The organism is Ralstonia sp. Ralssp135 (genome assembly GCF_047304345.1).
Lineage (GTDB): Bacteria > Pseudomonadota > Gammaproteobacteria > Burkholderiales > Burkholderiaceae > Ralstonia > Ralstonia chuxiongensis.
In genome coordinates this window covers 1-223,969 of sequence record NZ_JBGLYZ010000002.1, presented here as the reverse complement: position 1 = coordinate 223,969, position 223,969 = coordinate 1, and the positions used below count along the sequence as shown (strand labels likewise).

Annotated in this window: 218 protein-coding genes, 7 tRNA genes and 1 other RNA gene (1 of these 226 cut by a window edge); 172 read left to right on the top strand and 54 right to left on the bottom strand. The window is 62.7% G+C overall.

From position 1 onward, the window contains the following. From ACCD03_RS03145 to ACCD03_RS03135, 3 genes are all read right to left on the bottom strand, one after another. Positions 1-64 carry the 5' portion of a hypothetical protein gene (locus tag ACCD03_RS03145; RefSeq protein WP_413410799.1) on the bottom strand. 164 nt of this gene lie to the left of the window's left edge, so the window shows 64 of its 228 coding nt (coding positions 1-64); its start codon is at positions 62-64; its stop codon lies off the left edge, out of view. Further along, positions 61-357: a hypothetical protein gene (locus ACCD03_RS03140; protein WP_413410798.1), complete on the bottom strand. Its 297-nt coding sequence runs from the start codon at positions 355-357 to the stop codon at positions 61-63. Before ACCD03_RS03140 ends, ACCD03_RS03145 begins: the two co-directional genes overlap by 4 nt. Positions 358-434: 77 nt before the next feature. Beyond that, positions 435-1,274, bottom strand: a complete 840-nt coding sequence (locus ACCD03_RS03135; RefSeq protein WP_413410797.1) for a helix-turn-helix transcriptional regulator — start codon at positions 1,272-1,274, stop codon at positions 435-437. A gap of 85 nt (positions 1,275-1,359) precedes the next feature. Here ACCD03_RS03135 and ACCD03_RS03130 point away from each other — a divergent pair, with 85 nt between their 5' ends. The 44 genes from ACCD03_RS03130 to ACCD03_RS02915 all read left to right on the top strand — a co-directional run bounded on the left by ACCD03_RS03130 (position 1,360) and on the right by ACCD03_RS02915 (position 33,123). Then, a complete protein-coding gene (locus ACCD03_RS03130) occupies positions 1,360-1,659 on the top strand; it encodes a transcriptional regulator (RefSeq protein ID WP_413410796.1) in 300 nt (99 codons plus the stop codon). A gap of 115 nt (positions 1,660-1,774) precedes the next feature. Further along, a complete protein-coding gene (locus ACCD03_RS03125; RefSeq protein ID WP_413410795.1) occupies positions 1,775-2,170 on the top strand; it encodes an XRE family transcriptional regulator in 396 nt (131 codons plus the stop codon). After that, on the top strand, positions 2,167-2,355 hold the full coding sequence (locus ACCD03_RS03120; RefSeq protein ID WP_413410794.1) for a hypothetical protein: 189 nt from the start codon (positions 2,167-2,169) through the stop codon (positions 2,353-2,355). Before ACCD03_RS03125 ends, ACCD03_RS03120 begins: the two co-directional genes overlap by 4 nt. 15 nt (positions 2,356-2,370) lie before the next feature. Beyond that, complete coding sequence (locus tag ACCD03_RS03115; protein WP_413410793.1) at positions 2,371-2,547, top strand: Rmf/CrpP family protein; 177 nt, start codon at positions 2,371-2,373, stop codon at positions 2,545-2,547. A 14-nt stretch (positions 2,548-2,561) separates the two neighbouring features. Continuing rightward, complete coding sequence (locus tag ACCD03_RS03110; RefSeq protein WP_413410792.1) at positions 2,562-2,852, top strand: hypothetical protein; 291 nt, start codon at positions 2,562-2,564, stop codon at positions 2,850-2,852. Positions 2,853-2,910: 58 nt separating this feature from the next. After that, positions 2,911-3,756: a ParB/RepB/Spo0J family partition protein gene (locus tag ACCD03_RS03105; RefSeq protein WP_413410791.1), complete on the top strand. Its 846-nt coding sequence runs from the start codon at positions 2,911-2,913 to the stop codon at positions 3,754-3,756. Continuing rightward, positions 3,753-4,121, top strand: coding sequence for a nuclease domain-containing protein (locus ACCD03_RS03100; protein WP_413410789.1), 369 nt, complete (start codon positions 3,753-3,755; stop codon positions 4,119-4,121). Before ACCD03_RS03105 ends, ACCD03_RS03100 begins: the two co-directional genes overlap by 4 nt. Beyond that, positions 4,118-5,110: a helix-turn-helix domain-containing protein gene (locus ACCD03_RS03095; RefSeq protein WP_413410788.1), complete on the top strand. Its 993-nt coding sequence runs from the start codon at positions 4,118-4,120 to the stop codon at positions 5,108-5,110. Before ACCD03_RS03100 ends, ACCD03_RS03095 begins: the two co-directional genes overlap by 4 nt. After that, positions 5,107-5,466, top strand: a complete 360-nt coding sequence (locus ACCD03_RS03090) for a hypothetical protein (protein WP_413410787.1) — start codon at positions 5,107-5,109, stop codon at positions 5,464-5,466. The genes ACCD03_RS03095 and ACCD03_RS03090 overlap by 4 nt, the downstream gene beginning before the upstream one ends. Next, positions 5,466-5,963, top strand: coding sequence for a DUF1064 domain-containing protein (locus ACCD03_RS03085; RefSeq protein ID WP_413410786.1), 498 nt, complete (start codon positions 5,466-5,468; stop codon positions 5,961-5,963). The genes ACCD03_RS03090 and ACCD03_RS03085 overlap by 1 nt, the downstream gene beginning before the upstream one ends. Further along, positions 5,963-6,292, top strand: coding sequence for a hypothetical protein (locus tag ACCD03_RS03080; RefSeq protein WP_413410785.1), 330 nt, complete (start codon positions 5,963-5,965; stop codon positions 6,290-6,292). The genes ACCD03_RS03085 and ACCD03_RS03080 overlap by 1 nt, the downstream gene beginning before the upstream one ends. Beyond that, on the top strand, positions 6,289-6,495 hold the full coding sequence (locus ACCD03_RS03075; protein ID WP_413410784.1) for a hypothetical protein: 207 nt from the start codon (positions 6,289-6,291) through the stop codon (positions 6,493-6,495). Before ACCD03_RS03080 ends, ACCD03_RS03075 begins: the two co-directional genes overlap by 4 nt. Further along, positions 6,492-6,962, top strand: a complete 471-nt coding sequence (locus ACCD03_RS03070; protein ID WP_413410783.1) for a hypothetical protein — start codon at positions 6,492-6,494, stop codon at positions 6,960-6,962. Before ACCD03_RS03075 ends, ACCD03_RS03070 begins: the two co-directional genes overlap by 4 nt. Further along, entirely contained in the window at positions 6,949-8,619 is a 1,671-nt protein-coding gene (locus ACCD03_RS03065; RefSeq protein WP_413410782.1) for a hypothetical protein, read from the top strand. Before ACCD03_RS03070 ends, ACCD03_RS03065 begins: the two co-directional genes overlap by 14 nt. Positions 8,620-8,621: 2 nt before the next feature. Next, positions 8,622-9,005, top strand: a complete 384-nt coding sequence (locus ACCD03_RS03060) for a hypothetical protein (protein ID WP_413410781.1) — start codon at positions 8,622-8,624, stop codon at positions 9,003-9,005. After that, positions 9,002-9,298 (top strand): hypothetical protein, encoded by a 297-nt coding sequence (locus ACCD03_RS03055; RefSeq protein WP_413410780.1) that lies wholly within the window; start codon positions 9,002-9,004, stop codon positions 9,296-9,298. Before ACCD03_RS03060 ends, ACCD03_RS03055 begins: the two co-directional genes overlap by 4 nt. 450 nt (positions 9,299-9,748) lie before the next feature. After that, positions 9,749-10,162 carry a phage protein NinX family protein gene (locus tag ACCD03_RS03050; protein WP_413410779.1) on the top strand — a complete coding sequence of 138 codons (414 nt, stop codon included), beginning with the start codon at positions 9,749-9,751 and terminating at the stop codon, positions 10,160-10,162. A gap of 8 nt (positions 10,163-10,170) precedes the next feature. After that, positions 10,171-10,419 carry a hypothetical protein gene (locus tag ACCD03_RS03045; protein ID WP_413410778.1) on the top strand — a complete coding sequence of 83 codons (249 nt, stop codon included), beginning with the start codon at positions 10,171-10,173 and terminating at the stop codon, positions 10,417-10,419. Between the two features lie 478 nt (positions 10,420-10,897). After that, positions 10,898-10,971 (top strand) — tRNA-Gly (locus tag ACCD03_RS03040). 88 nt (positions 10,972-11,059) lie between these two features. Then, positions 11,060-11,341, top strand: coding sequence for a hypothetical protein (locus tag ACCD03_RS03035; RefSeq protein WP_413410777.1), 282 nt, complete (start codon positions 11,060-11,062; stop codon positions 11,339-11,341). A gap of 1 nt (position 11,342) precedes the next feature. Continuing rightward, positions 11,343-11,966, top strand: coding sequence for a hypothetical protein (locus tag ACCD03_RS03030; protein ID WP_413410776.1), 624 nt, complete (start codon positions 11,343-11,345; stop codon positions 11,964-11,966). A gap of 115 nt (positions 11,967-12,081) precedes the next feature. Further along, positions 12,082-12,696 (top strand): hypothetical protein, encoded by a 615-nt coding sequence (locus ACCD03_RS03025; protein WP_413410775.1) that lies wholly within the window; start codon positions 12,082-12,084, stop codon positions 12,694-12,696. Further along, positions 12,632-14,788: a phage terminase large subunit family protein gene (locus ACCD03_RS03020; protein WP_413410774.1), complete on the top strand. Its 2,157-nt coding sequence runs from the start codon at positions 12,632-12,634 to the stop codon at positions 14,786-14,788. Before ACCD03_RS03025 ends, ACCD03_RS03020 begins: the two co-directional genes overlap by 65 nt. Before the next feature lie 6 nt (positions 14,789-14,794). After that, positions 14,795-15,043 (top strand): gpW family head-tail joining protein, encoded by a 249-nt coding sequence (gpW, locus tag ACCD03_RS03015; RefSeq protein WP_413410773.1) that lies wholly within the window; start codon positions 14,795-14,797, stop codon positions 15,041-15,043. Then, positions 15,043-16,710: a phage portal protein gene (locus tag ACCD03_RS03010; RefSeq protein WP_413410772.1), complete on the top strand. Its 1,668-nt coding sequence runs from the start codon at positions 15,043-15,045 to the stop codon at positions 16,708-16,710. The genes gpW and ACCD03_RS03010 overlap by 1 nt, the downstream gene beginning before the upstream one ends. Continuing rightward, a complete protein-coding gene (locus ACCD03_RS03005; RefSeq protein WP_413410771.1) occupies positions 16,707-17,579 on the top strand; it encodes a S49 family peptidase in 873 nt (290 codons plus the stop codon). The genes ACCD03_RS03010 and ACCD03_RS03005 overlap by 4 nt, the downstream gene beginning before the upstream one ends. 27 nt (positions 17,580-17,606) lie before the next feature. Then, positions 17,607-18,215 carry a hypothetical protein gene (locus ACCD03_RS03000; protein WP_413410770.1) on the top strand — a complete coding sequence of 203 codons (609 nt, stop codon included), beginning with the start codon at positions 17,607-17,609 and terminating at the stop codon, positions 18,213-18,215. 27 nt (positions 18,216-18,242) lie between these two features. Beyond that, positions 18,243-19,175, top strand: coding sequence for a head decoration protein (locus ACCD03_RS02995; protein ID WP_413410769.1), 933 nt, complete (start codon positions 18,243-18,245; stop codon positions 19,173-19,175). 106 nt (positions 19,176-19,281) lie between these two features. Then, positions 19,282-20,346 (top strand): major capsid protein, encoded by a 1,065-nt coding sequence (locus ACCD03_RS02990; RefSeq protein WP_413410768.1) that lies wholly within the window; start codon positions 19,282-19,284, stop codon positions 20,344-20,346. Then, positions 20,346-20,678 carry a hypothetical protein gene (locus tag ACCD03_RS02985; protein ID WP_413410767.1) on the top strand — a complete coding sequence of 111 codons (333 nt, stop codon included), beginning with the start codon at positions 20,346-20,348 and terminating at the stop codon, positions 20,676-20,678. Before ACCD03_RS02990 ends, ACCD03_RS02985 begins: the two co-directional genes overlap by 1 nt. Next, entirely contained in the window at positions 20,675-21,319 is a 645-nt protein-coding gene (locus ACCD03_RS02980; RefSeq protein ID WP_413410766.1) for an ABC transporter permease, read from the top strand. The genes ACCD03_RS02985 and ACCD03_RS02980 overlap by 4 nt, the downstream gene beginning before the upstream one ends. 11 nt (positions 21,320-21,330) lie before the next feature. Next, positions 21,331-21,513 (top strand): DUF2635 domain-containing protein, encoded by a 183-nt coding sequence (locus ACCD03_RS02975; protein WP_004626052.1) that lies wholly within the window; start codon positions 21,331-21,333, stop codon positions 21,511-21,513. Then, a complete protein-coding gene (locus ACCD03_RS02970) occupies positions 21,510-22,991 on the top strand; it encodes a phage tail sheath subtilisin-like domain-containing protein (RefSeq protein WP_413410765.1) in 1,482 nt (493 codons plus the stop codon). Before ACCD03_RS02975 ends, ACCD03_RS02970 begins: the two co-directional genes overlap by 4 nt. 44 nt (positions 22,992-23,035) lie before the next feature. Next, the gene (locus ACCD03_RS02965; protein ID WP_413410764.1) at positions 23,036-23,404 is read left to right on the top strand and encodes a phage tail tube protein; all 369 of its coding nucleotides are present in this window, start codon (positions 23,036-23,038) and stop codon (positions 23,402-23,404) included. Between the two features lies 1 nt (position 23,405). Further along, entirely contained in the window at positions 23,406-23,693 is a 288-nt protein-coding gene (locus ACCD03_RS02960) for a phage tail assembly protein (RefSeq protein ID WP_413410763.1), read from the top strand. 119 nt (positions 23,694-23,812) lie between these two features. Further along, entirely contained in the window at positions 23,813-25,615 is a 1,803-nt protein-coding gene (locus ACCD03_RS02955) for a phage tail tip lysozyme (protein ID WP_413410761.1), read from the top strand. Next, positions 25,612-27,069, top strand: coding sequence for a DNA circularization protein (locus ACCD03_RS02950; RefSeq protein WP_413410760.1), 1,458 nt, complete (start codon positions 25,612-25,614; stop codon positions 27,067-27,069). The genes ACCD03_RS02955 and ACCD03_RS02950 overlap by 4 nt, the downstream gene beginning before the upstream one ends. Positions 27,070-27,072: 3 nt before the next feature. Continuing rightward, on the top strand, positions 27,073-28,164 hold the full coding sequence (locus ACCD03_RS02945) for a phage baseplate assembly protein (protein ID WP_413410759.1): 1,092 nt from the start codon (positions 27,073-27,075) through the stop codon (positions 28,162-28,164). After that, positions 28,161-28,784: a phage baseplate assembly protein V gene (locus tag ACCD03_RS02940; RefSeq protein WP_413410757.1), complete on the top strand. Its 624-nt coding sequence runs from the start codon at positions 28,161-28,163 to the stop codon at positions 28,782-28,784. The genes ACCD03_RS02945 and ACCD03_RS02940 overlap by 4 nt, the downstream gene beginning before the upstream one ends. Then, positions 28,781-29,227 carry a phage GP46 family protein gene (locus tag ACCD03_RS02935; RefSeq protein ID WP_413410756.1) on the top strand — a complete coding sequence of 149 codons (447 nt, stop codon included), beginning with the start codon at positions 28,781-28,783 and terminating at the stop codon, positions 29,225-29,227. Before ACCD03_RS02940 ends, ACCD03_RS02935 begins: the two co-directional genes overlap by 4 nt. After that, positions 29,227-30,348, top strand: coding sequence for a baseplate J/gp47 family protein (locus ACCD03_RS02930; protein WP_413410755.1), 1,122 nt, complete (start codon positions 29,227-29,229; stop codon positions 30,346-30,348). The genes ACCD03_RS02935 and ACCD03_RS02930 overlap by 1 nt, the downstream gene beginning before the upstream one ends. Before the next feature lie 8 nt (positions 30,349-30,356). After that, on the top strand, positions 30,357-30,953 hold the full coding sequence (locus ACCD03_RS02925) for a YmfQ family protein (RefSeq protein WP_413410754.1): 597 nt from the start codon (positions 30,357-30,359) through the stop codon (positions 30,951-30,953). Positions 30,954-30,961: 8 nt separating this feature from the next. Next, entirely contained in the window at positions 30,962-32,602 is a 1,641-nt protein-coding gene (locus tag ACCD03_RS02920) for a hypothetical protein (RefSeq protein ID WP_413410752.1), read from the top strand. After that, a complete protein-coding gene (locus ACCD03_RS02915; RefSeq protein ID WP_413410751.1) occupies positions 32,602-33,123 on the top strand; it encodes a DUF4376 domain-containing protein in 522 nt (173 codons plus the stop codon). Before ACCD03_RS02920 ends, ACCD03_RS02915 begins: the two co-directional genes overlap by 1 nt. Before the next feature lie 53 nt (positions 33,124-33,176). Here ACCD03_RS02915 and ACCD03_RS02910 read toward each other — a convergent pair whose 3' ends face one another. The 3 genes from ACCD03_RS02910 to ACCD03_RS02900 are packed head-to-tail and all read right to left on the bottom strand — an operon-like array spanning position 33,177 to position 35,294. After that, positions 33,177-34,310 (bottom strand): acyltransferase family protein, encoded by a 1,134-nt coding sequence (locus ACCD03_RS02910; protein ID WP_413410750.1) that lies wholly within the window; start codon positions 34,308-34,310, stop codon positions 33,177-33,179. A 37-nt stretch (positions 34,311-34,347) separates the two neighbouring features. Then, the gene (locus ACCD03_RS02905; protein WP_413410749.1) at positions 34,348-35,004 is read right to left on the bottom strand and encodes a hypothetical protein; all 657 of its coding nucleotides are present in this window, start codon (positions 35,002-35,004) and stop codon (positions 34,348-34,350) included. Between the two features lie 5 nt (positions 35,005-35,009). Further along, positions 35,010-35,294 carry an XRE family transcriptional regulator gene (locus tag ACCD03_RS02900; RefSeq protein ID WP_413410748.1) on the bottom strand — a complete coding sequence of 95 codons (285 nt, stop codon included), beginning with the start codon at positions 35,292-35,294 and terminating at the stop codon, positions 35,010-35,012. 302 nt (positions 35,295-35,596) lie between these two features. On the opposite strand from ACCD03_RS02900, the gene ACCD03_RS02895 reads away from it, so the two are divergent. The 7 genes from ACCD03_RS02895 (at position 35,597) to ACCD03_RS02865 (ending at position 38,687) form a co-directional block, all read left to right on the top strand. After that, positions 35,597-35,893: a hypothetical protein gene (locus ACCD03_RS02895; protein ID WP_413410746.1), complete on the top strand. Its 297-nt coding sequence runs from the start codon at positions 35,597-35,599 to the stop codon at positions 35,891-35,893. Next, complete coding sequence (locus ACCD03_RS02890; protein ID WP_413410745.1) at positions 35,886-36,431, top strand: glycoside hydrolase family 19 protein; 546 nt, start codon at positions 35,886-35,888, stop codon at positions 36,429-36,431. Before ACCD03_RS02895 ends, ACCD03_RS02890 begins: the two co-directional genes overlap by 8 nt. Beyond that, entirely contained in the window at positions 36,432-36,773 is a 342-nt protein-coding gene (locus ACCD03_RS02885) for a DUF6527 family protein (protein ID WP_413410744.1), read from the top strand. It abuts the gene before it with no gap. Between the two features lie 62 nt (positions 36,774-36,835). Next, positions 36,836-37,393, top strand: a complete 558-nt coding sequence (locus ACCD03_RS02880; RefSeq protein WP_413410743.1) for a hypothetical protein — start codon at positions 36,836-36,838, stop codon at positions 37,391-37,393. Continuing rightward, positions 37,390-37,626 (top strand): hypothetical protein, encoded by a 237-nt coding sequence (locus tag ACCD03_RS02875; protein ID WP_413410742.1) that lies wholly within the window; start codon positions 37,390-37,392, stop codon positions 37,624-37,626. The genes ACCD03_RS02880 and ACCD03_RS02875 overlap by 4 nt, the downstream gene beginning before the upstream one ends. A gap of 42 nt (positions 37,627-37,668) precedes the next feature. Next, on the top strand, positions 37,669-38,112 hold the full coding sequence (locus tag ACCD03_RS02870; protein WP_413410741.1) for a hypothetical protein: 444 nt from the start codon (positions 37,669-37,671) through the stop codon (positions 38,110-38,112). Further along, positions 38,109-38,687, top strand: coding sequence for a lipase family protein (locus ACCD03_RS02865; protein WP_413410740.1), 579 nt, complete (start codon positions 38,109-38,111; stop codon positions 38,685-38,687). Before ACCD03_RS02870 ends, ACCD03_RS02865 begins: the two co-directional genes overlap by 4 nt. Positions 38,688-39,037: 350 nt before the next feature. On the opposite strand, the gene ACCD03_RS02860 is transcribed toward ACCD03_RS02865, so the two are convergent. The 4 genes from ACCD03_RS02860 to ACCD03_RS02845 all read right to left on the bottom strand — a co-directional run bounded on the left by ACCD03_RS02860 (position 39,038) and on the right by ACCD03_RS02845 (position 42,517). Further along, a tRNA-Asn gene (locus tag ACCD03_RS02860) sits at positions 39,038-39,113 on the bottom strand. Between the two features lie 109 nt (positions 39,114-39,222). Further along, positions 39,223-39,552, bottom strand: coding sequence for a ferredoxin FdxA (gene fdxA, locus ACCD03_RS02855; protein ID WP_004626101.1), 330 nt, complete (start codon positions 39,550-39,552; stop codon positions 39,223-39,225). Between the two features lie 178 nt (positions 39,553-39,730). Continuing rightward, positions 39,731-41,425, bottom strand: coding sequence for a single-stranded-DNA-specific exonuclease RecJ (gene recJ, locus ACCD03_RS02850; protein WP_413410739.1), 1,695 nt, complete (start codon positions 41,423-41,425; stop codon positions 39,731-39,733). Positions 41,426-41,437: 12 nt separating this feature from the next. Continuing rightward, positions 41,438-42,517 carry a hypothetical protein gene (locus ACCD03_RS02845; protein ID WP_325654971.1) on the bottom strand — a complete coding sequence of 360 codons (1,080 nt, stop codon included), beginning with the start codon at positions 42,515-42,517 and terminating at the stop codon, positions 41,438-41,440. A 71-nt stretch (positions 42,518-42,588) separates the two neighbouring features. Between ACCD03_RS02845 and ACCD03_RS02840 the strand changes: the two genes are divergently transcribed. From ACCD03_RS02840 to ftsB, 14 genes are all read left to right on the top strand, one after another. Continuing rightward, positions 42,589-43,839: a lipoprotein-releasing ABC transporter permease subunit gene (locus tag ACCD03_RS02840; protein ID WP_253536806.1), complete on the top strand. Its 1,251-nt coding sequence runs from the start codon at positions 42,589-42,591 to the stop codon at positions 43,837-43,839. Further along, positions 43,832-44,560, top strand: a complete 729-nt coding sequence (lolD, locus tag ACCD03_RS02835) for a lipoprotein-releasing ABC transporter ATP-binding protein LolD (protein ID WP_024976056.1) — start codon at positions 43,832-43,834, stop codon at positions 44,558-44,560. Before ACCD03_RS02840 ends, lolD begins: the two co-directional genes overlap by 8 nt. An 84-nt stretch (positions 44,561-44,644) precedes the next feature. Beyond that, positions 44,645-45,457, top strand: coding sequence for a TatD family hydrolase (locus tag ACCD03_RS02830; RefSeq protein WP_413410738.1), 813 nt, complete (start codon positions 44,645-44,647; stop codon positions 45,455-45,457). A gap of 9 nt (positions 45,458-45,466) precedes the next feature. Beyond that, positions 45,467-47,989: a DNA internalization-related competence protein ComEC/Rec2 gene (locus ACCD03_RS02825; RefSeq protein ID WP_413410737.1), complete on the top strand. Its 2,523-nt coding sequence runs from the start codon at positions 45,467-45,469 to the stop codon at positions 47,987-47,989. A 103-nt stretch (positions 47,990-48,092) separates the two neighbouring features. Continuing rightward, positions 48,093-49,577 (top strand): circularly permuted type 2 ATP-grasp protein, encoded by a 1,485-nt coding sequence (locus ACCD03_RS02820; RefSeq protein WP_045204342.1) that lies wholly within the window; start codon positions 48,093-48,095, stop codon positions 49,575-49,577. 65 nt (positions 49,578-49,642) lie between these two features. Beyond that, a complete protein-coding gene (locus ACCD03_RS02815) occupies positions 49,643-50,593 on the top strand; it encodes an alpha-E domain-containing protein (protein ID WP_024976052.1) in 951 nt (316 codons plus the stop codon). A gap of 57 nt (positions 50,594-50,650) precedes the next feature. Further along, the gene (locus ACCD03_RS02810; RefSeq protein ID WP_413410736.1) at positions 50,651-51,496 is read left to right on the top strand and encodes a transglutaminase family protein; all 846 of its coding nucleotides are present in this window, start codon (positions 50,651-50,653) and stop codon (positions 51,494-51,496) included. 83 nt (positions 51,497-51,579) lie between these two features. Further along, positions 51,580-52,482, top strand: a complete 903-nt coding sequence (locus ACCD03_RS02805) for a peptidase (RefSeq protein ID WP_253536814.1) — start codon at positions 51,580-51,582, stop codon at positions 52,480-52,482. Between the two features lie 18 nt (positions 52,483-52,500). Beyond that, complete coding sequence (locus ACCD03_RS02800; protein WP_045204339.1) at positions 52,501-53,322, top strand: alpha/beta fold hydrolase; 822 nt, start codon at positions 52,501-52,503, stop codon at positions 53,320-53,322. A gap of 91 nt (positions 53,323-53,413) precedes the next feature. Further along, positions 53,414-55,078, top strand: a complete 1,665-nt coding sequence (locus tag ACCD03_RS02795; protein WP_253536816.1) for a CTP synthase — start codon at positions 53,414-53,416, stop codon at positions 55,076-55,078. A gap of 21 nt (positions 55,079-55,099) precedes the next feature. Further along, complete coding sequence (gene kdsA / locus ACCD03_RS02790) at positions 55,100-55,954, top strand: 3-deoxy-8-phosphooctulonate synthase (protein WP_413410735.1); 855 nt, start codon at positions 55,100-55,102, stop codon at positions 55,952-55,954. 74 nt (positions 55,955-56,028) lie between these two features. Continuing rightward, positions 56,029-56,319 (top strand): DUF1330 domain-containing protein, encoded by a 291-nt coding sequence (locus ACCD03_RS02785; RefSeq protein WP_045204336.1) that lies wholly within the window; start codon positions 56,029-56,031, stop codon positions 56,317-56,319. A 48-nt stretch (positions 56,320-56,367) separates the two neighbouring features. Further along, the gene (gene eno, locus ACCD03_RS02780; RefSeq protein ID WP_045204335.1) at positions 56,368-57,651 is read left to right on the top strand and encodes a phosphopyruvate hydratase; all 1,284 of its coding nucleotides are present in this window, start codon (positions 56,368-56,370) and stop codon (positions 57,649-57,651) included. A 91-nt stretch (positions 57,652-57,742) separates the two neighbouring features. Next, positions 57,743-58,075: a cell division protein FtsB gene (ftsB, locus tag ACCD03_RS02775; protein WP_413410734.1), complete on the top strand. Its 333-nt coding sequence runs from the start codon at positions 57,743-57,745 to the stop codon at positions 58,073-58,075. 57 nt (positions 58,076-58,132) lie between these two features. Here ftsB and ACCD03_RS02770 read toward each other — a convergent pair whose 3' ends face one another. The 3 genes from ACCD03_RS02770 to ACCD03_RS02760 form a co-directional block, all read right to left on the bottom strand. Beyond that, positions 58,133-58,546 (bottom strand): hypothetical protein, encoded by a 414-nt coding sequence (locus tag ACCD03_RS02770; protein WP_413410733.1) that lies wholly within the window; start codon positions 58,544-58,546, stop codon positions 58,133-58,135. Positions 58,547-58,651: 105 nt separating this feature from the next. Beyond that, positions 58,652-59,665 (bottom strand): Hsp33 family molecular chaperone HslO, encoded by a 1,014-nt coding sequence (locus tag ACCD03_RS02765; RefSeq protein WP_413410732.1) that lies wholly within the window; start codon positions 59,663-59,665, stop codon positions 58,652-58,654. Continuing rightward, positions 59,662-60,189, bottom strand: coding sequence for a gamma carbonic anhydrase family protein (locus ACCD03_RS02760; protein ID WP_413410731.1), 528 nt, complete (start codon positions 60,187-60,189; stop codon positions 59,662-59,664). Before ACCD03_RS02760 ends, ACCD03_RS02765 begins: the two co-directional genes overlap by 4 nt. Before the next feature lie 115 nt (positions 60,190-60,304). Between ACCD03_RS02760 and ACCD03_RS02755 the strand changes: the two genes are divergently transcribed. After that, positions 60,305-61,147 carry a ferritin-like domain-containing protein gene (locus ACCD03_RS02755; protein ID WP_413410730.1) on the top strand — a complete coding sequence of 281 codons (843 nt, stop codon included), beginning with the start codon at positions 60,305-60,307 and terminating at the stop codon, positions 61,145-61,147. Positions 61,148-61,226: 79 nt separating this feature from the next. After that, positions 61,227-62,144 (top strand): alpha/beta hydrolase, encoded by a 918-nt coding sequence (locus tag ACCD03_RS02750; protein WP_316672034.1) that lies wholly within the window; start codon positions 61,227-61,229, stop codon positions 62,142-62,144. Positions 62,145-62,275: 131 nt separating this feature from the next. On the opposite strand, the gene ACCD03_RS02745 is transcribed toward ACCD03_RS02750, so the two are convergent. Next, the gene (locus ACCD03_RS02745; protein WP_413410729.1) at positions 62,276-62,821 is read right to left on the bottom strand and encodes a DUF4166 domain-containing protein; all 546 of its coding nucleotides are present in this window, start codon (positions 62,819-62,821) and stop codon (positions 62,276-62,278) included. A gap of 9 nt (positions 62,822-62,830) precedes the next feature. Beyond that, complete coding sequence (locus ACCD03_RS02740; protein ID WP_413410728.1) at positions 62,831-63,910, bottom strand: NAD(P)/FAD-dependent oxidoreductase; 1,080 nt, start codon at positions 63,908-63,910, stop codon at positions 62,831-62,833. 151 nt (positions 63,911-64,061) lie between these two features. Here ACCD03_RS02740 and ACCD03_RS02735 point away from each other — a divergent pair, with 151 nt between their 5' ends. The 8 genes from ACCD03_RS02735 to ACCD03_RS02700 all read left to right on the top strand — a co-directional run bounded on the left by ACCD03_RS02735 (position 64,062) and on the right by ACCD03_RS02700 (position 71,183). After that, positions 64,062-64,922: a 3',5'-nucleoside bisphosphate phosphatase gene (locus ACCD03_RS02735; protein WP_413410727.1), complete on the top strand. Its 861-nt coding sequence runs from the start codon at positions 64,062-64,064 to the stop codon at positions 64,920-64,922. Between the two features lie 13 nt (positions 64,923-64,935). Then, complete coding sequence (locus ACCD03_RS02730) at positions 64,936-65,559, top strand: L-threonylcarbamoyladenylate synthase (RefSeq protein ID WP_413410726.1); 624 nt, start codon at positions 64,936-64,938, stop codon at positions 65,557-65,559. Between the two features lie 67 nt (positions 65,560-65,626). After that, positions 65,627-66,292: a site-2 protease family protein gene (locus tag ACCD03_RS02725; protein ID WP_253536835.1), complete on the top strand. Its 666-nt coding sequence runs from the start codon at positions 65,627-65,629 to the stop codon at positions 66,290-66,292. 21 nt (positions 66,293-66,313) lie between these two features. After that, positions 66,314-67,516 carry a tryptophan--tRNA ligase gene (locus ACCD03_RS02720; RefSeq protein ID WP_045204325.1) on the top strand — a complete coding sequence of 401 codons (1,203 nt, stop codon included), beginning with the start codon at positions 66,314-66,316 and terminating at the stop codon, positions 67,514-67,516. A gap of 10 nt (positions 67,517-67,526) precedes the next feature. After that, positions 67,527-68,093, top strand: coding sequence for a class I SAM-dependent methyltransferase (locus tag ACCD03_RS02715; RefSeq protein WP_413410725.1), 567 nt, complete (start codon positions 67,527-67,529; stop codon positions 68,091-68,093). 118 nt (positions 68,094-68,211) lie between these two features. Further along, positions 68,212-69,096, top strand: a complete 885-nt coding sequence (gene dapA, locus ACCD03_RS02710) for a 4-hydroxy-tetrahydrodipicolinate synthase (protein ID WP_024976031.1) — start codon at positions 68,212-68,214, stop codon at positions 69,094-69,096. Positions 69,097-69,166: 70 nt separating this feature from the next. Next, positions 69,167-70,363, top strand: a complete 1,197-nt coding sequence (gene bamC / locus ACCD03_RS02705; RefSeq protein ID WP_253536840.1) for an outer membrane protein assembly factor BamC — start codon at positions 69,167-69,169, stop codon at positions 70,361-70,363. Positions 70,364-70,397: 34 nt separating this feature from the next. After that, positions 70,398-71,183: an MBL fold metallo-hydrolase gene (locus ACCD03_RS02700; protein ID WP_413410724.1), complete on the top strand. Its 786-nt coding sequence runs from the start codon at positions 70,398-70,400 to the stop codon at positions 71,181-71,183. Between the two features lie 158 nt (positions 71,184-71,341). On the opposite strand, the gene ACCD03_RS02695 is transcribed toward ACCD03_RS02700, so the two are convergent. Beyond that, positions 71,342-71,587, bottom strand: a complete 246-nt coding sequence (locus ACCD03_RS02695) for a hypothetical protein (RefSeq protein WP_413410723.1) — start codon at positions 71,585-71,587, stop codon at positions 71,342-71,344. Positions 71,588-71,825: 238 nt separating this feature from the next. After that, positions 71,826-73,055 (bottom strand): JmjC domain-containing protein, encoded by a 1,230-nt coding sequence (locus ACCD03_RS02690; RefSeq protein ID WP_413410722.1) that lies wholly within the window; start codon positions 73,053-73,055, stop codon positions 71,826-71,828. Positions 73,056-73,066: 11 nt separating this feature from the next. Here ACCD03_RS02690 and ACCD03_RS02685 point away from each other — a divergent pair, with 11 nt between their 5' ends. Continuing rightward, a complete protein-coding gene (locus ACCD03_RS02685; protein ID WP_004626161.1) occupies positions 73,067-73,591 on the top strand; it encodes an FKBP-type peptidyl-prolyl cis-trans isomerase in 525 nt (174 codons plus the stop codon). 48 nt (positions 73,592-73,639) lie between these two features. On the opposite strand, the gene ACCD03_RS02680 is transcribed toward ACCD03_RS02685, so the two are convergent. From ACCD03_RS02680 to ACCD03_RS02670, 3 genes are all read right to left on the bottom strand, one after another. Beyond that, a complete protein-coding gene (locus ACCD03_RS02680) occupies positions 73,640-74,716 on the bottom strand; it encodes a hypothetical protein (protein ID WP_325654932.1) in 1,077 nt (358 codons plus the stop codon). 4 nt (positions 74,717-74,720) lie between these two features. Beyond that, on the bottom strand, positions 74,721-77,369 hold the full coding sequence (gene mutS, locus ACCD03_RS02675) for a DNA mismatch repair protein MutS (protein WP_045204307.1): 2,649 nt from the start codon (positions 77,367-77,369) through the stop codon (positions 74,721-74,723). A 106-nt stretch (positions 77,370-77,475) separates the two neighbouring features. After that, complete coding sequence (locus ACCD03_RS02670; RefSeq protein ID WP_413410721.1) at positions 77,476-78,372, bottom strand: LysR substrate-binding domain-containing protein; 897 nt, start codon at positions 78,370-78,372, stop codon at positions 77,476-77,478. Between the two features lie 239 nt (positions 78,373-78,611). Between ACCD03_RS02670 and ACCD03_RS02665 the strand changes: the two genes are divergently transcribed. After that, a complete protein-coding gene (locus ACCD03_RS02665; protein WP_413410720.1) occupies positions 78,612-80,468 on the top strand; it encodes a methyl-accepting chemotaxis protein in 1,857 nt (618 codons plus the stop codon). A 74-nt stretch (positions 80,469-80,542) separates the two neighbouring features. Then, positions 80,543-82,360: a methyl-accepting chemotaxis protein gene (locus ACCD03_RS02660; RefSeq protein WP_413410719.1), complete on the top strand. Its 1,818-nt coding sequence runs from the start codon at positions 80,543-80,545 to the stop codon at positions 82,358-82,360. 12 nt (positions 82,361-82,372) lie between these two features. Here ACCD03_RS02660 and ACCD03_RS02655 read toward each other — a convergent pair whose 3' ends face one another. Together ACCD03_RS02655 and ACCD03_RS02650 are read right to left on the bottom strand one after the other, a co-directional pair. Continuing rightward, positions 82,373-83,077, bottom strand: coding sequence for an MOSC domain-containing protein (locus tag ACCD03_RS02655; protein ID WP_413410718.1), 705 nt, complete (start codon positions 83,075-83,077; stop codon positions 82,373-82,375). Next, positions 83,074-83,778, bottom strand: a complete 705-nt coding sequence (locus ACCD03_RS02650; protein ID WP_413410717.1) for a glutamine amidotransferase — start codon at positions 83,776-83,778, stop codon at positions 83,074-83,076. The genes ACCD03_RS02655 and ACCD03_RS02650 overlap by 4 nt, the downstream gene beginning before the upstream one ends. Before the next feature lie 338 nt (positions 83,779-84,116). On the opposite strand from ACCD03_RS02650, the gene ACCD03_RS02645 reads away from it, so the two are divergent. Both ACCD03_RS02645 and ACCD03_RS02640 read left to right on the top strand, forming a co-directional pair. Then, entirely contained in the window at positions 84,117-84,512 is a 396-nt protein-coding gene (locus ACCD03_RS02645; protein ID WP_253536987.1) for a hypothetical protein, read from the top strand. Next, a complete protein-coding gene (locus ACCD03_RS02640) occupies positions 84,509-84,967 on the top strand; it encodes a DUF2846 domain-containing protein (protein WP_413410716.1) in 459 nt (152 codons plus the stop codon). The genes ACCD03_RS02645 and ACCD03_RS02640 overlap by 4 nt, the downstream gene beginning before the upstream one ends. Positions 84,968-85,038: 71 nt before the next feature. Here ACCD03_RS02640 and ACCD03_RS02635 read toward each other — a convergent pair whose 3' ends face one another. Continuing rightward, complete coding sequence (locus tag ACCD03_RS02635; protein WP_012435285.1) at positions 85,039-85,851, bottom strand: inositol monophosphatase family protein; 813 nt, start codon at positions 85,849-85,851, stop codon at positions 85,039-85,041. Positions 85,852-85,984: 133 nt separating this feature from the next. Here ACCD03_RS02635 and ACCD03_RS02630 point away from each other — a divergent pair, with 133 nt between their 5' ends. Together ACCD03_RS02630 and cysE are read left to right on the top strand one after the other, a co-directional pair. Beyond that, the gene (locus tag ACCD03_RS02630; RefSeq protein ID WP_413410715.1) at positions 85,985-86,869 is read left to right on the top strand and encodes an RNA methyltransferase; all 885 of its coding nucleotides are present in this window, start codon (positions 85,985-85,987) and stop codon (positions 86,867-86,869) included. A 147-nt stretch (positions 86,870-87,016) separates the two neighbouring features. Further along, positions 87,017-87,763 carry a serine O-acetyltransferase gene (gene cysE / locus ACCD03_RS02625; RefSeq protein ID WP_253536996.1) on the top strand — a complete coding sequence of 249 codons (747 nt, stop codon included), beginning with the start codon at positions 87,017-87,019 and terminating at the stop codon, positions 87,761-87,763. Between the two features lie 22 nt (positions 87,764-87,785). Here cysE and ACCD03_RS02620 read toward each other — a convergent pair whose 3' ends face one another. From ACCD03_RS02620 to ACCD03_RS02605, 4 genes are read right to left on the bottom strand one after another with little or no spacing between them, the layout of a single operon-like run. Next, positions 87,786-88,604, bottom strand: coding sequence for a UDP-2,3-diacylglucosamine diphosphatase (locus ACCD03_RS02620; RefSeq protein WP_413410714.1), 819 nt, complete (start codon positions 88,602-88,604; stop codon positions 87,786-87,788). After that, entirely contained in the window at positions 88,601-89,107 is a 507-nt protein-coding gene (locus ACCD03_RS02615) for a peptidylprolyl isomerase (protein ID WP_024976009.1), read from the bottom strand. The genes ACCD03_RS02620 and ACCD03_RS02615 overlap by 4 nt, the downstream gene beginning before the upstream one ends. Positions 89,108-89,137: 30 nt before the next feature. Then, positions 89,138-89,719, bottom strand: a complete 582-nt coding sequence (locus ACCD03_RS02610; protein ID WP_024976008.1) for a peptidylprolyl isomerase — start codon at positions 89,717-89,719, stop codon at positions 89,138-89,140. 54 nt (positions 89,720-89,773) lie between these two features. Further along, positions 89,774-90,424, bottom strand: coding sequence for a hypothetical protein (locus ACCD03_RS02605; protein ID WP_413410713.1), 651 nt, complete (start codon positions 90,422-90,424; stop codon positions 89,774-89,776). Positions 90,425-90,677: 253 nt separating this feature from the next. Between ACCD03_RS02605 and cysS the strand changes: the two genes are divergently transcribed. The 6 genes from cysS (at position 90,678) to ACCD03_RS02575 (ending at position 96,970) form a co-directional block, all read left to right on the top strand. Continuing rightward, positions 90,678-92,069, top strand: a complete 1,392-nt coding sequence (cysS, locus tag ACCD03_RS02600) for a cysteine--tRNA ligase (protein WP_325654909.1) — start codon at positions 90,678-90,680, stop codon at positions 92,067-92,069. Next, entirely contained in the window at positions 92,054-92,938 is an 885-nt protein-coding gene (locus ACCD03_RS02595; protein ID WP_325654907.1) for a DNA-3-methyladenine glycosylase, read from the top strand. The genes cysS and ACCD03_RS02595 overlap by 16 nt, the downstream gene beginning before the upstream one ends. 86 nt (positions 92,939-93,024) lie before the next feature. Further along, entirely contained in the window at positions 93,025-93,993 is a 969-nt protein-coding gene (locus ACCD03_RS02590; RefSeq protein WP_045204292.1) for an acetyl-CoA carboxylase carboxyltransferase subunit alpha, read from the top strand. Beyond that, positions 93,962-95,380, top strand: a complete 1,419-nt coding sequence (gene tilS / locus ACCD03_RS02585; RefSeq protein ID WP_045204291.1) for a tRNA lysidine(34) synthetase TilS — start codon at positions 93,962-93,964, stop codon at positions 95,378-95,380. Before ACCD03_RS02590 ends, tilS begins: the two co-directional genes overlap by 32 nt. 96 nt (positions 95,381-95,476) lie before the next feature. Continuing rightward, a complete protein-coding gene (locus tag ACCD03_RS02580) occupies positions 95,477-96,727 on the top strand; it encodes an aspartate kinase (protein WP_045204290.1) in 1,251 nt (416 codons plus the stop codon). Between the two features lie 149 nt (positions 96,728-96,876). Beyond that, positions 96,877-96,970, top strand: a tRNA-Ser gene (locus ACCD03_RS02575). A gap of 184 nt (positions 96,971-97,154) precedes the next feature. On the opposite strand, the gene fabI is transcribed toward ACCD03_RS02575, so the two are convergent. Then, positions 97,155-97,949 (bottom strand): enoyl-ACP reductase FabI, encoded by a 795-nt coding sequence (gene fabI / locus ACCD03_RS02570; RefSeq protein ID WP_024976001.1) that lies wholly within the window; start codon positions 97,947-97,949, stop codon positions 97,155-97,157. Positions 97,950-98,258: 309 nt separating this feature from the next. Here fabI and ACCD03_RS02565 point away from each other — a divergent pair, with 309 nt between their 5' ends. From ACCD03_RS02565 to ACCD03_RS02545, 5 genes are all read left to right on the top strand, one after another. Next, positions 98,259-100,145: an extracellular solute-binding protein gene (locus ACCD03_RS02565; RefSeq protein WP_413410712.1), complete on the top strand. Its 1,887-nt coding sequence runs from the start codon at positions 98,259-98,261 to the stop codon at positions 100,143-100,145. Positions 100,146-100,161: 16 nt separating this feature from the next. After that, complete coding sequence (locus ACCD03_RS02560) at positions 100,162-101,214, top strand: microcin C ABC transporter permease YejB (protein WP_045204288.1); 1,053 nt, start codon at positions 100,162-100,164, stop codon at positions 101,212-101,214. A gap of 14 nt (positions 101,215-101,228) precedes the next feature. Further along, complete coding sequence (locus ACCD03_RS02555; protein WP_413410711.1) at positions 101,229-102,353, top strand: ABC transporter permease; 1,125 nt, start codon at positions 101,229-101,231, stop codon at positions 102,351-102,353. Beyond that, positions 102,350-104,005 carry an ABC transporter ATP-binding protein gene (locus ACCD03_RS02550; protein WP_413410710.1) on the top strand — a complete coding sequence of 552 codons (1,656 nt, stop codon included), beginning with the start codon at positions 102,350-102,352 and terminating at the stop codon, positions 104,003-104,005. The genes ACCD03_RS02555 and ACCD03_RS02550 overlap by 4 nt, the downstream gene beginning before the upstream one ends. A 241-nt stretch (positions 104,006-104,246) precedes the next feature. After that, a complete protein-coding gene (locus ACCD03_RS02545; RefSeq protein ID WP_024975996.1) occupies positions 104,247-104,894 on the top strand; it encodes a C40 family peptidase in 648 nt (215 codons plus the stop codon). A gap of 75 nt (positions 104,895-104,969) precedes the next feature. Here ACCD03_RS02545 and ACCD03_RS02540 read toward each other — a convergent pair whose 3' ends face one another. Beyond that, entirely contained in the window at positions 104,970-105,926 is a 957-nt protein-coding gene (locus ACCD03_RS02540; RefSeq protein WP_045204285.1) for a patatin-like phospholipase family protein, read from the bottom strand. Positions 105,927-106,131: 205 nt separating this feature from the next. On the opposite strand from ACCD03_RS02540, the gene gltX reads away from it, so the two are divergent. The 4 genes from gltX (at position 106,132) to ACCD03_RS02520 (ending at position 108,067) form a co-directional block, all read left to right on the top strand. Beyond that, complete coding sequence (gene gltX, locus ACCD03_RS02535) at positions 106,132-107,529, top strand: glutamate--tRNA ligase (protein WP_045204284.1); 1,398 nt, start codon at positions 106,132-106,134, stop codon at positions 107,527-107,529. A 126-nt stretch (positions 107,530-107,655) separates the two neighbouring features. Next, positions 107,656-107,731, top strand: a tRNA-Ala gene (locus ACCD03_RS02530). Positions 107,732-107,850: 119 nt separating this feature from the next. Next, a tRNA-Glu gene (locus ACCD03_RS02525) sits at positions 107,851-107,926 on the top strand. A 64-nt stretch (positions 107,927-107,990) separates the two neighbouring features. Further along, positions 107,991-108,067 (top strand) — tRNA-Asp (locus ACCD03_RS02520). 103 nt (positions 108,068-108,170) lie between these two features. Here ACCD03_RS02520 and ACCD03_RS02515 read toward each other — a convergent pair. The 9 genes from ACCD03_RS02515 to trxA all read right to left on the bottom strand — a co-directional run bounded on the left by ACCD03_RS02515 (position 108,171) and on the right by trxA (position 118,692). Further along, entirely contained in the window at positions 108,171-109,517 is a 1,347-nt protein-coding gene (locus ACCD03_RS02515; RefSeq protein ID WP_253537023.1) for an MATE family efflux transporter, read from the bottom strand. 18 nt (positions 109,518-109,535) lie between these two features. After that, a complete protein-coding gene (locus ACCD03_RS02510; protein WP_024975992.1) occupies positions 109,536-111,326 on the bottom strand; it encodes an ArnT family glycosyltransferase in 1,791 nt (596 codons plus the stop codon). A 172-nt stretch (positions 111,327-111,498) separates the two neighbouring features. Beyond that, complete coding sequence (locus tag ACCD03_RS02505; protein ID WP_004626237.1) at positions 111,499-111,759, bottom strand: type B 50S ribosomal protein L31; 261 nt, start codon at positions 111,757-111,759, stop codon at positions 111,499-111,501. Positions 111,760-111,962: 203 nt separating this feature from the next. Then, positions 111,963-112,520 (bottom strand): hypothetical protein, encoded by a 558-nt coding sequence (locus tag ACCD03_RS02500; protein WP_045204281.1) that lies wholly within the window; start codon positions 112,518-112,520, stop codon positions 111,963-111,965. Next, positions 112,517-113,383, bottom strand: a complete 867-nt coding sequence (locus ACCD03_RS02495; protein WP_045204280.1) for a zinc-dependent peptidase — start codon at positions 113,381-113,383, stop codon at positions 112,517-112,519. Before ACCD03_RS02495 ends, ACCD03_RS02500 begins: the two co-directional genes overlap by 4 nt. A 62-nt stretch (positions 113,384-113,445) precedes the next feature. Next, entirely contained in the window at positions 113,446-114,114 is a 669-nt protein-coding gene (locus ACCD03_RS02490; protein WP_009238433.1) for a LuxR C-terminal-related transcriptional regulator, read from the bottom strand. Positions 114,115-115,271: 1,157 nt separating this feature from the next. Next, positions 115,272-116,645 carry a sigma-54 dependent transcriptional regulator gene (locus ACCD03_RS02485; protein WP_045204279.1) on the bottom strand — a complete coding sequence of 458 codons (1,374 nt, stop codon included), beginning with the start codon at positions 116,643-116,645 and terminating at the stop codon, positions 115,272-115,274. Between the two features lie 267 nt (positions 116,646-116,912). Next, positions 116,913-118,175 carry a transcription termination factor Rho gene (rho, locus tag ACCD03_RS02480; protein WP_004626250.1) on the bottom strand — a complete coding sequence of 421 codons (1,263 nt, stop codon included), beginning with the start codon at positions 118,173-118,175 and terminating at the stop codon, positions 116,913-116,915. A 190-nt stretch (positions 118,176-118,365) separates the two neighbouring features. Continuing rightward, on the bottom strand, positions 118,366-118,692 hold the full coding sequence (trxA, locus tag ACCD03_RS02475; RefSeq protein ID WP_004626253.1) for a thioredoxin TrxA: 327 nt from the start codon (positions 118,690-118,692) through the stop codon (positions 118,366-118,368). A gap of 217 nt (positions 118,693-118,909) precedes the next feature. Between trxA and ACCD03_RS02470 the strand changes: the two genes are divergently transcribed. Then, positions 118,910-121,753, top strand: coding sequence for a PD-(D/E)XK nuclease family protein (locus tag ACCD03_RS02470; RefSeq protein WP_045204278.1), 2,844 nt, complete (start codon positions 118,910-118,912; stop codon positions 121,751-121,753). After that, entirely contained in the window at positions 121,750-125,271 is a 3,522-nt protein-coding gene (locus ACCD03_RS02465; RefSeq protein ID WP_413410708.1) for a UvrD-helicase domain-containing protein, read from the top strand. Before ACCD03_RS02470 ends, ACCD03_RS02465 begins: the two co-directional genes overlap by 4 nt. A 53-nt stretch (positions 125,272-125,324) precedes the next feature. Here ACCD03_RS02465 and ffs read toward each other — a convergent pair. After that, positions 125,325-125,423, bottom strand: an RNA gene (ffs, locus tag ACCD03_RS02460) — signal recognition particle sRNA small type. 126 nt (positions 125,424-125,549) lie between these two features. Between ffs and ACCD03_RS02455 the strand changes: the two genes are divergently transcribed. The 4 genes from ACCD03_RS02455 (at position 125,550) to recR (ending at position 129,118) form a co-directional block, all read left to right on the top strand. Next, positions 125,550-127,742 carry a DNA polymerase III subunit gamma/tau gene (locus ACCD03_RS02455; RefSeq protein WP_045204276.1) on the top strand — a complete coding sequence of 731 codons (2,193 nt, stop codon included), beginning with the start codon at positions 125,550-125,552 and terminating at the stop codon, positions 127,740-127,742. 85 nt (positions 127,743-127,827) lie between these two features. Continuing rightward, positions 127,828-128,175, top strand: a complete 348-nt coding sequence (locus tag ACCD03_RS02450) for a YbaB/EbfC family nucleoid-associated protein (RefSeq protein ID WP_024975986.1) — start codon at positions 127,828-127,830, stop codon at positions 128,173-128,175. 23 nt (positions 128,176-128,198) lie between these two features. After that, on the top strand, positions 128,199-128,498 hold the full coding sequence (locus ACCD03_RS02445) for an antibiotic biosynthesis monooxygenase family protein (protein WP_045204275.1): 300 nt from the start codon (positions 128,199-128,201) through the stop codon (positions 128,496-128,498). Further along, positions 128,498-129,118: a recombination mediator RecR gene (gene recR, locus ACCD03_RS02440; RefSeq protein ID WP_413410707.1), complete on the top strand. Its 621-nt coding sequence runs from the start codon at positions 128,498-128,500 to the stop codon at positions 129,116-129,118. The genes ACCD03_RS02445 and recR overlap by 1 nt, the downstream gene beginning before the upstream one ends. A gap of 17 nt (positions 129,119-129,135) precedes the next feature. Here the strand turns inward: recR and ACCD03_RS02435 are convergent, their stop codons facing one another. Then, positions 129,136-130,425: a carbohydrate porin gene (locus ACCD03_RS02435; RefSeq protein WP_413410706.1), complete on the bottom strand. Its 1,290-nt coding sequence runs from the start codon at positions 130,423-130,425 to the stop codon at positions 129,136-129,138. Positions 130,426-130,658: 233 nt separating this feature from the next. Between ACCD03_RS02435 and ACCD03_RS02430 the strand changes: the two genes are divergently transcribed. The 7 genes from ACCD03_RS02430 to ACCD03_RS02400 all read left to right on the top strand — a co-directional run bounded on the left by ACCD03_RS02430 (position 130,659) and on the right by ACCD03_RS02400 (position 137,560). After that, positions 130,659-131,573, top strand: coding sequence for a LysR substrate-binding domain-containing protein (locus tag ACCD03_RS02430; protein ID WP_045204273.1), 915 nt, complete (start codon positions 130,659-130,661; stop codon positions 131,571-131,573). A 22-nt stretch (positions 131,574-131,595) separates the two neighbouring features. Then, complete coding sequence (locus ACCD03_RS02425; protein WP_045204667.1) at positions 131,596-132,804, top strand: CaiB/BaiF CoA transferase family protein; 1,209 nt, start codon at positions 131,596-131,598, stop codon at positions 132,802-132,804. Between the two features lie 89 nt (positions 132,805-132,893). Then, on the top strand, positions 132,894-133,943 hold the full coding sequence (locus tag ACCD03_RS02420) for an ABC transporter substrate-binding protein (protein WP_082076055.1): 1,050 nt from the start codon (positions 132,894-132,896) through the stop codon (positions 133,941-133,943). Positions 133,944-134,007: 64 nt separating this feature from the next. Continuing rightward, complete coding sequence (locus tag ACCD03_RS02415) at positions 134,008-134,820, top strand: ABC transporter ATP-binding protein (protein ID WP_045204271.1); 813 nt, start codon at positions 134,008-134,010, stop codon at positions 134,818-134,820. 23 nt (positions 134,821-134,843) lie between these two features. Continuing rightward, positions 134,844-135,635, top strand: coding sequence for an ABC transporter permease (locus ACCD03_RS02410; protein WP_045204270.1), 792 nt, complete (start codon positions 134,844-134,846; stop codon positions 135,633-135,635). A gap of 91 nt (positions 135,636-135,726) precedes the next feature. Next, the gene (locus ACCD03_RS02405; protein WP_413410705.1) at positions 135,727-136,356 is read left to right on the top strand and encodes a TetR/AcrR family transcriptional regulator; all 630 of its coding nucleotides are present in this window, start codon (positions 135,727-135,729) and stop codon (positions 136,354-136,356) included. Between the two features lie 97 nt (positions 136,357-136,453). Further along, entirely contained in the window at positions 136,454-137,560 is a 1,107-nt protein-coding gene (locus ACCD03_RS02400; RefSeq protein WP_325652245.1) for an alkene reductase, read from the top strand. Between the two features lie 76 nt (positions 137,561-137,636). Here the strand turns inward: ACCD03_RS02400 and ACCD03_RS02395 are convergent, their stop codons facing one another. Then, complete coding sequence (locus ACCD03_RS02395) at positions 137,637-138,611, bottom strand: NADPH:quinone oxidoreductase family protein (protein ID WP_009238416.1); 975 nt, start codon at positions 138,609-138,611, stop codon at positions 137,637-137,639. Between the two features lie 210 nt (positions 138,612-138,821). On the opposite strand from ACCD03_RS02395, the gene surE reads away from it, so the two are divergent. Genes surE through rpoS form a run of 4 tightly spaced genes read left to right on the top strand, consistent with a single transcriptional unit; the run spans position 138,822 to position 142,511 of the window. Beyond that, the gene (surE, locus tag ACCD03_RS02390; protein WP_045204267.1) at positions 138,822-139,577 is read left to right on the top strand and encodes a 5'/3'-nucleotidase SurE; all 756 of its coding nucleotides are present in this window, start codon (positions 138,822-138,824) and stop codon (positions 139,575-139,577) included. 15 nt (positions 139,578-139,592) lie between these two features. Then, positions 139,593-140,537: a protein-L-isoaspartate(D-aspartate) O-methyltransferase gene (locus ACCD03_RS02385; protein ID WP_045204266.1), complete on the top strand. Its 945-nt coding sequence runs from the start codon at positions 139,593-139,595 to the stop codon at positions 140,535-140,537. 1 nt (position 140,538) lies between these two features. After that, positions 140,539-141,366: a peptidoglycan DD-metalloendopeptidase family protein gene (locus tag ACCD03_RS02380; RefSeq protein ID WP_045204265.1), complete on the top strand. Its 828-nt coding sequence runs from the start codon at positions 140,539-140,541 to the stop codon at positions 141,364-141,366. Between the two features lie 8 nt (positions 141,367-141,374). Further along, positions 141,375-142,511, top strand: a complete 1,137-nt coding sequence (rpoS, locus tag ACCD03_RS02375) for an RNA polymerase sigma factor RpoS (protein WP_045204264.1) — start codon at positions 141,375-141,377, stop codon at positions 142,509-142,511. Positions 142,512-142,541: 30 nt separating this feature from the next. Here rpoS and ACCD03_RS02370 read toward each other — a convergent pair whose 3' ends face one another. Then, positions 142,542-143,405 (bottom strand): endonuclease/exonuclease/phosphatase family protein, encoded by an 864-nt coding sequence (locus tag ACCD03_RS02370; RefSeq protein WP_413410704.1) that lies wholly within the window; start codon positions 143,403-143,405, stop codon positions 142,542-142,544. Positions 143,406-143,565: 160 nt separating this feature from the next. On the opposite strand from ACCD03_RS02370, the gene rlmD reads away from it, so the two are divergent. Continuing rightward, positions 143,566-144,918, top strand: a complete 1,353-nt coding sequence (gene rlmD / locus ACCD03_RS02365) for a 23S rRNA (uracil(1939)-C(5))-methyltransferase RlmD (protein ID WP_413410887.1) — start codon at positions 143,566-143,568, stop codon at positions 144,916-144,918. Positions 144,919-145,020: 102 nt separating this feature from the next. Here the strand turns inward: rlmD and ACCD03_RS02360 are convergent, their stop codons facing one another. Next, on the bottom strand, positions 145,021-145,722 hold the full coding sequence (locus ACCD03_RS02360) for a Bax inhibitor-1/YccA family protein (protein ID WP_024975969.1): 702 nt from the start codon (positions 145,720-145,722) through the stop codon (positions 145,021-145,023). A gap of 368 nt (positions 145,723-146,090) precedes the next feature. Here ACCD03_RS02360 and ndk point away from each other — a divergent pair, with 368 nt between their 5' ends. The 17 genes from ndk to ACCD03_RS02275 all read left to right on the top strand — a co-directional run bounded on the left by ndk (position 146,091) and on the right by ACCD03_RS02275 (position 163,652). Then, positions 146,091-146,516, top strand: a complete 426-nt coding sequence (gene ndk / locus ACCD03_RS02355; RefSeq protein ID WP_045204261.1) for a nucleoside-diphosphate kinase — start codon at positions 146,091-146,093, stop codon at positions 146,514-146,516. Positions 146,517-146,559: 43 nt separating this feature from the next. Then, entirely contained in the window at positions 146,560-147,711 is a 1,152-nt protein-coding gene (gene rlmN, locus ACCD03_RS02350) for a 23S rRNA (adenine(2503)-C(2))-methyltransferase RlmN (RefSeq protein ID WP_092971462.1), read from the top strand. Continuing rightward, entirely contained in the window at positions 147,708-148,505 is a 798-nt protein-coding gene (gene pilW / locus ACCD03_RS02345; protein ID WP_045204259.1) for a type IV pilus biogenesis/stability protein PilW, read from the top strand. The genes rlmN and pilW overlap by 4 nt, the downstream gene beginning before the upstream one ends. Then, positions 148,498-149,580 (top strand): RodZ domain-containing protein, encoded by a 1,083-nt coding sequence (locus tag ACCD03_RS02340; RefSeq protein ID WP_413410703.1) that lies wholly within the window; start codon positions 148,498-148,500, stop codon positions 149,578-149,580. Before pilW ends, ACCD03_RS02340 begins: the two co-directional genes overlap by 8 nt. Positions 149,581-149,630: 50 nt before the next feature. Continuing rightward, entirely contained in the window at positions 149,631-150,917 is a 1,287-nt protein-coding gene (gene ispG, locus ACCD03_RS02335) for a flavodoxin-dependent (E)-4-hydroxy-3-methylbut-2-enyl-diphosphate synthase (protein WP_413410702.1), read from the top strand. A gap of 96 nt (positions 150,918-151,013) precedes the next feature. Beyond that, on the top strand, positions 151,014-152,336 hold the full coding sequence (gene hisS, locus ACCD03_RS02330; RefSeq protein WP_413410701.1) for a histidine--tRNA ligase: 1,323 nt from the start codon (positions 151,014-151,016) through the stop codon (positions 152,334-152,336). A gap of 64 nt (positions 152,337-152,400) precedes the next feature. Beyond that, entirely contained in the window at positions 152,401-153,036 is a 636-nt protein-coding gene (locus ACCD03_RS02325; protein ID WP_045204255.1) for a YfgM family protein, read from the top strand. A 48-nt stretch (positions 153,037-153,084) separates the two neighbouring features. Then, complete coding sequence (bamB, locus tag ACCD03_RS02320) at positions 153,085-154,263, top strand: outer membrane protein assembly factor BamB (RefSeq protein ID WP_045204254.1); 1,179 nt, start codon at positions 153,085-153,087, stop codon at positions 154,261-154,263. Positions 154,264-154,458: 195 nt separating this feature from the next. Next, on the top strand, positions 154,459-155,802 hold the full coding sequence (der, locus tag ACCD03_RS02315) for a ribosome biogenesis GTPase Der (protein ID WP_045204253.1): 1,344 nt from the start codon (positions 154,459-154,461) through the stop codon (positions 155,800-155,802). A gap of 300 nt (positions 155,803-156,102) precedes the next feature. Next, a complete protein-coding gene (gene hfq / locus ACCD03_RS02310) occupies positions 156,103-156,342 on the top strand; it encodes an RNA chaperone Hfq (RefSeq protein WP_004626316.1) in 240 nt (79 codons plus the stop codon). A gap of 73 nt (positions 156,343-156,415) precedes the next feature. Next, positions 156,416-157,669, top strand: a complete 1,254-nt coding sequence (gene hflX / locus ACCD03_RS02305; protein WP_045204252.1) for a GTPase HflX — start codon at positions 156,416-156,418, stop codon at positions 157,667-157,669. Positions 157,670-157,724: 55 nt separating this feature from the next. Beyond that, entirely contained in the window at positions 157,725-159,101 is a 1,377-nt protein-coding gene (gene hflK, locus ACCD03_RS02300) for an FtsH protease activity modulator HflK (protein ID WP_045204251.1), read from the top strand. Between the two features lie 12 nt (positions 159,102-159,113). Continuing rightward, entirely contained in the window at positions 159,114-160,028 is a 915-nt protein-coding gene (hflC, locus tag ACCD03_RS02295; RefSeq protein WP_045204250.1) for a protease modulator HflC, read from the top strand. A gap of 76 nt (positions 160,029-160,104) precedes the next feature. Then, entirely contained in the window at positions 160,105-160,305 is a 201-nt protein-coding gene (locus ACCD03_RS02290; protein ID WP_045204249.1) for a DUF2065 domain-containing protein, read from the top strand. 58 nt (positions 160,306-160,363) lie between these two features. Continuing rightward, positions 160,364-161,527, top strand: a complete 1,164-nt coding sequence (locus ACCD03_RS02285; RefSeq protein ID WP_045204248.1) for an ATP phosphoribosyltransferase regulatory subunit — start codon at positions 160,364-160,366, stop codon at positions 161,525-161,527. Between the two features lie 95 nt (positions 161,528-161,622). Beyond that, the gene (locus ACCD03_RS02280; RefSeq protein ID WP_045204247.1) at positions 161,623-162,963 is read left to right on the top strand and encodes an adenylosuccinate synthase; all 1,341 of its coding nucleotides are present in this window, start codon (positions 161,623-161,625) and stop codon (positions 162,961-162,963) included. A 116-nt stretch (positions 162,964-163,079) separates the two neighbouring features. Next, positions 163,080-163,652, top strand: a complete 573-nt coding sequence (locus tag ACCD03_RS02275) for a phosphoribosyltransferase (RefSeq protein ID WP_045204246.1) — start codon at positions 163,080-163,082, stop codon at positions 163,650-163,652. 373 nt (positions 163,653-164,025) lie between these two features. Here ACCD03_RS02275 and ACCD03_RS02270 read toward each other — a convergent pair. After that, positions 164,026-164,110: transfer RNA gene (locus ACCD03_RS02270), tRNA-Leu, on the bottom strand. 70 nt (positions 164,111-164,180) lie between these two features. On the opposite strand from ACCD03_RS02270, the gene rnr reads away from it, so the two are divergent. From rnr to ACCD03_RS02255, 3 genes are read left to right on the top strand one after another with little or no spacing between them, the layout of a single operon-like run. Next, positions 164,181-166,775 (top strand): ribonuclease R, encoded by a 2,595-nt coding sequence (gene rnr, locus ACCD03_RS02265; protein WP_045204245.1) that lies wholly within the window; start codon positions 164,181-164,183, stop codon positions 166,773-166,775. 39 nt (positions 166,776-166,814) lie between these two features. Then, the gene (gene rlmB / locus ACCD03_RS02260) at positions 166,815-167,567 is read left to right on the top strand and encodes a 23S rRNA (guanosine(2251)-2'-O)-methyltransferase RlmB (RefSeq protein ID WP_045204244.1); all 753 of its coding nucleotides are present in this window, start codon (positions 166,815-166,817) and stop codon (positions 167,565-167,567) included. Continuing rightward, entirely contained in the window at positions 167,567-168,316 is a 750-nt protein-coding gene (locus tag ACCD03_RS02255) for an SIR2 family NAD-dependent protein deacylase (RefSeq protein WP_045204243.1), read from the top strand. Before rlmB ends, ACCD03_RS02255 begins: the two co-directional genes overlap by 1 nt. Positions 168,317-168,330: 14 nt before the next feature. Here the strand turns inward: ACCD03_RS02255 and tal are convergent, their stop codons facing one another. Then, complete coding sequence (gene tal, locus ACCD03_RS02250) at positions 168,331-169,290, bottom strand: transaldolase (protein ID WP_045204242.1); 960 nt, start codon at positions 169,288-169,290, stop codon at positions 168,331-168,333. A 149-nt stretch (positions 169,291-169,439) separates the two neighbouring features. On the opposite strand from tal, the gene rpiA reads away from it, so the two are divergent. Beyond that, positions 169,440-170,126 carry a ribose-5-phosphate isomerase RpiA gene (rpiA, locus tag ACCD03_RS02245; protein WP_045204241.1) on the top strand — a complete coding sequence of 229 codons (687 nt, stop codon included), beginning with the start codon at positions 169,440-169,442 and terminating at the stop codon, positions 170,124-170,126. Between the two features lie 141 nt (positions 170,127-170,267). On the opposite strand, the gene ACCD03_RS02240 is transcribed toward rpiA, so the two are convergent. Together ACCD03_RS02240 and argA are read right to left on the bottom strand one after the other, a co-directional pair. Beyond that, positions 170,268-170,543: an oxidative damage protection protein gene (locus ACCD03_RS02240; protein WP_004626344.1), complete on the bottom strand. Its 276-nt coding sequence runs from the start codon at positions 170,541-170,543 to the stop codon at positions 170,268-170,270. 107 nt (positions 170,544-170,650) lie between these two features. Then, positions 170,651-172,048, bottom strand: a complete 1,398-nt coding sequence (gene argA / locus ACCD03_RS02235; RefSeq protein ID WP_024975949.1) for an amino-acid N-acetyltransferase — start codon at positions 172,046-172,048, stop codon at positions 170,651-170,653. Positions 172,049-172,119: 71 nt separating this feature from the next. Here argA and hrpA point away from each other — a divergent pair, with 71 nt between their 5' ends. From hrpA to ACCD03_RS02205, 6 genes are all read left to right on the top strand, one after another. Further along, on the top strand, positions 172,120-176,112 hold the full coding sequence (hrpA, locus tag ACCD03_RS02230) for an ATP-dependent RNA helicase HrpA (protein WP_413410700.1): 3,993 nt from the start codon (positions 172,120-172,122) through the stop codon (positions 176,110-176,112). Positions 176,113-176,227: 115 nt separating this feature from the next. Further along, positions 176,228-177,223 carry a cytochrome D1 domain-containing protein gene (locus tag ACCD03_RS02225; protein ID WP_253537111.1) on the top strand — a complete coding sequence of 332 codons (996 nt, stop codon included), beginning with the start codon at positions 176,228-176,230 and terminating at the stop codon, positions 177,221-177,223. Between the two features lie 11 nt (positions 177,224-177,234). Continuing rightward, entirely contained in the window at positions 177,235-178,065 is an 831-nt protein-coding gene (locus tag ACCD03_RS02220; RefSeq protein ID WP_045204238.1) for a polysaccharide deacetylase family protein, read from the top strand. Between the two features lies 1 nt (position 178,066). Then, positions 178,067-179,041, top strand: coding sequence for a sterol desaturase family protein (locus ACCD03_RS02215; RefSeq protein ID WP_045204237.1), 975 nt, complete (start codon positions 178,067-178,069; stop codon positions 179,039-179,041). Positions 179,042-179,118: 77 nt separating this feature from the next. Then, positions 179,119-179,976, top strand: coding sequence for an EI24 domain-containing protein (locus ACCD03_RS02210; RefSeq protein ID WP_045204236.1), 858 nt, complete (start codon positions 179,119-179,121; stop codon positions 179,974-179,976). Positions 179,977-179,997: 21 nt separating this feature from the next. After that, the gene (locus ACCD03_RS02205; RefSeq protein ID WP_045204235.1) at positions 179,998-180,816 is read left to right on the top strand and encodes a competence/damage-inducible protein A; all 819 of its coding nucleotides are present in this window, start codon (positions 179,998-180,000) and stop codon (positions 180,814-180,816) included. A gap of 16 nt (positions 180,817-180,832) precedes the next feature. On the opposite strand, the gene ACCD03_RS02200 is transcribed toward ACCD03_RS02205, so the two are convergent. Beyond that, positions 180,833-181,309, bottom strand: a complete 477-nt coding sequence (locus tag ACCD03_RS02200) for a rhodanese-like domain-containing protein (RefSeq protein ID WP_045204234.1) — start codon at positions 181,307-181,309, stop codon at positions 180,833-180,835. A gap of 472 nt (positions 181,310-181,781) precedes the next feature. On the opposite strand from ACCD03_RS02200, the gene ACCD03_RS02195 reads away from it, so the two are divergent. The 4 genes from ACCD03_RS02195 to ntrC all read left to right on the top strand — a co-directional run bounded on the left by ACCD03_RS02195 (position 181,782) and on the right by ntrC (position 186,669). Continuing rightward, positions 181,782-183,197, top strand: coding sequence for a 3-hydroxylaminophenol mutase (locus ACCD03_RS02195; RefSeq protein ID WP_045204233.1), 1,416 nt, complete (start codon positions 181,782-181,784; stop codon positions 183,195-183,197). A gap of 158 nt (positions 183,198-183,355) precedes the next feature. Continuing rightward, positions 183,356-183,880 carry a hypothetical protein gene (locus tag ACCD03_RS02190; RefSeq protein WP_045204232.1) on the top strand — a complete coding sequence of 175 codons (525 nt, stop codon included), beginning with the start codon at positions 183,356-183,358 and terminating at the stop codon, positions 183,878-183,880. 7 nt (positions 183,881-183,887) lie between these two features. Further along, entirely contained in the window at positions 183,888-185,090 is a 1,203-nt protein-coding gene (glnL, locus tag ACCD03_RS02185) for a nitrogen regulation protein NR(II) (RefSeq protein WP_045204231.1), read from the top strand. 70 nt (positions 185,091-185,160) lie between these two features. After that, complete coding sequence (gene ntrC / locus ACCD03_RS02180) at positions 185,161-186,669, top strand: nitrogen regulation protein NR(I) (protein ID WP_413410699.1); 1,509 nt, start codon at positions 185,161-185,163, stop codon at positions 186,667-186,669. A gap of 115 nt (positions 186,670-186,784) precedes the next feature. On the opposite strand, the gene ACCD03_RS02175 is transcribed toward ntrC, so the two are convergent. Further along, a complete protein-coding gene (locus ACCD03_RS02175; protein WP_024975937.1) occupies positions 186,785-187,114 on the bottom strand; it encodes a hypothetical protein in 330 nt (109 codons plus the stop codon). Between the two features lie 169 nt (positions 187,115-187,283). Further along, positions 187,284-188,177: an HAD family hydrolase gene (locus ACCD03_RS02170; RefSeq protein WP_413410698.1), complete on the bottom strand. Its 894-nt coding sequence runs from the start codon at positions 188,175-188,177 to the stop codon at positions 187,284-187,286. A gap of 197 nt (positions 188,178-188,374) precedes the next feature. Here ACCD03_RS02170 and ugpB point away from each other — a divergent pair, with 197 nt between their 5' ends. From ugpB to zapE, 9 genes are all read left to right on the top strand, one after another. Further along, the gene (gene ugpB / locus ACCD03_RS02165) at positions 188,375-189,691 is read left to right on the top strand and encodes a sn-glycerol-3-phosphate ABC transporter substrate-binding protein UgpB (RefSeq protein ID WP_316672268.1); all 1,317 of its coding nucleotides are present in this window, start codon (positions 188,375-188,377) and stop codon (positions 189,689-189,691) included. Positions 189,692-189,767: 76 nt separating this feature from the next. After that, on the top strand, positions 189,768-190,649 hold the full coding sequence (gene ugpA / locus ACCD03_RS02160; RefSeq protein ID WP_024975934.1) for a sn-glycerol-3-phosphate ABC transporter permease UgpA: 882 nt from the start codon (positions 189,768-189,770) through the stop codon (positions 190,647-190,649). A gap of 18 nt (positions 190,650-190,667) precedes the next feature. Then, positions 190,668-191,516: a sn-glycerol-3-phosphate ABC transporter permease UgpE gene (gene ugpE, locus ACCD03_RS02155; protein ID WP_413410697.1), complete on the top strand. Its 849-nt coding sequence runs from the start codon at positions 190,668-190,670 to the stop codon at positions 191,514-191,516. Between the two features lie 10 nt (positions 191,517-191,526). Then, entirely contained in the window at positions 191,527-192,624 is a 1,098-nt protein-coding gene (locus ACCD03_RS02150) for a sn-glycerol-3-phosphate import ATP-binding protein UgpC (protein WP_413410696.1), read from the top strand. Continuing rightward, a complete protein-coding gene (gene ugpQ, locus ACCD03_RS02145) occupies positions 192,621-193,373 on the top strand; it encodes a glycerophosphodiester phosphodiesterase (RefSeq protein ID WP_413410695.1) in 753 nt (250 codons plus the stop codon). The genes ACCD03_RS02150 and ugpQ overlap by 4 nt, the downstream gene beginning before the upstream one ends. Positions 193,374-193,664: 291 nt before the next feature. Further along, positions 193,665-196,529 carry a 2-oxoglutarate dehydrogenase E1 component gene (locus ACCD03_RS02140; RefSeq protein WP_325651556.1) on the top strand — a complete coding sequence of 955 codons (2,865 nt, stop codon included), beginning with the start codon at positions 193,665-193,667 and terminating at the stop codon, positions 196,527-196,529. 134 nt (positions 196,530-196,663) lie between these two features. Next, positions 196,664-197,917, top strand: coding sequence for a 2-oxoglutarate dehydrogenase complex dihydrolipoyllysine-residue succinyltransferase (gene odhB / locus ACCD03_RS02135; protein WP_024975929.1), 1,254 nt, complete (start codon positions 196,664-196,666; stop codon positions 197,915-197,917). A 69-nt stretch (positions 197,918-197,986) separates the two neighbouring features. Continuing rightward, positions 197,987-199,423 carry a dihydrolipoyl dehydrogenase gene (gene lpdA, locus ACCD03_RS02130; protein WP_413410694.1) on the top strand — a complete coding sequence of 479 codons (1,437 nt, stop codon included), beginning with the start codon at positions 197,987-197,989 and terminating at the stop codon, positions 199,421-199,423. A 101-nt stretch (positions 199,424-199,524) separates the two neighbouring features. After that, a complete protein-coding gene (gene zapE, locus ACCD03_RS02125; protein WP_045204221.1) occupies positions 199,525-200,622 on the top strand; it encodes a cell division protein ZapE in 1,098 nt (365 codons plus the stop codon). Between the two features lie 20 nt (positions 200,623-200,642). Here the strand turns inward: zapE and ACCD03_RS02120 are convergent, their stop codons facing one another. Then, positions 200,643-201,485, bottom strand: coding sequence for a 2-phosphosulfolactate phosphatase (locus ACCD03_RS02120; RefSeq protein WP_316672288.1), 843 nt, complete (start codon positions 201,483-201,485; stop codon positions 200,643-200,645). Between the two features lie 177 nt (positions 201,486-201,662). Here ACCD03_RS02120 and ACCD03_RS02115 point away from each other — a divergent pair, with 177 nt between their 5' ends. The 9 genes from ACCD03_RS02115 to ACCD03_RS02075 all read left to right on the top strand — a co-directional run bounded on the left by ACCD03_RS02115 (position 201,663) and on the right by ACCD03_RS02075 (position 209,729). Then, positions 201,663-204,206 (top strand): heavy metal translocating P-type ATPase, encoded by a 2,544-nt coding sequence (locus ACCD03_RS02115; protein ID WP_413410693.1) that lies wholly within the window; start codon positions 201,663-201,665, stop codon positions 204,204-204,206. A 9-nt stretch (positions 204,207-204,215) separates the two neighbouring features. After that, on the top strand, positions 204,216-204,395 hold the full coding sequence (gene ccoS / locus ACCD03_RS02110; RefSeq protein ID WP_024975924.1) for a cbb3-type cytochrome oxidase assembly protein CcoS: 180 nt from the start codon (positions 204,216-204,218) through the stop codon (positions 204,393-204,395). 95 nt (positions 204,396-204,490) lie between these two features. Further along, entirely contained in the window at positions 204,491-205,948 is a 1,458-nt protein-coding gene (ccoN, locus tag ACCD03_RS02105) for a cytochrome-c oxidase, cbb3-type subunit I (RefSeq protein ID WP_232042545.1), read from the top strand. Between the two features lie 10 nt (positions 205,949-205,958). Further along, positions 205,959-206,642, top strand: a complete 684-nt coding sequence (gene ccoO, locus ACCD03_RS02100) for a cytochrome-c oxidase, cbb3-type subunit II (protein ID WP_012435344.1) — start codon at positions 205,959-205,961, stop codon at positions 206,640-206,642. Positions 206,643-206,645: 3 nt separating this feature from the next. Continuing rightward, positions 206,646-206,828, top strand: a complete 183-nt coding sequence (locus ACCD03_RS02095) for a cbb3-type cytochrome oxidase subunit 3 (RefSeq protein ID WP_045204217.1) — start codon at positions 206,646-206,648, stop codon at positions 206,826-206,828. A 12-nt stretch (positions 206,829-206,840) separates the two neighbouring features. Then, the gene (gene ccoP, locus ACCD03_RS02090) at positions 206,841-207,764 is read left to right on the top strand and encodes a cytochrome-c oxidase, cbb3-type subunit III (protein WP_413410692.1); all 924 of its coding nucleotides are present in this window, start codon (positions 206,841-206,843) and stop codon (positions 207,762-207,764) included. After that, positions 207,761-209,224 (top strand): cytochrome c oxidase accessory protein CcoG, encoded by a 1,464-nt coding sequence (gene ccoG, locus ACCD03_RS02085; protein ID WP_045204215.1) that lies wholly within the window; start codon positions 207,761-207,763, stop codon positions 209,222-209,224. The genes ccoP and ccoG overlap by 4 nt, the downstream gene beginning before the upstream one ends. Positions 209,225-209,250: 26 nt before the next feature. Continuing rightward, the gene (locus ACCD03_RS02080; protein ID WP_045204214.1) at positions 209,251-209,478 is read left to right on the top strand and encodes a FixH family protein; all 228 of its coding nucleotides are present in this window, start codon (positions 209,251-209,253) and stop codon (positions 209,476-209,478) included. Continuing rightward, positions 209,475-209,729: a hypothetical protein gene (locus ACCD03_RS02075; RefSeq protein WP_045204213.1), complete on the top strand. Its 255-nt coding sequence runs from the start codon at positions 209,475-209,477 to the stop codon at positions 209,727-209,729. The genes ACCD03_RS02080 and ACCD03_RS02075 overlap by 4 nt, the downstream gene beginning before the upstream one ends. Positions 209,730-209,750: 21 nt before the next feature. Here the strand turns inward: ACCD03_RS02075 and fnr are convergent, their stop codons facing one another. Further along, entirely contained in the window at positions 209,751-210,479 is a 729-nt protein-coding gene (fnr, locus tag ACCD03_RS02070) for a fumarate/nitrate reduction transcriptional regulator Fnr (protein WP_080633364.1), read from the bottom strand. A gap of 177 nt (positions 210,480-210,656) precedes the next feature. Here fnr and ACCD03_RS02065 point away from each other — a divergent pair, with 177 nt between their 5' ends. From ACCD03_RS02065 to truB, 8 genes are all read left to right on the top strand, one after another. After that, positions 210,657-211,400, top strand: a complete 744-nt coding sequence (locus tag ACCD03_RS02065; protein WP_413410691.1) for a sulfite exporter TauE/SafE family protein — start codon at positions 210,657-210,659, stop codon at positions 211,398-211,400. Between the two features lie 483 nt (positions 211,401-211,883). Next, the gene (scpB, locus tag ACCD03_RS02060; RefSeq protein WP_413410690.1) at positions 211,884-212,729 is read left to right on the top strand and encodes an SMC-Scp complex subunit ScpB; all 846 of its coding nucleotides are present in this window, start codon (positions 211,884-211,886) and stop codon (positions 212,727-212,729) included. A 92-nt stretch (positions 212,730-212,821) separates the two neighbouring features. Continuing rightward, entirely contained in the window at positions 212,822-214,606 is a 1,785-nt protein-coding gene (locus tag ACCD03_RS02055) for a pseudouridine synthase (RefSeq protein WP_413410886.1), read from the top strand. Between the two features lie 208 nt (positions 214,607-214,814). After that, positions 214,815-215,303, top strand: a complete 489-nt coding sequence (rimP, locus tag ACCD03_RS02050) for a ribosome maturation factor RimP (protein ID WP_253537495.1) — start codon at positions 214,815-214,817, stop codon at positions 215,301-215,303. Beyond that, positions 215,300-216,775, top strand: a complete 1,476-nt coding sequence (nusA, locus tag ACCD03_RS02045; protein ID WP_024975915.1) for a transcription termination factor NusA — start codon at positions 215,300-215,302, stop codon at positions 216,773-216,775. The genes rimP and nusA overlap by 4 nt, the downstream gene beginning before the upstream one ends. Positions 216,776-216,837: 62 nt before the next feature. Then, positions 216,838-219,732, top strand: coding sequence for a translation initiation factor IF-2 (infB, locus tag ACCD03_RS02040; protein WP_045204209.1), 2,895 nt, complete (start codon positions 216,838-216,840; stop codon positions 219,730-219,732). A gap of 127 nt (positions 219,733-219,859) precedes the next feature. Further along, positions 219,860-220,231: a 30S ribosome-binding factor RbfA gene (gene rbfA / locus ACCD03_RS02035; protein ID WP_004626422.1), complete on the top strand. Its 372-nt coding sequence runs from the start codon at positions 219,860-219,862 to the stop codon at positions 220,229-220,231. 1 nt (position 220,232) lies between these two features. After that, positions 220,233-221,189, top strand: coding sequence for a tRNA pseudouridine(55) synthase TruB (gene truB / locus ACCD03_RS02030; protein WP_413410688.1), 957 nt, complete (start codon positions 220,233-220,235; stop codon positions 221,187-221,189). 64 nt (positions 221,190-221,253) lie between these two features. On the opposite strand, the gene ACCD03_RS02025 is transcribed toward truB, so the two are convergent. Further along, complete coding sequence (locus ACCD03_RS02025; protein WP_045204207.1) at positions 221,254-222,810, bottom strand: DHA2 family efflux MFS transporter permease subunit; 1,557 nt, start codon at positions 222,808-222,810, stop codon at positions 221,254-221,256. Between the two features lie 3 nt (positions 222,811-222,813). Then, positions 222,814-223,969, bottom strand: a 1,156-nt coding sequence (locus ACCD03_RS02020; RefSeq protein ID WP_413410687.1) for an HlyD family secretion protein, incomplete at its 5' end; no start/stop codon positions are given.

Here is a 223,969-nt window from a genome sequence, read left to right as displayed (position 1 = left end):
CGAAATACAGCTTTGGAGTCTCTTTTGCCGCATCGACGAAGATCTTCCAGGTGGAGTTCATCATTGCATCTCCAAGTAAGCCGCCCTGATCGCGTTGATGAGGAAGAATAGCACGCACAAAGCATCTGCGAAGAACAGCGCGTACTCCAACGTGGTCAGGCACATGACTAGAGTTGATGTTGCACCGTTCTCTTCTAAGAGGTGTACAAATTTTCCTAAACCGAAGGCCAGCAGTGCAACGATCACAAAGATTGCTGCTCCAGCCAACGCATGGCCGGTGAACGCTGCAACTGCTCGCCAAGGGGACGGATGCTTAATGGCAGGCTCAGGTGGGGGTACACGGTAACGCCGGTTCATTTTTTTGCTTGTAGTTTTTGTCTTGGTTCTTGATGCCCAAACGCCGTCCTTTAGGCACTGATGAGCGGCACAACCCGTCAGAAATCGCCCGTCCCAGAACGGTATTTCACTCTGCCGATGATGCTCACATGGTCAATTTGCTCCGGCCCAACGTTCACGGGCTCGTAGCGAACTGCGTTGTCGCTGACGATCTTCAAGCTTCCGTCCGGCAATCTAAATAGGCGCTTGACCAGCAGCTCCCCTGCATAGACCAGGGCAAATACACCGCCATTGGCAGGTACACGCGTGTCGGCGGTGTCTACTACCACCGTGTCCTTGTCGAACAACCGCGTCTCCATGCTGTCACCGTTGACCTTCACGGCGACTAAATTCTTAGGCTTGGCATCGAGGGTCCGGATGTAGTCCGCTTGAAATGGCAGCGGCTCCTTCTCCTCAATATGCCAGGTCTCCCTCCCGTTCCCAGCAGACAGCTCCACGTCAATCCTCGTGATGAGAACCGTAGACTCCTTGGGGAGTTCTTCCAGGTCCTCGTAAGTAACAATCGGACGCACCTTGACGCCTGTAAGCGTTCTTGTGGGTGTTTGTTGAGGATTGTAAGAGGGCGCCTGAGGAAGCTCGTTAAGGCTAGTTTCAATCTGATCTGAGTGATCTTTTGCCTTGACAGGAATGAGCAAGGTTGTCGTGGAGTGGTCCACATCCATCCAACCACGCTTTTCGCCAATGCCGGCCTCAATCTTCCGCGCCGCATCGTCCCCCATGTTCTTCGGGTTTCCAGTTTTACTGTCTGGCTGCCGGTTCTTGATCTGGCTTAGGTAGGCGGCGGAAAGCCCTGACTTCTCAGCCAGCGCCGTTGCAGTGCCTGCGCGGCTGATCGCCAGCAGCAGGTTGTCCAGTCGGATTTCGTCGATGGTTTTCATGCGCGCGATTCCATAGCAAATCGCTAAACAATGGAATGTGCGATTCGCTATTGCTTTATGTTTAGCGCATCGCTATAGTGTGCGCATGGACCTGAAGACCTACCTCTCCCAAAAACGCGGACGGCTTGCCTCGCTCAGCAGGGCGATTGGTGCACATGCTGCTGATGTTAGCCGATGGGCCAGCGGTGAGCGCCCCGTCCCCGTTCCCTTCGGAATTCCGATTGAGGATGCCACGGGCGGATTGGTTACGCGGAAGGACATGTTCCCCGCGGAATTGCTCTCGCGGGTTTGGCCGGATCTCGTTGAAGGGGTCGATCGCATCAAGTCGATTGATGACGTCCAGGTCCCCAACGGTCGTCAACGCGGCAAGGGTACGAAGAAATAGGGGTGACATCAGTGGGATTGAAGGGCATCGGGTTTCGATGCCCTTTATTTGAATCCACGCCCGGCCGTGGATGCGACTGTGGAACCGATGAAATTTCCCAATGAGGAAACATGCGATGCAGATGAATGAATTGCCCTCGGGGCGCTTCCCAGCAGGGTTTGCTGTGCCCCCTGCGACCCAAGGGGAGCCCAAACGCCGGTTCTTGCCGGATGGCGAAATCGCCAAATGCCAGACCTTCCGCCAAGCATGCGCGCTGGCCTGGAAACACCGTGTACTGCCCGGCATGACGCTCCAAATGCTGGCAGCGCTGGCCGACCTTCAGCACCAGCACGTCTCGGACTACTTCCACCCGGAGCCCGTGAACTCGAAAGGCAACGCGCGCCGCTCGCTGCCCGCCGAGAAGATCGACGAGGTGGAGCGCGTGCTGGGTAACCACGTGCTGACCCAATTTCTTGTCTGGCGCGCCCAGATGACTCTCATGGAAGCGGTACTCGCTGCGAGGAATGCATGAACGATGCCGAGGCGCTGGCCGTCGGCATTAAGGCGGCAGACGAAGCGCTCACAAGAAACGGAGACAACAAGGCGTTGGCAGCGGAAGACCTGAATAAGCAGGCAGGCGCCGACGGGACATTGAGGGAAGCCCTGAAAAGGGTGGGCTTGCTGGAACTGCAAAGCGAGCAAGCCGTGAAGCATTGATTGGGAGAGTGCTCGATGCCGTACGAGGTGCAGAGCAAGCGGGTTGTGCGAGAGCAGGGCGCACAGGCCCGCAAAGAGGGCAAGCCGATCACGAGCTGCCTCTACGAAGAGGGAACGGAAGCACGCAAGGAATGGATGTCCGGGTACCAACCCGGGCAGTGCGTTGAAACCGAAGCGCCAGTCATGGCGTAAGGGGCGAGAGAACCATGCGGACGTCAGTCACCGAAACGAGCCTGAGCGCCTATCGCGCGCTCCAGATGGACGGCCAAATCCAGCCGAAAGAGAAACAGGTGCTCGCTGCCTTCGGTGGGCGCCCTGACATCCTGCTCACACGCCAGGACATCGCGAACAAGACCGGCATGGCCATCAACTGCGTCTGCGGACGCGTCAATTCGCTGGTCAAGAAGGGGCTTCTCGTGGTCGACGACGAAACCCGCGTTTCCCCCACCACCCGCAAGCCCCAGGAGTTGCTCGGGCTGCCGGCGAAGCCTCAGTAGTAAGCATCCCCAGATTCCAAAGACTTCGGCGCCACGTGACGCCGATAGGAGAACACGCATGGCAAAGAACTCCATCGACGCCTACGGCGCGGCCGGAAAAACGAATTTGCTTTTCTTCGATCCGGCATCGCTGACGCTGGTGACCGATCCGAATTCGCCGTTGTACGACGAGCGCGTCCACTTGCCCGTCAACGAGGCACTGGCACGAAACATTGACCACCAGGGCGTTTTGGAGCCAGTTCTCGTCCAGAAGAACCCCGAAACGGGTTTGACTGAAGTTGTTGCGGGCCGTCAGCGCGTGAAAGCTGCCCGTCTGGCGAACGAATGGCGAGTTTCCCGCGGAGTTCCCTCGCTGCACGTCCCGGCCGTTGTGCACAAGGGTGCTCGCCGTGATGCGCTGGAGGCAATCATCAGCGAGAACGAGGCCCGCCAGGCAGATACCCCCCTCGGCCGCGCAGAGAAGATGCGTCGTGCGATGTCGCTGGGCCGCGGTGAGGAAGACATCGCGCTGTTGTTCGCGTGCACCGTGGCGACCGTGCGTGCAACCCTGGCTTTGCTCGATTGCACGTCCGTAGTGCAGAAGGCGGTCGAGAAAGGCTCGATCACCGTTACGCAGGCCAAGAAGCTTTCAAAGATGGCGCCGGATGAGCAGCGCGCCAAGGTCGCCGAGCTGATGGCCGCTGGCGAAGGTGCCCGGCCGCACGAGCGTGCTCGCAAGCAGCGCGCCGTGATGGGTGAGCAGTTCCGCATGAAGTCCCGCGCACAGATCGCCAAGGAACTCGAAACCGCCGAGGGCGAGCGCGCTGCTGCTCTGCGTTGGGTTCTGGGCATGGGGGAGGGCGAAGCGCTGCCGGGTTTGATTGCCGCTACGGAAGCCATGGCGGATTTCGGCCTGGCGGCATGACTGCGTTGGTTCCCATCACGTGCAACGGGAAGACGATCCGCGTCGACCCGCTCAAACACCCTGACCAGCTTTGTTACGGCCAGAAGTGCTACCTGCGCATGCCGGGCGTGTGCCGGAATCTGGCCGATACGGTCGTTCCCTGCCACTCCAATCAGCTCCGCCACGGTAAGGGCCGGGGTTTGAAGGCAGACGACGCTATGACGGTGCCGGGCTGCTTCTGGTGCCATTACCAGCTAGACCAAGGCAGCCGCTTCACCTACGAGCAGAAGCTCGCCTTCTTTGACCGCGCCATGTGGGATTGGGCTCCGTACCGCCAGGTGGTCTATGGCGTGCCGGCACTGCCGTGCCTGGAGGCCCTTGAATGAGCGTCGAGGCAATTTCCTGGGCTCTGAAACAGCGCGTAGGGCGTTCGTCGACGAAACACGTGCTCACCCTCATGGCGAACTGCGCCAGTGCGCCTGCGCACCGTTGCTACACGTCCATGGCCTATCTGGTCGAGGCATCTGAGCTGGACCGGAAGACGGTGATCTCGTCCATCCAGAAGCTGGAAGAGCTGGGTTTGATCTCCGATGCCGGTGAGCGAACCGGAAAGACGGGTCAGATCGTCGTCTACCAGCTGCACCTCGAAGCTGTGGATAACCCGTCAGAAGGGTCCCAAAAACGGAAGGGTTCCGAAAACGGAACAGTTCCGAAAACGGATGGAAAGGGTACCGAAAACGGCGGCAAAGGGTCCCAAAAACGGACGGAAACAGTCCCAAAAACGGGACACGTAACAGAAGGAACAAAAGAAGAACAGAAAGGAACCAAGGCGCGCGCGAAGCGCGCCAAGGTGAGTGTCGACCTTCCGGACTGGTTGCCAGAGAAATCCTGGCAGGACTGGTTGGACCATCGGGCCGAGATGAAGGCGCCTTTCACCCAACGTGCTGCCGAGTTGTCGATCACGGTGCTTGAACGCCTCCGCGCTGAAGGCCATGACCCTGTCGCAGTGATCGACCAGAGCGTGCTGCGGGGCTGGACTGGCCTTTTCCCGATTCGGGCGCAGCAAGGCCCCCATGGCGGGCAAGAACCTCAGCCCGCGGGTGTGCCGTCGATCTGGTGGGAAAGCAACGAGGCCATCAAGGCGAAGGGCGACAGCCTCGGCGTGGCAGAAAACCCGGGCGAGCCCGCCCGCCGCTACATGTACCGCGTCTTCAAGGCGGCAGGCCCCGGCCCATGGGTCGAGCGCGAGCTGGCTGCCGCATCGCGGATGAACGAATTCGAGTACGAGCGGGTTTTCGCCTACTTCATGGGCGAGAGGCCGGCCAAGGTGAGCGACATCGCGAGCGGCGGCAACCAACAGGGGAGGGGAGCATGAAGGCAATTCGGCATTGGGCAAAAGCGATCGTGATGGATACGGTGTGCTTCGGGCTGCTGGCGGCCGGCGCATCCGGTGGGGCCGATTGGGCGATGAACGTCTTTCTGTTCTGGGCATGGCTCCTCGCGATCACCAGCATCCTCGCCGGCCTGTTCGGTAACCGGACGTGGTTCCCCGCCTATCAGCCGGCCGGCATCCGGGCATATCACACGGTGACCACCTTGGCGCTGATCTCTGTGCTTGCTGGCCTGGGGATGACGGCGTTGGCCGCGTTCCAGTTCCTCGGCATGGCCGGGATGCTTGCCGCTCGTTCGCGCGAGCCCAAGGAGCAGCTGGCAGCGGGTGAGGGGCGGTGATGGCAAATGCGAACGGACGGGCAGTACCGGCACGAGTGCGAAGTGCGGCAGGTAGCGCAGTGGCCGGCGCCGAAAGTTTTGGCCTACCTGCAGGACGTGGAAAAGCACCGGGGGCGAAAAGCGGCGGAAAGGCTGCACTCCGACGTCCAAAAGGCCCGACGGGCGCTCCGGGCAAATACGGCAACAAGCGGATCCAAGCGGACGGAATGACGTTCGACAGCATGCGCGAATGGGCTCGATACGGCGAACTCAAAACGCTGCAGGCGGCCGGCGAGATCTCCGATCTGCGCTGCCAGGTGCCGTACGAGCTGGCGCCTGGCGTTGTGATCAACGGTCGCCGCCGTCCGCCCCTCCGTTACGTCGCTGACTTCGTCTATCGCGAAAAGTGGTCGCCGCTGGACACGATCGAAGACGTGAAGGGCGCTGTGACGGAGGCATACCGAATCAAGCGCCATTTGATGGTGGCGGCAGGGTTTGTGATCAAGGAGATCCGCTGATGGCAAAGAAGAACAAGGCGGCGACCATGCCGGGAACCGTCGAGGAGCGGATTCTTGCGCTCCTGAACAGCAACGCTGACGTCAGCCGTCCGCGCAACCACATTGCCCGGAATCTGCGCTGCACCGTCGAGGAGGTTCGCGCCCCGCTCGATGCGCTGGTGCAGAAGGGTTTGATCAGCAGCAGCATTGTGGGCACGAACCGCGTCTATTTCGCCAAGCGCCAGTACGAAGAGCGCGCCGTCACCCGGGTAGTGGGAAAAGGCGAGCTGAAAGGTGACTACAACGGCATCCAGCGGCACTGGAGCCTCTGCATGGAGGTGCGCCGGTGATCCACCCCAGCTACATGTACCGGCTGACGCCGGAGGAAATCGCAATCCGCCATGAGCAGGAGCGTGCGCGGGCGGATCAGGCATGCGGCAGTTGCGCCAATCGCTCGCCTTTCAAGATCAACGGGGAATTGGCCAGGGAATGCAAATTCAAGCGGCGGACGTACGGCTTTCGCTGCGATCTGTATCAACGGGAGGCGGCATGAGCGACAACGAACTGAAGATGGATGACCAGGCGCTGCATGCCTACTGCCTTGATTGGGTGCGCTGGTGCCGCACGCGTCGTTTTCTGGCTCCGCCGGTCCCGTCGACGCTGCTCGGTCGGCTGCAGCCGCGTTCGGGCGAAGGGCGCGAGCCCAACGGCCCCATGGCTGCCGACATGTCGTTTTTCAACATGGCGGTTCACGGCCTGGCTGAGTCCTACCCCCATGAATACGTTTGCTTCGCCATCTTCTATCTGCACGAGGCCATAAACATCAAAGGGGTGGCCGCCGACATGAACATCGGCCGCCAGACGTTCTATGACCGCGTGAAACGGTTTGCAAAACGCGCGAATGTCATGACCCCGGCGATCCGAAAGATCCACATGGAACACACCGCGCCGGAGGAGGGACAAGCGCCCCATCTGACGCCCACCCAGAAGAATCAGGAGCGCGACAATGCCGACCAATAAGAATCCTGCCGACGTGGCAAAGCGAATCAAGGAATGGCTGGGCCCGAATGGGCGCGAAAACACAGCCTCACTACTGCTGTATGAGGCAGTGCAGGCGCTTGAACGTTGCGCGAGCCCCGCCGAAAGGTCTGCATCCGTCTGCGCAGTTGATGGCGCCATCGCGTACGGCCGGATGGGCGTCAACCGCCCACCCGATGGCCACTGGCTGACGGAATACTGGTCCATCGGTCAGCAGCTTGCTGAGTTAGGAAAAACAAGTGCTTGGGACAACCAAACACCCGTCGAATCCGCGCCCTCTGTCATCGAGATGAACGATGCTCAGCTGCTGAGTGCGCTGGATCAGGAGGTCGCCACGCGCAATCTTCGTTGGGTCGCAAACAGCGAGGGGAATCCCAGCATCGGCACCGTGTCCGGCTTTGAGCGGCACGGCGTCCGCGACGCGATCCGGGCGCTGTTGGTATTTATGCGGCGCTCTCCCGATCATCGTGCTGAAGCGGCGGCCGAGCCAAGCGGTACTGCGCACCCTGACGACGTGGCCGTTGACCGATTTGCTGCTGCCATGAAGGAAAAACTCGCACAGGCGCGCGAGAAAGGTCGTGGCGGCTGGGAGCAATGCGATCCGGTCGAACTGTCGATCATGCTGCGAGAGCATGTGGAGAAAGGCGATCCGCGCGACGTGGCGAATTTCTGCATGTTCCTTTGGAGCCTTGGGAAGCCGATCACCGATGCTGCGCTTCCATACGGAAAGCGTGTCGCGCCGGCGCCTCTGCACTTAGGCGCCAGTCTTACGGACGGCACACTGCATGTGGTCGTGATGCGCCATGAGGATGGCGCCTCGACGGTCGTTGCAACCGCAGATCTGGAAATCGGCGCACTGGCCAAAGTCGATTGTCATGCCGTCATGAAAGCCGAGCCGGTGTGGGATCAGCGCACACCTGAAGATGACCTGAACGCTACCGAGGGTGTGCTGGATGCGGCCCTATGCGACATGCCGGATGGCTTTCAAACGGACTATCCGACCGTGGCTGCTTATGCGCACGCAATTTGGCAGGGCTATCGGGGATTGCTTAAAAACGCTCGCGCCTCCCAGTCCCGCCCACTGGATGGAGAAGAATTCCAGGCTCGCGTCCAACCTTGGATGATGGCGTGTTTCGGCCCTGAGATCGCGGCCGACACGCAAGAGCGAAACCACCGTTTTCTGGAAGAAGCCCTTGAGCTGGTCCAGGCTTGCGGCGCAACAGCCAGCGAAGCTCACCAGTTGGTCGACTACGTATATGGCCGTCCGGTCGGCGATAAGCATCAGGAGATCGGCGGCGTGATGGTGACGTTGGCCGCGCTGTGCCTCGCGCAGGGCCAGAACATGCACGCCGCTGGGGAAACCGAGCTTGCCCGCATCTGGACAAAGGTGGAACAAATCCGGGCCAAACAAGCCGCAAAGCCAAAACACTCTCCGCTCCCAGAGCGCCCTCGCGACGAGAAGGCACAACCCGAAGCTGAAAAAGCTGAGCGAGCCCTCAAGGTTTTGCGCGACCTGTCTCAATGGATGGCAGTGGGGATGGGCATGTGGAAAGATGGTCCCACTGGCCCCTACTTGGGCGACATCGTCACTGAAGCGCGCCACGTTCTTTCTGCGCATCACGCGCAACTGGGGCAGTGACTATGGGCTGGAGTATCGGTTACGACACGAACTGGGGCCGGGACATCGGCTATGGCGTTCCGGCGACCTGCGATCACCCGGATTGCAACGAGAAGATCGACCGCGGTCTGGAGTATGTGTGTGGGGGTGAGCCCTATGGTGGTGACCGTGGGTGCGGCCTCCACTTTTGCCTTGCGCACCTGTCCGGCGACCCGCAGCGATGTGATCGGTGCAAAAAGCGCCGGAAGCCGTTCCTCGCCAAGCCGGATCACCCGGAATGGATCGCCTGGAAGCTGAACGACGAAAGCTGGAAGGAATGGCGGGAGAAAAACCCCGAGGAAGTGAAAAAGATGCAGGAGCAGATCTCGGCAACGTGCGCGCGGGCATCGATGGGAGAGCAATCATGACACCAGGTGTCCGCCAATATGAGATGGGCCAATGCGTTTCGGGGCAGCACACGCCCGTCTCGCCGCCGGCCGAGGACGAAATCAACGATACCGCCTCAATGCGGAAATTCCTTCTCAAGCAGATGGTCAAGGCTGCAAAAGGGCAGATAGACACTGCCAAGGTCAAAAACGTCTGCTCGCTCGCCCAGCAGGTATTCCAGGCCACCAAACTAGAGATCGAGGCAGCGAAGACCATGAAGGCCGGGTTTGCTCCTACGCCGCTGGCTCTGACAGATGGCAAGCGGAACGGGTAGCGAATTCGAGGATCCGGTCCTAGTGCCCGCGAAGTGGTACGACCGGCTTTCTTCCTTCCAGACGGTGCACGGGTCTGCCCTTCTGGACTGCGCGCCTGGTGACCGGCCGGTAATTTTGCGTGGAGCACTCCACTGTCGGATGGCAAAACGCGGTGGAGCGCGCTACTACGGCACGGACGTACTGTTGCGATACATCCGGCTGCGCCGGATCACCCAGGTCGATGCGGCGGATTGGCAGGATTGGGTTTGTCATGAGCTGGTGCCAATGGCTGCGACCTGCCGATGGTGGCCACTACAACGCGCCTGTGCTGATGACGTCTTAGCCCTCGTGTCCCCTTACCGGGTGGTAATAGAAGGGGAGGCTATGATTGTCAGAAATGGAGAGGCTTACAGAAACGTCAAGCGTATTGCTCGGGCGCTTGCTCTCGTGACAATGGGGATTAGCGCAAAATGAAAGTCGCGGAACTGGAAGGGGCGCTGCTGGACTACTGGGCGGGTCGAGCGAAAGGTTGGACGTGCAATGCAAATGCGCAGCACAAAATGCTTTGTATTGATGTTTGGCGCGACGCCGAGGGAAAAATCTGCGGACCCATTCCGGCTCAAGCATTTCGTCCATCCACAGATTGGGAACAGGGTGGGCGAATCATCGAGAACGAACGGATAACTCTGCTCGATCCAAGATTCTGCGAGTCGGGCCTGTGGGAGGCATTCATGGGTGCATTCCCCGATGTAGCGAAATACAGCGTCGTCGGCATGGTGGCGCAGGGCGCTGGCCCGACGCCGCTGGTTGCAGCTATGCGCGCCTATGTCGCGAGCAAGTTTGGGGCAGAGGTGGAAGACATGCAGCGGGGATCGGCTGGCTAGGAGGCGGCATGGAAGTCAAATACGGGGAAGGAAAGACGCGGTTCGGCCCGGGCGTCAGCATTGATCTGACCGGCGATGAGGTGGCGACGGCGATTGATGCCTACCTGGTAGCGCAGGGAATCTGCATCCGAGGATCGCGCACCGTGACCGTCAACGGCGAACTTTGCAGTTATGGGCGCGTATATGTCGATCCAGAGGGCTTTGTCGTCGATGATAGGGGTATCAAGTTTTCTGGGCGAGGCCCCGCCTCGTCGTAAGCATGCTCATGCATGCCTAGACAATCGTGTACGGAAAAATCCGTGCAAAATAGTTGTGGAAAGGCCCGTACACATCGGCCTAAAATCAGCCTCAATTCGATAGTCTGAATCAGTGTCTCCGAAGCCCGCGCGATGCAAATCAGCGGGCTTTTTCATTGGATCTACGGCATGCACACACTTGTTGCGCTCTACCTATGGTGGGGTGTGTGGGTGCAGGCCGCCTATGGTTTGCCTGCAATGCGGAGTCCATTGCAGGGAGATAGAGGTCAACCAAACGAGCTACCCGCGCGCGCGGGCCAGCCACAGCAGACCGAATACGGTTAGGTGCTCTGCGAGAACGACTCCAATTCGAACTGAGGAAGGCTCAATGAGCCGCCTCAGCGAAACCGCAGACCCCCGGCATTGCTGGCGAAGAGCGCCCCATCTACCAGCGCGGGTGCATGTGTTGGCGGTTTCGCTGAGGCAAATATTTGAATTCGCGGGTTTGGCCGAGTGGTTAGGTGCCAGCCTTCCAAGCTGTGTAGGCCGGTTCGATCCCGGCAACCCGCTCCAGAGCAATCGCGTGTCTCCCCTCGGGCTTGTGCCCGCTTTCGCCCCGCCTGCCTCCCAGGTGGGGCGGCTACTTTTCATTGGTGCCAACATGACTCGATCCTCCAAGAAAGCCGCTGCCGCGGTCGACGTGAGCGATCTGGTCGGGGAGATTGTGCTGTTGCGTTCGTCCTTGTGGATGAACGGTCGCCGCAAGGTGGCGGCCGTGGTGACTGGCATTGAAGAATCGAGCTTTGGACTTGGAGAGGCGCTTGCCGTCGTATCGTTGACGGCCTTTCCCCCCGGATCGCCGTCGCGCACGATGGGAGATGTGCCGCTATACGCGGCGGAGCCGGCGGCAGAGGTTGTCCCGGCTGCTTGGCTGAGGCGATAGCGTGCTGGACATCTCTGTTCGGTTTGACGTCAAGGCGTTGAACAAGCAGCTGGATGCACTGTCGAGCAAGCAGCTTCCATTCGCTGCGGCCCAAGCTATCAACGTTGTGGCAAAGAAGCTGCAGGCTGCAGAACAAGAGAACATGAGGAAGGTGTTGGATAAGCCAACGCCGTTCACGTTGAGCTCGGTAAGCGTCAAGCTTGCCAACAAGACCAGTCAGACTGCGATGGTCTTCGTCAAAGACATCGCTGCAGCGTACTTGTTGCCATATGAAGAAGGCGGCCAGAACAAGTTGAATTCCCGAGCGCTGATCAAGCCGGTTGGTCAGAAGGTCAACCAGTATGGGAACCTTCCGCGCGCCACGGTTAAACGGCTCGCATCCAAGACGAATGTCTTCATCGGAAAGGTGAAGACGAGTGTTGGTGAGGTTGATGGTGTTTGGCAGCGGACCAAAGCGGTGCGTGGCCGGAAGGCCGGCCTCAAGTTGTTAGTCAAGTTTCAAGACGCCCACGAGGCAAGGCAGCGCCTGGGGTATCAAGACCTTGCGCGGAAGCTCGTCGGCGCCTCTTTCAAGCGCGAACTCGGGGCCGCGCTTGCCCGGGCCGTCGCCACCGCCAAAAAGTGACGTCGATGGCATGCGGGCGGGTCCTTCCCCCTCCCGAATGCAGCGGGGGCAATTGCGCACCCCGATTTCTCCCCAGCTATGAATGCCGAAAGGTGTTCGCACCTGTTCGCACCCCATGAGCAAAACCATTTCGATGCGCGAGTTTGCGCGCCGAGAGAATTGCTCGGACACGTTGGTGCGGCGGGCCGTAAAGCAAGGCCGGCTAAAGGTTTCAGGGGATGGGAACCTTGACGAAAAGTTGGTCGGAACGTCTTGGCGAGAGGGTAACGCAAAGGGTGCGAACACCCCTGCGAACACTAGTGCGAACACTGCGAACAGTTCGCAGGGTGTTCGCAGTTCGCAGTTCGCACCCTATGACCCGCTCCCGGAGGTCCTTGACGGCGAGTCGCTCGCGGACGCAGCGAGCAGGTTTGTCGATGAGGTCGAGCTTCTCGACTACGCCGGCGCGCTCCAGAAGAAAGAGAACTATCTCGCGCTGCTGCGGCAGCTCGAATACGAAGAGAAATCAGGGTCGCTGGTGCAACTGGCGACCGCCGAAGCAATCCTTTTTGAGGAGTTCCGGGCACAGCGTGATGCGTGGCTGAACTGGCCGACCAGGGTGGGGCCGCTGTTGGCCGCCGAACTCGGCATCGAGGCCGACCGGCTGACGGAGGTCTTGACAGCGCATGTCCACAAGCAAATCGCCCAGCTCGGCCAGCCGGAGGCTAATTTCACCGAGCGCGAAGGCTGATCGGCTGCGCACGTCCGTGCGAAAGGCGTGGACGCCACCACCGCGCATCAGTGTGCCGGCATGGGCTGACACCTATCGAAAGTTGGCCAAGGAGGCCGGTAGCACATCGGGTAACTGGTCGACGTCGACGGTTGAGGTGGCGCGCGGTCCGATGCTGGCGGTGACGGAGCCCGGCGTGCACGTCATCACCACGATGGTGAGCACGCAGCTGCTGAAGACCGCACTCCTCGAAAACGTCTTCGGCTACTTCGCGCACCTTGATCCGTGCCCGATCCTCCTGTTGCAGCCTAAAGAGGCAGCAGCGGAGCAGTTCAGTAAGGAGCGAATCAGCCCGATGATTCGGGTCACGCCTGCGCTGCGGGACCTGGTGGGAACGAGCAAGACGCGCAACGCGGATGAGACGTTGCTGTTCAAGGCGTTCCCGGGCGGTTTCCTCGCGCTGGCCGGCGCGGGTAGCCCCGACAACCTTGCGCGGCGTCCTGTTCGGGTGATCCTGGCCGACGAGGTCGACAAATACCCCGTCACCCGTGAAGGGGAGCCGATCGCGCTGGCTGAAGAGCGTACGGCCACCTTCGGTGTGAATTGGCTGTCTATCCGTGCTTGTTCACCGACGGTCGAGGACGAGAGCCGGATCGAAGCCAGCTACAAGGAATCGGATCAGCGGCGCGCGTCGCTGTCGTGCCCGCATTGCGGACACCGGATGTTCCCCGACTTCTTCAAGCACGTCGACTGGGACAAGCGTCGTGATGACGCAGGCAACGTTGTCGAGCACTTCACGAAGACCGCTCGGATTGCTTGCGAATGCTGCGGCGAGGTGTGGTCAGAAGGTGATCGCCTTCGCGCGCTTGCGTCGGCGAGGTGGCACCAGACCAAGGCGTTTGACTGCTGCGGGTCGCGGCACGTACCGCTCGACGCATACGAACGGGCCTGGCGTGGGCCCGATGATGCCCGAGACGCGAATCCAGATGCCGCTGTACTGACTGTCTGGGATTGGTGGGAGAGCGACCGGCACGCCGTCTATCGCGCAAAGTGCCCGGATTGCGGCAAATGGGGCGTTGATAACGAACATGCCGGCTTTCAGGCCAGCAAGCTTTTCAGCCCGTGGCAGAAGGACAAACCGTCGGACATTGCCGCCAAATGGGTAGCAGCCCATGCCGACGAAGACAAGAAACAGACCTGGTGGAACACCCAGATGGGCATGCCATATCGCCCGAACTCCGGGAAGGCGCTACGCGTCGATGCGCTGCTCTCGAAGTGCGAAAACTGGGCCTCAGAGGTTCCGGATGGTGTTGCCGTTGTCACGGCCGGCATTGACACGCAGGGCGATCGTTTTGAGGTTGAAATCGTCGGCTGGGGTCGGAACGAAGAGAGCTGGTCGATTGCCTATGAGGTGATCGAAGGTGACATGGAGTCGCCAGAGGTCTGGGAGCGGCTGGACGCATTGCTCAAGCGCATTTGGTACCGCGCGGATGGCCGTGGGTTTGAGGTGATGGCGGCTTGCCATGACTCGGGCGGCAATCACACCCAGAAGGTGTACGAGTTCTCCAAGGCGCGCCTCGGCCGCCGTGTTTGGGCAATCAAAGGTGAGTCTGCTGTCAACGGCAAGCGGAACCCGATCTGGCCGATCAAGAAGCCAAGCCGGAAGACGAAGTCGGCATTCCGGCCAGTGATCATCGGCGTGAATACCGCCAAGGACACCATCCGTAACCGGCTGCATGCGGAAGCGCCTGGGCCTGGCTTCATGCATTTCCCGGCTGATCGCGACATCGGCTACTTCGAGCAACTCACCTCTGAGCGCTCGGTGGTGAAGGTCGCCAACGGCCAGAAATATCGGGTTTGGGAGCTTCCAGCCGGCCGTGCCAATGAGGCGTTGGACTGCCGTGTGTATGCCTATGCCGCCCTCTGTGGGTTGACGCATTTCGGGCTGCAGTTGAACAAACGGGCTGACCAGGTTGCGCCTGCGTCAGACGCAATGGCACCGGCGCCGGTCGTCAGATCTGACGTTCCGGTCGGAGTATCTGCGACGCAACCAGAAACCAGCGCCACGCAGACGCGGGGCAGAAGCAAGAAACTCATTAGCCGACTGGCATAGGACGAAATGGCGATCACTGACGGAATGAGCACGGCGGATATGCAAAGCCGCCTGGCCGCGCTCCAGGCCGCCTATTTCGATCTGGCGGCAGGCGCAAAGGTCGTCACGGCTTCCTACGCACAAGGCGATGGCACGAAGTCAGTCACGTATCGCCAGACTGACCTGTCGGATATTCGAAACGTCATCTATGAACTTCAGATGGCGCTCAACCCAGGTATGTGCAATCCGCGTCGCGCGCGAAGGATTCGCTTCTGATGTCACTCATCGTCGATTCGAACGGCAAGCCTTTTGGAGACTTGCCGAACGGCGGCCGTGCGCGCGCTGACGACGGTCTGAACGGCACAGTGCTGTCCGTCCCACCTTATGGCAACGCATTTCCGTATGAAGCGTCTAGCCTGCAGACGCCGGAAATGGGTGACTGGCAGCCGTGGATCCGCTCGCCTGATTCCGAGATCAATATGCACCGCGACCGTATGGTTGCGCGGCACCGCGATCTCGCACGGAATGACGGCTGGGCATCGGGCGGTATCACGCGCATTCTCGACAATACCGTCGGTGCGCATCTGCGGTTGTCGGCCAATCCGGATTACGTCGCTCTTTCACGGTACGCCAAGGGGTTTGATGCGACCTGGGCGGACGAATTTCGGCGTGCGGTTGAGGCTCTCTGGCGGGGCTTCGCCGAAGATCTCCGGCACTACAACGATGTGTCGCGTGAGCTGACGGTCTCCCAGCAGTTGCGGCTGGGTTTGCGGCACAAGCTTGTCGACGGCGAGAGCCTGTTTGTCAATTACTGGATGCCCGAGCGGATCGGCCGTGGTGCGGCGAAATATGCAACGGCGTTCTTGCTGGTGGACCCGGATCGCTTGTCGAATCCGTATCAGATGCTGGACACGAAGCACCTTCGTGGCGGCGTCGAGATCGACGACAACGGTGTGCCGGTCGCGTATCACATCCGCAAAGCCGAGCAGAACGACTGGTACAACGCCGTCGAGTCGATGGTTTGGGAGCGCATCGAGCGTGAGGATCCGGACGGCTGGCGGCGTGTCATCCACGACTTTGAGCGGGATCGAGCAGGTCAGCACCGCGGCATCGGCGTTTTCACCCCGATTCTGCGATGCGCGAAGATGCTCGCGCGCTATTACGGCGTCGAGCTGCAGGCTGCGACCGTCGCCACCATCTTCGGCACATATGTAACGAGCCCATATGACCCGAAGATGGTTGAGGCGGCCCTCGACAACGAAGACGAGGAGCTGAGCTACTACCAGGAGATGCGAGCGGACTGGGCGCGTGAGCGGCCCGCGATGCTGAATAACGTCCGCGTGCCGACGTTGGCGCCAGGCGAAGAGATCAAGCAGGTCGCGGCAGCTCATCCACACACGGGGTTCAGTGATTTTGCGCAAGAGATGCTGCGCTCAGTTGCCGCTGCCCTGGGCGTTTCCGCCGAACAGATCACCCAGGACTGGTCGCGAACAAACTATTCCAGCGCGCGGGCCGCGTTGCTCGAATCCTGGAAGACGTTGTCACGCCGGAACACTGAGTTCAAGGTTGGAACCGCGACACCGCTATTCGCCACCTGGTTGCAGGAGGTGATGGAGCGAGGCGATCTCGACGATGTGTTGCCTCGGAATGCACCTGACTTTATCGAGGCGACGACGGAATACGCGCGATGCGACTGGTTAGGAGTAGCGCGCGGCTGGGTTGATCCTGTCAAAGAGAAGCAGGGTGCAATTCTCGGTCTGGACGCTGGTCTTTCCACGCTCAAACGCGAATGTGCGGAACAGGGCCTCGACTGGGAAGAAGTGTTGCACCAACGCTCGATCGAAGTGGCCGAGTTCAAACGTCTGGGATTGCCGCCTCCGAAATGGTTCGGCGATAGTGCGGCCGAAGCGTCCGGGCCGGAAGAGGAACCTCACCCGCAATGAAGACCTACCCATTTTCGGCAGCGCGAGTTTTCGATACGCCGCTCGCGATCCATCCAATCAAAGGGCAGATCATCGCCAAAGCGTTGGCCGGTCGCTTTGGCATTGGCGAAGTGCGGCTTATGGGCGAAGAGCCGGCATATCACATGGCGGCTTCGGGGTTTGGTGACGTGGGCCTAGAGGCTGACATCGACACTCCGTATGACCTGGTCGACGGGGTCGCTGTGATCGATGTGTCTGGGACCCTGGTTCAGAAGAGCAGCTATCTGCGTCCGTACTCGGGGATGCTTGGCTACAACGCAATCCGCCACAACTTCCTCGCTGCGTTGGACGACAAGGCCGTTCGTGCCATTGCGTTGTCGATCGACTCGCCGGGCGGTGAGGTGGCGGGCTGTTTTGACGTTGCAGATTTGATTTATGAGTCCCGGAGCGTCAAGCCGACCCTAGCAATTTTGAACGAGAGTGCATACAGCGCCGCCTACGCGCTTGCCAGCGCATGCGAGCAGATCACGGTCCCTCGAACAGGCGGAACCGGCTCCGTTGGCGTTATTTGCATGCACCTGGATCAAAGCAGGGCTATCGACAAGGCCGGGTTTGCAGTCACGATCATCAAGTATGGCGACCGCAAGGCAGACGGTAACCAGTTCATGCCGCTCTCAAAGGAGGCTCTGGAGCGTTTCCAAGCCGACGTTGACGAGATGGGCGAGCTGTTTGTTGCCACTGTCGCGCGCAATCGCGGGCTGTCAGTGTCTGTTGTCCGAAACACCCAAGCTACAACGTTCCTTGGCGCCGCCGGCGTCGAGATCGGCTTCGCCGACGCCGTAATGGCGCCTGACGAGGCTTTCCAATCCCTGCTCAACGAGCTGGGCTGACATACCCAACCCCACGAGGTTATCAATATGAGTATTCGCTCCCTTGCGGCGCGCGGGCTCTCGTTCGCCCATCTCGCCGGATTGTCCGCAAAGGCCTCCAAGGCCGAGGATGAAGACGACAAGAAGGATCTCCGCTCTGAGGAAGAGGACGACAAGGACAAGGGCACCAAGGCCGAATCCGAGTCCGATGAGAAGGAAAAGGACGACAAGGACGCCAAAGCCGAGGACGACAACAAGAAGGACGAGGCCGAGGAAGAGGACGAAAAGAAGGATGCGAAGGCGGAAGACGACGAAGACAGCGACCCGGATGCCGAAGACGATGACGGCGAAATGCGCGGTCGCAGTGCGGTCGCCCGAGCACGTCGCCGTGAACAAGCCCGCTGCGCTGCCATCTTCGCGTCGAAAGCTGCGGCACGAAATCCTGTGCTCGCCGCCAACTTGGCCTTCAAGACGCGCATGACGCGCGCCGAAGCGATCGCCACGTTGGAGGCGACGCCGGCTCCGGCGGGGCATTCGGATCGCTCCGCGCGCAATCCCGTCATCGGGACCAATGCTGTGAAGCCTTCGCACCAGCAGGCGCTGGCCGCACGCTGGGACAAAAACCTGCAGGCCGTCAACCCGGCCGGCCGCCGCTAACCGTTTCCGCCTTAAAGGATCTGAACCATGGGCAATCCCACTTATACGCCGTTCCAGGAGACGTTCCACAACGGTGGTTTTCTCGTCTCCCAAGCCAACGGCCATCAATCCATCGATCAAGGCACGCTTACCGGGGGCGTCAAGGTGCTCGCCGGAACAGTGCTCGGTACGGTCACTTCCGCGCTGACCGCAGGCGCAGTGGCTCTTGGCGCCAACACCGGCAACGGCACCTTCGGCACGATCACGCCGCAGGCTGCACCCGCCACGATGATCGGTGTCTACAACATCCTATTCACGGCTGCGACTGCCTTCACGGTGACGGCGCCGGACGGACAGACTGCAACCGGCACCACCGGCGTCGCATTCAGTGCGCTGGGGATCGGTTTCACTATCACTGCAGGCGGCACGGCGTTCGTGGCCGGCGACACCTTTACCGTGACCGCCGCCGCAACCCCGGGCAACCCGACCGTCACGTCGGCTGCTGGTGGCACGAACACGGGCAACGGTACTCTGGGATCGCTGACCGCGGCCGGCTATGCCGCCAAGGTGGGCGTCTACGCCGTCGAATTCGATGATGCGACGCACTTCATCGTTTCTGATCCGACCGGCGCAGAAGTCGGTCACGGCACCACCGGCGTCGCATTCAAGGCGGGCGGCCTGTCCTTCACCATCACTGCCGGCGGCACCGCCTTTGTTCCGGGCGACAGCTTCTCGATCACGGTGGCGGCCGGCTCGGGCAAATACAAGCCCTTTGATCCGGCCAACGTGGACGGGTCCCAGATCCCGAGCGGCATCCTCTTCGCAACGAAAGACGTCACCACCGTCGACAAGCCTTGTGCGGTGGTCGTCCGACAGTGCGAGGTGAACGCTTCGGAACTGGTTTGGCCGACAGGCATGAGCGCAGCCGCAATCACTGCCGCTCTTGCGCAACTGAAGTCGCTTGGCATCCAGCCGCGGTAACGCGGAAACCGCCTGATCCACAAGCCGCCCTCGGGCGGCTTTTTCTTTTCCGCAATCCCAGAGGCCGCCAGCAAGGCGGCTTTTCTTTTTCCAAAAGGAACAAGCCATGGCTGGCGAAATCATCGACATCTTTAACAGCGACGCATTCAGCGCGCTGACCCTGACGCAGGGCGTGCAGCGCAACCCGTACCAACCGGGCGCGCTGGGTCGTCTGAACATCTTCGACCCGAATCCGATTCGCACCACCGCTGTGTCGGTCGAAGAGCGTACCGGTACGCTGAAGCTCATCGGCTTCAGCGAGCGTGGTACGGAGGGCACGCAACGCACGACGGAAAAGCGCAAGATGCGCTACTTCGATGTGCCGCGGCTGATGCACGACGACACGATCTACACGTACGAGATTCAGAACATCCGTGAGTTTCCTGAAGGCGCTACTGGCCAAATCGTTACGGTACCGATGCAGCTGGAGCGCGAAGTAGCGCGCCGGCTGGCTGGACCGACGGGCCTCCTGGCGAGCGTCGAGTACACCAAAGAGTATTTGCGCCTCGCCGCAGTGCAGGGTCTGGTGCTCGACCCAAAAGACGGATCGGTGCTCTACAACTGGTTCGACGAGTTCCAAATCACCCAAGCCACCGAGGTCGGTTTCAATCTGGCCGCTGGAACGGCGAACAGCCTGCGCCCGATCATCAACAACATCAAGCGGACGATGGCGCGTAAGGCGCAAGGGGCCTTCACCCAGACGACCCGCATCATGGCGCTGTGTGGAGACGCCTTCTACGACCAGTTCTCCAATCATCCAGACGTGATCCGTACCTTCCTGAACTGGGAAGGCGCTCGGGACATCCGTGATGACGCATTCGGCGATGCGTTTGCATCGTTTGAGTTCGATGGCGTCACGTGGGTGAACTACCGCGGCTCGGACGACAACTCGACCATCAAGATTCCGGATGACAAGGTCAAGTTCTTCCCGGTCAACGCGCCTGGCATCTTCCAAGAGGTCATGGCGCCGGGCGAATCGGCCGAGTTCATCAACCAACCGGGCGCCCCCGTCTACGTTCTCCCGATCGTGGATCGCGACCGCCGCATGTGGTGGAAGATGGAAGCGTACGCATACCCGCTGTACCTGTGCACGCGTCCGGAAGTTCTGCTCTCGGGCCGCTCGGAGGCCTGATGCCGATCAGCTGGGACAAGGTGGTGCTAGGCCCGCTGATGGGCGTATTCGGCGAGACGGTGACATACATGCCGGCCGCCGGGGGCGTTTATGCAATCTCCGCCGTGTTTGACGACGCATACCTCAAGGAAGTGATGTTCGAGGATGCGTCGCAGGGCGTGACGGAGATCAGTGCGGTGCTTGGCGTCCAGTTGTCCCAGTTCTCGGCGCTGCCGGTTCAGAACGACAAGCTTTCCGTAGCTAGCGTCAATACGACTTTCGTCGTGCGCGAGGTTCGCTCGGATAGCCACGGCGGCGCAAAACTGATGCTGTCGAAGGTGAGCAGCCCATGACAACGTCTGCCGACATCCGGGCGCTCTTTGTGATGGCCCTCAAAGGGGCAACCGATGCGGGACAGTCGGTATTTTCTCCGTTCGATTGGCCGACCTCGTCTGGGGCGTATCCGCTGATTCTCGTGCATGCGAGAAAGGAGCGAAAGGTGTCACTCGGTCCTAACACGCCCGAGTTCGATGTCTATACCACCGTCGAGATTGTCGCTCGGACCAAATCTGCGGCGCAGGTTGGCGATGCTGGATCCGCAGTCGCGCTGAGTGCCGCTGAAGCTCTCAAGCTGCAGATAGAAACGGCTCTCATCAATAACCCGCTGATTTGGGCTGATCCGGCGGGTGGGCAGCGGATCGAGCAGTTCACTTCCTTGGATTCGGAGATCAACACGAACTCCGAAGGTGAAATGCCGATGGCCGAACTGGCCATGTCCATCGAAGTGAAGTTCTACCAGGGGCCGGAGCTGTTCTTTCAGATCCCCACCAATCCGCTGCAAACATTGGCCATTAACGCCGACATGGCCCAGCCCTTCGACGCGAATGGCACGTATTCGAATCCGCCGTTCCCGTCTGCAGTCAATCCCGCACCTCGCACCTCGGGGCCTGATGGCCGCAATGAGGGCGCTTTGAATATCACTCTGCCCCAGTAGGAGCACCACTCATGAAGGTCTTCCCGAGTCCCGGGCTCTCCGTGCGAGACCCGGCAACGATGAATTTGCTCGATGAAAACGGGCTCGAAGTCGCTGACGGCGATCTCTATTGGGATCGCCTGCTGCGTGACAAGGACGTAACGCTGACGCCTCCGGCGAAGGCCAAGCCCACAACCGGGGGTGACAAGCAATGACGATTCCGTTCAAGCAGATCCCGCAGAACCTCCGTGTGCCGCTGTTCTACGCGGAGGTCGACAACAGCCAAGCGAACACCGCAACGGCCAATCAGCGTGCGTTGATCATCGGCCAGATCACCTCGGCCGGCACGGCAACCCCGAACGTGCCGATCATCTCGCAAGGCGTCGCCGATGCAAAAACGCAAGGCGGCCAGGGGTCGATGCTCGCGCAGATGACCTATACGTACCGCCAGAACGACACCTTCGGCGAGGTTTGGTATCTGCCTTTGGCAGATGACCCCGCTGCCACCGCAGCTACCGGCTCCATTGCGTTCACGTCGGCCCCGACTGCTAGCGGCGCGCTCTCGCTGTACATCGGCGGCATGCTGGTCACGACTGCTGTCACGGCGAGCATGACGACCGCTCAGGTTGCGACGGCGGTTGCAGCGGCGATCAATGCCATCAACGACCTGGCGGTCACCGCTACGGCGAGCACCACGACCGTGACCATCACGGCCAAGAACAAGGGTTTGGCCGGCAACGACATCGACATTCGCGCTAACTACCGCGGCGTCGCAGGCGGTGAATCGACGCCGGCAGGCCTCGCATTCACCATCACCGCCATGGCAAGCGGGGCAACCAATCCCAGTCTGACCACGGGATTGGCGAACCTGCAAAGCATGCCGTTCGACTTCATCGTCTGCCCCTACACGGACACGACATCGTTGAATGCGTTGCAGTCGTTCCTGAACGATGCCACCGGGCGTTGGTCCTGGAGCGTTCAAGTCTACGGGCACTGCTTCTTCGCCTACCGTGGCACCTCTGCCGCACTGACGACGTTCGGCTTGGCGCGCAACAACCAGCATGAATCGTGCATGGGCTTCTACGATTCGCCTACGCCGGTTTGGAAGTGGGCTGCGGCCTTCGCAGCTGCTTCGGCGGTCAGCCTGCGCGCTGACCCGGGTGTGCCGTTGCAAACCGTAGCGCTGGCGGATGTGTTGGCTCCGCCGCTTGCATCGCAGTTCTCGCTATCGCAGCGCAATACCAACCTGTACGACGGGATTTCGACGTTCACGGTCGGTACCGACGGGACGGTGCGTATCGAGAATGCGATCACAACCTACCAACTGAACGCTTTCGGTCAGCCGGACAACTCCTATCTCGAAATCGAGACGATGTTCCTTTTGGCCTTCGTTTTGCGCGCGATGGCCACGCTCGTCACATCGAAGTATGCGCGAGTGAAGCTGGCGGCGGACGGCACCCGGTTCGCTCCGGGATCGAACATCGTTACTCCGAGCATGATTCGCGCCGATCTGATCGCCCAGTACCAAACGCTTGAGTACAACGGCTACGTCCAGAACAGCCAAGCATTCGCGCAGTCGCTAATCGTCCAGCAGAACGCCAGCAACCCAAATCGGGTGGACGTCCTTTGGCCTGGAACGCTGATCGACCAGCTTCGCATCTTCGCGCTGTTGGCCCAGTTCCGCCTCAGCTAATCGAATAGGCCGCCCTCGCGCGGCCACTCTATCTGGAGGGCCAGATGGCCGATACCACCAACCGCTTGGCCGGGATTGCATTCATCTCGGTCGACGGGCAGAGCTACATGCTACAAGCCGACCTCACGTATCGCGTTTCGAAGATCGAGCGCGAATCGCTGATCGGGCAGGACACCGTCCATGGCTACAGCGAGAAGCCGTCGACCGGGATGATCTCCGCAACGCTGCGCGACGCCAAGAACCTGAGCGTTGCCTCTATCAACGCGATGACGAACTCGACCGTCGTGCTGCAGTTGGCAAACGGCAAGACGATCATCGGCCGGAACATGTGGACGGTCGATGTCCAGGAAGTTAAGACCGCAGAGGCCACGCTCGAAGTGAAGTGGGAAGGCCCGAGCGTCACGGAGGCATGACATGTCGCAGCCCGAAGAAAAAATTCTGAAGCTCCGCAAGCCGGTCACGATCGGCAGCGGCGAGGCGGCTGTGACGTACGACTCGCTCAACCTTCGCGAGCCGACTGCTGGCGAACTCGACAAGGCCATGGCGGCATCCAGCAACATCGGCATCGGGATCATGTTGATCCACCTGGTGGCAGGGGTGCCGAAGATTGCCGTTGAGAAGCTGTGTCAACGCGACTTTACGGAGGCCAACGAGTACCTCGGGGGTTTTACCGACGATGGCCCGACGGCTGCGGAAGCGTAGTTGCTGACGTCACGCATTTTTTCCGCTGGGGGCCAGAGGATGCGTGGCGACTGAGCCTGTCCCGCCTGGAATGGTGGATGGAGCAGGCGATGCGAATCAAAAAACTGATGGAGCAGTGAATGGCGGCTGGTTCGACGTTTCAGGTCACGATCTCTGCGGTCGACAAGGCCACGGCCTCGATCCGAAAGATCAAGGCCTCGATCGCGAACGTCACGAAGCCGGCAACTGATCTCAAGGCATCGTTTTCTGCCTTGAGCAAGGAGGCCGGCCTCGACCGCGTCGCCAAGGGCATCAAGTCGATTGGGGGAGCCGCTCAGGATGCGGCCCGCCAGGTTGCATCGGTGCTCACCCCGCTCGCAGCGATAGCCGGCATCGGCTCCGTCGCAGGGATTGCGCTGCTCGCCAATGAGTGGGGCAAGATGGGGATGGAGGTGGAGCGGACTTCTAGCGTCCTCGGCATCTCTAAGGATCAACTGCAGGCGTATCGCGGTGCGGCAAAACTTGCTGGGCTCTCCGCCGAAGACATGACGGGAAGCCTGAAGACTTTGGGGCGCACCATACAAGACGCTACGTATGGACGGAACCAAGATGCCTTGGTGATGATGCAGAAGTTCGGCATCCGGCTCCATAAAACGAAGGATGGCGCTGTCGACGCGACCCGTGCACTTCACGATGTGGCGAACGCCATCGTCGCGCAGAAAGGGAATGTCCAGGCCCAGGCACTGATTGCAGGCACCTTCGGCGTGGAATCTTTGCTTCCTCTCCTCCAGCGAGGCGGTCAGGGAATTGACGACTTCGTGCGCAAGGCGCGCTCGATGGGTCTTGTATTCGACGACAAGGAAATCGCCAAGGGAAAGCGGTTCAACGAGAACATGCTGCGCCTTGAAGCATCGGCAACGAAGCTGAAGTACTCATTTGGTGAGGCCCTCGCGCCTGCTGTCGAGACGGTTTTGAACGTCATCGGGCGACTTGTCGATAAGTATGGCGACATGGTTGCAACGAAGGTCGCAGAGTACGCCGAGAAGTTCGCGAAGTGGATCGAGAAGGTTGATTGGGAGAAAACCACCAATCAAATCGGAAAGTTCGTCGATGCCATCGGCGGCGTGAAGGGTATCGCCATTGCAATCGCTGCGATCTCGTTCGCCGGCCCCATCGCCAGCGTGCTGGGCTTGATTGCCAATCTGACGCTGCTGACCTCTACGACGGTGCCTGCAGCCGTGACGGCATTGGCCCGACTAGCTGGTGGCCCCGTTATGGCGGCTGTGTTGGCGTTGCTGCACTCAAAGGACCTGAATACCGGGGAAGCCGAATACTTGGAGGATCACCAGGCGACCGCAGGGGAGCCATGGAAGGGTGATCCGATTGGGGATCGGCGTCGTGCCGGAGCGGCGAATGATCCTCAAACGGCGGGCGTTGTTGCCAAGCTGCAGGCTATGGGCTGGTCCAAGGAGGCAGCCGCGGGTTTGGCGGCTAATTTCTGGAAGGAAAGCCTCTTCAATCCTAAGGCTGTCGGCGACAACGGGCATGCCTACGGCATCGGCCAGTGGCATGAAGACCGGCAATACGAGTTCAAGAAGCTGACGGGTGCGGACATTCGCGGGTCGACGCTAGAACAGCAACTGCAATTTGCCGACTACGAGCTTCGCCAAGGCAAAGAACAGGCGGCCGGTCGCGCGCTACAAGGGGCCAAGACTTCCCAGGAAGCGGGGGCCATCGTTTCGCGCCTGTATGAGCGGCCCGCTGATGCCGCCGGTGAAGCTGCGCAGCGCGGTCAAATGGCAGCCGCCATCGAGCAGAAGCTCCAAATTGACGTGCAAGTGCACAACGCCCCTCCGGGTACTCGGGCGACGGCCAGCGTGCGGGGCAATGGCGCGTCGGGTGCGCGCGTCAGTACCTCGAACGTTACGGGACCCCAAGCATGAGTTTTTCCGCGCAAGTAGGAAATGCCGTCGGAAGCATCGCGGGCGTTGCAAAGACCGTCAGCGAACTGACGAGTATTTTCAGCGGGAGCGGATATTGGAGCCAGCTCCGCCCCGCCAGCTACAACGGTATCCCCTTTGCGGTGCTATCTGAAACCGGGCGATTTGGACGGCGCTCTGTCGTCCATGAGTACCCGAACAAGGAAACGATGCCCTGGATTGAGGATCTGGGGCTGCAAACCAACGTCTTTCGCATTGCTGGCTTCCTCGTCGAGAACAGCCTTGTTTATGGTGGAGGGCCAGTCCTTGACCAGCGTGATCGGCTTCTGAAGGCGATTCAAGGTGGTGCGACTGGCAGTACCAAGGCGCCAGGCCTTGGCACGCTCGTGCATCCGACGTTTGGTACGCTCAAAGCGAACTGCATGGAGGTGGAGTTTGGAACTTCCTGGGATCGTGGGCGCGTTGTCGAAGTCCGGTTCGTTTTCGTCCGTGGAGGTGATCGTCTCTATCCGGAATCTAAAAAGCCCACGGCGAGTGCGGTTGAGAGCGCTGCCTCGGATCTGAACGCATCGACGCTGATGAGCTTCGCCAAGCGTATCGCTAGCGTTGTATCGGCTGGGGCTCAGGTTATTCAGTCGGCTGTGTCTACTGTCGTAGGCTGGTATCAGTCCGTCACCACATTGATCCACGACGTAAGGCGATTCTGGAACTCTGTCTCTACGTTGGCCGGGAATTTCGGGCGCCTATTCGGCGGCGGAAATGAGGGGTATGCAGGCTCCAACCCGAAGGCTGCGAGCACAGCGACAGTGGCGAGCCTGATCTCGGCTGATACGCTCAATCGGGCAGCCGTTGCAACTGCTGGCAGCGCGCTCTCCGCGGCGGCGTCAAATGTGGGTGCCGATCAGGCGACATTCGCAGCATCGGCGCAGAGTGTTGTCTCCGCCCTTGCAGCCTCGGCATCGTCGCCGGCAGATGCAATTCGCCTTCTCTCGTCGCTTCTCAGCTATGTTCCGGCGCCAGTTGTGGGCGCATCGCAGATTGCTGTTGCGCAGACGACCATGCAGGCGGCCTGCGCTGACCTGCTTCGGCGCTCCACGGTGTCGCAAATTGCGGTATCGGCAACCGGGTATCAGCCGGTGTCGGCCGATGATGCATCCAACGTTCGGGACAGCATTGCCGCGCTTCTCGACAACGAGATCACGATTGCCGCAAATCAGGGTGAGGATGGCGTCTACATGTCGCTGAGGAGCCTGCGGCAGGCCGTGGTTGCAGACCTGGATGCGCGCGGGTCAGGGTTGGCGTCGGTGCAGGTGTTCAATTTTTCCAGCACGTTGCCGGCGCTCGCTTTAGCAAACCGCATCTACAGAGATGCGACGCGAAGCGACGAGCTGGTATCGCAGGCCAATCCTATCCACCCGGCATTTATGCCAGTGAAGTTCTCTGCGCTCTCAAACTAAGCGATGCAGGACGACGGAATCTATCTATCGGTCGGCGGCAACATGCTGTCGGGCTGGACGAGCTTGCGGTGTACGCGTGGCATTGAGCGATTCCCGAGCGACTTCGAAATCGGGATGACGGAGTTGTTCCCCGGGCAGGCCAATGATTTTGTTGTGCAGGAGGGCGACGAGTGCATCCTGTCGCTCGGCGCTGATCCGGTCATCACGGGCTATGTGGACCGAGTTGTGCCGTCGATCAGCGCCAACATGCACGAGATTCGTGTAACCGGCCGCGGCAAGTGCCAGGATCTGCTCGATTGCGCTGCCGAGTGGCCAAACGGACAGATCAGCAGTTGCACGGCGCTCGACATAGCAACCAAGCTTGCTGTGCCGTACGGCATTACCGTCAATTCGGATGTGACTGGGCTGCCCATCATCCCGCAGCAGAACATCATGCTGGGAGAAACCGCATACGAGATCATCGAGCGGTCGGCCCGGTTTAGTGCGCTGCTGGTGTATGAGAACGCAGACGGGACGCTGGAACTCACCCGTGCGGGCACCGAGGCCATGGCCAGCGGTGTTCAAGAGGGCGTCAACATGGAAAGCGCGGCAGTCGAGCGCTCCATGGATCAACGCTTTTCCGAGATCATCTGCGTCATGGTCGGCACAAACAACCTGCTCGACCTCAACGCTGTCAATGCACCGGCATTTACGGCCAAAGACCCAAACGTTCCCCGACACCGCCGACGCATCATCATTGCTGAAGCTGGGGAGCTTGGGTGGAGCATCGGAAAACAGCGTGCGATATGGGAGGTGGCTCGCCGTAGCGGTCGGTCGGAGGTGGTCCATCTGACCGTCGACAACTGGCGAGACGTTGCAGGGAACGTGTGGCAGCCTAACCGTCTCATTGACGTCTTGATTCCGTCCTTGAAGGTGTCAGGCGACCAGGCCGGGACTGTGCCGGTGCGTTACCTGATTTCCGAGGTGACGTATCACCTTGGGCTCGATGGCACGCATGCAGAACTCACCTTGATGGCGCCGGAGGCGTTTTTGCCGCAGCCAGTGCTTATCCAGCCGCAGTTTGGCGACGTCATCGGAACTGTCCCTCAGCAATGACCGATCAGCATGGAATTCTTGAGCGCGTCGCTCGGCGCGTTCTGCTTTCGCTCGCCCGTGCGTTGGTGACAACCGTCAACGATTCCGGCGGCGTGCAGATGATGCAGGTGAAGCTGAATCCCCTGGAGACACGGGATAACACGCCACGTGTTGCGGAATTTGGCCTGACGTCCAATCCGCCTACCGGGTCTGACGCCTTTGTCGTATTCCTGGGAGGGGACCGCTCGAATGGGGTGGTGCTTGGGACGGTTCATCAACCCTCAAGGCCGACGGGGCTGGCGCCTGGCGAAACGATGCTTTACAGCCAAGACGGCAAGTACGTCTACATGACGGCATCAGGCGGCATCGTGGTCGAGGCGAAGGGGCAGCCAGTAACTGTCAATGACGCCTCAAATGTCACTGTCAACTGCTCTGGCCTCTTCAAGATCGTAGCGCCTGGGGGCATTGAGTTTGATACGCCGATGGTGAAATCCAGCGGCGATATGCAGGACAACTTCGGGACGAACGCGCACACGATGGCGCAGATGCGAAGCATCTACAACACGCACACCCACCCGATCCAGAACATCCAGACGGGCGGTAGCACGATCAACTCTAATGCACCGAACCAGACGGAATGACCGATACGACGACCACCTGGGATACCGCCAACAGCCGCGGTGACTGGAGCATGACGGGCGCGTTGCTGACGACCGGCAACGATATTGAGACTGCGTTGCTGATCTCGCTGTTCACCGATCGCCAGGCAGAGCCGGAGGACGTGATTCCAGACGGGACCAACGATCCGCGTGGATGGTGGGGTGACGAGTTCAGCACGGTCAAGCTGGGCTCGCGCCTATGGTTGCTGAACAGATCAAAGCAGACTCAAGAAACGCTGCAACGCGCCTATGACTACATCGTCGAGGCGCTGCAATGGATGATCGATGACGGTGTGGTGGCGAAGTTCGACGTCTATGTCGAGTGGACGTCCGCGGGCCAGCTAGGCGCACAGGTCGTCGCGTACAAACAGGATGGTTCCACGGTTGCGAAAGCTTACTCGTGGGCATGGAACGGGATTAACTGATGCCATTTGCTCGGCCTTTACTGACCGATCTGCAGACGCAAGTCGCCTCTGACATCGCGTCCAGCGTTCCCGGTTCGGATCCGCTGCTGCGCGTCGCCAACCTTCGCATCACGGGGAACGTTCAGGCTGGTCTCGCGCACCTCCACTATGGCTATCTGGACTGGATCGCAAAGCAGGCGGTGCCGTGGACGGCCACGGATGAATACCTGGAAGCATGGGGCGCGCTGAAGAGCGTATATCGCAAGCAGGCCACTTCGGCTACCGGGAATGTCACCTTTTCGGGTGCCTCCGGAACGATCCCAGCAGGCACCACGGTGGTTCGTGGTGATGGTGTGACGTACACCACCAACGCCAGCGCAACTGTGTCAGGCAGTTCTGTGACGGTGGCGGTCACTGCCGTCACGGCCGGCTCAGCCGGAAACTGCGTGAGCGGTACGGCCATGTCGCTGGGCGTCGCCATCACCGGTATCCAGTCAGGCGGAACCGCAACGGGAGCAATCAGCGGCGGCGCGGATGTGGAAACCAACGCCGCATTCAGTGCGCGGGTCATCTCCGCATTTCAGACAGCCCCACAAGGCGGGGCGAAGGGCGACTACCCGACTTGGGCGCTCGCTGTCGCTGGTGTGACGCGGGTGTGGGTTGCCCCGAATGGGTTCGGCACCGGGACCGTGGTCGTCTACTTCATGATGGACAACGCGGAAGCGGCTTTCAATGGATTCCCGCAGGGTTCGAACGGTGTCTCGCAATACGACCAAGGTCCGGGAGGCGTACCGCGTGGTGTTGTGGCGACAGGCGATCAACTCATGCTTGCCAATGCGCTCATCTCGCTACAGCCCGTCACCGCGCTTGTCTACGCGTGCGCACCGATCGCGAACATGGTCAACTTTACGATTTCCGGTTTGACGTCTTCGACCACGGCTACGCGTGCAGCCATCGCGGCGGCAATTTCAGGGGTATTTCTCTCGAATGGTTCGCCAGGTGGGACGATCAATCTTTCCGCCATTGAGTCGGCCATTGCTGCTATCCCGAACACCTCTGGGTTTGTCATCACTTCACCGGTGGGCAACATCACGAATGCAACGGGGAATATCCCTGTGCTCGGCTCTGTGACTTACGTTTGAGGTGAGGGATGCTAGCGCCAAATCTCACCTCTGACGATTATCTCCGAGCCTTCCAAGCGCTGATGCCGCGTGGTCGCGTCTGGCCTCGCGATCAAGATGCGGTCCAGACTCAGGTGTTCTCGGGGTTGACCCAGGTCTACGGACGACAGACCGCGCGTTCCAATTACCTGCTGGTTGATTCGTTCCCTGGTACGACGTACGAATTGCTCCCCGAGTGGGAGTCCACTCTCGGCCTGCCGGACCCGTGTGCCGGTGAATCCCCAACTGTGCAGCAAAGGCGCGCGCAGGTTGTTGCTCGCCTCGCAAACTCAGGTGGCCAGTCTGCGGCCTACTACATCGGGTTTGCGGCCAAGCTGGGCTATGGAATCACGATCACCAACTTTGCTCCTTTCCGTTGTGGGCAGAGCACGGCGGGCCAGCAACTCGGCACTGCCGACTGGTTCTTCACCTGGTCGGTCAATGCGCCGCTCAACACAGTGGTTCGCTTTGCTGCGGGCCAATCTGCTGCCGGCGAGCCTCTGGCCAGCTGGAATAACACCGTCCTCCAGTGTGAGTTAAGTGCCATTGCGCCGGCTCACACAGTCCTCCAGTTCCGATACTCGTAAGGAAATCCATGTATCAGATAGATAACTCGACGGCAGCGACTACGCAGCCGGCGTCGACGGCTGCCGGTACAGCAGGCTTTTTCACGGATGGAAACCCGGCAACGAGCACGCCAGCCACTATTGTTCCGGCTGAATGGCTCAACTCAGTGATGATGGAGTTGGCGAATGTTGTTACCGGAGCGGGTTTAACACTTGCCAAGAACCAATTCAACCAGGTTCTTTCAGCGATTAAGCGTCTCGGGCAGGTTACTGTCGTCTTGGCCGACACTGGGGCTGCGAACGCATATACCGCGATCAACGCGATCCCCTTGGTATCCGGAACATGGGTCGATGGCGTGGTCCAGCAGGTCAAGATTGCTCATGCGAATACGGGTCCGTCAACTTATGCACCCGACGGTCTTCCAGCCATTCCTATCTATGGGCTGGGCCTCCAACCATTGCAAGGAACCGAGCTGGCCGTTGGTGGGACTGCAGTTCTGGTGCGCACCACAATCTCGAGCGTGAATAGCGGTAACCCTATCTGCGTGTTGTTCGAGTGCGCTGGTGGTCCCAGCCAAGTAGCGCCGGCTACGCAAAGTAGGCATGCGGTTCAGATGGGGCAGATCCAGACACAAGCAGGAACGGCCTTCACGACTGGCGGCACTGCGCCGGCCTTCACGTTGACGCCGTCACCGGCCATTACGTCATACGTCGCCGGCCAGCGTTTTCGCGTCAACTTCAACGCTGTCGGCACAACGGGCGCAAACACGCTGAACATCAACGGCCTGGGCGCGGTCGGCTTGGCTCAGTACGGGCCCGATGGAGCAATCAACCCAGCCGTGATCCCGGGCAATCTTCTGACCGACGTTGAGTACAACGGGTCATTGATGATTGTCTTGGACCCCGTTTCGTCGGGGTATGTTGGGCTTCTGCCCGTGTCAGCGTCCGTAGCATCCAATGCGCTGACCTGCACGCTCTCGCCTACAGCTTTGGCATTCCGTTCTGGGACGCTGAGCAGCGGCGCAGTAACGCCGCTATCGACCGGAAGTCTTTCCATCACGGTGCCGTCGGGCGCGACGCTGGGCACAGTAAGCGGCACGCAGGCCATGCTGGCGTTGCTGGTGGCCTATAACGGCGGCACGCCCGTCCTGTGCATTGCGAACGTTGCCGGCGGCTTGGATCTTTCCGAAGCGAACCTGATCAGTCCCACGACGATCAGCGGCAGCTCTAACTCGGCGAGCACGATCTACTCGGCATCGGCAGTGTCGGCGAACTCTCCGTATCGAGTGGTCGGCTACATCAACATCACGGAGGCGACGGCAGGGACGTGGGCCACTGCGCCTACGCTCGTGCAGGGGCAGGGCGGCGAAGCGTTCGCTGCGATGCAGTCGATCGGCTTTGGTCAGACCGAGCAGGATGTAACGGTAAGCCGCGCTATCGGCACGACCTATTACAACACCACGTCGCGCCCTATCTTGGTGAACGTTGCTCTTACGTCAACAGCCACCAACCAATCAGCCATTATCAACGTGAACGGTGTCGCATTTGTTGGCTCCAGCATGCCGAACTCTGGGCTTTCTCTCGCCGTCTCCGCCATCGTGCGACCGGGAGTGTCCTATGTTGTGCCAGCGGGTAGCTACACACTCGCAACGTGGAAGGAGATTCGCTAATGTACGCAGACCAGTTCTATCAGGATGCAGCCGGTGGTCTGCACTTTCTTTCAGCGTTGGATCATGCCAATGCCGTAAGCTCTGGAATGCTTTTGCCGGATCCCACTTGGGTGGCTATTACAGCCGATCAGGCCGCCGCAGTTCAGGACCCACCGCTTACCTTAGCCCAAGCACAGGCTAAGCAGATTGAAATGCTTGAGTCGGCATATGCGTGCGCAATATTTCAGCCGGTCACATTCACTACGGCGGCCGGTGTGAAAAAGACGTTCCAGGCAGACGCGGACAGCCAAATTGTTCTGCTCAAGGCGCAGCAAGGTTTTGCGATCGCAGGAGCGGTGCCACAGGGCTTCTACTGGCTCGCTGCCGACAATACGCAGGTTCCTTTCGCGCTCGCCGATCTGAAGGGGCTCTACTCAGCAATGCTGGCCCAGGGCTGGGCCGCGTTCCAGCATCTGCAGGTGCAGAAAGCAGCCGTGCGCGCTGCAACGACTACCTCTGGCGTGATCGCTGTGACTTGGTAGATCAAGAAAGCGACACCACAAAAATGCTGAGGATTGCCAGATATTGCATGGATTCAGGCCTTAGCTTGGTCAACTGCATCTGCGTGACGGCCGGGTGCAGTTGAGAGAATCAAATCTCGCACCCAGTTTGACAATCGTTGCTCGATCAGCAAATAGGAGATTCGAGCAACGACGATGGAGAGCGCAGACACGGTCAATCCGTACAGGAATCCCCTTGAGTATTCGAGCATTCCAATTTTTGTCAGATATTCACTCAACCAAACATGAAGCACGAAGTGCCAGATGTAGAGCGAAAACGAGATGTTGCCCAAGAAAATAAGCGGCTTGACCACTGCAGCGCCGTGGCACTTCTCGTACCAAGCAAACGCGAACACCAGAATAGCGAAGCCAGCGCCCGACTGCACTAGCCCGAAGCCGGAATTGTATCCAGAGAATAACTGCCACGCGACGGCAATCGACACAAATGCGCAGAGCATAATTTGCGCCTCTCTTCCGATACTCGGAATGATGCGCAGTGCGCGCGCTGCGAGAACACCGATCAGGAAGTTCCAGACGATGGGATTACTCGCCAGCCTCAGATAGCCCACGCGGTAGCCATACTCGACAAATGGGTCCCAGGACAGCGCACCGTCCAATGTTGGCCGCACCCAGAGGGTAGACAGGAAAAAGACGGCTAAGACTACCCATGGGCGCCCGACCAATATCCCGATGGCGAGCACTGCATAGAAGAGCATTTCATAGTTGAGGGTCCAACCGACGAAGAGCTTCGCGCCGTAGACGGGCGCTGGGCTGCTTCCTAGGGGATAGAAGATCGCCGCCTTAATGAGATCGAGAATGTCTGCGACCGGCGAGAACCCGGGAATGCTGACGTAACACCAGACGACGGTTGCGATCAGATAGAGGGGGGCGATCCGCGCAAGCCGCTTGGCGGCAAACTCCCATGCCGAATGCATGCCTGACTTGTATGTCGGCAGCCCCATGACGAATCCGCTGATTACGAAGAACAGCGACACACCCAGATCTCCGCGCTTGAACAGATAGTCCCCGAGGGGAAACGACGGCAGATTGAATGCGGTGTGGAAGTGGTAGAGCATCACTGCCATTGCCGCCAAACCTCTCAGCGCCTGGACCGTGTGATAGTTTTTCGGCCGTGCGTATTGCAGGGCTGGTGCGATGCGTTCCGTCACTGTTCTCTCGTTCCGTTGAAGATGCCTAATCGGCTGATCAGAACCGATAGCGCAATAGTAGCAAGTCCACCGAATGCCAGATCGATGGTGTGAGGTTGTTGTTTGAGGGCTTGATGAAGAAATGCTGATAGACCAGCGAGACATTGCCGTATGAGACCGAGGCGCCAATGACTGCGCCCGGGCGCCATCCGTCAGTGCTGCTGACTCGCAAGGTGATAGGCCATGGGGCCGTCCCGTGCCAGTTACTTACATCTTCCACCCAAGTCGCGCGGTGCAACGTCGGGCCGGCCTCAATTCCGAATCGCCATTTGCCGACGTCGTAGTGCGGTTCGAGGGTGAGCAGAAGTGCTTGGGCGTGGCCAGAGCCACGGAAGTTCGCGAGCGGAAGGCACTCGCCATTGCATCCTGTTGCCGATGTTGGGTTGTAGTTGTCGTCGCTTGGTGTGGCAAGACTCTGGGTATGGATCTGCCCGAGCCAGGCCCAATCTGCGTGCCATGAAATGCCCCAGCGGGATGCACGGTATAAGTCGCCCGTAAAGCCTACCTCGTAGGCTGGGGCTGTGAGTTGCAGCTTGTGTGGAAAGCGTTCTTGCACCCAATAGCCATCCGGCCCGCGGCTATAGGCGGCTCCGCCAACGCCGGCTTCGAGATGGATAGGAAGCTCGGCATGCGCCGCCGTGACGCAGCCGAACAATAGCGCTACGACTGCGGCTCGCCATCCTGCGTCAAATCGATGGTCGCGCCGACCTGGCGCATGCGTTGCAGCACGCGATCGATGGCTTTGTCGTCCAGTTCGAGGCGCGCGAGCCCAAAGAACAGCATCTGTGCGCTCATTTCGCGCGGCTGCTCGCCGCCCGTGTACTTCCGCCACTGGTTGTTGCCGGCGAGGCCGAACAGTGACGCCATCTGCTCGCCGGTGAAGCCCAGCTGTTCCTTCAGCTTGCGCAGTTCCTCTGGCGTTGGCGGGGAGTAATCGATTGACATAGGGAAGCGCGCGCATCACGCGCGTGATGAACTCGGGTTTCATGGTCGTCCTTGCGGGATGGCGGGCTGCGCGGATGCGCTACCCAGTGCAAACAGTATTAGCCCCAATGGGGCTATTGTCAAGAACATTAAACCAGCCCGCCGCGAGCGGGCTTTTTCTTTTCTCGGGGGTCTGAATGTCCGAACCAATCAGCGGAAGCGCGGCAGCAGGGGCCGCAGGTGCGGCCGCTTTCAAAGCCATGGGCGGTACGGCCGCAGTGGCGGGAGGTGCGAGCGTGCTTGCAACGATTGTGGTGATGGTGATGACGCTGCCGAAGAATCGCGGTGAATGGGCAGTTGCTTTGATCTCGACGGTGGTGGCCAGCCTTTGCGGCGGCGCTGCGGCAATCCAGTACTTTGGGCTTGCCACATGGATGACCACGACCAACGGGGCTATGGCGCTGGGCGGCATCTACTTTTCGTGCGGCTTGCCCGGTTGGACGATTGTCCGCTGGGTATTCAACTTTCTGAACAAGCGCAAGGACAAGGATGCGGCGGAGATTGCCGTCGAGGTTGCGGGAGACGTGCGCCAGATCGTGACAGGTGTGAAAAATGGCTGAGCCCCTTGTCACAGCGGCGCAGCTGCACGCGATCATGCCGCTGGCCGGCGCGCGCGCGGACGTGTTTGCGCCGATCCTGGCTGATGCGATGTTGTTCCGGCAGATCAACACGCCAGCGCGCGCAGCGGCTTTCCTGGCGCAGGTTGGGCACGAGTCGGGCCAGCTCCGATACCTGCGGGAAATCTGGGGGGCCACGCCGGCCCAGGTTCGGTACGAGGGCCGAGCGGATCTCGGGAACACGCAGCCGGGCGACGGCAAGCGCTTCATGGGGCGCGGGCTCATCCAGATTACTGGGCGCGTCAACTACGCCGCATGCGGCGCTGCGCTGGGACTTGATCTGGTCGCCCAGCCCGAGCTGCTGGAGAAGCCGGAAAACGCTGCCGCATCGGCTGCCTGGTTCTGGCTACAGCACAACCTGAACCGCTTTGCTGATCGCGGCGATTTTCTAGGGCTGACGCGCGCCATCAACGGCGGCACGACGGGCATTGCCGACCGCCGTGCGCTCTGGGAGCGCGCGAAGAAGGCATTGGGGGTCTAAGTGAAATTGGAAGAGATGCAGAGCGGCGATGGTATGCGCACCATGATGTTCGATTGCCCTGGTTGCGGCTTTCTACACCAGGTGCATGTGAGAGGACCGCAGCCGCCGGTTTGGAGCTGGAATGGCAGCATGGACAGCCCCACGTTTACCCCGAGCATTTTGGTGACAGGAGTGGTCCAACTCACGAAAGAAGAGCATGCCGCCTATCTGCGAGGTGAAGGCTTGCCGCCAGCGCGCCCCTTGCGATGCCACTCGTTCGTGACAGACGGTCGCATCCAGTTCCTCGGTGACTGCACACACGCGCTCGCCGGCCAGACAGTAGATTTGCCCGACATCGACTGACCAGTTCGACACAACAACGCAGCCCCGCCTTGAGCGGGGCTTTTGCATTTCTGGAGGGCCAGATGGCCGTCACCGATACCCACGAAGAGAAAGAGACGCTTGCCGTCGATGTGCTGCTGCCCGGCCACGATGCGCGCGTCACGACGCCGCTATTCCTGCACTCGAAGAAGGCGCTGATCGAGCGCGAGGCTGGCCGTTGCTTCATCTGCAACGCCACGGCGGAAGAAAGCGGGCATCCGCTGGAGGCGCACCACCACCCGATCGAGCGGTCACTCGCCAACCTCATCAACTGGGAGTTGGTAGCCGCGCAGGCGAAGGCCGGCGAGTTTGGCGAGCGTGCGGCCGCGTTCGACTGGGACGGGTTCTTCAAGGACGCGAAAACCGTGGCCGCGCCAGCTGTGCAAGGCAAGCCGCCGGCGCAGTACCTGGTGCCAGCCGATCCTTACTTGTTCGTCGACGACATGACGGTGAACGGGCTACTGCTCTGCAAGGAGCACCACACAGGCAAGGACGCCGGCATTCACGACATGCCTTTCCCGCTCTGGATCGCCCAGCGGTTCGCGATCGAGGGCTACCAGTTCTCCCCCACGCAGGTCATTCACCACCAGGATCAATCATGAACAAGACTTCTGCCATCGCAACCGGCGGCGTTGCCATCTCCACCGCAACGCTGATGCCTGCCGTTGAGTGGGCGCTCGGCCTCATCTTTCACGTTCCGGTACCGGCCAGCGTCTCGTCGCTGATTGCTGGCGCCATCGTTGCCGGCGCGCATGCGGCGCTGAACGTCGCCAGCGCCAAAGCGGCAGCCAAGTCGGACGCCGCGTCATCCTCGGCCTCCACGGCCGGGCAATAACTCCGCCTTCCCTCCTGCAGTTCAATCCCTAGAGGTTTCACCATGAAGCGTTTCATCATGCTGCTTGCGGCAGGCATCGCCGCGTCCGTCCTCGCCGCTTGCGCCAGCGCACCGCAACTGACCTTCGATCAGCAGGTTTCGATCGCCTGCGGCGCCGCCAAGGGCGAAATCGCCATCCTGAAGGCCGACAACGTCTTCACTGGCGGCGCGGCCAACACGTTGGCCAACGACGTCGAGCCCGCAATCGCCAAGGTGTGCGCGGCCGGCGCGACCGTTACCGACACCAGCCTGCAGTCGATCGTCAATGCCACGCTGCCGCTGATCAAGACCCTGGTGGATGCGTCGTCGCTGCCGCAGGACAAGAAGAACGCGGCCGATGCGGCAATCGATACCGGTGTGCTGGCGTTCAACATTGCGATTCAGATGGCGCCGACGGCCGCAGCCTCTATCCCTGCGCCAGCGGCTTCCGCTCCTGCCGCGAAATGACACCGCAGGACTACGCCCGGCTGGCGCAGCGGGCTTACCAGATGCAGCCGCAGGTCGGTGCGCCTGCGAGCGCCGCGCGCGCGATTGTGGAGGGCGACGCGGTCGCCTTCCCTGGTTCCGACAATCTCGCGTGCTGGCTAGCTGATCTGGATGCGGACGCCGTGCACGTCGACGGATTCGGGGCGCTCCATCACGGCTTCTGGAGGGCGTTCAGTTCGATCAGTGCTCCATTGCTGGCGCTGCCGGCGCCGGCCGTGACGGTGGGGCACAGCGAGGGCGCTGCGCTAGCCATCCTGTTCGCCGCCCAACTTTGCGTCGCCGGGCGCCCGCCGCGCGCGGTCTACGGCTTCGAGCCTCCACGCGTGAGCGCCGACGGCACCCTGGCCGCGCTTCTGGCCGCGCACGGGGTGCAGGTGAACCTGTACCGCAACGGTCAGGATGTGGTGCCGCTGGTGCCGCGCCTGTTTCGCGCATGGCAGCATCCTGCGCCGCTGATCGAGATCGGCAGGGCGACGTGGCCTATGCCAAACGTCGAAGACCACAAGCTGGCGCGCGTCATCCAGGCGTTAGCCTAAAGAGGTAGTGAGTACTGTATATTTATACAGTATGAATGAAGGGCGAGGCGGATACCCGCCAGCACCACCTCCGTGTGATCTCGATTTGCGGCCGTCACGTGGACGCTGCTGCGGTACGTGTTCGCACGTCATCCTCGGGTTGGAATTTCATCCAAGCCTGCGCCACTACGTGGTTGAGAAGGGTTGCGATCGGGGCCTGAGAAACACGAGCTACCCGTGCGATGGATACGAGCGTGAGCCGGGCGTCGATTGACAGACGAGATGGTCTGCAAATTAGACAACTGTCTAATACGGCGTCTAATCGCCAAAGTAAAAAGGCCCTGTGATTTCTCACAAGGCCTTGTATTACTTGGCTCCCCGACCTGGGCTCGAACCAGGGACCTACGGATTAACAGTCCGGCGCTCTACCGACTGAGCTATCGGGGAATCGCTGCAACAGCGAAGAAATGAATTCTAGCTAGTTTCCGATCTGCCCGTCAACACCTTTTTTGCGATGCACTACAAAAAGGAGGGTAGGCAAGTTCACTCAACTAGTTCAGCCGCGGTCGAGGTACTGCTCCTTGTCCTTCACGTCCTTCCAGTCGTCGGCGTCGGGCAGGGGTTGCTTGGTCTTGGTGATGGACGGCCAGCCGGCTTGAGCCAGCTCGACATTGATGGCGATCCACTTCTGCTGATCAGCGGGCACGTCTTCTTCGGCATAGATGGCGTTGACCGGGCATTCGGCCACGCAGACGGCGCAATCGATGCACTCGTCCGGATCAATCGTCAGGAAGTTCGGGCCTTCACGGAAGCAGTCGACGGGGCAGACGTCCACGCAGTCGGTGTACTTGCAGCGGACACAGCTTTCGGTAACGACGTGAGTCATTTCGCTTGGAAGTTGAAGCTAGGAATTCGTGGGGCGCGCGGTCATGGATGCTTGTGCGTTCCCATGCCGGCAGTCCCGCATTGTAACGCACCGGCCGTGCCCGACCGCAGCGTCATCCGTGCGTCGTCAGACAGTTTTTGCATGTGTTTATGCGTTGGCGCAAGGTTTGACCAATCCGCTATTGCGCATGCTCGATCACCATCTGCACGCGCGTGATGCCGTTGAAGGTGTTGTTGTCGAGTCGGTAGGCCACATACGCTGAGGCGCCCAGCGGCTCGGCGTGGTTGAACCAGATCGCGTCGAAATGCTGCTTGCCCCGGCCAAGCTTGAGTTTCAGGTGCTTCTCTTTCAGGACAGCCTGCGACAGCACATCGAATTCGCCGCAGAAGCTTGGCGCCGGAAAGCCCTGACCCCAAACCTGGGTTTCGAGCAGCTCGACGAACTGCGGCGTGAAGCATTCGGGGTCTGCCTCGCCATCGGTTTCGAGCACGCGTGAGAGCAGCGCCTCGGTCAGCCATTCGCGGCCGACGGCCTCGAAGGTCGAGACGAATGCATCGAAACCGTCTTCGCGCAGCGTGAGCCCAGCCGCCATGGCGTGGCCACCGAACTTCACGATCAGCCCCGGGCTGCGCTTGTGTACGGCGTCTAGCGCATCGCGCAGGTGGAAGCCGGGAATCGAACGGCCCGAGCCCTTGATGACGCCATCGTCGCCGGGCGCGAAAGTGAAGACGGGGCGGTGGAATTTGTCCTTGATGCGCGAGGCGACGATGCCGATCACGCCCTGGTGCCATGTCTCGTTGTAGACCGCGATGGTGTGGCGGCCAGCGCCGTCCAGCGCATTCATGCTGTCGAGAATGGCGAGCGCTTCCTGCTGCATGCCGGCTTCGATCTCGCGGCGCTCGCGGTTCATGCCGTCGAGTTCCGCGGCGATGGCCATGGCGCGCTCGTAGTCATCGGTGAGCAGGCATTCGATGCCCAGTGACATGTCGGCCAAGCGCCCGGCGGCGTTCAGGCGCGGCCCTAGGCCGAAGCCGAGATCGAACGTCGACGCGCGACGCGCCTCGCGGCCGGCCACGCGGAACAGCGCGGCGATGCCCGGGCACATCCGCCCGGCGCGCATGCGCTTGAGGCCTTGCGCGACCAGCAGGCGGTTGTTGGCGTCGAGCTTGACCACGTCGGCCACGGTGCCGAGTGCCACCAGATCGAGCAGCGCATCAAGGCGCGGCTGATCCTGCGGCGTGAACACGCCTCGCCTGCGCAATTCCGCCCGCAGTGCCAGCAGCACGTAGAACATGACGCCCACGCCTGCCAGATTCTTGCTTGGGAAGCCACAGCCCGGCTGGTTCGGGTTGACGATCACGCGCGCCTCGGGCAATTGCGCCCCGGGCATGTGGTGATCCGTCACGACAACGTCGATGCCCAGCGCATTGGCCGCAGCCACGCCCGCCACATCGGCGATGCCGTTATCGACGGTGACCAGCACGTCCGGCTTCTCGCGCGCGGCCAGTGCCACGATTTCGGGCGACAGGCCGTAGCCGTACTCAAAGCGGTTCGGGACGATGTAGCTGACCTGCGCGCCGAGCATGCGCAAGCCGCGCACGCCGACGGCGCAGGCGGTGGCGCCGTCGCAGTCGTAGTCGGCAATGATCAGCAGGCGCTTGCCGGCGGCGATGGCGTCGGCGAGGTAGCGCGCTGCGTCGTCAATGCCCTTGAGTTGCGCGGGGGGCAGGAGGTCGGTCAGCTCGGTCGACAGTTCGTCGGGCCGGGCGACCCCCCGTGCGGAGAGGATGCGTGCGAGGACGGGATGGATGCCGTGGCCGGCCAGTGTGGTGGCGGCGTCAGCGGAATGCGAACGGACAGCGATGCGGGTCATGCAGGATCAGGCTCAGGCGGCCATGGAAAGCGGGGAGAGCGCATCACGCAAGGTGCGTGGACGACTGAAGCGGCGCAGCCAGCCGAACGGGCCATTGGCGAGTTCGCGGCGGGTAACGCGGTAGTGGGCGAAGTGCGAGTCGCCGGTCAACACGAGCGAGACGGCGTCGATGCGGCCGTCGGCCAGCGCATCGGCGGCGGGGGTGAACCAGTCGCGGTCGTAAGCGCGCAGGGTTTCGATCCAGTCGTACCAGTTGGCGGAGAGATACGGCTTGCCGGCGTCGCCAAGCAGCACGGCGGCGCTTGTATCGTCGAACGGCACGGCGGCGAGCGTTTCCGCGCACAGCTCGGTGGCGTTGCCGGCGTGACACAGGCCGGCGAAGAACGGATCTGCGCCGATCATGCGTTCAGCAATCGGGCGGGCATCGACCAGCGCGCCCTGGCCGAACAGCCAGACCGAATTGACCGGCAGCAGCCCACGCGCCTCTCGCGCTTGGTTGACGGGGTGGTCGTACCACGTCATCTGAATTTCGTTCTGGAACTTGCGCCAGGCGCGCTCCTGCTCGCCTTTGTGCATCCAGATGTCGATGTTGTGGCCGGTGGCGCGCTGCGGGGCGGCGGCAATGAGGTCGCCAAAGGGCGAATCGGCGACGTACCAGCGGGCGGCGTGCGTGGCATCGAGCGTGATGCCCATTTCAGCGACGAGGGGGGCGATGGCGGTGCGCAGGGCGTCGGCGTCGGCGGCCTCCAGGCGGAGCTGGGCCGGGTCAAGCATCACCAGATGGTCCCGGGCGGCGTGGATGTGCACCGGCTGCAGGCAGGCCCAGGTGCGCGTGTCGGCGCTGCCGCCGTCCGCCAGGCGCATGTACGGCGCCGACGGCAGTGGAGAAATGGGTAGCCCGGCATGCGCAGCCAGCCAGCGCTCGTGCGGCAGCGTGGGCAGGTAGGCATCGTCGTGGCGCTCGCGTTCTGCCTCGCGCGCACGCGCAAGCAACCTTTCGAGGCCCGGCAAGGTCAATTGACGGTAAGCGTCGTCCGCCACCTCGGCAGCGGGCGCGCAAAACGGGACAATCAGGGTGAGTTCAGGAATCATGGCTCCGAGATTGTAAACTTCCGGCTCGTTGGCCAGTGAGCCGGACAAATCACACCCACGGGGAATCCCCTTTGAAACTTCCATACGAATGGCAGATCGGCTGGCGGTACACGCGCGCAAGCAAGCGCGCCAGCCGCAACAGCTTCATCTCTTTCATCTCGCTCATCTCCATGCTCGGCATTGCGCTGGGGGTGGCGGCGCTGATCATCGTGCTTTCCGTCATGAACGGCTTCCAGAAGGAAGTGCGGGACCGCATGCTGTCGGTGCTGGCGCATATCGAGGTCATGGCGCCGAACAGTCTGCCGGACTGGCAGCGTACCGCCAATGAGGCGATGCAGAACAAGGAAGTCATCGGCGCCGCGCCATACGTGGGCGCGCAGGCCATGATCACGCGCGACGAGGCGGTGCGCGGCGTGCTGCTGCGCGGGGTGTCGCCAGCGGACGAGCCGAAGGTGTCGGACATTGCCAAGGACTTCAAGACGGGCACGATCGACGACCTGAAACCCGGCGAATTCGGCATCGCCCTTGGCAGCCAGCTGGCCAACGGCCTGGGCGTGCACCAGGGGGACAAGGTCACGCTGGTAGCGCCGCAGGGCACCATCACCCCAGCGGGCGTGTTGCCGCGCCTGAAGCAGTTCACGGTGACGGGTATCTTCGAATCGGGCCACTACGAGTTCGACAGCTCGCTGGCGCTGATCAATATGGAAGACGCCGAGCGCCTGTTCCGCCTGGATGGCCCGACCGGCGTGCGCCTGAAGCTGGTGGACATGGACCGCGCCCCACAGGTGGCCGAAGCCCTGTCGCGCACGCTGACCGGCGAGCTGTACATCCGCGACTGGTCCCGCCAGAACCGCAACTGGTTTGCCGCCGTGAAGACCGAGAAGAAGATGATGTTCATCATCCTCACGCTGATCATCGCCGTGGCGGCGTTCAACCTTGTGTCTACGCTGGTGATGACGGTGACGGACAAGCAGGCTGACATTGCCATCCTGCGCACCATGGGCGCACAGCCGGCCTCGATCATGAAGATCTTCATTGTGCAAGGCGTGGCGATCGGGTTTATCGGCACATTGCTCGGGGTGGGCTTCGGCACGCTCATCGCTTACAACATCGACGTGATCGTGCCGTTCATCGAGCGTCTCTTCCACGTGCAATTCCTGCCGCGTGACATCTACTTCATCAGCGAACTGCCCTCGGACCCCCGCGTGAACGACATTGCGACCATTGGCATCATTTCCTTCATCCTTGCGTCGGTGGCGACGCTCTATCCGAGCTGGCACGCCTCGCGCGTGAATCCGGCGGAGGCGCTGCGCTATGAGTGAGGCCGTCATGACTTCCATGGAAGCGCCGGCCGCAGCGCCGCAGGGCGTGGTGGTGCAGGCCGAAGGGCTATCCAAGTCGTTCCACCAGGGCGGCTTGAATGTCGACGTGCTCAAGGGCGTGGACATCCGCATTGGCGTGGGCGAGAAGGTCGCCATCGTCGGCGCGTCGGGCTCGGGCAAGAGCACGTTGCTGCATGTGCTGGGCGGGCTGGACGAACCGACGTCAGGCCGCGTCTCGCTGCTCGGCAAGCCTTTCACCGCAATGAAAGAGCGCGAGCGCAACACCTTGCGTAATCGGGCGCTGGGCTTTGTCTATCAGTTCCACCATCTGTTGCCGGAATTCACCGCGCTGGACAACGTCGCGATGCCGCTGCGCATTCGTGGCGTGGAAGAGGCGCAGGCGCGCCACACCGCACAGGCGATGCTCGAACGCGTGGGTCTGGGCCCGCGCACGGCGCACCGCCCGGGCGAACTGTCCGGCGGCGAGCGCCAACGCGTGGCGATTGCGCGCGCGCTGGTCGGGTCTCCGGCTTGCGTGCTGGCGGATGAGCCCACCGGCAACCTCGACGACCACACCGCTGGTGAAGTGTTTGACCTGATGCTGGAACTCACGCGCACGCTGGGCACCAGCTTTGTCATCGTCACGCACGATATTGAACTGGCTGGCCGCTGCGACCGCATTTTCCGCCTGCGGGAAGGCCATTTGCACCAAGAGCGCTGAGCCGGGCGGCACAATCGGAAAAGGCGGATTCCTGAACGCCGCGCTTTCAGGTACGTTGCCGCCTTTTCCAACGCAGAACGGACTATGTGGATCGACACCCATTGCCACCTCGACGCCAGCGACTTTGATGCCGACCGTGATGCGGTCGTCGAGCAGGCGCATGCGGCGGGCGTCAACCACATCGTCGTGCCGGCGGTCGCGCGCTGGAATTTCGATACGGTGCGGGCGTTGGCACATCGGCATGCCGGGTGCAGCTATGCGCTCGGCATCCATCCGATCTACGCGGCGCAGGCCAGTGACGATGACTTGCTCGAACTGCGCCGGCAGGTCGCCGCGTCAATGGACGACCCGCGCTTTGTGGCCGTCGGCGAGATCGGCCTCGATTTCTTCATTCCCGACTACGACGTTGCGCGGCAGACCGCCGTGTTCCGCGCGCAACTACGCATCGCTCGTGAATTCGACCTGCCTGTGCTGATGCACGTGCGCAAGTCGCAGGACCAGGTGCATAGCGCCGCCGCCAAGGCGGGCGTAAGCGGAATTGCCCATGCGTTCAACGGCAGCCCGGAACAGGCGCATCGCTTTGTCGATTCCGGTTTCAAGCTGGGGTTCGGCGGCGTCTTTACCTTCTCGCGCGCCAATCGCGTGCGTCGGCTGGCGCAGGAATTGCCGATCGAGTCGATCGTGCTCGAAACTGACGCGCCCGACCTCGCGCCCGCTTGGCTGGCCGACGATCAGTTCGGCGAGCAGGGTCGCGTGCGCAATGTTCCGACAGAAGTCGCGCGCATTGCCGACGCGATGGCGCAATTGCGTGGCATCTCCGTCGAGGCGTTGGCCGAGCAGGCGCGCCGCAACAGCATCGAAGCCATTCCTCGCCTGGCAGCGCTGTTGCCAGTCTGACGGCCGCGCGTGCGTCTGTGGTTGATCGGCTTTGTTGCCGGCTGCATGGCATTGCAGATGCAGGCGACGCTGGCGCCGGTGTGGCAGCCGCTTGGCGTGTTGCTGCTCTGTCTGCTGCTGGCGGCTTTTCTGCGGCGTCGGCCAATGCTGTTTCCCGCGTTGCTGGTCGCCAGCACCATCGCAGCGGGTTTTGGCTGGAGCGATTGGCGCGCACAGCACCGCATGGCCGTGGCCCTCAGCCCTGCGTGGGAAGGCAAGGACATCGTCGCAACCGGGGTGGTTGCCGAGCTGCCGCAGAATGGCGACGACGCCACGCGTTTTCTCTTCCACATCGAATCCAGTAATGCGGGTGATGCCGTGCCGCCACGTGTGCGCCTGTCCTGGTATGGCACGCGGAACTGGGGCAACGTGGGCGAGGAGGGCGCAAAGCCCGACCGACGTGCCGGCATCCCCGATCTGCAACCCGGCCAGCGCTGGCAACTGACCCTGCGCGTCAAGCGCCCGCACAGCCTGACCAACCCCGGCGGCTTCGATGGCGAATACGCGATGCTGGCCGACAACATCCGGGCCGTCGGCTATGTGCGTACGGGCAAGCGCGCACAGAACATCGCGCTGGATGAGGTGGGCTCCGGTTTCGGTGTTGACGTAGAGCGCTGGCGTGCCAGCGTGCGGCGCCACATCCTCGCGACGTTGCCCGATGCACGCTACGCGGCCGTCATCGTTGCGCTCGTGGTGGGCGACCAAAGCGGCATCGCGCGCGACGACTGGGACCTGTTCCGCCGCACCGGCATCAGCCATCTCGTCAGCATTTCAGGGCTGCACATTACGATGATCGCCGGGCTGTTTGCCGCGTTGTGGATGGCGTTATGGCGCCGGTCGTTCGGGCTGGCGCCCTGGCTGCACACGCCATTGCCGCTACGCATGCCCGCCCTGCGCGCAGGCGCCATTGCGGCCATGCTGGCGGCATTCGGCTACTGCCTGCTTGCGGGGATGGGTGTGCCGGCGCAACGCACGCTGCTGATGCTGTCCACCGTGGCCATCGCAAGGTTGACCGATCGGAATGTGCCGGCCAGCCTGTCGCTGTGCTGGGCGGCCGCCGTGGTGGCGGTGGTGGACCCGTGGGCGGTCATGTCGGCTGGGTTCTGGCTGTCATTTGGCGCGGTGGCGATCATCTTCATCGCCGCGCAGATGGCGGTCGACGGCCGTCGCAATGGCAAAGCAGACGGCTGGATGGAACGCGCCCAGCGTGCATTGGTGGGCGGTACGCGGATTCAGCTTGCAGTCACATTCGGGCTGCTGCCATTGACCTTGCTGTTGTTCCAGCAGACGTCGGTGGTTTCCGCGGTGGCCAATGGGCTGGCGATTCCCGCGGTGAGTTTCGTGACGACACCGCTGGCGCTGATTGGCGCGGCGCTCCCTGACCCGCTAGCGCAGCCGGTGCTGATGTTGGCCGAGGCGAGCTTTCGCTGGCTGGCCATTTGGCTTGAATGGCTGGCACAGCCGCACTGGTCGGTGTGGGTTGCGCCGGTCGCGCCCGTGTGGGCGTTTCTGCTGTCGATGGTTGGCGTGGCGCTATTGCTGTTGCCTGGCGGCATGCGCGCATGGGCATGGCGCGCTCAAGGTGCCTTGCTCCTCTTGCCGCTGGTGCTGGCGCGTGTGCCAGCTCCACCGCCCGGCGAATTCCGGCTTGTCGCGTTCGATATCGGCCAAGGTGCCGCGGCATTGGTCGAAACTGCCAACCATCGCCTCCTGTTCGACACCGGCCCGCGCTACGGCGATCACGCGGATGCTGCCGCCCGCGTCATCACTCCTTACCTGCGCAGCCACGGCGTCGAATCGCTCGACACGCTTGTCGTCAGCCACGAAGACAGCGACCACGCTGGTGGCACCGAAACGGTGATCGACGCGGTGCCAGTGCGCACCATGTTGGCGTCTTTGCCTCAACGGCACGCCTTGCGCAGCGTGGCTGATGAAAATGGCATCCGCTTTACCGATTGTTTGGCTGGGCAAGCATGGACGTGGGATGGCGTTGTCTTTGAGGTGCTGCACCCGCTGCGCCTGCCCGCTGAAAGCGAGCGCGTGTCCAGCAACGCGCGCAGTTGTGTGGTGCGTATCGCAAATGGCCGCTACGCAGCGTTGCTGACGGGCGATATCGAAGCCGCCCAGGAAAGCGCCCTCATCGCTGCCGAAACGCCCGAGCGACTGATGGCAGACATCTTGCTTGTGCCGCATCACGGCAGCAAGACAAGCTCCAGCGGCGCGTTCTTGGACGCAGTTTCTCCGCAGGTGGCGGTTTTCCAGGTCGGCTACCGCAACCGGTACGGACATCCGCATCCGCAGGTCTGGCAGCGCTACGTGGCGCGCGACATCGACGGTTTGCGCACGGACAGGACCGGTGCCGTCGTCATCGAGACCGACGGCGATGTGCTGGACGTCCAGACTGCGCGTACCATGCGGCCGCGGTACTGGTCTTCCGCGCAGGAAGTGGAACCCCTGGCAACGGCCACCGGCGCCTTCGACGCCCAGCCGTAAACTTGGAGGCATAACGGGTTGGCCCCATTGTGGGGGTCAAAACCGCTGTGCTATAAAAACCACGTGCCGCGTACATCGCGCGGCGCCGTCAGGGGAGAAAAGCATGGCAGTCCGGTTCTACGATGAAATGCTCAGCTGGCATGATGGGGACCGCAACCCCCATGCCGCCGAACCGGCCCCGGCAGCTCTCGTCCAGCAGGGCGAGGTACGCGGCCACTACGGACGTTTCGCCGAATGGCTGGGCGCGCAGTCCGCCACGACGCTGCAGAACAAGCGCGCCGAGGCAGACCTGATCTTCCGTCGCGTCGGTATCACTTTTGCCGTGTACGGCGACAAGGACGAATCGAACAGCGGCACCGAGCGCACGATCCCGTTCGACATCATTCCGCGCATCTTCCCGGCCAGCGAGTGGGCGAAGCTCGAACGCGGCCTGCGGCAACGCGTTGATGCGCTCAACCGCTTTCTGCACGACATCTATCACGAGCAGAACATCTTGCGTGCCGGCGTTATCCCGCCCGATCAGATCTACAACAACGCCCAATACCGCCCCGACATGCTCGGCGTGGACGTGCCGCGCGACATCTACGCGCACGTGGCCGGCATCGACATCGTGCGCGCCGGTGAGGGCGAGTTCTACGTGCTGGAAGACAATCTGCGCGTGCCCTCGGGGGTGTCGTACATGCTGGAAAACCGCAAGATGATGATGCGGCTGTTTCCGGAGTTGTTTGCGCGCAATCGTGTGGCGCCCGTCGCGCATTACCCGGACATGCTGCTCGACATGCTGCGCAGCGTGTCGCCGCAGAACATTGCTGACCCGACGGTGGTGGTGCTCACGCCCGGCATGTACAACTCGGCGTATTTCGAGCATGCGTTTCTTGCGCAGCAGATGGGCGTTGAGCTGGTGGAGGGGCACGACCTTTTCGTGCAGGACGATCACCTTTATATGCGCACCACGCAGGGCCCGCAGCGCATCGACGTCATCTACCGCCGTGTAGACGACGACTTCCTCGATCCACTGGTGTTCCGGCCCGATTCTTCGCTGGGTGCGGCTGGGCTGCTGTCGGTCTATCGTGCCGGCAACGTCACCATCTGCAATGCCATCGGCACAGGCGTGGCAGACGACAAGTCGATCTATCCGTACGTGCCGGACATGATCCGCTTCTACCTCGGCGAGGAGCCGATCCTCAATAACGTGCCGACGTACATGTGCCGCCGGCCGGACGACCTGCAATACGTGCTCGACCACATGGGCGAACTGGTGGTCAAGGAAACGCACGGTGCAGGCGGCTACGGCATGTTGGTCGGTCCGGCCGCCACGCAGGAAGAGATTGCCGCCTTCCGTGAGGTGGTGAAGGCTCGCCCGGAACAATACATTGCCCAGCCCACGCTGGCGTTGTCGACTTGTCCAACGTATGTGGAAGCCGGCATCGCGCCGCGCCATATCGATCTGCGGCCGTTCGTGCTGTCCGGCAAGGATGTGCGCATGGTGCCGGGCGGCCTCACGCGCGTGGCGTTGCGGGCGGGCTCGCTGGTGGTCAACTCGTCGCAGGGAGGCGGGACAAAGGATACGTGGGTGCTGGAGCGCTGAACGCTCGCGCATTGTCGCAACTGGCAGTCGATCAATCGCATATCGAATACGTAGAAGGGAACGCCATGCTCAGCCGCACCGCAGACCACCTTTTCTGGATGGCGCGCTACACCGAACGCGCCGAGAACACCGCCCGCATGCTCGACGTGAACTACCAGACCTCGCTGCTGCCGCAATCGGCGGAAGTGGCCGAGCAGGGCTGGTGGGCAATGCTCGACATCTGCGAACTGACGCAGGTCTTTGACGAACGCTATGGCCTGCTCTCGCGCGACGATGTGATCGATTTCATGGTGCGCGACATGACCAACCCGTCGTCGATCATGAGTTGCCTGCGCGGCGCGCGTGAGAACGCCCGGGCGGTACGCGGCTCCATCACGACCGAGGTTTGGGAGACCATCAACACCACGTGGCTGGACGTTCAGCGCCTGATTGCCGAAGGCATGCTGCGGGACGATCCGTCGCAATTCTTTGAATGGGTGAAGTTCCGCTCGCATCTGTCGCGCGGCGTGCAGGTCGGCACCATGCTGACGGACGACGCGTTCCATTTCATGCGCCTGGGCACGTTCCTGGAACGCGCAGACAACACTGCACGGCTGCTGGACGTGAAGTTCCAGTCCACGCCCACGCGCGATGAAACCGCGGCGGAGCAGGGCGACTTCTACCATTGGGCCGCCACGCTGCGCTCAGTGTCGGGCTTCGAGGTCTACCGGAAGATCTATCGCAACGTCATCACGCCGACGCGCGTGGCGGAGTTGCTGATTCTGCGTAGTGACATGCCGCGTTCGCTGCTGGCCAGCATGGACGAAGTGGTTGAGATTCTTGCGACTGTGCGCAACAGTCAATCGGCAGAGACCGAGCGTCGCGCTGGTAAACTGCACGCCGACCTGCGGTACGCCCGCATCGAAGATATTTTTGCGGTCGGCCTGCATGCCTGGCTGACCAACTTCCTGGAGCGGATCGGCGACTTGGGCAACGGCATCAGCCAGGATTTCCTGGTGCCGCTCGAGGTGGCGTGACGTGCAGGACAATGTGCATACATCGGGGCGCCGCTTTCGGGTGGTGCCCGTGTCATCGTGAAATACCAAATTCGACACACGACGGTCTACCGTTATGCCGAGCCGCTGCGCCACAGCGTGCATGAGCTGCGGCTGACGCCTCGCAGCGGCGAGCTGCAGCAGGTGGACAGCTGGCAGATCCACGCGCCTGGCAACCTCACGCGCGCCACGGACGGTTTCGGCAATGTCGTCCATCACTTCACCCTCGGCAACCGTACGGATGACGTCATCATCGACGCGCGTGGCATTGTCGAGGTGTTTCCAGCGGGCGCGCCTGGCAGCCAACGGTTTGTCGATGCGCCCGGGCAAGGGCGTTATCGCGTGTCGCCGCTGTATTTTCTGAGTGCCACGCCGCTGACTTCCGCGCCGCCCGAGATGATCAACTTTGCGCGCGAGCACGCGCTGGTGCAAGGCGACGCGGAATCTGCAGTACGCCTCGCGCAAGCCATCGCCACGCGCGTGAGCTACAAGCCGAACACCACCCACGTCGGCACCACCGCTGCGGAGGCGTTCGGCCTGGGCACGGGCGTATGCCAGGACCAGGCGCAGGTGATGGTCGCCTGCTGCAGGGCCCTGGGTGTGCCGGCGCGCTATGTCAGCGGCTATTTCCACGCCGTGGGCGAAGAGGACCTCGCAAGCCACGCCTGGGCCGACGTTTGCCTCGACGCCGAATCGCACACGTGGTGCAGCATCGACGTCACCCACCAGTGCTTTACCGATGCCCGCCACATCCGGCTGGCAGTCGGGCGCGATTACCAGTCCGCGGCACCGGTTCGCGGCGTGCGGCAGGGCGGGGGTGCCGAGACGCTGGATGTCAGCATTTCCATCGAGCCATTGCCCGCCGAGGTTGCCCGAGTGAATTGAACACCTCTTCCAAGCGCGCGGATGGGTTGCGATCGGCGCGCTAGAATGCCTTCAACCCACCGTTTCCGTTTGTTGCTTCGCCCATGACTTATTGCGTCGCCATGCGCCTGGACGCAGGCCTTGTGTTCCTGTCCGACTCCCGCACGAATGCGGGCGTGGATGCCATTTCCACGTTCCGCAAAATGACCGTCTTCGAGCGCGAAGGCGATCGTGTCATGGTGCTGCTGACGGCCGGTAATCTGGCGATCAGTCAGGCGGTGCGCCAAGTGCTGACCGAAGCGCGCGGCAAGCCGCGCTCGCTGTGGACGGCGCGGGACATGTTCGAGGCCGCCACGATTGTTGGCGAGGCGGTGCGCGACGTCTACGACCGCGATGCCGCTGCGCTGGCCAAGGCCAAAATCGACTTCAACGTCAGCATCGTCTTCGGCGGGCAGATCGGCGCAGAGCGGCCGCGCCTGTTCAACGTCTACGCGGCAGGCAACTTCATTGAGGCCACGCCCGAGAACTGCTACTTCCAGATCGGCGAGGCCAAGTACGGCAAGCCGATCATCGACCGCGTGGTCAGCCCGGGGCTGCCGTTGGACGAAGCCGCAAAGTGCGCGCTGATCTCGATGGATTCGACACTGAAATCGAATATTTCCGTGGGTTTGCCGCTGGATTTACTGGTCTATGAGACCGACTCTCTGCGTGTGACGCGCTTTGTCGCCATCGACGAAGAGAACCCATATTTCACGATGATTCGCGGCACATGGGGCAAGCGCCTGCGCCAAGTGTTTGCCGAGATCGACGATCCGGATTGGGGAACTGGCACTTCGCCTTCGCACCCGTTACGCCGCGAGGGCCATTCCTCCGCGGAGGTCGGACCCGTGCGCATTGCGCCGCCCGCCGCCGATGCGCCCGCCGTGCCGGAGCGCGCGCCCGGTCCTGCGTTGGAGCAGGTATCCACGATTCAGCGCGTGGCCGGCGGATCGCAGAAGTCGCACTGAACGGCATAGGGATCTGCGATGCGTGATGTGATGCTTTTTTCGCATGCCAACGGTTTTCCCGTGGGAACGTATCGCAAGATGCTGGGCGTGCTGGGTGACGAATTCGACATCCGCGCCGTGGAGCGTTTTGGGCATGATCCGCGTTTTCCAGTGACCCGTTCGTGGCCCGGTCTGGTGAAGGAGCTGCTCGCCGAAATCGACGCGCAGGCCGAGCCGGTCTGGCTGGTGGGTCATTCGCTGGGCGGCTTCTTGAGTTTGATGGCGGCGCTGCGCCGGCCCGAGCGCGTGCGTGGCGTCGTGATGCTAGATTCGCCGATCATTGCCGGATGGCGCGCCAAGCTGCTGCGCGTGGCGCAATGGCTGGACATCGACGAGAGCCAATCGCCTGCTGCAGCGACGAAGAACCGGCGCCATCTGTGGCCCGATCTCGACTCCGTCTGGAGCCACTTCAAGGCCAAGCGCAAGTTCGATCGTTGGGACGAAGAGGTGTTGCGCGACTATGTCGAACATGGCACCGAGCCCACGGGCCGTGACCGCGAGCGCACACTGCGCTTCTCGCGCGAAATCGAATACCAAATCTATCGGACATTGCCGACCAACATGGGGCGCAAGGTCGCTGGCGGCACGGCGTTCCCGGTCAGCTTTGTGGCTGGCACGCGTTCGCGCGAGATTCGCCAAGTCGGACTGGGTGCAACCCGGCGCATCGTCGGCAGCAGGCTGCGCTGGATCGAGGGCAGCCATCTTTATCCGATGGAAAAGCCGCTGGAAACAGCTGAGTTGATCCGCGAGTTGATCAACGAAATGCGCGCCAATGCAGGCGCCATGCGGCACGCCGCATAGGCGAGGCTGCCTTGGGGCAAATTCCACCGTTCTGTCACGGATCGGAGAGGGGACCTTTGCTATAATCCGGCTTTCCCCGGCAAGCTAGGTCATGACCAAGTTCGTATTCGTTACCGGTGGCGTAGTGTCCTCACTCGGCAAGGGCATCGCCGCCGCCTCGCTCGCGGCCATTCTCGAGTCGCGCGGCCTCAAAGTCACCCTCCTCAAACTCGATCCTTACATCAACGTCGACCCGGGCACGATGAGCCCGTTCCAGCACGGCGAAGTGTTTGTGACCGAGGACGGCGCAGAAACTGACCTCGATCTTGGTCACTACGAGCGCTTTGTCTCGGCCAAGATGCGCAAGGCGAACAACTTCACCACCGGCCAGATTTACGAATCCGTGATCCGCAAAGAGCGTCGCGGCGAATATCTCGGCAAGACGGTGCAAGTCATTCCGCATATCACCAACGAAATCCAGGCGTTCATCGAGCGCGGTGCGGCGGCGTCGCACGACGGCAAGGCCGATGTGGCGATCGTGGAAATCGGCGGTACGGTGGGCGATATCGAATCGCTGCCGTTCCTGGAAGCCGCGCGTCAGATGAGCCTGCGCCTGGGTCGCAACCAGGTGGCGTTCGCGCACCTGACGCTGGTGCCGTTCATTGCCAGCGCCGGCGAGCTGAAGACCAAGCCGACCCAGCATTCGGTGCAGAAGTTGCGCGAAATCGGCGTACAGCCGACCGCGCTGCTGTGCCGCGCCGATCGCCCGATTCCCGACGATGAGCGCGCGAAGATTTCGCTCTTCGCCAACATGCCGCAGGACGCGGTCATCTCGGTGTGGGATGTCGACACCATCTACAAGATCCCGCAAATGCTCAACGAGCAGGGGCTGGATCGCATCATCTGCGAAGAGCTGCGCATCGAAGCGCCGCCGGCGGACCTGTCAGTGTGGGCGCATATGGTGCACACGCTGGAAAATCCGCAGCACGAGATCACCATTGGCATGGTCGGCAAGTATGTCGACTTGACCGAGTCGTACAAGTCGCTGATCGAGGCGCTGCGCCACGCCGGCCTGCATACCTCGACGCGCGTCAATATCGAGTACATCGATTCCGAAGAGTTGGAATCGGGCCATACACAGGTGCTGGACGCGCTGGACGCGATTCTGGTGCCGGGCGGCTTCGGCAAGCGTGGTACGGAAGGCAAGATCCGAGCAATTCAGTACGCCCGCGAAAAGTGCGTGCCGTACCTGGGCATCTGCCTGGGGATGCAGTTGGCCGTGATCGAATTCGCCCGCCATCTGGCCGGCATGAAAGACGCCAACAGCACTGAATTCAACGACGAGACCGAACACCCGGTGGTCGCGCTCATCACCGAATGGCTGGATCGCGATGGCCGTGTGGAAAAGCGCTCGGCCGACTCCGACCTGGGCGGCACCATGCGTCTGGGCTCGCAGCGCGTGCCGGTGCAATCCGGCACCAAGGCAGCGGCAATCTATGGCGCGGAAGTCAACGAGCGCCATCGTCACCGCTACGAGGTGAACAACCACTACGTGCCGCAGCTGGAAAAGGCCGGGATGATCATCTCCGCGCGCACGCCGTCGGAAAACCTGCCGGAAATGATGGAGCTGCCGGCGTCGATGCACCCGTGGTTCGTCGGCGTGCAATTCCACCCGGAATTCACCTCGACGCCGCGTGACGGCCACCCGCTGTTCAAGGCCTACGTGGAAGCCGCGCTGGCGCATCACCAGCAGAACACGCAACGCGCTGTCGCCTAAGCGCCGGCACACGGGAACATCATGAAACTCTGCGATTTCGAAGTCGGCCTCGACAAACCGTTCTTCCTGATTGCCGGCACCTGCGTGATCGAGTCCGAGCAGATGGCGATCGACACCGCCGGCACGCTCAAGGAGATCACGGGCGCACTGGGCATTCCGTTCGTCTACAAGTCGTCGTTTGACAAGGCGAATCGCTCGTCGGACGCCTCGTTCCGCGGTCTGGGCATGGAAGAGGGGTTGCGCATTCTGGCGGAAGTGCGCCGCCAGGTGGGCGTGCCGGTGCTGACCGACATCCACGAGATCGACGAGATCAAGCCCGTGGCCGAAGTCGTGGACGTGCTCCAGACGCCGGCGTTCCTGTGCCGCCAGACCGATTTCATCCGTGCCTGTGCGCAGAGTGGCAAGCCGGTCAATATCAAGAAGGGCCAATTCCTTGCGCCGCACGACATGAAGAATGTCATCGACAAGGCGCGTCACGCTGCCCGCGAGGTCGGCCTGCCGGAAGACAACTTCATGGCCTGCGAGCGCGGCGCTTCGTTTGGTTACAACAACCTCGTGTCGGATATGCGCTCGCTGGCGATCATGCGCGAGACGGGGGCGCCGGTGGTGTTCGACGCTACGCATTCGGTGCAATTGCCGGGAGGCCAGGGCACCAGCTCGGGCGGCCAGCGCGAGTTCGTGCCGGTGCTGGCCCGTGCGGCCATCGCCGTGGGCGTGTCGGGCGTTTTCATGGAAACGCATCCTGATCCCGCATGCGCAAAATCAGACGGCCCGAATGCCGTGCCGCTACGTCGCATGAAAGACTTGCTGTCGGTTCTGAAAGAACTGGATGTGCTCACCAAGCGCAGCGGTTTCCTGGAAAATCAGTTCGACTGATTGACTGATCCCAACCCGACCGGCGGCAGCGTATGCTGCCGTCGTCGTTTGTTGCAGCTTCTGGAGAGAGACACATGGCCGCTGGCTACATCCTCGCGTACGTGGACGTGACAGACCCCGTGCAATACGAACAATACAAAGTGCTGTCGACCAAGGCCATGCAAGCTCATGGCGCGGAGCCGCTGGTGCGCGGCGGCAAGACCGAATCGCTGGAAGGCGAGTGGAACCCCACACGTATCGTCGTACTGAAATTCCCCAGCTACGATGCAGCAAAAGCGTTCCATGACAGCGAAGAATATCGTGCCGCGCGTGATGCACGCGCCAAGGCCGCCAAGATGAACATGATCGTGGTCGAGGGCGTCTGAGCCCGCCGACCGCTGCCTTACCTGCTTTAGAAAACCAAGAGGGATTACATGAGTGCCATCGTAGATATCATCGGTCGCGAAGTGCTGGACTCGCGCGGCAATCCGACTGTCGAATGCGACGTGCTGCTGGAATCGGGCGTAATGGGCCGTGCCGCGGTGCCGTCGGGCGCATCCACCGGCTCGCGCGAAGCCATCGAACTGCGTGACGGCGACAAGTCGCGCTACCTGGGCAAGGGCGTGCTCAAGGCCGTCGAGCACATCAACACCGAAATCTCCGAGGCCATCATGGGCCTGGACGCGTCGGAACAGGCTTTCCTGGACCGCACCCTGATCGATCTTGACGGTACTGAGAACAAGAGCCGCCTGGGCGCCAACGCCATGCTGGCCGTGTCGATGGCCGTGGCCAAGGCCGCAGCCGAAGAGGCCGGCCTGCCGCTGTATCGCTACTTCGGCGGTTCGGGTGCGATGCAGATGCCGGTTCCGATGATGAACATCGTCAACGGCGGCGCACACGCCAACAACAGCCTGGACATCCAGGAATTCATGGTGATGCCGGTCGGCCAGTCGAGCTTCCGCGAAGCCCTGCGCTGCGGCGCCGAGATCTTCCACGCGCTGAAGAAGATCCTGGCTGACAAGGGCATGAGCACGGCCGTGGGCGACGAAGGCGGCTTCGCACCGAACTTCGCCAGCAACGAAGAGTGCCTGAACACGATCCTGTCGGCCATCGAGCAAGCTGGCTACAAGGCCGGTGAAGACGTGCTGCTGGCGCTGGACTGCGCCGCTTCCGAGTTCTACAAGGACGGCAAATACCACCTCGAAGGCGAAGGCCTGCAGCTGTCGTCGGAAGATTTCGCCAACTACCTGGCAAATCTGGCTGACAAGTTCCCGATCGTGTCGATTGAAGATGGCATGCATGAAAGCGACTGGGCCGGTTGGAAGACGCTGACCGAGAAGCTCGGCAAGAAGGTCCAACTGGTTGGCGACGATTTGTTCGTCACCAACACCAAGATCCTGAAGGAAGGCATCGAGAAGGGCATCGCCAACTCGATCCTCATCAAGATCAACCAGATCGGTACGCTGACCGAGACGTTCGCAGCCATCGAGATGGCCAAGCGCGCCGGCTACACCGCTGTGATTTCGCACCGCTCGGGCGAAACCGAAGACAGCACGATCGCCGACATCGCCGTTGGCACGAACGCTGGCCAGATCAAGACCGGCTCGCTGTCGCGTTCGGACCGCATGGCCAAGTACAACCAGCTGCTGCGTATCGAAGAAGACCTTGGTGACATTGCCAGCTACCCGGGCAAGTCGGCGTTCTATAACCTGCGATAATCCCTCGCAGTTTCGCTCCGCATGACTGTGCGACCGCCGCTCTGGCGGTCGCATGGTATTTGGGGCCCGAGTACCGCCAACGCTTGTCTCTATGCGCCTGATTACGCTGTTCCTGCTGCTGTTGCTGCTTGCTATCCAGTACCCGCTTTGGCTGGGCAAGGGCGGCTGGCTGCGCGTGTGGGACATGCAGAAGCAGGTGACGGCGCAGAATCAGCGCAACGCTGAACTGAAGCAGCGCAACACCAAGCTCGAAGGCGAAGTGAAGGATTTGAAGGAAGGCACGGGCGCCATTGAAGAGCGCGCGCGCTATGAGCTGGGGATGGTGAAGGACGACGAAGGCTTCGTGCAGTTTGTCGCGCCGGCTCCGAAAACCAGCGAAACTCCGCCGCCGCCCCCTCCGGCGGGCCAGCAGGCGCATCACTGAGTCTGCTATGCGAACGCATCCTGCAGATGCGCTCGTCTTCAAGACAATTTCCGGGATTTACCAGTAGTACGGATAGCCCCAGACGGGTGCCCCGTAGCTGACGCCCCAGCCGCCACGGTGCCGCCATCCGCTGCCGTAGTACACCGAATAGCCTCCGTAGTACGGATACGGCGCGTAGTACGGCGTGACCGCATAGGCGCGCGCTTCGGCATCGCGTCTGATGGCTTGATCCGATTCGCGCAGCGCCTTGGCATTCAGCGCATCCAGCTTTTTGCGGTCTTCCGCCGACAGCGGCGCCGGTGCTGCGGCCTGCGTATCGTCCGACAGCCGGGCGGTGTAGGGCGTGCCGCCCGGGCCGCGCGGCACGGCAACGCAGGCCGAGGCCAGCAGCGCCGCGCCAATCGGCAACGCCAGCGCGCCAGCGCGAGAGAAGTTCAACGATCGCAAGGACAGGGATGTGAGCTCAGACATGATGCGCTCCGCAGCAAGCGGCAGAAGAAGAAACTGACGACTTAGAGCGCGGGCGGCACCGATAAGTGCCGGGCGCCACGCGCACTTCATACTATGTCGCCGTGTTCAATGACGCTGTTCGGACGCGCCCTGGATGCCTTGCGCGACGGTCTCCTGTGCAAAGAGCTGAGCACAATCCACAGTGTCGAAGCTGTAGTGCTGGCCGCAGAATTCGCAATCGATTTCCACCTTGCCGCGTTCTTCCAGAATGCTGTCGACCTCGGGTTGGCCCAGCGTGCGTAGCATGGACCCCACACGCAGTCGGGAGCACGAGCAGCGGAAACGCGGGGTTTGCGGCTCGAACATGCGAATGCCGGCCGCTTCCATTTCTTCCCAGTACAGGCGCTTGATGAGCGTGTCGATCGGCTGCTCGAGCAGTTCGTCGCGGCGCAGCGTTTTGCCGAGCTGGCAAACGCGTTCCCACGTGTCGAGGTCTTGCTCCTGCACGTCCTGGTGCAGCGGCTGGCCCCTCTCGCCAACTTGCGGAGGCACGTTGGTCGTGCGGCCTTCCATGGCACCGCCATACGAAGGCAAGCGTTGCAGCAACATGCCCGACGCGACCTTGCCGTCGGCGGCCAGCCACAGGCGCGTGTCGAGCTGCTCGGAGCTTTGCATGTAGTGCTCAAGCACTTCGGTGATGCTGGCAAGCGGCCCGTTTTCGTCCGACAGGGGCACGATGCCTTGATACGGCTGCTGGCCCGGCAACTTGTCTTGCGGATCAAGCGTGATGGCGAAGCGTCCCTTGCCGTGCACGTTGACCATGGTGGCCAACGTGGCGTCGTCGGCAATCTCGATGCCTTCGGCAATCTTGGCGGTGGCGCGCATCGACAGGTCGGAGTTGCACTCCACGACCATCATGTGCACCGGGCCGTCGCCGTGCAGTTGCATAACCAGCGCGCCGTTGAACTTCAGATTGGCAGACAACAGCGCGGCCGCGGCCATCATCTCGCCCAGCAGCGTGCTGACCGGGGCAGGGTAGCGGCGGCGGCTCAGCACCTCTTGCCACGTTCCTTCCAGGCGCACCAGTTCACCGCGCACGGGCGCGGCGTCGAATACAAATTTCTTCAGCTCGTCAGTCATCCATCGATCCGTTTCAGTTGCTGCTTGTACATCGCCTGTCGCACCGCATACGTTTCGGTGTTCAGGTGCATCTTGGCGATGTCGTCTTCCGTCAGTTTGCGCACAGCCTTGGCGGGCGCACCCAGAATGAGCGTGCCGTCTTCGAAGACCTTGCCTTCGGTGACGATCGCGCCCGCGCCCACCAGGCAGTTCTTGCCGATCACCGCGCGATTGAGCACCACCGCCTGGACGCCGATCAGCGAGCCTTCGCCGATCGTGCAGCCGTGCAGCATGGCCTGGTGGCCGATCGTCACGCGGTCGCCGATGTTCAGCGGGCAGCCCGGGTCGGTGTGCAGCACCGAGCCTTCCTGCACGTTGCTGGCCTCGCCCACGATAATCGGCTCGTTGTCGCCACGGATGACGGCGCCGGGCCACACGCTCGCGCGTGCTTTCAGCTCCACGCGGCCGATGACGGTGGCTTCCGGGGCCACATAGGCGTTTGCGTCAATGGTCGGTGCAACATCGCCGAGTTGGTAGAGGGCCATGCGATCGGTCTCCAGAATCTGTGTAGATGGGGAAAATGGGCGCGTCTTCAAGCTTGCCGGGCGAGGCAGGCCGATGCGTCGAATTAAAATGGCGGAAAGTCCAAATTGTACGCTGATGACCGCTTCGCAGCCCTGCCCCAAAACGCCCTCCGACACGCTGCGCCATGCTGCCTTGGCCGCGCTGTGTCTCACTGATCCGGCCAGCAAGGTGGACGCCACGCTGCGTCTGGGCGAGTGCGCCAAATGCGCCGACGACGCGAGTTGGGGCATTGATGAAGCCATGGCGCCGCCGGAAAGCGGTGTCCCCGGCCGGCCAGACGCGCCGGTGCTCGTGCCGCCTTCCGAGGTTCCGCGGCGGCGTGCGATCGATACGCCACGTGGCCGGGGCGCGCTGCTGCACGCGCTCGCGCACATCGAATTCAACGCCATCAACCTTGCGCTCGACGCCGTGTGGCGTTTTGCGGGGATGCCCGTGGCGTTCTATCAGGACTGGGCGCGCGTGGCCGCTGAAGAGGCCACGCACTTTTCGCTGCTTGCCGCCCATCTGGCAACGCTCGATTGCCGCTACGGCGATCACCCCGCCCACGACGGTTTGTGGCAGATGACGGAGAAAACCGCCGCCGATCCGCTCGCGCGCATGGCGCTGGTGCCGCGCACGCTGGAGGCGCGCGGGCTCGATGCCTCGCCGCCGATTCGTGCCAAGCTGGCCCAGGCAGGCGATATGGTGGCCGCTGGCATCCTCGACATCATCCTGCGTGACGAGATCGGCCACGTGGCGGTCGGCAACCATTGGTACCGCTGGCTGTGCGAGCGCGCCGGCCTGGACCCCGTGCCAACGTATCGCAAGCTGGCCGAGCAATACGGTGCACCGCGTTTGCGCGGGCCATTCAACCTCGAGGCGCGCCGCCAGGCCGGTTTCGACGACGACGAAATTGCCGCGCTGGAAGCCTCGTTCTAAGCGCCACGGCGTTGCCCATCCGCCGCTATAATCCTCGGAAAAAGAACGATCGTTCGATTTCTATTGGCTAACGGAAACCATGGACTCCACCACACAGCCTGCCGCGCGCGAGGCCTCCCGCTCGACATATCTGCCCGTGCGCGGCCTGCGCTATCACATCCGCGAATGGGGCGAACCCGGGGCGCCCATCCTGTTCCTGTTTCATGGGTGGATGGATGTGTCGGCGTCATTTCAGTTTCTGGTCGATGCGCTGCGCGAGCGCTGGCATATCGTGGCGCCGGATTGGCGCGGGTATGGTCAGACCGCCCGGCCCACCGAGGGCCCCGGCGTCGAGAGCTATTGGTTTGCCGATTACGTGGCCGACCTCGAAGCCATCATCGATCACTACCAGCCGGAAGGGCAGGTGACGCTGGTCGGGCACAGCCTGGGCGCCAACGTGGTTTGCCTGTACGCGGGTATCCGGCCCGAGCGCGTGCGGCGCGTGGTGGATCTGGAGGGCTTCGGCATGTCGGCGTCGAAGGCATCGCAGGCTCCGCGCCGTTATGCGCGTTGGCTCGACGAGCTGAAGGACAAGCCGCGCCTGAACACCTACGCCACCGTTGAAGACGTCGCCGCGCGCCTGCAGAAGACCAACCCGCGTCTGCCGGCCGACAAGGCGGCATTTCTGGCGCAGCACTGGTCGAGCCAGAATGCCGAGGGCCGCTGGGAGATTCTTGGCGATCCTGCGCACAAAATCATCAATCCGCAGCTTTACCGGCTGGATGAGGTGATGGAAATCTGGCGCCGTGTTGCCGCGCCCGTGCTGCACGTCGAGGCCGTCGATTCACCCACGCTGAAGGCCATCGCAGGCGATGTGCCGCTGGCCGAGTTCAAGACGCGCTTTGCTGCGTTTCCTGATTTCCGAGAGGTGCTGATTGCAGACGCGGGGCACATGCTGCATCACGACCAGCCGGAACAGGTGGCCGCGCTGATTGAAGAGTTCTGTTTGCAGCGCTGAGCGGCAGGCTCAATCAAGAAACCGCTGTGCTGCGCCCCGGGCGGCGGCAGGATGCGCGGGACGGCGGCGCTTTCACGCCAAGCACGGCCGTCTCGCACTAAGCGCATGGTAGATGGCATCGCAGACAATGATCATTCGTGCTCCATCGTCGTCAGGTCTAGATAACCTCGATACGCCGCGACTACCCCCAAGAATGGCAAGCTGGCGCGTACGTTGAAATGGAAGCGGTCACCCTCGCCGGATTCCTCTGCCAACACGGCCGGCCGTAGCCATGCCGGGCAGGGGATACCGAGGAAGCGCAACCCTTCCAGGCGCATCCGCAATACGCCGTGCCCCGCTTCCAGCGCAAAGAACAGACGCACCGCACCGAGCCGCTCCGTGATTCGACCCTGATGCAGCGACAACGTTGAGCGCATCGTGTGGTGCGGGAAATGGCGCGTCCAGGTTTCTTCCGTGGCTGCGGCGTTGAGCGTGATTCGGATCGGGCCACGTGTCGATGTGCGCGGCGTGCGGATGCACCAGGCAAGGCCGCGTGCGAGGCGCGAGGCGGGCGGCTCTGTTTCAACTTCGCCGTGCAGCGTCACTGCGCCGGTCATTCGGTGAAACGTCTGCACCGCCGGCGCCAGTTGCGCGTATCGCGTGCCGAGCACGGTTTCGTAGAGCGATGGCGCGCGCATGCGGGTGACTTACTCCGCAGCCACATGCAGCTTCGTCTGCAGCCCCGCGTCGTTGCTCGAATGCGTATGCACGAGCGTCTTGTCCGGATTCGCGTAGCGGTACGCGCGGCGCAGCGCCATCGCCACCTCATGGAAGCCCGACAGAATCAGCTTCTGCTTGTTCGGATACAGCGCGATGTCGCCGGCCGCGAACACACCCGGGCGCGAGGTCTCGTAAGCCGTTGTTTCCACCGTGATGCGGCCCGCGCGCATCTCCACGCCCCAGTTGACAATCGGGCCGGGCTCGGAGACCAAGCCATACAGCGCGATCAGTTCATCGCAGGGCAGCACGGTTTCGCCATCGCGCCCGCGGATGGCCGCGCCGGTGAGTGTGCCGTCCGGCGTGCTGTCCAGGCGCGAAAGCATGCCGAGCACAAAATCCATTTCGCCGGCGGTGACGGCGGCGCGCATTTCAGCGACGCTTGCATCGGCTGCGCGGAAGCCCTCTCGCCGATGGACCAGCGTCACGCGTGCGGCCACTTTGCGCAGCGCGAGCGCCCAGTCAAGCGCGGAATCTCCGCCGCCGGCGATGATGACGCGTTTGCCCGCGAAGCGCGCGGTGTCGCGCACAGCATAGTGCAGATGGAGGCCTTCCAGCGCGGCCGCTTCAGGCAAAGCCACACGTTGTGGGGTGAACGCGCCGTTGCCTGCCGTGATGAGCACGGCGGCGCAGTCGAACACGTCGCCGGCGCTGGTGGTGACGCGAAAGCGCTGGCCGTGCTCGCTTTCCAGCGTTTCCACGGTTTCGGCGCGGCGACCGCAGAGAATGGGGTAGTTGAACGGCGCGCACTGGGCCATCAGCCGGTCGACGAGTTCCTGCGCCGTACACGAAACCAGCGCAGGGATGTCGTAGATCGGTTTTTCCGGGTACAGCTCCGTGCATTGGCCGCCCGGGCGGTCCAATGCGTCCACCAGCACACACGACATGCCCAGCACGCCGGCCTGAAAGGCTGCAAATAGGCCCACTGGCCCCGCACCCACAATGAGCACGTCGATGCGTTGCTGCAAGGGCTGAGGGATATCGGCGGGGGATGTGGCGGCGGAAGTCATGGCAAAGCGTCGAGGACGAAGCAATGCGGCCACTATAGCCTGCAGCAAGCGCCGCGCCGCGAACACCGCCACGGGCAGTCGGGTCTTCCGAATGCCGATCTTTAGTGGGGTGAGGTCCCCCGGTTGCGCGCCGCAGCAGTAAAATGGCGGAATGCCAAACCTCTCCGCCGCCTCCGCCAGAAATGCCGATCTGCACTGCCATTCCACGGTGTCGGACGGCATGCTCGCGCCGCACGAAGTGGCCGCCCGTGCTGCTGCTCACGGCGTGACGCTCTGGGCGTTGACCGACCACGACGAAGTGGGCGGGCAGGCCGCCGCGCGCGAGGCCGCAGCGGCGCTGGGCATGGATTACCTCTCGGGCGTAGAGATTTCGGTTACCTGGGCGGGACGCACGCTGCACATCGTCGGCCTGGGCATCGATCCGGATAACGCTGATCTGGTACAGGGGCTGGAACGCACACGTTCCGGCCGCGGCGCGCGTGCTGAAGACATCAGCGCCGCGCTGGCCAAGCTCGGCATCGAAGGCGCCTACGAAGGTGCGTTGCGCTACGCCGGCAATCCCGACATGGTTTCGCGCACCCATTTCGCCCGCTTCCTGGTCGAGCACGGGCACTGCCGCGACATCCACGACGTGTTTGATCGCTACCTGGGCGACGGAAAGCCGGGCTACGTGCCGCATCGCTGGGCGCGCTTGGCCGATGCGATCAATTGGATCAAGGGCGCGGGTGGGGTCGCGGTGATGGCGCATCCAGGGCGCTACACCCTGTCGCTGGTCGAGCGCGGTGCGCTGTTTGATGAATTCAAGGCGCTAGGCGGCGAGGGCGTCGAGGTCATCACCGGCAGCCATACGCCCGACCAATACGCACTGTACGCCGACGTGGCCCGCCGTTACGGCCTGCTGGCGTCGCGCGGTTCAGACTTCCATGGCCCGGGCGAGGGCCGTGTCGAACTCGGCACGCTGCCGCCGCTGCCCGATAACCTGACGCCGGTGTGGAGCCGGTGGATGTCCTGAGCGCGCGGCTGCCATGTCCCAGTTCTTCCAGATTCACCCGACCACCCCGCAAGGGCGCTTGATTCGCCAGGCCGTGGAGATCATCCGCGCTGGCGGCCTTGTCGCGCTGCCCACCGATTCCTGCTACGCGCTCGCATGCCATCTGGACGACAAATCGGCAGTCGAGCGCCTGCGCCGCGTGCGTGGCATCGATGAGAAGCACCATCTCACGCTGATGTGCCGCGACCTTTCCGAGCTGGCCACGTTTGCGCGCGTCGACAACAAGCAGTATCGCGTGCTGAAGGCGGCGACGCCGGGGCCGTTCGTCTTCCTGCTGGAGGCCACCAAGGAAGTGCCGCGCCGGCTTTCGCACCCGTCGCGCAAGACCATCGGTCTGCGCGTGCCGGAGCACGCGATTCCGCTGGCGCTGATGGCGGAGTTGGGTGAGCCGCTGCTCTCGGCCACGCTGCAACTGCCCGGTGACGACGAGCCGCTCAACGAGGCCGAGACCATTCGCGATCGGCTCGAAAAGCAGCTCGAACTCGTCATCGACGGCGGCCCGGCCCCGGCCGAACCCACCACCGTCATCGACCTGACGAGCGGCGAGCCCGACCTCGTGCGCCGCGGCCGGGGCGATCCGGCCCGCGTGGGCCTGTAGGCGAGCCCTTGGCGCGCGCTACGGGTGGCACCGTGCCGTGGCGCGCGCTTGCTACAATAGCCCGCCTATGGACCCCACATTGATCCAGAACATCGCGGTTTACGCGATTCCCGTCCTGTTTGCCATCACGCTGCATGAGGCGGCGCATGGCTATGTCGCCAAGCATTTCGGCGACGATACAGCCTATGTCATGGGCCGCGTCAGCATCAATCCGCTGCGGCACATCGATCCCATCGGCACAATCGCAATGCCGCTGCTGCTGTATTTCGCAACCAAAGGCGCTTTCGTGTTCGGCTATGCCAAGCCGGTGCCGGTGCGCTTCGGCCGTCTGCGTGATCCGCGCTGGCATGGCATGTGGGTGGCGCTGGCAGGGCCGGCCACCAACTTTGGCCAGGCGATCTTCTGGGGCGTGCTGGCGGTTGTGTTCGCGATGGGCGGGGTGAACGAGCCGTTCCTGATCGGCATGGCGCGCGCTGGCATTCTCGTCAATATGGTGATGGCGGCGTTCAACATGTTTCCGCTGCCGCCGCTCGATGGCGGGCGCGTGCTGGCAGCACTCTTGCCACCTCGGATGGCGCTCGGTCTGTCGCGTATCGAACCGTTCGGCTTCTTCATCGTGATGGCGTTGATCATTTCCAACGTCATCACCAATGTCTGGATGCGCCCGATCATGGCGCTGCTGTTTCAACTGCTGCAGTGGATTCTGAGTCCGCTGCAGATGCTGTTTTCCTGAGTCTTCAACTCCATTTCCCACATGTTTCCTGACCGCGTTCTCTCTGGCATGCGTCCGACCGGTGCTCTGCACCTGGGGCATTACCACGGCGTCTTGAAAAACTGGGTCCGGCTGCAGGCCGAGTACCCGTGCTTCTTCTTCGTCGCCGACTGGCATGCGCTGACCACGCACTACGAGTCACCCGAGGTGATCGCGGAATCGGTGTGGGAAATGTTGATCGACTGGCTCGCTGCCGGCGTCGATCCAACGCAGTCCACGCTGTTCATCCAGAGCCGTGTGCCCGAGCACGCCGAGCTGTTCCTGTTGCTCTCGATGGGCACGCCGCTGGGCTGGCTTGAACGCGTGCCGACGTACAAGGACCAGATCGAGAAGCTCAAGGAGAAGGATCTCTCCACCTACGGCTTCCTCGGCTACCCGCTGCTGCAGGCCGCTGACATCTTGATCTACCGCGCCGGCTTCGTCCCGGTGGGCGAAGACCAGGTGCCACACGTCGAGATGACGCGCGAAGTTGCCCGCCGCTTCAACTACCTCTATGGCCGCGAACTGGGCTTCGAAGAGAAAGCGCTGGAAGCGGCCAAGAAGCTCGGCGGCAAGCGCGCCAAGCTGTATCTGGAACTGCGCACCGCGTATCAGGAGCGTGGCGAAGACGAGGCTCTGGAGCAGGCTCGCGCACTGCTGGCCGAATCCCAGAGCCTCTCGATGGGCGACCGCGAACGCCTGTTCGGCTACCTGGAAGGTGCCCGCAAGATCATCCTGCCCGAGCCGCAGGTGCTGCTGACCGAGGCATCGCGCATGCCGGGTCTCGACGGCCAGAAGATGTCCAAGTCGTACGGCAACACGATCCGCATGCGCGAGGACAAGGAAACCGTGGAGAAAAAGGTCCGCACCATGCCGACCGACCCGGCTCGCGTGCGCCGCACCGATCCGGGCGATCCTGACAAGTGCCCGGTCTGGCAACTGCACCAGGTCTACTCCGACGCCGACACGAAAGAGTGGGTGCAAAAGGGCTGCCGCAGCGCCGGCATCGGCTGCCTGGAGTGCAAGCAGCCCGTGATCGACGGCATTCTGCGCGAACAACAGCCGATGCTCGAACGCGCCCAGAAATACATGGACGATCCGTCATTGCTGCGCGCCATCATCGCAGATGGCTGTGATAACGCGCGTAAGGTCACGCAAGAGACCATGCGCGAGGTGCGCGAGGCGATGGGTCTGACGTATAGCTGATGAGTCGTTGATGTCTGCTGTCGCATTGGATCCGCACACGCTTGCTGCGCCGTCACCGTGGGTGGCGCGGTGGGCGGCTGAACTACCGGCCGGCGCCTCCGTGCTGGATGTGGCTTGCGGCAGCGGCCGCCACGCACGTTGGCTTGCTGCACATGGCCTGCAGGTGACGGGCATCGACCGTGACGCGGCAGCGCTTTCGGGCCTCGCGGGCATCGTCCAAACCATCGTCGCTGACATCGAAGGAAACCCGTGGCCGTTGCCCGCCGGGGCCACTTTCGATGCCGTTGTCGTCACGAATTACTTGTACCGACCGCTCTGGCCGCGTTTGCTGGCGTCCGTCGCGCCGGGCGGCCGCCTGATCTACGAAACCTTCGCCGTTGGAAACGAAACCGTCGGGAAGCCGTCCAATCCGGCATTCCTGCTGGCGCCGGGCGAATTGCTCGATGCCGTGCGCGGCCAACTGCGGGTGATCGGCTACGAAGACGGTTTTCTCGCGTCGCCTCGAGACGCTTATGTGCAGCGTGTTTGCGCGGTTCGCGAGCCGGCCGGGGCGGTTGCGCCGCGCTACGCACTTTGAAGTTGCTGAGGACGGCGGCTTACCCGTCTCTTGGCGGGTCTCAGATGTGGCGAATCCGTTCTGACGATCCGGTACAATCCGACTGTTTACGTTCACGCTTTTGTCTGCTTTCGAAACCATGATCCAGATTTCCGGCAGTCTCGTCGCCATCGTCACGCCCATGCACGAGGACGGCAGCCTTGATTTTCCGTCCCTGCGCAAGCTCATCGACTGGCACATCGCCGAAGGCACCGACGGCATCGTGATCGTCGGCACCAGCGGCGAATCGCCGACCGTGTCGGTGGAAGAGCACCGTGAGCTGATCCGCGTGGCGGTTGAACAGGCCAATAAGCGCATCCCCATTATTGCCGGCACCGGCGGTAACTCCACCACCGAGGCCGTCGAGCTGACGGCCTATGCCAAACAGGTGGGCGCTGATGCGTCCCTGCAGGTCGTGCCGTACTACAACAAGCCGACGCAGGAAGGGATGTACCTGCACTTCCGCAAGGTAGCCGAGTCGGTGGATCTGCCGGTCATTCTGTACAACGTGCCGGGCCGCACGGTGGCCGATATGACGGTCGAAACCATGCTGCGCCTGGCCGAAGTGCCGGGCGTCATCGGCGTGAAGGAAGCCACTGGCAACATCGACCGCGCTGCGCACCTCATCAAGGGCGCACCGGCCTCGTTCAAGATTTATAGCGGGGATGACCCGACGGCCATCGCGCTGATGCTGCTGGGCGGCCACGGCAATATTTCCGTGACAGCCAACGTGGCGCCGCGTGCCATGCACGAACTGTGCGCAGCTGCCATGCGTGGTGACGTGGAAACGGCTCGCCGCATTCACATGCAATTGCTGTCGGTGCACAAGAACCTGTTCGTCGAGTCGAATCCGATTCCCGTCAAGTGGGCTCTCCAGGCCATGGGCAAGATGGAAGGCGGCATCCGCCTGCCGTTGACGCCGCTGGCACCCCAGTATCACGAGGTTGTGCGCGCATCCCTGAAGGATGCCGGGCTGCTCTCCTGATTGTTTCAAGGCCCCTCCAGACGCTTCTGGGCCCTTAAGCCATCGTTCTCATCTGAAGGATCGCAAGTCAATGAAACTGCACCAAACCCGTCGCGGGGCTGTGGCGACGTCCGCTCAACTGTTGCTGGCCGCTCTGTCGGTTGCCCTGATTTCCGGTTGCGATACCGTCAATGAGGCGATGCAGCCGGACCGCATCGATTACAAATCGCAGGCCAAGAAGGGCCCGACGCTTGAAGTCCCGCCCGACCTGACCGGCATCCAAGCCGACCGCCGCTATGCCGCGCCGGATACGGGCACCACCACGCTGTCGGCCTACACGTCGACGGCGCCCAAGGTTACGACGCCTGGCTCGGGTACCGACAACGTGCTGCCGGCCGTGTCCGACATGCGCATCGAGCGCGATGGCAATCAGCGCTGGCTGGTCGTCAAGACCACGCCGGATGCTCTGTGGCCGCAATTGCGCACCTTCTGGCAAGAACTGGGTTTCCTGCTGGTGATCGACTCGCCAGAGACCGGCATCATGGAAACCGACTGGGCCGAGAACCGCGCGAAGATTCCGCAGGACATCATCCGTCGCACCGTCGGCAAGGTGTTCGATGGCCTGTACTCGACGTCGGAGCGCGACAAGTTCCGCACCCGCATCGAGAAGGGGCCGAATGGTTCGGTCGAGGTCTACATCTCGCACCGCGGCGCCCAGGAACAACTGGTCGGTTCGTCCAAGGACCAGACTGTGTGGACGCCGCGTCCGGCCGATCCCGAACTCGAGGCCGAATTCCTCTCCCGCCTGATGCAGCGTCTGGGCGCCAGCAAGGAAGCCGCGCAGCAGAAGCTTGCGCAAACGCAGGCTGCGCATCCGGTGCAAGACGGCACGAAGGCTGAACCGGCCCCGCGTACCGGCCCGTCGCTGCTGACGCAATCGAATGGCCAGCCGGTCCTGCAGGTGCCGGAGCCCTTTGATCGCGCCTGGCGTACCGTGGGCCTGGCGCTGGACCGTGTGAACTTCACCGTGGATGATCGCGACCGCTCGCAAGGCGTGTACTTTGTCCGCTACGCTGATACGCGTGCCGAAGCCAACGCGCCGGGCTTCTTCTCGCGCCTGTTCTCGGGCACGAAGATCGAAGACCTCAAGCGCGCCAAGCGTTACCGCGTGGTTGTGAAGGACGCAGGCACGTCGTCGACGGTGCTTGTGCAGAACGACGATGGCTCCGCGCAGACCGGCGACATCGGCAAGCGCATCCTGTCGCTGCTCGACGAGCAACTGCGGTAATCAGCATCATGCAGTACGGCTGCCTGGGTGGGCGATGACACTGAGATTCGCCAGCCTTGGCAGCGGCAGTGAAGGGAATGCGCTGCTCGTCGAATCCGCGAGCGGAGCGACGTGCACGCGCATTCTGCTGGATTGCGGATTCGGTATCCGCGAGACTGTGAGGCGGCTCGAACGCTTGGGCTGTACGCCGGAATCCCTCAACGCCATCCTCGTCACGCACGAGCATAGCGATCACGTTGGCAGCGCCTATGCGGTTGCTGCCAAATTCAATATCCCCGTCTGGACCAGCCACGGCACGTATCGCGCCACGGAAAACCTGCGCGGCGCTGACCGTGCGGCCGTGCGTTTCTGCCGCGCCGACGATATGTTCTGTGTTGGCGATCTGCAAATCTTGCCGTACACCGTACCGCATGACGCGCGCGAGCCGCTGCAGTTTGTTTTCGATGACGGTGCGCGGCGCCTGGGTGTGCTCACCGATGCCGGCATGTCGACGGAATACCTTTGCACTCATCTGACGGGCATGCACGCCCTCGTGCTCGAATGCAATCACGACCGGGAGATGCTGGCCAACTCAGCCTATCCCTGGTCATTGAAGCGTCGTATCGGTGGGGATTTTGGCCACCTGGCCAATGACATTGCCGCCGCGATCCTTACCCGCGTGCGCCACGACGCCTTGCATACGGTCGTGGCGGCGCATCTGTCCAAGCAAAACAACACGCCGCTATTGGCCGCTGAGGCGATCGCGGTGCCGCTGGGGGCCAGTGTTGAAGACGTGCCGATTGCGGATCAGGAAGAGGGGTTGCTCTGGCGCACCGTATAAGTGCAACAGGACCGATCGAAGCGGCTTGTAAGATTCAGAAACAACTTTGAATGGCAGAGGGGCAGCGCGATTGATGCCCGGATGCTCCAGCGCCAGATTGCGCCCATAAAAAAAAGGCCGACTCGAGAGTCGGCCTTTTTGTCTCGCGAGAAACGCGATTATTGCTTAGCAGCCGGGGCCGAAGCGTCAGCAGCCGGAGCCGATGCAGCAGCGCCCGAAGCAGCCGGAGCGGCAGCGGCGTCCGAAGCAGCCGGGGCAGCAGCAGCGTCCGAAGCAGCCGGAGCAGCAGCGGCCGGAGCCGAAGCTTCCGGAGCAGCAGCCGGAGCAGCGGCTTCTTCCTTCTTACCGCAAGCAGCCAGAGCCACAGCAGCCATCAGCGAGGCGATCAGGAGAGACTTTTTCATTTTTTCGATCCTTAAACTGAATATGGAAAGCGGACAACAGAAAGGCGATGAATAATTACCGGTAATTATCGCTCAGGTACTACACCTTCTTCTATGCTGGCAGCCAAGTCGCACGAGGGCTGCTCGGCTTGCAAGCTAGCGTCGGATTATAGCGACCTTTACCTACCATGTGTAGCGGAGTCGGGGCTGACGCACGTGCGATTCAGGCGCTTTTGTAACGATCTGTTTCAGCGCGGAATTATCGCTGTCCCGGTCCAGCCAGCCTCAGCCAGCCTTCTTCGTACCATGCATGCAGCGTATCCATCAGATCCGGCAAGCCGGCCGCCGCATCGACGGAAGCAGCGCTCGCACGACGTGCGTCCGCCAACGCGGAAAGCCACGCAAGCAACGTTCCCGAAGGCTCGAACGTATCGCCGTTGATCCAGAATCGGTGCGCGTCATACAGCGCCTGCGTGCGCGCGTCGAGCACGATGCCTTCCTTGCGCGCCCGGGCTGTGAAGCGGGCGAGCGGCAAACGGGGCTGCGTGACGAAGTCGACGTGATCCTTGGGCTCGGAAAGGTACGCGCCGAGGAATTCACCGACGAGTTCGGGTGTCCAGCGCAGCGCGTTGAGCTTCTGGGCAAGCGCCTTGACCATGGCAGCCGGTAGTTCGCCGGGGCGGGCCGTGGGTTTTTGTTCGGGATCGGCGTACCGGCCTTCGAAGTTGGGGTCGTCTTCCAGCGTTTGCGACAGGAAGCCCAGGAAGTGGCCGGCCAGCTCGCGGTACGAGGGTGAGCGGAAACCAATCGAGTACGTCATGCAGTCGCCCTCTGCCACGCCATCGTGTGCGTAGTGGGGGGGCAGATACAGCATGTCGCCGGGCTCGAGCACAAATTCCTCTTCAGGCTGGAAGTTGGCCAGGATTTTGAGCGGCAGATCGGGGACGAGCGTGAGATCGTCCTGGGCGGAAATGCGCCAGCGGCGTTTGCCGTGCGCCTGCAGCAGGAACACGTCGTACGAATCGAAGTGAGGGCCGACGCCGCCGCCGTCAGTGGCGAAGCTGATCATCACGTCATCGAGCCGCGCGTCGGGGATGAACCGGAAGCGCTGCATGAGCGCTTCAACCGCGGGCTCGACGAGGTTTGCGCCTTGCACAAGCACCGACCAGTTGCGCGTCTTGCGTGAAGGCAGCGGGCGTTCGTCGAAGGGGCCGTGGTTGAACGACCAGCGCCCGCGCGATTGCGCGATCAGGCGGGACTCGACATCGGGGCGCTCCGCCAGGGCAAGGACACGTTCCGGCGATAGCGGAAAGTGCAGTGCACGCATCTCTTCCGGGGATAGTGCCTGCCGGATCAGCAGAGGTTTTTTCTGCCAGTGCGTGCGCATGAAATCGCGCGGCGACAGCCCGCCGAGGAGTTGCGCTGGGCGCTCTAGCGGAAGAGCGGGTTGGACGCCGCCATCGGCAGCGTATAATGGGACTTCGTTCATGGAGTGCGCAATTGAAAATCGCGAAGAATACGGTGGTGTCGGTGGCTTACAAACTGTCCGACGCGCAGGGCAACGTCATCGAGGAATCCGATGAGCCGATGGTGTATTTGCACGGCGGCTATGATGGCACGTTCCCCAAAATCGAGGAAGCGCTGGACGGCCAGGAGCAAGGCTTTGAGACCAAACTGCAGCTCGAGCCGGACGACGCTTTCGGTGACTACGATCAAGAGCTGATCAAGATCGAGCCGCGTGATCGCTTTCCGGAACCGCTCGAAGTTGGCATGCAGTTCGAGGGAGTGCCTGAAGATGGCGATGAGGAAGACGCCATCGTCTACACCGTCACCGACGTGGCGGAAGACAAGGTCGTGCTGGATGGCAACCACCCGCTGGCCGGCATGGCGCTGCGCTTTGACCTGAAGGTCACGGAAGTTCGTGAAGCCACCGCTGAAGAAATCGAGCACGGCCACGTGCACGGTGAAAACGGCCTTGAAGTGGTGGACGAGGACGAAGACGACAAGCCGCACACGCTGCACTGATCGGCAAGTCCATCGAGATGCAAGAACGGGAGCTTCGGCTCCCGTTTTTTATTGCACCGGCGCTGGCGTGATTTCCGGCGCCGGGGCAGGGGTGTTGTCGAGGCGACGGCTGCGGAGATGAAACAGCGGCGAGTGGCCTGGTGTGACGGACACTTCCAGCCAGCGATCAAGCACTGGCGAACCGTAGGTCCGGGCGCGCATGACGTGCGAGTCCGGGCGGCCGTTTTCGTCCTTGAGCGGGCGGTCGAGCATGAAAGTCTGGCTGGCGCCGTGGATGAGTAGGACGGCGCCGCCGTACTCGCGCGTGAGCGTTCGCAACTGGCGCTTGAGTGCCAGGTAGCCGTCATGGGAGCGCCGCCGCAGCAAGCCGTCGAACAGGTTGGGCGCGTGGCGCCGCTCCCATCCGTCCTCAAAGAGCGGATCGGCCTGCATCATGATGACCACGCCGGCCATCTTGCGTTGGCGTGCGACGGCAAAGGCGCGTGCTAACCATTGGCGATTGGCTTCGAGGCGATCTTCGTATTCGCCGTTGCGTCCGCCTGCGATCTTGTAGTTGTTGTTGTCGCCGGGCACGTTGAGGGTGACGAACAGCACGTCGTTCATCGCCCAACGCGTATTTTCGCGGTAGCTGCGGAACTTGGCCTGATCGGACTGGCGCATGACGGTCATGGTGCGCTGGCCGAGCGTGTTGTCGTCCGGGTAGAACAGCTCGCGCAGGCGCAACAGGCGCTCCACCGGGTCGAAGCTGCCGGCGGCGGGGCGCTGGCAGTCGCTCCAGTCGTGGTCGCCCGGGATGTAGACGACGGGGGCGATCAGGCTGTCGAGCAGGTCATGGCGCGCTTCAAGCAGCGTGTCGGAGCACGATTCATCGCGGCCCTTGAGGTTGCCCAAGTGGACGACAAAGGCGGGGTGTTCGGCGTCGATGGCGTCCAGCAGCGTGCGCGCGGGAGCGACATCTTCGGCGCGCTCGGGCACGTTGCCGATCACCGTAAAGGTGAAGGTAGCCGGCCCATCAGTCGTAGGCTTCGTGCTTTTGGCCGCCGCCGGTACAGCCGTCGGCAGCAGCATCACCAAGGTCATGGCAATGCATTGGAGCGTGCGGGAAACTGAGCCGGGCCGGGTCATCGGATCAGGCGGATGGGCTCGCCAGCGCCTTGAGGCGATACAACGCATCAAGCGCTTCACGCGGTGTCATGTCGTCGGGGTCGATCCCGGCGAGCGCGTCCGTCAGCGAGTTGTCGGTCGCTTCATCGCTGGCATCGTCTTCGTCGTCGACGGGCGCATCGGCGGCGAGTGCGAACAGATCGAGCTGAGGTGTGGCGCCGGTGTCGGCGGAATGCTGCTCCAGCCAGGCGAGCCGTTTGCGTGCGGCGCGAATGACCGGCTGCGGCACCCCCGCCAACTGCGCGACCTGCAGGCCGTAACTCTGGCTTGCCGGACCTTCCTGCACGGCATGCAGGAAAACGATGCCGTCACCATGTTCGACGGCGGACAGGTGCACGTTGGCAGCCTGAGCAAACTCCTGCGGCAGTTGCGTCAGCTCGAAATAGTGCGTGGCGAACAGCGTGTGGCTACGGTTGTGCGACAGCAGGTGGCGCGCAATCGCCCAGGCAAGCGCCAGACCATCAAACGTGCTCGTGCCTCGCCCGATCTCGTCCATCAGCACGAGGCTGTTGGGTGTGGCGCGGTGCAGGATGGCAGCGGCTTCGGTCATCTCGACCATGAAGGTGGAGCGCCCGCCCGCCAGGTCGTCGGCCGCGCCAATGCGCGTGAAGATGCGGTCGATCGGTCCGATGACCGCAGCTTCCGCCGGCACAAATGCGCCCACGTAGGCGAGCAGCACGACCAGTGCGGTCTGCCGCATGAAGGTCGATTTACCACCCATGTTCGGGCCCGTGATCAGCAGCAGCTTGCGCGCCTCCTGCAGCACGCAGTCGTTGGCGACAAACTGTTCGACTTGTTGCTCGACCACCGGATGGCGGGCGCGCGTCAGTTCAATGCCGGGTGCATCCGTCAGCATTGGACGCGACCACGACAGCGCATGCGCACGCTCGGCCAGCGTCGCGAGCACATCGGCCTGCGCCAGTGCGGCGGCAATGCGCTTGAACTCGGCCAGATGCGGCAGCAGCTTTTGCAGCAATTCTTCGTAGAGAAGTTTTTCGCGTGACAGCGCGCGGTCCTGCGCCGACAAGGCCTTGTCTTCAAACGCCTTCAACTCGGGCGTGATGTAGCGCTCAGCGTTTTTCAGCGTCTGGCGGCGGCGGTAATCGTCGGGCACCTTGGCGGCCTGGCCATTGGTGACTTCGATGTAGAAGCCGTGCACGCGGTTGTACTCGACTCGCAGATTGGCGATGCCGGTGCGCTCACGCTCGCGGGCTTCCAGATCGACGAGGAATTGGCCGCAGTTTTCGGAGATGTCCCGCAACTCATCGAGGTCGGCGTCGTAGCCGCGGGCAATGACGCCACCGTCGCGCACCATCGCTGCCGGCTCTGCCATCACCGCGCTCTGGAGCAGGGCGTGAGCGTCTTCGGGCAGGGTGAGCGCGGCGTACAGCTCGGCTAGCAGCGGTGCAGCATCGCTTTGCGGCAGCTCTTCGCGAATCTCGGGCAGGCGTGCGAGCGTGTCGCGCAGCGAAGACAGATCACGCGGGCGTGCCGACAGCAGCGCCAGTCGCCCGGTAATGCGCTCCACATCGGACAGTGTGCGCAGCGTCGCACGCAACGTTTGCCAATCGCTGCCGAGCAGCACTTCGATCGCCTGCTGCCGCGCTTGCGGCACTGCGCGATCCCGCAGCGGGTGATGCAGCCAGTGGCGCAGCAGGCGGCTGCCCATGCTGGTCGCGCAGGTGTCCAGCAGCGAGAACAGCGTCGGCGATTCCTGCCCCCGCAGCGTCTCGGTCAGCTCCAGGTTGCGGCGCGTGGCGGTGTCCAGGCCGATGAATTCGCTCTCATGCTCGACGGTCAGGCCGATCACGTGACGCAGCGATTGGCCTTGCGTGGCCGCGGCGTAGTTCAGCAGCGCCCCGGCAGCAGCCAGCGCGGCCGTCAACGTTTCCGCACCAAAGGCAACGAGGCTTGCCACGCCGAGTTGTTCGCGCAGGCGGCGGGTGCCGGCTTCCACGTCGAAGTGCCAATCGGGCAGGCGCGTGCGGGCAACATCCACCTGGATGGTGTTGAGCGTCGCATCGTCGGCCAGCACTTCGGCGGGGCGGATGCGTTCGAGTTCACGGTCGAGCTGGTCGGGGCTGCATTCCATCACGCGCAGTTCGCCGCCGACGAGGTTGAGCCAGGCCAGACCAATCAGCGGTGCTGTGCCACGCTTGCCCGGCAGGTGCGCGATGGCCAGCAGATGGTTGTTGACTTTGTCAGACAGGAGCGCGGCATCCGTCAATGTGCCGGGCGTAACGACGCGTACGACCTTGCGTTCGACCGGTCCCTTGGTCGTGGCCGGGTCCCCGATCTGCTCGCAGATGGCAACCGATTCGCCCAGCTTGACCAGCTTGGCGAGGTATTGCTCGGCAGCGTGGAACGGGATGCCCGCCATGCGGATCGGATGCCCGTTGGAGCTGCCGCGTGCGGTGAGCGTGATATCGAGCAGGCGCGAGGCTTTTTCGGCATCTTCGAAGAAGAGCTCGTAGAAGTCGCCCATGCGATAGAAGACAAGCGTGTTCGGATGCCCCGATTTCAGCCGTAAATATTGCTGCATCATCGGGGTGTGCTTGTCGAAGGGGCCGTATTTCGGGTCGATCTCCAGAACTGGGGCGGAGTGTTCAGCCATGCGGTGCAATGAGTACTAAAGCGCGGCGCACGACCTGCTCAGGTCTGATTGGGTCGTGTGCGGAAGGTGTTGAATCGCGCAATTGTTGCACACCCGCCGTGCCGCATCACCGCACATCGTCGGCGAGCCGGGCTTCCAGAAAGTCGAGAAAGCACGCAATCCGCGAAGCCAACTGGGTGTTGCGGTAGTACACCGCGTGAATCGGCTGCAGCACCTCCACGGTGGCATCCGGCAGCACCTGCACAAGGTCGCCGGTGCGCCGGTCTTCAGCGCTCATGAAATCGGCCAGGCAGACGATGCCGGCGCCTTGCAGTGCGAGCTGGCGCAGGGTTTCACCGCTTGAAGCCTTGAGCGTGGGCTCGATACGCAGTCGGTCGCCGTGCGGGCCGCGCAAGGGCCACAGATTCAGCGATTCAGGCTGCCCGAAGCCAAGCAGGGCGTGCTTTTTCAAATCATCCACTTCGCGGGGCCGGCCGTGCGCTTTCAGATAGGCGGGGCTCGCCAGCACGCGCAGCCGCCGCGTGCCGAGCAGGCGCGCACGCAGGGTGGAATCGCGCAGCGGGCCGATGCGGATCGCCACGTCGGTGTCTTCTTCCAGCAGATCGATGATCAGGTCGTTGGTGTTCAGCTCCAGGTCAATCTGCGGATACCGCGCGCGGAAGTCCGGCACCAGCGGCGCCACCACATGCAGCATGAATGGCATGGCAGCGTTGATGCGCAGGCGTCCGGCGGGCTGCTGACGGCGCAGGGCGATCTGCTCCTCGGCCTCGTCGACGGCGGCGAGGATGCTGCGCGCCTGCGCCAGAAATGTCGCGCCCTCGTCGGTAAGCGACAGCCGCCGCGTTGTGCGCGAGAGCAGGGTGGTGTCCAGCTTCTCTTCCAGGCGGCGCAACGCGCGGCTCACACCCGACACGGTCTGGCCGAGTTGCTCGGCGGCAGCCGTGACGGAGCCTGTATCGACCACGGTGCGAAAGGCGAGCAGTTCTTCGAGCGTGGTTTTCATCGTCGATTGTCAATTAAAGATCAAAAGAATTCTGCTCAATTTGGCGATTTTTGCAAGGATCGCCCTTGGGTTCAACTGCCCTGCACGGGCGCAAATCCAAGGCTGCAGCCGTTAGCGCGGGCACACCGCCCTCAAGATTGGTGCGCTGCCTGCCGATAGACCATCCGGACCCCTAAAACCATAGTGGGAACGCATTTGCGCAAATGGCGCCTGGCGGTTCCACATCCGGAGACTCTGGAATGAGCAAGCTCAGCTTTCGCCAAAAGCTTTGGCTGCCGCTGGTCATCAGCCTTGTCGCGCTGACCTTGATCTCGGTATTCAACGCGTATCAGGCGCGCGAGATCCGCGTGGAGGAGCGCAAGAACAACCTTGTCAGCGTGACGACCATGGCTATGAACCTGGTCAAGCAGTACGACGATCTGACCAAGAACGGCACGTTGAGCAAAGACGCCGCGCAGCAGCAGGCGCTCGACCGCTTCAAGGCCCTGCGCTACGACAAGGACGGCTACTTCACCATCACCAACTCCAACAACGTCGTGGTGATGCACCCGATCAAGCCCGAGTTCATCGGCAAGGATCAGTCCGGCTTCAAGGATGCGCAGGGCAATGCCGTCTACGTGGGCTTGAGCAACGCCGCCAAAGACCCGAAGGGCGGATTCACCAGCTATGTGTGGCCGAAAGTCGGCGGCACGGATCCTGTGCCTAAGACGGCTTTCGCGATGCGCTATGAGCCCTGGGACTGGGTTTTCTCGACCGGCGTCTACATGGACGATATCAACGCCGCGTTCATGACTTCGCTGTACCAGACCGGCGGCCTGCTGGTGCTGGTGGGTGGTTTGCTGTTGCTGCTGGGCGGCGTCGCAAACCGCGGCCTGCAGCGCACGCTGGGCGGCGACCCCGCCTATGCTGCCGATGTGGCCAACCGCATCGCCGGCGGTGACCTGACGGTCGAGATCGCTACCCGTGCCGATGACAATCACAGCCTGCTCTACGCGATGAGCCGCATGCGCGGCGCGCTGGTGCAGACCATCGGCCGCATCAAGGGCGCTTCGGAAACCATCGGCACCGCCACGCGCGAGATCGCCAGCGGTAACCTCGACCTGTCGTCGCGCACCGAACAGCAGGCCAGCTCGCTGGAAGAAACGGCTTCGGCCATGGAAGAGCTGATGTCGACCGTGCAGCAGAACGCCGACAACGCCCAGCAGGCCAACCAACTGGCCGCGTCCGCCTCGGATGTGGCCGTGCGTGGCGGCGATGTGGTGACGCGCGTGGTGGAGACCATGGGCTCGATCAACGCATCGTCGCGCAAGATTGTCGACATCATCGGCGTGATCGACGGCATCGCTTTCCAGACGAACATCCTCGCGCTGAATGCCGCGGTGGAAGCCGCCCGCGCCGGTGAGCAGGGCCGCGGTTTTGCCGTGGTGGCTGGTGAAGTGCGTAGCCTTGCGCAGCGCAGTGCTGCTGCTGCCAAGGAAATCAAGGCGCTCATCGACGATTCCGTCGTCAACGTGGATGCGGGCAGCGCGCTGGTGGAAGAGGCCGGCACGACGATGCGCGAGATCGTTGCGAGCGTGAAGCGCGTGACCGACATCGTTGGCGAGATTTCGTCGGCTAGCCAGGAACAGCGCTCGGGGATCGAAGAAGTCAGCCACGCCGTCACGCAGCTTGACGACGCCACGCAGCAGAACGCCGCGCTGGTGGAAGAAGCTGCTGCAGCCGCGCAATCGCTCGAAGAGCAGGCGGTGAGCCTGACGCAGGTGGTGGCGCAATTCCGCCTCGATGCGCACGCGCTGCGCGCTCCGACCATGGTGGCCAAGGTTGAGCCGGTTGTTGCGCCGGTCAAGCCGGTCGCAATTGCAGCGCCGGTAGCACCCAAGGACGAAGCGCCGCGCCGCGATGCCGCCAAGCCGAGCACCGATTCCGCCAAGCCCAGGCTGACGTCGCGCAAGCCGCCTGTACTGCGCAAGGCGGCGGCCAAGCCGGTCGATCGAGCCGAGAAGAGTGTGCCCGCACCGGCGGTGATACCGGCAAGCCTGACCAAAGCGAAGCCGCTGGTGGCCGCCGGAGACGATTCGGATTGGGAAACGTTTTGACCCGCGACCGACTTTCACCTCGTTGATTTGACGCACGCAATCGCGTGCTTGCCTGCCCGGATTCCGGAGACAAGATGGACCGCATTTTGAAGAACACCAGCGTGCGCGCTGGCCTGCTGGCGATTCTGATCACCTTTGCACTGATGATCGTGGTCGGGGCGGCGGTGGGTGTGCTGGCCCTGCGCACGACCAACACTGCCACGGAACGCGTGCATGAGATTTCCGACCGCAGCATGCTGTTGAACGACGCCTACAAGGACATGCAGCGTGCGCGCACCGGCATGTCGCGCCTGTACAGCGTGCTGCGTGAGAACATGGATGACGCCGCCAAGGCGGCAGCGCTTGCCAGCTCAGAGAAAGGTCTGAAGAAGTCCATCGAACAGGTGGAGGCGTTCAAGAATGCGCCACCCATCGAAGGTGTTGACGAGTCGCAGCACCAGGCGATCGTCCAGGCGGCACAGACGCACATCGAAGCTGTGCAGCGCGCCCTGGCCGCCTTGCGTGCCGGTGATGCGGCAGCCTATGCCCCGATCAACTACAAGGACGTGACCGATACCGGTGCGGCGTGGTCGGTGCAGATCGAGAATTTCCAGAAGCTCGTCAAGAAGCTGGCCAAGGACGAGGCCGACAATGGCCGCGCGCGCTATGAAACGATCCTCAAGTTTGTGGCGCTCGGTATTGCCATGGCGCTCGCATTGATCGTGGCGGTGTTCTACGGGCTCAAGGCTTTCGTGATCACGCCGCTCAACGAAGCCGTGACTGTGCTGAGCCGTGTGGCGGAAGGCGATCTGGCCGTTCATGTCAAAACGGGTGGTCGCAATGAACTCGGCCGCCTGCTGGCCGCCGTGGGCCGCATGCGCGAGAGCCTGGTGAACACCGTGCGTCAGGTGCGCAACAGCTCGGATTCGGTCAACACCGGCGCGCACGAAATCGCCAGCGGCAACCTCGATCTGTCTACGCGCACCGAGCAGCAGTCGGCCTCGCTGGAGAAGACTGCCGCGAGCATGGAGCAGATGACCTCCACCGTGACCAACAATTCCGAGAATGCCCGTCAGGCCAGCGCGCTGGCGTCAAACGCTGCAGACCTGGCTTCGCGCGGCGGCGATGTGGTGCGCGGCGTGGTGGCCACCATGGATGACATCAGCGCGGGCTCGCGCAAGATGGCCGACATCATCGGCGTGATTGACGGCATTGCCTTCCAGACCAACATCCTGGCGCTCAACGCTGCCGTGGAAGCCGCTCGCGCCGGCGAGCAGGGCCGCGGCTTTGCCGTGGTGGCTGGCGAAGTGCGCGCGCTGGCTCAGCGCAGTGCTGCCGCTGCCAAGGAAATCAAGACGCTGATCGACGATTCAGTATCGCGCGTGCAAGCAGGCCACACGCAAGTCGCGCAGGCCGGCGAGACCATCACCGAGACGGTGGAAGCTGTACGCCGCGTCGCCAATATCGTTGAAGACATTGCTTCCGCATCGGCCGAGCAGACGCAGGGCATCCTGCAGATCGGCCAGGCCGTGACGGAAATGGAGCAGGTGACGCAGCAAAACGCCGCGCTGGTCGAACAGGCCGCCGCCGCCGCACAGTCGCTGGAAGAGCAGGCGCAGAATCTCACGCAGGTGGTGTCGCAGTTCCGGCTGGATGGGGCAGAGACCGCCGCCATTGCTGCGGCCAAACCTGAGAAGGCTGCCAAGCCTGTGGCCAAGGTCGCAGCAAAGCCGGTCAGCGCGGCCAAGCCCGCCCGCGCGGCTTTGCGCAAGCGTGAACCGAAGATCGCTGCTCAGCCGGCGGCGTCTGCGCCGGTTGCACCTGCCGCAGCTGCTTCTGCTGCCGCTCCCGCCCGCAAGCAGCCTCTGGCCGTGGCCGGTGGCGGTTCCGACGCCGATTGGGAAACGTTCTGATCGGTTGAGAATTCAGGCATCGAGCGCTGGGCCATCGATGCGTTTGGCCCAGCTTTCCACCTCGCCGCGTGCGAGGCGGCCCTCCACGAGCTTGCGCCATGACGGCGTAAGCGGCAGCGCCAGCATGTCGGCCAGCGCCGCACGATCGAGCATGTTGCGGTAAAGCACGTCCAGCACACGCGCCAGCGGCCATTGCGGCCATGGGCGCTCGAGCCATTCGAGCGCATCGCCCGCGCGCAGTGTGCCGCCTTCCAACACCCGGTAGTACCAACCCGTGCGTCCGGTGTTTTGCACCCGGCGTGCCATGTCGCGCGCATTGAACCGGTCGTTGAGCTTCCAGCACGGCTGACGCAGTTGCGACACCTCCAGCACCACGCTGCCCGCACGCAGGCGGTCACCCACGCAGATGTCCGCTTCGGTGATGCCCGTCGTGCTCAGGTTCTCGCCGAAAGCGCCGGGCCGTGCGAGTACGGGCTGCGCGCCAATGTCTGCTTGCCAAGCCGCGTAGTGGTCGAACGGGTAGTGGTGAATCGCCTTGTCGGGGCCGCCGTGCACACGCAGATCGCCTTGCTCATCACCGACGAAGCCGTTGATGTCGACCTTCACTACGTCGCTAACGGGGCGCTTATCGATGGCGCTGCGCGAGCCAGGGCGTGTGTAGTCGACAGCGCGCCCGGTGAGGAGGGCATCGATGCGAATGGGGCCGGGCAGCGTCATGCAGCCTCCGCGCGATCCAGCCAGGCGGTGAAGACCTCGCGCGCGCGTTGCGACAGGCGTTCCGCAATCGCCGGCACCTGCGCACGCAGCACGCGTAGGTCGATGCCTGCGGCACCGAGCTCCGCCGCGTGCCCGATCAACCACGCTTCCAGCTCATCCAGATTTGCCTCCAGATGGAATTGCAAGCCCAAGGCGTGGGTGCCAATGGCGAAGGCTTGCTCTGCGCAGCCTGCCGTGAATGCCAGCCGTTGCGCGCCCGGCGGCAAGTCGTACCGGTCGCCGTGCCAGTGCAGCACCGGCGTGCCGTCGGCCAGCGGCGCAAGCGGCGAGTCTGCGCCTTCGGCCGTGAGCGTGATGGGCGCAAAGCCGATCTCCTTCACGCCCATCGGCTTGACCGCCGCTCCCAGCGCCCGTGCCATCAACTGCGCCCCCAGGCAGATACCAAGCAACGGCTTGCGTGCGGCCAGTCGCTGCGCGATGGCGGCGGCTTCGTCTCGCACGAACGGATACGTTGCATCGTCGTATGCGCCGATTGGCCCGCCCAGCACGATCAGCAAATCGGCCGCCGCCATGTCATCGGTAGGCACAGGCTGCACGCCCACGTCCGCGGTGCGTACGGTGTAGCCGCGCGCTTCCAGCAGCGGCTGCAGGATGCCGAGATGCTCGAACGGAACGTGGCGCAGGGCGAGGGCGGTTTTCATGGCAGGTGATGACTGTTAGAGGCGAAGCACATTGTGAATGAGGGGCGCGGCTCGCAAAAGCCGTGCGGCTGGCGAGGGTTTGTCGCGCGACATTGGCGCCTTGAGGCACACGCTTGGCGATGCCACGGTGGCGGACTGCTCTGCACGCAACGCGAAAGGCCTCGGCGACACGGCTTTGACATGCCCACTAAGTGTTGCTTATATCGGTTGTTAGCAACGTGCATTGCAACCCCCACGAAAAACCCGTTTCGAGGGGATGCCAGTCTCGCGTCATCTTATTAAGATCGCTCCCCACAGAGTGCCGCCTCGGTACCGATAAGAAAATTCTGGAGGGAGTTGTGCGAAAGCCAATGCTGTATTGGGCCGTGGCGTGCGTTGCCGTGGCTTGCCTGGGCGCGTGCGCGCCGATGGTATCTACCGCGCCAGCCACGCTGGCCACTGACAACGCGACGGGGCCGTCGCGGATTCAACTGAAATCGGCAACGGAAATCCGCTTGGAGACGGGTTATACGCGCACGCTTGCGGCCGGCTCCAACTGGCAGCGCGTGGGTACGTTGCCGCAAGGTGCTGTCTATCGCCCGGTCGGCACGATCTTCACGATTGAAGGCCGTCAGGTTCACGAAGCCTATCTCGTTATCGCCGGTCAACGCCTGGTCGGGTTTTACCTGCCCGGCGAGCAGGCGTACTCCCCGCTTTCCACAGCTGTATCCATCACAACAGGAGAATCACAATGAAGGGAGTTTTGCGCGCATTGGCTTCGGCCATCGGTATCACCGTTCTGATGGCGGGTTGCGCGTCGGGCGTGAAGTATTCCGAGATGGCTTCGTCGATTCCGACGCTCAAGCAAGATCAAGGGCGCGTGTACTTCTTCCGCTCGTCGTCGCTGATCGGTGCGGCCCTGCAGCCGGACATCAAGCTGAACAGCGAAGTGGTGGGGCAATCCAAACCGGGAGGCTTCTTCTTCGTTGACCGCCCGGCTGGCAAGTATGTCGTGTCAACGGCTACCGAAACCGAGAAGACGCTGAGCTTCGCACTGGACGCCGGCGAGACAAAGTACGTGCGCACGTCGCCATCGCTGGGTCTGATTGTCGGCCGCGTGGTGCCGGAGCTTGAAACGCCGGAAAAGGCGCAGGCCGAACTGCCGTCGTTGAGCTTTGCGCCCAACCAGCCGCCGGTTGCCAAGAAGTAAGCCGGAAGGTGAAAAAAAGCCCGCACGAAGCGGGCTTTTTTATTGGCGGCTATTGGCGAGCAACGTGGCGATCAAGCCTCAGCCTTCGACCGCGAGAACGGCGAGGTGATCTTGATCATCTGCACGAAGGCCTTCGGGTTGCCGGCCAGGATTTCACCCTGGTCAAGGTAGCCCGATTCGCCGGTGTAGTTGCCCACCAGACCGCCCGATTCCGTTACGAGCAGCGAGCCGGCGGCCATGTCCCACTTGCTCAGGCCCTGCTCGAAGAAACCGTCGAGGCGGCCGCAAGCGACGTAGGCGAGGTCAAGCGCGGCGGCGCCTGGGCGACGCAGGCCGGCGCAGTTTTCCGTCATGGTCGCAAACAGGCGGGTGTAGTCGTACAGGCCTTCCAGATCGCGGTAGGGGAAACCGGTGCCGATCAGGCAGTCGGCCAGCTTGTCGCGACGCGTAACGCGAATGCGGCGGTTGTTCAGGAACGCGCCGGCGCCCTTGGAGGCGGTGAAGAGTTCGTCGCGCGTCGGGTCGTACACCACAGCTTGGGTGACGACGCCACGCTGCATCAGCGCGATCGAGACGCCATATTGCGGGAAGCCGTGAATGAAGTTGGTGGTGCCGTCCAGCGGGTCGATCACCCAGACGTTTTCGCTGGCGGTTTCGCCGTCGGCCCAGGATTGGCCGGACTCTTCCGCTAGAATCGCGTGATCGGGGTAGGCAGTCTTGATGACTTCGATGATCGCCGCTTCAGCTGCGCGGTCGACTTCGGTGACGAAATCGTTGTGTTGTTTGCGCTCGGTGCGCAGGCTATCGACGTCGAAGGACGCGCGGTTGATGACGGTGCCGGCCTTGCGAGCAGCCCGGACGGCGATATTGAGCATCGGATGCATGTGGGATCTCCGCGCCTGGCGCGCCGGTTTTCGAAAGCGGCCGCAGGCGAAACAACACAACGAATTGTAGAAGAACGAGCGGCGGGCCAATCTCGCGATCCTGCCCGCCGTCAAAAGAGTGGCCGTATTGTATATGAACCCCGCCCCAGGCGCCCCGCGAATTGCGCCAATGAGCACGTCGAACACAACTCCTGCCGACCCGGAAACGCTGCGCCAGCGCGCCGCGCGGTGTCGTTTCGTGCTGGTCGAGACCAGCCATCCCGGCAATGTCGGCTCCACAGCACGTGCGCTCAAGACGATGGGGTTCGGCGAGCCCGGCAGCTTCGTGCTCGTACGCCCGCGCGAGGCCGACGCCCAATGCCACGCCGATGCCGTTGCCATGGCAAGCGGCGCCGATGATGTGCTGGCCGCCGCCCGCGTGGTCGACGGCATTGGCGAGGCGCTGGTCGGTGCCTCGCTCACCATTGCGCTCACCGCCCGCCCGCGTGAATTCGGCCCGCGCCGCATTGGCCCGCGTGCCGCTGCAGAAGAAGTGGCCGCATTGCTGGCCGCGCCGGGCACCACCATCGCCTTCGTCTTCGGCAATGAGCGGTTCGGTTTGCCCAACGAGGTGGTGGAGCGCTGCCACGTGGTCACGCACATTCCAGCCAACCCCGCGTATGCCTCGTTGAACCTGTCGCAGGCGGTGCAGTTGATTGCGTACGAAGTGCGTATGGCGCTGCTGGCCGATACCGGCACGGGGGACACCCGCATGGAAGGCGTCGGCTTTGTCGGTGAGCCGGCCACGGCCGAGCAGATCGACGGGATGTTTGAACATCTGGAGCAGGGTCTGGTTGAGATTGGCTTTCTCGACCCCGCCCAGCCGAAAAAGCTGATGCCGCGCCTGCGACGTCTGTTTGCCCGCACGCAGTTGGAGGCCGAAGAGGTCAACATCCTGCGCGGGATTGCCAAGCGCATGCTGGGCCGCCACGCCGAAGCAGCCACGCCGCCCACCGGCGCAGCCGACGACTGTCGCTGACCGCCCTGAAAGCCGCCCGTTGTTGAGCAAGCAGGGCGGCATCCCCTGCATGTCTGGTTAAAACCCTTGCCGCAGCGCGGTAAGGCAATGCCTTACACTGCCCTCAGCGCATCGCGCATATAGATATAACGATCCACACACCTGAAGATGTTCACACGCATTCGCGAAGATATCGGCGCCATCATGGAGCGAGACCCGGCCGCGCGCAGCCGCTGGGAAGTGCTGACCTGCTACCCGGGTCTGCACGCCATCATCGTCCATCGGGTCGCGCACGCGTGTTGGCACGGGGGCTTCCGGTTGCTGGGGCGGTGGTTCTCTCACCTCGGCCGCTTCCTCACCGGCATCGAGATCCACCCCGGCGCGACAATTGGCCGGCGCGTGTTCATCGACCACGGCATGGGCGTCGTGATTGGCGAGACGGCCGAAATTGGTGACGACTGCACGATCTACCAGGGCGTCACGCTGGGCGGCACGTCGCTCTACAAGGGCGCCAAGCGGCATCCGACGCTCGGTAAGGGCGTGGTGGTGAGCGCGGGTGCCAAGGTGCTCGGCGGCTTTGTCATCGGGGATGGGGCGCGGGTTGGGTCCAACGCGGTTGTGCTCAAGCCGGTGCCGCCGGGTGCCACGGCGGTTGGCATTCCGGCGCGCATCATCGAACGCGATGTCGCTACCGAGGCCCGGTCTGCGCTCAAGCAGGAGTTTTCCGCTTATGGCATCACGCCGGATGCGGACGATCCGGTGTCGCTGGCGCTCAAGCGGATGATCGACCACAGCGAGCTTCAACAGGAGCGCATCGAGTCGATTCTTTCTGCGCTCGATCGCCTGGGTGCGCACCTGGAAAACTCGCCGAACGATCCGTTCGATGCCAGCGAACTGAAGCGGATGCTCAAGTAAGCAAAGGGCCGGTGGCGACAGCTTATGTCGTCACTTGCTCGACCGTCAGCGTGCCATCTTGCAGTTTGAGGAAACTGCCGCGCGGGTGTGCTTGATCGAAATCCCAGTCGGAAAGTACCCAGCGGCTGCCGCTCGGCTCGTGATGCAATTGCGGGCGGTGCGTGTGGCCGTGGATGAGCGTGGACGTATTGGATGCCTTGAGCAGCGCGTCCACCGCATCGGGTGCGACGTCGCCCATCATCGCGGCGGCGCGGGGTTCGCCGGCGACATTGGCGGACACGGCACGGCCGGCTTCGCTCTCTGCGCGCATCTTCTGCGCGATCTTCAGCCGCCAGCGAAGCGGCATCATCAGGAATATCCGCTGCACCCAGCGCTTGCGCGTCCAGTGGCGAAAACGCATGTAGGCCGTGTCGCGCGTGCAGAGGGCGTCGCCGTGGGCAAGCACGATGCGCTGGCCATCATCCGCTTCCAGCACGGTGGGATCAGGTAGCAGCGTAGCGTGCGCGGCCTTCAAAAAACGCTTGCCGAGCAGGAAGTCGCGATTGCCATGCATGAACAGCACGCGCGTGTCGCCCGCTGCCACGTCAGCGAGCAGGTTGGCGATGTGCCGGTGGAACGGATCAGCCAATTCTTCATCGCCGACCCAGTATTCGAAGAAGTCACCCAGGATGACGAGCGTGCGTGCCTCGCGGGCGCGCGTGCGCAGGAAGCGCTCGAACGCGGTGGCGGTGGCCGGCATGCTGGCCGTCAGGTGCAGATCCGAAATAAAAAACACCGGCCCGGAAACCCGGACCGGTGTCTTCAGCGCGGATGCCTGTGAGGCGTGCGCTGCGTCGGTCATTCGATCACTTCAGCGCTTTCGATGATCACGTCTTCCATCGGCACGTCCTGGTGGAAGCCGCGGTTGCCCGTGCGAACAGAGCGGATCTTGTCGACCACATCCATGCCTTCGGTGACTTTGCCGAAGACGGCGTAGCCCCAGCCTTGCGGCGTCGGCGACGTGTGGTTCAGGAAGTCGTTGTCGACCGTGTTGATGAAGAACTGAGCGGTGGCCGAGTGCGGATCGTTGGTGCGTGCCATGGCAATGGCGCCGCGTTCGTTCTTCAGGCCGTTGTTGGCTTCGTTGTCGATCGGCGCCTTGGTGGGCTTCTGGTTCATCTTCTCGCCCGGCTCAAAGCCGCCGCCCTGGATCATGAAGCCCTTGATGACGCGGTGGAACACCGTGCCGTTGTAGTGGCCATCCTTCACATAGGCGACGAAGTTGGCAACTGACTTGGGTGCCTTCTCAGCGTCCAGGGCCAGGGTGATGTCGCCGTGGTTGGTGTGCAGCTTGACTTGGGTCATGGTGAATTCCTTGGGTGGGGCAAAAAAGCGTTACTTGGAGACGACGGTGGCCGATTCAATCACGATCGGCTTCACAGGCACATTCTGGTGCGGGAATTTCGTGGTGGTTTCCACCGCCTTGATCTTGTCGATGGTGTCGGTGCCATCGACCACCTTGCCGAAGACGGTATAGCCGTAACCGTCCTGACCAGGGTAGTTGAGCATGTTGTTGTCCACCACGTTCACGTAGAACTGCGCGGTGGCGGAGTTCGGGTCCATGGTGCGGGCCATGGCGATCGTGTACTTGTCGTTCTTCAGGCCGTTCTTCGATTCGATTTCGACCGGCGGGCGGGTGTCCTTCTGTTTCATGTCGGCCGTGAAACCGCCGCCCTGGATCATGAAGCCGTCCATCACACGGTGGAAGATCGTGCCCTTGTAGAAGCCGTCCTTCACGTACTGCAGAAAGTTGGCGACCGTCTTGGGCGCCTTGTCCGGATACACCTCAACGGTGAAGTTACCCATCGACGTCTTGAACTGGACGCGTGGCGCGGACGCGGTGGCTGCCGTGGCTGCAGTGGCGGTTACGGCCAGTGCACACACGAGCCCGGCAAAGAGGGAGCGAATACGGAGCATGGTCAGAAAGAGAGAGCTTGGGGTGGGAAAAGCAGGATCGGCCGCGTCTTCTTCTTACTGACGCTTCGCCGGCTTGGCGCTCACGCCGCTGGCTGCGGGCAGCGTGGTCGTGGTGGGTTTGGACGCAGGGTGCACGCCCGGCAGATCGGGCAGGGCATCCAGACGCGCGCGCGCGGCGGCGTTCTTCGGGTTCAGCTTGATCGCGCTCTGATACGACTGCGCGGCCAGGCGGACGTAGACGTCACCGAGGTTGGATTGCGCCAGCGCATTTTCCGGCGCCACGCGGTTCGCCATGATCAGGTTGTCGCGGGCGCGGAGCAGTTCGCCTCGCTCTGCATACAGCGCGGCCAAGTTGATGTACGGCTCGGGCAGTTCCGGGAAATCCTGTGTCATCTGACTAAAGGCGACGATGGCATCATCGGCGCGGCCCACGCCGGCAAGTGCCACGCCGCGCTGGAAGCGTGCCTGCGCGTTGCGCGGCTGGGAGGCGACGTCCTTGTCCAGCTCGGCCAGTGCCTCGGCGTATTGCTTCTTGGCCAACGCGTCGTCGATGCGCTTTTGGCGCGCAACCTGCGGCGCTTGCTGCGTGCTGGGCATCAAATCGGCCGGCAAGGCAAAGCCGGCGGTCTGGGCGAAGGCCGGTGCCGCCGACATGGCAAGCAGGCAAGCCAGGGTGGCAGCGGTCTGACGCAGCGGTCTGTTCATGAGAATCGGTTCCGTTATACTCCGCCGCATTCTAACAAACCGTCTTTGTGCGCAGCCGCGGCCGTGCGTGCCAGGAAAGGTTCTTGACGGGGAGCATGCCAGACGCACAGGCAGGCCGCCCCGTCAGCGCAGTTCCGGTAAGATATGCCGCTAGTTTTGCAGGCGCCGCACTGGCGCCAATTGCCTCCAATTTGGTCCGCCCGCAACGTTGTACATCGCATGCGCGGCGCGCTGAGTCTCCCGACACCGCTTCATGGAATCACTCAAGATCTACAACACGCTCGCGCGTGAGAAACAGACGTTCGTCCCCATCGAGCCCGGCCGCGTGCGTATGTACGTGTGCGGGATGACGGTGTACGACTACTGTCACGTCGGGCATGCGCGGGTCATGGTGGTGTTCGACATGGTGCAGCGTTGGCTGCGCGCGGCAGGTTACGACGTGACCTACGTGCGCAACATCACCGACATCGATGACAAGATCATCAAGCGTGCGGTCGAGAACGGCGAGACGATGAGTGCGCTCACTGGCCGCTTCATCGCTGCCATGCACGAAGACGCCGATGCGCTTGGCGTGCAGCGCCCCGACCACGAGCCCCGCGCCACCGAATACGTGCCGCAGATGCTGAGCATGATCGGCAAGCTGCAGACGAACGGCCTCGCCTATCAGGCGACCGACGGCGACGTGAACTACGCCGTGCGCAAGTTCCCCGGTTACGGCAAACTCTCGGGCAAGTCGCTCGAAGACCTGCGTGCCGGCGAGCGTGTGGCAGCCAACGATGCCAAGCAGGATCCGCTCGACTTCGTGCTGTGGAAATCCGCCAAGGCTGACGAGCCTGCCGAGTCGCGCTGGGCCTCGCCGTGGGGCGAGGGCCGCCCAGGCTGGCACATCGAGTGCTCGGCAATGAGCTGCGAACTGCTGGGCGAACATTTCGACCTGCACGGTGGTGGCGCCGATCTGCAGTTCCCGCACCACGAAAACGAGATCGCCCAGTCCGAAGGCGCGACCGGCAAAACGTTCGTCAACACGTGGATGCACAACGGTTTCGTGCGTGTGAATGACGAAAAGATGTCGAAATCGCTCGGCAACTTCTTCACCATCCGTGACGTGCTGAAGGTGTACGACGCGGAGGTCGTGCGTTTCTTCATCCTGCGCTCGCACTATCGCAGCGACCTGAACTACAGCGATGCGCACCTTGACGATGCGCGCCATGCCCTCACACGTCTGTACACCGCGCTGAAGGATGTACCCGCCGCGGCCGGTGCAAAGCCCGACTGGAGCGAGTCGCACGGCAAGCGCTTCCTCGAAGCGATGAACGACGACTTCAATACGCCGGTCGCCGTGTCGGTGCTGTTTGAGCTGGCAAGCGAAGTCAACAAGACGCGCTCGCTCGAGCTGGCCAACCAGCTCGCTGCGCTGGCAGGTGTGCTGGGCCTGCTGGGCCGCGATCCGCATGCGTTCCTGCAGAGCGGTGTGTCGGCCGATGGCCTGGACGCCGCAGAAGTGGAAGCGCGTATCGAAGAGCGCCGCGCGGCCAAGGCTGCCCGCGACTTCGCCCGTGCGGACGCCATCCGTGCCGAGTTGCTGGCCGCTGGCATCGTTCTGGAAGACAAGCCGGGTGGCCTGACCGAATGGAGACGCGCATGAACGCGGTGGCCAAGAAAGCCAACGTAGTGCGCAGCACCGCTGCCAAGAAAACGCCGGCGGTGAAGGTGCCGGCTGCCAAGAAGGTGGCCGCCAAGAAAGTCGACGGTGTGGCGAGCAAGACGGCCGCCGGCAGGAGCGCGCCGATCAAGGCCGCCAAGGCGCCGGCCAAACGCGCGCCTGCGAGCAAGGTACCGCTGCCTGAAACGCTCGCCACCAACGAGGCGCTGCCTGTGCCGGCGGAAGTGGTGCTTTCGGGCCCGCCCGAGTACTGGCAAGAAGCTTGCGCGGACCTGATGAAGCGTGACCGTATCCTGCGCAAGATCATCCCGACGTATGGTCCGGCGCACTTGGCTTCCCGCGGTGACCCGTTCGTCACGCTGGCGCGGTCGGTCGTTGGTCAGCAGATTTCCGTTAAGGCTGCGCAGTCGGTGTGGGAGCGGGTGGTGGCTGTGTGCCCGAAGCTCGTGCCTGCCCAGTTTTTGCGCGCCGGCCAGGAGAAGCTGGCGGGTTGCGGTCTGTCCAAGCGGAAAGCGGAGTACATCCTTGACCTCGCCGATCACTTTCGCAACGGCACGGTGCACGTTGCCAAGTGGGCCGAAATGGACGATGAGGATGTGATCGCCGAACTGACGCAGATTCGCGGCATCGGCAGATGGACGGCAGAGATGTTCCTGATGTTCAACCTGATGCGTCCGAATGTGCTGCCGCTGGACGACATCGGGCTCATCAACGCGATTTCACAGAATTATTTCAGTGGCGAACCCGTCACTCGCAGCGAAGCGCGGGAAGTTGCCGCCAACTGGGAGCCTTGGCGCACCGTGGCGACTTGGTATATGTGGCGCAGCCTCGATACGGCAACCACCTATTGAGCTGTTCATTTCGATGAAACGGAGCGCGTCGCCGGGCGGTCAAAATCCGGTAGAATGCGCGCCTTCAAGAGCCTTTCAGAAGATCCATGAAAACAACCTTCCTGGAGTTCGAGCAGCCGATCGCAGAACTTGAGGCGAAGATCGAAGAACTTCGCTTCGTACAAGACGATTCCGCTGTCGACATTTCTGAAGAAATTTCCCGCCTGGCTTCCAAGAGCCAGCAGCTCACCAAAGATCTGTACGCCAACCTGACGCCATGGCAGGTCGCGCAGATCGCGCGACACCCGCAGCGTCCGTACACGCTCGACTACGTCCGCGAGATCTTCACCGACTTCCACGAACTGCACGGCGACCGCACTTTCGCCGATGACTTGTCGATCGTGGGCGGTCTGGCGCGCTTTAACGGCCAAGCTTGCATGGTGATCGGTCACCAGAAGGGCCGTGACACGAAGGAACGCGCGCTGCGCAACTTCGGCATGTCCAAGCCCGAGGGTTACCGCAAGGCCAAGCGCCTGATGGAACTGGCGGACAAGTTCGGCCTGCCCATCTTCACGTTCGTCGATACGCCGGGCGCATTCCCCGGCATTGACGCAGAAGAGCGCGGTCAATCCGAAGCCATCGGTCACAACCTGTTTGTGATGGCCGGTTTGAAGGTGCCCCTGATCGCCACCATCATCGGTGAAGGCGGTTCGGGCGGTGCACTGGCCATCGCCATGGGCGATTCCGTGATCATGCTGCAGTTCGCGACGTACGCCGTGATCTCGCCGGAAGGCTGCGCGTCGATCCTGTGGAAGACCGCAGAGAAGGCACCTGAAGCCGCTGAGGCATTGGGTCTGACCGCGCATCGTCTGAAGGCGCTTGGCCTGATCGACAAGATCGTCAACGAGCCGCTGGGTGGCGCACACCGTGATCCGAAGGGAATGGCGACGATGCTCAAGCGTGCGCTGGCTGAGTCGCTGCGCCAGTTCCAGGGCATGAAGACATCGGAACTCCAGACGCGCCGTCACGAGCGCCTGATGGCTTATGGCAAGTTCAAGGAAACCGAAGTCCGCTGATTCGTCGGCTGATCTCGTCAACAAGGTCGCACAACGCGTTGCCGCGTGTGCGGCCTTTGTTGCTTCTGGCGTGGCCGAAACACCGATTGTGGCGATTGCCCTGTCGGGCGGGCGTGATTCTGTCGCTCTGCTGCACGCGTGTGCGGCGTGGCGTGATGCGGGTGCCCACGTGCGGCTCGTTGCCCTGCATATTCACCACGGCTTGCAGGCCGAGGCCGATGTCTGGGAATGCGCCAGTCAACGCATGGCAGAAGCAGCCGGCGTTGCGTTTCATGCGCGTCGCGTCCATGTAGCGATCGATGCCGGGCAGGGGGTTGAGGAAGCGGCACGCGAAGCCAGATACGCCGCGCTCGAAGCGCTTTGCGCCCAGACAGGCGCCTCCATTTTGTTGACGGCGCATCATCAGGATGACCAAGCTGAAACGGTGCTGCTGCAATTGATGCGCGGCGCTGGCCTCGACGGCCTCGCAGCCATGCCGATGGCTCGGGCGGGCACTGTCACATTGCTGCGTCCTTGGATCGATGCGCCGCGCAGCGAGATCGAGCTGTACGCACATGCGCACGCGCTCAGCTGGGTCGAGGATCCGTCCAACGCCGACGCACGTTACGCACGGAATGCGCTGCGCCCGCTGCTCGTGGGCATGGCGGATCATTTCCCGGCGTATCGGGAAGCCTTGTCGCGCAGCGCTGGGCACCTGGCGGATGCAGCTGCGCTGATCAACGAGATCGCGCGGGCCGATTTGATGCAGATCGCCTCAGAGGATGGGTTGGATGTGGGGGCGTTGATCGCGCTATCCGCGCCCCGTCAGCGCGCGGTGCTGCGTGCCTGGTTGGCCGATGCGGGGGTGCGCGCGCTGTCCACGCGTCGCCTTGAGGATCTGCGCACGCAACTGGTCGACGCGCGAGACGATGGGGCGCTGTGCATTGAACTGCCTGCGGGACAAGTTAGGCGCTATCGCGGCGTTGCGCGAGTCGACGCTGGCGCCGGCGACGCGTCGGATCCGGTTGCGTTAGCCATTGAGACGACGCAATTTGAACCGACGCATCCAGCTGAGCAACGCGTGAATGTGGCCGCATGGGGCGGGGCGCTGTTGTTTGCACCCGTGGCACGCGATGGCGTTGCTGTGCAAACCTTACAAGCGCCGCTGTTGCTGTCGCCACGCCGCGGTGGTGAGCGCATCGTGCTGCGCCCGGGAGGACCGTCCCGCGCGCTCAAGCAGGCGTACCAAGAGGCCGGCATTCCTGCCTGGGGGCGCCAGCGCTTGCCGCTGCTATACGCGGGCAACGTGCTGGTGTTTGCAGCGGGGTTGGGAATGAACCGAGCGGCCATCCACAGCGGCGCTGGCTGGCAGGTCACATGGTCTGCGGCCACCGAGGGTGCGCCCTGATATACATCGCCAGCAGTGAATTGCTTGCCGATCGATGCAAATTGCTGTATTTTCAAAAGCTTTTGCACCGCTCCGCCTCCTCCTGATCTTTCCAAGATGGCTCTCATCGTTCACAAATACGGTGGCACCTCGATGGGTTCGGTTGAACGCATCAAGAATGTCGCCAAGCGCGTTGCCAAGTGGCACCGTGCAGGTCACCAGATCGTGGTCGTTCCGTCGGCCATGTCTGGCGAAACCAACCGACTGCTGGGTATGGCCAAAGAGATTTCGGCCCAACCCGACCCGCGTGAACTCGACATGATTGCCTCGACCGGCGAGCAGGTGAGCGTGGGTCTGCTGGCTATTGCGTTGCACGCCGAAGGCATCGATGCCCGCAGCTACACGGGCTGGCAAGTGCCGGTGAAGACCGATTCGGCCTACACCAAGGCGCGCATCCAGTCGATCGACGATGAACGCGTACGCGCTGATTTGGATGCTGGTCGCGTGGTCGTCATCACCGGCTTTCAGGGCATCGACAGCGAAGGCCACATCACCACGCTGGGCCGTGGCGGTTCGGATACCTCGGCCGTGGCGGTTGCCGCGGCGCTCGAGGCCGACGAATGCTTGATCTACACCGACGTCGACGGCGTTTACACGACCGACCCGCGCGTGGTGGACGACGCCCGTCGCCTGGACAAGATCACCTTCGAAGAGATGCTGGAAATGGCCAGCCTTGGTTCCAAGGTGCTGCAGATTCGCTCGGTGGAGTTTGCCGGCAAGTACCGCGTGAAGACCCGCGTGCTGTCGTCGCTGACCGACCCGCTGATGCCGCTCGACGTCGAGATGAACTCGGGCACGCTGATTACTTTTGAGGAAGATTCGAACATGGAAGCCGCCGCCATTTCCGGCATCGCCTTTGCCCGCGACGAAGCCAAGATCACCGTGATCGGTGTGCCGGACAAGCCTGGCATCGCGTATCAGATCCTGGGCCCGGTCGCCGACGCCAATATCGACGTCGACATGATCATCCAGAATCAGTCGGTGGAAGGTAAGACGGACTTCACCTTCACCGTGCCGCGTGGCGAATACCAGCGCGCACTCGCGATCCTGAACGACAGCGTGAAGGCGCATATCGGTGCGGCCAGCGTGTCGGGCGATCCGAAGGTGTCGAAGGTTTCGGTGGTGGGTGTGGGCATGCGCTCGCACGTGGGCATCGCCAGCAAGATGTTCCGCACGCTGTCGGAAGAGGGCATCAACATCCAGATGATCTCCACCTCGGAAATCAAGATCTCGGTGCTGATCGATGAGAAGTACATGGAGCTGGCCGTGCGCGCGCTCCACAAGGCGTTCGAGCTGGATCAGGCGTAATCGACTGAACTGGCGCCGGATGGCCGGGGTGGCGACCCCCGGGGCCACAGATTCTCACCGCGTGTCATGCAGTTGTCGTTGACCGGGTGGGGTGAAGTGGCTAGAATACGCGCTTCGTTGCACGGGCTCCTTCGTGCGACGCAAGTTTGGGAGACGTGGCCGAGAGGTCGAAGGCACTCCCCTGCTAAGGGAGCATCCGGGCCAAAACCTGGATCGAGGGTTCGAATCCCTCCGTCTCCGCCAGTTTGGCGCTTCTCGCGGGAAGCGCACACAACAGGCGGATGCGAGTTGAGCTGACGTGACGGCTCGCATTGCACTGCACGTCAAAAAGCCCGCATGGTTTGCGCCATGCGGGCTTTTTCTTTGTCTGCTCCGCAAGCGTGCGCCTTCCGAAGATGGCGCGCGCATGCGTTAGAGCATTAACGCATCAGCCTTGGCCGACGACGTCCGGCACACCGGCGGTCACGTTGAAGCCACAGTCCACGTACGTGATCTCGCCAGTCATACCGCTGGCCAGATCCGACAGCAGGAACGCCGCCACGTTGCCAACCTCCTCGATGGTGACGTTGCGGCGCAGTGGTGCCACGTCTTCCATGTACTTGAGCAGCTTGCCGAAATCCTTGATGCCGGATGCGGCAAGCGTCTTGATCGGACCCGCCGAGATGCCGTTGGCGCGGATGCCCTTCGGACCCAGCGCGCTTGCCAAGTAACGCACGCTCGCTTCGAGCGACGCCTTGGCCAGGCCCATCGTGTTGTAGTTCGGGACCACGCGTTCAGCACCCAGGTACGTCAGGGCGAGGAGCGAAGCATTGGGCGAGAGCATCGGCAGCGCGGCCTTCGCCAGCGCGGGGAAGCTATACGCCGAGATGTCGTGCGCGATGCGGAATGATTCGCGCGACAGGCCGTCCATGAAGTTGCCGGCAATCGCTTCGCGCGGCGCAAAGCCGATCGAGTGCACGAGGCCGTCGAAGTGGTCCCAGTGCTGGCCGAGATCTTCGAAGACCTTGGCGATCTGCTCATCGCTGCCGACGTCGCAATCAAACACCAGCTTGCTGTCGAACTCGGTGGCGAATTCAGTAATGCGGTCTTTAAAGCGTTCGCCGACGTAAGTGAAGGCCAGTTCTGCGCCTTCGCGCTTGCACGCGCTGGCGATGCCGTAGGCGATCGAGCGGTTGGACAGAAGGCCGGTAATCAGAATGCGCTTGCCAGCGAGGAATCCCATGTTTTCTCCGTACAAATGTGGGGCAACGTCGCGCCCGTATGTGGCTGTGGTCACTCGTCACTGCGGTGACGCAGCGGCGGTATCCGGGGCACGAGGCAATTAGGTGGGCGCGATCATACCGGAAAGCGAGGGGCGGCTCCGCATTTGCGCAGTGCCGCACAACCCCTGCCAGCCTTGTCAATGCGGGACGATCCCCGGGCCGGAATTGGTGGGATTGCGGTGTGAGGGCGTTAGAATCGTCCAAAACAGTTTTTCAGACAGCGATCAATCGGATCAACGCATGCAAGGACATTGGGGGCAAGGGGCGCAATGAGCGTGCGCGTTGCGACACACAAGCGAGCCATGGCGCTGGTCAGCCTGTTGGCGGCGATCTGCGTGACACCCGCCTGGGCGGCCCATGGCTACGCTGAATATGGCGACCTCAAGTATCCGGCCGGTTTCTCGAACTTCGGCTATCTGAACCCGAAGGCGCCCATCGGCGGCATGCTGCTGCTCGGCAACCCCGACCGGCGCACGAGCTTCGACAAGTTCAATCCGTTCACGATCAAGGGCACGTCGGCGCCGGGCCTCAATCAGCTTGTCTTCGAAAGCCTGCTCATTACGAGTTGGGACGAAACCGCCAGCGGCTATGGGCTGCTTGCGGACGACGTGACGGTCGCGCCCGACGAGCTTTCGGTCACGTTCCACATCAACCCGCGCGCGCGATTCTCCAACGGCGATCGCGTGCGTGCGTCGGACGTCAAATACTCCTACGACATGCTGATGGGCAAGGGCGCGAGCCCCGCCTACCGCAGCATGACAGCGGATGTGGCCAAGGTGACAGTGGTGGACGCGAGCACCATCCGCTACGAGTTCAAGCGCAAGAACAAGGAGCTGCCGCTCATCGTCGGCGGGCTGCCGGTGTTCTCGCCAAAGTGGGGCAAGGGCAGCGGCAAGCCCGATGATCCCGACGGCGGCAAGGATGTCGCGTTCGACAAGCTGACCTTCCAGGACCCGATTGCCAGCGGCCCGTATGTGATCGAGCGCTTTGATCCGTCGCGCGGCATTACCTTCCGGCGCAATCCCGACTATTGGGGCCGTGACCTGAACGTGCGCCGTGGCTCGTTCAATTTCGAGCGCATCCAGTACAAGCTCTACAAGGACGAAACCGCCCGTCTCGAAGCCTTCAAGGCTGGTGAGTACGACGCCATGGTCGAATACCGCGCCAAGAACTGGGCGAAGAGCTACGTCGGCGTGAAGTTCCGCAGCGGTGAACTGATCAAGAGCGAATTCCCGCATCGCAACGGCGCGGGCATGCAGGGCTTTGTGATGAACCTGCGGCGCCCGCTGTTCCAGGACCTTCGGGTGCGCAAGGCGCTGGCGCTGGCGCTTGATTTCGAATGGCTCAATCGCCAGCTCTTCTATGGCGCCTATCGCCGGCTCGATAGCTACTTCGCCAATAGCGAGCTGGCCGCGTCGGATTCGCTCACGGGCATGCCTAGCAAGGGCGAGTTGGCATTGCTGGAGCCGCTGCGCAGCAAGCTCGATCCGGAGGTGTTTGGCGTGCTGCCCGCACCGCCTTCGACAGAACCTCCCAGCTCACTGCGTGACAATCTGCGGCAGGCGCGTCGCCTGTTGGCCCAGGCTGGTTGGACGTACGCCGACGGGGCGCTGCGCAACAGCAAGGGCGAGCCGTTCGTCTTCGAGATGCTCGACGACGGCGGGGCCATGAGCCGCGTCATGGCGGCGTATGCGCGCAACCTTGAGAAGCTCGGGATCCAGGTCAACCAGCGCGTGACCGATTTCGCGCTCTACCAGAAGCGGTTGGAAGAGTTCGATTTCGACATGATTTCGCTGCGCTTCCCCGATTCGCAAAGCCCTGGTAACGAGCTGAAGGATCGCTTCGGCTCTGCTGCGGCTGACGAGGCTGGCTCGGACAACGTGATCGGCCTGAAATCGCCGGCCGTCGATGCACTGATCGATGATGTGCTGCGCGCTGACAGCCGCGACGAGCTGGTCATCGCTTCACGCGCGCTCGACCGCGTACTAATGCAAGGCTGCTATGTGATTCCGCACTGGTATTCGGCTTCGCACCGCGTGGCCTACAACAAGAACCTGATGTACCCGGATCGTCTCCCGTATTACTACTCGGCCGAGGCCTGGGTGCTGACGGCGTGGTGGCGGACGCCGGAATCCGCCCAATCGGCTGCCAAATGACCGCATCGGTGACACCATGTTCGCGTACCTGATCAAACGGTTGCTGCTTCTGATCCCGACGCTGATCGGCGTGATCACGCTGACGTTTATCGTGATCCAGTTCGTACCTGGTGGCCCGGTCGAACAGATGATGATGGAGATGAAAGGGCGTGCCGCAGGCGGCGAGGCCAGTGGCGGCGGCGCGTTTGACTATCGGGGCCGCCGCGGCGTCGATCCCGAGAAGATCAAGGAAATCCGCGCGCTGTATGGTTTCGACAAGAGCCCTGTCGAGCGCTACTTCCTGATGCTCGGCCGTTTTGCGCGCTTCGACCTGGGAGAGAGCTATTTTCAGCACCGTAGCGTGTGGGACCTCATCAAGTCGAAATTGCCGGTATCGATTTCGATCGGGTTATGGACGTTCTTTCTCACGTACCTGATAGCGGTGCCGCTCGGCATTGCGAAGGCCGTGCGGGCGGGCAGCCGGTTTGATCTGGTGACCAGCATCATCGTGTTGGTCGGCTACGCCATCCCGGGGTTCGTGCTCGGGGTGCTGCTGCTTGTGCTGTTTGGCGGCGGCACGTTCTTCCAGTGGTTCCCCATCCGGGGCATCACATCCGACAACTGGGATCAGCTCAGCCTGCTCGGCAAGATCACGGATTACCTTTGGCACATCACGCTGCCCGTCATGGCGTCGGTGGTGGGAAGCTTTGCCGTCATCACCATGCTGACGAAGAACGCGTTCCTGGAGGAAATTCGCAAGCAGTACGTGCTGACGGCGCGCAGCAAGGGGCTGTCGGAGCGGCGCGTACTGTGGAAGCACATCTTCCGCAACGCGCTGCTGCCTTTGGTGACAGGCTTCCCGTCGGCCTTCATTGGGGCATTCTTCACGGGGTCGCTGCTGATCGAGCAACTGTTTTCGCTCGATGGCATGGGCCTGCTGTCGTATGAGGCGGTGATGCGGCGCGATTATCCCGTAGTGCTCGGCACGCTGTACCTGTTCACGTTGATCGGGCTGGCCGCGCGGTTGATTTCCGACGTGTGCTACGTGCTGGTTGATCCGCGTATCCATTTCGGCTCGGTCGGGCGATAGGCGGGTCGGCAACCATGACCCAGTATTCGCGCACTTCCACGCATCCATCCAATACGGCAACGCCGCACCCGGTGCGGCATTCGCCGTCGCCCCTCAAGCGTGCGTGGCGCCGCTTCAAGCAGCATCGGCTTGGCTATTGGAGCCTGATCATCTTCGTGGTGCTGTTCGTGCTCAGTCTGGGCGCCGAATGCATCTCCAATGACCGGCCGCTGGTGGTCAAGTACCACGGTCACTGGTATTTCCCGATCGTAAAGGCGTACCCCGAGACGACCTTCGGCGGAGATTTTCCGACCCCGACGGATTACCTCGATCCGTTCATCCGAGACAAGTTCAAGGAGCCGGGAAATATTGCGATTTTCCCGCCCAATCCGTATTCGTACGAGACGCTGAACTATTTTTCGAAAGAGCCCAACCCGGCGCCGCCCTCGGCCGAGAACTGGCTCGGTACTGATGACCGTGGTCGCGACGTGTTTGCGCGGCTGCTGTACGGCTTCCGTGTCTCGGTGCTGTTCGGGCTGGCGCTCACGGTGCTGGGCGTGCTGGTCGGCACGCTGACCGGCGCGCTGATGGGCTTCTTCGGCGGGCGCTTCGACATGGTGTCGCAGCGGCTGATTGAAATCTGGAGTTCGATGCCAGAGTTGTACCTGCTGATCATCTTCGCGTCGATCTTCACCCCCAGCCTCGGGCTGCTGATCATCCTGCTGTCGCTGTTCGGGTGGATGAGCCTGTCGGATTACGTTCGCGCCGAGTTCTACCGCAACCGCTCGCTCGACTATGTGAAGGCCGCGCGGGCGATGGGCTTGTCCAGTTGGCAGATCATGTGGCGCCACATCATGCCCAACAGCCTGACGCCCGTGATCACCTTCCTGCCGTTTCGCATGAGCGCAGCCATTCTTGCGCTCACCAGCCTGGATTTCCTAGGCCTGGGCGTACCGCCATCCACGCCGAGCCTTGGTGAACTTCTCGCACAGGGCAAGGCCAACCTGGATGCCTGGTGGATCTCGCTGTCGACTTTCGTGGTGCTCGTGCTGACCCTCGTGCTGCTGACCTTCATGGGCGACGCGCTGCGCGATGCCTTCGACACGCGCCTGTCGTTTGCTCAACTGCGCACGCGCCAGAAACTGGCGGGGGTGAAATGAGCCGCGTTGACTTGCGTTCCCCCGCGCCGAAATACGACGGCCCGCTGCTGCGCCTGGATGATCTATGCGTGCATTTCGAATCCGAGCACGGCGAGGTGACGGAAGCCGTCAAGCACGTCTCGCTCGATTTGCACGCGGGCGAGCGCTTCGCATTGGTGGGCGAATCTGGCTCCGGCAAGTCAGTGACCGCGCTATCGATCATGCGATTGCTGGCTGATGCGCAATATAGCGGCCGCATCCTGCTCGAAGGCCGTGACCTGCTTTCCGCAAGCGAGCGGGAGATGCGCGGCCTGCGTGGGGCCGATGTCGCCATGGTGTTCCAGGAACCGATGACGGCGCTCAATCCGCTGTACACGATCGGCAACCAAATCGTCGAAACGCTGGAGCTGCACGAAGGCCTGGACAAGCGCGCCGCCAAGGCCCGTGCGATTGCTCTGCTGGAGCGCACCGGCATCGCCGAGGCGCCGCGCCGATTCGACGCGTTCCCGCACCAACTGTCAGGCGGGCAGCGCCAGCGCGCAATGATCGCCATGGCGCTGGCGTGCTCGCCGAAGTTGCTGCTGGCCGACGAGCCGACCACCGCGCTGGACGTGACGGTGCGCATGCAGATCCTGCAATTGCTGCGCGAGCTACAGGCCGAGTTCGGCATGGCCATCATGCTGATCACGCACGACCTCAACATGGTGCGCGCCTTTGCCGAGCGCGTTGGCGTGATGGAGCGGGGCGTCCTGGTGGAAACCGGCAACACGGCCGACGTATTTGCCGCGCCCCAACATCCGTACACAGTGCGCCTGCTTGAGAGCCGCCCGCAGCGCGACGTCCTGCCGCTGGTGCCGCTTGCGCCCTTGCTGCTCGAAGCCGACAAGCTGACAGTTACCTACGAACGCCATCGTCCCGGGTTTGCCGGCTGGTTCAGAACCGATCCGTTTACCGCGGTCGATTCCGTGTCGCTGCAACTGCGCGAAGGCGAGACGCTCGGCATCGTGGGCGAATCGGGCTCTGGCAAGACCACGCTCGCGCAGACGTTGCTGGGGCTGCAAGCGGCAAAGAGCGGCGACCTGCGTTTCCTGGGCAACTCGCTGCTGCGTATTTCGCGCGACGAGCGCCGCGCTGTGCGGGCGCGCATGCAGGTGGTGTTTCAAGACCCATACGGCTCGCTGTCGCCGCGTATGACGATCGAGGAGATCGTCGGCGAAGGGCTGGCGCTGCACCAACCGCACATAAACCCTGCAGAGCGCCGTCACCGCGTGATCGAAGCCCTGCGCGAAGTCGGCTTGGATCGCACGGCGCTGGGGCGCTATCCGCATGAATTCTCGGGCGGGCAGCGCCAGCGCGTCGCCATTGCCCGTGTGCTGATCCTCAAGCCGCAGTTGCTGGTGCTCGATGAGCCGACTTCCGCACTTGATGTGTCGATCCAGCAGCAGGTGCTTTCGCTGCTGTCAGCCCTTCAGAAAAAGTACAACCTGTCGTATCTATTCATCAGCCACGACCTTGCTGTCATCCGCGCGATGTCACATCGCGTGGTGGTGATGAAGGATGGAAAAGTGGTGGAAGAGGGCGACACTGAAGCGGTGTTGGCGTCCCCCTCACACCCCTACACCTGCAAGCTGATGGCGGCTGCCTCACTCATCCCTGCGCGGGATAACCCGTAAAACCCACCGCTTTTGCCCCGAATCAGTGCGCTTCTGAGGCGCTGTTTTTGTAAGAATGCGCATCGAAAGTCATGTCTAAGTGCCTGATTTGCCTGTGGATTTCGGGGAATTTGTAACGACCTTTGACAAGTCAAAGTGTCACTTTTATCATCCTGCGAGATTGTTTTAACAAGATTCGGACTGTTCTCATTTGCGGTGCCATATCTTGGCCGCATCATTACAAGTTTCCGAGGGAGAACCAATGCAGCATTTCGTACTTCATTCCATGGCGCGTCTGGCGGTAGGGGTTGTGATCGGCTGCGGCGTGATCGTGTCGAATGCAGTGCATGCTGATACGGTCTTCAAGGACACGGAAGTCCGCGCCGACGTCAAGCCCGAAGCCAAATCGGGCCTCATCTCCAACGTGATGAGCAAGACCGGCGACGTGGTCATGAACGCACTGGGCATGATCGGCCTGCGCTACCGTTTCGGCGGCAACACGCCGGAATCGGGCCTCGACTGCAGCGGCTTCGTCCGCTACGTCTTCAACGACACCTTCGGTTTCCTGCTGCCGCGCCGCGCTGTGGAAATGAGCCGTGTCGGCACCAGCGTAGAAACAGCTGAACTGCGTCCCGGCGACTTGGTATTCTTCAACACTATGCGCCACACCTTTTCGCACGTCGGTATCTATATCGGCGATAACAAGTTTGTGCATGCGCCGTCCACGGGCAGCAAGATTCGCGTGGATGACATGACCGCCTCGTACTGGGTGACGCGCTACAACGGCGCCCGCCGTATCGAAGGCAACTCCGGTGCCGCCATCAAGGACGGCGCCGACAACTTCGTCGAGCAACTCAAGCGCGTCGACCCAAACGCCGCCGGCAAGCCGCTCGCAATGTACGGCGGTTGATTCGCTCCGACTCGCTATCAGGCAATAGAAAAAAGACCGCCACGGCGGTCTTTTTTGTTGCCTGCTGAAGGAATATCAGTGCGGCGGCAGCGGGGTGCCGACGATGGTCTGCGTCAGATGCAGCTTCTCCCGCAGCAGCGGCATGGCGGCCTGGGCGGCCTGCTCGCCCGCCAGAATCGCTTCGTTGCGCGCGGTGAAGTCGCTGCCCTTTACGAACGGTAGCGACGGGGTGATTACAACGTCCGCCTGGGCCAACTCGGTCTTGTTGATGCTCTGACCCATGATGGCCGTCGTCTGCAGCAGCATGCTCGCTTGCCCCGATACCGCCTGGTTGGACGGGTCTGCCGAGATATTCACTGCAATCACGAACGTTGCGCCCATCTGCTTGACGTACGTCACTGGCACGGGCGCTACCAGCCCGCCGTCCACGTATTGGCGGCCGCTGATCGTTACCGGTTGAAACACGCCTGGGATGCTGCACGACGCACGCACCGCCTGGCCGGTATTGCCGCGCCGGAACAGGATCGGCTTGCCGCTCGCCAGGTCCGTCGCCACGATGCCCAGCGGAATGTGCATCTGTTCGATGCTCTTCTGCTTGACCAGTCGGTTGATGTACTTCTCCAGCGCCTCGCCCTTGAGCCAGCCGCCGAAGCGCGTGCCGAACGGCAGAGCCCAGTCGGCGATCATGGCCTCGTCCATCTTGAGCGCCATGCGGTTCATTTCCAGCCCTGACATGCCCGACGCGTAGATCGCCGCCACTACGCTACCCGCGCTCGTGCCGGTGATGAAGTCGATCTGGATGCCTTGGGCTTCCAGCATCTTGATGACGCCGATGTGCGCAAAACCGCGCGCGGCACCGCCGCCCAGTGCCAACCCGATCCGCACGGGCTGTGTGGCCGGCTGCGCCGTGGGCGGCAGCACGGCCGTGGCCGGGGTGAGGGGCGTTTCGGTTTTGCCGGAGGAGAAACCCGTCACGGTACAGGCGGAGAGGACGGAGGCGCCGGCGGCGCCCAGAAAGAGGCGGCGTTGCATGAGGAGGTTAGGGCGGTTTGGTATGCCGCGCAGTGATGTTCAGTCGTAACCGAGCGCACTGCGGCTGGCCGCCATTGTGCCAAAGTTCAGCGACGGGTCGGCCGGATATGCGTAGCGCGGTTGCTATAATTTCGGTTTTGATAGAGGCCGCTCAGGATCCGCGCTCGCGGTCCGACCACGCGGCCTTATTCGTTCAGCCATTCCTATGACACAGCGCGTCCGCACTCGTTTCGCTCCCAGCCCTACCGGCTTCATCCACCTCGGCAACATCCGCTCGGCACTCTATCCGTGGGCCTTCGCACGCAAGATGAAGGGAGACTTCATCCTGCGCATCGAAGACACCGATGTGGAGCGTTCCAGCCAGGAAGCTGTCGACGTGATCCTCGAGGCGATGGACTGGCTGGACATGGATATCGATGAGGGCCCGTTCTACCAGATGCAGCGCATGGACCGTTACCGCGCCGTGGTCGCGCAGATGGTTCAGCAGGAACTGGCTTACCCGTGCTACATGAGCACCGAAGAACTCGACGCCCTGCGCGAAGCGCAACGCGAGCGCGGCGAAAAGCCCCGGTACGACGGGACTTGGCGCCCGGCGCCGGGCAAGGTTTTGCCGACGCCGCCGGTGGGCGTGCAGCCGGTGATTCGCTTCAAGAACCCCATCGGGGGCAGTGTCGTGTGGGACGACGCAGTGAAGGGCCGCATCGAGATCTCCAACGACGAACTCGATGACCTGGTGATCGCGCGCCCCGACGGCACGCCCACATATAACTTCTGTGTGGTCGTGGATGACATGGACATGCAGATCACCCATGTGATCCGCGGCGACGACCACGTCAACAACACGCCCCGCCAGATCAACATCCTGCGCGCGCTGGGCGGTACGCCGCCGGTCTATGCTCACCTGCCGACCGTGCTCAACGAGCAGGGCGAGAAGATGAGCAAGCGCCACGGTGCCATGGCTGTTACGGGCTATCGTGATGCTGGCTATCTGCCCGAAGCCATCGTCAATTACCTCGCTCGCCTGGGCTGGGCGCACGGCGATGCCGAGATCTTCTCGCGCGAGCAGTTCATCGAATGGTTCGACCTCGAGCACCTGGGCAAGTCGCCCGCGCAATACAACCCTGAGAAGCTCGCCTGGCTGAACAACCACTACATCAAGCAGGCCGACAACGCGCGCTTGGCTGGTCTGGTGAAGCCGTTCATCGAGGAGTTGGGTGGCAAGGTGGATGGCGGCCCCGTGCTGGCCGATGTGATCGCCTTGGTGAAGGATCGCGCCAACACGCTTCGTGAAGTCGCCCAAACGGCGCTGCTGTTCTATCGCACGGATCTGGCTGTCGATCCGGAACTGGCTGCGCAGCACCTCACCGACGATGTGCGTCCGGGCATTGCCACACTGGCCGAGAAGCTCGGGGCGCTGCCCGAGTGGAAGCGCGAGGCCATTGGTGCCGCCTTCAAGGAAGTGCTCGCGGCACACGGCTGGAAGATGCCGAAGCTGGCGATGCCGGTGCGCCTGCTGGTGGCAGGACAACTGCAAACGCCGTCGATTGATGCGGTGCTGGAACTGTTCGGCCGCGACGTTGTTCTGCGTCGTCTGGCGGCGTGATGTGTGCGACGCAAAAAATTTTGCGGAAGGGTATTGCCAAGCGCTAAATACTTCCCCTATACTCTTGTTTTCGCTGCAACACGAAGCGAAATGCAGTAAGAAGCAAGCAGTAAAAGGCAGTGCCTCGGGGCTATAGCTCAGCTGGGAGAGCGCTTGCATGGCATGCAAGAGGTCAGCGGTTCGATCCCGCTTAGCTCCACCAAAATGCCGGAAGATTCGATTCAAAAAAATAATTTGAAAAGAGGCTTCCAAAACGCAAAGAAGTTCGTTATAGTAGCGGACTTCGCAGCGTAAGACAGAAAGCGTTGCAAAACAGTTTCTGTCCCCTTCGTCTAGAGGCCTAGGACATCACCCTTTCACGGTGAGTACAGGGGTTCGAATCCCCTAGGGGACGCCAAAACAAGAGCTTAACCAGAAGCTCATTAGCAAAATCAGTCTCTAGCTGATTTTGCAACCGACACGGAGCGGTAGTTCAGTCGGTTAGAATACCGGCCTGTCACGCCGGGGGTCGCGGGTTCGAGTCCCGTCCGCTCCGCCAAATCAAAACCCGCTGCTTGCAGCGGGTTTTTTCTTTTGGGCTTTCAATTCAAGCCACGCAAATCAAGTTTGATACTGCTTTAAAGTGAGTGGAATGTCTCGCTTTAATCGGCAGCGCGGCTTACGCGATTGAAATAGCTGACCAACAACGCGCCAGCCACCATCAAACTGAGTCCATTGGCGGCCCAGAAACCGGCAGCACCACGTAGTGCCATGGCAGTGTCGCCCAGCAGTCCAAATCCGAGCACATATCCGCCGCCAAGGCCCACACCCCACAGCGATAGCGCATAGATGACGGTTGGGATGAGAGCGATCTTGTATGCGCGCAGGATGAACGCTGTCATGACTTGCAGCGCATCGAACATCTGATAGAAGGCGATGAAAGGCAGCAGCGGCACCGCAATCGCCAGGACAGCGGCATCGTGCGTGTAGAGGGTGACCAACTCGCGCCGCAAGAACAGCACGGCCGCGCCGACGATGACCGCACACATCACCGCCAACTTGATGCCGTTCAGCGAGATGCGCCGAGCCGCTACGCGATCGCGGGCCCCGATTGATTGCGCAGCCAGCGTGGACGTCGCGATCGATAGCGACAGCGGCACCATGTAGGCAACCGCTCCAAGGTTGGCGGCAATCTGATGCCCGGCCAGCGCCACCGTGCCAAGGCGCGCGATGAAGATCGCCATCAACGTGAACGACGTGATCTCGATCAGGTAGGTGAAGCCCATCGGCACACCCAGACGTACCAGTACCCACAGCCGCGCACGGTTGGGTGGTGAGTAGTGCGTGAAAATCGCGAACGGCTTGTAAGCCGGATTGCGCATCAAAATGGCGGCCGCTGCGACGAACCACAGCCAGCTGATGATCATCGAGGCGAGTGCGCAGCCCGGGCCGCCCATCGCCGGGACGCCCATGCCGCCATACAGAAACAGTGCGTTGAGCGGAAACTTGATGGCGAGGCCTGCAAGCTGCAGTACCGTCACCATCACCGGGCGCGACAGCGCGTTGTTCAACGCAGAGTAAATCCGGAAGCCGAGTGCCGCAGGCAACGCCAGCGCTTCATACCGCAAATAGGCGGTGGCTTTCTCAGTGAGTTCTGGCGTGGCGTCTGCCAGGTGCAGCAGTGGGGCGGGGAACCAGAGGAGCAGCATGCCGATTGCCGCGAGTACCAGACCGAGCCAGACGGCCTGCCGCACTTCTTCGCCGATTTCGCTGTATCTTTGCGCGCCGTAGAGTTGTCCGGCGATAGGCGAGAGCGCTTGCAGCACGCCCATCAAGCTGATGAACACCGTCACGTAGATCGACCCGCCGAGCCCGATGGCCGCGAGGTCTGTCGCAGAGGCGCGGCCGGCCATCGCCGTATCGAGTACGCCGAAGGCGATGACCGCCAACTGGCCGATCAGTACTGGCCAAGCCAGTTCGGTAATGCGGCGGACGTCGGCGACAAACATGTGGGTGCTACGGAACCGTTACTGGCGCAGCTTGCGCCGGCGCGTAGTTGCCGGTGTCGGCGGCGGATGTGTGGCGGCAGCGGCCTCGGTCAGGCGGTACATGCGGAAGTGCTCGTCGCGGTCGGCGGGACGGCGGCCTTCCCAGATCAGGCGCCACTCGTAGTTGGAGACGCTCGTCGGTGCGCCGTAGTCGTACGGGTCGTGGCGCAGCAGGATGTCGCAGTTGTCTTCGGCGCTACCAAAACGGATGTGGCCGAAGTACGCAAACGAGGCAAGCTGCGCATCGCCCATACGGATCGGCTGCACGCACGTGTAGGTACGCGGCAGCGCAAGGGCGGCCGACTGCGCGACGTCGCGATATGTCTTGGCGTAGTTGATGGTGGGCAGCCACAGCGTCATCATCAGCACCCACATTAGTGTGGTGCCGGCGGCCGAGATCACCACTGCACGCCAGATGGCCTTGGGCGCCCGCGATGTGCGCCAGACGACGATGAGCACCCACGCCGCGGTCACGAGCAGCGCGCTGATCAGCGCTGTCCAACTGAACTCGGGTCGATAGCCTGGCACGATGCGATACACGTTGCGCGCGAGCTGAGGCGGAAAGCCCGTCATCTTGGCGATCCACAGCAGCCATAGCGTCCCGCCCAGGATGGTGAAGGCCAGCAACGCAAACCAGTCGATCGCGCTGATGGCGCCTCGTTTGAGCGTCGGCAGCGCGAACGTGGCCATCACGGCCATCGGTGGAATCAGCAGCAGGAAGCCGTCGTCGCCCGGGTGTGGCTGCATGAGAAGCAGCACCAACTGCGGCAGTAGGACGGCCAACGGTAACGTGATATGCGGAGCGGTGCGCATGCCGCCCCAGCTCTTCCACGCCCATGCTGCCAACGGCCAGACTGGCCATGCGAATAGTGGCAGGTTGCGAGCGACAAAGCCGAGCGAATGAGCCGTCGGGCCAGCGTATTGGTGGCGATCGAAGCGCGCCCATTCGCGGACGTACGTCACCGCGTCAGTCGGATTATTTGCCAGCAAGTACGCCATCGCCGGCCATGAGCAACCCAGTGCGAGCGACACGGGCAGCGCAACTGTCAGAAGCGGACGTAGCGGCAGCACACGCGTGGCATGTGCTGCGATCAGCACGGCCACCATGATTGTCAGTGGCAGGATTGGGCCGCCCGCCAGTGACAGGCAGCCGATGCCGATGCCATAGATGAGGCTGCCGTGTACCGGCTTGTCGAGCGCCCGGATCAAGCCGTACACAGCGACCGCCACGAAGCACAGCGCCCCGACCAGCGGTGTTGTTTCGTGACCGCGCTGTGCCAGGCCCACGCAGGCGAGGAAGATCAGCAGCGCGCCATCTGCCAGCGTACGGCCGTAGTCGCGCGTGTTGGGCTGGCCACCAAAGACGAATTCAAACGGTTGAACTTCCGCGCGGCGGCCCAGGAGGTAGGCGCCATACCAGATGCATGCGCTGGTGACGAAGAAGAAGAGGGCGGTAGCCAGGCGCGACGCATCCGCCGGCCCGAGCCATTGTCCGAAGAGGCGAATGAACGCGCCGCCGATCCAGAACACCAGCGGCCCCGATTGCACGATGGGGCGCCCGACGATGTTCGGCATCAGCCAGTCCTGCGCGTTGCCGGTGGCCAGCGTCCACATCGCGCCGAAGCCGGCGGCGTCTTCGTTCTTCCACGGGTCGCGCGAAAACAGGCCCGACAGGCCGTAGATCACGCAGATGGCGAGCAGCAGCCAACGCGGCAACTCGCGGGTGGCGGCGGCAGTCAGGCGGATGCGCGAGACGCGGGTGGTGTTCATCGAGTGTCAGACCAGGCGAGCCCGGTCGGGGTTGCAGAGCGACGTGCTGATCGTAAAGAGGGGCCGAACCAACGGCCTAACCATGTGCCGAGAAACAAAAAAGGCAGCCGGAGCTGCCTTTTTCTGACCAGTGAGACGGGCCACATCTGGTGAGCCGTCTCCGGCGCCGATATTACTTGGCAGCCTTGCCGATCTTGCTGCCGAACTTGTTGCGGAACTTTTCGACGCGGCCTGCCGTGTCCAGAACCTTTTGCTGGCCCGTGTAGAACGGGTGCGATTCGGACGAGACTTCGATCTTGGCCAGCGGATATTCCTTGCCGTCCAGCGTGATCATTTCCTTGGTCTGGATGGTCGAGCGGGTGATGAACTTGAAGTCGCTGGACATGTCTTGGAACACGACTTCGCGGTAATTCGGGTGAATGCCTTCTTTCATGATGAGCCCTGGGGTAGAGGTAGCCAATTCGCGGCGCGCTTCAGGTGCTCACATGGTAGGAGCCACCGTGCGACCAGCCCTCGAATCACTTGCCGGGTGGAGAAACGAGGATTATGCCAGAGAAACAATGGCTTGGGCAACGCGCTTGCCGCAAAATCCGTCGTGCCGGCGCATCGAAAAGTGACTCGAGAAGCCCGTTTAGATCAAGGTTTGGCCAAGCGTTCGATCGTGAGCACGCCGTGGCCGTCCAGATCCATGATCTTGGTGTCGCCGACGCGCAACGAGGTGTCGAGATTGCGCGTCCAGGTGTCGACCCGGGCTGGGGCCTCGACGTCGGGCGACGGCTGGAACCGATGCAGCGTTACGCCGACCGACAGCGACTGGAACTCGCCCGACACGACCATCGGCCGCAGGGTGACGTCCACGCCGGTCTTGGCCCACCGGTGGCGCATGAATTGGCAGGTGGTGGTGTCGCAGACGAGCGGGATCGTGTCGTCGGGCAGGCCGGCGGCGAAGCGCGCCTCCCATTCTTTGCGAGGCATCGAGCCGCCCACGTCGTATGTATGGGTACGTTCGAGCAGTGCGACGTGCTGGCCTGTGGTGGATGTGTCGGCCGAAAGCGTGACGCGCTTGGTTTCGGATTGCCCATCGAATTGGGCAGTGAGGCTGAGGATCACGGGCACGGCTGGCTGTGCCCACGCTGTGCCGGCAGCGAGACAACAACCGAGCAGCGTTGTGCGAAGCGCTTGGTGAATCGTCATGGCAGGAATCCCTCCTGGCGTTGCTCAGCGTCCAGCACGCGCCGTGCCGGGTCTTGCAGGTAGAAGGCTTGCAGGAGTGCGTACAACGATGGAAGCGTCTCAAGCAAGGCCACCGGTTCGACGAAGAACACTTCCGACGCTACCGCAAAGAACTCGGCCGGATGCTGTGCGCCATAAGGGTCGAGCAACGAAAGGATCGGATCGTCGCCCCACCGATGCTCTGGAATCTGCTCGCAACGATTAGCAAAGGCGTCGTATTCAGCGTAGAGGTCATCGGCCCATTGCTCGCGGTCAACATTGGCATGCAGGCGCGATGAAAACGCCGGGATACCATCCGACTCGCCGTTGAGCATATCGAGCTTGTGCGCGAACTCGTGTACGACCACGTTGTACGGCTGCGCGCCTGGCTTGGCCAGTGCGCCCCCGAGTTCGATGTCCTGCCACGAGAGGATGACGGGGCCGTGCTCCCATGCCTCGCCGGCAGCTTCTTCACGCACGTTGTGCACAACGCCGTCTTCATCCATGACTTCTTTGCGGATGACGAACTCGCCGGGGTAGATGACCACGCCGTGCCATCCGCCGTACCACGACATGCCCAGCTCCAGGATCGGCACACTGGCTTGCACGGCAACGCTGATCACCATGTCGTCGGCGAGCGGCAAATCGTGCGCGGTGGTGAATTCCTTTTCGGCGATGAAGAGCGTGGCCGTTTCACGCAGGCGTGCGAGGTCTGCGTCGGACCAGTCGAGCAGGAAGGGCAGACCATCGAGCGCACGTGACCACAGCGCGTCTGAGATGGCGTAACGGGTCAGGCGCCGTGTGCGTGCGCGGCCGGAGAACCACTGGAAGACGGACGAAAGCATGCGTCCAGTATATCGGCCGGCGCCAGCAGCTTTGCGACGCTCGCTTGCGCCCTTGTCGGGGATCAGGCGACTGAGAGGAGTCGTGCACCGCGCTGATTAGCGACGTACACGGCCTCGGTGCGGCTGCGGACTTTCAGGCGCCGATACAGCGTGCTGATATGCGCCTTGGCTGTTGCCTCGGAGATGTTCAGCATGCGGCTGATGGTCTTGACCGGATGCCCGCGTGAGAGGAGCACCAGAATCTCGTACTGGCGCGGCGTAATGCCGAGCAGCTTCGGATCGGTCTGCGGGTCGCCTGCGAGCGCCGGGTTGGGCGCGCCGTCCAGGCGTGATTCCGGCAGCAGCGCGCTGGCCGGAATGTATTGACCGCCCACCAGAACGAGCTCCAGCGAAGCCGCGATGACTTCGCCCGGCGAATGCTTGAGCGTGTAGCCTGACAAGCCCATCTGCATGAGCGTGCGGATGATGTCGGGCGATTCGGATTCGGCCAGCACGACCACGTGGCGCGCATGCGGCCGATGCATGATCTCGCCGATGGCCGACAACTCGTCGAGATGTGGCAGCGGCAGGCCGATCACAAGGAGACCGGCGTCGGCATTGGTTTCGATGGCGTCGAACATCCCTTCGTCCGGTTCGACAACCGTGACGCCAGTGACGCCCTTGAGCGTCCGTAGCAGGTGCGCAATGCCTGTACGCACCAACGGATGGGCTTCGATCAAAACAGTGTTCATCGTTGTTCTCGACCTGTTACCGATCTTGCGAACATCCTTGTCGCCCAGGCGAGATGCAGGCCGGAGCAGACCCCCGTTCCGAATCATTTTAGTGGCGGAAGTCAAAAATGACAGCCGCCACGGCCATGCCTCGGGACCCTCGATGCGGCGTCCTTGGTACTGTAGCCCAGCGTTTGCCAGGGCGCGCAATTCGACCACCGCAGCGCCTGCGCCCGATAACCGCGGTTTTTGTGGCGACGGCTGTTTCAGTCGCGACACAAAAATCGCATGCCATGCTGGGTCGCGCGGTTCTCCGCGTGGAAAATATCCCGTTAAAACAAGGTGTTAGCCATCATGGCATGGATGTCGCTCTATATCCGTCGGGGAGGAGCGAGCCATGCCGACAATCGCGCAGCGCTGTGCTCGACGTTTGCCGTTTGGGTGGACGGTCGAGAAGACGGGAGTGGTCGCAAATCGCACGGCCATGATCGTCATGATGCCTGCGCTCGCAGTAGACGGCGATTTCGTCGTGCAGCGTGCAATCACGCTGCTGATCGCCCTTCGAAGCGTTCTCGCCGATACGTTGCCGGCGCGACTCGCATTCGGTCTCATTCCCACCCGCGCATTCGATCCATCCACCGGTTCTGTCGTGTCCGCACTCACGGACGGCGAACTGAGTACGTCGCATGCGTGGCTTAACAATCCAACGGCGACGTGGCTTGCGCAATCCCCCCGGAAGTGGGGTGCTTTCCGGTATGTGCCACTCACCGTGTCAGATTGCCGGCGCCGCAACACTCTCTTGGCAAAGGCTGTCGGTGGTTGCGCGGCCTTGGGTGCACCAAAATGTGGCGCGTTCGCAACGTGCGCCGAACAGGCCGGCGTAGCGGCTGTTCAACGGTTTCGTGCTCCGTCCCCCGGCGGGCACTCTTTTCTTAATAGCCATCCTGGAGCGGGATCCCGATGCAAGCCAACCTGACCGCGTTTGCGGCGCTCGCACCGCCGATTTATTCCTGCGCCGGCAGCTGAATTGAATGCACTGAACCAAATGCTGGATGAATCCGATTGGGGGAAGCAGGCAGGGCAGGTCGGCCATTTTCGTCCTTGCTCCCAATGCCCCTAAGGAGCGCAGCGCAAGCGCTACGCCCCCGATCGCATGAAACCGATGAGACGGATGACGCTCAGGCCGTATGCAGAGGATGTTCTGCGCGAATGCCGTGCTTCTGCATCAGCCGATACAGCGTGACGCGAGACACCGCCAATTCGCGTGCCGTCATGCCCATGTGGAAGCCGTTGCGCGCGATGGCCGTGCGGATGGCATCCGACTCGGCGCCTTCGCGCGCTTCTTCCAGCGTCTGGCCCGACACGGATGCGTAGCCTTCGAGATGCAGGTCAGCGGCGGAGATCTTGCGGTTGTCGGTCATCACCAACGCACGGCGCACGCGGTTGATGAGTTCGCGCACGTTGCCCGGCCACGGGTAATGCATCATCGCGTGCAACGCGCAGGGCGTGAACCCGCGGATGCGGTGCGACGCCTCGCTGGCGTGCTGGGCGAGGATGTGTTCTGCCAGCAGCACGATGTCGCTGCCGCGCTCGCGCAGCGGTGGCACCGACAAGGTCAGCACGCACAGTCGATGAAACAGGTCGGTGCGGAATCCGCCGTGATGTTGGGCCGCTTCCAGATCCACGTGCGTTGCCGAGATGATGCGGAGGTCCAGCGGAATCGCCTGATGCCCGCCGAGCCGAGTGATCGTGCCTTGCTGCAAGAAACGCAGCAGGCTGACCTGGCTCTCGAGCGGCAGGTCGCCGATTTCATCGAGGAACAGCGTTCCGCCATTGGCATGCTCGACCCAGCCGATATGACGTTGATGCGCGCCGGTAAATGCGCCTTTTTCGTAGCCGAACAATTCAGACTGGATCAGGTGCGGCGGAATCGCCCCGCAGTTGATGGCGATGAACGGCCCGCCTGCGCGAGAGGACGCTTCGTGAATGGCCTGCGCAGTCAACTCTTTGCCGGTGCCGGACTCGCCCGCAATGAAGGCTGGCGCACTATTCTGCGCGACCTTGCGGATGGCGCGGAACAGGCTGTGCATGACGGGGCACTCGCCCAGCATGCGAGCATGATTCGCCTTGGGCGCCGGCGTGAGTTGTTGTGCGAGCGAGGCCATGCCCCAGGCGTGACGCAGCGAATACGCAGCCTCATCCATACGCAGCGGCATCTGCACGTAGTCCACGCAGTAATCGCGCACGAGTTGGCGTACGCGTTCGTGGTTCAGCATGGCCGGCGGTAGGGCGGCCACCCAGCCTACATGCGAGACCTGCATGCAGCGCTCGAGTAAATCCAACTCCGCAGCGGAGAACGCGCCGCTGAAATCGACCAACCCCGCCATGGGAACGCCGTCGCGAATGGCGCAACCCAGTTCACGCATCGACGTTACGCGCCGCACGTGCCACTCTGCACCCAGAATTGTCTCGTCGATCTCCCCCATCCCTGCGCGCGACGCCACTATGACGGTTCGGCACGCAGCAGTACATTCCAGCGACTCTTCGCGCATGGTTTCCCCCGTTCGATTCTTGGTGTGGTTCGTTCTTTGCCGAGGCGGCTCAGCCAGGGCAGGCTTGCAGTATGGTTGCCGGGTTTCTCTTTTGCGATGACGTTTAAGGACGATAGTGGCAAACGCTTGCGCGCCCGCCCTGTAATGCAAATGAACTAGCGAATTTCACCGCTTTGACGAGGAAATCCGCTGGAAAAACAGGCAGTTGACGCAGCAATAAAAAAGCGCACCACAATGGGTGCGCTTTTCGCTATGCAGGCAGGAGACTTAGCCGCCGCGTCGCATCATGTCGAAGAACTCGGCGTTGTTCTTTGTCGTCTTGAGTTTGTCGAGCAGGAATTCCATCGCCTCGACTTCGTCCATGTCATGGATGAACTTACGCAGAATCCACACCTTCTGCAGGATGTCCGGCTTGATCAGCAGTTCTTCGCGGCGGGTGCCCGACTTGTTCAGGTTGATGGCGGGGTAGACGCGCTTCTCGGCTAGACGGCGTTCCAGGTGCACTTCCATGTTGCCGGTGCCCTTGAATTCTTCGTAGATCACGTCATCCATGCGGCTGCCGGTTTCGATCAGCGCCGTGCCGATGATGGTGAGCGAGCCACCTTCTTCCAGGTTACGTGCAGCACCGAAGAAACGCTTCGGACGCTGCAGCGCGTTGGCGTCGACACCGCCGGTCAGTACCTTGCCCGAGGTCGGCACCACGGTGTTGTAGGCGCGGGCCAGACGCGTGATCGAATCCAGCACGATCACCACGTCTTTCTTCAGTTCGACCAGGCGCTTGGCCTTTTCGATGACCATTTCGGCCACTTGCACGTGACGAACGGCAGGCTCGTCAAACGTCGAGGCCACCACTTCGCCGCGCACGGTGCGCTGCATTTCGGTCACTTCTTCCGGGCGCTCGTCGATCAGCAGAACGAACAGCTCGGCTTCCGGATGGTTGGTCGCGATGGCGTGCGCAATGTGCTGCAGCATCACGGTTTTGCCGGACTTCGGGCTTGCCACCAGCAGCGCGCGCTGGCCGCGACCGATCGGGGCAATCATGTCGATGATGCGGCCGGTGATGTTCTCTTCGGCCTTGATGTCGCGTTCGAGCGTGAGCGGCTTGTTCGGGTGCAGCGGCGTCAGGTTCTCGAACATGATGCGGTTCTTGACCGCTTCAGGAGGCTGCGTGTTGACCTTGTCGACCTTCACCAGCGCGAAGTAGCGCTCGCCATCCTTGGGCGTGCGGACTTCACCTTCGATCGTGTCGCCGGTGTGCAGATTGAATCGGCGGATCTGCGACGGGCTGATATAGATGTCGTCGGTGCTGGCCAGATACGAGGTTTCCGGCGAGCGCAGAAAACCGAAGCCATCGGGCAGCACTTCAAGTGTGCCGTCACCGAAAATCGTTTCCCCCTGTTTCGCCTTCTTTTTCAGGATGGCAAACATCAATTCCTGTTTGCGCATGCGTTGGGCGTTATCGATCTCCAGCTGCCCCGCCATTTCCAGCAATTGGGACACGTGCAAGGATTTCAGTTCTGTCAGATGCATAGACGAAAGATGAGGGAAGGGCCCGAACGGGCGGCGAAACGAGAAACGGGGGGAGGGGGAAAAGGTCGAGCGAACGCTCGGAGAAACAGATTAGCTGCAATCTTAGCACAACGCTGGCGAGCTTCCAGGCGGAAGTGCGCCAGCGTGGGCGAGGGGCAACGCGAAGGGTCGCCCGCAGCCGAAAAAGGGCTTACAGGTGGCTGTCCAGGAATGCGGTCAGCTGCGACTTGGATAGTGCGCCCACCTTTTGCGCCGCCACAGCGCCATTCTTGAACAGAATCAGCGTCGGGATGCCGCGAATACCGAACTTGGCCGGCACGCCTTGGTTTTCATCGACGTTGATCTTGGCGATCTGCACCTTCTCGCCGTAGTCCTTGGAAACTTCGTCCAGGATCGGGGCGATCATTTTGCAGGGACCGCACCATTCGGCCCAGAAATCGACCAGCACGGGTTTGTCGGACTTGAGCACGTCTGCCTCGAAGGACGCGTCGCTCACATACTTGATCTGTTCGCTCATGGCGGGAACCTCTGTTATTTCGTAAAAGCTGGCGACGTGCGCCGAACCCATACATTACACGATTACACGAACCGGCGTGTATTGGGACCACTGTCGGCGCGGATGCTGCTGATATAGTACCGACGCCCTCATTTTCAACCGATTCAGTCGTTGATTCTGCCTATCAGGCCGATAGCCGCAGGTCTTCGCTTCCCGGTATATCGCCATATTCCCTCGCATGCAGACGCTTGCCTTCGCGCCTGGCCCAGCATTCCTTTCTCGTGCCGCCGACGCTGCATGGCGCTTTCTGGATGCGCATGCCCAATCCTCGGGTACCGCCACGATCGTTGTGCCGACAGCCGCGCAGATTCCGGGGGTGCGCAGTGCCCTGCACGCCAGTGCGCAAGCGGCCGGCACGCCGCGCTTGCTCCCTCGCATCCTGACGCTGGGGCACTGGCTGCTCGATTTGCCGCCTGAAGCGGGCGTGCCCCTTGCGCGCACGCCGCTGTCGCGACTGCTCGCCGTGCAGCAGGCCCTCAAGACGCAGGCATGGCTGCGTGAAGCGCTTGGCGCACAGGACGATGCCGCCCTGTGGGGCGTGGCGCAGGTGCTCGTGACGGTGTCGGATGAGTTGTCGCAACGTTGGCTGACGCTAGATGCGGCGCACAGTGGCGCCGATGGGCGGCCCGACGAGCTGGAGTCGGCATTGGCTGAGGCGTTGGAGCGCACCTACGCACAATTGTCTGACCGTTTTCTCGGTACCGAATCGCGCATCGTGCTGACGTTCTGGCGGTTGCTTTCGGGCGCGGCGGACCCGATTCCAATGCGCCTGCGGGCCATGCGGCGCCTGCTGGACGAGCTGCACGGGCCGATCGTGTGGATGAGCCCAACCGATCCCGAGACAGTCGATCTGGATTTCCTGCAGCGCGCCGCCGAGCGCGTGCCGGTGCTCAATATCGGCTACGACTGGAATGCCCCTGAAACCGGCGCGTCTGCGGCACCCGCCACGCACGCAGATTTCCGCGATCTGCTGCTGCACTCCTGGGCCGAATGCGCCACGCCCGCCCAGGCGGCGGACGATGCTGCCGATGCCCAGATTCCCGCGCCAATCCTGCGCATTGCCGGCGCCGCCCGCTTTGAGGACGAGGCGGCCTTTGCCGCGCATACGCTGGTCGATTGGTTGAACGACGGACGCCGCTCGTTGGCATTGGTGGCGCAGGATCGCATCGTTGCGCGGCGAGTTCGCGCGTTGCTGGCGCGTGTGAACGTGCCGGTGCGCGACGAGACCGGCTGGAAGCTCTCCACGACGCGCGCCGCTGCGGCACTCATGCGCTGGGTCGACGTGGTGCAGGGGGATGGCGATACCGCGGCGCTGCTCGATCTCATCAAAAGCCCGTTCTGTTTGCGCGATGCCGACGCCGGCACTGCCACGCCCGCATGGGTTGCAGAATTGGAGCGCCGGGTGCGCCGGCACAACGTTTCTGGTGGCTGGGGGCGGCTGCGCCGGCTGGTGGCAGATCGTCCCGCCGAAGATGCCGAGGGCGTAGCAAAGGTCAGCCGCCTGGCCGATCGTCTGGGCGTGCTGGCTGACGAAGCGGCGCTGTGGCGCCGTGCCGGCAGCGGCACGCTCGACGCGTGGGTAGCGCTATTGGCAGGCACGCTCGATCGTCTGCATATGCGCACCGGTTTGCAGAACGACGATGCAGGTCGCCAATTGCTGGATTGGATTGACCGCCTGCGGACCTCCATACATGGCAGCACCGATGCGGGCGCGCGTTTTTCGCTCACGGAGTGGCGCGCGTTGCTCTCGATGCTGCTTGAGTCCGCCGTCTTCAGCGAGCCTTCACCGCCAGCGGACCGGCGTGTTGTCATCCTGCCGTTGAATGGCGCGCGCATGCGGCGCTTTGATGGCGTCGTGGTGGTCGGTTGCGACGATGCGCAGTTGCCGTCGGCGCAGCCGGAGTGGCTGTTTTTCTCCAACGACGTGCGACGTGAACTCGGTTTGCCCGACCGCGCCCAGCGCTTCGCGCAGCAGGCGCGCGACTTGGCCGAAGTGCTGCTCAATCAGCCCGAGGTGGTGTTGACCTGGCAACGCCACGGCGGACGCGGCGAGCCGCATCGCCTTTCCGGTTGGCTTGAACGCTTGCAACGCCGGTTGGCGGTGAGCGGCGTGCGTATCGATACGTCGGTTTCGTTGCCCAGTTTGCAGACGACGAGCCAGCCAACCGATATGCCGGCGCCCGCCGCGCCGGCGCTGGTGCCGTCCACGCTGAGTGCGGCCGCGTACAACAGCCTGCGCCGCTGCCCGTACCAGTTTTTCGTCGGTCGCATGTTGCGGCTGGGCGAGTTGGAAGAGGTTTCCGACGAGCTGGAGAAACGCGACATCGGCGAGATCCTGCACGCGATCCTGCATCGCTTTCACCGGCAGTTGTTGGAAGCGCCAATGCACGATCCGGCCGATCGTCAGGGGCTGCTGCAGACCATCACCGACGAACAGTTCAGCCCGCTGTTGGCAGAGGACGGCAACGCGTTGCGCTTCTATCGGCGCTGGCTCGGCGTGATGCCGTCGTACTTGGCGTGGCAGGCTGCGCGTGAGGCTGACGGCTGGCGCTTTGAAGCGGGTGAGGTCGATGTCGATACGTCCATCACGTTGCCGGACGAGCGCCCGCTGCGGTTGCGCGGCCGTATCGACCGCATCGACGTGCACGACGAACACGGTGTGGCGGTGCTCGACTACAAGACGCAATCGCAAATGGTGCTGGTGCGTCGCGCCAAGACGCCGTTTGAGGATTGCCAGCTCCCGTTTTACGGCGTGCTCGATGCGCGTGCTGATTCGGGCGGCTGGGTTTCGCTCGACGGCGAGGCGCGCGGGGACAAGCGCGACGTTGCATTGCCCGACTTCACGCAAGTCGTCGACTGGTTGATCGAACAGATGCAAAAGGACATGACCGCTCTCGCAGCCGGTGCGCCGCTGCCGGCCTTCGGTGATGAATCGGCGTGCCGCTACTGCGCGGCGCGTGGCCTGTGCCGCAAGGGGTATTGGACCGAAGGTACGCCCCGCGAGCCGGAGGGCGCGGCATGAGCGATTACGCTTACGAACGCGACGGCGCAGCCGTCTCGCCTGAAGATTTTTCGCGCGCCGCGTGCGATCCGCAGCGCTCGGTCGTGGTGGAAGCGTGCGCGGGCAGCGGCAAGACGTGGTTGCTGGTCACGCGCATGCTGCGCTTGCTGCTGGCAGGCGCGGCACCGTCGGACGTTCTCGCCATCACGTTTACTCGCAAGGCCGCCGAAGAGATGCGGCAGCGTTTGCTCGACATCCTCGCGCAACTGGCCAGCGCCGACGATGAAGGCGTCGTGCGCGAACTGATCGCGCGCACGGTGGACGAGCGCGATGCGCCGGCGCTGATTGAAGCCGCTCGGGGGCTGTATGCGCGCGTGCTGGAATCGCCATCGCGCATGGCTATCGATACGTTCCACGGCTGGTTTGGGTCATTGCTGCGCGGGGCGCCGCTGTCGTCTGGCGTGCAGCAAGGCGCGTCGTTGCGTGAAGATGCAGGGCGGCTGCGGCGCGAAGCCTGGGCGCCTTTCTGGCGCGGCTTGCTCGCTGAAGATCACGCTGACTTGCGCGCCGCGTATGAAACGCTTGCCGATCTGGTCGGCGATTTCCAGGCCGGTCGCCTGCTCGATGCCATGTTCCACCAGCGCAGCGACTGGTGGGCGTACAAGACGCAGGCAGGCGAGCGTCCGCTGGATGCATTGGACGCACTGCTTGGCGACGATGCGACGATCGATCCGTTGATTGAAGCGTTGCAGGATGCGGCGTTGTTGGCCGACATGCTGCGCGTGTCCGGCTGGCTTGGGCAGGGCGGTGCGGCCGAGGGCAAGCGCGCCGTGGCCATCGAATCGGCGGTGACTGCTGCGCGCGGAATGGACGTGTCGGACGAGGTCGCGCGCGCGCAAGCATTCGATGCGCTCTTCGCCGCCTTCCATACGCAGGCCGGCAAGGCACGCGCCTGCAAACCGACCAAGGCGCTCATCAAAGCCATCGGCGACGAGCACGCGCAAACGCTGGTGACCTTGCACACCACGCTCTGCGAAACGCTGACGACGATTCAAGCCCGCCGCCAGGAAGCCCACGTGCGCGCCGTCAACGCTGCATTGTTCGCTCTGGGCGACGCATTGATCGATCGCTATCAGGCTTACAAGCGCCAGGCGCGCGCGATGGATTTCACCGATCTCGAATGGGAAGCCGCGCGCCTGATGCAGCAAGACGACACTGCCGCTTACCTTCAGGTGCGGCTCGACGCGCGCTACAAACATCTGCTGCTGGACGAGTTTCAAGATACGAACCCGATGCAGTGGCGCATCCTGCAAGGCTGGCTGGCCGGTTATGCCGGCACCGGCACGCAGCCGAGCGTGTTTCTGGTGGGCGATCCGAAGCAGTCGATCTACCGTTTCCGCCGCGCCGATGCACGGTTGTTCGACGCTGCGCGTGAAATGCTCGTTGCGGAATTCAACGCGACCGTGCTGCGTACCAATCGCACGCGTCGCAACGCGCCGGCCGTTCTGGAGTGGGTCAACGCCGTGTTCCTGCAAGCGCGGGCGCGCGGCGACTATCCCATCTACGCCGAGCAGAGCACCGCCGTGGATGCACCCATCGGGCAGGCGTTGTTGTTGCCGCTGGTGCCGGTGTCCGAAGCCGAGCAGGCCGACGAAGCCGCACCCCGGGATACGCTCACCGAACCGCGCGAAGAGACCGGCGATTCGCAGCGATATGAAGAGGGCCGCCAGGTGGCCGCTTGCCTGCGCGCATTGCACGCCAATGAGCGCATTCGCGAAGGCGGCGTCGAGCGCCCTGTGCGGTGGAGCGATTTCCAGCTGCTCGTCCGCCGCAAACGCTATCTCGCCGATTACGAACGTGCGCTGCGCGACGCCGGCGTGCCGTATCTGAGCCCGCGCCGTGGCGGTCTGCTGGCTACGCTCGAAGCGCTTGATCTGTGCGCGCTGCTTGATTTTCTGATGACGCCGCAGGCCGACTTGTCGCTCGCGCATGTGCTACGCAGCCCCATCTTCGCCGCCACGGACGACCACCTCATCGCACTGGCGCAGTTTGGCGAAGGCGCGGTCGCATTGACATGGTGGGAGCGCCTCACCGCGCTGGCCGGCCAGGCCGATGCGGCGGACACCTTGCGCCACGCGCATCGCATGCTCTCGCGCTGGCTGGCGGTGGCGCCCACGCTGCCGGTGCACGACCTGCTCGATCACATCGTCTACACCGGCGAACTCAAGCGCCGCTATGCCGAGCGCGCACCGGCCGCAAACCGCGACCAAGTGCTCGCCAACCTGGATGCGTTTTTGAAGCTCGCGCTCGATCTGGACGGTGGCCGCTACCCGAGCCTGCCTAAGTTCATGGCCGAGCTGCGCGCCATCCGCCAGGGCGATGAGGATGAAAGCCCTGACGAAGGCACGCAGGGCGACACCGAGGCGCCGGATGCAATCGACGCCGAAGTCGCCAGCGAAGGTCTCGACGCCGTACAGATACTGACCGTGCATGCGTCGAAGGGGCTTGAGGCGCCGTTCGTTGCGCTGCTCGACAGCCACCACAGCGGCGCGCGTGTCGATACGGCCGGCATCCTGATCGACTGGCCGCCCGGCGCGCAGGCGCCTGCGCATTTTTCCGCCTTCGGCAAAACGTCCGAGCGAGGCCTCGCGCGCGAGCCTCTCTTCAAGCAAGAAAACGAGCTTGCCGAGCGCGAGAACTGGAACTTGCTCTACGTGGCGATGACGCGTGCACGGCAAGCGCTGATCGTTTCCGGCGTGGCGAACAAGCGCGATGCCACGGCGGCCCAATCTGTCGATGAAGGTGATGCGCCTGAAGTGGACGGCACGGCGAGCTGGTACACGCTGCTCGCCGCGGCAGGCGTAGCGTCACCCGCTCCGGTGCTTGATGGCGTAGCCGATTCGGCTGTCGGTGCAGCAGGGCAGGAGGCGGTCTCGTATCACGATTTCCGCGCGCCGCTGACTGTGACGGTGCGTGTTGGCGCTGCCGGCGCTGTCGCCGAGGGGGCTGCCGATATCGTTTTTGACCAAGGCGCTGTCGCGCAGGGCGAACTGCTGCACGCGGTGCTGGAGCGCCTGACTCGCCGGGGCTTGCCCGAACAGGCACCTGACGCCGAGACGATCGCGCGCTGGTTCAGCGCCACCGGCGTCACGCAAGCCGACGCCACACGCACCGCCGATGCCGTGCGTCGGATGCTTTCAGCGGAGACGCTGGCGCATGTCTTCGACCCCGCGCGCTTCGACGTCGCGCATAACGAGATCGAACTTTTCGGCCCAGACGGTGCGCTGTTGCGCATCGATCGCCTGATCGAACGCGGCAACGACGTCCTCGTGGTCGACTACAAGCTGCGCTTGCTGCCTGTCGAGCGTGCCGCCTATGCCGATCAGCTGCGCGGCTATGTGGCTGCCGTCACGCCGATGTATCCAGGGCGCACCGTGCGCGCAGGCGTGGCTACCGCACAGGAAGAATGGATCGATCTGGAATCGTTGCCGAAGCCCGTCCAGGCATCACACGACGACAGCCAAGGCGCGCTGTTCTGATGCGGGCGGCACAAACAAAAAGGGGAGGGGTGATGCGGAAGGGGAAAAGAGAAGGGGACGAGCCTGACCCTCGGCACTGGCGGAAAACGGCTGTGGCTGCTTCGTTCCCGACCTGACCAGGTTGACCGCGCCACCATGCGAGGAGGCCCGTCCGACCGCCATTGTAACCGACTCCCACGTCCCCACCTGAATATCCTTGCAATTCGCTCGGCGCGCATGGCGGTTGACCCCTCCGAAACCGCGTCGGAAATCCACCTCGCTTTGCTACAATCCGCCGCATGAGTTATCAAGTGCTCGCCCGCAAGTGGCGCCCTCGCGATTTCACCACGCTGGTCGGTCAGGAACACGTGGTGAAAGCGCTCACGCATGCGCTCGAACAGCGGCGCCTGCACCACGCATACCTGTTTACGGGCACGCGCGGTGTCGGCAAGACGACGCTGTCGCGCATCCTTGCCAAATCGCTCAATTGCATCGGCGCGGACGGGCAGGGCGGCATCACCGCGCAGCCGTGCGGCGTGTGCCGCGCCTGTACCGAGATCGATGCCGGGCGCTTTGTCGATTACATCGAGATGGATGCCGCCTCCAACCGCGGCGTCGACGAGATGGCCCAGTTGCTGGATCGCGCGGTCTATGCACCAACCAGCGGTCGCTTCAAGGTCTACATGATCGACGAAGTGCACATGCTGACCAACCACGCCTTCAACGCGATGCTGAAGACGCTGGAAGAACCGCCCGAGCACGTCAAGTTCATTCTTGCGACCACCGACCCGCAGAAGATTCCGGTGACGGTGCTGTCGCGTTGCCTGCAGTTCAACCTCAAGCAGATGCCGCCGGGGCACATCGTGTCTCACCTGGACCGCATTCTTGGCGAAGAGGGCATCGCCCACGAGCCGAATGCGCTGCGTCTGCTGGCGGCCGCTGCTCAGGGTTCGATGCGCGATGCGCTTTCGCTCACCGACCAGGCCATCGCGTACAGCGCTGGCGAGGTGAGCGAGGCTGCCGTACGGGGCATGCTCGGCGCGATTGATCAAAGCTACCTTGTGCGGTTGCTCGATGCGCTTGCCGACGAGAACGGCGCGGCGCTTGTCGAGATCGCCGATGAGATGGCCGGGCGCAGTCTGAGCTTCTCGGGCGCGCTGCAGGATCTTGCATCCTTGCTGCAGAAGATTGCGCTGGCGCAGGTCGTTCCCGCCGCTGTGCAGGACGACTGGCCCGAGGCCGACGATGTGCGCCGCCTTGCCGAGCGGTTCGACGCGCAGTCGGTGCAACTGTTCTACCAGTTTGCCAACCTGGGCCGGAACGAATTGGCGCTCGCGCCGGATGAATACGCCGGCTTCACGATGACGCTGCTGCGCATGCTTGCGTTCCAGCCCGGACAGTCGGGTGGAGAAGCGCCGCCGCCTTCGGGCGGTGGTGGCGGGAAACGGGCGATGCCGCTGGCTGCAACGCCGGCCGCATCGACGCGTCCGGCCGTTACGGCGACTGCGCCGGTGGCGACGCCGGTTGCCCAGGTCGCGCCAGTGGCGGTGCGTCCGGAGCCGGTGGTCGAGGCGCCGCGTGCGACTTATCAGGCGACTCCGCCGGCGCCAGCGCCCGTTGAAGAGGCTGTGCAGACGCCGGCTGCGGCCCCAGCGCGTCGCTCGCCGGCAATGGAAGCGTTGGCCGCTGCGCGTCAGGCGTCAAGCCGTGGCCGTGGTGGTGCTTCCGCGCCTGCCGCTACACCGGTGGCCGCGCCTGCGCCTGTGGCTCGTCCTGCTGCTCCCGTTGCGGGCCCACGCCCGAATCCGGCTGCTGCGCAGGTCTCCCCGCCGCAGCGTCGCGAACAGCCGTTAGCAGTTGCCGCTCCCGCCGATGACGGTCCGCCGCCCTGGGATGAAATGCCCGGCGAACTTGCTTCGCCTTCGCTTGAAGAGATGGACGTGGCCTTTGCCGGTTGGGATTCCGCTTCGAGCGTGCGCCCCGGCGCGGCTGAACCGGCAACACGTCCAGCAAAGATCGAGGCGCCCGCAACTGCACCCGTGCTGGCGAAGACGGTCGCACCGGAGCCGGTGGCCGCTGCCACGCCGCCTGACCTGAGTGCCAGCGGCCTCACCACGTTCGACGGCAATTGGCCGGCGCTGGCAGCGTGCCTGCCGATCCGCGGTCTGGCCCAACAGCTGGCTTACCAGAGCGAGTTGGCGGCCGTCGAAGGCGTCACGATGCGCCTGCGCGTACCTTTGCCTCCGCTGACTGACGCCAACGTCGTCGAGCGTCTGGAAGCGGCGTTGACGGAACACTTCGGCACGCCCGTTCGCGTGGCGTGCGACATCGGCCCTGCACGCGCCACCGCTGCGGCTCTGGATGCCGAGCAGCGCGCCGAGCGTCAGCGCAGTGCCGAAGATGCCATTGCTGCCAACCCGTTTGTGCAGGCGCTGGTCCGGGACTTTGCCGCGCAGGTCGTCCCTGGTTCGATCCAACCGCACACGCACTGAATCGCATTCCAAGACTGAACATTGAACACCGGCGCGCACCGTTGAGCGGCGCGTCTTGCATGACCCATTTCAAGGAGCAACGACCATGATGAAAGGCCAGATCGCCGGGCTGATGAAGCAGGCCCAGCAGATGCAGGAAAACATGAAGAAAGCGCAGGAGCAACTTGCCCTGATCGAGGTGGAAGGCGTGTCTGGCGCGGGCCTCGTGAAGGTGGTGATGACCTGCAAGAACGACGTGAAGCGTGTGTCGATCGACCCCAGCCTGCTGGCCGAAGGCGAAGACAAGGATCTGCTGGAAGACCTCATCGCTGCTGCGTTCAATGACGCCGTGCGCAAGGCCGAGGCTACCGCGCAAGAGAAGATGGGCTCGCTCACCTCCGGCCTGGGTGGCATGGCGAGCATGCTGCCGCCCGGCTTCAAGCTGCCGTTCTAAACGACGCTCGTCAGGATCGCGCCATGGTGCTGGAATCTGCGCTGCTGCACGTCAGGCCCGGCCAGGAAGCTGCCTTCGAAGCGGCCTTCGGCGAGGCTCGCCACATCATCGGTGCGATGCGGGGCTTTGTTTCGCTGTCGCTGTCGCGCTGCATGGAGAAGGCGAGCGATTATCTGCTGCTGGTGCAGTGGCAGACGCTGGAAGACCACACCATCGGCTTTCGGCAGTCGCCCGAGTACCAGCGCTGGCGCGCGCTGCTGCATCATTTCTATGATCCGATGCCGGAAGTGCTGCACCACACGACGGTTCTGGAGCATGCGTGATGCGTAACGCTCCAGGCACGCCGTCGGCGCTGCAGATGCTGGTTGAAGCCTTGCGCGTACTGCCGGGCGTGGGTCCCAAGTCTGCCCAACGGATGGCGTATCACCTGATGCAGCATGATCGCGAAGGCGCTGCACAACTGGCGCAGGCGCTGTCCGAGGCGACGGAATCGATCCAGCATTGCAGCCGTTGCAATACCTTCACTGAGCAGGAAATCTGCGAAACCTGCCTGGATACGCGTCGCGATGCGTCGGTGCTGTGTGTGGTGGAAACGCCGGCCGACCAGATGATGATCGAGCAGACGCTCACCTATCGCGGCCAATATTTTGTGCTGATGGGGCGGCTCTCGCCGCTGGACAACATCGGCCCGAAAGAGATCCACCTCGAACGCTTGCTTGCTCGCGCGACCGACCCTGCGCTGGGTGGGCCGTGCGCCGAAGTCATCCTTGCCACCAATTTCACCAGTGAAGGCGAGGCGACCGCCCACTACATCGGCGAGATGTTGAAGGCGCGCGGTATCAAGGCGACACGTCTGGCGCGTGGTGTGCCGGTGGGCGGTGAACTGGAATACGTGGACGCGGGCACCATTTCCCGCGCGGTCCTGGATCGGCGCCAGCTCTGAGCGGGCGCGCCTGAACCTCAGAATTCGGTATGCAGTCGCGTACCGAAGAACACCGCAGGGCCGCGATCCGCGTTGTAGCCGGGGTTGCGGATCCATTGCGCGTCGGCGCTGATCCACAGGTGCTTGGTCGCCTGGAAGCTATAGAACGCCTCGACGATCTGCTCGGGCGCATAGTTCAGCTTGCCGTCTCCCAGGAATACGCCCAGGCCGCCTTGCTGCAGGTAGCGGCGGTGATCCGGCGACAGCATGTTGATGGCGGCCGCGAGCCCGACCGTGTCGTCCGAGCGGTCCCACTTGCTGCCCTTGACCAGCGTGCCGAACGACACGGAGCGATCGATTTCCGTAAAAGCGTAGGTTTCCGTCTTGCCGTCCGCCCACGACGCGCGTGCGAAGACGCCAATGTCATCGTTGATCTGCTGTTCGCCGCCAAGGCCGATCCCCACCTTGGTGTTATCGCGTCGCGCGAGGCTGATGTCCGGCGCGCTGCCCGTCGACTGTCCGAGGGCGAGGGCATCGTCGTAGCGGGCCATGTCGGTCCTGTTACGGAAGAGCATCACGCGCAGCTTGCCCGGCTGCCCGGCAAGCGTATGACTGCGTTCCACTTCAAACACGTCGCCATAGTAGCGGCCGATACGCGTGTCCAGCGGCAGGCCGTTGGACTCTTCCGGCTGGATGAAGCGGCCAATGCGGTAGGCCCAGTCGCCGTCGTAGTACTCCAGCGCAGCGCCCCAGGTGTAGCCGCGCGCATCGGCAGCGTAGTCGAATGCGCCGTGCGTGAGGAACGACCAGTTCAGGAACTGGGTGCGCGGGTCATGCGCATAGGTCACGCCGTCGAATACGTCCAGCACCGAGAAGTTGCCTGCCGTGAAAACCAGGCGACGCTTGTCGACCTGGCCGGCAAACTGGTTCATCTCGGCTTCCCGATCCTCAGTGCCGCCACCCAGGCCGACCGTCTGGCGGAAGAAGGCGCGTGCGCGGTAGAGCGTTGGGTTTGGGCCGGCGGTCTTGGCAAGCTCGCCATTGGTAAATCCGGCCAGGCCGTGCAGACCCGAGAAGGGCTGGCCGAACGCCATTTCCGGATTGAAGTGCACTTCGGCGCCTTGCCACAGGCGCATACCCAGATCGAGCGTCGTCGTAACCGAATAGCTTGTGGTCGATTTGCCTGACAGGCTGTTCGGCCCGCTGTACGGCGAGTGGAACGACAGGTCGTGCTGCCATACGTAAGTGGCCTGACCGTGCACGGCAAAGCGATCGGGATCGTTGATCGCCCAACTGGCGGTGTCGCCGGTGCTGCTTTGGGTTGCCAAGGCATGGCCGGCGCTCAAGGAGAGGGCGCACAGGGCGGTCAAGCGGGCAAGACGGAACGGAAGCAACATGGCAGCAAGCAGGGAGAACGCCGTTAGAATCCCTCTTTCGGATCCGGGAACGGCAAAAGTCCGCCATGTTAAACGTGGGCGGGTGACGGCCGGATGAAACACGCACGGAACGTGCCACGATGTCACATCCGATGTTGTGTATTTCCCACCTTCAGCTTTCCACGATGAATCTCGCCCGCTTCGATCTTGTCACCCTCGGCTTGTTTGTGGCGGTGGCCCGGCTGGGCAGCATCTCGGCCGGAGCGCGCCAATCACACCTGGCTGTGGCTGCGGCAAGCAAGCGGATTTCCGATTTGGAAGCGGCCGTGGGCGCGCCGTTGCTCTATCGGCATGCCGCCGGCGTGGAACTGACCGAGGCCGGCCAGGCGTGCTTCCGCCATGCTGTGGGCATCCTGCAGGACGTCGAGCGCATGGCCGGTGCGCTGTCTGACTTTGCCGCAGGCACGCGCGGGCTGGTGCGCGTGTGGGCCAACACCTCATCGATTACGCAATTCCTGGCCGACGATCTGGCCGCGTTCATGTTGGCCAATCCGGCCATCCGCATTGCGCTGGAAGAGCAGGACAGCGGCGATATTGTTGCGGCGCTGCGCGAGAACCGCGCAGACCTTGGCATCTTCGCGGCCGGTACGCCGTGCGACGGGCTGCAATCGTTCGACTACCGCGAGGATGATCTCGCCTTGGTGACGCCGCGCGGGCATCCATTGGCCGGGCGCAAGCAGGTCCACTTCGCCGACGCTGTGGATTTCGATTTCGTCAGCCTGCCGCCGGGCACCTCGCTGGCTGCGCAACTGGTCGACGAGAGTGTCCGCCTGGGCAAGCCGCTGCGTTTGCGTATCCAGGTGCGCAGCTTTGAAGCCGTCTGCCGCATGGTGGCCTCCGGCCTGGGCGTGGGCATATTGCCGCGCATCGCGGCGCAAGGGCATGTATCGAGCCTGCCGGGTGCGGGTCTGGCGCTCGTGGCACTGCAAGACGAATGGGCGCATCGCCGCCTGTTGGTGGGCGTGCGCGATCCCGATGCGCTGACCAGCTCCGCGCGCCTGTTGATGACGCATCTGCTTGGCAACCCCGCTGCACTCTGAATTCAACGCTTTCTACACAACCATGCCGACACAGGTTTTGCAGGACATCCGCGTGCTCGAACTCGGGCAACTGATTGCCGGGCCGTTTGCCGCCAAGACGCTCGCCGACTTTGGCGCGCAGGTCATCAAGATCGAGCCGCCGGGGCAGGGCGATCCGCTGCGCAAATGGCGGATGCTGCATGAGGGCACGTCAGTCTGGTGGGAGGCGCAGTCGCGCAACAAGCAGTCGGTCTGTGTCGACCTGCGTGTGCCGGACGGGCAGGAGGTCGTACGCAAGCTGGCCGCCGAAGCTGATGTCTTGATCGAGAATTTCCGCCCCGGCACGATGGAAAAGTGGGGACTGTCGTACGAGGCGCTTTCCGCCATCAATCCGAAGCTGATCATGCTGCGCGTGTCGGGCTATGGCCAGACGGGCCCCAAACGTGATGAACCCGGCTTTGCCGCCATTGCTGAAGCCATGGCCGGCCTGCGCTATTTGACCGGCGAGCCGGGGCGGCCGCCTGCCCGCGCCGGGCTGTCACTTGGCGACACGATCGCTGGCTTGCATGGCGCGCTAGGCGTGTTGCTGGCCTTGTACGAGCGGGATGCACGCGGCGGCAAGGGGCAGGTGATCGACGTGGCGCTGTATGAATCCGTGTTCAACCTGACGGAGAGCCTGCTGCCCGAATACTCGGTGTTCGGGGCAATCCGCCAGCCGGCAGGCGGGGCGCTCCCGGGCATTGCACCGTCGAACGCCTACCGCTGTGCCGGTGGCGAATACGTGCTAATTGCCGCCAACGGTGACAACATCTTCCGCCGCCTGATGCAACACATGGGCCGGCAAGATCTGGCCGACGATCCCGATTTGGCCCGCAACGACGGCCGCGCCGCCCGGGCGGACGAAATCGATGCCGCCATCAACGCCTGGACAGGCACGCTGCCCATCGCCGATGTTCTGGCAGCGCTGCATGCGGCCGAGGTGCCCAGCGGCCCCATCTACACCATCGCCGACATTGCCGCAGACCCTCACTACCGGGCGCGCGGCGTGATCGAAACGGTGCGCGCGCAGTCTGGCATTGATGTAGAGATGCCGGGCGTGGTGCCCAAGCTTTCCGCCACGCCGGGCGCTGTGCAGGCGAGCGCGCCGCGCCTGGGCCAGCATACGCGCGACGTGCTGCGCGGCCACGGCCTGACGGACGAGCAGATCGACGCGCTGGTGTCGCAAGGCATCATTGCCGAAGCCAAGAGCTAAACAGCTAGGACGATCCCGCATGTTGTGTTGCAAATCGTTGCGGTAATATCGCCGCCGAGGCAGTGAACGCCACAAAACAGGAGACAGGCATGGGGACACGAGTCGTTGGGCGCTGGGCAAAATGGATGGGCGCAGCACTGTGCGCGACGAGCCTGGTGGCTGCCAGCCCCGCCGTTCTGGCACAGGGCAAACCTGAAAAGAGCAAGATCACCATCGCGGTGGGCGGCAAGGCGCTGTTCTACTACCTGCCGCTGACAATTGCCGAGCGCCTGGGCTACTTCAAGGACGAAGGCCTGGACGTTGAAATCGTCGACTTTGCCGGTGGCGCGAAAGCCCTGCAGGCCGTGGTTGGCGGCAGCGCCGACGTGGTAAGCGGCGCGTATGAGCACACGCTGGTAATGCAGGCCAAGGGCCAGATGTACCAGGAGTTCGTGCTGCAAGGGCGTGCCCCGCAGATCGTGCTGGCGGTCAACAACAAGACGATGCCCAACTACAAGTCGATTGCCGATTTGAAAGGCAAGAAGATCGGCGTGACGGCTCCGGGTTCGTCGACCAACATCATGGTCAACTACGTGCTGGCGCGCGCCGGCATCAAGCCGAATGAAGTGTCGATCATTGGCGTGGGTCCGAGCAGTGGAGCGATTGCCGCCGTGCGTGCGGGCCAAATCGATGCCCTGGCCAACCTGGACCCAGTGATGTCGATGCTCACGCAGAAGAATGAAGTGCGCGTGGTCTCGGATACCCGCACGTTGGCCGATACCAAGGCGGTATTCGGCGGCAACATGCCGGCCGGCTGCCTGTATGCATCGACCGCGTTCATCCAGAAGAATCCGAACACGACGCAGGCGATGACCAACGCCATGGTGCGCGCGCTCAAGTGGCTGCAGAAGGCAGGCCCGTCGGACATCGTCAAGACGGTGCCGGAAGCCTATCTGCTGGGCGACCGTGCGCTGTATCTGGCGGCGTGGGACAAGGTGCGCGAGGCCATCTCGCCGGATGGCACGATGCCCACCGACGGCCCCGCCACGGCACTGCGCACGCTGTCGGAGTTTGATGCGGAAGTGAAGGGCAAGCAGATCAAGCTCGACCAGACCTTCACCAACGCCTTCGTCCAGAAGGCCAACGCCAAGTACAAGTAATTTCGACAGGCTTTCAGCAACGCGCCCGGTTCCGCCCGGGCGCATTGCTTTTGGACCGCAGACCATGCCGCATCCCGCGCTTTCGTTCGATCAGATCACCTGTACGTTCATCTCACCCGACACGCCGGGCCAGCGCTACACCGCCGTGCAAAACACCTCGCTGGAGGTGCAGGCCGGCGAGTTCGTCTCCGTGGTCGGCCCGACTGGCTGCGGCAAATCTACGTTGCTGAATCTGGCTGCGGGCCTGCTGCAGCCGTCTTCCGGACAGGTGCGGGTCTTTGGCGAGCCGCTGCTCGGCATCAATCGTCGCGCCGGTTACATGTTCCAGGCAGAGGCGTTGATGCCGTGGCGCAGCGCGCTCGACAACGTGATGGCCGGGCTGGAGTTTCGGGGCATGTCCGACAAGGAAGCGCGTGACCTTGCCATGTCGTGGCTCGCGCGCGTGGGTTTGTCTGGGTTTGAAGACCGCTATCCGCATCAGCTTTCCGGCGGCATGCGCAAGCGTGTGAGCCTGGCGCAAACGCTGGTGCTCGACCCAGACATCATCCTCATGGACGAGCCGTTCTCGGCGCTCGACATTCAGACGCGCCAGCTGATGGAAAACGAGGTGCTCGATCTGTGGGCCGCCAAGCGCAAGGCGGTGCTGTTCATCACGCACGATCTGGACGAAGCGATTGCCATGAGCGACCGGGTGGTCGTGCTGGCCGCCGGCCCCGGCACGCACCCGATCGGTGAATTCACGATCGACCTGCCGCGCCCGCGCGATGTGGCCGAGATTCGCGATCAGGCCGGCTTTGTCGACCTGCATTCGCGCATCTGGGATGTGCTGCGCGAAGAAGTGCTCAAGGGCTATGCGCAGCATCGCCGCGTGGCTTGACCTGAATCTGATCGATTGCATCCATGGCTAACCGTCCGCTTTCTCTATTCGCGCTGCGCACCTGGCAGCTTGGCCTGCTGGTCGTCACGTTGGGCGTGTGGCACTTCGCCACGCGCTCGCAGGAAGTTGCGTTCTTCTTTGGTGAACCACTCATCGTTGCCCAGCGCATCTGGGCGTGGTTCGTCACCGAAGGCGATATCTATCAACACCTTGGCGTGACGTTGGCCGAGACGGTGCTGGCATTTGCCATCGGCACGGCCAGTGGCCTGGGCGCAGGGCTGTGGCTGGCGCTGAGCCCGGCCGCATCGGCGGTGCTTGATCCGTACATCAAGGCTGCCAACTCGATGCCGCGCGTGATCCTGGCGCCAATCTTTGGCGTGTGGTTCGGGCTGGGAATCTGGTCGAAGGTGGCGCTGGCGGTGACGCTGGTGTTCTTCATCGTCTTCTTCAACGTCTATCAGGGCGTGAAGGAAGTGAGCCCGGTCGTGCTGGCCAATGCGCGCATGCTGGGCGCATCGCAGCGGCAACTGCTGCGCTTTGTCTACCTGCCGAGCGCGACGAGCTGGGTGTTCTCATCGCTGCATACGTCGGTCGGTCTGGCCTTCGTGGGGGCGGTGGTGGGGGAGTATCTCGGCTCGGCGCGCGGTGTTGGTTACTTGATCCTCCAGGCCGAAGGGACCTTCGACATCAACACCGTGTTCGCGGGCATCGTCGTGCTGACGGTATTTGCGCTGGTGCTCGACTGGCTCGTCGGCTTGATGGAAAAACGCCTGATGCGCTGGCAACCGAAGAGCGGCGAAACAGAGAAGCTCTGAGCGAGCGCCTTAACGACGCGAACGTCACATTGGCCCTGCACATAGCAGGGTCATGCAACTAGACGGTCGGTCTACTACAATGCGATCCATCATGAGCAAGCATCCCGAACCCGTCACCGCTGAAGGCGCCGAAGCCCGGCACGACACCCGCGACCGCATTCTGGACGCCGGTGCCGAGTTGATCCTCGGGCGTGGTTTCTCGGCTGTCGGCTTGGCGGAAATCCTCGGCCGCGCTCAGGTACCCAAAGGCTCGTTTTATTACTACTTCGGGTCGAAGGAAGACTTTGGCGTTGCCATGCTGGAGCGCTATTTCCAGGACTACGACGCGGGCGTTGTCAGCCTGTTCAACGACACGCGCATTACCGCCCGCGAGCGGCTGCTGCGCTATTTCATGGCCTGGATCGATCTGCATGAGCGCAGCGCGTGCGAAGTCACCTGTCTGGCGGTGAAGCTGTCGGGCGAGGTTTCGGATTTGTCCGAGCCGATGCGCAAGGTGCTGTCGACGGGGATGACGCGCATGGTCGAGCGCATCGCCACGGCAATCGAGGCGGGCGTCGCCGACGGTTCGTTGGCGCGTGTGGAGGATGCGCACCAGCTGGCCGAAGGGCTGTACGCCATGTGGATGGGCGGCGCGCTGTTGGCCAAGTCGCATCGCACTGTGGCCGCGTTCAAGAGCTGCGTGGCGCAAACGGAAATCCTGCTGGCCAAGCCCAAGCATTGATTGCAACCAAACCATTGCCGGCGAGGCATGTTCCTCGCTTTTTCTTTGATTCCGGTTCTAGATGACCGGTCGAATAGTGCCTCTTTCAGGAGCTGATATGACCCAACAACTGCTGTCCCCGGTTCAGACCGGCCGTACCACCCTCGCCAACCGTGTCGTCATGGCGCCGCTCACGCGCTCGCGCGCTGGCCAGCCCGGTGACGTGCCGACCGAACTGAACGTGACCTATTACGCGCAGCGTGCAACCGCTGGCCTGATCGTGACGGAAGCGACGCAAATTTCCCGCCAGGGCCAGGGCTACGCCTGGACGCCGGGCATGTACACCGACGAACAGGAAGCTGGCTGGAAGGCGGTGGTGGATGCTGTACACGCAAAGGGCGGCCGCATCTCGCAACAGCTCTGGCACGTGGGTCGTATTTCCAATACGTTGCTGCAGGAAAACGGCCAGGCACCTGTCGCGCCGTCGGCCATCGTCGCCAAGGGTGCACAGAGCTTTGTCGTGCAGCCCGACGGCACGCCCGCCAATGTGCCGACCAGCGAACCGCGCGCGCTCGCCACGGAAGAAATCCCTGGCGTGATCGCGCAATATCGTCAAGCCGTGCTGCGTGCACGCCGCGCTGGTTTCGATTTCGTTGAAATCCATGCCGCCAACGGTTACCTGCTGCACCAATTTCTGTCGACCAACAGCAACCAGCGCACCGACCAGTACGGCGGCTCCCTGGAAAATCGCGCCCGACTGATTCTCGAAGTGGTCGATACCGCCATCGCCGAGATTGGCGCAGACCGCGTCGGCATCCGCCTGTCGCCGCACTTCGTCGCGCATGACATTGCAGACGCACAAGCCGAAGAAAGCGCGTTGTACTTGGCCCGCGAGCTGACCAAGCGTGGCATCGCCTATTTGCACATCGCAGAGCCGGATTGGGCCGGCGGTCCCGAGCTGACCAACGATTTCCGCCGCCAACTCCGTGACGCCTTCAAGGGCACGCTCATCGTGTGCGGCCAATACACGGCGGAAGAGGGCGAGCAGATGATTGCCTCCGGTCTGGCTGATGCCGTTGCGTTCGGTCGTCCGTTCATCGCGAACCCCGATCTGGTGGCGCGCTTCCGTGCCGGCGCATCGCTCAACCAGCCGGATCGCGCAACGTTCTACGGTGGGCAGGAAAAGGGCTACACCGACTATCCGACCCTGGAAGAAGCGGCCTGATAAGCGGTTGCATAAAAAAGAAAGCCGCGCAGGCGATCAACCTGCGCGGCTTTTTTGTCTCCAGCGCCTGCGTTTTTTAAGGCTGGATCACCACCTTGCCCGTCACCTTGCGCGCCGCCATATCCAGCAGCGCTTGCGTCGTCTGCTCCAACGGATAGCGCGCCGAGATATGCGGACGAATCTTGCCTTCCTGCATCCAGCCGAGCATCTGCATCATGTTCGCCAGATTCGCCTTCGGCTCGCGACGCGCGAATTCGCCCCAGAACACGCCGACCAGCGACGCGCCTTTTAGCAGCGCCAAGTTCAGTGGCATCTTCGGGATTTCGCCGTTGGCAAATCCGACCACGAGGTAGCGGCCACGCCAGGCAATCGAACGGAATGCCGGTTCCGCGTAGATGCCGCCGACCGGGTCATAGATCACGTCCGGTCCCTTGCCGTCGGTCAATTCCTTGATGCGCTCGCGCAGGTCTTCGGTCGAATAGTTGATGAGCGCATCGGCGCCGTGGTCCTTGCAAACCGCGAGCTTCTCGTCGCTCGACGCCGCCGCGATGACGCGTGCGCCAATCGCCTTGCCGATCTCGATGGCCGCCAGCCCAACGCCGCCGGCCGCGCCGAGCACCAGCATCGTCTCACCGGCCTTCAGTTGCCCGCGATCGACTACCGCGTGGTGTGACGTGCCATACGTGAGTGTGAATGCTGCTGCGGTGTCGAACGCCATGCCCGGCGGCATCGGCATCACCACCTTGGCCGACGCCTTGACCTGTGAAGCAAAGGCGCCCTGACCGAGGAAGGCGATCACATGGTCGCCGGCCTTGAGGTGTGACACGCCTTCGCCGACGGCGTTAACAACGCCCGCCACTTCCGAGCCGGGCGTAAACGGCAACTCCGGCTTGAACTGGTATTTGTTCTGGATGATCAGCACGTCAGGGAAATTCACCCCCGCAGCCTTGACGTCGATAACCACTTCACCAGCACCGGGCGACAGGTCCGGCAGCGTTTCGATCACCAGCGATTCGGGCGGGCCCCAGGTCTTGCAGACGACGGCTTTCATCAGTGTCTCCTCAACAGTTTTGCGTTGGATTGTTCGCCATCTCGCATGCATTGCACGCGATCTCGTCCGGCAGTGTAACCGAATAAAAGCACGGTCGTTCGATTTAACCGGCGGCGATAAATCGTGCGGCTTGTCGATGCATTTTTTGTAAGCGTGTAGAACGTGTGCGCGAGCACGATTCGCGAACGTTGCTCGGTTACAATCCGCGCCATGCATATTCTCATTGCCAACGACGACGGATACCTCGCGCCCGGGCTCGCGGCGCTGCATCGCGCGCTGAGCCCTCTGGGCCGCGTGACGGTGGTCGCACCGGAGCAGAACCACAGCGGCGCGTCGAACTCGCTCACGCTGCAGCGTCCGCTTTCGGTGTTCGAAGCGACCGACGGTGCCCAGAAGGGTTTTCGCTTCGTCAACGGCACGCCGACGGACTGCGTGCACATCGCGCTTACCGGCATGATCGAAGAGAAGCCCGACCTGGTCGTCTCCGGTATCAACCAGGGTCAGAACATGGGCGAAGACGTGTTGTATTCCGGTACCGTCGCCGCAGCCATCGAGGGCTATCTGTTCGGTATTCCGTCGATTGCGTTCTCGCAGGCCGACAAGGGCTGGACGCACCTCGACGCTGCCGAGCGCGTCGCCCGCGAAGTTGTCGAGCGCTATCTGTCCGATCCGCTGGACGGCCCGGTCCTGCTCAACGTCAATATCCCGAATCTGCCCTACGGCGAGCTGGCCGGTTGGCGCGCGACGCGTCTGGGCAAGCGGCACCAATCGCAGCCGGTGATCCGCCAGGCCAATCCGCGCGGCGAGCCGATCTTCTGGGTCGGTGCCGCCGGCGATGCGAAAGACGCCAGCGAGGGCACCGATTTCCATGCCGTCGCGCATGGCTTCGTTTCGCTGACACCGCTGCAGCTCGATCTGACCGATACGGCCCAACTGCGCACCGTGCGCCGCTGGCAGACGCCATGATCGTCACGGTGGCTCATGTCTGAACGCCCGCGAGACCGGCGCTTTCCGTTGACGCTTGACGCAGTGGTCGAGCGCAAGCCCGTGGAGCGTCAGCGTGAAACGCGTATCTCGTCAGGAGTGAGCGCGGTGTCACGCCACACGCCGGTGCGTGCGGCATCCGTTGAGCGCGCGTCGCCCGCATCCGCCCCTGCACCTACGCCACAGCGTGTGGCGGGTGTCGACGCTGTTGTCGGTGCTGTCGCCGCGAGCGCTGTACAGGCACGCACAGCGGCAGCGCACGCGGCTGCCGGCGGCATGGCATCGGACCGTGCGCGTCAGGCGCTGGTTGGCCGTGTGCAGGCCGGAGGCGTGATTGACAAGCGGGTGCTCGCTGCAATTGGCACGGTCCCGCGACATCTGTTTGTCGATGCCGGCCTTGCCTCGCAGGCGTACGAAGATTCCGCATTACCGATCGGTCATCAGCAAACGATCTCGAAGCCGTCAGTGGTCGGACGGATGATCGAGCTGTTGTTGAGTGGACGGTCCGGCCGCACTGGCATGCCGCTCGCTCGCGTGCTGGAAATTGGCACCGGCTGTGGCTACCAGGCAGCCGTTCTGGCACAGCTCGCCGACGAGGTGTATTCGATCGAGCGCGTCCGCCCGCTGCATGAAAAAGCCAAAGCGAACTTGCGGCCACTCCGCGTGCCAAACATCCGTCTGCACTATGGCGACGGCATGCTGGGGCTGCCGAAGGCCGCGCCGTTCGACGCCATCATCCTGGCGGCGGCAGGGCTGGAGGTGCCGCAGGCGCTTCTCGACCAGCTGACCGTTGGCGGCCGGCTGATCGCCCCGGTGGCTACCGATCGCAACAGCGGCCCCGCGCAGCAGCTCGTTCTTATCGAGCGTCGCAGCCGCTTCCAGTTTCACAGTACCGCGCTTGAAGGCGTTTTCTTTGTCCCGTTAAAATCAGGAACTGTTTAGCATGTTCATTTCCCGGAGCTCCATGAACCGTCCAAGCCCCGCACGCGCAGGCCGGCTCGCCGTGGCGATGGTGTCGGCCGCACTACTGGCGGCTTGCGCATCCTCCGGCAACCAAGCCCCTGTTCTCGACCGCACCTCGCGTGCCGGCAGCGCTGGCACCGTGTCGCAGGAGCCGCCGCCCCCCGGCTACTATCGAGTCAAGCGTGGCGATACCTTGTACAGCATCGCCTTGCGTAACGGCCAGGCGCCGCGCGACCTGGTGGCCTGGAACAACATCGCCAATCCGAATCAGATCGAAGTCGATCAGCTGTTACGTGTCGTTCCTCCGAACGCGGATGTCAGCAGCACCGGAGCCGTGGTCACGCCGGTTCGCCCGGCCAATACGACTGCGCAGCCGGTCGAATCCACGCCGGTGACGCCGCCGCCCGCAGCGTCGTCCAGTGCTCCTGCCGGGGCAAGCGACGGCGCAATCTCGCTTGCCTGGCCGGCACGCGGATCGCTCATCAACCGGTTCGATGACAAGAGCAACAAGGGCATCGACATTGGCGGCAAACGCGGTGACGCGGTGGTCGCTGCCGACGACGGAAAAGTGATCCACGTTGGACCCTTGCGTGGGTACGGGAATCTTGTCATCATCAAACACAACGACACGTTCCTGACCGCCTACGGCAACAACGATAAGGTTCTGGTCACCGAGCAATCCACGGTCAAGAAAGGGCAGAAGATCGCCGAAATGGGCAGTACCGATGCGGATCGCGTGAAGCTTCATTTTGAAGTGCGCCGCAACGGTAAGCCGGTCGATCCGATGCGCTACTTGCCGCCTCAATAGAGGAATGCATGCCGCGCCAGAAAGCCGCCACGCCCGTCAACCCCGCCGATGACAACATCGACGCTGCTGTAGAGGGCCAGCGCACCCCGAATGGGCGCGCGGGACGGCGTGCGCGCGGCGAGGCACAGCCCCCTGCTGAAGAGATCGAAGTCGTCGACGCGCTTGTCGACGACCTGCCTGCTTCCGATTCCGCCGAGCTCAACGACACGTCGGACAGTGCCGACGAGCCCGATGAAGAAGAGGAAGAGGGTGAAGAGGCCGAGGAAGCTGCACCCGAGGAAGATTTCCGCAAGGTGCTGCAGGCCGAGCTGGCTGCCGACACCGTTCAGCACTATCTCAATCGCATCAGCATTAAGCCGCTTCTGACGCCGGCCGAAGAACTGCATTTCTCGACGTTGGCCAAGGCGGGCGAGTTTGCCGCGCGCCAAGTCATGATCGAGCGCAATCTCCGCTTGGTCGTGAGCATTGCCAAGGGCTATCTGAATCGCGGTGTGCCGCTGCTCGATCTGATCGAAGAGGGCAATCTGGGTCTGATGCATGCGATCGAAAAGTTCGATCCGGAACGCGGATTCCGCTTCTCCACGTATGCAACGTGGTGGATTCGCCAGAGCATCGAGCGCGCGATCATGAATCAGGCGCGCACAGTTCGTTTGCCGGTGCACGTAATTCGCGAGCTCAACCAGGTGCTGCGCGCCAAGCGTCATCTGGAAAAGAGTGGCGTGGATGGCCGCGACGCAAGCCTCGAAGACATCGCTCACCTGCTCGGCAAGACCACGGAGGAAGTGCAGGACGTGCTCTCGCTCAACGAGCACACGACTTCGCTGGATACGCCGTTCGATCTTGATCCGGGTACGAGCCTGCTTGATTTCCTGTCGGACGAGCATGGTGCCTCGCCCGATCAGGAGGTGGCACATCGCGAGCTGTCACTCTTGATGAAGTCGTGGCTCGCGCGCTTGTCCGACAAGCACCGCTATGTGGTTGAGCGCCGCTTTGGCCTTAACTACATCGAGCCTGCCACGCTGGAAGAACTGGCTGCTGAGATGGGTTTGACGCGTGAACGCGTGCGTCAGATTCAACAGGAGGCGCTGGTCAAGCTCAAGCGTCATTTCGCCTCGCAGGGCGTGCGCAAGGACGCGGTGCTGTAAAGCGCCGTAGCCCCTCTTTCTCCTCTGTTTTCAGTCGTTCAGCAGCTCCAGTAGCATCGGTTGATGATCCGATGCCTGCGTGGCGCTGTCGACTTCTAGGCGCACCACGCGCCGCTTCAATGGCTCGCTGATCAGCACGAAATCGCACGCGTAGGCCGGTTCGGTCCAGCCGGCGCGGTCGTGCACACCGAAAGTCGGTGGCTGCGGCGTCGTGCCGTGTGCAATCTCCCATGCATCATGCAAAGCGGGTTCGCGAGTAAATGGCACGGTGGCCAAGCGCTTGGGCGTGGAATCTGGCTTGCAGTTGAAATCGCCGCAGACGATGGTTGCCGTGGTCTGCGCTAGCGGGCGGAAAGGGCCAGTTTCGGGCTCGGTGCCAAGCACGGATGGTTGGTCCGTACGCGCGCAACCTTCCGTGTGGATGGCTCGCAGTGCGTCGATTTGCGCCACACGTTGAATCTCCGAGTAGTACTCCAGATGCGTGGTGACGACGCGCAACGCGCCAAACGGCGCCTGCACGACCGCCTCAATGACCATGCGCGGCATGTACGGCGTAGCATCGGGCGGACTGGGCAATGCGTGGCGCCGGATGTAATGCACGGGCAGGCGCGTGGCAATGGCGTTGCCGAAGCGCTGCGCATGCGCGCCGTTGTGGCGCTCCAGCGCGAATCCAGTGATGACGGTGTACTCACTGCCAAGCGCGTCGGCGAGCTCGCTCCATTGGTCGATGCTCGGTCGGCCCGGCAGATCGCTGAAGCCGGAGGTGACTTCCTGCAGGCACAACACGTCGAATTCAGCCATCGCACGGGCTTGCGAGAGTTGGCGCTCGAGGCTGACGTGCCCGTCGGCGCCACGGCCCCACTGGATATTCCACGTCAGGATGACGGTGCCCATGCTGGTCCTCCGGTGTCTTACAATGCCGCCCTTGTCCTCATTTTGCCCAGGCTCGCTCGTGTCTCAAGCTGCACCCAACGTCACGCCTTCCTCTTCCGTTCCAGCAACGGTCGCGCCGGACACGCCGCCGGCCAAAACCCGTGGGCGCCGTAAGCCCGAGATGCCCGTGGCGGGCCCATTGGACATCGTCTCGCTCGATGGCGAAGCGCGGGGCATTGGGCGTTTGGTGAACGAGGATGGCACGCCGGGAAAGGTTGTCTTCGTGGAAGGCGCATTGCCGGGCGAGCGGGTGATGTACCGCAGTCACCGCGTCAAGTCGTCGTACGAACAGGCGAGTGTCGTGAACATTCTGCGCCAGTCCGCTTCGCGCGTGACGCCGCGGTGCAAGTTTTTCGGGGTGTGCGGTGGCTGCTCGATGCAGCATCTGGATTCGCGCGCGCAGGTTGCGATCAAGCAGCGTGTGCTGGAGGACGATCTGGGGCATTTGGCCAAGCTGCGTCCGGACGTGGTATTCCGACCCATTGCCGGCCCAGATTGGGGCTACCGCTATCGCGCGCGTTTGACTGTGCGCCATGTTGCGGCCAAAGGTGGCGTGCTGGTGGGTTTTCACGAGCGCAAAAGCAGCTATGTGGCCGACATGACGTCGTGTGAGGTGTTGCCGCCGCACGTGTCCGCGCTGCTGGTGCCGTTGCGCGAGTTGGTGGGGCGCCTGTCGATCGTGCAGCGTATGCCGCAGATCGAGCTGGCGGTCGGCCAGGATGTGACCGCGCTGGTGTTGCGTAACCTAGAGCCAATCACCGCTGAAGATGAGGCGGAACTGCGCGCTTTCGCCGATCATCACAACGTTCAGTTCTGGCTGCAGCCCAAGGGGCCGGATACGGTCTATCCGTTCCATCCGCTCGATCGTACGCTGACGTACACGCTGCCCGAGTTCGGCATCACCATGCCGTTCAAGCCGACGGATTTCACGCAGGTCAATCACCAGATCAACCGGGCGCTGATGTCGCGGGCGCTGAAACTGCTCGACGCGCAACCGGGTGATCGGCTGCTCGACCTGTTCTGCGGTATCGGCAACTTCACGCTGCCAATGGCTACACGTGCCCGCGAGGTTATGGGGATCGAAGGCAGCGAGGCGCTGACGACGCGTGCCCTGGCCAACGCCCAGTACAACGGCTTGGACGCGAAGACAACATTCGCTTGCCGCAATCTGTTCGAAGTGACGGCTGATGATATTGCCGCGCTGGGCAAGTTTGATCGTTGGCTGATCGATCCGCCGCGCGAAGGGGCATTGGCTGTGTCCAAGGCGCTGGCTGAGCTGTCTCAGCGTGGCGGTGAGGCGGCCGATTTGCTGCCGAAGCGCATCGTCTACGTGTCATGCAATCCGGCGACGCTAGCGCGCGACGCGGGTTTGCTTGTGCATGAAGCCGGCTACAGGCTGGCGGGTGCGGGCGTAGTGAACATGTTCCCGCACACGTCGCATGTGGAATCGATGGCGGTATTCGAGCGCGTCTGATCGCTCATCACGTAGTCTTGCGTGCAACAAAAAACCGGCGCACCAAGCGCCGGTTTTTTGTTGCTCCGCGATATTGCTAGCGCGTTGCGGGCCAAATTTGGCTCAGTTGCGATTCCCGCCGAAGATGCCCAGGATCGCCAGCAGGTTCGTGAAGATGTTGTAGACGTCCAGATAGATCGCCAGGGTGGCGGTCACGTAGTTGGTCTCGCCGCCGTTCACGATACGCTGCACGTCGAACAGGATGTAAGCGGAGAAGATCGCGATGGCCAGCACCGAGATTGTCAGCATCATCGCCGGCAGTTGCAGCCAGATATTGGCCACCGAGCCCACGATCAGCACCAGCACGCCCATGAACAGCCATTTGCCCAGGCCCGAGAAATCACGCTTGCTGACCGTGGCGACCGTCGCCATCACGCCGAAGATGATCGCTGTCCCGCCGAACGCTGTCATGATGAGCGACGCGCCGTTCGAGAAGCCCAGGATCATGCCGATCAGCCGCGACAGCATCAGCCCCATGAAGAACGTGAAGCCGAGCAGCAGGGCCACGCCCAAGCCGCTGTTCTTGAAGCGCTCAATGGCGTAGAAAAAGCCAAAGGCCACTGCCATGAAGATGACGAACCCCATTAGTGGGTTGCGTCCCATCAGGTTGAAGCCGGTAGCGACACCGATCCAGGCACCAAGGATGGTGGGGATCATGGAAAGCGCGAGCAGCCAATAGGTATTGCGCAGCACGCGGTTGCGGACGGCCAACGCGCCGGCGGTGCCGGAAGCGCCAAAACCGTACGTGTTGAGTTGGTTGTCCATGCGAACTCCTTGGGGTGAATGACATTGCAGACAATGCGACGACACAGCGAATGTGGCATCCGAAGCCGGCTTTTGCAAGCCGCATCGTCCTTACTTGGAGAGTCAGCATGCCACGCGGTTCCGGTCGCTGGCGGACAATCGCGGCGGAAAATACCCTTCGCAGGTGACTTTTCGTGCGCCCAATAAGGGGATGCTAAGGCGCGTTCATCGAAAGGCAGCCTGTTCAGGGTGAAGTGATTGCTGCACCTCTTTTCTCTCTCGACATGCGTGGCATCGGGTTGCACCGCTTGACATCCAATCTGGCTCCCTCCCGTGTTAGAATCTAACGTTTATCTTTCACGTAACACCTTCATTTTTTGGAGTTTTTGATGGCGCTCGAACGCACTTTGTCGATTATCAAACCGGATGCCGTGGCCAAGAATGTTATCGGCCAGATCTACGCCCGCTTCGAAGGCGCAGGCCTGAAGGTCGTCGCGGCCAAGATGATCCACCTGTCGCGCGCAGAAGCCGAGCAGTTCTACGCCGTGCACAAGGAGCGCCCGTTCTTCAAGGATCTGGTGGACTTCATGATCTCGGGCCCCGTGATGGTGCAGGCGCTGGAAGGGGAAAACGCAATCGCCAAGAACCGTGACCTGATGGGTGCAACCGATCCGAAGAAGGCTGAGAAGGGCACGATCCGCGCCGACTTCGCCGACAGCATCGACGCCAACGCCGTGCACGGTTCGGACGCTGCTGAAACGGCTGCTGTGGAAGTCGCTTTCTTCTTCCCGGGCTTGAACATTTACAGCCGCTAAGCGTCAACACTAGACTGGGATTGGTGGTTTTGGGTTGCAAGTCATGAGCGATGTGGTGAATCTTCTCGATTTCGACGCACAAGGTCTTCTCGCGTACTGCGAGAGCCTGGGCGAGAAGTCGTTTCGCGCCAAGCAGTTGCAGCGCTGGATTCACCAGTCGGGCGCGTCCGACTTTGGCGAGATGACCGATCTCGCCAAGTCGCTGCGCGAAAAGCTCGCGACCCGCGCCAACATCCAGGCACCGGCGGTCATTACCGATCACCTCTCGTCGGACGGCACGCGTAAGTGGCTGGTCGACGTGGGGCAGGGCAATGCCGTCGAGACGGTCTACATCCCCGAAGAGACGCGTGGCACGTTGTGCGTATCGTCTCAGGCGGGGTGTGCCGTCAACTGCCGGTTCTGTTCAACCGGCAAGCAGGGTTTCTCCCGCAATCTCAGCACTGGCGAGATCATCGGTCAGCTGTGGATGGCCGAGTTCGCCATGCGCAAGCAGCTCGGTCGCGGCCCCAAGGACGACCGCGTCATCACCAACGTGGTGATGATGGGCATGGGCGAGCCACTGCTGAACTACGACGCCGTGGTGCCGGCGCTGGCTTTGATGCTGGATGACAACGCGTATGGCCTTTCGCGCCGGCGTGTAACGGTATCTACCTCCGGCGTAGTTCCCATGATGGACCGCCTCGCGCGCGATGTGCCCGTGGCGCTTGCTGTGTCGCTGCATGCGTCCAACGATGCGCTGCGTGACGTGCTCGTGCCGCTCAACAAGAAGTACCCGCTGGCCGAACTGATGGCTGCCTGTCGCCGCTATCTTGAATTCGCGCCGCGCGATTTCATCACCTTTGAATACTGCATGCTCGATGGGGTCAACGATACCGTCGAGCACGCCCGTGAACTGCTGCGCGTCGTGGCCGACGTGCCGTGCAAGTTCAATCTGATCCCGTTCAACCCGTTCCCGGAATCGGGGTTGAAGCGCTCGAACAATGAGCAGATCCGCCGCTTCTCACAAGTGTTGCTGGATGCCGGTATTGTCACGACCATCCGCAAGACGCGGGGCGACGATATCGATGCGGCCTGCGGTCAGCTCGCTGGCGAGGTCAAAGACCGTACGCGCTTGGCCGAGCGCGGCAAGTTCGGCAAGATCGTCGAGATCCCCGTGGTCGGGGCCGACTCAACTCACCGCATGGGTACCGCATGAAGCGTTGGTCGACTGCTGTCAGTCTGGTCTTCACGCTGGCAGCCGCCGGGTGCGCGTTGTCGCCGCCGGTCCAGACACAGACACGAGAAGTTACAACAGTACCCGATCAAAAGGCCGACGCCGGTCGCCGCGCCGCGATCCGATTGCAGCTCGCGACCCAATACTTGGAAGCTGGTCAGAATGCGACAGCGCTTGAGGAAATCAAGAACGCCATCGCGATCGATCCGAACGTCCCGAATGCGTATCACATCCGCGCGTTGGCCTATATGAATCTCGGTCAACGCGAACAGGCAGACGAGAGTTTCCGCAGCGCTCTGGCCGCGACACCGCAAGATGGTGACCTGCTGAACAACTACGGCTGGTTCCTGTGCTCGCAAGGCGGCAAGCCAGATCAAGGCATGACGATGCTGCGCCAGGCCATCGAGACGCCTGCTGCCGCCAGCCCGGCCAAGCCGTGGACGAACCTAGGCGTTTGCCAGATGCGTCAGGGCGATCTGGATGGCGCAGAGAAGAGCCTGACGCGCGCCACCTACATCGACGCAAACAATTTGCTGACCAACCTCACGTTGGCGCAGCTTTACTACAAACGCCGCGAATACGCGCGTGCCATGCCGTTTATCGAACGTGTGAATGGTCGTGGCAATGCGACGGCAGAAAGCCTGTGGCTGGGCGCTCGCATCGCGCGTCGCCTCGGTGACACTTCGCAGCAGAACGCATGGAGCGCGCAATTGCAGCGTCGCTTCCCCAATGCGCCCGAAGAGGCGGCATTCGAACGAGGAGCCTGGGATGACTGACCGCGACGTGGCAAGCGCTGCCGACTTCTCTCACGGCACTGCGCCTGCCTCGAATCCGCCTGCCGCCGCGTCGCCTGAGCGCGACGATGCGTTGCGTCAGATTGCCGAACGCCTGCGCGCCGGCCGTGAGCATCAGCGTCTGACGGTCGACGATCTGGCCACGCGCTTGAAAGTGGCACCGGGCAAGTTGTTGGCGGTGGAATCGGCGGATGTCAGTGCGTTGCCCGACATGACGTTTACCAAGGGCCTCATCCGCGCCTATGCGCGCGCTCTGCAGGTCGATGTCGATGATCAGCTCGCGCGTTTGAACGCGCGTGCGCAGGTCACCAACATCGGATTGCGCCCCGAAGGCGGCCTGGGTGAATCGTTTTCCGACAAGCCGAGCTTTGCCAAGCGTCGGAGCGGCAGTGGCCGCTGGCTGATCGGCGTGCTGATTGCGGTGATTGTGGCGGCCGGCGCGCTCGCTGGTATGGACCGTCTCAAGCAGTGGTTTGCCACGCAAACGGCAGCTACGCAGAACACAGAATCCACAGCAAAGGAAGCACCGGCAGCGGAGCAGACCGCGCCCGCGCAAGTGGCTCCAGCGGCTGAGCAGGCTCCGGCAGAAACGCCGGCCGCTTCGATGCCGACACCGTTGACGCCCGTTACGCCGGCCGCTCCGGCCTCCGGTGTGGTGACTGCGCCGCTGGCGCCCCCGCCTACGCTGCCGCGTTCGGACAACGGTGCCGCGCCGGCGCCCGCTGTAGCCGTTGCGGGCGCCAAGCCGGCTGTGATCAACGTCGACGCTCCGGTCTCCGCTCTGCCGACGGAAGCCCCCAAGCCGGCTGAATCGGGCGGCGGTACGGTCTCGGTACGCTTCTCCGGTTCGTCCTGGTACGAGATCAAGGACAGGACTGGGAAGACGCTTGCCAGTGGCATTTCCAAGGAAGGTGACGCACGTGATCTGACCGGTACGCCGCCATTCAAGGTCGTCTTCGGCAATGCGGAAGCAGTTGAATCGCTGGCCGTGGGCGGTGCCACCGTCGATCTTCAGAAGTACGCCCGCAATCGCGTGGCACGGGCTACGTTGCCCTGAACCGTTTTGTAAATGGCGCGGCGCTTGTGAGCGGCGCGCCTTGTCTGATCATGGAAATCACCACGCCTCTCGATTGCGCCCCAGCCTTGGTGGGCCCGTTGCCGCGCCGGAACTCGCGCGCGGCCGAGATCCGCTGGGGCGATCGCGTCGTGCATGTCGGCGGCGATGCGCCGGTCTGCGTGCAATCGATGACGAATACCGACACGTCGGACGCCATCGGTACCGCAATCCAGGTGAAGGAACTGGCGCGTGCCGGCTCTGAGTTGGTGCGCATCACAGTGGATACGCCGGCCGCCGCCGCTGCGGTGCCGGCCATCCGCGAGCAGCTCGACCGCATGGGTGTGGATGTGCCGCTGGTGGGGGATTTTCACTACAACGGTCACAAGTTGCTGCAGGACTATCCGGAGTGCGCGCAGGCGCTGTCCAAGTACCGCATCAACCCGGGCAACGTCGGGCAGGGTGCCAAGCGCGACACGCAGTTCGCGCAGATGATCGAGATCGCCTGCCGCTACGATAAGCCGGTGCGTATCGGCGTGAACTGGGGCAGCCTAGATCAGGATCTGCTCGCGCGCATCATGGACGAGAACGCACAGCGTGCAACTCCGTGGGATGCCCGGGCTGTGATGGTTGAGGCGTTGATTACCTCGGCGATCCAGTCTGCGCAGAAGGCTGAAGAACTGGGCTTGCCGGGCAGCCAGATCATCCTGTCGTGCAAGGTCTCGGCGGTGCAGGATTTGATTGCCGTTTACCGCGAGTTGGCGCGTCGCTGCAATTACGCGCTGCACCTGGGCCTGACCGAGGCCGGCATGGGTAGCAAGGGCATCGTCGCTTCCACGGCGGCGTTGTCGGTGCTGCTGCAGGAAGGCATCGGCGACACGATCCGCATTTCGCTCACGCCGGAGCCGGGTGCGCCGCGCGAGAAGGAAGTCATCGTCGCGCAAGAGATTCTGCAGACCATGGGCCTGCGCAATTTCACCCCCATGGTGATCGCGTGCCCGGGTTGCGGGCGCACGACCAGTACGGTGTTTCAGGAGCTGGCGGCGCGCATCCAGTCGTACCTGCGAGAGCAGATGCCGATGTGGAAGACGCAGTACCCCGGTGTCGAAGAGATGAACGTGGCCGTGATGGGCTGCATCGTCAACGGCCCCGGTGAGAGCAAGCACGCCAACATCGGCATTTCGCTGCCAGGCACAGGCGAATCGCCGGCGGCGCCGGTGTTCGTTGACGGCGTGAAGGTGAAAACGCTGCGCGGCGAGCGCATCACAGAAGAATTCCAGACGATCGTCGACGAGTACGTGCGCACGCATTACGGCGCACAGACCCCGGCGACGGTCTAATGCGGCACAGGCTTCGAAGCCCGAAGCCAGAGCAAGAAACGACCGGTCGGCCCCGCATTCAGGTAGATGCGAGAGGCAGGCTTTCAACGTGACATCATGAGCGATACACAAAAACAACGCGTGCAGAAGATCGCCGGCGTCAAAGGCATGAACGATCTGCTGCCCAGTGACGCCCCGCTGTGGGAGCACTTCGATAACGCCGTGCGCAGCATGCTGCGCGCCTATGGCTACCAGCAGATCCGCACGCCGATCGTCGAGCAGACGCAATTGTTTGTGCGTGGCATCGGCGAGGTGACGGACATTGTCGAGAAGGAGATGTACACCTTCACCGACGCATTGAACGGCGAACAGCTGACCATGCGCCCGGAAGGCACCGCTGCCGCCGTGCGCGCCGTGATTGAGCACAACTTGCTGTACGACGGCCCGAAGCGCCTGTGGTACACCGGCCCGATGTTCCGCCACGAGCGTCCGCAGCGCGGTCGCTATCGCCAGTTCCATCAGGTTGGCGTGGAAGCGCTTGGCTTTGCGGGCCCGGACATCGACGCAGAAGTCATCCTGATGTGCCAGCGCCTGTGGGACGATCTCGGCCTGGTCGGCCTGAAGCTGGAGCTGAACTCGCTCGGTCAGGCGGAAGAGCGCGCTGCGCATCGCGCCGATCTCATCAAATACCTGGAGGGTTTCCAGGACATTCTGGATGAGGACGGTAAGCGCCGCCTGTACACCAACCCGCTTCGCGTGCTCGACACGAAAAACCCGGCGCTGCAGGAGATGGCCGCCGGCGCGCCGAAGTTAATCGACTACTTGGGTGATGAATCGCGCGCGCACTTTGAAGGCGTGCAGAAGCTGCTCAAGGCGAACAACATTCCGTTCACCATCAACCCGCGTCTGGTGCGGGGGTTGGATTACTACAACCTCACCGTCTTCGAGTGGACGACGGACAAGCTGGGCGCGCAGGGAACCGTGGCCGGCGGCGGCCGCTATGACCCGCTGATCGAGCAGATCGGCGGCAAGTCTGCCCCTGCATGCGGCTGGGCGATGGGGGTAGAACGCATCATCGAACTGTTGCGTGAGGAAAAGCTCGAGCCCGAAGCGCAAGGCTGTGACGTCTACATCGTCCACCAGGGCGATGAGGCGCAGGTGCAGGCGCTGATCGCGGCAGAGCGACTGCGCGATGCCGGCCTCGATGTCATCCTTCACGCCTCGCCGGAAGGCCGCAACGGTAGCTTCAAGTCGCAGTTCAAGCGCGCTGACGCAAGTGGCGCATCCTATGCGGTTATCATTGGCGACGATGAAGTCACCCAAGGTGTTGCGCAGATCAAGCCGCTGCGTGGCGATCCCGCCGCGGATGCCCAGCAGACCGTGCCGTCGGACCAACTGGTCGACCGCCTGATCGATGCCATGGTGGCCAATAACGACTAACCGCGACAGTGCGTTCGGCAGCGAACCACCGCGATTCACTTCCAATATTCAAGCTCTGCAAAGCATGGCCTACGATCTCGAAGAACAGGAACAAATAGAGAGCCTTAAGCACTGGTGGCGTGATAACGGCAACGTGATTACGTGGATCGCCATCGTGGTGCTGCTGGCTGTGGCCGGTTGGTTCGGCTGGAAAAACTGGCAGCGCAAGCAGGCCGGCGAAGCGTCCGTGCTGTACGAGCAGGTGCAGAAGGCCGTTGATGGCAAGGATGCTGAGAAGATCAAGCGCGCCGCAACTGACATGGAGGACAAGTTTGGCGGTACGGCCTACGCGCAGATGAGCGCGCTGGCCGCTGCCAAGGCGCTGTACGAAGCCAACGATGCGGCTGGCGCCAAGGCGCAGTTGCAATGGACGGTTGATCATGCGCGCGACGATGAATACAAGGCGCTCGCCAAGCTGCGCCTGGCTGGACTTTTGCTCGACGAGAAAGCCTACGATCAGGGCATCGCGCTAGTCTCCGGCGACGTTGCGCCGGCGTTCGCCGCGCTGTACGCCGATCGTCGCGGTGATCTGCTGGCCGCGCAGAACAAGAACGAAGATGCCCGTGCAGCCTACAAGCTGGCGCTGGAAAAATTCGGTCCGGCCGATGCTTCGGCGCGCCAGATCGTGCAGTTCAAGCTGGATGCCCTGGGCGGCGCCTGATTGGCGCACCCCGTGCAATTCAACGCATAACAAAAGGATCCCGATTTCATGATTCACGCACTTGAGCAGGGTGGTGTCGCGCGCGGTGTTGCTCAGGCGGCACGCGTGGCAGTGCTGGCACTGGCAGCGACGGCTGTCCTTGGTGGTTGCTCGCTGTTCAGCAGCAAGAACAAGCATGAGCCGGCCAAACTGACGGAAGTTCAGCAAGTGCTGGCCGTGCGCCAGGTGTGGAGCGTGAGCGTCGGCAAGAGCGGCCGCTACGTGATGCAGCCGGCGGTGGCAGGCAACAACGTCTATGTGTCGGCCGCCGGCGGTACTGTGACCGCCCTGGATGGCGCCACCGGTCGCACGGTCTGGCAAGGCAAGGCGGACGTCGACCTGACCTCCGGCCCTGGCAGCGATGGCACGCTGACGGCGGTGGCAGGTGAGAAGGGCGCGGTCATCGCGTTCGACGAAAAGGGCGCGCAGAAGTGGAAGATCGCCGTCAACGGTGAAGTCCTGACGGCGCCGCTGGTGGGCCAAGGATTGGTGATCGTCCGTACGACCGATGGCCGCGTCATGGGTCTGGACCCCAGCAATGGCGAACGCAAATGGATTTACCAGCGTTCTCCGTCGGCGCTGAACCTGCGCAGCAGTCTGCCGATGATTTTTTCCGGCGATAACATCATCCTCGGATTTGCAGGTGGCAAGCTGGGCGCGCTGTCGGCCAGCAACGGCGCCTTGCGCTGGGAAGCTGCCGTGTCGTATCCGCGTGGGGTATCGGAAATCGAGCGCCTGAACGATGTGACCGGGGCGCCGTCGATCAACGGTTCGCAAGTCTGTGCAGCCAGCTTCCAAGGGCGCGTGGCGTGTTTCGATACGAGCACCGGCGCACCGCGCTGGGGTCGTGATTTCTCGTCGCCGACCGGTGTGACGCAAGATGATGACGGGCTGTTCGCCGCTGACGAGAAGTCGGTGGTCTACGGTTTTAACGCACAAAATGGCGCCGATCTCTGGAAGAACGACGCGCTGCTGTGGCGCGACCTCGGTACGCCGCTGGCATTTGGCCGTGCGGTCATCGTGGGCGATTCCGAAGGTTGGCTGCATTTCCTGTCGCGTGATGACGGCAAGTTCGTCGCCCGCGTGAAAACCGATAGCAGTGCCATTGGTGCAGCACCCGTGGTGGTTGGCCAGACGCTGGTCGTGCAAACCCGCGGTGGCGGTGTCTACGGCTATCTGCCGAAATAACATTGGCCGCCGCGGCCCGGATGGGCTGTGGCGGCACACGCATCACATCGGGGCGGCATCGCCGCCTTGGACTTGCGCCCGCGTACCCCGCGGGCGTCTTGCATCTGTGTCGTCAGGCATTCAGCCGTGCAGATGCCAACCGCAGTTGCAACACTCAGAATTTGCCGTGGCGCCTTTCGCGCGCGGCACACAAGCATGAAACCAGTCATTGCCCTCGTAGGGCGGCCGAATGTCGGCAAATCGACCCTCTTCAACCGTCTGACGCGCTCGCGTGACGCGTTGGTCGCTGATATCCCTGGCCTGACGCGCGATCGCCACTACGGCGAAGGCCGCGTGGGCGACCGTCCGTTCATTGCCATCGATACGGGCGGCTTCGAACCCGTCGCCAAGGACGGCATCGTTGCAGAGATGGCCAAGCAGACGCGTCAGGCCGTGGTCGAGGCCGATGTCGTGATCTTTATCGTCGATGGTCGTCTGGGGCTGGCACCTCAGGATCGTGTGATCGCCGACTACCTGCGCAAAACCGGGCGCCGTATCCTTTTGGCCGTCAACAAGGCTGAGGGCATGCGCTACACCGCCGTCGCCAGCGATTTCTACGAGCTTGGCCTGGGCGATCCGGCTGCCATCTCGGCCGCGCACGGTGATGGGGTCAATGATCTGGTGGCCGAGGCGCTCGACCTGGCGTTTGCCGAGCGCCCTGAACTTGCCGAGGCAGCGGACGCGCACGACCACGGCACCCGCATTGCCATCGTTGGCCGTCCGAACGTGGGCAAGTCGACGCTGGTGAACGCGCTCATCGGCGAAGAGCGCGTGATCGCGTTCGATATGCCGGGCACCACGCGCGATGCCATCTACGTGGATTTCGAGCGTAACGGCAAGCCTTACACGCTCATCGATACGGCCGGCTTGCGCAAGCGTGGCAAGGTGTTCGAGGCAATCGAGAAATTCTCGGTGGTGAAGACGCTGCAGTCGATTGCCGACGCTAACGTGGTTGTGCTGATCCTCGATGCGCAGCAGGACATTTCCGACCAGGATGCGCATATCGCCGGGTTCATCGTCGAGTCCGGGCGCGCGCTGGTGATTGGCGTGAACAAGTGGGATGGTCTGACCGGCCATGCTCGCGATCGAATCAAGCACGATATGGAGCGCAAGCTGCAGTTCCTGTCGTTTGCCAATGTGCATTACATCTCCGCCAAAGAGGGCACGGGCATTGGCGCGCTGATGAAGTCCGTTGATGCCGCTTACGCCGCCGCCATGGTCAAGCTGCCGACACCTAAGCTCACGCGCGTGCTCATGGAGGCAGTCGAGTATCAGCAGCCCCGTCGTGCCGGCGTCTCGCGTCCGAAGCTGCGCTACGCGCACCAAGGCGGTTCCAACCCGCCAATCGTGGTGATTCACGGCAACGCGCTGTCGAATATCCCCGAGACCTATCGCCGTTTCCTGGAGGGGCGTTTCCGCGAGGCCTTCCAACTGAAAGGTACGCCGCTTCGGATCGAATTTCGTACGAACAAAAACCCGTACGCTCAATCGAACGATTGAGCATCGCACGGGCGGTGCTCGACGGCGGGGGCGTGTGACGCGGGGACAGTCGAACGGGGGATCACCAAAAAGGCCGAGCCATTTCATATGGCGGGGTCATCGGTTTTCCGTTTGCTTTCCCTGATTTCTAAGGCTAAATTCTCGAGACATGGCGCTTGGTGTCTGCAAACCCAGGCGCCATTGGCGTCATTTGGACGCGTCTGGCCGACTCTTTTGACGAACTTTTTTTGCGTCGACTGCTTGAACCTGGGCTTCCTAGCCCCATAACCCACCACTAAACCTATAAATCTGGAGTGTGCCATGAGCAACAAAGGGCAATTGCTACAAGACCCGTTTCTGAATGCGCTGCGTAAGGAGCATGTGCCGGTGTCGATCTATCTCGTCAACGGTATCAAGCTGCAAGGCAACATCGAGTCGTTCGACCAATACGTCGTGCTCCTGCGTAATACCGTGACGCAAATGGTGTACAAGCATGCGATCTCCACCGTGGTGCCGGCCCGTGCCGTGAATTTCCGCGTGGACGAAGCGCCTGACGCCTGATTCTGCCTCGCTCCCGCCGCCGTCCGCGCGGCGGGACGCACCCACCCCGTTTTTCCTTTCTCTATTCCCCCGTTTGGCATCTCATCCCACCTCCAGCTCGGAGCCGACGCGCGCCATCTTGGTCGCTGTCGATTTCGGCAAACATGATTTCCAGGAAAGTCTGAGTGAACTGGCGCTGCTGGCCTCCACAGCTGGCTCTGAACCTGTGCGCGCGGTTACGGGCAAGCGTTCCCGGCCTGATGCAGCGCTGTTCATCGGCGCAGGCAAGGCCGAAGAGGTGAGGATTGCCGCAGACGAGGAAGACGCGGAAATCGTCATCTTCAACCATGCGCTGAGTCCTGCTCAGCAGCGTAACCTCGAGCGCTTTTTCGGGCGCCACGTGGTGGACCGGACCGGCCTCATCCTCGATATTTTCAGCCAGCGCGCGCAAAGCCACGTCGGCAAGGTGCAGGTGGAACTCGCTCGCGTGCGATATCAGGCGGCACGTCTGGTGCGGGCGTGGAGCCACTTGGAGCGCCAGAAAGGCGGGGTCGGCCTGCGCGGCGGCCCGGGCGAGCGTCAGCTCGAGCTGGACCGGCGGATGTTGGATGAACGCGCCAAGCGGCTATCGTCCGAGTTGGACAAACTGCAGCGTCAGCATGACACGCAGCGCCGTTCGCGCAGCCGCAACGACGCGTTTTCCGTCTCCCTGGTCGGCTATACCAACGCCGGCAAATCGACGCTGTTCAATGCGCTGACCAAGGCACGTGCGTACGCGGCCAACCAATTGTTCGCCACGTTGGATACGACGTCGCGCCGGCTGTACCTGGAAGGGCTGGGCAATGTGGTGCTGTCGGATACGGTCGGCTTCATCCGCGATTTGCCGACGCAACTGGTGGCTGCTTTCCGCGCCACGCTGGAAGAGACCGTCCACGCCGACGTGCTGCTGCATGTGGTGGACGCCGCCAGCACCGTCAAGCACGAGCAGATGGAGCAGGTGGATCGCGTGCTGGATGAAATCAACGCCAGCGGCATCCCGCAGATTCTGGTGATGAACAAGATCGACGCGGCGGAGGAGTTGCGTGCGGCTGGCCCGCGCATCGAGCGCGACGAAACCGGCGCCGTGCGGCGTGTGTTCGTTTCTGCCATTGAAGGTACCGGGCTTGATCTATTGCGCGAGGCGCTGGTCGAGACCGCGATCCGCCTGCGGGAGAACCCTGCGTCGCATGGCGGCGATTTCGATCCGCGTTTCGATACCCGCCGTGATTCGCTGCCGGCGCACCGTGACGAACTGTCGCAAAGCTTGCCGAACAGCGGTTCTTCAGCCAAAGGTGACGAAGAGGGCTGATAGAATGCCCCGTCACTCCTTCGCAGTCAGCCAATCAGGACAAGCCCGACCGCTCATGCCCGAGATTTCGACCCAGTCTTCTTCCATAGCCTCGCCGCGTAACGTGCGAGGTTTGTGGCACCGCTTGCGTGTGCTGCTTTCGCTGAACGATCCTCGCTGGGGTCGCGGCGATGACAACAACGCCGAGCGCGAAGGCAAAGACGAGCCAAAGCGTCAAAGCAAGCCGCCTCAGGACGGCCCCCCCGACCTCGACGAGTTGTGGCGCGACTTCAATCGCCGCCTGAATAACCTGTTCGGTCGCAAGGATAGCGGTAACGGTAACGATGGCCCCACGCCACTGCGTCCGGGTAACGGCCGAAGCGGTTCAGGCCTGGGCGTCGGTGTGCTGCTGGCGGTGCTTGTTGGCCTGTGGCTGGCCAGCGGTTTCTTTATCGTGCAGGAAGGCCAGACTGGCGTGATCCTGCAGTTTGGCCGCTTCAAGTATCTGGCAACGCCAGGTATCAACTGGCGCTTGCCGTATCCGATCGAATCGCACGAGATCGTGAACCTGTCGGGTGTGCGTACGCTTGAAATCGGTCGTACGACGCAGATCAAGGACACGAACCTGAAAGACTCGTCGATGCTCACGCAGGACGAGAACATCGTCGACGTGCGGTTCTCGGTTCAGTACAACATTGCCAACCCCGTCGACTACCTGTTTTACAACCGTACGGACCGCGGCGGCGATGAAGAACTGGTGACGCAGGCGGCTGAGACGTCGGTGCGCGAGATCGTCGGCCGCAACAAGATGGACGCGGTGCTGTACGAAGGTCGCGATGCCGTTGGCCGCAACCTAGCCGAGTCGATTCAACGCATCTTGTCGGCGTACAAGACCGGCATCCGAATCCTTAGCGTCAACGTGCAGAGCGTGCAGCCGCCCGAGCAGGTGCAGGCCGCGTTCGATGACGTGACCAAGGCGGGCCAGGACCGCGAGCGTGCCATCTCCGAAGGTCAGGCTTATGCCAACGACGTGGTGCCCCGCGCCAAGGGTACGGCCGCACGTCTGGGTGAAGAGGCGCAAGGCTACAAGGCACGGGTCATCGCACGTGCGGAAGGTGATGCGGCTCGCTTTGCGTCGGTGCAACGCGAATACGCGAAGGCGCCGCAGGTCACGCGCGACCGTATTTATCTGGAAACCATGCAGGACATTTACGCCAACTCGACCAAAGTGCTGGTCGATCAGAGCAATGGCAGCCTGTTGTATCTGCCGCTGGACAAGCTGATCGCGCAAACGCAGGGCGATACATCGCGTTCGGCTGCCGCGCCTGGTGCGTCGCCCCAGGATAGTGGGTCTGCGCAAGGCGTGCCGACTCCCTCCAATCCGTCACCGGCCAATGACGCAGACTCGCGCTCGCGCGAAGCACTGCGCAACCGTGACCGTGATTCGCGCTAACAGGAGGGCACTATGAATCGTCTGATTTCTGCCTTCGTGGCGCTGGTCATTGCCCTGGCGGTGTTCTCGTCGGTGGTGTTCGTGGTGGACCAGCGGCAGTACGCCGTGGTGTTCGCCTTTGGTGAGATCAAACAGGTCATCAAGGAGCCGGGGCTGCATTTCAAGCTTCCGCCGCCGCTGCAGAACGTGGTGTTCATGGATAAGCGCCTGCAGACCATCGATGTGGCCGGCGCCGATCGTTTCATCACGGCTGAAAAGAAGAACCTGCTGGTCGACTGGTTTGTGAAGTGGCGCGTGTCTGATCCGCGTCTGTTCTACGTGAGCTTCAAGGGCGATAATCGCCTCGCGCAGGACAGCATGACGCAGAAGATCAACTCCATCGCTCGCGATGAGTTTGCGCGCCGCACCGTGTCTGACGTGGTATCGACGGATCGTGAAGCGGTGATGCAGAGCATCCTCAAGGGCGTGCAGGAGTACGGCAAGTCGGTCGGCGTAGACATCATCGACGTGCGTCTGAAGCGGGTGGACCTGCTGGCCAGCGTGACCGAATCGGTCTACCGCCGCATGGAAGCCGAGCGCAAGCGCGTGGCCAACGAGCTGCGTTCGACGGGTGCTGCAGAGGGCGAGAAAATCCGCGCCGATGCCGATCGTCAGCGCGAAGTCGTCCTGGCCGATGCCTACCGCGATGCGCAGAAGATCAAGGGTGAGGGCGACGCCCGCGCCGCTGACATTTACGCCGATGCGTTTGGCCGTGATCCGCAGTTCGCCGCATTCTGGCGCTCCATGGAGGCGTATCGTGCATCGTTCCGCGATCGGAAGGACGTGATGGTGCTGCAGCCGAACAGCGATTTCTTCAAATACATGCGCAGCCCGAACGGCGGCGGCTCGGCGCCAGCGCCGGCTGCCCAGACGGGGCGCCATCGCTAGTACAATGCGTCGCTGATCATTTGAGGCGGACAAACCCCGGCTTGCCGGGGTTTTGTTCGTTCGCCAACCGCACCCCATGGAAGAGTCACTCCCCACCGTTTTGCTTGCAGCGTGCGCGCTGGTGCTCGTAGTCGAGGGCATCTTGCCGTTCGTGGCACCACGGGCCTGGCGACGCGCCTTCCAGACGCTGACCGAGCTGCCGGACGAAAAGCTTCGCGTGATCGGCCTAGTGTCGATGGCGATTGGCCTCATCCTCCTGCGGTTGCTGCATCGCTAGCGCACTGCCTGCGTTTTTACGAATTTCTGCTGTACCAAGACTCCCGAGCGAGACCGCCATGCCGACCAATTGGCTGCTGCCTGAATCCATTGCTGATGTGCTGCCTTCCGAGGCGCGCAAAATTGAAGAGTTGCGCCGCCGCATGCTCGACCTGTTCCGCACTTACGGCTATGAACTGGTCATGCCCCCGATGCTGGAGTACATCGAGTCGCTGCTTTCGGGCACCGGTCACGATCTGGACCTGAAGACGTTCAAGCTGGTCGATCAACTTTCGGGCCGCACCATCGGCCTGCGCGCCGACATCACGCCGCAAGTCGCCCGTATTGATGCCCACTTGCTGAACCGCGCTGGCGTGACGCGTCTTTGCTATGCGGGATCGGTATTGCATACGCGCCCGAGTGGATTCCACGTCACGCGCGAGCCGCTGCAGATTGGGGCCGAAATCTATGGCCATGCAGGCCTGGAAGCCGATCTGGAAATTCAGGAGCTGATGCTCGCCGCGCTATCGGGCGCGGGGCTGGCCGATGTACGCCTGGACCTTTGCCACGTTGGGGTGGTGGCGGCGTTGCTGGAACAATCGCCGGTTGCTGTCGGCCTTCAGGACGACCTCTTCACGGCGCTCGCCGCCAAGGATGTCCCCGCTTTGCGCGCTATCACGGCCGACTTACCGCCGACACAGCGTGACGCCATCAACATGTTGCCGGCACTGTACGGCGGTGTCGATGTGCTGGACCGTGCGCGTAAGCAGTTGCCCGCGCTGCCCGCCATCGGACGTGCGCTGGACGATTTGGCTACGCTGGCCGAGCGCGCAGGCGGTGCAACCGTCAACATCGACCTGGCCGACCTGCGCGGCTACCACTACCACAGTGGTGTGATGTTTACTGCCTATGTGGCCGGTGTGCCGAATGCTGTGGCACGTGGCGGCCGGTATGACAAGGTCGGAGAGGCTTTCGGCCGTGCTCGCCCGGCGACCGGCTTTTCGCTGGACCTGCGTGAGGTCGCCGGCATTTCGCCGGTGGAGGCGCGCGCCGCTGCCATCCACGCACCTTGGTCGGGCGATGCCAAGCTTCGTGAGGCGATCGCTGCGCTGCGCGCGGCGGGCGAGATTGTCATCCAGTCGCTGCCGGGCCACCCGGAAGATCTGGAGGAGTTCGCTTACGATCGGCAACTCGTTGAAGAGGGCGGTCGCTGGATCGTCAAGCCCCGCAACGCTTCGGTCTGAAGTTGTTGCATAACGTTGTGTAAATACCCGGTAATTCCAGGGAAGGCCCTGGCAACAAGGGTAGAATACGTTTTTAACCCATCTGCAAATTCAACATGTCCGCACCAGCAGTGAGCCAAGGACGCAATGTCGTCGTCATCGGCACCCAGTGGGGTGACGAAGGTAAAGGGAAAATCGTCGATTGGCTGACCGATCATGCGCAAGGCGTGGTTCGTTTCCAGGGCGGACATAACGCAGGCCATACCCTCATCATCGGCGGCAAGAAGACGATTCTGCGTCTGATTCCGTCGGGCATCATGCGCGATGGCGTCGCGTGCTACATCGGCAACGGCGTCGTGCTCTCGCCTGAAGCGCTGTTCAAAGAAATCGACGAGCTGGAATCGGCCGGCGTGCAGGTGCAGAACCGCCTGCGCATTTCAGAAGCAACCAACCTGATCCTGCCGTACCACGTGGCCATCGACAAGGCGCGCGAAGCCAAGCGCGGCGCCGCCAAGATCGGTACCACCGGCCGCGGTATCGGCCCGGCATACGAAGACAAGGTGGCCCGCCGCGCGCTGCGTGTGCAGGACCTGTTCGACCCGGCTTACTTCGCCGAGCGTCTGCGCGAGAACCTCGACTTCCACAACTTTGTCCTGACGCAGTACCTGAATCACCCGGCGCTGGATTTCCAGCAGACCCTGGACGAGATGCTGTCGTATGCAGGCCGCATTGCCCCGATGGTGACGGATGTGTCGGCCGAACTGTTTGCCGCTAACGCTGCCGGCAAGAACCTGATGTTCGAAGGCGCGCAAGGCACGCTGCTCGATATCGACCACGGCACGTATCCGTTCGTCACGTCGAGCAACTGCGTGGCAGGCAATGCCGCTGCGGGTGCGGGCGTTGGTCCGGGCCAGCTGCATTACATCCTTGGCATTACCAAGGCGTATTGCACGCGCGTGGGTTCCGGCCCGTTCCCGAGCGAGCTGTATGACGCGGACAACCCGGCGCGCCAAGATCCGATCGGCGTGCGTCTGGCCAATGTCGGCAAGGAATTCGGCTCGGTCACGGGCCGGCCACGCCGCACTGGCTGGCTGGATGCCGCCGCCCTGCGTCGTGCGATCCAGATCAATGGTGTGTCGGGCCTGTGCATGACCAAGCTCGATGTGCTGGATGGCCTGGAAACCCTCAAGCTGTGCGTCGGCTACATGCTCGATGGCAAGCAAATCGACATCCTGCCGCGTGGCTCCGATGCCGTGGGGCGTTGCCAGCCGATCTACGAAGAATTCCCGGGTTGGAACACCTCGACGTTCGGACTGAAGGAGTGGGACGCGCTGCCCGAGACCGCCCAGGCTTACCTGAAGCGCGTCGAGGAAGTGGCTGGCATTCCGATCGCCATGATCTCGACCGGTCCTGACCGCGACGAGACCATCCTGCTGCGTCATCCCTACAAGGACTGACGCGCTGCTCTCAGATTCGCCCGGTGATTCGCCGGGCGAATTTGCATGGAGCGCCGTTTTTCATAGAACACGATAGCGGCAACTCACGCCGCATTCACGATACGAAGAGGTACACCATGAACCAGCCGATCAACGACGACTCGCACCTGTGGGTGTCTTGGGATGACTACCACGGCCTGATCGAGCGCCTGGCGCTCGTCGTGCACGAGTCGGGCTGGAAATTTGACAAGATCCTGTGCCTGGCGCGCGGCGGCTTGCGCGTTGGCGATCAGCTTTCGCGCATTTACGACCTGCCGTTGGCCATCCTGGCGACCAGCAGCTATCGCGAAGCCGCTGGCACACAGCAGGGAGATCTCGACATCGCGCAATACATCACCATGACCCGTGGCGAGCTGTCGGGCCGCGTGCTGTTGGTGGATGATCTGGTGGATTCGGGCATCACGCTGGAGCGCGTTGGGCGTCACCTGAAGGAGCGCTATCCGGCCGTGACTGACGTGCGTACCGCTGTGCTGTGGCACAAGGCATGCTCGAAGATCAAGCCTGATTATGCCGTGCAGTTTCTTGCGACCAATCCGTGGATCCATCAGCCGTTCGAGGAGTACGACACGCTGCGCCCGCATAACTTGGCGGCCTGGATCAAGCGCGGCAAGTCACGTTCAGCCGGCAACGGCGAGGCGCCGGCAGTTTGAGACGTTGGTCGGTTGCGTCGAGGCGCGAATGGAGTGGCGTGTGCGGCTTGCGTCGTGCGTGCCACTTCGGTAACCTGCTGTCACGGGCAGCAATATTGGCCCGAAACCCGCGTACGGATTGGCTTTGCAGGAGTTGTCCAATGCCAGGTGCGCGGTTGATCGAAGCGAGGTGTGTCTTTGTGGATGCACTGGGCTTCGAGCCCACCCAGCGTTTGGGGCAGGTGAGTCCGGTGAGTCTGGCTCGGCCCTGGCGCGATAGCCAAGACACAATGCACGTCGCACTTCGCGGAATGTCGCATCAGCAACTGAACAACGGCAATCCGGCCGCGGAAAAGAAAAACGGCGCAACTTGCGTTGCGCCGTTCCTAAACTCTGGTGCCCAGGAGAGGACTCGAACCTCCACGGAGTTACCCGCTAGTACCTGAAACTAGTGCGTCTACCAATTCCGCCACCTGGGCAGGTGTGCGTGTACCGAAGCTGTAATTATTACGGGGTCCAGCGATCCTGTCAACACTCTAGAAGAAAAAATTGAATCAACCGACTTATCCGATCCCAAGCCGCGAGGAAATCCTCGGTGTGCTGCGCACGTCGGGGTCTCCGCTGTCTGCTACCGATATTGCCAAGACGCTGTCTGTCACGCGCAAGGAGCATGACGGCTTTATCAAGCGTCTGACCGCCATGGAGCGGGATGGTCAGATCGAACTCAACCGCAAGGGGCGCTACGAACTGGCGCACCAGCCCAACTTCATCGAAGGGCGCGTGATTGGCCATCGCGATGGCTTCGGCTTCTTCGTGCGCGATGACGGCGAGCCCGATATTTTCCTGCCCGAGCGCGAGATGCAGAAGGCCATGCACGGTGACCGCGCCTTGGTGCGTGCCGTCGGCTACGACCGCCGCGGGCGCTCGGAAGGGCAGATCGTCGAGATACTGCAGCGGGCGAACAAGCGCGTCATCGGGCGGTTGCTGTCGGAAAGCGGCACGCTGGTTGTGGCGCCGGAAGACAAGCGCCTGGGCCGCGACATCCTGATTGCCCCGAAGGGGCAGGGCAAGGCCAAGGTCGGCCAAGTGGTAAGCGTTGAGATCCTGGAATATCCGGACCGCTACGTACAACCGATCGGCCGCGTGGTCGAAGTGCTGGGTGAGATTGACGATCCTGGCATGGAGATCGAAATCGCCGTGCGCAAGTACGGCGTGCCGCACGAGTTTTCTGAGCCGACGCAGCGCGAGGCGGAAGCGCTGCCCGACGTGGTCCGTGATGCCGATCTGGCTGGTCGCATCGACTTGCGCGATGTGTCGCTCGTCACCATCGACGGTGAAGATGCACGCGACTTCGATGACGCCGTCTACGCGGAGCCTGTCAAGATCGGCCGCACCAAGGGCTGGCGTCTGATCGTGGCGATTGCCGACGTGTCGCATTACGTGCGGCCCGGACATCCGCTGGATGCAGACGCCATTGATCGCGCGACCTCGGTCTATTTCCCGCGCCGCGTGATCCCGATGCTGCCGGAGAAGCTCTCCAACGGCTTGTGCTCATTGAATCCGGAAGTGGACCGTCTGTGCATGGTTTGCGACGCGGTGATCACGGCCAAGGGCGAGATCAAGGCTTATCAGTTCTACCCGGCGGTGATGCATTCGAAGGCACGCCTGACCTACAACGAGGTCTGGGCGATTCTGTCGAACGTGAAGGGTCCGGAGGCTGCCAAGCGGGCGCCGCTGGTGCCGCATCTGCAGGACCTGTACGAGCTGTATCAGACGCTGCTCAAGGCGCGCCGCGAGCGTGGCGCGATCGACTTCGACACCACCGAGACGTACATCGTTTGCAACGCGCAGGGCAAGATCGAGCAGATCCTGCCGCGCACCCGCAACGACGCGCACAGGCTGATCGAGGAGTGCATGCTGACGGCCAACGTCTGCGCGGCCGAGATGCTGGAGAAGTACAAACATCCGGCGCTGTACCGCATCCACGCTGGCCCGACGGAAGAAAAGCTGCAGGCGCTGCGGGCCTTCCTGAAAACGAGCGGCTTGACGCTGGGTGGTGGCGACAAGCCGCAGGCTGCCGATTACGCAGAACTGATGGAAAAAGTGGCAGCGCGTCCAGACGCGCCGATGCTGCAGACCATGCTGCTGCGCTCGATGCAGCAAGCGGTTTACAGTCCGGACAACATCGGCCACTTTGGCCTTGCGTATGAGGCATATGCGCACTTCACCAGCCCGATCCGCCGCTATCCGGATTTGCTGGTCCATCGCTCCATCAAGGCGATCCTGCATCGCACGCGCTACGTGCCGGCGATGGCACCGGGCGTTCAGTTGAATAGCGCGCTGTCGCCCAAGGCGCGCCGTTTGCAAGCCGAAGCCGAGAAAGGCGTGCCGGCAGCGGTCGTCAACAAGGCCAAGACAGAAGCGATCTGGAATGAACTGGGCGTGCACTGTTCGACCAACGAACGTCGCGCCGACGAAGCCTCGCGCGATGTCGAAGCCTGGCTCAAGTGCTATTTCATGCGCGACAAGCTCGGCAACGAGTTCTCGGGCACCGTCAGCGCTGTCACATCGTTCGGCATCTTTGTGCAGCTCGACGAGCTGTACGTGGAAGGCTTGGTACACGTGACCGAGCTGGGCAGCGATTACTTCCAATACGACGAAGCCCGCAACGAACTGCGCGGCGAACGCACGGGCATCCGTTATCGCCTGACCGACCGCGTGCGCGTGCAGTTGCTGCGCGTGGATCTGGATGCCCGGAAGATGGATTTCCGCCTGATCCAGGAGCCTTCAACCAAGGCGCTGCGCCCGGCCAAGGTGACCGGTGCGCCGGAAGCCGCGACCGCGCGTCAGCCCGCCGGGGCAACGCCGGCGCCCTCGGTTGGCCGCAAGAAACCGCGCCAGTTAGCCGCATTGCTGGGCGGTACGGCCAAACCGGAGGAGTCGTTCGACGAGACGCTCGATCGCGTTATCGAAGAGCAGCCGGTGTTCGAGCCGGGTGGCCGTGCGCTGCCCCCGGGCCATGCCCACGCCAAGCCAGCGCGCAAGAAGCAGCCGGCGCGCAGCACGAAGCCCAAGGGCGGCGCCAAGACCGCCGCGCCGCGCAAGGCAGCAGGCCAGGCCCCGCGCAAGACCAAGGGGCGTTAAAGCGGGCGGGGAGCGTGGGCAGACGGGTACAATCGCGCCATGTCTAAATCCAAGCTCCTCATCGGCTTTCATGCCGTTACCGCCCGACTGCGCCACGGCGCCAAGTCGATCGACGAAATCTACTTCGAGGCCAACCGCCGCGACCGCCGCATGCAGGATTTCCTGAAAGTGGCGGAAGCAGCGGGCGTGCGTCTCATCCCCGCTGACGCCGACCGCCTGCGCGGCATCGCCGGCACCGACCGCCACCAGGGCGTGGTTGCCAAGGCAGAGTCACTGTCGCTGGCGCTCAATCTTGATGAACTGCTCGACGGCATTGAAGGTACGCCGCTGCTGCTGGTGCTCGACGGTGTGACCGATCCGCATAACCTGGGCGCGTGCCTGCGGGTGGCCGATGCTGCCGGCGCGCATGCCGTGATTGCACCGAAGGACCGCAGCGTTGGCATCAACACGACGGTCGCCAAGGTGGCCAGCGGCGCGGCCGAAACCGTCCCGTACATCACCGTGACCAACCTGGCGCGCACGCTGCGCGAGCTGCAGGAACGTGGCGTGTGGGTGATCGGCACGGCAGACGAAGCCGAACAGGATCTCTATCAGGCAGACTTCAAGGGCCCCATTGCCATCGTGATGGGCGCCGAAGGTGAGGGCATGCGTCGCCTCACGCGCGAGACGTGCGACGCGCTGGTCAGCATTCCGATGGCGGGCAGCGTGGAAAGCCTGAACGTGTCGGTGGCCAGCGGCGTGTGCCTGTTTGAAGCTGTGCGCCAACGCGCAGCGGCACCTGCCAAGAAGTAATGCGCGTCGAACCCACGGCCGCATCCGATGCGGCTGCATTGGCCCAGGCCCACGCCTGGGTCGAGGCCGCCCAGCACGTTATGGTGCTGACGGGGGCTGGCGTTTCGGCCGAGTCCGGCGTGCCCACGTTTCGTGATGCATTGACCGGCCTGTGGTCGCGCTTCAACCCCGAAGACATGGCCACCGAGGCCGCGTACCGCAAGCACCCGCGCATGGTGTGGGACTGGTATCAGGAGCGCCGCGAGCGCGTGCTGCAGGCGCAGCCGAATCCCGCCCATCTGGCGATTGCCGCGCTGGCCAAGCGCAAGACGGTGACGCTCGTCACGCAGAACGTCGATGGCTTACATCAGCGCGCCGGCAGCGAAGGCGTGATCGAGCTGCATGGCAACCTGTTCGCCAACAAGTGGCTTGGCGGCTGCGGCAAATGCGATGTCGCCACGGCCGTGCCAGGCAGGCCGCCGCGTTGTGCGACGTGTGGCGCGATGCTGCGCCCAGGCGTGGTGTGGTTTGGCGAGCAACTGCCGCTCGTGGCGAACTACCGCGCTGAAGAGGCCGCCAACACGTGTGACGTATGCCTGGTTGTGGGCACGTCCGGCATGGTGTATCCGGCGGCCGGGCTGCCGGGGTTGGCAAAGGACCACGGCGCCAAGGTGATCGTCGTGAATCCGGAGCCTAGCGCGCTGGATGCAACGGCCGATCTGGTGATCCACCAGCCGGCGGGCGTGTGCCTGCCCGCCATGCTGGGATAAGGCGCGCGTTCTTCTTACGCTGCCACGCGCAGCGGCTCAATCAACGCTTCCAACTTGACCGCGTCCGCCGCAAACAGGCGGATGCCTTCGGCCAACTTTTCGGTGGCCATGGCATCGGCGTTCATGTGCCAGCGGAACGATTTCTCGTCGGCCGGCAGGCGCACGATGTTGGCGGCGTTGGCATTGTCCGGCGAGAGCTTGCGTTCGACCGGCGCGTCGGACTGCTGCAACTGGGCGAGCAGATCCGGGCTGATGGTCAGGAGGTCGCAGCCAGCGAGTTCAACGATCTGCGAGATGTTGCGGAAGCTCGCGCCCATCACTTCGGTCGGGTAGTCGAACTTCTTGTAGTAGTTATAGATGCGCAGGACAGACTGCACGCCCGGGTCGTTCGCTCCGCCTTGCGCGACCGGGTCCCAGTTGGCGCCGGCGTCCTTTTTGTACCAGTCGTAGATGCGGCCGACAAAGGGCGAGATGAGCTGCACGCCCGCTTCCGCACATGCCACCGCCTGGGCCAGCGAGAAGAGCAGCGTCATGTTGCAGCGGATGCCTTCGGTGCGGAGCTGATCCGCCGCGCGGATGCCTTCCCACGTCGACGCGATCTTGATCAGCACGCGTTCGCGCGCCACGCCCCGCGCCTCGTACAACGAGATCAAATGTTTGGCCTTGGCGACCGTCGCCTCGGTGTCGAACGACAGGCGCGCATCGACTTCGGTCGACACGCGGCCCGGGATGATCGACAGGATTTCGCAGCCGAATGCCACGAGCACGGCATCGATGATGTCTTCCACACTGTCGCTGCGGGCGTCGCGCACGGCTTGTTCCAGCAGCGGGCGGTATTCGGCTTTCTGCACGGCTTTGAGGATCAGCGACGGATTGGTCGTTGCATCGTGCGGCGCGTAGGCGCGCATGGCCTGGAAATCGCCTGTGTCGGCGACGACGGTGGTGAACTGCTTGAGTTGATCGAGCTGAGTCATGAAGCGAGTCCGAAGTACGTTCCAGCGTTGCGCTGGAGGTGGAAAGGTGAATCGATTGTACTCCGCAGGTTTGGCTCCGCCAGCCGGCCGAGAGCCATCGAATTGATCCGGTACACTACCGGGTTTTCCGATCCCGACCGAGTTTTGCGATGACGCAGGATGAACTGAAGGCGCTGGTGGCGCAGGCTGCAGCAGATTACGTATTGGCCAACGTGCCCGAGGGCGCGGTGCTGGGTGTCGGCACCGGCTCGACGGCCAACCTGTTCATCGACGCCATGGCGCCGCACAAGGCGCGCTTTGCTGGCGCGGTGTCCAGCTCGGAGGCGTCAACGCGTCGGCTGCAGGGCCATGGCTTCACGGTGCTCGATTTGAACGAAGTCGATGTCATTCCCGTCTACGTGGACGGCGCTGACGAAATCGACGCCTCGGGCGCCATGATCAAGGGCGGCGGCGGTGCGCTCACGCGTGAAAAGATCGTTGCCTCGGTTGCCAGCGTGTTCGTCTGCATTGCTGACGGCAGCAAGCTCGTTGAGACGATGGGCACCTTCCCACTGCCGGTGGAAGTGGTGCCCATGGCGCGCGCCGCCGTTGCTCGCCAACTGGCTGCGCTGGGTGGCCAACCGCGTCTGCGCATGACCAAGGAAGGCCAGATCTACAAGACCGATAACGGCAACGTGATCATAGACGTGGTGGGCCTGCGGATTGCGGATCCGAAGGGCTTGGAATCGATCGTCAACGATATTCCGGGCGTGGTGACGGTCGGCCTGTTTGCAAAGCGCGGCGCCAACGTGCTGCTGCTGGGAACGGAAGCGGGTGTGCAGCGGCGCGATTTCTGATCGCTAGCCGTTTCTCAGCGAAAGGCTGCTCATGTAAATGGGCAGCTTTTTTTATGCTTTTTGCGGCACTTTGGATTACCGTTGACCAAACAAAAAGCCGTTCAGTTTGTGCTGAACGGCTTTGTTTTTGATCGCGGCAAATCAGGCCGAGGGCGGCGGCACGTAGCCGGCAGCCTCGTCTGCGCCGTCGCCAAAGAAATACTTCTCGGTCTGCTTGAGCAGGTACTGGCGTGCGCGCGAATCGGCCATGTTCAGGCGGTTTTCGTTGATCAGCATGGTCTGGTGCTTGAGCCAGCCAGCCCAGGCTTCCTTCGAGACGCTTTGCCAGAGTTTCTTGCCCAGTTCGCCGGGCAGGGGCGGGAAGTCGAGACCTTCGGCTTCCTTGTTGAGCTTGACGCAGTGGACCATGCGGGCCATGAGGATTCCTCTTGTGTGGCGGGAGCGCCGCTCAAGCGCGACGCAGGTGCCGCTATTGTAAAGGCGGCGCGCCGCCGGGCTAGGATTCCACGACGCGCGCCAAGGGTTTAGAGCTTTTTCATCAGCACCATCGATCGCCGCTGCCAGTTGTAGAGCTTGCGGCGGTCTTCCGGCAGATCGTCCACGCTGGCACGCACGAAACCGCGCTTGAGGAACCAGTGTTCCGTCCGCGTGGTGAGCACGAACAGGCGCTTGAGGCCCAGCGCACGGGCGCGCACTTCGGTGTGCTTGAGCAGACGCTCGCCGTCGCCGGTGCCTTGGCTGTCTGGGGAGACGATCAGACAGGCCATTTCGGCCATGCCGTCCTTCGGGTACGGATACAGCGCCACGCAGCCAAAGATGATGCCGTCGTGCTCGATGACCGAGAAGTTGGCGATGTCGCGCTCCAGTAGACGGCGTTCGCGCGGCACCAGCGTGCCGTCGGCTTCCAGCGGCTCGATGAGCGAGACGATGCCGCCCACGTCGTCCAGCGTGGCCTCGCGCAGGTATTCCAGATCGGTGTGCGACACCATGGTGCCCACGCCATCGTGCAGGAACAGCTCCAGCAGGATGCTGCCGTCCAGCGCGAACGGGATTACGTGTGCCCGGCGCACGCCGCCGCGCATCGCCTTGACGATGTGCTGCAGGTAATAAGCCGTGTCGTGCGACAGGCTGCCGTCGCGCAGGCGCTCGATGGCCGTTTCCATCGACAGGTCCTGCTGCAGCTTGCCCACGCGGTCCATGATGCCGGGCAGCTCCGTGATAAAGATGAGCTTGTCGGCCTTAAGCGCCGTGGCGGTGTTGGCGGCCACGTCTTCCATCGACAGGTTGAACGCCTGGCCCGTGGGCGAAAAGCCCAGCGGCGAGAGCAGCACGATCTTGCGGTTGGAGAGGGAGTGCTGGATCGACTCCGCATCGATCTTGCGCACCAGCCCCGTGTGTTGGAAATCCACGCCGTTGACGATGCCCACCGGCCGCGCCGTCACGAAGTTGCCGGATACCACCGACATGCGCGCGCCGGCCATCGGCGTGTTGGGCAGGCCTTGGCTGAAGGCCGCTTCGATATCCAGACGCAGTTCTCCGGAGGCCTCCTTGGCGGATTCCAGCGCGGCGGCGTCCGTCACGCGTACGCCATCCACGAACTGGGTTTTCACGTTGCGCAGGGCAAGCTGTTCTTCCACCTGCGGGCGCGAGCCGTGCACGAGCACGATGCGCATGCCCATCGCATGCAACAGCGCGACGTCGTTGACGAGTGCGCCCAGCATGCCGGCCTGGACCAGCTCGCCACCGAAGCCGATCACGAAGGTCTTGTCGCGGAAGGAGTGAATGTAAGGCGCCACCTCGCGCAGCCAGTCCACAAACTGCTGCTGTTCGGGCGTGGGCGGAATTGGGGCGACGTCGACAGGGGCGGGCGTGTGCGCCGCCAGCGAAACGCCGGAGGCGGGGGCGGAGGAGCGAGCGGTCACGGACGGAGGAGGAAAAGCGGCACGGGGCGCGGGCCGGCGTAGGAAAGATGCGCGGATTATAATCCCGCCCGATGTCAGATTCCCACGCCCAGCCGCCCCGGCCACGCCCGGCGGCGCCTTCCCCGAAATCGCCGAAAGACACACCGCCGCCCGAGCGCAAGCCCGGCGGCAATGGTCGTCCGCCGCGCCGCCAAAAGCCCACGCCGGAAGAGCTTGCCGCGGCGCTGGAGGCGCGCCGCGCACGTGCCAACCGCGTACCCCCGATTACGTTTCCCGAAGCGCTGCCCGTGTCGGCCCGGCGCGACGAGATCGCCCAGGCCATCGCCGCCAACCAGGTGGTGATCGTCTCGGGTGAGACCGGCTCGGGCAAGACCACGCAATTGCCGAAGATCTGCCTGTCGATCGGGCGAGGCATTGGCGCCGGCGGTACCGGGCTGATCGGCCATACGCAGCCGCGCCGGATTGCCGCGACGTCTACGGCCAAGCGTATCGCGCAGGAAATCGGCACGCCGGTGGGCGAGCACGTGGGTTTTCAGGTGCGCTTCAACGACACGCTCTCGGCGGGGGCGTCGGTCAAGCTGATGACTGACGGCATCTTGCTGGCCGAGACGCAGAACGATCCGCTGCTGCGCGCCTACGACACGATCATCATCGACGAGGCGCATGAACGCAGCCTCAACATCGATTTCCTGATCGGCTATCTCAAGCAGCTTCTGCCGCGCCGGCCAGACCTGAAGGTGATCATTACCTCGGCGACCATCGACGCGCAGCGGTTTGCCGAGCACTTCGCGGGCCCAAAGGGGCCAGCGCCCGTTATTGAAGTCAGCGGCCGGTTGTATCCGGTCGAGGTGCGCTACCGGCCGATTCAGCGCGACGAGAAGGACAAGGAGCGCGATCTCTACGAAGCGCTCGTCGATGCGGTGGACGAACTGGCCCGCGAAGGCTCGGGCGACGTGCTGATCTTCCTGCCGGGCGAGCGCGAGATTCGAGAGGCGGCCGAGGCGCTGCGCAAGCACCATCCCGCGCATACCGAGATTTTGCCGCTGTTTGCGCGCCTGTCGGTGCAGGAACAGGAACGTGTGTTCCGGCCGTCCAACGCGCGTCGCATCGTGCTGGCGACGAATGTGGCCGAGACCTCGCTGACGGTGCCGGGTATTCGCTATGTGGTCGATACGGGGCTGGCGCGTGTCAAGCGCTATTCGTATCGCAACAAGGTCGAGCAACTGCAGATCGAGCCGGTGTCGCAAGCTGCGGCCAACCAGCGTGCCGGTCGATGCGGCCGGGTGGCCGATGGTGTTTGCATCCGCTTGTATGAAGAAGCGGATTTCATTGCGCGGCCGCGTTTTACCGATCCGGAAATCCTGCGTTCGTCGCTGGCGGCCGTCATCCTGCGCATGAAGGCGCTGCGGCTGACGGACGTCGAACAGTTTCCCTTCATTGAGCCACCGCTCGGCCGTGCAATTGCCGACGGCTACCAGCTCCTGCAAGAACTCGGTGCCGTCGACGACGAAAACGCGCTGACCCCGCTGGGCAAGCAGGTCGCCCGCCTGCCGCTGGACCCGCGCGTGGCGCGGATGATCCTGGCCGGCCGCGACCACCAGTGCCTGCGCGAGATGCTGATCATCGCAAGCGCCTTGTCCGTGCAAGACCCGCGCGAGCGCCCGCAAGAACTGCAGCAGCAGGCGGATCAGGCGCATCGTCAGTTTGCCGACGAAAAATCCGAGTTCCTCGGCTGGGTGAAGCTGTGGAAATGGTTTGAAGAGGCCGTCGCGCACAAGAAGTCGAACAAGCAGCTGCAGGACCAGTGTCGTTCGCACTTCCTGTCGCATGTGCGGTTGCGTGAGTGGCGCGACGTGCATTCGCAGCTGCACACCACGGTGGCGGAGCAGGGCTGGAAGCTCAATGACTCCGATCCGACGTATGAGCAGTTGCATCTGGCGCTGTTGACGGGCTTGCTCGGCAACATCGGTGTGCGCATCGAAGAGGCAGATGGGAAAGGCCGCGAATACCTCGGCGCGCGCGGTATCAAGTTTTTCCTGTGGCCGGGTTCAGTCATTGCGCGCAAGGCGGGTAAGTGGGTCGTGGGTGGCGAACTGATCGAGACCAGCCGCCTGTTCGGCCGCACGCTCGCGCGCATCGAGCCGGAATGGGTGGAGAAGGTCGGCGCGCACCTCTTGAAGGTGTCGTGGAGCGATCCGCACTGGGAAAAGAAGGCCGGGCAGGTGATGGCCTTCGAGCGCGGCACGCTGTACGGCCTGCCGGTCTATCAACAGCGCCGCGTGCATTTCGGGCCGATGCAGCCGAAGGAAGCGCGCGAGATGTTCATCCGCCGCGCGCTGGTCGATGGCGAATTCGAAACGCGTCTGCCATTCTTCACGCACAACCAGCGCCTGGTGCGCGAGATCGAAAACCTCGAACACAAGTCGCGCCGACAAGACGTGTTGGTGGACGACGAGCTGATCTACGCGTTCTACGACAGCCAGATTCCGGCGGACATCTACAACACCGTATCGTTCGAGCGCTGGTATGCCGAAGCCGCCAGCGCAAGCGGCAAAAGCGGCCAGAAGCTGCTGTACCTGAATCGCGATGACCTGATGCGGCACGAAGCGGCCGGCATCACGACCGACCTGTTCCCGAAGGTGCTGCCGATTGCCGGCATCGACATGGGCCTGACGTATCACTTTGAGCCCGGCAGCCCGCGCGACGGCGTAACGCTCACAGTGCCGCTGTACGCGCTCAACCAGGTGCCCGCGCAGCGCACCGAATGGCTGGTGCCGGGCATGCTCAAGGAGAAGGTGCATCTGCTGCTGAAGAGCCTGCCGCAGAAGCTGCGCCGCCATTGCGTGCCGCTGCCGGACTACGCCGCCGGATTCGTCTCGCGCGTGCGGTTGGGGGATGGCGACCTGCTCGACCGCTTGATCGCCGACGTGCGCGAGCAGACCGGCATTGCGCTCAAGCGCGCCGACTTCAAGCTCGAAACGCTGCCCGCACATCACTTCATGAATTTCAAGGTGATCGACGAGCACGGCCGCCAGCTCGACATGGGTCGCAATCTGGCCCAGTTGCGCGCTGAACTGGGCGGGCGCGCGCAGCAGACATTCCAGTCGATCGCCGCGCAGGATGCTGCCGTGGCTGGAGCCCAGAACGAGGGTGCCAAGCCCGGCAAGGCGGGCAAGTCGGAAGCCCCGGCAAACGCCGCGCTTTACTCGGGCTTGACCACCTGGAATTTTGGCGAGCTGCCGGAGTTGCTGGAGGTGCGCAAAGGCAGCCAGACGCTGTTCGGCTATCCCGCACTCGTCGATGCCGGTGACCACTGCGATGTGGAAGTCTTCGATGATCCGGCGGAAGCCACGCGCATCCATCGCCTGGGCTTGCGGCGTTTGTTCGCAATCCAACTGCGCGAGCCCTTGAAGTATCTGGAAAAGAACATCCCGGGCCTGTCGCAGATGGCCATCCAGTTCATGAACCTGGGCACGCAGGATGATCTGCGCGACCAGATCCTGGATGCCACGCTGGAGCGCGCCTGCCTGCAAGACCCGCTGCCCACCGATGACGCCAGCTTCGGTGCCCGTAAGGACGAAAGCCGCGCGCGCCTGACCTTGCTGGCGCAGGAGATCGCGCGGCTGGTTGGCGCCATCCTAGCCGAATATGCGCAACTGCCGCGCAAGCTGCAGATCGCCAAGCCGTTTGCCGCCGCCACCGCCGATATCGACGCGCAGCTCAAGACGCTGATGCACAAGCGCTTTATCGAGGCGACGCCGTACGCGCAGTTGACGCACTTTCCGCGTTACCTGAAGGGCATCGCGCTGCGCATTGACAAGCTCAAGGCTGACCCGACGCGTGACACCCAACGGATGCAGGAGATGGCGCCGCTCATCCAGCAATACCAACGCGCGGAGAAGGCCCTGCGCGTGCAAGGGCAGGGTGGCAATGACCCACGCATGGAGGAATTCCGCTGGATGCTGGAGGAGTTGCGCATCGCCCTGTTTGCACAGGAGCTGCGCACGCCGGTGCCGATGTCGGTCAAGCGGCTGCAGAAGGTGTGGGAATCAATGCAGCGATAGCTGCAATGCGTTGTTGGGAGCGGGGAAAGTTCCCGTTTTCTTTTTTTGATTTGTGTCAGCGACGGCGTAAATGCGAGCGTTAAAATGGCTGGCTAAGTTGCTGAATCTTCTCGATATGTCTGCCTTGCGCGCCTCGTTTGCCTCCCGTTGGTTTTCCACGCTTGTTGTGTCGGCCGCTGCTTTGATGGCAGCGCATGCGGCGCGTGCTGAAGTCGTCACCGTGCTCAACTCGGGCGACGCAAGCGTCTCTCTGATCGACAAGGACACCCGCAAGGTGCTCGAGACGTTCCCGATCGGCAAGGAGCCGCACCACCTGATCGCCACGCCCGACGAAAAATCGTTGATCGTCGCCAACGCAGTCGGCAACGAACTGGTGTTCCTCGATCCGGTGACCGGCAAGATTCAGCAGCGTGTTCCGCGTATCGACGACCCATACCAGATCGGCTTCTCGCCCGACCAGAAGTGGTTCCTGACCACCGGCAACCGGCTGGACCGCATTGATATTTACCGCTGGGACGGTCACGCGCTGACCATCGCCAAGCAAGTGCCTGCGGCCAAGACGCCGAGCCACATTGCCTATACCGCTGACAGCAAGATCGCGTTCGTCACCCTGCAGGATTCCAACGAGGTGATGGCCATCGACCTGCCCACGCAGACGGTCATGTGGCGCATGACCATTGGCTCCGCTCCGGCCGGTGTGTGGGTCACGACCGATCAGAAATACTTGCTGGTTGGCATGACTGGCGCCGACTACGTCGAGGTGATCGACTGGCACAACCGCACCAGCGTCAAGCGCATCCCGACCGGCAAGGGCGCGCACAACTTCCGCGCGCTGGGCGACAAGCGTCACCTGTTCCTGTCGAACCGCGTGTCGGGCACGATCAGCATCATTGATCAGCAAACGCTGACCAAGGTCGGTGACATCACCGGCTTGCCGCCCGGCCCGGATGACATGGAATTGACCGCCGACGGCAAGCAGCTTTGGGTGACCTGCCGCTGGGCCAAACGCGTGGCGATCGTCGACGTGGCAAGCCGCAAGGTCGTGGAAGAGATCAAGGTCGGGCGCTCGCCGCACGGCATTTACTTCCGCACGCGCGCTCCGCTGATTTGAGCATCACGACGATGAAATCCCGCCTGTCGATGTTGCGCACGTTCGCTGCCACGGCAGCGCTGGGTCTGTGCGCGCTGGCCACGGCCGCACCCGGTGGTGTGAATGCCGGTGCGTGCAAAGGTACCGTCTACCTGACGTTCGACACCGGCAGCATGAGCCAGGCGCAGTTGATTGCTGACACACTGCGCCGCCATCGCATCCACGCCACGTTCTTCCTCGCCAACGAGAAGACCATCCACGGCGACAGCACGCTGGATGACGGCTGGGCGCCGTATTGGAAATCGCTTGCTGCCGACGGCCACGCATTCGGTACGCACACCTTCGATCACGTCTACTACAAGGGCGAGGCGGGTGCGGGCAAGGTCCGCTTCCGCCCGCAGTTTGGCGAGCAGGGCGGTCGCAATGTCGTGTGGGGCGAGCCTGAATTCTGTGCGGAACTGAAACACAGCGCCGAGCGCTTCAAGGCCATGACCGGTCAGCCGATGGACCCGCTGTGGCGCGCGCCGGGTGGTCACCTTTCGGCGACGACCGAGGCCTGGGCCAAGCAATGCGGGTTTGCCCACGTGGCATGGGCGCCCGCCGGTTTCCTGGGCGATGAGTTGCCGTCCGAGCGTTATCCGAACGACGCGTTGCTGCAGAAGGCGCTGTCCAACTTGCGCGATGGCGACATCACCATGGCGCATCTGGGCATCTGGTCGCGCAAGGATCCGTGGGCGCCAGCGGATCTGGAGCCGCTGATCACCGGCCTGGAGCGCAAGGGTTTCTGCTTCGCCACGCTGCGCGATCATCCGCAGTACCAAGCCTGGTTTGCTGCTCACCGGGCACACACGGCAGCCCGCTGACATGTTTGACTGGATCGCCGACACCTTCACGCAAGCGCAGGACGTGCTCTTCCAGCACGTCGTGATGCCGATCACCTATGCCGTCGGACTGGGTGGTTACGTCGAAGATGCCTATCCCGGCACCGAATGGCTGCTGATGGGGCTGGTGCAGATTGCAGTGCTGCTGTTGATTTTCCGCCCGCTGGAGCGCTGGCGCCCGGTGGAGCCGGTACAAGACCGCAAGGCTGTGCGTGCCGATATTTTCTACACGCTGTTCCACCGCCTGGGATTCTTTCCGCTGCTGTTGTTCTTCACGCTGCAGCCGCTGATCGACCACCTAGACGGCAAGTTGCGCTTCTGGGGCTGGGCGCATTTGAACGTGGAAGACTGGTGGCCAGGCATCACGTCGGTTTCCATCGTCAGCTTTCTGATCTATCTGGTGTTGTTCGACCTGCTCGACTACTGGTATCACCGCCTCTCGCACAAGTTTCACTGGTGGTGGAACCTGCATTCGCTGCATCACAGTCAGCAACAGATGACGCTCTGGTCCGATGACCGCAACCACATCCTCGACGATGTGCTGCGCGGCGCGGTTTTTGCCATCGCGGCGCTGGCCATTGGGGTGGAACCCTCGCAGTACGTGTTGCTGGTCGCCATTTCGCAGTTGCTGCAAAGCCTGCAGCATGCCAACGTGCGGCTGCATTTCGGCTGGCTGGGCGACCGGCTGCTGATCTCGCCGCGCTTTCATCGGATGCATCACGCCATCGGGCTGGGGCACGAGGTGCCAGGTAAGCCCGGCGTGCTGGGTGGCTGCAATTTTGGCGTGCTGTTCCCGTGGTGGGACATGCTGTTCGGCACCGCCATCTTCTCGCCGGAGTACCACGCCACCGGTATCCGCGATCAACTTCCCGCACCGCAAGGGCGCTCGCGCGACTACGGGCGCGGCGTGCTGCGTCAGCAGTGGCTCGGCCTCAAGCGCTTGTTCGGCCGAGCGTAAAGCGCACGTGCGGCGGCACCAGCGTCGTTTCTGCGCGCTGTGCTAGGCTGTTCGCTCCCTGATTTCCCGATTTCTGCATGAACGACCTGATTCGCTCATTTGGCCGGGCGCTGCTCTCGCAACTGCATCCGCGCATGCTGTTCCTGACAGTGCTGCCTTTCGTCGTGGCCGTGGCGGTCTGGGGAGGGGTGCTGTATTTCGGCTGGGATGCCATGAACGGTATGGCCCGCAACGCCGTGGAAGGCTGGGCCTTCATGGGCTGGATCAAGAGCGGCCTCAACGCTATCGGCATGGCGGGGTTGTGGTCGGCCATTGCGCCGTTGCTCGTGATCACCTTGTTGGTGCCGGTGATTGTCGTGTCGATTCTCGTGCTGGTGAGCGTGGCGTCGGTGCCGGTGGTCATGCGTTTTCTTGATCGCAGCTATCCGCAGCTTGAGCGCCACAAGGGCGGCTCGGTGTTGGGCAGCCTGATGCATGCGCTGCTATGCACGCTGGTGGTCATCGTGGTGGCCATCGTCACTCTGCCGCTGTGGCTGATTCCACCGTTTTTTGCACTGATTCCACCGTTGCTGTGGGGTTGGCTTACGTACCGGTTGATGACGTACGATGCGCTGGCTGACCACGCTACAGCCGAAGAGCGCCGCGCGATCATGCAGCGCTACCGGCTGCCGCTCCTGGGCATTGGCGTGGCGGTTGGCATGCTGGGCTCGGCGCCGACGCTGCTTTGGGTGTCGTCTGTGGTGACGATTGTGCTGTTCCCGATCATCGCCATCGCCGTCATCTGGCTGTACGTGCTGATCTTCATTTTCTCGGCACTGTGGTTCGGCCATTTCTGCTTGCGCGCGCTCACACGCCTTCGCGCTGAAGCGCCGCCTGCGCGCATGGTCGAGGCCATCGAGATCGAAGTCACTACCATTGAATTGCCTCGCGAATAATCAGAAACCATCGGAACTGACATGGCTTTTGGCATGATCATCATCGGCGACGAGATTCTCTCCGGTCGCCGCGAAGACAAACATCTGCGCAAGCTGATCGAAGTGCTCGGCGAGCGCGGCCTGGCGTTGGAGTGGGCGGAATACGTCGGCGATCAGCCCGCGCGCATCACGAGCGTACTCAAGCGTACGTTCGCCAGCGATGACGTGGTGTTCTGCACTGGTGGCATCGGCGCGACGCCTGACGACCATACACGCCAATGCGCCGCAACTGCGCTGGGCGTGCCACTGGAGCTGCATCCGGAAGCGCGCGAGCAGATCACGTTGCGCATTTCCGAGTCGGCTAACGGTGACCCGGTCAAGGGCGATGTCTCCACGCCCGAAAACCAGCACCGCTTCAAGATGGGCGAGTTTCCGAAGGGCGCACGCATCATCCCGAACAGCTACAACCGCATCCCCGGGTTCTCGGTGGCGCATCACCATTTCATGCCGGGTTTTCCGGTGATGGCGTGGCCGATGATGGAGTGGGTGCTTGACACCTATTACGCCGACCAATTCCACCGCGCGCCGCGCGAAGAGCGCTCGTTCCTGGTGTTCGGCTTGCCGGAGTCGCGGCTTACGCCGCTGATGGAACGCATCGAAGCTGAGTTCGATGGTGTGAAGGTTTTCAGTCTGCCCAGCGTGGGCGATGCCGCGCGCGGCGAGCGCTATGCCCGCTCGCACATCGACCTGGGCGTCAAGGGCTCACCGGAGGCTGTGACGCGCGCCTATGTGGTGCTGCGAGAGGGCGCGTTGGCGCTGGGCGGCGAGATTTTCGAGGCGGACGCTCCCGCGGCGTCCTGACGCTTAGCAGCGTGCCTCAGGCGCCGTGCCAGGGCAGGCCCCGGAAGCACCATCCTTCCACGGTCTTGCGATGGCCCTCGGTGTCTTTGGCACCCTCAAAACCTTCGAGCACATCCATCGCTGCCGCATAGCCCACCTGCGCGGCCGCCGCCGCTGCATGCTTGGAGCGTGCGGCGCTACGGCATAGGAACAACACCGGCACGTCTTTCGGCACGGCGGCTTCCAGCGCGCTCAGGAAGTTGGCGTTGCGCACACCGCCCGGATACTGATTCCACTCCACATGCACAAACTGGCTTGGCGAAATGTCCGGCGTGCCAACCCAGTCGAGTTCGGCACGCGTGCGCACATCCACGAGTCGCGCTTGCGGGTCGGCGGCCAACAATGCGGCAGCCTCTTGCGGCGACAGTGCGCCGAAGTACGGCAGTTGGTCTGCCTCGCGGCGGGCGGCAGCAGCCTCGAGCAGGGACTCGCGGGTCAGCGTGATGGCAGTCATGTTGGGCAGGAACGGGTGAAAGGGTAAATAATCATTCTAGCGCTGCCGTCACATGGCACGGGCGAAAATCCCCGTAGTGGTGCGCGCACATTCCATGTGCACACGAATAGTGCCACTTGGGGTGATATGCACCGTTTGTGTGCGTTGGCTATGCTGCTTGAACAGCCTTAGCTCGATCAGCGGGCAGCGCAAGCATGAGGTCGGCCGGATTGCCGGCGCGCGCGCACCGTGTCCCGGCATGGGCTGGCGCGGCGCTGCACTGTTTGCGGGAGTGGATGCCCGATGTCGGACCGGAATTGGCATAGTTTCTGCTAAGATTCCCGCGGTCTTTTTCGGGGGCGTCCGTTCGTGTCGGACGACCTTGCTGGAAAGAAGATGTTTCGGAGTGAGGACGAATTGCAGCCGATGTGCAGCGATCCGTCACACAACCGGCTCACAATACTTTGCGTTATTGCGCTACCAGGAGAATGGCATGTCCCAAAGCATTGCAGACGTGATGAAGCTCGTGAAGGAAAACGACGTCAAGTTCGTCGATTTCCGCTTCACAGATACCAAGGGTAAGGAGCAGCACGTCTCGGTCCCCGTTTCGCACTTCGACGAAGACAAGTTCGAAAGCGGTCACGCATTCGACGGCTCGTCGATCGCCGGCTGGAAGGGCATCGAAGCGTCGGACATGCTGCTGGTGCCGGATGCAAACACCGCACACGTCGACCCGTTCTACGAAGAGCCGACCCTGGTCCTGACCTGCGACGTGGTCGAACCGTCGGACGGAAAGGGCTACGACCGCGACCCGCGCTCGATCGCCAAGCGTGCTGAGGCCTACCTGAAGAGCACCGGCCTGGGCGACACCGCCTACTTTGGTCCGGAACCCGAATTCTTCATCTTCGACGGCGTGACCTGGAACATCGACATGCAGGGTTGCTTCGTGAAGATCGATTCCGAAGAAGCTCCGTGGTCGTCGGGCAAGGAGTTCGAACACGGCAATTCGGGTCACCGTCCGGGCAAGAAGGGTGGCTACTTCCCGGTTGCTCCGATCGATACGTTCCAAGACATGCGCTCGGAAATGTGCCTGATCCTGGAATCGCTGGGCATTCCGGTTGAAGTGCACCACCACGAAGTGGCAGGCCAAGGCCAGAACGAAATCGGCACGAGGTTCAGCACGCTGGTGCAACGCGCCGACTGGACCCAACTGCAAAAGTACGTGATCCAGAACGTCGCACACACCTACGGCAAGACCGCAACGTTCATGCCGAAGCCGGTCGTGGGCGACAACGGTTCGGGCATGCACGTTCACCAGTCGATCTGGAAGGACGGCCAGAACCTGTTCGCAGGCAACGGCTACGCAGGTCTGTCGGAATTCGCGCTGTACTACATCGGCGGCATCATCAAGCACGCTCGCGCGCTGAACGCCATCACCAACCCGGGTACGAACTCGTACAAGCGTCTGGTGCCGGGCTTCGAAGCTCCGGTCAAGCTGGCCTACTCGGCACGCAACCGCTCGGCTTCGATCCGTATTCCGTACGTTGCGAACCCGAAGGGCCGTCGTATCGAAACGCGCTTCCCGGATCCGCTGATGAACCCGTACCTGGGCTTCTCGGCACTGATGATGGCCGGTCTGGATGGCGTGCAGAACAAGATCCACCCGGGCGAAGCTGCCGACAAGAACCTGTACGACCTGCCGCCGGAAGAAGACGCAAAGATCCCGACCGTGTGCTCGAGCCTGGATCAGGCCCTCGAATACCTGGACAAGGATCGCGAGTTCCTGACCCGCGGTGGTGTGTTCTCCAACGCCATGCTGGACGCCTACATCGAGCTGAAGATGGAAGAAGTCACGCGCTTCCGCATGACGACGCACCCGCTCGAGTTCGAGATGTACTACTCGCTGTAATCTGCGAGCGCCCCGAGCGATATGTCGGGGCGAAGAGACGGTTGTGAGAGGAGGGGCGGCGCAGGTCGCCCTTCCTTTTTATGAAGCGGAGTTTTGTGGCTAGAATGAGCGTCCGCCGGACTCCGGCGCCCGATCGACGTATCCGCCAGGTTCCATTCATGTTCCGTCCTTCCCCACGCATCGCATCCGGACTGCTTGCCGCCGCCGCGGCGGTGTTTGCCACGCTGTCCATGCAGGCGCCCGCGTACGCCGATGATGTCTATCTGTGCACCGGCCCGAACGGCGTGCCGGAGTACCGCAACAGCGGCAACGTGAAAGGCTGCAAGAAGTTGACGCTGCCCGATGTGGTGACCGTCCCAGGCACGCGCAGCCCGCGCAGTGCAGGAGCCGCGCCCGCGCCGGCGCAAAACAATGCAGGTGGTGGTTTCCCCCGCGTGGACAACGCCACGCAGAAGGCACGTGACGGCGAACGCCGCCAGGTGCTGGAGGCCGAGCTGGCAGACGAGGAGCGCAAGCTCCAGGCGTTGAAGACCGAATACAACAACGGTCAGCCCGAGCGCCAGGGCAACGAACGTAACTATCAGAAGTATCTGGACCGCACCGCGCAGTTGAAGGGCGACATCGAGCGCAGCCAGGCCAATGTCGATTCCATCCGCCGGGAGCTGGGCAATCTCAAGGACTAGATAAACCATGCGTCGACTGATCCGCAAAGCGGCACGCCGCGATGAACAGGAACAGACGACGCCATCCGCGCCGTCAGCCTCCGCCCTCGGGCTGGAGGTTTCCGAAGGCGAGCCCCTCGACGGGCCGCCGCCGATTCCGTTTTCCCATGGTGCACCGCCATCGTTCCCCGGGCTCGACGCGGTGCCCAATCCCATCCTCTTCGTCCGTCATCCGGCGCTGACGATCTTCTACGCCAATCCCGCCGCTGAAGCTGCACTGGCCGTGTCCCGCCGCCAGTTGGTGGAGATGTCGCTGTACGAGCTGTTTGCCGATCCGTCGGAGTTGGCCGAGATGATCGCCACCGTGGCAGCGCGCCAGTTCGACGCCAAGCGGCGCGACGTGTCGCTCGACCGTGTGGGCCATGAGCCGCTGCATGCGCATGCCGTCGTGGGCGCACTCGACTTTGCGCCCGGCTCGGTCTTGCTTGAGCTGCTGCCCAACGAACAGAAGATCCGCAGCGAGCGCGAAGAGCGTCTGCTCGATCTGACCTCCGCCAACAAAGAACTGATCCGCAACCTTGCGCACGAGATCAAGAACCCGTTGGGCGGCATTCGCGGCGCGGCGCAGTTGCTGGAGTTCGAGCTGCCGGAGCGCTCGCTGCGCGAGTACACGCAGGTCATCATCAAGGAGTCTGACCGGCTGCAGACGCTGGTCGACCGCCTGCTGGAGCCGCACCGGCATCCGCATATCGTCGGCGATGTGAACATCCACGAGGTGCTGGAGCGGGTGCGCTCGGTGGTGCTGGCGGAGTTTCCGCAGGGCTTGCGGATCGTGCGTGACTACGACGCGAGCCTGCCGGAGTTTCGAGGCGATAAGGAGCAACTCATCCAGGCCGTGCTCAACATCGTTCACAACGCGGCACACGCGCTGGGCCCTCGCATCGCGCAGGGCGACGGCGAAATCATTCTGCGCACGCGCGTGGCACGCAAAGTTACGATTGCGAAGCGTCTTTACAAGCTGGCATTGGACTTGCATGTAGTGGACAACGGTCCTGGTATCCCGGACGACATCCGCGAGCGAATCTTCTTCCCGCTGGTGTCTGGAAGGGAGGGGGGAAGTGGGCTGGGCCTGACACTCGCGCAGACGTTCGTGCAGCAGCACGATGGTCTGATCGAATGCGAGAGCAGGCCGGGTCAAACGGATTTCCGCATTCTCGTGCCGCTGCACTGAAGCGTCGCAGCTTCAACAACGCAGCACGAGATGGCCCAGGCGATACGAAGTCAAGCAGACGAACCAACACATGAAGCCAATCTGGATAGTCGACGACGATCAATCCATCCGCTGGGTCCTTGAGAAGGCGCTGGCGCGTGAGAGCCTGCTCTCGCGCAGCTTTACCAACGTGCGCGATGCGCTCAATGCGCTCGACGAAGAAACGCCGCAAGTCCTGATCTCCGACGTCCGCATGCCGGGCGGCTCGGGGCTGGATCTGCTGCAGGCTATCAAGGCCAAGCACCCGGGGCTGCCGGTCATCATCATGACCGCGTATTCGGACCTGGATAGCGCCGTGGCGGCGTTCCAGGGCGGCGCGTTTGAATACCTGGCCAAGCCGTTCGACGTGGATCGCGCGGTCGAGCTGATCCGCCGCGCGCTGGAAGAGAGCCTGCGCGAGGAGGAAATCGACGACCGCCTGAGCGATGCGCCTGAGATTCTCGGGCAGGCGCCGGCCATGCAGGACGTGTTCCGCGCGATCGGGCGGTTGTCGCAGTCCAACGTGACGGTGCTGATCACCGGCGAATCCGGCACGGGTAAAGAGTTGGTGGCCCGGGCGCTGCATAAGCACAGCCCGCGCGCGAGCGGTCCCTTTATCGCGCTGAATACGGCAGCAATTCCGAAAGATCTGCTGGAATCCGAACTGTTCGGCCATGAGCGTGGCGCCTTCACTGGCGCGCAGACCATGCGCCGCGGCCGCTTCGAACAAGCCGAGGGCGGCACGCTGTTCCTCGATGAAATTGGCGACATGCCGTTCGATCTGCAGACGCGGTTGCTGCGCGTGCTGTCGGACGGACACTTCTATCGCGTGGGCGGTCACAACCCGCTCAAGGCCAACGTGCGCGTCATTGCGGCCACGCACCAGAATCTGGAAACGCGCGTCAAGGACGGCCTGTTCCGCGAGGACTTGTTCCACCGCCTGAACGTGATCCGTCTGCGCTTGCCGGCGCTGCGTGAACGCCCGGAAGACATCACGCTGCTGGCGCGCCATTTCCTGCAGAAGAGCGCCAAGGAGTTGGGCGTGGAGCCCAAGCGTATGTCGGACGATGCGCTGGCGCATATCGCCACGCTGCCGTTCCCGGGCAACGTGCGGCAACTGGAAAACCTCTGCAACTGGCTGACCGTGATGGCGCCGGCGCAGACTATCGAAGCAAAGGATCTGCCCGCCGACCTAGTGCGGGGCAACGCGCAGATGCTGCCGGCCATGGGCGACGCCCCGGCGCGCCAGGCCTTCATCGGCGAGCCGTCGCATGGTGGCGAACCGTATGGTGTTACGCCCTCGGTCGATACGTTGCTCTCAACCGCTTCGGTGGGCGCATCCATCGCGGCAGGCTGGGAGCGCGCGCTCGCAGGCGAGGCCAAAGCCATGCTCGAAGCGGGGCAGCCTGACGTGATGGACGCGCTTACGCGTCGCTTCGAAAAGGCGATTCTGGAGGCTGCGCTTGGTGTCACGCGCGGGCGCCGCGTCGAGGCGGCAACGCGCCTTGGCATCGGCCGCAACACCATCACACGCAAATTGCAGGAGCTTGGCTTCGACTGACGCGCTGTCAGCAGGGCCAGTCCACCGAATATCGTCGAGCTTGGCGATTGGGATTGGGCGGATTTCCGATAAGGGAGTCCGCCCTTTTTTTGTGTGCCGCGAATGCGTGCCGCGCTTAGTGCAGCTTGTGCTTCAGCTGCGACAGTTCTTCATGTGCGCGCATCACGGCAGATTCCACGGAGTGGTCGACCTTGCCGGTGGCGTTTTGGCAGGCCATCTTCGCGCGGTCGGAGCAGGCTTCGAGCTTGTCGATGGCCTCGACGAAGGTTTGCTGGTCTTCAGCGCCTTCGAGCCGCGAGTGGCATTGGCGGGCCTGGTCGTCCAGTTGCTGGATCGATTGCTTCAGCGAGTCGGGCACGTCCTTGTGCGAGGCGCAGGTCCGGGCCAGTTCGGCGATGGTGCTTTCCGCATGTTCAAAACGCTGGCGCAGTTTCTCTGTTTGCATGGAGGGCTCCTGTCGGTTGCGTAAAAAAGGGCGTTGGCACCGCATGCACCGTTATGAGGCCGTCACATGGTGCAAAGCGGTGCAACGCCCAATTTCGGCGCAAGCGGCGTGCCGCGTGCGGCAAGCGACACCGGATCTCCAGGTCGTGTTGCGGTGCGAGGATGCCGCGTCAGTCGCGCGGCGCGGGCAGGGCCAGGGAGCGCGCTTCCAGGATGCGTTCAGCGACTTCGGCAAAGCCGCCACCCCCCTCTGCCTCTGTGAGGTAAGCGGGCGGCACGGGCAGCGTATCGATCACGTCCAGCACATTGGCCACACCCACTGAGAGCGGGAAGAACTCGAACATTGCAGCATCGTTGGCCGAGTCGCCCACGAACACCCAGCGTTCATGCTCGGCGTGCAAGTCGATACCGAATGCGCGGCGCGCGAGCGACACGCTGGCGCTCAGCTTGTCGTGCTTGCCGAACCAGCCGTTGACGTGAATCGAACTGACCGTGGCATGCATGCCGTGCGTGCGCATGATGTCGACGATGTGTTGCACGGCGTGTTGCGGCAGCGGCGGGACTTGCTCTGCATGATCGACAGCGAGATCCGCTGCGTGCCAAGCCTGGTCCGTCGCCAGCGCTGACCCCGGCACGGCACGCCGGATCTCCGCAGCGACTTCGCGGATGCGCTCCAGATTGCGCGCGCGCGTTTGCGCGTCGTCAACAAAGTCGGTGGCCAGATGCCCACGCGAATCGACGCGCATGGCAAACGCACCGTTCTCGCCGATCACCGCATCAACAGGCCAAAGCCGCGCGATGACTTCGCACCAGGCAATCGAGCGGCCGGTGACCGGCACGACCTTGACGCCGGCACGATGCAAGCGCTCCAGCGCCGAGTACGTCTGCGCGGGAAGCTTCCCCCTCGTGGTGAGGGTGCCATCCACGTCGGTGAAGACGCCGGTGATATTGCGCAGTGCATCATCCGAGAGTTGATGCAGGGCTAGCGGAACACGCCGCTCGGCGATGACGGGCGTGGTTTCAGGCGAGTCGGGAGCGGCAGGAGTGGTGGGTGGGGCGAGCATGCTGCGGGTGCAAAAGAGAGTGTCTTGAACCCATTTTAACGGCCGTCGCAAGCCAAACCTTGGAGGGATTTCCCGATTTCTTTGTGACAGAAAGGGAAGTAACATCCCGCTGTCATAAAAATGACCGACCGTGCATATACAGTCGGCGCACCGTGGGCGGAGCGAGGGAGCCCGCCGGGTCGAAACCAGGAGAAATCATGTCGATCAAGAAGATTGCGGGGGCCGCAGCAGTACTGGCCGCGTGTACGTTTGCGCAAGGCGCGTACGCGGTGACGGAAATCCAATGGTGGCATTCGATGGAAGGCGCCTTGAACGACAAGGTGAACGAGATCGCCACCAAGTTCAACGCCAGCCAGTCCGACTACAAGATCGTGCCGGTCTATAAAGGCCAGTACGATGAATCGCTGGCTGCGGGCATCGCGGCGTTCCGCGCCGGCAACGCACCGGCCATCCTGCAGGTGTTCGAAGTTGGTACCGCGACGATGATGAACGCCAAGGGCGCCATCGTGCCCGTGGCCAAGGTCATGAAGGACGCCGGCGAGAAATTTGATCCGAAGGCCTACGTGCCTGCTGTGGCTGGCTACTACACGTCGAACAAGGGCGAGATGCTGTCGTTCCCGTTCAACAGCTCGACGACGATCATGTATTACAACAAGGACGCCTTCAAGAAGGCCGGCCTTGACCCGAACAAGCCGCCCGCAACGTGGCAGGAAGTGGCCATCGATGCGGCAAAGCTCAAAGCCGCCGGCGTGCCCTGCGGCTACACGACCGACTGGCAATCGTGGGTGCATCTGGAGAGCTTCTCAGCTTGGCACAACGTCTCGTTCGCCACAGAGAACAACGGTTTTGGTGGCGCAAAGGCTCGCTTGAACTTCAACGGCCCGGTGCAGATCAAGCACATCCAGAACCTGCTCGACATGGAGAAGAAGGGCTACTTCACCTACGCCGGCCGCAAGGACGAGCCGAAGGCGAAGTTCATCGCGGGTGAGTGCGCCATGCACACGGGTTCGTCGGCAGCGCTGGCGAACATCCGCAAGAACGCCAAGTTCAACTTCAGCCCCGCTCCGCTGCCGTACGAAGCCGGCGTGCCGGGTGCCCCGCAGAACACGATCATCGGCGGCGCATCGCTGTGGGTGATGGGCGGCCACAAGGCTGAGGAGTACAAGGGCGTCGCGAAGTTCTTCTCGTTCCTGTCGCGTCCGGACGTGCAGGCCGACTGGCACCAGTCGACGGGCTATCTGCCCGTTACCCTGGAAGCGTATGAGCTGACCAAGAAGTCCGGCTACTACGACAAGAACCCGGGTGCTGACGTGGCCGTCAAGCAGATGATCGTCAAGACGACCGACAAGTCGCGCGGCATTCGTCTGGGCAACTTCCCGCAGATTCGCCAGGTGATCGACGAAGAGCTGGAAGCCGTCTGGGCCGGCAAGAAGACGCCGAAGGAAGCGCTGGACACGGCAGTGTCACGCGGCAACGAGCTGCTCGCCCGTTTCGAGAAGACCGTCAAGGAATAAGCGCCGATTCGGTGCTCGTCTAAACCGCCGGCCTCGTGCGCTCGCACAGGCCGGCGGTGCGTTTTTGGAATGTCGCATGGAAAAACGCGTCGTTTTCCGGTCGCGCTGGCTGCCGTATGTGCTGGTGGCCCCGCAGATCGTCATCACTCTGGTGTTCTTCTTCTGGCCCGCGGGGCAGGCGTTATATCAGTCGCTGCTGCGCCAGGATGCCTTCGGCATCAACCTCGAATTCGTGGGGCTGGAGAACTTTCGTGATCTCTTCAATGATCCGACGTACCTCGGGTCATTCCAGACCACGGCGGTGTTCGCCATTGGCGTCGCGCTGGTGGGTCTGGGCACCTCGCTGGCGCTGGCGTACTTTGCCGATCGCGCGCTGCGTGGCGCTACGTTCTACAAGACCCTGCTGATCTGGCCGTACGCCATTGCGCCGGCCGTGGCGGGCGTGCTGTGGAGCTTCCTCTTCAACCCGTCACTGGGCATCGTGTCGTTCGTGATCCGCAAGATGGGCGTGGACTGGAACTTCGTGCTCAACGGCGGTCAGGCGCTGACGCTGGTGGTCATCATCGCGGCGTGGAAGCAGATCAGCTACAACTTCCTCTTCTTCCTGGCGGGGCTGCAGAGCATTCCGAAGTCGCTGATCGAAGCGGCCGCCATTGACGGTGCCGGACCCTGGAAGCGCTTTTGGTCGATCGTTTTTCCGCTGCTGTCGCCCACCACGTTTTTCCTGATGGTGGTGAACGTCGTGTACGCATTCTTCGACACCTTCGCCATCATCGATTCGGTTACGCAGGGCGGTCCGTTCAAGGCGACGGAGACACTGGTGTTCAAGGTCTATCAAGACGGCGTGCGGGGTCTCGATATTGGTGGATCGGCGGCCCAGTCGGTGATCCTCATGGCCTTGGTGATCGTGCTGACGATCGTCCAGTTCCGTTACGTTGAACGCAAAGTCCAATACTGACAGGAGGGCATACGCACCATGATTGAACGCCGTCCATTCCTGGACTTCCTCACCCACGTCGTGCTGATTCTCGGTGTGATCGTCGTGGCCTTTCCGGTGTACGTCGTATTCGTCGCGTCGTCGTTGACGGCCGAAGACGTGCTGCAAGCACCGATGACGCTGATCCCCGGTCCGCACCTCATCGAAAACTACCGCACGGTGCTCACGTCGGGCATGGGCAACTCGGCTACGCCGGTCGGCACCATGCTCATGAACAGCCTGATCATGGCGCTGGGCATCTCGCTCGGGAAGATCGCGATTTCCATCATCTCGGCGTTTGCGATCGTCTATTTCCGCTTTCCGATGCGCAAGACATTCTTCTGGCTCATCTTCGTCACGCTGATGCTGCCGGTGGAAGTGCGGATTCTGCCCACGTACAAGGTGGTGTCGGATCTCGGCATGCTGAACACATACGCTGGGATGACGATTCCGATCATTGCATCGGCCACGGCCACGTTCCTGTTCCGGCAGTTCTTCCTGACGATTCCCGACGAACTGGCGGAAGCCGCGCGCATCGATGGCGCCGGCCCGCTCAAGTTCTTCTGGGACGTGGTGCTGCCGCTCTCGCGCACCAGCATCGCGGCGCTGTTCGTGATCCAGTTCATTTACGGCTGGAACCAGTACCTCTGGCCGCTCCTGATCACGACCGAAAAGAGCATGACGCCCATCGTGCTGGGCGTGACGCAAATGATCTCCCGCTCCGGCGATTCCGCCACCGACTGGAACCTGCTGATGGCCACCGTGATGCTGGCCATGTTGCCGCCCGCGGCAATTGTGATCGGCATGCAGCGGTGGTTCGTGAAGGGCCTCGTCGAAACCGAAAAGTAAAAGAAGCAAGATGGCAAAACTTTCGCTACGCAACGTCCAGAAGCACTACGCCAACCTCCAGGTCGTGCACGGCATCGACATGGAAATCGGCGACGGGGAGTTCATCGTTATCGTCGGGCCGTCGGGCTGCGGCAAGTCCACGCTGCTGCGCATGGTGGCGGGGCTGGAGCCCATCACCGGCGGCGAAGTGTGGATTGGAGACCGCGTCGTCAACGAACTGGAGCCAGCCGAGCGCGATATCGCGATGGTGTTCCAGAACTACGCGCTGTATCCGCATATGAGCGTGTTCGACAACATGGCTTACGGCCTGAAGATTCGCGGCTTGCCCAAGAGCGATATTCAAGCGCGCGTGGAACAGGCCGCAGGCATCCTCGAACTTGGCAAGCTGCTTGATCGCAAGCCGCGCCAACTCTCGGGCGGGCAACGCCAGCGTGTGGCCATGGGCCGGGCGATCGTGCGTGAGCCGGCCGTGTTCCTGTTCGACGAACCACTCTCCAACCTGGATGCCAAGCTGCGCGTGCAGATGCGCTTGGAGCTGAAGGATCTGCATCGCCGTCTGCGCACGACGAGTCTTTACGTCACGCACGATCAGGTCGAAGCGATGACGTTGGCCGATCGCATGATGGTGCTCAACGGCGGCCGGGTCGAGCAGATCGGCACACCGCTCGAGGTGTACTCGCGTCCGGCCAGCACGTTCGTGGCGGGCTTCATCGGCTCGCCGCCGATGAACCTCGTGCCCGTGTCGCGCAATGCTGGTGGCGGCACGCAGATCCGCGTGGATGGTGCGAAGGAGGGCGATGCTGCCGCCACGCTCGGCCATCTGCCGATGGGGCTGCACCTGCCCGAACACGCGCTGATGGGATTGCGCCCCGAACACATCGAGTCGTGCTCGGCTGATCAGGCCATCGCCTTCATCGACGTGCGCGTGGTCGAGGCCCTCGGTGCGGATGCGTTCGCGTACGGCACGCTGGCTGGTCATCCGGTCGTGGTCCGCCTGGAGCCGCATGCCAGCGTAAAGGCCTGTGACAAGCTGCCGATCACCGCGGCGGCCGAGCACTTGCACTGGTTCGACCCGCAAACCACCCGCCGCATCGAGGCTCTGGCATGACGGGCGCCCACGCCTTGCCGGCATGGCCGTATCCGCGTGCCATTGCGCACCGCGGCGCGGGCAAGCTGGCGCCGGAGAACACGCTGGCAGCCTTCCGCCATGGCGCATCGTTCGGCTATCGCATGTTCGAATTCGATGTGAAGCTCTCCGGCGACGGCGCGTCGGTCCTGTTGCACGACGCCACGCTGGATCGCACCACGAACGGCGCAGGTCGCCTCGATGCGCTCACGCTTGGCCAGATCGCGCAACTGGACGCAGGCAGTTGGCACAGTCCCGCCTACGCCGGCGAGCCGGTGCCGACGCTTGGAGCCATCGCGCGCTACCTTCGCGCCAACAACTTCCTCGCCAATATCGAGATCAAACCGGTGCCAGGCGCAGAGTGGCGCACGGGCGCCGCTGTTGCGCTCGACGCCCGCACGCTGTGGGCCGGCGCCGACGTGCCGCCGCTGCTGTCTTCGTTCTCCGAAGAAGCGCTGGCCGCCGCGCGCGAAGCTGCGCCGGAATTGCCCCGCGCGTTGCTGCTCGACAAACTGCCCGCCGATTGGCTCGATCGCCTGCGCGCATTGGATTGTGTTGCTCTCGACGCCAACCATCGCGAACTCACGCCAGAGATCATTGACGAGGCACACGCCGCAGGGTTTCGCGTCTGCTGTTATACGGTCAACGACCTGGATCGCGCGCAGGTGCTCTGGAGGGCGGGGCTGGATGGGTTGATCACCGATTGGGTCGACCGTATTTCGCCCGCCTGAATGTGATCAAAGCATGGCTTTGACGTGGCATAACAACGGTCCTTTGTCACGTCAAAGAATCAGAATATTGCTTATAAACATGCTATGCTTCCCCCCCGTGAAGACTTAGGTCCTTCCCGCACAACTTGTCTGTAAAAGCTGTCTCGGTACCTCCTTTCTGCATTGCGCGATCCGGTCCGACCAGGTGATTTCAGGCGATTTAGTTTGCGATCCGCTAACCGGTCAAGCCGTGTCGCGGAAGGTTGATGAACCCGCTGAACTCCGGCAGACCCGGAGAAAAGTGAGCGCCCCATGACAGAGCTGTATAAGCAGTACCTGGACACTTCGTACCTGTCCGGCGGTAACGCCGCCTACGTTGAAGATCAGTACGAAGCGTACCTTCAAGATCCCACGTCCGTTAGCGAGGCATTGCGCGCGTACTTCGATGCGCTGCAGAACGTCCCCGCCGTCGACGGTTCCAACGCCCGGGATATCCCCCACGCCCCCATCGTCACGTCGTTTGCTGAGCGCGCCAAGTCCGGCCCGATCAAGACGATTGTCGCGTCTGCCGATTCCGATATGGGTCGCAAGCGCGTGTCGGCCACGCAGCTGATCGCCGCGTACCGCAATGTGGGCCTGCGTTGGGCCGATCTTGATCCGCTTAAGCGTCAGGAGCGCCCGCCGGTGCCGGATCTGGACCCGGCTTTCTACGGTTTCACCGAGGCCGACCAAGACATCATCTTCAATGCCAGCAACACGTATTTCGGCAAGGAATCGATGAGCCTGCGCGAGCTGGTCAACAACCTGCGCGAAACGTACTGCGGCTCGATCGGTGCCGAATTCATGTACATCAGCGACCAAGCCCAAAAGCGCTGGTGGCAGGAGCGTCTGGAAACCATCCGCTCCAAGCCGACGTTCTCCGCTGAAAAGAAGAAGCACATCCTGGAACGCCTGACGGCCGCTGAAGGCCTCGAGCGCTTCCTGCACACCAAGTACGTCGGTCAGAAGCGTTTCTCGCTGGAAGGCGGCGAAAGCTTCATCGCGGCCATGGACGAACTGATCCAGCATTCCGGCGCCAAGGGCGTGCAGGAAATCGTGATCGGCATGGCCCACCGCGGCCGTCTGAACGTGCTGGTCAACACGCTGGGCAAGATGCCCGCAGACCTGTTTGCCGAATTCGAAGGCAAGCACGTGGACGACCTGCCGGCTGGCGACGTGAAGTACCACAAGGGCTTCTCGAGCGATGTGACCACGCCGGGCGGCCCCGTCCACCTGTCGCTGGCGTTCAACCCGTCGCACCTTGAGATCGTCAATCCGGTCGTGGAAGGCTCGGTCAAGGCGCGTCAGGAGCGCCGCGGCGACAAGCACGGCGCGCAAGTGCTGGCTGTGCAAGTCCACGGTGACGCAGCTTTCGCTGGCCAGGGCGTCGTGATGGAAACACTGAACCTCGCGCAAACGCGCGGTTACGGCACGGGCGGCACGATCCACATCGTCATCAACAACCAGATCGGTTTCACGACGTCGGACCCGCGCGACTCGCGCTCGACGCTGTACTGTACCGACGTGGTCAAGATGATCGAAGCGCCGGTCCTGCACGTGAACGGTGACGATCCGGAAGCCGTCGTGCTGGCCATGCAACTGGCCGTGGATTACCGTACCGAGTTCCAGAAGGACATCGCGGTCGACATCATCTGCTTCCGCAAGCTCGGCCACAACGAGCAAGACACGCCGGCGATGACGCAGCCGCTGATGTACAAGAAGATCGGCACGCACCCCGGCACGCGCAAGCTCTACGCAGACAAGCTTGTCACGCAGAACACGCTGAAGACTGAAGAGCCGGACACCCTGGTGCAGGAATTCCGCGCCGCCATGGACGCGGGCAAACACACGGTCGACCCGGTGCTGTCGAACTTCAAGAACAAGTTCGCTGTGGACTGGATGCCGTTCCTGAACCGCAAGTGGACGGATGCGGCCGATACCGCCGTGCCGATGGCCGAACTCAAGCGTCTGGCCGAGCGCATCACCGCCATCCCCGATCATTTCAAGCTGCACCCGCTGGTTGAGAACGTAGTTAACAACCGCGCCAAGATGGGCAAGGGCGAGCTGTCGCTGGACTGGGGCATGGGCGAGCACCTGGCCTTCGCATCGCTGGTGGCGTCTGGCTACCCGGTGCGTATCACTGGCCAGGATGCTGGTCGCGGTACGTTCACGCACCGTCACGCAGTCCTGCACGATCAGAATCGCGAGCGTTGGGACGCTGGCAGCTACATCCCGCTGCAGAATGTGTCGGAGAGCCAAGCTCCCTTTACGGTGATCGACTCGGTGCTGTCGGAAGAGGCCGTGATGGGCTTCGAGTACGGCTATTCGTCGGCTGAGCCGAACACCATGGTGATCTGGGAAGCCCAGTTCGGCGACTTCGCCAACGGCGCACAGGTGGTGATCGACCAGTTCATCTCGTCGGGCGAAGTGAAGTGGGGCCGTGCCTCGGGTCTGACGCTGATGCTGCCGCATGGCTACGAAGGCCAAGGTCCGGAGCACAGCTCGGCACGCCTGGAGCGCTACCTGCAGCTCTGCGCAGACCACAACATGCAAGTGGTGCAGCCGACCACGCCGGCGCAGATCTTCCACCTGCTGCGTCGCCAGATGATCCGGATGTTCCGCAAGCCGCTGATCATCCTGACGCCGAAGTCGCTGCTGCGCAGCAAGGATGCTGTGTCGCCTCTGTCGGATCTGGCCAAGGGCCATTTCGAGACGGTGATCGCCGATACGGCCGAAGATCTGAATGCCGCCAAGGTCAAGCGCGTCGTGGCCTGCTCGGGCAAGGTCTACTACGACCTGGTCAACGCCCGTAAGGAACGTGGCCAGACCGACACGGCCATCATCCGTGTGGAACAGCTCTATCCGTTCCCGCACAAGGCGTTCGCAGCCGAGCTGAAGAAGTATCCGAACCTCGCCGAAGTGGTGTGGTGCCAGGACGAGCCGCAGAACCAGGGTGCCTGGTTCTTCGTGCAGCACTACATCCTGGAGAACATGACCGAAGGACAGAAGCTGGGCTACGCAGGCCGCCCGGCATCGGCATCGCCGGCCGTGGGCTACTACGCGAAGCACAACGAGCAGCAGAAGGCGCTGATCGATGCCGCGTTTGGCAAGCTCAAGGGCTTCGTGCTGAACAAGTAAGCGACATCTGTACCAAGGCGGCAGCTTCGGCTGTCGCCTTGACGCATCTTCGCTACCGAATTCCACCGTATATCGAATTAGCGCGGCTCCCGAAGAAGAGGAGCATGTGCACATGAATCCAAGGAAGCACCGAAATGGCTATCGTTGAAGTCAAGGTCCCGCAGTTTTCCGAGTCCGTTGAAGAAGGCACGCTGATCTCCTGGAAGAAGAAGCCGGGCGAAGCCGTGGCCCAGGACGAAATCCTGATCGAAGTTGAGACCGACAAGGTCGTGCTGGAAGTGCCGGCCCCGTCGGCTGGCGTGCTGGCCGAAGTGCTGGTGGCGGACGGCGCAACCGTGACGTCGGAACAGCTGCTGGCCAAGATCGACACCGAAGGCAAGGCAGGCGCCGCCGCTCCGGCTGCTGCTGCACCGGCTCCCGCAGCCGCTGCACCGGCGCCGGCTGCTGCCGCTCCGGCTGCCGCTGCCGCGGGTGGCGTGGCCATGCCGTCGGCTGCCAAGCTGATGGCTGAGAACAATCTGTCGGCTGGCCAAGTGGCCGGCACGGGCCGCGATGGCCGCATCACCAAGGGCGATGTGCTGGGTGCCGTGGCTGGTGGCGCCAAGCCAGCTGCCGCTGCTGCACCGCAAGCTGCCCGTCCGGCGCTGCAGCAAGTCGCTGCACCGGTGGACTTCGCCGCCCTGGGCGACCGCCCGGAAGAGCGCGTGCCGATGAGCCGCCTGCGCGCCCGTATTGCCGAGCGCCTGGTGCAATCGCAATCGACCAACGCCATCCTCACCACCTTCAACGAAGTCAACATGAAGCCGGTGATGGACTTGCGCGCCAAGTTCAAGGACCAGTTCGAGAAGACCCACGGCGTGAAGCTGGGCTTCATGTCGTTCTTCGTGAAGGCGGCTGTCCACGCGCTGAAGAAGTACCCGGTCATCAACGCATCGGTTGACGGCAACGACATCGTTTACCACGGCTACTTCGACATCGGTATCGCTGTCGGCTCGCCGCGTGGCCTGGTGGTGCCCATCCTGCGCAATGCTGACCAGATGAGCCTGGCCGATATCGAGAAGAAGATTGCCGAGTTCGGCCAGAAGGCCAAGGACGGCAAGCTGACGCTGGACGACCTGACCGGCGGTACGTTCTCGATCTCGAACGGCGGCACGTTCGGCTCGATGCTGTCGACCCCGATCATCAACCCGCCGCAATCGGCCATCCTGGGCGTGCATGCCACCAAGGACCGCGCTGTGGTGGAGAACGGCCAAGTCGTGGTTCGTCCGATGAACTACCTGGCCATGTCCTACGACCACCGCATCATCGACGGCCGCGAAGCCGTGCTGGGCCTGGTCGCCATGAAGGAAGCGCTGGAAGATCCCGCACGCCTGCTGCTGGACCTGTAATCGACGCGTTGATGACCTGAGATGCCGCTGCCCATTGGGTGCGGCGGCGTCCGAATCGAGGATTTCTCCATGAGCAAAGAATTTGACGTGCTGGTGATCGGCGCCGGCCCCGGTGGCTACATTGCCGCCATCCGCGCTGGCCAGCTGGGCCTGAACGTGGCCTGCTGCGAAGACAACGCCTACGACGATCCGAAGGGCGAGCCGCGCCTGGGCGGTACCTGCCTGAATGTTGGCTGCATTCCCTCGAAGGCGTTGCTGGCCTCGTCGGAAGAGTTCGAGAACGTGAACCACCACCTGGCCGACCACGGCATCACGGTGGAGGGCGTCAAGGTCGACGTGGCCAAGATGCTCAAGCGCAAGGACGACATCGTCGGCAAGATGACGAAGGGCATCGAGTTCCTGTTCCGCAAGAACAAGGTGACGCTGCTCAAGGGTCACGGCAAGTTCGTCGGCAAGACCGACGCGGGCTATCAGGTCGAGATCGCAGGCAAGGCCGGCACGGAAGTCGTGACCGCCAAGCACGTGATCATCGCCACGGGCTCCAAGGCTCGCCATCTGCCGGGCGTGAAGGTCGACAACGTGACCATCGCCGACAACGAAGGCGCACTGAAGTTTGGCGAAGTGCCGAAGAAGCTGGGCGTGATCGGTGCTGGCGTGATCGGCCTGGAGTTGGGCTCGGTGTGGCGCCGTCTGGGTGCCGAAGTGACGATTCTCGAAGCGCTGCCGAGCTTCCTCGGTGCGGCTGACGAATCCGTTGCCAAGGAAGCCAATAAGCTGCTGACCAAGCAGGGCCTGAAGATCAACGTCGGCGTGAAGGTCGGCGAGATCGAATCGTCGGGCAAGGGCGTGAAGGTGAACTACACCGACGCTGCCGGCGCTGCGCAAGTGCTGGAGTGCGACAAGCTGATCGTGTCGATCGGCCGCGTGCCGAACACCGACAACCTGGGCCTGGAAGCGATCGGCCTGACGGCGGATCAGCGTGGCTTTATCGAGGTGGACGAACACTGCGCGACCAAGCTGCCGAATCTGTGGGCGATCGGCGACGTGGTGCGCGGCCCGATGCTGGCGCACAAGGCAGAAGACGAGGGCGTGGCTGTGGCCGAGCGCATCGTTGGCCAGAAGCCGCACATCGATTACAACTGCATTCCGTGGGTCATCTACACCTACCCGGAAATTGCGTGGGTGGGCAAGACCGAGCAGCAGCTCAAGGCCGAAGGCCGCGAGACCAAGGCCGGCCAGTTCCCGTTCATGGCGAATGGCCGTGCACTGGGCATGGGCGCATCCGATGGTTTCGTGAAGGTCATCGCCGATGCGAAGACCGATGAAATCCTGGGCGTGCACATCGTGGCAGCCAACGCTTCGGACCTGGTTGCCGAAGCCGTGGTGGCGATGGAGTTCAAGGCTGCAGCTGAAGACATCGGCCGTATCTGCCATCCGCACCCGTCGATGTCGGAAGTGATGCGCGAAGCTGCGCTGGCGGTCGACAAGCGTCAGCTCAATATGTAAATCGCAAGCCGCAAGGCAAGCACGATGCCCGGTGAATCCACAAGATTGCCGGGCATCGGTCCATTTGGGCCCGCAAATGGTGCCCCAAGCAGATTAAGCAGATGAACGTCCAGGAAACCTACCTACAGGAACTGAAGGCGCGCGGCTATCAGCCCGACGAAGCGCAACAACGCGCCGTCGATCGCCTGCAGCGGTGCTACGACGAATGGGTTGCCTACAAGGCCCGTCGTTCGACTGCGCTGCGCAAGATGCTCGTGCGCCCGGATTTGCCCCGTGGCGTCTACATGTGGGGCGGGGTGGGGCGCGGCAAGTCGTTCCTGATGGATGCGTTCTATAGCTGCGTGCCGTTGGTGCGCAAGACGCGTCTGCACTTTCACGAGTTCATGCGCGAAGTGCATCGTCAACTGGAAGAACTGCGCGGCCGCGCCGATCCGTTGGACGAACTGGCCCGTCGCATCGCCAAGCGCTACCGCTTGATCTGTTTTGATGAATTCCATGTCAGCGACGTTGCCGACGCGATGATCCTGCACCGCTTGCTCGATCAGCTGTTTGCCAACGGCGTGCAGTTTGTGATGACGTCCAACTATCGGCCCGACTTGCTGTATCCGGACGGCCTGCACCGCGACCGAGTGCTGCCGGCCATTGCGCTGCTGCAGGAGAAGCTCGACGTCCTCAATGTCGACGCGGGCGTCGATTACCGCAAACGGGCGATGGAGCAGGTGCAAGCGTATTACACGCCGTTGGGCGCCAAGGCCAACTCGGCGTTGCGCGATGCGTTTGCGGCAGTGGCGGAAGTGCCGAACGAATCGCCGGTGCTGCGCATCGAGCACCGTGAGATTCGCGCTGCGCGCAAGGCTGGCGGCGTGGTGTGGTTCGACTTCGCCACGCTGTGCGGTGGCCCCCGCTCACAGAACGATTACCTGGAAATCGCCTCGCGCTTTCACACCGTCATCCTGGCCGATGTGCCGAAGATGACGCCGCGCATGGCGTCCGAGGCGCGCCGCTTCACGTGGCTGATCGACGTGTTCTACGACCACAAGGTGAAGCTGCTGATGTCGGCGGAGGTGCCGGCGGACGAGCTGTACACCGAAGGCCAGATGGCCAATGAATTTCACCGCACGGTGTCGCGCATCGTCGAGATGCAGTCGCGCGAATACCTCGAGGCACCTCGCCGCGAAGTCGACACGTCACTGACCTGATCTCGCTCGCTGCGGCGTGCCTAGTGTGACGTCGGCGGCGGGTTGCGATGCGACGGCGGTGCTTGTGAGGGCCGCAGGCTAGCGCCAAAGAAGTCCTGCGGCAGGCGCTCGGTCTTGCGGTTGACGTTGCGGAACGCGCCCTCCACCAGCATGGGGGCGACGTTGCTCACGTCGGTTTGCGAGGCCATGGTCACGTCTTCGGTAAAGCCGCGTTCGCACAGCTCGCGGCCGGACACAGAATCAAGCAACCACGCTTTCATCATGCCGGTTTGCGACGCCTCGCGATAGATCGCACGGGCGGCGAGCGCTTCGGGCGACAGCGCTTGTGGCAGGAACCCCGCCACCGTTTCCGACAGGTGATGCACGATCGCACCGGCGGCCAGCCAGTCTTCAAGGGCCGGGCGCAGGCTGCCATCAGCCCAGCGTTCTCCGGACGCCACCACGGCCACGCGGCGGCCCAGTCGCGATGCGGCCTCTGCCACGGCGCGCGCGTTGCGCAGACAACCTGCAAACGTCGGCGTCGATCCGGTGGCGAGTGCGAGCGTCGCCCCGTTGGGCGAGGGCAGGACCAAGCTGCTGCCGATTGGCAATTCACGCAGCGACGCTGGCGAGAGCGTATACCCCGCCTGGCTCCGGTTGTAGCCCGCCAGCATGGCGCCGGCGCGGCGCGCGAAGGTTTCAGCGCTGGCGTCGCGCCATGGGTACGGATAGATGCGTGCCCCGCGTGCCACGGCCACATCCACACAGGTGCAAAAAGACAGCACGTCCACCACGATGACGGCGTCGCAATGTGGCGCCAGCGCGGATGCTCCGTGCTCGCCCCATTCACAGTGGATGTTGTACAGGCTGAATTCGGTTGCCATGTCGCGCCCTCCTGTTTGCCCGGTGCAGCTATTTACTATAGGCGGCCGATTTTTTTTATGGGAGGGTCGGCATGGTTGAGGTGCGTTGAGAATCGCATTTCCGGTGGAGTCTTATTGCGCCGTGCTTGATGCGCATCAAGGGCGCGCGGGGGGATGCTGGCTAGCATCGTCCCCATAATGACGACGATATTCGCCCCCAATCATCCAACCGCGCCGGTTGACGGCATAGGCTCGCCTATCGGCCCGAGCGGGGCGGGCGCGTCGCACGTCACCTGCTATCACTGCGCCTCGCCATTGGACGGCGCCACCGCCGTCCGTGCCGGCATTGGCGGCAAGTCTCGGGAATTTTGCTGTGCCGGCTGTCAGGCTGTCGCGCAAACGCTGCACGCCTCCGGCATGGGCCACGTCTATGACGGCCCCATCGCCTTCGCCAAGCCCATCGAAGGTGACCGTCGCACCGAAGCCGAAGCCGTTTGGGCGACCTACGATCTGCCCGTCATGCGCGAGCGCTTCGTACGCACACGCACTGACGGCGCGGAAGAACTTTCCCTTGCTATCAGCGGCATGCGTTGCGCTGCGTGTGTATGGCTGATCGAGCGTGCGCTCTCCCGAGTGCCGGGCGTGCGCGAAGCCACCGTCAATTACGCCACGGAACGCGCGCGCATCGTCGGAGATGCTGGCGCGATGCGGCTGTCTGCGGTGTTCGCCGCCATTGCCGACGTCGGCTACGAAGCGTGGCCCGACCAGCCATCTGCCCGCCGCACTGCCGAAGCGCGTGAGCGCCGCAGCCTGCTGATCCGCTTGGGGTTGGCGATGCTCGGGATGATGCAAGTGATGATGTACGCGTGGCCCGTTTACCTGCACGGCAGCGACATCCCCGTGAGCCAGACGCGCCTGATGCAGTGGGCCAGCCTGATGCTGACCGTGCCGGTGGTGTTGATTTCTGCGCGGCCCATTTTCGTCAATGCGTGGCGGCAAGTACGGCATGCGCACGTCGGCATGGATGTGCCCGTGGCGCTGGGGGTCGGCGCGGCGTTCATTGCCAGTGTGCTGGCGACCTTGCGCGGTCATGGCGAGACGTACTTCGATTCCGTGACGATGTTCATCGCTTTCCTGCTGGCGGCGCGCTATCTCGAACTGCGTGCGCGGCAGAGTGCGGCTTCCGGTGCCGAAGCGTTGGTGCATCAGTTGCCAGCCACTTGCCGGCGCTTTAACGCCGAAAGCGGCGTGCTCGAGACCATCCCCGTTGCAGCCTTGCAGCAAGGCGATTGCGTGGAAGTGCGCGCCGGTGAAGTTCTGCCCGCCGACGGCACCATTGAACGCGGCACCACTGAGATCGACGAATCGCTTCTCTCCGGTGAAAGCGTGCCGCGCCCGCGTGACGTGGGCGCGACCGTGCTCGCGGGCAGCTACAACGTCGTCAGCGCCATTCGCGTGCGTGTCAATCGCGTAGGCGCCCAGACGCGCCTTGCCGCCATCGTCGATCTGCTGGAACGCGCCTTGACGGACAAGCCCCGCATGGCTGAACTCGCCGATCGTGTGGCCGGGCGCTTTGTGGCAGTGCTGCTCGGCTGGGCGCTGCTGACGGCGATCGCGTGGTGGTGGATCGATCCGACACGCATGTTTGCCGTCACCGTGGCGGTGCTGGTGGTGAGTTGCCCCTGCGCGTTGTCGCTGGCTACGCCGTCTGCGCTGGCCGCAGCCAGCGGCGCGCTGGCACGGCGCGGTGTGCTGGTCACGCGCGGCCACGCCATCGAGAGCCTGGCAGCCGTGACGGACGTGCTGCTCGACAAGACCGGCACGCTCACCGAGGGGCGTCTGCGCTTGCTGAGCATCGAGACCTTCGCCGATGTGGATGCCGAGCACTGCCTCGCATTGGCATGCGCGATGGAGCAATCCGAGAATCATCCGATCGCCCAGTCGCTGCGGGCCGCCACCTCCGCTGAAATGCCGTTGCCAACATTGGCGCGCGTGACCAATGTGCCGGGGCAGGGCGTGTATGCCCTGGCCGACAATCAATTGATGCGTTTGGGCACGCAGTCGTTCGCGGCAGCGCACTACGCAGATCAGCCGGTTGCTTCCATTCGTTACGGCACGGAAGCGCCGATGGAGGAAGTGCCGCCGGCGGCCGCATGCACGTCGATCTGGCTCGGCCGCGACGGCCAACCACTCGCGCGCTTCACGCTGGCCGATACGCCACGTGCCGATGCGCCCGCATGCCTGAGCGCGTTGCGTGCACAAGGATTGCGCCTGCATCTCGTTTCCGGCGATGCGCCTGAGACCGTGCACTGGTGGGCCAACCGCCTTGGCATCGACCGCGCGGTGGGCGGCGCAAGCCCCGAAGACAAACGTGCCTACGTGCGCAAGCTGCAGGCAGAGGGCGCCCGCGTGCTGGCCGTCGGCGACGGCATCAACGACGCGCCGTTGCTCGCGCAGGCGCAGGTCTCCATCGCCATTGGGTCGGGTGCGCCGCTGGCCCAGGCCGGCGCCGACGCCATCCTCACCGAGCCGCGCCTGTTTGCCATCAGCGAGGCCGTGTCGATTGGCCGTCGCACGTTGCGCGTGGTGCGCCAGAACCTCGGCTGGGCCGTCACCTACAACGCGATCAGCATTCCGCTCGCCACGCTAGGGTGGTTGTCGCCGCTGGTGGCGGGCATCGGCATGTCGGTGTCGTCGTTGCTGGTGGCCCTCAATGCGTGGCGTTTGTCACGCGCCGCTTAAGGAGCCGAAATGGAAACGCTGTTCCTGCTGATTCCGCTGTCGCTGATGTTGGTGGTGGCGATTGTCGGGGTGCTGTGGTGGGCCGTCGGCTCGGGCCAGTACGACGATCTCAAGGCGCCTGCTGAATCGATTCTGCTGGATCCTGATACCCCGGCGCGTGACGCAATGTCGCGGGACGGAACTACTTGACCACGTTGGCTGGGGTGTCTTGACGCACGTCAAGACTCGAATATCGCCCCATTCTTAACATGACCCTATCAAACCAACACTCTCGGGGAGCAAGCATGCAATCGTCCAGCGCGTTGCAGCCCACCCAGACCTTCAATTACCGCGTTGTTCGCCAGTTCTCGATCATGACGATCGTCTGGGGCATCGTCGGTATGGCGGTCGGTGCGCTGATCGCGGCCCAGTTGATCTGGCCGCAACTGAATTTCGGGGTGCCTTGGCTGACCTATGGTCGGCTGCGTCCTCTGCACACGAATGCCGTCATCTTTGCGTTTGGCGGCAGCGCTCTGTTTGCGACGTCTTACTACATCGTGCAGCGTACCTGCCAGGTGCGTCTGCTTTCCGACAAGCTTGCCGCCTTCACGTTCTGGGGCTGGCAGGCAGTGATCGTGGCAGCCGCCATCACCCTGCCGCTGGGCTACACAAGCTCGAAGGAATACGCCGAACTCGAATGGCCGATCGACATCCTGATCACCGTGGTGTGGGTGGCTTACGCGATCGTGTTCTTCGGCACAATCGCCAAGCGCAAGACCCGGCACATCTACGTGGCCAACTGGTTCTTCGGCGCCTACATCATCACGATTGCTCTGTTGCATATCGTCAACAACGCTGAATTGCCGGTGTCGATGTGGAAGTCGTACTCGGCTTATGCCGGCGTGCAGGATGCGATGGTGCAATGGTGGTACGGTCACAACGCAGTGGGCTTCTTCCTGACCACCAGCTTCCTGGGCATGATGTATTACTTCGTGCCCAAGCAGGCCGAGCGTCCGATCTATTCGTATCGCCTCTCGATCGTCCACTTCTGGGCGCTGAATTTCACCTACATGTGGGCGGGTCCGCACCACCTCCAGTACACGTCGCTGCCCGACTGGGCGCAGTCGCTGGGCATGGTGTTCTCGCTCATTCTGCTGGCGCCGTCGTGGGGCGGCATGATCAACGGGATCATGACCCTGTCGGGTGCCTGGCACAAACTGCGCACCGATCCGATCTTGAAGTTCCTCGTGGTGGCACTGTCGTTCTACGGCATGGCGACGTTCGAGGGCTCGATGATGTCCATCAAGACCGTGAATGCGCTGTCGCACTACACCGACTGGACGATCGGCCACGTGCACTCCGGCGCCCTGGGCTGGGTGGCAATGATCACCATCGGCTCGATGTACTACATGATCCCGCGCCTGTTCGGCCAGCAGAAGATGTACAGCACGCGCCTGATCGAGGTGCACTTCTGGGTGGCGACCATCGGCGTGGTGCTCTACATCGCCGCCATGTGGGTTGCCGGCGTGATGCAGGGCCTGATGTGGCGCGCCACCGAGGCTGACGGCACGCTGACCTACAGCTTTGTCGAAGCGGTCAAGGCAACGTACCCGTTCTACCTGATTCGCTTGGCTGGCGGCCTGTGCTTCCTGGGCGGCATGCTGCTGATGGCATTCAACGTGTTCAAGACCATCCAGGGCAGCAAGGCAATCGATGCACCGATTCCTCAATCGGCCCAGACCCCGATGGTCGCAGCTCAGTGAGGAGGGGAACATGAGCAATCAATCCAACAAGTTTTTCTCGCACGAGACGCTGGAAAAGAACATCGGCTTGCTGATTGTGATGACGCTCGTCGTCGTCAGCATTGCGGGCCTGGTGCAGATCTTGCCGCTCTTTTTCCAGCATTCGACCACCGAACCGGTCAAGGGCATCGCCCCGTATTCGCCGCTGCGGTTGGCGGGGCGCGACATCTACATCCGCGAAGGCTGCGTTGGCTGCCACTCGCAGCAAGTGCGTACGCTTCGCGCCGAGACCGAGCGCTATGGCCACTATTCGCTGGCTGGCGAGTCGGTGTTCGATCACCCGTTCCTGTGGGGTTCCAAGCGCACGGGCCCGGATCTGGCGCGCGTTGGGCAACGCTATTCGGACGACTGGCATCGCATCCACCTCCGTGATCCGCGTGAAGTGGTGCCCGAGTCGAATATGCCGTCATATGCGTGGCTCTCGAAGACGCCGCTGGACAACAGCGACATCGAGAAGAAGATGCATGTCCTGCGTCAGCTGGGTGTGCCGTACACGGATGCCCAGATCGCCGGAGCACGCGAGCAACTCGCAGGCAAGACGGAAGAAGACGCCGTGGTCGCCTATCTGCAAGGCCTTGGCGTGGAGCTGCGTAACGTCCGGGACGTGGCTGTAGCTCCGGCCGCCGCGCCTGCCACCGTTGCAGCGAAGGAGTAAGCCATGGCCACGCTGAGTGCAATTGCGACTGCCGTCTTCCTCGTGCTGTTCGTCTGCATTACCTGGTGGGCATTCTCCGCGCATCGCCGCGGTGCGAATGCGGAATCGGCCATGCTGCCGTTCCTGCTGCCCGATGAGGCCGAGGTCGCCGGTGCGCACGCAGACGCGTCGCGCCCGCATCAATAAGGACACAGAATCATGAGCGACTTCATTTCGGAGTTCTGGGGGTATTACATCGCAGCGATCGCCCTAGTCGGCATCGTGTGGTGTGTCTGGTTGCTGTTTTCGCAGCGGCGCATTCAGATTGCGCCCGGTCATAGCGCGGGCGAGGACACCGGCCATGTATGGGACGGCGACCTGCGCGAACTGAACAATCCGCTGCCACGCTGGTGGATGTGGATGTTCCTGCTGTCGTGCATCTTTGCGTTGGGGTACCTGATCCTCTACCCGGGGTTGGGTTCATACGGCGGCGCGCTTGGTTTCTCGACACGGGGCGAATTGGCGGCGCAGCGCGCTGCAGCCGATGCACAGGTCCGTCCGGTCTATGAGCGTTATGCCGGCATGGACATCAAGCAGATCGCCGCCGACCCGCAGGCCCATGAGATCGGCCAGCGCCTGTTCCTGAACAACTGCGCGCAGTGCCACGGCTCCGACGCTGGCGGCTCGAAGGGCTTCCCGAACCTGACCGACAGCGACTGGCTGTACGGTGGCGAGCCCGAGACGATCCTGACCACCATCACCAAGGGGCGTCACGGTGTCATGCCCTCGCTGGCTGCGGTGGTGGATGGCAACCAGGCTGTCAACGTGGCCAACTACGTGCGCTCGCTGTCGGGCCTGTCTTACGACCCGATCAAGGCAGCGCGTGGTGAACCGACGTTCAAGTCGGTCTGCGCGGCCTGCCACACGGCAAGCGGCAAGGGCAATCAGACACTTGGCGCGCCTAACCTGACCGACCGCGTCTGGCTGTACGGCAGTTCGGAAGCAACCATCGTCGAGACCATCCTCAAGGGTCGTGACAACACGATGCCGGCACACGAGAACCTGCTCTCACCAGAGAAGATCCGCATGCTGGCGGCCTATGTCTGGGGTCTGTCGAATAGCAATACGAGTCACGAGCAATGAGCGACAAAGAACCAGCCTGGCGCCCGATGACGCCCGCCACTGCGGCGGCGGGCGCCGACGACGCCCCCACCGAGCAGATGCTCTATGAGGTCCGGCGCAAGATTTATCCGCGCGCCGTGACCGGCGCCTTTGCGCGTTGGCGAGTCTGGCTGGTTCTGGCCACGCAAGCCATCTTTTATGGCTTGCCGTGGTTCCAGTGGAACGGTCGCCAAGCGGTGCTGTTCGACCTGGGCGCACGCAAGTTCTACCTCTTTGGCCTCGTATTGTGGCCGCAGGATGTCATCTATCTGACGTTGCTGCTGGTGCTGTCGGCGCTCGCGCTGTTTCTATTTACGGCGGTGGCGGGGCGGCTCTTTTGCGGCTACGCCTGTCCGCAGACGGTCTACACCGAGATTTTCATGTGGATCGAGCGGCACATCGAAGGAGATCGCTTCGCGCGCATCCGCCTCGACGGTGAGCGTTGGAGCCTTCGCAAATTCCGCTTAAAGGCCGCAAAGCATTCGGCCTGGATCCTCATCGCACTGTGGACAGGCTTTACCTTCGTGGGTTTCTTCACGCCGATCCGCGATCTGGGCATGGAGACCTGGACGCTGTCGCTCGGTCCTTGGCAGACATTCTGGATGTTGTTCTACGCATTTGCGACGTGGGGCAACGCTGGTTTCATGCGCGAGCAAGTCTGCCGCTACATGTGTCCCTACGCTCGCTTCCAGAGCGTGATGGTCGATCCCGATACCTACGTCGTCACGTATGACACGCAGCGCGGCGAGCCGCGCGGCAGCCGTTCGCGCAACGCCGATTTCGAAGCCCAGGGTCTGGGTGCTTGCGTCGACTGCAGCATCTGCGTGCAGGTGTGCCCGACCGGCATCGACATCCGTCAAGGGCTGCAATACGAATGCATCGGTTGCGGCGCCTGCATTGACGCCTGCGATCAGGTCATGGACAAGATGCGCTACCCGCGCGGTCTGATCCGCTACACGTCGGAACGCGCGATGCTTGATCGGCTCAGCCCGAAGGAAGCCCGGCGACATCTGATGCGTCCGCGCGTGCTGATCTATACCGGGATCATGCTGGTGCTCTTCACCGGGTTCATCGTGGCATTGGCGATGCGGCAGCCGCTCAAGGTTGACGTGATTCGTGATCGTGGTGCGCTGGCGCGTGAAGTGGACGGCGGCAAGATCGAGAACGTTTATCGCCTGCAACTGATGAACGCGTCCGAGCACCCCATGCGCGTGACCATCACCGCCGAGGGCATGCCGGAACTGGACGTGGAGGGCGGTCGCGGCGAATCGACCACACTGGAACTGCCGCCAGCGGCTAACCGGCTGCTGCCAGTGCGCGTGCGCCGGCCGGCCGACGATGCCGCCCCCGGCTCGCACAAAATCCGTTTCGTCATCCATGCAGACAGCGGTAGCGACAGCCTTGTACTGCGCGAACCGTCGAGCTTCATCGTGCCGCGCTGATGCGGCATCCCCAACAGGAGGCAACGATGCACGCAACGCAATCTTCCGCACAGGCCCGTCCGTGGTGGCGCGAGCCCTGGCCGTGGCTGCTGATGGCAGGGCCGTTCGTCGCCATGGTCGGCTGTGGCGTGACCATCTGGCTGGCAATGTCGCATCCCGATGCTGTCATTCACGACAACGTCGTGCGGCGCGGTTTGGTCGTCGAAAAGACGACGGGCGCGCCGGCGCATGCCATTCACACGGAGGCCCGATGAAGCGTCGACTGCTGATGTGGATTCTGTGGCCGGCATTTCTGTCGGCGGCCCTGGCTGAGCTGGTGGTCTTCGCGGTGGTAGACCCCGTCGATCTGCGCTTCTTCGGCGAACAGATCACGGTGTCGGCCCAGGCGGTTTACACCGTGTCCTTCTTTGTGTTCTGGTTGCTGTGCGCATTGTCGAGCGCGTTGACGCTCTATGTGTCGCCGGGCATTGGCAAGCTGGAAGCGCATGAACACCCGCTCGTCTGAGCGGGAGCCATGGAAGGCAGCTTAGGCCGCCTGACCGCTCATGACCTGGCGGAGGCCGGCCAGGTCGATCAGCTTGACGTGGCGTTGGCGGATCTGAATGAGACCCGCTTCGGCAAAGCGCGAGAACAGGCGGCTGACGGTTTCGAGCTTGAGACCCAGATAGCTGCCAAGTTCTTCGCGGCTCATGCGCAGCACAAACTCGGTCGACGAATATCCGCGCTGGGCCGAACGCTTCGAGAGGTTGAGCAAGAATGCTGCGAGACGCTCTTCCGCACGCATGGAGCCCAGCGTGAGGAGCATCAGATGATCCTGCGAAATCTCCTTGCTCATGATGCGCAAGAACTGATGCTGCAGCGAAGGCAGCCGGCGCGAAAGGTGCTGCAACTCGTCGTAGCGCACCACGCAGACTTCGGTATCTTCAAGCGCGGTGGCGTCCGACACGTGGCGCATATCGCCAATGCCATCGAGCCCGACGATTTCACCCGGCAGGTGGAACCCTGTGATCTGATGCCGTCCGTCTTCAAGCGTCAGATGGGTTTTGAGTGTGCCGAAACGAATGCCGTAAACCGCCTCCAGCGGCTCACCCAGAGAATAGAGCGATTGCCCCTTCTTAATGCGGATGCGCTCGCCGACCAAATCGTCCATCTTGCGCACGTCATCCGAGTTCATTCCCACCGGCAGGCAGATTTGCCCGAGTACACAGGTGGAACAACGCGAGGCTTGGTCGGTAAGTGCGATTCGAGTGAGCACGGGCGGGGGCGAATTTCGGGAAAGTGAAATGAGTAATTCTTGTTTTACAGCGCCAGCTTATTATAACGGCGACCTTCTTGTCCTCGGACATTTCCGATGCGGCAAAACGCGTCAATTACGCTTAGTTCGCAACAGTAAGACAAAAACCTTGGTCCATATCAAAAGAGCGTCAGAAAGATGAGTGCCGCGGCGCTTGTGAGCGTTTTCCTGATTGCATTGCTCGGCGGTGTGCATTGTCTGGCGATGTGCAGCGGTATCGCACTCGCAGCCGAACGTGGCGCTGTGGCGGTGCGGATCGTGTCCCGTCGCCGGCTTTGGTTTGAACAGGTCGTCATGCATGCCGGCCGGCTGACCACCTATGCGTTGCTGGGCGCAATCATGGGTGCCATGGGCGCGACCGTCTGGCGCCAGCAATGGCTGCCGATTCAACGCGGCTTGTTTGCGTTCGCTAGCGCATTGCTGGTCGCCTACGGGGTTTTGCTGCTTGTTCGGTCCGCAGGGGATGCGTGGCGCAGTGTGTGGCTTGAACGCTTGCTTGGCCGCGTGGCAGGAGGCCTGTCTCGAGGCGCCGCCACGCTGGGCGGTAGGCTGCAGCGTCAGCCACCGTTACTGCGCCGCTATCTCACGGGTATGGCGTGGGGGCTGGTGCCGTGTGGGATGGTCTATGGCGCATTGGCTGTGGCGTTGTTGGCAGGCAACGCCGCTTCCGGGGCCGTGGTCATGCTCGCCTTTGGTGCGGGTACGCTGCCCAACTTGCTGATGATGTCTGGTCTGGCTGGGTGGCTGCGTGGGCTGTCGCGCCAGCGATTGGCTCGGGGCGCGGCCGGCATCGCCATCGCCGGGTTTGGGGTCTGGGGGCTGGCTCACGCAATCTGGTTGCCCGAGATGCTTAACGCACACGGATTCTGTCTGGTGCTGTAGGCGTTCAGGCAGGCAAAAATTGCCAATCGTCCCATGATAGGAGGCTAGGACATCTTCCCGGTTGCGGCGCTGCTGGAAATTGCCCTACAATCAACCACAATTCGATTCGCCACCCGCGCAAATCAACAATCCTAAGCGCGGCGCCAAGCGATGCCATCCAGCGGTAGAGTCCCCTGGACAGTCGATTCGGGCGGGCTGCCGTTCTTCTTGGTAGTCGTCCGGCGCAGTATCCGTCCCCATGGCGGCGGAAGAAATTGCCCTTGTGGTGCCTGACCGGCACCGGATCAACTCGCTCCTCCGGCCCTACTTTGCGGGCACAGCCACTGCGTTTCGGTGCAGGCTCCAATTGGATGATTGGCCTTCGCGTGCCGGGCCCGGGCGGGCAACAGCATTCAGAAATGCCGCGTGCTTCGCGGTGGGACGACAAACCTCAAGCGTGACGGCGACTGGCCGTGCGCGAGCAATGACGAGCCGCTCAACCCGATGAATACCCAAGAGGCGAAGATCGTCCTCGAAACCGCGCTGATCTGCGCGCAGGACCCGTTGCGAGTCAATGACTTGCGCAAGCTCTTCGACGAAGATGTGTCCGCAGACACCATCCGTGTGCTGCTCGAAGAGCTGCGCCAGGATTGGTTGAATCGAGGTGTCGAACTGGTCGCGCTGGCCTCCGGCTGGCGCTTGCAGAGCCGCCCGGAAATGCGCGTGTATCTTGATCGGCTGCACCCGGAAAAGCCGCCCAAGTACTCGCGCGCTGTGATGGAAACGCTGGCGATCATCGCTTATCGTCAGCCGGTCACTCGCGGCGATATCGAAGACATTCGCGGCGTGACGGTCAACACGCAGGTCATCAAGCAGATTGAAGACCGTGGCTGGATCGAGGTCATCGGCCATCGCGACGTGCCGGGCCGCCCCGCGCTGTATGCGACGACCAAGCAGTTTCTCGACGACCTTGGCTTGCGCTCGTTGGACGAACTGCCGCCGCTTGAAGATGCCCGCGCCCAAGCGCAGGCGAGCTTGCTGGAGCAGGGCGCCATCGAGTTTGAGGGCGGTGCAATTGCGGTGGAAGAGCTGACGGCGCTCGTCAACGACGCGCCGGAAGGTGCTGGGAGCGCCGAGGCTTCGGTGCAGGAATCGGCTGCATTGCCGGTCGCCGAGGCTTCCGTTGAGGTAATCGCTGAAACGCCGGCGCAGTCTACTGAGGGTGCGGCGGGTGATGAGCCGGCATTGGAAACCGAGTCGCAAGCGGTGAGTGCGACCGAGGTTCCATCCGAAGATGAGTACAAAACACCGGTCGAGCCGCCTGTGGCTCCCGCCAATGAACATTCGTAACGCCATGCCTGCCGCACAGTCGGCGCATGGTCTGAACCCCTAGATTTTTTGAAGACGTTGTGAGCACCCAGTCAGACTCCATGGATACACGTATGCCGGCCGACGCCGACGCTCAGCCGCCGCGACAAGACGGCGGTGATGGGACTGAGGCCGCGCCTCGTCGCAAGGGATTGCGCCGCGGCTTGCGCAATCTGGTGGCTTCGCGCCGCCAGCAGCAGGACGGCCGCCCTGAGGGTGAAGCCGCTGAGGCGGGTGGCGCGGACGCCGGCCAGCCTGCGCAACCGCGCGAGAGCCGCGCGCCACGGGCACGCAAGCCGAAAGAGGCGACAGCTGAGCCGGCGGTAGTTGCCGCAGAGGGTGCTGCACCGGTCGAACAGGCGCCAGCAGACAGCCAGGGCGAGCGACGTGGTCCGCGCGGCCGTTTCGGCAAGAACCGTCGCCGCCAAGGCGAAGGCCAACCGGCGGAACGCGCCGAGCGCGGCGAGCGTACGGAAGGTGCTGGCGGCAAGAATGCCGGCGGTCGTGGCAAGCAGCAGAGCCGCAACGGTAAACCGCAAGGCAAGGCTGGGGGTCAGACCCAGAATCGCGGGGGCAAGGGGCTGAAGGGCGGCAAGGGCTCCGAAGACGTCTTCCAATACGTGATTTCAGGCGCGTACGACTCGGAGGTTGACGCCGGAGGCGCATCGCAGCCCCCCAAGGGGCGCGAACTGACCTCCGACGACGACGCTCCCAAGCTGCACAAAATCCTGGCTGATGCCGGGCTTGGCTCGCGCCGCGACATGGAAGACCTGATCCTGCAAGGTCGCGTCTCCGTGAACGGCCTGCCGGCTCATATCGGCCAGCGCATTCTCGCGACCGATCAGGTGCGCGTGAACGGCAAACTGATCCAGCGCAAGCTGCCGAACAAGCCGCCGCGCGTGCTGCTGTATCACAAGCCGGCCGGTGAGATCGTGAGCCAGTCCGATCCGGAAGGCCGTCCGACCGTGTTCGACGCGTTGCCGCGCATGAAGACCGGCAAGTGGGTCGCTGTGGGCCGCCTTGACTTCAATACCGAGGGCCTGCTGATTTTCACGACGTCCGGCGACATCGCCAATCGGTTCATGCACCCGCGCTATGGCGTTGAGCGTGAATACGCAGTGCGTACGCTTGGTGAGCTGGCCGAAACCGATCGCCAGAAGCTGCTGCACGGTATCCCACTTCAGGACGGCGAAGCCAACTTCCTGCGCTGCGTCGATGGCGGCGGCGAAGGTGTCAACCATTGGTACCACGTCGCCCTGACCGAGGGGCGGAACCGCGAAGTGCGGCGCATGTTCGAAGCGGTCAACCTGACCGTGTCGCGCCTGATCCGTACGCGCTATGGCAGCTTCGTTCTGCCGCGCGGGCTTAAGCGCGGGCGCTGGCAGGAAGTGTCGGCCGACGATGTGCGTACGCTGATGGGCACGCTGGGCATGAAGGTGCCGACGGCCAGTTCCGGCAGTGGGCAAGACCGCCAGGGCAATCGTCGCCGTGGGCCTGCGCCGGTGCTGATGGGGCCGATGTCGTCCGGTTTTGCGGGGGAGGCTAACTTCCAGTCGCGCGGTATGGGCGTTGAGAACGGAAATCGCGCGCAGCCCGCGCAGCGCCGTCCGACCAACCCGCGCCAGCCCGATCCGATGCAAACGTCCATGGGCTACATCAATGTGGGCGGTCCGACCACGCTGACAGCGCGCACCCGTATGGGTGAGCGCCCGAATGGCCGCGGCGGCGCGGCTGGCGGCGGTGGTATGCGTGATGGCAATCGCGCGCCCGGCAGCAAGCGCCCCGGAAAGAGTGGTGGTGGTATCCCGAGCGGCAACAAGGCGCCGCGCGGTGGTGGCAAACGCGGCGGTAAGCGCTAAAAAAATGCGGGCGTTGTGTGCGGCAGTCGTCGCAACGCCCCATTTTGTGGCGGCTTCGGGGCAATTTTTGCGTTTTGCCTGGAAGCGTATTACAATGTGAGTCTAATCAAAAGTCATCCTGTAGAAGATGGGCGAATGATATGGGCGTTGCGCCCATTTTTTTTTGCTTCCGCAGGTTGGCCATACCGGGAAATTCTTCAGGAAAAACGTGCATCTGACTGATCTGATTGAGAAAACCCTCACCGCCATGGGGTACGAGCTGGTGGAAGTGGAGCGCGCACCCGCTGGGCTGCTGCGCGTGTATATCGATCAGGCAGAGAACGGCATCGTCATTGAAGATTGCGAAAAAGTGAGCCATCAGCTCACGCGCGTGTTCGAAGTTGAAAACGTCAATTACGAACGGTTGGAAGTGTCGTCGCCCGGGCTGGACCGCCCGCTGCGCACGCTAGCCGACTTCACGCGCTTCGCCGGCCTTGAGGTCAAGGTGACTTTGCGCCTGCCAGTGGACGGGCAAAAGAATTTCACGGGAATCATTCAGGCTCCGACGGGCGAGTCAGGCCAGGAACGAATCGGCCTTGAGTTTGAGGGCAAGGAAGGCCCCGCACTGCTGGAATTCACGCTGTCGGAACTCGACCGCGCCCGGCTGGTGCCCGTGCTGGACTTCAAAGGAAATCGAAACAAAGGGAACAAGCAATGAGCCGCGAAGTTCTGTTGCTCGTCGATGCGCTTGCGCGCGAAAAAAACGTCGACAAGGATGTGGTGTTCGGGGCGCTGGAGGCCGCATTGGCTTCGGCGACCAAGAAGCGCTTTGAAGAAGACGTGGATGTGCGCGTGGCGATCGACCGTGAGTCGGGCGAACACGAAACCTTCCGTCGCTGGCTCGTCGTTCCCGACGATGCAGGCCTGCAGGAACCGGACAAGCAGATTCTGCTGTTCGAAGCCAAGGAGCAGAATCCTGACCTCGATGTCGACGACTTCGTCGAAGAGCAGATCGAGTCGGTCGAGTTCGGCCGCATTGGCGCGCAGGCTGCCAAGCAGGTGATCCTGCAGCGCATCCGCGATGCCGAGCGCGAGCAGATCCTGAACGATTACCTGGATCGTGGCGAGAAGGTCATGACCGGTACGATCAAGCGCGCAGACAAGAAGGGCCTGATCGTTGAAACCGGCCGCGTCGAGGCGCTGTTGGCTCGCGACCAGATGATCCCGAAGGAAAATCTGCGCACGGGCGACCGCGTCCGCGCGTACATCTTGAATGTCGACCGCACTGCACGCGGCCCGCAGATCGAGCTTTCGCGCACCTGCCCAGAGTTCCTGATCAAGCTCTTCGAAAACGAAGTGCCGGAAATGGAACAGGGCCTGTTGGAGATCAAGGCCGCCGCGCGCGATCCGGGCGTGCGTGCGAAAATCGCGGTCGTTGCGCACGACAAGCGTATTGACCCGATTGGCACCTGCGTCGGCGTGCGCGGCACCCGCGTGACGGCTGTGCGTAACGAAGTTGGCGGCGAGGCTGTGGACATCGTGCTGTGGTCGGAAGACCCGGCGCAGTTTGTGATCGGTGCGCTGGCGCCGGCGCAAGTGCAGTCCATCGTCGTGGACGAGGAAAAGCACAGCATGGACGTGGTGGTCGACGAGGAAAACCTCGCCGTGGCCATCGGCCGTAGCGGCCAGAATGTTCGCTTGGCGTCGGAGTTGACCGGCTGGCAGATCAACATCATGACGCCGGCAGAGTCTGCGCAGAAGCAGGCAGAAGAAAGTTCAGTCGTTCGCCAGTTGTTCATGGCGAAGCTGGACGTGGACGAAGAGGTTGCCGACATCCTGATCGAAGAGGGCTTCAGCTCGCTCGAGGAAGTGGCTTACGTGCCGCTGCAGGAAATGATGGAAATCGAAGCGTTCGACGAAGACACCGTCAATGAGCTGCGCAACCGCGCTCGCGACGTGCTATTGACGATGGAGCTGGCGAAGGAAGAAAAGGTCGAGAAGGTATCGCAAGACCTGCGCGACCTCGAGGGGCTGACCCCGGAGCTGATCGGCAAGCTGGCCGAGGGGAACATCCAGACGCGTGACGACTTGGCCGAGCTGGCCGTGGACGAATTGGTCGAGATGACCGGCGTCGACGAAGAACAAGCCAAGGCGCTGATCATGAAGGCGCGTGAACACTGGTTTTCGTGAGTCGTATAAGCGTTGATCGTTTATCGCAATTCTCACTGATACCAAGCATCGAAAGGGTTTGAATGGCAAGCACAACAGTTGCCCAACTCGCTGGCGAATTGAACCGTAGCGCATCAGCGCTGCTGGAACAATTACAAGCCGCGGGCGTGCAAAAGGCGACGCCGGAAGACGTCATCACCGAATCGGACAAGACCCGACTGCTCGACTATCTCAAGCGAGCACACGGCAGCGCCGAGGATGGCGCGCGCAAGAAGATCACGATCACCAAGCGCGAAACCAGCGAAATCCGCCAAGCGGATGCCACCGGCAAGACGCGTACCGTGCAAGTGGAAGTCAAGAAGAAGCGCGTGCTGGTCAAGCGTGATGAGCCGAACGCGGCACAGGCTGAATCGGACGCCACAGAGGCTGTACCGGTGGTCGATGCCGAGGAAGTTGCGCGTCGCGAGGAAGAACAGCGCCGCCAGGCCGAATTGCTGGCCCAGCAGGAAGCCGAGCTGAAGGCGCGCCAGGAAGCAATGGAGCGCGAGGAAGCTGAGCGACGCGCCCGCCAGGAAGCAGCGGAAGCCGAGCAGAAACGCCAGGCTGAACTTGCTGCCAAGAAGGCGGAAGAGGAAGCCGTTGCTGCTCGCGCAGCCGCTGAAGCGTCGGACGAAGCCCCGCGCCGCAAGGCCGAGGAAGATGCCGCACGTCTGGCAAGTGAACGCGAAGCGGCGCAGAAGGCCGCTGACGAAGCGCGCGTTGCTGCCGACAAGATCAAGGCCGAGGAAGACGGTGCGCGCAAGCGCCGTGAAGCTGCCGAAGCCGAAGCACGTGCCATCCGCGAGATGATGAGCGCCCCCGCTCGCGTGCTGAAGACACCTGCCGAACGCAAGGCTGAAGAAGTCAAGAAAGCCGAGCAATCGGGCACGCTGCACAAGCCGGTCAAGCCGGCTGGCGAAGCGCGCCCGGCTGCGGCTGCCAAGAAGCCGGCTGCCCCCGCACCTGCCGCTGCTGCACCGAGCTCGCCTACGGGTGACAAGAAGGGCGGTCGTGGCAAGGCGGGTTGGCAAGACGACAACCGTGGTGGCAAGCGTGGCGGCCTGAAGACGCGCGGCGATACCGGCGGCGGTGCCGACGGCTGGCGCTCCGGCTCCAAGGGCGGCCGCAACCGCCATGGCGACGACAACCGCAATGCCTTCCAGGCACCGACCGAGCCGGTCGTGCGTGAAGTGCACGTGCCGGAAACCATCTCTGTGGCCGATTTGGCGCACAAGATGTCGGTCAAGGCTGCCGAAGTCATCAAGCAGATGATGAAGCTCGGCCAGATGGTGACGATCAACCAGGTGCTGGACCAGGAGACCGCGATGATCGTGGTCGAAGAAATGGGCCACCAGGCGGTCGCAGCCAAGCTTGACGATCCGGAAGCGCTGCTGATTGGCGGCGTGGAAGAGCCGACGAATGCCGAGGCCGAAACCCGTCCGCCTGTCGTGACCGTCATGGGTCACGTCGACCACGGCAAGACCTCGCTGCTGGACTACATCCGTCGTGCCAAGGTTGCGGCAGGCGAAGCCGGCGGTATCACGCAGCACATCGGCGCGTATCACGTTGAAACCGATCGCGGCGTCATCACCTTCCTCGACACCCCGGGTCACGAGGCCTTCACGGCCATGCGTGCACGTGGTGCCAAGGCAACCGACATCGTGATTCTGGTCGTGGCTGCCGACGACGGCGTCATGCCGCAGACGAAGGAAGCCATCGCCCATGCGAAGGCGGCCGGGGTGCCCATCGTGGTGGCGATCACCAAGGTCGATAAGCCTGAAGCCAACCCCGACCGCGTCAAGCAGGAACTGGTGGCTGAGAGCGTGATTCCAGAAGAGTACGGCGGCGATGTGCCATTCGTGCCGGTATCCGCCAAGACTGGCGAAGGCATCGACAGCCTGCTGGAAAACGTGCTGCTGCAGGCTGAAGTGCTGGAACTGAAGGCGCCGGTCAATGCGCCGGCCAAGGGTCTGGTGGTGGAAGCGCAGTTGGACAAGGGCAAGGGTCCGATCGCTACGGTGCTCGTGCAGAGCGGTACGCTCAAGCGCGGCGACGTGGTGCTTGCTGGCACGGCCTATGGCCGCGTGCGCGCAATGCTGGACGAAAACGGCAAGTCGGCCAAGGAAGCTGGCCCGTCGATCCCGGTGGAAATCCAGGGTCTGTCGGAAGTGCCGGGCGCCGGCGAAGAAGTGCTGGTGCTGCCGGACGAGCGCAAGGCGCGCGAAATCGCGCTGTTCCGCCAAGGCAAGTTCCGTGACGTGAAGCTGGCACGCCAACAGGCCGCCAAGCTGGAAAACATGCTGGAACAGATGAGCGAAGGCGACGTGAAGTCGCTGCCGCTGATCATCAAGGCAGACGTTCAGGGTTCGCAGGAAGCATTGGTGCACTCGCTGCAGAAGCTGTCCACCGACGAAGTGCGCGTACAGGTTGTGCACGCGGCCGTGGGCGGCATCACCGAGTCGGACGTCAACCTGGCAACCGCGTCGAAGGCCGTCATCATCGGCTTCAACACGCGGGCCGATGCGGGCGCACGCAAGCTGGCCGAGCATCAGGGCATCGACATCCGCTACTACAACATCATCTATGACGCTGTGGATGAAGTGAAGGCGGCGATGTCGGGCATGCTCTCGCCGGAGAAGCGCGAAGAGACGACGGGCCTTGTCGAGGTGCGCCAGGTCTTCCACGTACCGAAGGTTGGTGCAGTGGCCGGCTGTATGGTGCTGGACGGTTTCGTCAAGCGCAATTCGCTGGTCCGGGTGCTGCGTGCGAACGTGGTCATCTTCTCGGGCGAACTCGATTCGCTCAAGCGCTTCAAGGACGATGTGAAGGAAGTGAAGCAAGGCTTCGAGTGCGGCCTGTCGATCAAGAACTTCAACGACGTTCAGGAAGGCGATCAACTCGAGGTCTACGAGATCACCGAGGTGGCGCGTACGCTGTAATACGTTGGCCGGACGCTGCGGTGTCCGGCTCGACTTTGCGACGGTGGCCCGGGCGCGTCCCGCGCCACCGTTTTGTCTTTTGGGCCAGACTAGCGCGTGCTGGCGGCGCCCATGTGAGGAACACTCTATGCCGAAGAAATCGGGATCGGCCGCTGGCCGCAACGTGCGTATCGCCGATCAGATCCAGCGTGATCTGGCCGAATTGATCCAGCGCGAAATCAAGAACCCGGCGATGGGCCTGGTGACGCTGCAATCCGTGACGCTCACGCCTGACTATGCGCACGCCAAGATCTACTTCACGGTGCTGGGCGCCGAGCCGGAAGTCGCCGGCGCCATCCTGAACGAGAAGGCAGGCTACCTGCATTCGCTGTTGTTCAAGCGCCTGCACATCCACACGGTGCCGACACTGCATTTCCACTTCGACGGTTCGGTTGAACGCGGTATCGAGATGTCGCGCCTGATCGATGAGGCCAACGCCACGCGTGCCAAAGACGATTGAAATGGGTGAGCAACATGCGACCACACCACGGAAGCCGCCGCGCCGCGATGTGCATGGTGTGCTGCTGCTGGACAAGCCGATCGGCTTGTCGAGCAACGATGCGCTGATCCGCGCCAAGCGCTTGCTGTGGGCCAAGAAGGCGGGGCATACCGGCACGCTGGATCCGCTGGCGATGGGCTTGCTACCGCTGTGTTTTGGCGAGGCGACCAAGTTTTCGCAGGATTTGCTCGATGCGGACAAGACGTACGAAACCGTTGTGCGTCTTGGTATCAAGACGAGTACCGCAGATGCGGAAGGCGAGGTGCTGAGCGAGCGCCCTGTATCGGTTACGCCCGAGCAACTGCAAGTAGCCATCGCGCGCTTTGTCGGCGAGATCGACCAAGTGCCGCCGATGCACTCTGCGCTGAAGAAGGACGGCAAGCCGTTGTACGAGTACGCGCGCGCGGGTCAGACCGTGGAGCGCGCTGCACGTCGGGTAACGATCCACGCGATCGATGTGTTGGCGACGGATCTGGAGTCGGCAGCGCCGACGATCACGTTGCGCGTGTCATGCAGCAAGGGAACGTACATCCGCACGTTGGGTGAAGACATTGGCGAGGCGCTGGGCTGCGGCGGGCATCTGGTTGCGCTGCGACGCACGCAGGTCGGCAACCTGACACTGAACGGCGCCGTGACGCTCGAATTGCTGGACGCGGCCGCTGAAGATGCTCGCGCCGCATTGCTGGCCCCCGTCGATGCGCTGTTGCAGACGCTGCCGCGCGTGGAGCTGGACGCGGAAGAGAGCCGCCGCTTCCTGCATGGACAGCGCTTGCCGTTGCGATTGGCGTTGCCGAACGCAGATCAGGTACGCGTATACGGCGTGCGTGAGGCGATAGGGGCGGGCGCCACGGCATCGCTGCTCGGAGTGGCTGCTTGGCAAGATGGTGTGCTGCGACCCGGGCGGCTCGTGCATCTTTAAGCCGATCGACGGCAACAAAAAAGCCACGCGTAGCTGCGTGGCTTTTTTGTTGCGCGATCTTGGATCAGTGCGCACCGGCTGCCGCTTCCGCACCGGCCGCCGACTTCGCCGGCTTGGTCAGCCAGATGAAGACGATCAGCACGATAAACAGCACAGCCGAAATCCAGAAGATATCGTTGGCGCCCAACATTGCGGCTTGCTGCGAGATCACGCGTTCGATCACGCCATTGGCCTGCAGGTTGGGCATGCCAAGCTGCGTGTACTGGTTGATCGACGACGCATAGGCCGGGTTGTACGGATTCACGTGCTCGACCAGTTGGGCGTGGTGCAGGGCTGAGCGGTTGTCCCACACCGTGGTCGAGATCGATGCACCGATGCCGCCGAACATGATCCGCACGAAGTTCGACAGACCCGATGCCGCCGGAATCCGCTCGGGCGGCAGGCCCGAGAGGATGATCGACGTGAGGGGGATGAAGAACATTGCCATGGCGGCGCCCTGGATCAGCGTGGGGATCATCAGCGTCCACGTGTCGACTTGCACGGTAAAGCGCGAGCGCATCCAGAACACCAGCGCGAAGGTAATGAACGCCGTGGTCGCCACCCAGCGTGCATCCATCTTCGGCAGGTTCTTGCCGATCACGGGCGACAGGATGATGGCGAAGATGCCCACCGGCGCCATGATTAGGCCCGCATCCGTGGCGGTGTAGCCGACGATGGTTTGCAGCCACAGCGGCAGGATCACGAGGTTGCCGAAGAACAGCCCGTACGCCACCGAGATGGCAACGACCCCCGCGCTGAAGTTGCGGCCCTTGAACAGCGTCAGATCCACGACGGGGTGATCTTCGGTGAGCTCCCACACCAGGAAGAACGCGAAACCCACGATGGCAACGACTGTCAACACCACGACCTCGGTCGAGTTGAACCAGTCGAGTTCCTTGCCGCGATCGAGCATCAACTGAAGCGAGCCCACCCACAGGATCAACAGTGCCAGGCCGATCTTGTCGATCGGCAGCAAGCGTGTCGGCGATTCGCGGTCCTTGTAGATGACCCACGTTGCGTACGCAGCCAGGATGCCCACTGGGATGTTGATGTAGAAGATCCAGGGCCAGCTCATGTTGTCTGAGATCCAGCCGCCGAAGATCGGCCCCATGATCGGCGCGACCAGCGTGGTCATGCCCCATAGCGCCAATGCCATTGAGCTTTTGGCGGGCGGATATGTCGACAGCAGCAGCGATTGCGACAGCGGAATCATCGGGCCTGCCACAGCGCCCTGGATGATCCGGGCCGCGATCAGCATGCCCATGTTGGGCGCCAGCCCGCACGCCCACGACGACAGCACGAACAGCAGAATGGACGTGACGAACAGGCGCACCTGCCCGAAACGCTGCGTCAGCCAGCCCGTGAGCGGCACCGAGATAGCGTTGGCTACCGCAAACGAGGTGATGACCCACGTGCCCTGGTTCGGGGCCACACCCAGGTCGCCCGAAATTGCCGGGATCGACACGTTGGCGATGGACGAATCCAGCACGTTCATGAAGGTGGCCAGCGACAGCGCGACCGTACCGATCGCCAGTTTGGCGCCGGTCAGTGGCTGTCGCGGCTTGGGCGCGGCGGTTGCCATGCGTCAGACCTTGGGTGCGGGTTGCGAAGTGCGCGGAGCCGTTGCAGCCGGCACGTTGGTGGCGGCCGGTGCCGTAGCGCCGCCGCGGCCGGCGTTGGCCGTGATGATGCTGGCAATGACCTGATCGGCGTCTTTTCCGGCCTGGTCGTACACCGTCGTTTGCAGCGGTGAGGCTGTCGGGGAGGTGGCCAGGCTTTGACCGCCTTCGTCATGGATGTCGACCTTGGCTTCCATCGACAAGCCCACGCGCAACGGATGATCCTTCAGTTCCTTCGGGTCGAGCGACACGCGCACCGGCAGGCGTTGCACCACCTTGATCCAGTTGCCCGTGGCGTTCTGTGCCGGCAGCAGCGAGAACGCCGAGCCCGTGCCTGCCGAGAAACCGACCACCTTGCCGTGATACGTCACGCTGCTGCCATACACGTCGGCCACCAGTTCAACCGGCTGGCCCACTCGCATGTGGCGCACCTGGACTTCCTTGAAGTTGGCGTCCACCCAGAGCTGGTCCAGCGGCACGATGGCCATCAGCGGCGTGCCCGGAGCGACGCGCTGGCCGACCTGCACCGAACGCTTGGCCACATAGCCCGTGACCGATGCCGGCAGGCTGGTACGCGCATAGGCCAGGTAAGCCTCGCGGACTTTGGCAGCAGCCTGCAGCACGTTCGGGTGACGCTCCAGCGTGGTCTGTTCGGTCAGCACGCGGTTGCCCTGCAGTTGTTCCTTGGCGGCTTCCAATGCGGACTGGGCAGCCTGCACGGCGGTTTGTGCGTGCGAGATTTCTTCTTGCGACACGGCGCCCGTGCCGGCGATCTGCTTGCGGCGTGCCAAGTCGTCCTTTGCCTTGGCGAGATCGCTTTCGCGCATGGCCAACGTGGCGGTGAACGCGCTGGTGTTCGAATACAGCGTGCGCACCTGGCGCACCGTCTGCGCAAGTGCGGCTTCAGCCTGCTCCAGCGCGACGCGTGCATCGGCACGATCCAGCTCAATCACGGGCTGGCCGGAGGTGACGAGCTGCGTGTCATCAGCGCGAATGGCGACCACGGTGCCCGCCACCTGCGGCGTCACCTGGACCACGTTGCCTTGCACGTATGCATCGTCGGTCGACTCGAACCAGCGGCCGTACAGGCCCCAGTAGACGCCGTAGCCGACGCCGGCAACG

What these genes read in the sequence shown, in the direction of transcription:
- fdxA (WP_004626101.1), bottom strand. Translation starts at nt 39,552, where the DNA reads ATGACTCACGTCGTTACCGAAAGCTGTGTCCGCTGCAAGTACACCGAC.
- ACCD03_RS02820 (WP_045204342.1), top strand. Translation starts at nt 48,093, where the DNA reads ATGGCAGTCCGGTTCTACGATGAAATGCTCAGCTGGCATGATGGGGAC.
- ACCD03_RS02590 (WP_045204292.1), top strand. Translation starts at nt 93,025, where the DNA reads ATGAAAACAACCTTCCTGGAGTTCGAGCAGCCGATCGCAGAACTTGAG.
- ACCD03_RS02890 (WP_413410745.1), top strand. Translation starts at nt 35,886, where the DNA reads ATGGCTGAGCCCCTTGTCACAGCGGCGCAGCTGCACGCGATCATGCCG.
- ACCD03_RS02595 (WP_325654907.1), top strand. Translation starts at nt 92,054, where the DNA reads ATGGAGACGCGCATGAACGCGGTGGCCAAGAAAGCCAACGTAGTGCGC.
- ntrC (WP_413410699.1), top strand. Translation starts at nt 185,161, where the DNA reads ATGAAGCCAATCTGGATAGTCGACGACGATCAATCCATCCGCTGGGTC.
- ACCD03_RS02985 (WP_413410767.1), top strand. Translation starts at nt 20,346, where the DNA reads ATGCCGATCAGCTGGGACAAGGTGGTGCTAGGCCCGCTGATGGGCGTA.
- ACCD03_RS03065 (WP_413410782.1), top strand. Translation starts at nt 6,949, where the DNA reads ATGCCGACCAATAAGAATCCTGCCGACGTGGCAAAGCGAATCAAGGAA.
- bamC (WP_253536840.1), top strand. Translation starts at nt 69,167, where the DNA reads ATGAAACTGCACCAAACCCGTCGCGGGGCTGTGGCGACGTCCGCTCAA.
- ACCD03_RS02240 (WP_004626344.1), bottom strand. Translation starts at nt 170,543, where the DNA reads ATGGCCCGCATGGTCCACTGCGTCAAGCTCAACAAGGAAGCCGAAGGT.
- ACCD03_RS02420 (WP_082076055.1), top strand. Translation starts at nt 132,894, where the DNA reads ATGGGGACACGAGTCGTTGGGCGCTGGGCAAAATGGATGGGCGCAGCA.
- ACCD03_RS02975 (WP_004626052.1), top strand. Translation starts at nt 21,331, where the DNA reads ATGAAGGTCTTCCCGAGTCCCGGGCTCTCCGTGCGAGACCCGGCAACG.
- ACCD03_RS02925 (WP_413410754.1), top strand. Translation starts at nt 30,357, where the DNA reads ATGCTAGCGCCAAATCTCACCTCTGACGATTATCTCCGAGCCTTCCAA.
- ACCD03_RS02970 (WP_413410765.1), top strand. Translation starts at nt 21,510, where the DNA reads ATGACGATTCCGTTCAAGCAGATCCCGCAGAACCTCCGTGTGCCGCTG.
- ACCD03_RS02735 (WP_413410727.1), top strand. Translation starts at nt 64,062, where the DNA reads ATGCCAAACCTCTCCGCCGCCTCCGCCAGAAATGCCGATCTGCACTGC.
- ACCD03_RS02325 (WP_045204255.1), top strand. Translation starts at nt 152,401, where the DNA reads ATGGCCTACGATCTCGAAGAACAGGAACAAATAGAGAGCCTTAAGCAC.
- kdsA (WP_413410735.1), top strand. Translation starts at nt 55,100, where the DNA reads ATGAAACTCTGCGATTTCGAAGTCGGCCTCGACAAACCGTTCTTCCTG.
- glnL (WP_045204231.1), top strand. Translation starts at nt 183,888, where the DNA reads ATGCGTCGACTGATCCGCAAAGCGGCACGCCGCGATGAACAGGAACAG.
- ACCD03_RS02635 (WP_012435285.1), bottom strand. Translation starts at nt 85,851, where the DNA reads ATGCATCCGATGCTCAATATCGCCGTCCGGGCTGCTCGCAAGGCCGGC.
- der (WP_045204253.1), top strand. Translation starts at nt 154,459, where the DNA reads ATGAAACCAGTCATTGCCCTCGTAGGGCGGCCGAATGTCGGCAAATCG.
- ACCD03_RS03120 (WP_413410794.1), top strand. Translation starts at nt 2,167, where the DNA reads ATGAACGATGCCGAGGCGCTGGCCGTCGGCATTAAGGCGGCAGACGAA.
- ACCD03_RS02615 (WP_024976009.1), bottom strand. Translation starts at nt 89,107, where the DNA reads ATGACCCAAGTCAAGCTGCACACCAACCACGGCGACATCACCCTGGCC.
- ACCD03_RS02540 (WP_045204285.1), bottom strand. Translation starts at nt 105,926, where the DNA reads ATGCAACGCCGCCTCTTTCTGGGCGCCGCCGGCGCCTCCGTCCTCTCC.
- ACCD03_RS02400 (WP_325652245.1), top strand. Translation starts at nt 136,454, where the DNA reads ATGACCCAACAACTGCTGTCCCCGGTTCAGACCGGCCGTACCACCCTC.
- ACCD03_RS02655 (WP_413410718.1), bottom strand. Translation starts at nt 83,077, where the DNA reads ATGACGCTGCCCGGCCCCATTCGCATCGATGCCCTCCTCACCGGGCGC.
- ACCD03_RS02765 (WP_413410732.1), bottom strand. Translation starts at nt 59,665, where the DNA reads ATGACTGACGAGCTGAAGAAATTTGTATTCGACGCCGCGCCCGTGCGC.
- gltX (WP_045204284.1), top strand. Translation starts at nt 106,132, where the DNA reads ATGACACAGCGCGTCCGCACTCGTTTCGCTCCCAGCCCTACCGGCTTC.
- ugpA (WP_024975934.1), top strand. Translation starts at nt 189,768, where the DNA reads ATGGAAAAACGCGTCGTTTTCCGGTCGCGCTGGCTGCCGTATGTGCTG.
- ACCD03_RS02190 (WP_045204232.1), top strand. Translation starts at nt 183,356, where the DNA reads ATGTTCCGTCCTTCCCCACGCATCGCATCCGGACTGCTTGCCGCCGCC.
- ACCD03_RS02750 (WP_316672034.1), top strand. Translation starts at nt 61,227, where the DNA reads ATGGACTCCACCACACAGCCTGCCGCGCGCGAGGCCTCCCGCTCGACA.
- ACCD03_RS02385 (WP_045204266.1), top strand. Translation starts at nt 139,593, where the DNA reads ATGTCTGAACGCCCGCGAGACCGGCGCTTTCCGTTGACGCTTGACGCA.
- cysE (WP_253536996.1), top strand. Translation starts at nt 87,017, where the DNA reads ATGTTCACACGCATTCGCGAAGATATCGGCGCCATCATGGAGCGAGAC.
- ACCD03_RS02915 (WP_413410751.1), top strand. Translation starts at nt 32,602, where the DNA reads ATGTACGCAGACCAGTTCTATCAGGATGCAGCCGGTGGTCTGCACTTT.
- ACCD03_RS02965 (WP_413410764.1), top strand. Translation starts at nt 23,036, where the DNA reads ATGGCCGATACCACCAACCGCTTGGCCGGGATTGCATTCATCTCGGTC.
- ACCD03_RS02875 (WP_413410742.1), top strand. Translation starts at nt 37,390, where the DNA reads ATGAACAAGACTTCTGCCATCGCAACCGGCGGCGTTGCCATCTCCACC.
- ACCD03_RS03085 (WP_413410786.1), top strand. Translation starts at nt 5,466, where the DNA reads ATGGCAAATGCGAACGGACGGGCAGTACCGGCACGAGTGCGAAGTGCG.
- pilW (WP_045204259.1), top strand. Translation starts at nt 147,708, where the DNA reads ATGAAGCGTTGGTCGACTGCTGTCAGTCTGGTCTTCACGCTGGCAGCC.
- ACCD03_RS02170 (WP_413410698.1), bottom strand. Translation starts at nt 188,177, where the DNA reads ATGCTCGCCCCACCCACCACTCCTGCCGCTCCCGACTCGCCTGAAACC.
- tilS (WP_045204291.1), top strand. Translation starts at nt 93,962, where the DNA reads ATGGCAAGTTCAAGGAAACCGAAGTCCGCTGATTCGTCGGCTGATCTC.
- rbfA (WP_004626422.1), top strand. Translation starts at nt 219,860, where the DNA reads ATGCCGAAGAAATCGGGATCGGCCGCTGGCCGCAACGTGCGTATCGCC.
- ispG (WP_413410702.1), top strand. Translation starts at nt 149,631, where the DNA reads ATGGAAATCACCACGCCTCTCGATTGCGCCCCAGCCTTGGTGGGCCCG.
- ACCD03_RS02740 (WP_413410728.1), bottom strand. Translation starts at nt 63,910, where the DNA reads ATGACTTCCGCCGCCACATCCCCCGCCGATATCCCTCAGCCCTTGCAG.
- ACCD03_RS03070 (WP_413410783.1), top strand. Translation starts at nt 6,492, where the DNA reads ATGAGCGACAACGAACTGAAGATGGATGACCAGGCGCTGCATGCCTAC.
- nusA (WP_024975915.1), top strand. Translation starts at nt 215,300, where the DNA reads ATGAGCCGCGAAGTTCTGTTGCTCGTCGATGCGCTTGCGCGCGAAAAA.
- ACCD03_RS02080 (WP_045204214.1), top strand. Translation starts at nt 209,251, where the DNA reads ATGCACGCAACGCAATCTTCCGCACAGGCCCGTCCGTGGTGGCGCGAG.
- ACCD03_RS02605 (WP_413410713.1), bottom strand. Translation starts at nt 90,424, where the DNA reads ATGAACAGACCGCTGCGTCAGACCGCTGCCACCCTGGCTTGCCTGCTT.
- ACCD03_RS02715 (WP_413410725.1), top strand. Translation starts at nt 67,527, where the DNA reads ATGTCTGCTGTCGCATTGGATCCGCACACGCTTGCTGCGCCGTCACCG.
- rlmD (WP_413410887.1), top strand. Translation starts at nt 143,566, where the DNA reads ATGCCCGTGGCGGGCCCATTGGACATCGTCTCGCTCGATGGCGAAGCG.
- ACCD03_RS02025 (WP_045204207.1), bottom strand. Translation starts at nt 222,810, where the DNA reads ATGGCAACCGCCGCGCCCAAGCCGCGACAGCCACTGACCGGCGCCAAA.
- ACCD03_RS02640 (WP_413410716.1), top strand. Translation starts at nt 84,509, where the DNA reads ATGAAGGGAGTTTTGCGCGCATTGGCTTCGGCCATCGGTATCACCGTT.
- ACCD03_RS02415 (WP_045204271.1), top strand. Translation starts at nt 134,008, where the DNA reads ATGCCGCATCCCGCGCTTTCGTTCGATCAGATCACCTGTACGTTCATC.
- ACCD03_RS02785 (WP_045204336.1), top strand. Translation starts at nt 56,029, where the DNA reads ATGGCCGCTGGCTACATCCTCGCGTACGTGGACGTGACAGACCCCGTG.
- ACCD03_RS02410 (WP_045204270.1), top strand. Translation starts at nt 134,844, where the DNA reads ATGGCTAACCGTCCGCTTTCTCTATTCGCGCTGCGCACCTGGCAGCTT.
- ACCD03_RS02395 (WP_009238416.1), bottom strand. Translation starts at nt 138,611, where the DNA reads ATGAAAGCCGTCGTCTGCAAGACCTGGGGCCCGCCCGAATCGCTGGTG.
- ACCD03_RS02065 (WP_413410691.1), top strand. Translation starts at nt 210,657, where the DNA reads ATGAGTGCCGCGGCGCTTGTGAGCGTTTTCCTGATTGCATTGCTCGGC.
- rho (WP_004626250.1), bottom strand. Translation starts at nt 118,175, where the DNA reads ATGCATCTGACAGAACTGAAATCCTTGCACGTGTCCCAATTGCTGGAA.
- ACCD03_RS02500 (WP_045204281.1), bottom strand. Translation starts at nt 112,520, where the DNA reads ATGACGATTCACCAAGCGCTTCGCACAACGCTGCTCGGTTGTTGTCTC.
- ACCD03_RS02990 (WP_413410768.1), top strand. Translation starts at nt 19,282, where the DNA reads ATGGCTGGCGAAATCATCGACATCTTTAACAGCGACGCATTCAGCGCG.
- ACCD03_RS02745 (WP_413410729.1), bottom strand. Translation starts at nt 62,821, where the DNA reads ATGCGCGCGCCATCGCTCTACGAAACCGTGCTCGGCACGCGATACGCG.
- ACCD03_RS02200 (WP_045204234.1), bottom strand. Translation starts at nt 181,309, where the DNA reads ATGACTGCCATCACGCTGACCCGCGAGTCCCTGCTCGAGGCTGCTGCC.
- hisS (WP_413410701.1), top strand. Translation starts at nt 151,014, where the DNA reads ATGAGCGATACACAAAAACAACGCGTGCAGAAGATCGCCGGCGTCAAA.
- ugpE (WP_413410697.1), top strand. Translation starts at nt 190,668, where the DNA reads ATGATTGAACGCCGTCCATTCCTGGACTTCCTCACCCACGTCGTGCTG.
- ACCD03_RS02940 (WP_413410757.1), top strand. Translation starts at nt 28,161, where the DNA reads ATGACCGATCAGCATGGAATTCTTGAGCGCGTCGCTCGGCGCGTTCTG.
- ccoP (WP_413410692.1), top strand. Translation starts at nt 206,841, where the DNA reads ATGAGCGACTTCATTTCGGAGTTCTGGGGGTATTACATCGCAGCGATC.
- ACCD03_RS02830 (WP_413410738.1), top strand. Translation starts at nt 44,645, where the DNA reads ATGTGGATCGACACCCATTGCCACCTCGACGCCAGCGACTTTGATGCC.
- ccoS (WP_024975924.1), top strand. Translation starts at nt 204,216, where the DNA reads ATGGAAACGCTGTTCCTGCTGATTCCGCTGTCGCTGATGTTGGTGGTG.
- ACCD03_RS02495 (WP_045204280.1), bottom strand. Translation starts at nt 113,383, where the DNA reads ATGCTTTCGTCCGTCTTCCAGTGGTTCTCCGGCCGCGCACGCACACGG.
- ACCD03_RS02450 (WP_024975986.1), top strand. Translation starts at nt 127,828, where the DNA reads ATGATGAAAGGCCAGATCGCCGGGCTGATGAAGCAGGCCCAGCAGATG.
- ACCD03_RS03035 (WP_413410777.1), top strand. Translation starts at nt 11,060, where the DNA reads ATGACTCGATCCTCCAAGAAAGCCGCTGCCGCGGTCGACGTGAGCGAT.
- ndk (WP_045204261.1), top strand. Translation starts at nt 146,091, where the DNA reads ATGGCGCTCGAACGCACTTTGTCGATTATCAAACCGGATGCCGTGGCC.
- ACCD03_RS02220 (WP_045204238.1), top strand. Translation starts at nt 177,235, where the DNA reads ATGAAATCCCGCCTGTCGATGTTGCGCACGTTCGCTGCCACGGCAGCG.
- ACCD03_RS02455 (WP_045204276.1), top strand. Translation starts at nt 125,550, where the DNA reads ATGAGTTATCAAGTGCTCGCCCGCAAGTGGCGCCCTCGCGATTTCACC.
- recJ (WP_413410739.1), bottom strand. Translation starts at nt 41,425, where the DNA reads ATGACCCGCATCGCTGTCCGTTCGCATTCCGCTGACGCCGCCACCACA.
- ACCD03_RS02845 (WP_325654971.1), bottom strand. Translation starts at nt 42,517, where the DNA reads ATGATTCCTGAACTCACCCTGATTGTCCCGTTTTGCGCGCCCGCTGCC.
- trxA (WP_004626253.1), bottom strand. Translation starts at nt 118,692, where the DNA reads ATGAGCGAACAGATCAAGTATGTGAGCGACGCGTCCTTCGAGGCAGAC.
- ccoG (WP_045204215.1), top strand. Translation starts at nt 207,761, where the DNA reads ATGAGCGACAAAGAACCAGCCTGGCGCCCGATGACGCCCGCCACTGCG.
- ACCD03_RS02865 (WP_413410740.1), top strand. Translation starts at nt 38,109, where the DNA reads ATGACACCGCAGGACTACGCCCGGCTGGCGCAGCGGGCTTACCAGATG.
- ACCD03_RS02485 (WP_045204279.1), bottom strand. Translation starts at nt 116,645, where the DNA reads ATGCGCGAAGAGTCGCTGGAATGTACTGCTGCGTGCCGAACCGTCATA.
- ACCD03_RS03105 (WP_413410791.1), top strand. Translation starts at nt 2,911, where the DNA reads ATGGCAAAGAACTCCATCGACGCCTACGGCGCGGCCGGAAAAACGAAT.
- ACCD03_RS02580 (WP_045204290.1), top strand. Translation starts at nt 95,477, where the DNA reads ATGGCTCTCATCGTTCACAAATACGGTGGCACCTCGATGGGTTCGGTT.
- cysS (WP_325654909.1), top strand. Translation starts at nt 90,678, where the DNA reads ATGGAATCACTCAAGATCTACAACACGCTCGCGCGTGAGAAACAGACG.
- ACCD03_RS02955 (WP_413410761.1), top strand. Translation starts at nt 23,813, where the DNA reads ATGGCGGCTGGTTCGACGTTTCAGGTCACGATCTCTGCGGTCGACAAG.
- rlmN (WP_092971462.1), top strand. Translation starts at nt 146,560, where the DNA reads ATGAGCGATGTGGTGAATCTTCTCGATTTCGACGCACAAGGTCTTCTC.
- ccoO (WP_012435344.1), top strand. Translation starts at nt 205,959, where the DNA reads ATGAGCAATCAATCCAACAAGTTTTTCTCGCACGAGACGCTGGAAAAG.
- ACCD03_RS02700 (WP_413410724.1), top strand. Translation starts at nt 70,398, where the DNA reads ATGACACTGAGATTCGCCAGCCTTGGCAGCGGCAGTGAAGGGAATGCG.
- dapA (WP_024976031.1), top strand. Translation starts at nt 68,212, where the DNA reads ATGATCCAGATTTCCGGCAGTCTCGTCGCCATCGTCACGCCCATGCAC.
- ACCD03_RS02505 (WP_004626237.1), bottom strand. Translation starts at nt 111,759, where the DNA reads ATGAAAGAAGGCATTCACCCGAATTACCGCGAAGTCGTGTTCCAAGAC.
- ACCD03_RS02800 (WP_045204339.1), top strand. Translation starts at nt 52,501, where the DNA reads ATGCGTGATGTGATGCTTTTTTCGCATGCCAACGGTTTTCCCGTGGGA.
- zapE (WP_045204221.1), top strand. Translation starts at nt 199,525, where the DNA reads ATGAACGTCCAGGAAACCTACCTACAGGAACTGAAGGCGCGCGGCTAT.
- ACCD03_RS03130 (WP_413410796.1), top strand. Translation starts at nt 1,360, where the DNA reads ATGGACCTGAAGACCTACCTCTCCCAAAAACGCGGACGGCTTGCCTCG.
- ACCD03_RS02755 (WP_413410730.1), top strand. Translation starts at nt 60,305, where the DNA reads ATGACCGCTTCGCAGCCCTGCCCCAAAACGCCCTCCGACACGCTGCGC.
- eno (WP_045204335.1), top strand. Translation starts at nt 56,368, where the DNA reads ATGAGTGCCATCGTAGATATCATCGGTCGCGAAGTGCTGGACTCGCGC.
- ACCD03_RS02215 (WP_045204237.1), top strand. Translation starts at nt 178,067, where the DNA reads ATGTTTGACTGGATCGCCGACACCTTCACGCAAGCGCAGGACGTGCTC.
- ACCD03_RS02510 (WP_024975992.1), bottom strand. Translation starts at nt 111,326, where the DNA reads ATGAACACCACCCGCGTCTCGCGCATCCGCCTGACTGCCGCCGCCACC.
- ACCD03_RS02115 (WP_413410693.1), top strand. Translation starts at nt 201,663, where the DNA reads ATGACGACGATATTCGCCCCCAATCATCCAACCGCGCCGGTTGACGGC.
- ACCD03_RS03000 (WP_413410770.1), top strand. Translation starts at nt 17,607, where the DNA reads ATGAGTATTCGCTCCCTTGCGGCGCGCGGGCTCTCGTTCGCCCATCTC.
- recR (WP_413410707.1), top strand. Translation starts at nt 128,498, where the DNA reads ATGCGTAACGCTCCAGGCACGCCGTCGGCGCTGCAGATGCTGGTTGAA.
- scpB (WP_413410690.1), top strand. Translation starts at nt 211,884, where the DNA reads ATGAATACCCAAGAGGCGAAGATCGTCCTCGAAACCGCGCTGATCTGC.
- ACCD03_RS02555 (WP_413410711.1), top strand. Translation starts at nt 101,229, where the DNA reads ATGACCCAGTATTCGCGCACTTCCACGCATCCATCCAATACGGCAACG.
- ACCD03_RS02425 (WP_045204667.1), top strand. Translation starts at nt 131,596, where the DNA reads ATGCCGACACAGGTTTTGCAGGACATCCGCGTGCTCGAACTCGGGCAA.
- ACCD03_RS03045 (WP_413410778.1), top strand. Translation starts at nt 10,171, where the DNA reads ATGGAAGTCAAATACGGGGAAGGAAAGACGCGGTTCGGCCCGGGCGTC.
- ACCD03_RS02900 (WP_413410748.1), bottom strand. Translation starts at nt 35,294, where the DNA reads ATGTCAATCGATTACTCCCCGCCAACGCCAGAGGAACTGCGCAAGCTG.
- ACCD03_RS02560 (WP_045204288.1), top strand. Translation starts at nt 100,162, where the DNA reads ATGTTCGCGTACCTGATCAAACGGTTGCTGCTTCTGATCCCGACGCTG.
- ACCD03_RS02950 (WP_413410760.1), top strand. Translation starts at nt 25,612, where the DNA reads ATGAGTTTTTCCGCGCAAGTAGGAAATGCCGTCGGAAGCATCGCGGGC.
- ACCD03_RS02195 (WP_045204233.1), top strand. Translation starts at nt 181,782, where the DNA reads ATGTCCCAAAGCATTGCAGACGTGATGAAGCTCGTGAAGGAAAACGAC.
- hfq (WP_004626316.1), top strand. Translation starts at nt 156,103, where the DNA reads ATGAGCAACAAAGGGCAATTGCTACAAGACCCGTTTCTGAATGCGCTG.
- ACCD03_RS03050 (WP_413410779.1), top strand. Translation starts at nt 9,749, where the DNA reads ATGAAAGTCGCGGAACTGGAAGGGGCGCTGCTGGACTACTGGGCGGGT.
- ACCD03_RS02565 (WP_413410712.1), top strand. Translation starts at nt 98,259, where the DNA reads ATGAGCGTGCGCGTTGCGACACACAAGCGAGCCATGGCGCTGGTCAGC.
- ACCD03_RS02665 (WP_413410720.1), top strand. Translation starts at nt 78,612, where the DNA reads ATGAGCAAGCTCAGCTTTCGCCAAAAGCTTTGGCTGCCGCTGGTCATC.
- ACCD03_RS02895 (WP_413410746.1), top strand. Translation starts at nt 35,597, where the DNA reads ATGACGCTGCCGAAGAATCGCGGTGAATGGGCAGTTGCTTTGATCTCG.
- ACCD03_RS02620 (WP_413410714.1), bottom strand. Translation starts at nt 88,604, where the DNA reads ATGACCGACGCAGCGCACGCCTCACAGGCATCCGCGCTGAAGACACCG.
- ACCD03_RS02935 (WP_413410756.1), top strand. Translation starts at nt 28,781, where the DNA reads ATGACCGATACGACGACCACCTGGGATACCGCCAACAGCCGCGGTGAC.
- ACCD03_RS02880 (WP_413410743.1), top strand. Translation starts at nt 36,836, where the DNA reads ATGGCCGTCACCGATACCCACGAAGAGAAAGAGACGCTTGCCGTCGAT.
- ACCD03_RS03125 (WP_413410795.1), top strand. Translation starts at nt 1,775, where the DNA reads ATGCAGATGAATGAATTGCCCTCGGGGCGCTTCCCAGCAGGGTTTGCT.
- mutS (WP_045204307.1), bottom strand. Translation starts at nt 77,369, where the DNA reads ATGGCTGAACACTCCGCCCCAGTTCTGGAGATCGACCCGAAATACGGC.
- gpW (WP_413410773.1), top strand. Translation starts at nt 14,795, where the DNA reads ATGGCGATCACTGACGGAATGAGCACGGCGGATATGCAAAGCCGCCTG.
- ACCD03_RS02550 (WP_413410710.1), top strand. Translation starts at nt 102,350, where the DNA reads ATGAGCCGCGTTGACTTGCGTTCCCCCGCGCCGAAATACGACGGCCCG.
- ACCD03_RS03090 (WP_413410787.1), top strand. Translation starts at nt 5,107, where the DNA reads ATGAAGGCAATTCGGCATTGGGCAAAAGCGATCGTGATGGATACGGTG.
- lpdA (WP_413410694.1), top strand. Translation starts at nt 197,987, where the DNA reads ATGAGCAAAGAATTTGACGTGCTGGTGATCGGCGCCGGCCCCGGTGGC.
- ACCD03_RS03005 (WP_413410771.1), top strand. Translation starts at nt 16,707, where the DNA reads ATGAAGACCTACCCATTTTCGGCAGCGCGAGTTTTCGATACGCCGCTC.
- ACCD03_RS02275 (WP_045204246.1), top strand. Translation starts at nt 163,080, where the DNA reads ATGAACCAGCCGATCAACGACGACTCGCACCTGTGGGTGTCTTGGGAT.
- ACCD03_RS02470 (WP_045204278.1), top strand. Translation starts at nt 118,910, where the DNA reads ATGCAGACGCTTGCCTTCGCGCCTGGCCCAGCATTCCTTTCTCGTGCC.
- ACCD03_RS02690 (WP_413410722.1), bottom strand. Translation starts at nt 73,055, where the DNA reads ATGAACGAAGTCCCATTATACGCTGCCGATGGCGGCGTCCAACCCGCT.
- ACCD03_RS03140 (WP_413410798.1), bottom strand. Translation starts at nt 357, where the DNA reads ATGAACCGGCGTTACCGTGTACCCCCACCTGAGCCTGCCATTAAGCAT.
- ACCD03_RS02695 (WP_413410723.1), bottom strand. Translation starts at nt 71,587, where the DNA reads ATGAAAAAGTCTCTCCTGATCGCCTCGCTGATGGCTGCTGTGGCTCTG.
- ACCD03_RS02205 (WP_045204235.1), top strand. Translation starts at nt 179,998, where the DNA reads ATGGCTTTTGGCATGATCATCATCGGCGACGAGATTCTCTCCGGTCGC.
- ACCD03_RS02980 (WP_413410766.1), top strand. Translation starts at nt 20,675, where the DNA reads ATGACAACGTCTGCCGACATCCGGGCGCTCTTTGTGATGGCCCTCAAA.
- ACCD03_RS02725 (WP_253536835.1), top strand. Translation starts at nt 65,627, where the DNA reads ATGGACCCCACATTGATCCAGAACATCGCGGTTTACGCGATTCCCGTC.
- ACCD03_RS03135 (WP_413410797.1), bottom strand. Translation starts at nt 1,274, where the DNA reads ATGAAAACCATCGACGAAATCCGACTGGACAACCTGCTGCTGGCGATC.
- ACCD03_RS03095 (WP_413410788.1), top strand. Translation starts at nt 4,118, where the DNA reads ATGAGCGTCGAGGCAATTTCCTGGGCTCTGAAACAGCGCGTAGGGCGT.
- ACCD03_RS02815 (WP_024976052.1), top strand. Translation starts at nt 49,643, where the DNA reads ATGCTCAGCCGCACCGCAGACCACCTTTTCTGGATGGCGCGCTACACC.
- ACCD03_RS02680 (WP_325654932.1), bottom strand. Translation starts at nt 74,716, where the DNA reads ATGACCCGGCCCGGCTCAGTTTCCCGCACGCTCCAATGCATTGCCATG.
- ACCD03_RS03025 (WP_413410775.1), top strand. Translation starts at nt 12,082, where the DNA reads ATGAGCAAAACCATTTCGATGCGCGAGTTTGCGCGCCGAGAGAATTGC.
- ACCD03_RS03055 (WP_413410780.1), top strand. Translation starts at nt 9,002, where the DNA reads ATGACACCAGGTGTCCGCCAATATGAGATGGGCCAATGCGTTTCGGGG.
- ACCD03_RS02150 (WP_413410696.1), top strand. Translation starts at nt 191,527, where the DNA reads ATGGCAAAACTTTCGCTACGCAACGTCCAGAAGCACTACGCCAACCTC.
- ACCD03_RS02630 (WP_413410715.1), top strand. Translation starts at nt 85,985, where the DNA reads ATGAACCCCGCCCCAGGCGCCCCGCGAATTGCGCCAATGAGCACGTCG.
- ccoN (WP_232042545.1), top strand. Translation starts at nt 204,491, where the DNA reads ATGCAATCGTCCAGCGCGTTGCAGCCCACCCAGACCTTCAATTACCGC.
- ACCD03_RS02360 (WP_024975969.1), bottom strand. Translation starts at nt 145,722, where the DNA reads ATGGACAACCAACTCAACACGTACGGTTTTGGCGCTTCCGGCACCGCC.
- ACCD03_RS02405 (WP_413410705.1), top strand. Translation starts at nt 135,727, where the DNA reads ATGAGCAAGCATCCCGAACCCGTCACCGCTGAAGGCGCCGAAGCCCGG.
- rlmB (WP_045204244.1), top strand. Translation starts at nt 166,815, where the DNA reads ATGTCTAAATCCAAGCTCCTCATCGGCTTTCATGCCGTTACCGCCCGA.
- odhB (WP_024975929.1), top strand. Translation starts at nt 196,664, where the DNA reads ATGGCTATCGTTGAAGTCAAGGTCCCGCAGTTTTCCGAGTCCGTTGAA.
- hflC (WP_045204250.1), top strand. Translation starts at nt 159,114, where the DNA reads ATGAATCGTCTGATTTCTGCCTTCGTGGCGCTGGTCATTGCCCTGGCG.
- ftsB (WP_413410734.1), top strand. Translation starts at nt 57,743, where the DNA reads ATGCGCCTGATTACGCTGTTCCTGCTGCTGTTGCTGCTTGCTATCCAG.
- ACCD03_RS02285 (WP_045204248.1), top strand. Translation starts at nt 160,364, where the DNA reads ATGCCGACCAATTGGCTGCTGCCTGAATCCATTGCTGATGTGCTGCCT.
- ACCD03_RS02770 (WP_413410733.1), bottom strand. Translation starts at nt 58,546, where the DNA reads ATGTCTGAGCTCACATCCCTGTCCTTGCGATCGTTGAACTTCTCTCGC.
- ACCD03_RS02290 (WP_045204249.1), top strand. Translation starts at nt 160,105, where the DNA reads ATGGAAGAGTCACTCCCCACCGTTTTGCTTGCAGCGTGCGCGCTGGTG.
- ACCD03_RS02945 (WP_413410759.1), top strand. Translation starts at nt 27,073, where the DNA reads ATGCAGGACGACGGAATCTATCTATCGGTCGGCGGCAACATGCTGTCG.
- ACCD03_RS02760 (WP_413410731.1), bottom strand. Translation starts at nt 60,189, where the DNA reads ATGGCCCTCTACCAACTCGGCGATGTTGCACCGACCATTGACGCAAAC.
- ACCD03_RS02795 (WP_253536816.1), top strand. Translation starts at nt 53,414, where the DNA reads ATGACCAAGTTCGTATTCGTTACCGGTGGCGTAGTGTCCTCACTCGGC.
- ACCD03_RS02055 (WP_413410886.1), top strand. Translation starts at nt 212,822, where the DNA reads ATGCCGGCCGACGCCGACGCTCAGCCGCCGCGACAAGACGGCGGTGAT.
- ACCD03_RS02730 (WP_413410726.1), top strand. Translation starts at nt 64,936, where the DNA reads ATGTCCCAGTTCTTCCAGATTCACCCGACCACCCCGCAAGGGCGCTTG.
- ACCD03_RS02140 (WP_325651556.1), top strand. Translation starts at nt 193,665, where the DNA reads ATGACAGAGCTGTATAAGCAGTACCTGGACACTTCGTACCTGTCCGGC.
- ACCD03_RS02670 (WP_413410721.1), bottom strand. Translation starts at nt 78,372, where the DNA reads ATGAAAACCACGCTCGAAGAACTGCTCGCCTTTCGCACCGTGGTCGAT.
- ACCD03_RS03060 (WP_413410781.1), top strand. Translation starts at nt 8,622, where the DNA reads ATGGGCTGGAGTATCGGTTACGACACGAACTGGGGCCGGGACATCGGC.
- ACCD03_RS02210 (WP_045204236.1), top strand. Translation starts at nt 179,119, where the DNA reads ATGAACGACCTGATTCGCTCATTTGGCCGGGCGCTGCTCTCGCAACTG.
- ACCD03_RS03010 (WP_413410772.1), top strand. Translation starts at nt 15,043, where the DNA reads ATGTCACTCATCGTCGATTCGAACGGCAAGCCTTTTGGAGACTTGCCG.
- lolD (WP_024976056.1), top strand. Translation starts at nt 43,832, where the DNA reads ATGAGTGAGGCCGTCATGACTTCCATGGAAGCGCCGGCCGCAGCGCCG.
- ACCD03_RS02445 (WP_045204275.1), top strand. Translation starts at nt 128,199, where the DNA reads ATGGTGCTGGAATCTGCGCTGCTGCACGTCAGGCCCGGCCAGGAAGCT.
- rpoS (WP_045204264.1), top strand. Translation starts at nt 141,375, where the DNA reads ATGCCGCGCCAGAAAGCCGCCACGCCCGTCAACCCCGCCGATGACAAC.
- ACCD03_RS02660 (WP_413410719.1), top strand. Translation starts at nt 80,543, where the DNA reads ATGGACCGCATTTTGAAGAACACCAGCGTGCGCGCTGGCCTGCTGGCG.
- ACCD03_RS02650 (WP_413410717.1), bottom strand. Translation starts at nt 83,778, where the DNA reads ATGAAAACCGCCCTCGCCCTGCGCCACGTTCCGTTCGAGCATCTCGGC.
- ugpB (WP_316672268.1), top strand. Translation starts at nt 188,375, where the DNA reads ATGTCGATCAAGAAGATTGCGGGGGCCGCAGCAGTACTGGCCGCGTGT.
- bamB (WP_045204254.1), top strand. Translation starts at nt 153,085, where the DNA reads ATGATTCACGCACTTGAGCAGGGTGGTGTCGCGCGCGGTGTTGCTCAG.
- ACCD03_RS02515 (WP_253537023.1), bottom strand. Translation starts at nt 109,517, where the DNA reads ATGTTTGTCGCCGACGTCCGCCGCATTACCGAACTGGCTTGGCCAGTA.
- ACCD03_RS02430 (WP_045204273.1), top strand. Translation starts at nt 130,659, where the DNA reads ATGAATCTCGCCCGCTTCGATCTTGTCACCCTCGGCTTGTTTGTGGCG.
- ACCD03_RS02380 (WP_045204265.1), top strand. Translation starts at nt 140,539, where the DNA reads ATGTTCATTTCCCGGAGCTCCATGAACCGTCCAAGCCCCGCACGCGCA.
- tal (WP_045204242.1), bottom strand. Translation starts at nt 169,290, where the DNA reads ATGACTCAGCTCGATCAACTCAAGCAGTTCACCACCGTCGTCGCCGAC.
- rpiA (WP_045204241.1), top strand. Translation starts at nt 169,440, where the DNA reads ATGACGCAGGATGAACTGAAGGCGCTGGTGGCGCAGGCTGCAGCAGAT.
- ACCD03_RS03020 (WP_413410774.1), top strand. Translation starts at nt 12,632, where the DNA reads ATGTCCACAAGCAAATCGCCCAGCTCGGCCAGCCGGAGGCTAATTTCA.
- ACCD03_RS02075 (WP_045204213.1), top strand. Translation starts at nt 209,475, where the DNA reads ATGAAGCGTCGACTGCTGATGTGGATTCTGTGGCCGGCATTTCTGTCG.
- ACCD03_RS02930 (WP_413410755.1), top strand. Translation starts at nt 29,227, where the DNA reads ATGCCATTTGCTCGGCCTTTACTGACCGATCTGCAGACGCAAGTCGCC.
- hrpA (WP_413410700.1), top strand. Translation starts at nt 172,120, where the DNA reads ATGTCAGATTCCCACGCCCAGCCGCCCCGGCCACGCCCGGCGGCGCCT.
- ACCD03_RS02465 (WP_413410708.1), top strand. Translation starts at nt 121,750, where the DNA reads ATGAGCGATTACGCTTACGAACGCGACGGCGCAGCCGTCTCGCCTGAA.
- ACCD03_RS03115 (WP_413410793.1), top strand. Translation starts at nt 2,371, where the DNA reads ATGCCGTACGAGGTGCAGAGCAAGCGGGTTGTGCGAGAGCAGGGCGCA.
- ACCD03_RS02995 (WP_413410769.1), top strand. Translation starts at nt 18,243, where the DNA reads ATGGGCAATCCCACTTATACGCCGTTCCAGGAGACGTTCCACAACGGT.
- ACCD03_RS02610 (WP_024976008.1), bottom strand. Translation starts at nt 89,719, where the DNA reads ATGCTCCGTATTCGCTCCCTCTTTGCCGGGCTCGTGTGTGCACTGGCC.
- infB (WP_045204209.1), top strand. Translation starts at nt 216,838, where the DNA reads ATGGCAAGCACAACAGTTGCCCAACTCGCTGGCGAATTGAACCGTAGC.
- ACCD03_RS02870 (WP_413410741.1), top strand. Translation starts at nt 37,669, where the DNA reads ATGAAGCGTTTCATCATGCTGCTTGCGGCAGGCATCGCCGCGTCCGTC.
- ACCD03_RS03110 (WP_413410792.1), top strand. Translation starts at nt 2,562, where the DNA reads ATGCGGACGTCAGTCACCGAAACGAGCCTGAGCGCCTATCGCGCGCTC.
- ACCD03_RS03100 (WP_413410789.1), top strand. Translation starts at nt 3,753, where the DNA reads ATGACTGCGTTGGTTCCCATCACGTGCAACGGGAAGACGATCCGCGTC.
- surE (WP_045204267.1), top strand. Translation starts at nt 138,822, where the DNA reads ATGCATATTCTCATTGCCAACGACGACGGATACCTCGCGCCCGGGCTC.
- ACCD03_RS02960 (WP_413410763.1), top strand. Translation starts at nt 23,406, where the DNA reads ATGTCGCAGCCCGAAGAAAAAATTCTGAAGCTCCGCAAGCCGGTCACG.
- fabI (WP_024976001.1), bottom strand. Translation starts at nt 97,949, where the DNA reads ATGGGATTCCTCGCTGGCAAGCGCATTCTGATTACCGGCCTTCTGTCC.
- ACCD03_RS02175 (WP_024975937.1), bottom strand. Translation starts at nt 187,114, where the DNA reads ATGCAAACAGAGAAACTGCGCCAGCGTTTTGAACATGCGGAAAGCACC.
- ACCD03_RS02095 (WP_045204217.1), top strand. Translation starts at nt 206,646, where the DNA reads ATGGCCACGCTGAGTGCAATTGCGACTGCCGTCTTCCTCGTGCTGTTC.
- ACCD03_RS02280 (WP_045204247.1), top strand. Translation starts at nt 161,623, where the DNA reads ATGTCCGCACCAGCAGTGAGCCAAGGACGCAATGTCGTCGTCATCGGC.
- truB (WP_413410688.1), top strand. Translation starts at nt 220,233, where the DNA reads ATGGGTGAGCAACATGCGACCACACCACGGAAGCCGCCGCGCCGCGAT.
- ACCD03_RS02545 (WP_024975996.1), top strand. Translation starts at nt 104,247, where the DNA reads ATGCAGCATTTCGTACTTCATTCCATGGCGCGTCTGGCGGTAGGGGTT.
- ugpQ (WP_413410695.1), top strand. Translation starts at nt 192,621, where the DNA reads ATGACGGGCGCCCACGCCTTGCCGGCATGGCCGTATCCGCGTGCCATT.
- ACCD03_RS03080 (WP_413410785.1), top strand. Translation starts at nt 5,963, where the DNA reads ATGGCAAAGAAGAACAAGGCGGCGACCATGCCGGGAACCGTCGAGGAG.
- ACCD03_RS02370 (WP_413410704.1), bottom strand. Translation starts at nt 143,405, where the DNA reads ATGGGCACCGTCATCCTGACGTGGAATATCCAGTGGGGCCGTGGCGCC.
- ACCD03_RS02120 (WP_316672288.1), bottom strand. Translation starts at nt 201,485, where the DNA reads ATGGCAACCGAATTCAGCCTGTACAACATCCACTGTGAATGGGGCGAG.
- hflK (WP_045204251.1), top strand. Translation starts at nt 157,725, where the DNA reads ATGCCCGAGATTTCGACCCAGTCTTCTTCCATAGCCTCGCCGCGTAAC.
- ACCD03_RS02720 (WP_045204325.1), top strand. Translation starts at nt 66,314, where the DNA reads ATGTTTCCTGACCGCGTTCTCTCTGGCATGCGTCCGACCGGTGCTCTG.
- ACCD03_RS02805 (WP_253536814.1), top strand. Translation starts at nt 51,580, where the DNA reads ATGACTTATTGCGTCGCCATGCGCCTGGACGCAGGCCTTGTGTTCCTG.
- ACCD03_RS02490 (WP_009238433.1), bottom strand. Translation starts at nt 114,114, where the DNA reads ATGAACACTGTTTTGATCGAAGCCCATCCGTTGGTGCGTACAGGCATT.
- ACCD03_RS02920 (WP_413410752.1), top strand. Translation starts at nt 30,962, where the DNA reads ATGTATCAGATAGATAACTCGACGGCAGCGACTACGCAGCCGGCGTCG.
- ACCD03_RS02340 (WP_413410703.1), top strand. Translation starts at nt 148,498, where the DNA reads ATGACTGACCGCGACGTGGCAAGCGCTGCCGACTTCTCTCACGGCACT.
- ACCD03_RS02255 (WP_045204243.1), top strand. Translation starts at nt 167,567, where the DNA reads ATGCGCGTCGAACCCACGGCCGCATCCGATGCGGCTGCATTGGCCCAG.
- ACCD03_RS02225 (WP_253537111.1), top strand. Translation starts at nt 176,228, where the DNA reads ATGTCTGCCTTGCGCGCCTCGTTTGCCTCCCGTTGGTTTTCCACGCTT.